Origin of the sequence: Rufibacter latericius (genome assembly GCF_003721515.1) — a bacterium.
GTDB lineage: Bacteria > Bacteroidota > Bacteroidia > Cytophagales > Hymenobacteraceae > Nibribacter > Nibribacter latericius.
The window spans coordinates 1-230,686 of the sequence record NZ_RJJD01000001.1; the positions used below are offsets into that span (position 1 = coordinate 1).

General features: G+C 50.9%; 174 protein-coding genes and 3 tRNA genes. 71 read left to right on the forward strand and 106 right to left on the reverse strand.

The window, feature by feature from the left end:
- Positions 1-249: 249 nt before the first annotated feature.
- From EFB08_RS00005 to EFB08_RS00015, 3 genes are read right to left on the reverse strand one after another with little or no spacing between them, the layout of a single operon-like run.
- Positions 250-1,518, reverse strand: coding sequence for an adenylosuccinate synthase (locus EFB08_RS00005; RefSeq protein ID WP_123124874.1), 1,269 nt, complete (start codon positions 1,516-1,518; stop codon positions 250-252).
- A complete protein-coding gene (locus EFB08_RS00010; RefSeq protein ID WP_123124875.1) occupies positions 1,518-1,865 on the reverse strand; it encodes an STAS domain-containing protein in 348 nt (115 codons plus the stop codon). Before EFB08_RS00010 ends, EFB08_RS00005 begins: the two co-directional genes overlap by 1 nt.
- Positions 1,855-2,331, reverse strand: a complete 477-nt coding sequence (locus EFB08_RS00015) for a Fur family transcriptional regulator (RefSeq protein WP_123124876.1) — start codon at positions 2,329-2,331, stop codon at positions 1,855-1,857. Before EFB08_RS00015 ends, EFB08_RS00010 begins: the two co-directional genes overlap by 11 nt.
- A gap of 464 nt (positions 2,332-2,795) precedes the next feature.
- Between EFB08_RS00015 and EFB08_RS00020 the strand changes: the two genes are divergently transcribed.
- A complete protein-coding gene (locus EFB08_RS00020; protein ID WP_123124877.1) occupies positions 2,796-3,656 on the forward strand; it encodes an outer membrane protein in 861 nt (286 codons plus the stop codon).
- A 172-nt stretch (positions 3,657-3,828) separates the two neighbouring features.
- Here the strand turns inward: EFB08_RS00020 and EFB08_RS00025 are convergent, their stop codons facing one another.
- The gene (locus EFB08_RS00025; RefSeq protein ID WP_123124878.1) at positions 3,829-6,033 is read right to left on the reverse strand and encodes a RelA/SpoT family protein; all 2,205 of its coding nucleotides are present in this window, start codon (positions 6,031-6,033) and stop codon (positions 3,829-3,831) included.
- A gap of 150 nt (positions 6,034-6,183) precedes the next feature.
- Between EFB08_RS00025 and EFB08_RS00030 the strand changes: the two genes are divergently transcribed.
- From EFB08_RS00030 to clpX, 4 genes are all read left to right on the forward strand, one after another.
- Positions 6,184-6,265 (forward strand) — tRNA-Leu (locus EFB08_RS00030).
- A gap of 76 nt (positions 6,266-6,341) precedes the next feature.
- Positions 6,342-7,670 carry a trigger factor gene (gene tig, locus EFB08_RS00035; protein ID WP_123124879.1) on the forward strand — a complete coding sequence of 443 codons (1,329 nt, stop codon included), beginning with the start codon at positions 6,342-6,344 and terminating at the stop codon, positions 7,668-7,670.
- Between the two features lie 417 nt (positions 7,671-8,087).
- Complete coding sequence (locus EFB08_RS00040; RefSeq protein WP_123124880.1) at positions 8,088-8,786, forward strand: ClpP family protease; 699 nt, start codon at positions 8,088-8,090, stop codon at positions 8,784-8,786.
- A 461-nt stretch (positions 8,787-9,247) separates the two neighbouring features.
- Positions 9,248-10,477, forward strand: a complete 1,230-nt coding sequence (gene clpX / locus EFB08_RS00045) for an ATP-dependent Clp protease ATP-binding subunit ClpX (protein ID WP_123124881.1) — start codon at positions 9,248-9,250, stop codon at positions 10,475-10,477.
- A 100-nt stretch (positions 10,478-10,577) separates the two neighbouring features.
- On the opposite strand, the gene lpxB is transcribed toward clpX, so the two are convergent.
- The 4 genes from lpxB to EFB08_RS00065 form a co-directional block, all read right to left on the reverse strand.
- Positions 10,578-11,732 carry a lipid-A-disaccharide synthase gene (gene lpxB / locus EFB08_RS00050; RefSeq protein WP_123124882.1) on the reverse strand — a complete coding sequence of 385 codons (1,155 nt, stop codon included), beginning with the start codon at positions 11,730-11,732 and terminating at the stop codon, positions 10,578-10,580.
- A 157-nt stretch (positions 11,733-11,889) separates the two neighbouring features.
- A complete protein-coding gene (locus EFB08_RS00055; RefSeq protein ID WP_062542252.1) occupies positions 11,890-12,306 on the reverse strand; it encodes a 6-pyruvoyl trahydropterin synthase family protein in 417 nt (138 codons plus the stop codon).
- Positions 12,306-13,241, reverse strand: coding sequence for a FecCD family ABC transporter permease (locus EFB08_RS00060; protein WP_449417059.1), 936 nt, complete (start codon positions 13,239-13,241; stop codon positions 12,306-12,308). The genes EFB08_RS00055 and EFB08_RS00060 overlap by 1 nt, the downstream gene beginning before the upstream one ends.
- Positions 13,242-13,309: 68 nt before the next feature.
- The gene (locus EFB08_RS00065; protein WP_227006147.1) at positions 13,310-14,233 is read right to left on the reverse strand and encodes a helical backbone metal receptor; all 924 of its coding nucleotides are present in this window, start codon (positions 14,231-14,233) and stop codon (positions 13,310-13,312) included.
- A 276-nt stretch (positions 14,234-14,509) separates the two neighbouring features.
- On the opposite strand from EFB08_RS00065, the gene rfaD reads away from it, so the two are divergent.
- The 3 genes from rfaD (at position 14,510) to EFB08_RS23295 (ending at position 16,936) form a co-directional block, all read left to right on the forward strand.
- Positions 14,510-15,475, forward strand: a complete 966-nt coding sequence (rfaD, locus tag EFB08_RS00070; protein ID WP_123124883.1) for an ADP-glyceromanno-heptose 6-epimerase — start codon at positions 14,510-14,512, stop codon at positions 15,473-15,475.
- Between the two features lie 184 nt (positions 15,476-15,659).
- Positions 15,660-16,505 carry an FRG domain-containing protein gene (locus EFB08_RS00075; RefSeq protein ID WP_227006148.1) on the forward strand — a complete coding sequence of 282 codons (846 nt, stop codon included), beginning with the start codon at positions 15,660-15,662 and terminating at the stop codon, positions 16,503-16,505.
- Between the two features lie 182 nt (positions 16,506-16,687).
- The gene (locus tag EFB08_RS23295; protein WP_125077609.1) at positions 16,688-16,936 is read left to right on the forward strand and encodes a putative signal transducing protein; all 249 of its coding nucleotides are present in this window, start codon (positions 16,688-16,690) and stop codon (positions 16,934-16,936) included.
- Between the two features lie 76 nt (positions 16,937-17,012).
- Here EFB08_RS23295 and EFB08_RS00085 read toward each other — a convergent pair whose 3' ends face one another.
- The 19 genes from EFB08_RS00085 to EFB08_RS00175 all read right to left on the reverse strand — a co-directional run bounded on the left by EFB08_RS00085 (position 17,013) and on the right by EFB08_RS00175 (position 41,231).
- Positions 17,013-20,567, reverse strand: a complete 3,555-nt coding sequence (locus tag EFB08_RS00085; RefSeq protein ID WP_123124885.1) for a hypothetical protein — start codon at positions 20,565-20,567, stop codon at positions 17,013-17,015.
- Positions 20,564-24,259: a sensor histidine kinase gene (locus EFB08_RS00090; protein ID WP_123124886.1), complete on the reverse strand. Its 3,696-nt coding sequence runs from the start codon at positions 24,257-24,259 to the stop codon at positions 20,564-20,566. Before EFB08_RS00090 ends, EFB08_RS00085 begins: the two co-directional genes overlap by 4 nt.
- Before the next feature lie 172 nt (positions 24,260-24,431).
- Complete coding sequence (locus EFB08_RS00095) at positions 24,432-24,761, reverse strand: DUF983 domain-containing protein (protein WP_227006149.1); 330 nt, start codon at positions 24,759-24,761, stop codon at positions 24,432-24,434.
- Positions 24,762-24,826: 65 nt separating this feature from the next.
- Positions 24,827-25,069, reverse strand: coding sequence for a hypothetical protein (locus EFB08_RS00100; RefSeq protein ID WP_123125572.1), 243 nt, complete (start codon positions 25,067-25,069; stop codon positions 24,827-24,829).
- 46 nt (positions 25,070-25,115) lie between these two features.
- Complete coding sequence (locus EFB08_RS00105; protein WP_123124887.1) at positions 25,116-25,664, reverse strand: DUF420 domain-containing protein; 549 nt, start codon at positions 25,662-25,664, stop codon at positions 25,116-25,118.
- Positions 25,642-26,262 carry an SCO family protein gene (locus EFB08_RS00110; RefSeq protein ID WP_449417332.1) on the reverse strand — a complete coding sequence of 207 codons (621 nt, stop codon included), beginning with the start codon at positions 26,260-26,262 and terminating at the stop codon, positions 25,642-25,644. Before EFB08_RS00110 ends, EFB08_RS00105 begins: the two co-directional genes overlap by 23 nt.
- 71 nt (positions 26,263-26,333) lie before the next feature.
- A complete protein-coding gene (locus tag EFB08_RS00115; RefSeq protein ID WP_123124889.1) occupies positions 26,334-26,681 on the reverse strand; it encodes a cytochrome C oxidase subunit IV family protein in 348 nt (115 codons plus the stop codon).
- 28 nt (positions 26,682-26,709) lie between these two features.
- Positions 26,710-27,456, reverse strand: a complete 747-nt coding sequence (locus tag EFB08_RS00120; RefSeq protein WP_123124890.1) for a cytochrome c oxidase subunit 3 — start codon at positions 27,454-27,456, stop codon at positions 26,710-26,712.
- A 16-nt stretch (positions 27,457-27,472) separates the two neighbouring features.
- A complete protein-coding gene (locus EFB08_RS00125) occupies positions 27,473-28,048 on the reverse strand; it encodes a cytochrome c oxidase subunit 3 (RefSeq protein WP_123124891.1) in 576 nt (191 codons plus the stop codon).
- A 16-nt stretch (positions 28,049-28,064) separates the two neighbouring features.
- On the reverse strand, positions 28,065-28,916 hold the full coding sequence (cyoE, locus tag EFB08_RS00130) for a heme o synthase (protein WP_123124892.1): 852 nt from the start codon (positions 28,914-28,916) through the stop codon (positions 28,065-28,067).
- Positions 28,917-28,969: 53 nt separating this feature from the next.
- Positions 28,970-30,049: a COX15/CtaA family protein gene (locus EFB08_RS00135; protein ID WP_123124893.1), complete on the reverse strand. Its 1,080-nt coding sequence runs from the start codon at positions 30,047-30,049 to the stop codon at positions 28,970-28,972.
- A 3-nt stretch (positions 30,050-30,052) separates the two neighbouring features.
- Positions 30,053-31,882: a cytochrome c oxidase subunit I gene (locus EFB08_RS00140; protein ID WP_123124894.1), complete on the reverse strand. Its 1,830-nt coding sequence runs from the start codon at positions 31,880-31,882 to the stop codon at positions 30,053-30,055.
- Positions 31,883-31,904: 22 nt separating this feature from the next.
- Positions 31,905-32,966 carry a cytochrome c oxidase subunit II gene (locus tag EFB08_RS00145; RefSeq protein ID WP_165864757.1) on the reverse strand — a complete coding sequence of 354 codons (1,062 nt, stop codon included), beginning with the start codon at positions 32,964-32,966 and terminating at the stop codon, positions 31,905-31,907.
- A 24-nt stretch (positions 32,967-32,990) separates the two neighbouring features.
- Positions 32,991-34,268, reverse strand: a complete 1,278-nt coding sequence (locus tag EFB08_RS00150) for a quinol:cytochrome C oxidoreductase (RefSeq protein ID WP_227006150.1) — start codon at positions 34,266-34,268, stop codon at positions 32,991-32,993.
- A gap of 21 nt (positions 34,269-34,289) precedes the next feature.
- Positions 34,290-34,886, reverse strand: a complete 597-nt coding sequence (locus EFB08_RS00155) for a c-type cytochrome (protein WP_227006151.1) — start codon at positions 34,884-34,886, stop codon at positions 34,290-34,292.
- Positions 34,887-35,002: 116 nt separating this feature from the next.
- Complete coding sequence (locus EFB08_RS00160) at positions 35,003-35,527, reverse strand: DUF3341 domain-containing protein (protein ID WP_123124897.1); 525 nt, start codon at positions 35,525-35,527, stop codon at positions 35,003-35,005.
- The gene (nrfD, locus tag EFB08_RS00165) at positions 35,520-36,941 is read right to left on the reverse strand and encodes an NrfD/PsrC family molybdoenzyme membrane anchor subunit (protein ID WP_123124898.1); all 1,422 of its coding nucleotides are present in this window, start codon (positions 36,939-36,941) and stop codon (positions 35,520-35,522) included. Before nrfD ends, EFB08_RS00160 begins: the two co-directional genes overlap by 8 nt.
- A gap of 18 nt (positions 36,942-36,959) precedes the next feature.
- The gene (locus tag EFB08_RS00170) at positions 36,960-39,971 is read right to left on the reverse strand and encodes a TAT-variant-translocated molybdopterin oxidoreductase (RefSeq protein ID WP_123124899.1); all 3,012 of its coding nucleotides are present in this window, start codon (positions 39,969-39,971) and stop codon (positions 36,960-36,962) included.
- 36 nt (positions 39,972-40,007) lie between these two features.
- Positions 40,008-41,231: a c-type cytochrome gene (locus EFB08_RS00175; RefSeq protein ID WP_123124900.1), complete on the reverse strand. Its 1,224-nt coding sequence runs from the start codon at positions 41,229-41,231 to the stop codon at positions 40,008-40,010.
- Positions 41,232-42,421: 1,190 nt separating this feature from the next.
- On the opposite strand from EFB08_RS00175, the gene rpsF reads away from it, so the two are divergent.
- The 9 genes from rpsF to EFB08_RS00220 all read left to right on the forward strand — a co-directional run bounded on the left by rpsF (position 42,422) and on the right by EFB08_RS00220 (position 51,706).
- Entirely contained in the window at positions 42,422-42,793 is a 372-nt protein-coding gene (gene rpsF, locus EFB08_RS00180; RefSeq protein WP_123124901.1) for a 30S ribosomal protein S6, read from the forward strand.
- Positions 42,790-43,041 (forward strand): 30S ribosomal protein S18, encoded by a 252-nt coding sequence (gene rpsR / locus EFB08_RS00185; protein WP_048921044.1) that lies wholly within the window; start codon positions 42,790-42,792, stop codon positions 43,039-43,041. Before rpsF ends, rpsR begins: the two co-directional genes overlap by 4 nt.
- 14 nt (positions 43,042-43,055) lie before the next feature.
- Entirely contained in the window at positions 43,056-43,499 is a 444-nt protein-coding gene (gene rplI, locus EFB08_RS00190; RefSeq protein WP_123124902.1) for a 50S ribosomal protein L9, read from the forward strand.
- A gap of 256 nt (positions 43,500-43,755) precedes the next feature.
- Positions 43,756-44,445, forward strand: a complete 690-nt coding sequence (locus tag EFB08_RS00195) for an HAD family hydrolase (RefSeq protein ID WP_123124903.1) — start codon at positions 43,756-43,758, stop codon at positions 44,443-44,445.
- Positions 44,446-44,487: 42 nt separating this feature from the next.
- Positions 44,488-45,471 (forward strand): GSCFA domain-containing protein, encoded by a 984-nt coding sequence (locus tag EFB08_RS00200; protein ID WP_123124904.1) that lies wholly within the window; start codon positions 44,488-44,490, stop codon positions 45,469-45,471.
- A gap of 64 nt (positions 45,472-45,535) precedes the next feature.
- On the forward strand, positions 45,536-47,569 hold the full coding sequence (locus EFB08_RS00205; RefSeq protein ID WP_123124905.1) for a thioredoxin domain-containing protein: 2,034 nt from the start codon (positions 45,536-45,538) through the stop codon (positions 47,567-47,569).
- Between the two features lie 189 nt (positions 47,570-47,758).
- Positions 47,759-48,229: a hypothetical protein gene (locus EFB08_RS00210; protein WP_123124906.1), complete on the forward strand. Its 471-nt coding sequence runs from the start codon at positions 47,759-47,761 to the stop codon at positions 48,227-48,229.
- Positions 48,230-48,284: 55 nt separating this feature from the next.
- On the forward strand, positions 48,285-50,819 hold the full coding sequence (gene priA / locus EFB08_RS00215) for a replication restart helicase PriA (protein ID WP_165864758.1): 2,535 nt from the start codon (positions 48,285-48,287) through the stop codon (positions 50,817-50,819).
- Between the two features lie 461 nt (positions 50,820-51,280).
- Positions 51,281-51,706, forward strand: a complete 426-nt coding sequence (locus EFB08_RS00220) for a hypothetical protein (protein WP_123124907.1) — start codon at positions 51,281-51,283, stop codon at positions 51,704-51,706.
- A gap of 563 nt (positions 51,707-52,269) precedes the next feature.
- On the opposite strand, the gene EFB08_RS00225 is transcribed toward EFB08_RS00220, so the two are convergent.
- Together EFB08_RS00225 and EFB08_RS00230 are read right to left on the reverse strand one after the other, a co-directional pair.
- Complete coding sequence (locus EFB08_RS00225) at positions 52,270-53,283, reverse strand: PorP/SprF family type IX secretion system membrane protein (protein WP_123124908.1); 1,014 nt, start codon at positions 53,281-53,283, stop codon at positions 52,270-52,272.
- Positions 53,280-55,331: a lectin-like domain-containing protein gene (locus tag EFB08_RS00230; protein ID WP_123124909.1), complete on the reverse strand. Its 2,052-nt coding sequence runs from the start codon at positions 55,329-55,331 to the stop codon at positions 53,280-53,282. The genes EFB08_RS00225 and EFB08_RS00230 overlap by 4 nt, the downstream gene beginning before the upstream one ends.
- 838 nt (positions 55,332-56,169) lie before the next feature.
- On the opposite strand from EFB08_RS00230, the gene EFB08_RS00235 reads away from it, so the two are divergent.
- Positions 56,170-56,508 carry a Rieske (2Fe-2S) protein gene (locus tag EFB08_RS00235; RefSeq protein ID WP_123124910.1) on the forward strand — a complete coding sequence of 113 codons (339 nt, stop codon included), beginning with the start codon at positions 56,170-56,172 and terminating at the stop codon, positions 56,506-56,508.
- Between the two features lie 100 nt (positions 56,509-56,608).
- On the opposite strand, the gene EFB08_RS00240 is transcribed toward EFB08_RS00235, so the two are convergent.
- Both EFB08_RS00240 and EFB08_RS00245 read right to left on the reverse strand, forming a co-directional pair.
- Positions 56,609-58,066 (reverse strand): PQQ-dependent sugar dehydrogenase, encoded by a 1,458-nt coding sequence (locus tag EFB08_RS00240; RefSeq protein ID WP_165864759.1) that lies wholly within the window; start codon positions 58,064-58,066, stop codon positions 56,609-56,611.
- Positions 58,067-58,226: 160 nt separating this feature from the next.
- Positions 58,227-60,767 (reverse strand): M14 family metallopeptidase, encoded by a 2,541-nt coding sequence (locus EFB08_RS00245; protein ID WP_123124911.1) that lies wholly within the window; start codon positions 60,765-60,767, stop codon positions 58,227-58,229.
- A 386-nt stretch (positions 60,768-61,153) separates the two neighbouring features.
- Here EFB08_RS00245 and EFB08_RS00250 point away from each other — a divergent pair, with 386 nt between their 5' ends.
- The 8 genes from EFB08_RS00250 to EFB08_RS00285 all read left to right on the forward strand — a co-directional run bounded on the left by EFB08_RS00250 (position 61,154) and on the right by EFB08_RS00285 (position 70,405).
- Complete coding sequence (locus EFB08_RS00250; RefSeq protein ID WP_123124912.1) at positions 61,154-61,960, forward strand: hypothetical protein; 807 nt, start codon at positions 61,154-61,156, stop codon at positions 61,958-61,960.
- A 272-nt stretch (positions 61,961-62,232) separates the two neighbouring features.
- Positions 62,233-64,107, forward strand: coding sequence for a CocE/NonD family hydrolase (locus EFB08_RS00255; RefSeq protein ID WP_123124913.1), 1,875 nt, complete (start codon positions 62,233-62,235; stop codon positions 64,105-64,107).
- Positions 64,108-64,528: 421 nt separating this feature from the next.
- Entirely contained in the window at positions 64,529-65,266 is a 738-nt protein-coding gene (locus tag EFB08_RS00260) for a hypothetical protein (protein WP_123124914.1), read from the forward strand.
- A 388-nt stretch (positions 65,267-65,654) separates the two neighbouring features.
- Positions 65,655-66,155 carry a hypothetical protein gene (locus EFB08_RS00265; RefSeq protein ID WP_125077610.1) on the forward strand — a complete coding sequence of 167 codons (501 nt, stop codon included), beginning with the start codon at positions 65,655-65,657 and terminating at the stop codon, positions 66,153-66,155.
- 95 nt (positions 66,156-66,250) lie between these two features.
- On the forward strand, positions 66,251-67,174 hold the full coding sequence (locus tag EFB08_RS00270) for a hypothetical protein (RefSeq protein WP_123124916.1): 924 nt from the start codon (positions 66,251-66,253) through the stop codon (positions 67,172-67,174).
- 17 nt (positions 67,175-67,191) lie between these two features.
- A complete protein-coding gene (locus EFB08_RS00275) occupies positions 67,192-67,866 on the forward strand; it encodes a response regulator transcription factor (protein WP_123124917.1) in 675 nt (224 codons plus the stop codon).
- A 244-nt stretch (positions 67,867-68,110) separates the two neighbouring features.
- A complete protein-coding gene (locus tag EFB08_RS00280; RefSeq protein ID WP_123124918.1) occupies positions 68,111-69,430 on the forward strand; it encodes a sensor histidine kinase in 1,320 nt (439 codons plus the stop codon).
- A gap of 111 nt (positions 69,431-69,541) precedes the next feature.
- Positions 69,542-70,405: an NAD(P)-dependent oxidoreductase gene (locus EFB08_RS00285; RefSeq protein WP_123124919.1), complete on the forward strand. Its 864-nt coding sequence runs from the start codon at positions 69,542-69,544 to the stop codon at positions 70,403-70,405.
- Between the two features lie 51 nt (positions 70,406-70,456).
- Here EFB08_RS00285 and EFB08_RS00290 read toward each other — a convergent pair whose 3' ends face one another.
- Positions 70,457-71,725, reverse strand: coding sequence for an aspartyl protease family protein (locus EFB08_RS00290; protein WP_165864760.1), 1,269 nt, complete (start codon positions 71,723-71,725; stop codon positions 70,457-70,459).
- A 395-nt stretch (positions 71,726-72,120) separates the two neighbouring features.
- Between EFB08_RS00290 and EFB08_RS00295 the strand changes: the two genes are divergently transcribed.
- The 3 genes from EFB08_RS00295 to EFB08_RS00305 all read left to right on the forward strand — a co-directional run bounded on the left by EFB08_RS00295 (position 72,121) and on the right by EFB08_RS00305 (position 74,673).
- A complete protein-coding gene (locus EFB08_RS00295; RefSeq protein WP_125077611.1) occupies positions 72,121-72,618 on the forward strand; it encodes a hypothetical protein in 498 nt (165 codons plus the stop codon).
- A 31-nt stretch (positions 72,619-72,649) separates the two neighbouring features.
- Positions 72,650-73,072 (forward strand): DUF2721 domain-containing protein, encoded by a 423-nt coding sequence (locus tag EFB08_RS00300; RefSeq protein WP_123124922.1) that lies wholly within the window; start codon positions 72,650-72,652, stop codon positions 73,070-73,072.
- Between the two features lie 368 nt (positions 73,073-73,440).
- Positions 73,441-74,673 (forward strand): S-adenosylmethionine:tRNA ribosyltransferase-isomerase, encoded by a 1,233-nt coding sequence (locus EFB08_RS00305; protein WP_123124923.1) that lies wholly within the window; start codon positions 73,441-73,443, stop codon positions 74,671-74,673.
- 120 nt (positions 74,674-74,793) lie between these two features.
- Here EFB08_RS00305 and EFB08_RS00310 read toward each other — a convergent pair whose 3' ends face one another.
- The 4 genes from EFB08_RS00310 to EFB08_RS00325 all read right to left on the reverse strand — a co-directional run bounded on the left by EFB08_RS00310 (position 74,794) and on the right by EFB08_RS00325 (position 84,193).
- The gene (locus EFB08_RS00310) at positions 74,794-76,317 is read right to left on the reverse strand and encodes a RagB/SusD family nutrient uptake outer membrane protein (protein ID WP_123124924.1); all 1,524 of its coding nucleotides are present in this window, start codon (positions 76,315-76,317) and stop codon (positions 74,794-74,796) included.
- A gap of 18 nt (positions 76,318-76,335) precedes the next feature.
- Positions 76,336-79,278 (reverse strand): SusC/RagA family TonB-linked outer membrane protein, encoded by a 2,943-nt coding sequence (locus tag EFB08_RS00315; RefSeq protein ID WP_123124925.1) that lies wholly within the window; start codon positions 79,276-79,278, stop codon positions 76,336-76,338.
- Between the two features lie 418 nt (positions 79,279-79,696).
- Entirely contained in the window at positions 79,697-81,142 is a 1,446-nt protein-coding gene (locus EFB08_RS00320; RefSeq protein WP_123124926.1) for a RagB/SusD family nutrient uptake outer membrane protein, read from the reverse strand.
- Positions 81,143-81,172: 30 nt separating this feature from the next.
- Positions 81,173-84,193 (reverse strand): SusC/RagA family TonB-linked outer membrane protein, encoded by a 3,021-nt coding sequence (locus tag EFB08_RS00325; RefSeq protein ID WP_123124927.1) that lies wholly within the window; start codon positions 84,191-84,193, stop codon positions 81,173-81,175.
- A 385-nt stretch (positions 84,194-84,578) separates the two neighbouring features.
- Here EFB08_RS00325 and EFB08_RS00330 point away from each other — a divergent pair, with 385 nt between their 5' ends.
- Positions 84,579-85,451, forward strand: coding sequence for a DUF2911 domain-containing protein (locus EFB08_RS00330; RefSeq protein ID WP_123124928.1), 873 nt, complete (start codon positions 84,579-84,581; stop codon positions 85,449-85,451).
- Between the two features lie 108 nt (positions 85,452-85,559).
- On the opposite strand, the gene EFB08_RS00335 is transcribed toward EFB08_RS00330, so the two are convergent.
- The 4 genes from EFB08_RS00335 to EFB08_RS00345 form a co-directional block, all read right to left on the reverse strand.
- On the reverse strand, positions 85,560-86,144 hold the full coding sequence (locus EFB08_RS00335; RefSeq protein WP_123125576.1) for a nitroreductase family protein: 585 nt from the start codon (positions 86,142-86,144) through the stop codon (positions 85,560-85,562).
- Between the two features lie 39 nt (positions 86,145-86,183).
- Complete coding sequence (locus EFB08_RS00340; RefSeq protein ID WP_123124929.1) at positions 86,184-87,875, reverse strand: sodium:solute symporter; 1,692 nt, start codon at positions 87,873-87,875, stop codon at positions 86,184-86,186.
- The gene (locus EFB08_RS23845) at positions 87,872-87,997 is read right to left on the reverse strand and encodes a hypothetical protein (RefSeq protein ID WP_262707458.1); all 126 of its coding nucleotides are present in this window, start codon (positions 87,995-87,997) and stop codon (positions 87,872-87,874) included. The genes EFB08_RS00340 and EFB08_RS23845 overlap by 4 nt, the downstream gene beginning before the upstream one ends.
- A 166-nt stretch (positions 87,998-88,163) precedes the next feature.
- Positions 88,164-90,656, reverse strand: coding sequence for a PIG-L family deacetylase (locus tag EFB08_RS00345; protein WP_123124930.1), 2,493 nt, complete (start codon positions 90,654-90,656; stop codon positions 88,164-88,166).
- A 376-nt stretch (positions 90,657-91,032) separates the two neighbouring features.
- Between EFB08_RS00345 and EFB08_RS00350 the strand changes: the two genes are divergently transcribed.
- The gene (locus tag EFB08_RS00350) at positions 91,033-91,323 is read left to right on the forward strand and encodes a hypothetical protein (protein ID WP_125077612.1); all 291 of its coding nucleotides are present in this window, start codon (positions 91,033-91,035) and stop codon (positions 91,321-91,323) included.
- A 92-nt stretch (positions 91,324-91,415) separates the two neighbouring features.
- Here EFB08_RS00350 and EFB08_RS00355 read toward each other — a convergent pair whose 3' ends face one another.
- Both EFB08_RS00355 and EFB08_RS00360 read right to left on the reverse strand, forming a co-directional pair.
- A complete protein-coding gene (locus EFB08_RS00355; RefSeq protein WP_123124932.1) occupies positions 91,416-92,072 on the reverse strand; it encodes a hypothetical protein in 657 nt (218 codons plus the stop codon).
- A gap of 257 nt (positions 92,073-92,329) precedes the next feature.
- On the reverse strand, positions 92,330-93,175 hold the full coding sequence (locus EFB08_RS00360) for an OmpA family protein (protein WP_123124933.1): 846 nt from the start codon (positions 93,173-93,175) through the stop codon (positions 92,330-92,332).
- A 350-nt stretch (positions 93,176-93,525) separates the two neighbouring features.
- Here EFB08_RS00360 and EFB08_RS00370 point away from each other — a divergent pair, with 350 nt between their 5' ends.
- From EFB08_RS00370 to EFB08_RS00400, 7 genes are all read left to right on the forward strand, one after another.
- Positions 93,526-93,747, forward strand: a complete 222-nt coding sequence (locus EFB08_RS00370; protein WP_123124935.1) for a CDGSH iron-sulfur domain-containing protein — start codon at positions 93,526-93,528, stop codon at positions 93,745-93,747.
- 119 nt (positions 93,748-93,866) lie between these two features.
- Positions 93,867-95,345, forward strand: a complete 1,479-nt coding sequence (locus EFB08_RS00375) for an APC family permease (protein WP_123124936.1) — start codon at positions 93,867-93,869, stop codon at positions 95,343-95,345.
- 658 nt (positions 95,346-96,003) lie between these two features.
- Positions 96,004-96,561: a porin family protein gene (locus EFB08_RS00380; RefSeq protein WP_123124937.1), complete on the forward strand. Its 558-nt coding sequence runs from the start codon at positions 96,004-96,006 to the stop codon at positions 96,559-96,561.
- A gap of 406 nt (positions 96,562-96,967) precedes the next feature.
- A complete protein-coding gene (locus EFB08_RS00385; RefSeq protein ID WP_123124938.1) occupies positions 96,968-97,492 on the forward strand; it encodes a GNAT family N-acetyltransferase in 525 nt (174 codons plus the stop codon).
- 72 nt (positions 97,493-97,564) lie between these two features.
- Positions 97,565-98,605, forward strand: a complete 1,041-nt coding sequence (locus EFB08_RS00390; protein ID WP_123124939.1) for a zinc dependent phospholipase C family protein — start codon at positions 97,565-97,567, stop codon at positions 98,603-98,605.
- Between the two features lie 109 nt (positions 98,606-98,714).
- On the forward strand, positions 98,715-99,329 hold the full coding sequence (locus EFB08_RS00395) for a deoxynucleoside kinase (protein ID WP_123124940.1): 615 nt from the start codon (positions 98,715-98,717) through the stop codon (positions 99,327-99,329).
- Positions 99,330-99,546: 217 nt separating this feature from the next.
- Positions 99,547-100,233: a hypothetical protein gene (locus tag EFB08_RS00400; RefSeq protein WP_123124941.1), complete on the forward strand. Its 687-nt coding sequence runs from the start codon at positions 99,547-99,549 to the stop codon at positions 100,231-100,233.
- Positions 100,234-100,266: 33 nt separating this feature from the next.
- On the opposite strand, the gene EFB08_RS00405 is transcribed toward EFB08_RS00400, so the two are convergent.
- The 4 genes from EFB08_RS00405 to EFB08_RS00420 form a co-directional block, all read right to left on the reverse strand.
- A complete protein-coding gene (locus tag EFB08_RS00405; protein WP_123124942.1) occupies positions 100,267-100,683 on the reverse strand; it encodes a hypothetical protein in 417 nt (138 codons plus the stop codon).
- Positions 100,684-100,802: 119 nt separating this feature from the next.
- Entirely contained in the window at positions 100,803-102,107 is a 1,305-nt protein-coding gene (locus tag EFB08_RS00410; protein ID WP_227006152.1) for a M23 family metallopeptidase, read from the reverse strand.
- A gap of 165 nt (positions 102,108-102,272) precedes the next feature.
- Positions 102,273-102,530: a hypothetical protein gene (locus tag EFB08_RS00415; protein WP_123124944.1), complete on the reverse strand. Its 258-nt coding sequence runs from the start codon at positions 102,528-102,530 to the stop codon at positions 102,273-102,275.
- Positions 102,531-102,661: 131 nt separating this feature from the next.
- The gene (locus EFB08_RS00420) at positions 102,662-103,492 is read right to left on the reverse strand and encodes an MOSC domain-containing protein (protein ID WP_123124945.1); all 831 of its coding nucleotides are present in this window, start codon (positions 103,490-103,492) and stop codon (positions 102,662-102,664) included.
- Positions 103,493-104,047: 555 nt separating this feature from the next.
- Here EFB08_RS00420 and xseA point away from each other — a divergent pair.
- The 4 genes from xseA to EFB08_RS00440 all read left to right on the forward strand — a co-directional run bounded on the left by xseA (position 104,048) and on the right by EFB08_RS00440 (position 107,804).
- Positions 104,048-105,628 carry an exodeoxyribonuclease VII large subunit gene (gene xseA / locus EFB08_RS00425; RefSeq protein ID WP_123124946.1) on the forward strand — a complete coding sequence of 527 codons (1,581 nt, stop codon included), beginning with the start codon at positions 104,048-104,050 and terminating at the stop codon, positions 105,626-105,628.
- Between the two features lie 97 nt (positions 105,629-105,725).
- Entirely contained in the window at positions 105,726-105,938 is a 213-nt protein-coding gene (gene xseB / locus EFB08_RS00430) for an exodeoxyribonuclease VII small subunit (RefSeq protein WP_123124947.1), read from the forward strand.
- A gap of 115 nt (positions 105,939-106,053) precedes the next feature.
- Positions 106,054-106,905 (forward strand): sulfurtransferase, encoded by an 852-nt coding sequence (locus EFB08_RS00435; protein ID WP_123124948.1) that lies wholly within the window; start codon positions 106,054-106,056, stop codon positions 106,903-106,905.
- A gap of 137 nt (positions 106,906-107,042) precedes the next feature.
- Positions 107,043-107,804 carry a peptidylprolyl isomerase gene (locus tag EFB08_RS00440; RefSeq protein ID WP_123124949.1) on the forward strand — a complete coding sequence of 254 codons (762 nt, stop codon included), beginning with the start codon at positions 107,043-107,045 and terminating at the stop codon, positions 107,802-107,804.
- A 709-nt stretch (positions 107,805-108,513) separates the two neighbouring features.
- Here the strand turns inward: EFB08_RS00440 and EFB08_RS00450 are convergent.
- The 4 genes from EFB08_RS00450 to EFB08_RS00465 all read right to left on the reverse strand — a co-directional run bounded on the left by EFB08_RS00450 (position 108,514) and on the right by EFB08_RS00465 (position 113,263).
- Entirely contained in the window at positions 108,514-110,604 is a 2,091-nt protein-coding gene (locus EFB08_RS00450; RefSeq protein WP_123124951.1) for a M13 family metallopeptidase, read from the reverse strand.
- A gap of 268 nt (positions 110,605-110,872) precedes the next feature.
- Positions 110,873-111,796: a YihY/virulence factor BrkB family protein gene (locus EFB08_RS00455; RefSeq protein WP_165864761.1), complete on the reverse strand. Its 924-nt coding sequence runs from the start codon at positions 111,794-111,796 to the stop codon at positions 110,873-110,875.
- Between the two features lie 71 nt (positions 111,797-111,867).
- On the reverse strand, positions 111,868-112,911 hold the full coding sequence (locus tag EFB08_RS00460) for a hypothetical protein (protein ID WP_123124953.1): 1,044 nt from the start codon (positions 112,909-112,911) through the stop codon (positions 111,868-111,870).
- 1 nt (position 112,912) lies between these two features.
- Positions 112,913-113,263, reverse strand: coding sequence for an MGMT family protein (locus EFB08_RS00465; RefSeq protein WP_123124954.1), 351 nt, complete (start codon positions 113,261-113,263; stop codon positions 112,913-112,915).
- Positions 113,264-113,774: 511 nt separating this feature from the next.
- Between EFB08_RS00465 and EFB08_RS00470 the strand changes: the two genes are divergently transcribed.
- The 3 genes from EFB08_RS00470 to EFB08_RS00480 are packed head-to-tail and all read left to right on the forward strand — an operon-like array spanning position 113,775 to position 119,338.
- A complete protein-coding gene (locus EFB08_RS00470) occupies positions 113,775-114,878 on the forward strand; it encodes an efflux RND transporter periplasmic adaptor subunit (protein ID WP_123124955.1) in 1,104 nt (367 codons plus the stop codon).
- A 13-nt stretch (positions 114,879-114,891) separates the two neighbouring features.
- Positions 114,892-117,993, forward strand: a complete 3,102-nt coding sequence (locus tag EFB08_RS00475) for an efflux RND transporter permease subunit (protein ID WP_123124956.1) — start codon at positions 114,892-114,894, stop codon at positions 117,991-117,993.
- Positions 117,994-118,018: 25 nt separating this feature from the next.
- Complete coding sequence (locus EFB08_RS00480) at positions 118,019-119,338, forward strand: TolC family protein (protein WP_123124957.1); 1,320 nt, start codon at positions 118,019-118,021, stop codon at positions 119,336-119,338.
- Positions 119,339-119,425: 87 nt separating this feature from the next.
- Here EFB08_RS00480 and EFB08_RS00485 read toward each other — a convergent pair whose 3' ends face one another.
- The 7 genes from EFB08_RS00485 to EFB08_RS00515 form a co-directional block, all read right to left on the reverse strand.
- Positions 119,426-119,944 (reverse strand): acyl-CoA thioesterase, encoded by a 519-nt coding sequence (locus tag EFB08_RS00485; protein ID WP_123124958.1) that lies wholly within the window; start codon positions 119,942-119,944, stop codon positions 119,426-119,428.
- Positions 119,945-119,977: 33 nt separating this feature from the next.
- Entirely contained in the window at positions 119,978-120,589 is a 612-nt protein-coding gene (locus EFB08_RS00490; RefSeq protein WP_123124959.1) for a TetR/AcrR family transcriptional regulator, read from the reverse strand.
- A gap of 334 nt (positions 120,590-120,923) precedes the next feature.
- Positions 120,924-121,700 carry a DUF2490 domain-containing protein gene (locus EFB08_RS00495; protein WP_227006153.1) on the reverse strand — a complete coding sequence of 259 codons (777 nt, stop codon included), beginning with the start codon at positions 121,698-121,700 and terminating at the stop codon, positions 120,924-120,926.
- Between the two features lie 224 nt (positions 121,701-121,924).
- Positions 121,925-124,801 (reverse strand): TonB-dependent receptor, encoded by a 2,877-nt coding sequence (locus EFB08_RS00500; protein ID WP_123125578.1) that lies wholly within the window; start codon positions 124,799-124,801, stop codon positions 121,925-121,927.
- Positions 124,802-125,229: 428 nt separating this feature from the next.
- Positions 125,230-125,300 (reverse strand) — tRNA-Cys (locus tag EFB08_RS00505).
- A gap of 245 nt (positions 125,301-125,545) precedes the next feature.
- Positions 125,546-126,913: a chromate efflux transporter gene (gene chrA, locus EFB08_RS00510; protein ID WP_123124960.1), complete on the reverse strand. Its 1,368-nt coding sequence runs from the start codon at positions 126,911-126,913 to the stop codon at positions 125,546-125,548.
- 58 nt (positions 126,914-126,971) lie between these two features.
- Complete coding sequence (locus EFB08_RS00515; RefSeq protein WP_123124961.1) at positions 126,972-127,835, reverse strand: chromate resistance protein ChrB domain-containing protein; 864 nt, start codon at positions 127,833-127,835, stop codon at positions 126,972-126,974.
- Between the two features lie 386 nt (positions 127,836-128,221).
- Here EFB08_RS00515 and EFB08_RS00525 point away from each other — a divergent pair, with 386 nt between their 5' ends.
- Positions 128,222-129,646 carry an FAD/NAD(P)-binding protein gene (locus EFB08_RS00525; protein ID WP_123124963.1) on the forward strand — a complete coding sequence of 475 codons (1,425 nt, stop codon included), beginning with the start codon at positions 128,222-128,224 and terminating at the stop codon, positions 129,644-129,646.
- Positions 129,647-129,928: 282 nt separating this feature from the next.
- Positions 129,929-131,743 carry a hypothetical protein gene (locus EFB08_RS00530; protein ID WP_123124964.1) on the forward strand — a complete coding sequence of 605 codons (1,815 nt, stop codon included), beginning with the start codon at positions 129,929-129,931 and terminating at the stop codon, positions 131,741-131,743.
- Between the two features lie 330 nt (positions 131,744-132,073).
- Here EFB08_RS00530 and EFB08_RS00535 read toward each other — a convergent pair whose 3' ends face one another.
- Together EFB08_RS00535 and EFB08_RS00540 are read right to left on the reverse strand one after the other, a co-directional pair.
- A complete protein-coding gene (locus tag EFB08_RS00535) occupies positions 132,074-135,040 on the reverse strand; it encodes an FAD-binding and (Fe-S)-binding domain-containing protein (protein ID WP_123125579.1) in 2,967 nt (988 codons plus the stop codon).
- Positions 135,041-135,251: 211 nt separating this feature from the next.
- On the reverse strand, positions 135,252-136,385 hold the full coding sequence (locus EFB08_RS00540; RefSeq protein WP_125077613.1) for a class I SAM-dependent methyltransferase: 1,134 nt from the start codon (positions 136,383-136,385) through the stop codon (positions 135,252-135,254).
- A gap of 324 nt (positions 136,386-136,709) precedes the next feature.
- Here EFB08_RS00540 and EFB08_RS00545 point away from each other — a divergent pair, with 324 nt between their 5' ends.
- From EFB08_RS00545 to EFB08_RS00555, 3 genes are all read left to right on the forward strand, one after another.
- On the forward strand, positions 136,710-137,108 hold the full coding sequence (locus tag EFB08_RS00545; protein WP_123125580.1) for a BlaI/MecI/CopY family transcriptional regulator: 399 nt from the start codon (positions 136,710-136,712) through the stop codon (positions 137,106-137,108).
- Positions 137,109-137,123: 15 nt separating this feature from the next.
- Positions 137,124-139,007: a M56 family metallopeptidase gene (locus EFB08_RS00550; RefSeq protein WP_123124966.1), complete on the forward strand. Its 1,884-nt coding sequence runs from the start codon at positions 137,124-137,126 to the stop codon at positions 139,005-139,007.
- A 141-nt stretch (positions 139,008-139,148) separates the two neighbouring features.
- A complete protein-coding gene (locus EFB08_RS00555; protein ID WP_123124967.1) occupies positions 139,149-141,620 on the forward strand; it encodes an outer membrane beta-barrel protein in 2,472 nt (823 codons plus the stop codon).
- Positions 141,621-141,727: 107 nt separating this feature from the next.
- Here the strand turns inward: EFB08_RS00555 and EFB08_RS00560 are convergent, their stop codons facing one another.
- The 16 genes from EFB08_RS00560 to EFB08_RS00635 form a co-directional block, all read right to left on the reverse strand.
- Positions 141,728-142,780 (reverse strand): Gfo/Idh/MocA family protein, encoded by a 1,053-nt coding sequence (locus tag EFB08_RS00560; protein WP_394342935.1) that lies wholly within the window; start codon positions 142,778-142,780, stop codon positions 141,728-141,730.
- A gap of 155 nt (positions 142,781-142,935) precedes the next feature.
- Positions 142,936-143,715, reverse strand: a complete 780-nt coding sequence (locus EFB08_RS00565) for an L-fucose dehydrogenase (RefSeq protein ID WP_123124969.1) — start codon at positions 143,713-143,715, stop codon at positions 142,936-142,938.
- Positions 143,716-143,757: 42 nt separating this feature from the next.
- Complete coding sequence (locus EFB08_RS00570) at positions 143,758-144,579, reverse strand: amidohydrolase family protein (protein WP_123124970.1); 822 nt, start codon at positions 144,577-144,579, stop codon at positions 143,758-143,760.
- The gene (locus tag EFB08_RS00575; protein ID WP_123124971.1) at positions 144,566-145,423 is read right to left on the reverse strand and encodes a fumarylacetoacetate hydrolase family protein; all 858 of its coding nucleotides are present in this window, start codon (positions 145,421-145,423) and stop codon (positions 144,566-144,568) included. The genes EFB08_RS00570 and EFB08_RS00575 overlap by 14 nt, the downstream gene beginning before the upstream one ends.
- Positions 145,424-145,506: 83 nt before the next feature.
- The gene (locus tag EFB08_RS00580) at positions 145,507-146,271 is read right to left on the reverse strand and encodes an SDR family NAD(P)-dependent oxidoreductase (protein ID WP_123124972.1); all 765 of its coding nucleotides are present in this window, start codon (positions 146,269-146,271) and stop codon (positions 145,507-145,509) included.
- Positions 146,272-146,396: 125 nt separating this feature from the next.
- On the reverse strand, positions 146,397-148,817 hold the full coding sequence (locus EFB08_RS00585) for a TonB-dependent receptor (RefSeq protein ID WP_123124973.1): 2,421 nt from the start codon (positions 148,815-148,817) through the stop codon (positions 146,397-146,399).
- Between the two features lie 223 nt (positions 148,818-149,040).
- Complete coding sequence (locus tag EFB08_RS00590; protein WP_123124974.1) at positions 149,041-150,327, reverse strand: MFS transporter; 1,287 nt, start codon at positions 150,325-150,327, stop codon at positions 149,041-149,043.
- 182 nt (positions 150,328-150,509) lie between these two features.
- Positions 150,510-151,565, reverse strand: coding sequence for a sugar phosphate isomerase/epimerase family protein (locus EFB08_RS00595; protein ID WP_123124975.1), 1,056 nt, complete (start codon positions 151,563-151,565; stop codon positions 150,510-150,512).
- A 7-nt stretch (positions 151,566-151,572) separates the two neighbouring features.
- The gene (locus EFB08_RS00600) at positions 151,573-152,733 is read right to left on the reverse strand and encodes a Gfo/Idh/MocA family protein (protein ID WP_123124976.1); all 1,161 of its coding nucleotides are present in this window, start codon (positions 152,731-152,733) and stop codon (positions 151,573-151,575) included.
- Between the two features lie 112 nt (positions 152,734-152,845).
- A complete protein-coding gene (locus EFB08_RS00605; protein ID WP_123124977.1) occupies positions 152,846-154,135 on the reverse strand; it encodes a sugar MFS transporter in 1,290 nt (429 codons plus the stop codon).
- 55 nt (positions 154,136-154,190) lie between these two features.
- Entirely contained in the window at positions 154,191-157,709 is a 3,519-nt protein-coding gene (locus tag EFB08_RS00610) for a ThuA domain-containing protein (RefSeq protein WP_123124978.1), read from the reverse strand.
- Positions 157,710-158,021: 312 nt separating this feature from the next.
- Positions 158,022-158,816 (reverse strand): 3-keto-disaccharide hydrolase, encoded by a 795-nt coding sequence (locus EFB08_RS00615; RefSeq protein WP_123124979.1) that lies wholly within the window; start codon positions 158,814-158,816, stop codon positions 158,022-158,024.
- Between the two features lie 70 nt (positions 158,817-158,886).
- A complete protein-coding gene (locus tag EFB08_RS00620; RefSeq protein WP_123124980.1) occupies positions 158,887-160,890 on the reverse strand; it encodes a c-type cytochrome in 2,004 nt (667 codons plus the stop codon).
- Between the two features lie 18 nt (positions 160,891-160,908).
- On the reverse strand, positions 160,909-162,714 hold the full coding sequence (locus EFB08_RS00625) for a 3-keto-disaccharide hydrolase (protein WP_165864762.1): 1,806 nt from the start codon (positions 162,712-162,714) through the stop codon (positions 160,909-160,911).
- 522 nt (positions 162,715-163,236) lie between these two features.
- The gene (locus EFB08_RS00630; protein WP_123124982.1) at positions 163,237-163,926 is read right to left on the reverse strand and encodes a LytR/AlgR family response regulator transcription factor; all 690 of its coding nucleotides are present in this window, start codon (positions 163,924-163,926) and stop codon (positions 163,237-163,239) included.
- Positions 163,919-164,956 carry a sensor histidine kinase gene (locus tag EFB08_RS00635; RefSeq protein ID WP_123124983.1) on the reverse strand — a complete coding sequence of 346 codons (1,038 nt, stop codon included), beginning with the start codon at positions 164,954-164,956 and terminating at the stop codon, positions 163,919-163,921. The genes EFB08_RS00630 and EFB08_RS00635 overlap by 8 nt, the downstream gene beginning before the upstream one ends.
- Positions 164,957-165,171: 215 nt before the next feature.
- Here EFB08_RS00635 and EFB08_RS00640 point away from each other — a divergent pair, with 215 nt between their 5' ends.
- The gene (locus EFB08_RS00640; protein ID WP_123124984.1) at positions 165,172-166,539 is read left to right on the forward strand and encodes a phosphatase PAP2 family protein; all 1,368 of its coding nucleotides are present in this window, start codon (positions 165,172-165,174) and stop codon (positions 166,537-166,539) included.
- Positions 166,540-166,687: 148 nt separating this feature from the next.
- Here the strand turns inward: EFB08_RS00640 and EFB08_RS00645 are convergent, their stop codons facing one another.
- The 6 genes from EFB08_RS00645 to mltG all read right to left on the reverse strand — a co-directional run bounded on the left by EFB08_RS00645 (position 166,688) and on the right by mltG (position 171,783).
- Complete coding sequence (locus tag EFB08_RS00645; protein ID WP_123124985.1) at positions 166,688-167,890, reverse strand: cation:proton antiporter; 1,203 nt, start codon at positions 167,888-167,890, stop codon at positions 166,688-166,690.
- A gap of 315 nt (positions 167,891-168,205) precedes the next feature.
- Positions 168,206-168,290 (reverse strand) — tRNA-Ser (locus EFB08_RS00650).
- 223 nt (positions 168,291-168,513) lie between these two features.
- Positions 168,514-169,443, reverse strand: coding sequence for a YihY/virulence factor BrkB family protein (locus EFB08_RS00655; RefSeq protein WP_123124986.1), 930 nt, complete (start codon positions 169,441-169,443; stop codon positions 168,514-168,516).
- Entirely contained in the window at positions 169,440-169,853 is a 414-nt protein-coding gene (locus EFB08_RS00660; RefSeq protein WP_123124987.1) for an acyl-CoA thioesterase, read from the reverse strand. The genes EFB08_RS00655 and EFB08_RS00660 overlap by 4 nt, the downstream gene beginning before the upstream one ends.
- A gap of 122 nt (positions 169,854-169,975) precedes the next feature.
- Positions 169,976-170,623: a DUF6624 domain-containing protein gene (locus EFB08_RS00665; RefSeq protein WP_123124988.1), complete on the reverse strand. Its 648-nt coding sequence runs from the start codon at positions 170,621-170,623 to the stop codon at positions 169,976-169,978.
- 71 nt (positions 170,624-170,694) lie between these two features.
- Positions 170,695-171,783: an endolytic transglycosylase MltG gene (mltG, locus tag EFB08_RS00670; RefSeq protein WP_123124989.1), complete on the reverse strand. Its 1,089-nt coding sequence runs from the start codon at positions 171,781-171,783 to the stop codon at positions 170,695-170,697.
- A 314-nt stretch (positions 171,784-172,097) separates the two neighbouring features.
- Here mltG and EFB08_RS00675 point away from each other — a divergent pair, with 314 nt between their 5' ends.
- Positions 172,098-172,727 carry an L-threonylcarbamoyladenylate synthase gene (locus EFB08_RS00675; RefSeq protein WP_123124990.1) on the forward strand — a complete coding sequence of 210 codons (630 nt, stop codon included), beginning with the start codon at positions 172,098-172,100 and terminating at the stop codon, positions 172,725-172,727.
- Between the two features lie 125 nt (positions 172,728-172,852).
- Here EFB08_RS00675 and EFB08_RS00680 read toward each other — a convergent pair whose 3' ends face one another.
- From EFB08_RS00680 to EFB08_RS00705, 5 genes are all read right to left on the reverse strand, one after another.
- On the reverse strand, positions 172,853-173,446 hold the full coding sequence (locus tag EFB08_RS00680) for a hypothetical protein (protein WP_123124991.1): 594 nt from the start codon (positions 173,444-173,446) through the stop codon (positions 172,853-172,855).
- Positions 173,447-173,471: 25 nt separating this feature from the next.
- Positions 173,472-174,998 carry a SusD/RagB family nutrient-binding outer membrane lipoprotein gene (locus EFB08_RS00685; RefSeq protein ID WP_123124992.1) on the reverse strand — a complete coding sequence of 509 codons (1,527 nt, stop codon included), beginning with the start codon at positions 174,996-174,998 and terminating at the stop codon, positions 173,472-173,474.
- Positions 174,999-175,016: 18 nt separating this feature from the next.
- Positions 175,017-178,193, reverse strand: a complete 3,177-nt coding sequence (locus EFB08_RS00690; protein ID WP_165864763.1) for a SusC/RagA family TonB-linked outer membrane protein — start codon at positions 178,191-178,193, stop codon at positions 175,017-175,019.
- A 1,080-nt stretch (positions 178,194-179,273) separates the two neighbouring features.
- Positions 179,274-180,209 (reverse strand): lysophospholipid acyltransferase family protein, encoded by a 936-nt coding sequence (locus EFB08_RS00700; protein ID WP_227006154.1) that lies wholly within the window; start codon positions 180,207-180,209, stop codon positions 179,274-179,276.
- Between the two features lie 203 nt (positions 180,210-180,412).
- Entirely contained in the window at positions 180,413-181,429 is a 1,017-nt protein-coding gene (locus EFB08_RS00705) for an LLM class flavin-dependent oxidoreductase (protein ID WP_123125582.1), read from the reverse strand.
- A gap of 514 nt (positions 181,430-181,943) precedes the next feature.
- Here EFB08_RS00705 and EFB08_RS00710 point away from each other — a divergent pair.
- The 6 genes from EFB08_RS00710 (at position 181,944) to EFB08_RS00735 (ending at position 190,272) form a co-directional block, all read left to right on the forward strand.
- Positions 181,944-182,561, forward strand: a complete 618-nt coding sequence (locus EFB08_RS00710) for a WbqC family protein (RefSeq protein ID WP_123124995.1) — start codon at positions 181,944-181,946, stop codon at positions 182,559-182,561.
- 96 nt (positions 182,562-182,657) lie between these two features.
- The gene (locus EFB08_RS00715) at positions 182,658-185,264 is read left to right on the forward strand and encodes an ATP-dependent Clp protease ATP-binding subunit (protein ID WP_123124996.1); all 2,607 of its coding nucleotides are present in this window, start codon (positions 182,658-182,660) and stop codon (positions 185,262-185,264) included.
- A gap of 482 nt (positions 185,265-185,746) precedes the next feature.
- Complete coding sequence (locus tag EFB08_RS00720) at positions 185,747-187,309, forward strand: acyl-CoA carboxylase subunit beta (protein WP_123124997.1); 1,563 nt, start codon at positions 185,747-185,749, stop codon at positions 187,307-187,309.
- A 192-nt stretch (positions 187,310-187,501) separates the two neighbouring features.
- A complete protein-coding gene (locus tag EFB08_RS00725) occupies positions 187,502-188,572 on the forward strand; it encodes a M42 family metallopeptidase (RefSeq protein ID WP_123124998.1) in 1,071 nt (356 codons plus the stop codon).
- A gap of 238 nt (positions 188,573-188,810) precedes the next feature.
- Positions 188,811-189,353 carry a GNAT family N-acetyltransferase gene (locus EFB08_RS00730; protein ID WP_123124999.1) on the forward strand — a complete coding sequence of 181 codons (543 nt, stop codon included), beginning with the start codon at positions 188,811-188,813 and terminating at the stop codon, positions 189,351-189,353.
- A 151-nt stretch (positions 189,354-189,504) separates the two neighbouring features.
- A complete protein-coding gene (locus EFB08_RS00735; RefSeq protein WP_123125000.1) occupies positions 189,505-190,272 on the forward strand; it encodes an ABC transporter substrate-binding protein in 768 nt (255 codons plus the stop codon).
- Positions 190,273-190,365: 93 nt separating this feature from the next.
- On the opposite strand, the gene EFB08_RS00740 is transcribed toward EFB08_RS00735, so the two are convergent.
- The 4 genes from EFB08_RS00740 to EFB08_RS00755 all read right to left on the reverse strand — a co-directional run bounded on the left by EFB08_RS00740 (position 190,366) and on the right by EFB08_RS00755 (position 194,887).
- Positions 190,366-190,923 (reverse strand): DUF4142 domain-containing protein, encoded by a 558-nt coding sequence (locus EFB08_RS00740; protein ID WP_123125001.1) that lies wholly within the window; start codon positions 190,921-190,923, stop codon positions 190,366-190,368.
- Between the two features lie 368 nt (positions 190,924-191,291).
- Positions 191,292-192,533 (reverse strand): 3-phosphoshikimate 1-carboxyvinyltransferase, encoded by a 1,242-nt coding sequence (locus EFB08_RS00745; protein WP_123125002.1) that lies wholly within the window; start codon positions 192,531-192,533, stop codon positions 191,292-191,294.
- Positions 192,530-193,570, reverse strand: coding sequence for a 3-dehydroquinate synthase (aroB, locus tag EFB08_RS00750; protein ID WP_123125003.1), 1,041 nt, complete (start codon positions 193,568-193,570; stop codon positions 192,530-192,532). The genes EFB08_RS00745 and aroB overlap by 4 nt, the downstream gene beginning before the upstream one ends.
- 213 nt (positions 193,571-193,783) lie before the next feature.
- Entirely contained in the window at positions 193,784-194,887 is a 1,104-nt protein-coding gene (locus tag EFB08_RS00755) for a bifunctional 3-deoxy-7-phosphoheptulonate synthase/chorismate mutase type II (RefSeq protein WP_123125004.1), read from the reverse strand.
- 117 nt (positions 194,888-195,004) lie between these two features.
- On the opposite strand from EFB08_RS00755, the gene EFB08_RS00760 reads away from it, so the two are divergent.
- Positions 195,005-196,186 (forward strand): proline dehydrogenase family protein, encoded by a 1,182-nt coding sequence (locus tag EFB08_RS00760; protein ID WP_123125005.1) that lies wholly within the window; start codon positions 195,005-195,007, stop codon positions 196,184-196,186.
- Between the two features lie 154 nt (positions 196,187-196,340).
- Here the strand turns inward: EFB08_RS00760 and EFB08_RS00765 are convergent, their stop codons facing one another.
- Positions 196,341-196,565, reverse strand: a complete 225-nt coding sequence (locus EFB08_RS00765; protein ID WP_123125006.1) for a hypothetical protein — start codon at positions 196,563-196,565, stop codon at positions 196,341-196,343.
- Positions 196,566-196,705: 140 nt separating this feature from the next.
- Here EFB08_RS00765 and EFB08_RS00770 point away from each other — a divergent pair, with 140 nt between their 5' ends.
- From EFB08_RS00770 to EFB08_RS00780, 3 genes are all read left to right on the forward strand, one after another.
- Positions 196,706-197,287, forward strand: a complete 582-nt coding sequence (locus EFB08_RS00770) for an RNA polymerase sigma factor (RefSeq protein WP_123125007.1) — start codon at positions 196,706-196,708, stop codon at positions 197,285-197,287.
- Between the two features lie 52 nt (positions 197,288-197,339).
- Positions 197,340-198,455 (forward strand): S1 family peptidase, encoded by a 1,116-nt coding sequence (locus tag EFB08_RS00775; protein WP_123125008.1) that lies wholly within the window; start codon positions 197,340-197,342, stop codon positions 198,453-198,455.
- A 211-nt stretch (positions 198,456-198,666) separates the two neighbouring features.
- The gene (locus EFB08_RS00780) at positions 198,667-199,209 is read left to right on the forward strand and encodes a hypothetical protein (protein ID WP_123125009.1); all 543 of its coding nucleotides are present in this window, start codon (positions 198,667-198,669) and stop codon (positions 199,207-199,209) included.
- 188 nt (positions 199,210-199,397) lie between these two features.
- Here the strand turns inward: EFB08_RS00780 and EFB08_RS00785 are convergent, their stop codons facing one another.
- The gene (locus EFB08_RS00785) at positions 199,398-200,237 is read right to left on the reverse strand and encodes an energy transducer TonB (protein ID WP_123125010.1); all 840 of its coding nucleotides are present in this window, start codon (positions 200,235-200,237) and stop codon (positions 199,398-199,400) included.
- Between the two features lie 341 nt (positions 200,238-200,578).
- Between EFB08_RS00785 and EFB08_RS00795 the strand changes: the two genes are divergently transcribed.
- Positions 200,579-202,687 carry a carboxy terminal-processing peptidase gene (locus EFB08_RS00795; protein ID WP_123125012.1) on the forward strand — a complete coding sequence of 703 codons (2,109 nt, stop codon included), beginning with the start codon at positions 200,579-200,581 and terminating at the stop codon, positions 202,685-202,687.
- Positions 202,688-202,924: 237 nt separating this feature from the next.
- Here the strand turns inward: EFB08_RS00795 and EFB08_RS00800 are convergent, their stop codons facing one another.
- The 4 genes from EFB08_RS00800 to EFB08_RS00815 all read right to left on the reverse strand — a co-directional run bounded on the left by EFB08_RS00800 (position 202,925) and on the right by EFB08_RS00815 (position 210,565).
- Entirely contained in the window at positions 202,925-204,088 is a 1,164-nt protein-coding gene (locus tag EFB08_RS00800; protein ID WP_123125013.1) for a trans-sulfuration enzyme family protein, read from the reverse strand.
- Between the two features lie 135 nt (positions 204,089-204,223).
- On the reverse strand, positions 204,224-205,129 hold the full coding sequence (locus EFB08_RS00805) for a PorP/SprF family type IX secretion system membrane protein (RefSeq protein WP_123125014.1): 906 nt from the start codon (positions 205,127-205,129) through the stop codon (positions 204,224-204,226).
- 476 nt (positions 205,130-205,605) lie between these two features.
- A complete protein-coding gene (gene ggt / locus EFB08_RS00810) occupies positions 205,606-207,321 on the reverse strand; it encodes a gamma-glutamyltransferase (protein ID WP_394342936.1) in 1,716 nt (571 codons plus the stop codon).
- Between the two features lie 130 nt (positions 207,322-207,451).
- Positions 207,452-210,565 carry an Ig-like domain-containing protein gene (locus EFB08_RS00815; protein WP_165864764.1) on the reverse strand — a complete coding sequence of 1,038 codons (3,114 nt, stop codon included), beginning with the start codon at positions 210,563-210,565 and terminating at the stop codon, positions 207,452-207,454.
- Between the two features lie 705 nt (positions 210,566-211,270).
- On the opposite strand from EFB08_RS00815, the gene EFB08_RS00820 reads away from it, so the two are divergent.
- On the forward strand, positions 211,271-212,305 hold the full coding sequence (locus tag EFB08_RS00820; RefSeq protein WP_123125016.1) for a hypothetical protein: 1,035 nt from the start codon (positions 211,271-211,273) through the stop codon (positions 212,303-212,305).
- Positions 212,306-212,449: 144 nt separating this feature from the next.
- Here the strand turns inward: EFB08_RS00820 and EFB08_RS00825 are convergent, their stop codons facing one another.
- Positions 212,450-212,917: a hypothetical protein gene (locus EFB08_RS00825; protein WP_125077615.1), complete on the reverse strand. Its 468-nt coding sequence runs from the start codon at positions 212,915-212,917 to the stop codon at positions 212,450-212,452.
- A 301-nt stretch (positions 212,918-213,218) separates the two neighbouring features.
- Between EFB08_RS00825 and EFB08_RS00830 the strand changes: the two genes are divergently transcribed.
- Both EFB08_RS00830 and lysS read left to right on the forward strand, forming a co-directional pair.
- Positions 213,219-214,214 (forward strand): aldo/keto reductase, encoded by a 996-nt coding sequence (locus tag EFB08_RS00830; RefSeq protein WP_123125018.1) that lies wholly within the window; start codon positions 213,219-213,221, stop codon positions 214,212-214,214.
- A 232-nt stretch (positions 214,215-214,446) separates the two neighbouring features.
- On the forward strand, positions 214,447-215,967 hold the full coding sequence (lysS, locus tag EFB08_RS00835) for a lysine--tRNA ligase (protein WP_123125019.1): 1,521 nt from the start codon (positions 214,447-214,449) through the stop codon (positions 215,965-215,967).
- Positions 215,968-216,688: 721 nt separating this feature from the next.
- On the opposite strand, the gene EFB08_RS00840 is transcribed toward lysS, so the two are convergent.
- Positions 216,689-217,228: a YtxH domain-containing protein gene (locus tag EFB08_RS00840; RefSeq protein ID WP_123125020.1), complete on the reverse strand. Its 540-nt coding sequence runs from the start codon at positions 217,226-217,228 to the stop codon at positions 216,689-216,691.
- A 120-nt stretch (positions 217,229-217,348) separates the two neighbouring features.
- Positions 217,349-217,636: a YtxH domain-containing protein gene (locus EFB08_RS00845; protein ID WP_165864765.1), complete on the reverse strand. Its 288-nt coding sequence runs from the start codon at positions 217,634-217,636 to the stop codon at positions 217,349-217,351.
- A gap of 258 nt (positions 217,637-217,894) precedes the next feature.
- Here EFB08_RS00845 and EFB08_RS00850 point away from each other — a divergent pair, with 258 nt between their 5' ends.
- From EFB08_RS00850 to EFB08_RS00860, 3 genes are all read left to right on the forward strand, one after another.
- Complete coding sequence (locus EFB08_RS00850) at positions 217,895-218,143, forward strand: Kazal-type serine protease inhibitor domain-containing protein (RefSeq protein WP_123125022.1); 249 nt, start codon at positions 217,895-217,897, stop codon at positions 218,141-218,143.
- A gap of 4 nt (positions 218,144-218,147) precedes the next feature.
- Entirely contained in the window at positions 218,148-218,516 is a 369-nt protein-coding gene (locus EFB08_RS00855; RefSeq protein ID WP_123125023.1) for a cupin domain-containing protein, read from the forward strand.
- Positions 218,517-218,679: 163 nt separating this feature from the next.
- A complete protein-coding gene (locus tag EFB08_RS00860; protein WP_227006155.1) occupies positions 218,680-220,230 on the forward strand; it encodes a M28 family metallopeptidase in 1,551 nt (516 codons plus the stop codon).
- Positions 220,231-220,611: 381 nt separating this feature from the next.
- On the opposite strand, the gene recN is transcribed toward EFB08_RS00860, so the two are convergent.
- From recN to EFB08_RS00895, 7 genes are all read right to left on the reverse strand, one after another.
- Complete coding sequence (recN, locus tag EFB08_RS00865) at positions 220,612-222,270, reverse strand: DNA repair protein RecN (protein WP_123125024.1); 1,659 nt, start codon at positions 222,268-222,270, stop codon at positions 220,612-220,614.
- Between the two features lie 634 nt (positions 222,271-222,904).
- A complete protein-coding gene (gene porD / locus EFB08_RS00870) occupies positions 222,905-223,813 on the reverse strand; it encodes a type IX secretion system protein PorD (protein ID WP_165864766.1) in 909 nt (302 codons plus the stop codon).
- Complete coding sequence (locus EFB08_RS23945; RefSeq protein WP_317125573.1) at positions 223,795-224,436, reverse strand: phosphopantothenoylcysteine decarboxylase; 642 nt, start codon at positions 224,434-224,436, stop codon at positions 223,795-223,797. The genes porD and EFB08_RS23945 overlap by 19 nt, the downstream gene beginning before the upstream one ends.
- A gap of 13 nt (positions 224,437-224,449) precedes the next feature.
- Entirely contained in the window at positions 224,450-225,010 is a 561-nt protein-coding gene (locus EFB08_RS23950; protein ID WP_123125027.1) for a flavoprotein, read from the reverse strand.
- Between the two features lie 14 nt (positions 225,011-225,024).
- Complete coding sequence (locus EFB08_RS00885) at positions 225,025-225,354, reverse strand: DNA-directed RNA polymerase subunit omega (protein WP_123125028.1); 330 nt, start codon at positions 225,352-225,354, stop codon at positions 225,025-225,027.
- A gap of 27 nt (positions 225,355-225,381) precedes the next feature.
- A complete protein-coding gene (locus tag EFB08_RS00890) occupies positions 225,382-226,239 on the reverse strand; it encodes an outer membrane protein assembly factor BamD (RefSeq protein WP_227006156.1) in 858 nt (285 codons plus the stop codon).
- A 78-nt stretch (positions 226,240-226,317) separates the two neighbouring features.
- Positions 226,318-228,081: an OstA-like protein gene (locus EFB08_RS00895; RefSeq protein WP_125077616.1), complete on the reverse strand. Its 1,764-nt coding sequence runs from the start codon at positions 228,079-228,081 to the stop codon at positions 226,318-226,320.
- Positions 228,082-228,130: 49 nt separating this feature from the next.
- Here EFB08_RS00895 and tilS point away from each other — a divergent pair, with 49 nt between their 5' ends.
- The gene (tilS, locus tag EFB08_RS00900) at positions 228,131-229,459 is read left to right on the forward strand and encodes a tRNA lysidine(34) synthetase TilS (protein WP_123125030.1); all 1,329 of its coding nucleotides are present in this window, start codon (positions 228,131-228,133) and stop codon (positions 229,457-229,459) included.
- 237 nt (positions 229,460-229,696) lie between these two features.
- Positions 229,697-230,635, forward strand: coding sequence for a malate dehydrogenase (gene mdh / locus EFB08_RS00905; protein WP_123125031.1), 939 nt, complete (start codon positions 229,697-229,699; stop codon positions 230,633-230,635).
- Positions 230,636-230,686: the final 51 nt, after the last annotated feature.

A 230,686-nucleotide genomic window follows, 5' to 3' on the forward strand; every position in this document is an offset into this window, starting at 1 on the left:
TATTTTCTTGAGGGCTCCACTTTCAGGGGCGTCCCTGCCGGACACTGAGCGGTAACCACGGGAAGGCAGTTGAAGTTCCGGCATGGGAAGATTTTCTCTTCTGTCCAGTCCTGCCCCCTTTTGGCGAAAACGGGCGCCAAACCCCGGATTACAGGAAAGCCGGTCCAAACGAAGGAACCATATAAGGAAAGAGGCAGGGGGATTCATCCCCCTGCCTCTTTCCTTATATGGTATGGTCAAAGCTTTTACTTACTTGACCAAAGTGCTTTTTCTATCTGGCCCTACGCTTATGATGTTCACGCTTACCTCTAACTGCTCCTCCAAATAAGCCACGTACTCCAGAACTGCTTTAGGCAGCGCATTGTAGGATTCATAATTACGAAGTTCCTCTCCCCAGCCTTTCATGGTGATGTACACCGGCGTGAGTTCGGTTTTGTCTAAGTCATGCGGTACCTGATCGGTGATGGTACCGTCGGGAAGTTTGTAATGGGTGCAGACACTGATTTCATCGAACTCATCCAGAACATCGGCCTTCATCATGTTCAGTTGGGTTACACCGTTGAGCATGATGGCATACTTCAGGGTAGGAAGATCGATCCAGCCGCAACGACGAGGACGGCCTGTAGTGGAACCAAACTCTCTTCCGGCCTGACGGATTCTCTCCCCTACTTCGTCATGAAGCTCGGTAGGGAAAGGTCCGCTTCCTACGCGGGTACAGTATGCTTTGAAAATCCCGTATACTTCCCCAATGTGGCGAGGGGCAATCCCCAGACCAGTGCAGGCACCAGCTACCAACGTATTAGAGGAAGTCACGAATGGGTAAGTCCCGAAGTCAATGTCCAGGAGTGATCCCTGGGCTCCCTCGGCCAGGATTTTTTTACCGTCTTTAAGCGCCTGGTTGATCATGTACTCAGAATCAACCAGCGTGAAGGTTCTCAGGAAGTCAATAGCACTGAAGAACTTCTGCTCCAGTTCTTCTATTTCAAGGCTCTTTTGGTAAAAAGAGGCTATTTTCTGGTGCTTGGCTACCGTAGCCTGATAACGCTCCTGGAAATCGGGCTGAAGGATGTCGCCTACGCGCAAACCACTGCGGCCGATTTTATCCTGGTAAGCAGGACCAATTCCTTTTTGAGTAGAACCAATCTTGGAGGTACCTAAAGCCTCTTCAGAGATTCTGTCTAAGCTTTTGTGCGAAGGCAAAATCAACTGGGCTTTTTTGGAGATGAAGAGGTTGCGGGAAGCATCAACGCCCCGGGCGGTCAATTTCTCTACCTCGGTGCGGAACACGATAGGGTCCAGCACTACGCCGTTCCCGATGATGTTGGTGATGTGCTCATGGAAAATCCCCGAAGGTATCTGATGCAGCACGTGTTTGGTGCCTTCAAACTCAAGCGTGTGACCGGCATTGGGGCCACCCTGGAAACGGGCTACCACATCATACTGCGGAGCAAGGACGTCTACGATCTTCCCTTTTCCTTCATCGCCCCATTGGAGGCCTACTAAAATGTCAACTGGCATTAAACTGATTCTTTAAGGAGCTGAACGGCACTGGAATCATCTTCGGCAATGGTGAAAATGGCGTTCAGTTTGGTGATGATTAATAACTTACGAATTTGTTCTGAGGGATTGATGAGGATAAGCTCGCCGCCTCTGTTTCTGAACTTGGTCAGGAGAGAAACCAACACGCCTATACCGGTGCTGTTGATAAACCGAACATTGGAGAGGTCTACCGCTGACAGCAGCATAGACTCATCTATGGTATTATTGGCCAGGTCCATGAGACGCTGCGTCTCGGGTCCTCCTATCATGTCGCCCTCTAACCTAATGATGAGAATGTTGTTCTCCAGGGTGTGGTCAATTTTCATGGAAAGGTGCGTTTAGTTTAGCCTGGCAGTCGCCACAGATGCCGTACAAGTTTAAGGAGTGGTGCAGAATATTGAAGTTCAGCAACTCTCCTACCATGGTCTGAATGTTATGCACCCGAGGGTCACAGAACTCCACCACCTTATGGCACTCGGTACAGATCACATGGTCATGCTGGCGGCGCCCGTACGATTTCTCATACTGGGCCAGGTTGCGCCCAAACTGGTGTTTACTCACCAGATCGTTTTCTACCAGTAGGTCCAGGGTATTGTATACGGTGGCCCTGCTCACCTGGTAGTTCTTGTTTTTCATGCTGATGTACAGCGACTCCACATCAAAATGACCAGAGCGGGAATATATTTCTTCTAAGATAGCATAACGCTCAGGAGTTTTCCGGAGCCTTTTGCTTTCTAAGTAGGCGGTGAAAATCTTCTTCACCTCCAGGAATTTCGCTTCATCTAGTGCCATACGCCTTCTTCTGCTACAAACTTAACAGGTTTTAGGTGGGAATGCTAAAAACAGCCCCAAAAAGGAAATCCAGAAAAACTAATGCCGGTAGCTTTTTCCTAAGGCCTGCCGGCCTTTCGCCTCCTCAACAAAGGAAAGGGCCTCCAACTTCTTTTATTGCCTTTTCCTTTAAGCCTAACTTTCCCTTTTCTGTTTACAGCCTTGTTTCAGGAAACCACCCGAAAAACGGGTAACCCGAATTCCGCTCTTTTTCCCTTTCCGTTTCGGGACCTGTTTAGCCCATTTCATCCCCTGAAATAACGGGTTCATCCAGAACAATCAAATTTTAAAACGCAAAGGTAGGGGTAACCTCTCTTCACCGTGTCTAAAGAAGCAGAACACCAAATAAGAATTGTGACGAAAGGCCTTTCAAACATTCTCATAACTAGTCAAGACATTTTTAACCCTTCAGAAAAATTATCATTATGAAAAAGTTAACCTTTTTGCATGGCATGCGCACGCTTACATTAACAGGCCTGGTATGTTTAGCTTCTTTAGCGGCTTCGGCGCAGACCAAAACAAAAACGTCTACTACCGCTTCCAGTGCGCAAACCAAAGCGAAAACGGCAACAGCCACTTCCCCTCAGGCGAAAGCCAAAACAACTACTACGGCTTCTGCTTCCTCTAAACCGAAAACGTATACTGCGGCCTCTACCCAGAGAAAACCCGCCACCACTGCTACTGCGGCTCCAAAGAAAGCCCCAGCCAAGACAATAGCCGCTGCTACCCCCGCCCAACCCGTTGAGACAGCCGTTGCCGAGCCGGTGGCCGCTCCTGAAGTAAGCACAGCCAAAGCTCAAAGAAGCGTTTCCGGCTTTACCGGCGGCAGCAACGTAATCAGTTTTGGGATAGGCTTAGTAAACAACCTGGATTACCCCAAGGGTGGCAGTACCCTCATGCCCTTAACGGTTTCTTATGAGAGAGGCTTGAATGTGGCCGCCGGACCGGGAACCATTGGCGTAGGGGGTGTTTTCTCTTACTCACACTATAAGTGGGGAGAAGGCGATTACAAATGGACCGTAATGTATTTCGCGGCTAAAGGAGCCTATCACATTGACTTGGCCAAAAACGAGAAACTGGACACGTACGCTGGCTTAACCCTAGGCTACGCCAGAACCAAAGTAAACTGGGATGATTATTACTACGGTGATGCCTCAGAAGGGGAAGTAAAAGTTGGAGTACTGGCTGGTGCCCGTTATTTCTTCACCGACAACGTAGGAGCTAACCTGGAACTGGAGACCGGCCCTATGTCTCATATCACCATCGGTTTAAGCTATAAATTCTAAAAACGGCCCAAAGCCTTTTCATCCTTCGGGATAAGTAGTTTAAGGACTGATTTTGTAAAAACAGGCCCAAAACAGAAAGCCTGACCTTGAATTCCTCCTCCTATTACACGTATATATAAACAGAGAAGCCCACCTGATGAGGTGGGCTTCTCTGTTTATATATAGAGCAGACTCACGAGTCGAAGCGGTCAACGCTTAAGACGCCGTTTACTTTCAGCAGCTTCTGGATGAGTTTCTCCAGTTGGGCAGTGTCGTTTACGAAAATCATCAGTCGGCCTTCAAACACGCCGTCGTGCGAGTCAATGGTGATGGAACGCATGTTCACCTTCAGGGAGTTGGAAATGACCTTGGTCACATCATTCACCAGACCTACCCTATCGGTTCCCTTAAGGGTGATCCCTGCCAGAAAGGAAAGCTCCTGCTGGCCGGTCCACTTGGCCTTCACAATGCGGTGCCCGTAGTTTGACATCAGCTCCACGGCTTTGGGGCAAGTAGTCCGGTGGATGGTAATGCCGTGGTCTACCGTCTGGAAACCGAACACATCATCACCCGGGATTGGGTTGCAACAGTTGGCCAGTTCGTAATCAATTTTATCAGTGCCACCGCCAATGACCAGCAACTGTGAGTTAATGCCCCTGATTTTCTCCACTTCTTTGTCAAAGGTTGAACCCATGAGCAAAGACGCGGGCTGATACTTCTCGCTCTGCGGATTGAAGATGTATTCCTTGATCTCCTTCAGATCGATCAGGTTCACGGCCACTCTATAATAGAAGTCCTGCAGCGAGGAAGCGTTGAAGTAAGCCGCCAGTCGGTTCAGGTTGCCAGCCGATGGTTCAATAGACAGTAATTCCAAACGGTCAATTACCTGCTCTTTTCCTTCTTCGGCTTTGCTTTTGCGTTCTTCGCGCAAAAACTCTTTTATCTTGGAACGGGCTTTGGAAGTGGTCACGAATTTAAGCCACTCGCCGGTAGGTTTCTGCTTCTGAGAGGTTAGAATCTCAACCTGGTCTCCGTTGTGCAATCTATAGCTGAGGGGCACCAGTTTCTGGTTTACCTTGGCGCCCAGGCTTTGATACCCGATGTGCGTGTGAATCTCGAAAGCGAAGTCCAGAGCGGTAGCACGGTCAGGCAAGATGATCAACTCGCCTTTTGGCGTAAAGACAAACACTTCTTCCACGAACAGGTTGGTTCGGAACTCGTCCAGGAACTCGATGGCATTGGTGTTGTTTACGTCCAGCATGTCGCGCACTTTGTTGATCCAATTGTCAAGGCCAGACTCTGCAGGTGCATTGCTTCCGGTTTTGTATTTCCAGTGGGCCGCGTACCCGCGCTCCGCGATGTCGTCCATGCGTTTGGTCCTGATCTGCACCTCTACCCATTGGCCGGTCTTGCTCATTACGGTGGTGTGCAGCGCCTCGTAGCCGTTGGCCTTAGGCGTACTGATCCAGTCGCGCAGGCGGTCTGGGTTGGGCTGATAGAAGTCGGTCACAATGGAATAAACCCGCCAGCAGACCGGCTTTTCCTGCTCATAGGGCACATCCAGAATGATCCGGATGGCGAACAGGTCATAGATTTCCTCGAAGGTAACGTTCTGCTTCTTCATCTTCTTGAGGATGGAGTAAATGGACTTGGGACGTCCCTTTACCTCAAAATTCGTGAAGCCCTGGCGTCGCAACTCTTCCTCCACGGGGCCAATGAAATCACCAATGAACTTGTTCCGGGCGGCTTTGGTCTGCCGGATCTTGTTCGAGATGAATTTGTAGGTCTCGGTATCTGTGTACTTCAGGTGCAGGTCTTCTAACTCAGACTTTATGGCATACAAACCCAGCCTATGCGCCAAGGGGGCATATAAGTACATGGTCTCAGAGGCAATCTTTAGCTGCTTGTCGCGGGCCATGCTGCCTAACGTGCGCATGTTGTGCAAACGGTCGGCCAGTTTTATCAGGATCACGCGAACATCGTCTGAGAGCGTGAGTAGCATTTTCCTAAAGTTCTCGGCCTGCTGAGAGGTGCCGTATTCAAATACCCCCGATATTTTGGTCAGGCCTTCGATGATCTTGGCCACACTGGGCCCAAAGTCCCGTTCAATGTCAGCGATCTCCAGGTCGGTGTCTTCCACTACGTCGTGGAGCAGGGCCGCCACAATGGAGGTTGTTCCCAGGCCAATCTCCTCTACCGCAATCTGGGCCACCGCTAAAGGGTGCAGAATATAAGGCTCGCCGGACTTGCGGCGCATATCTTTGTGGGCCTCCAACGAGGTGTTAAAGGCTTTCTTTATAATCTTGGCGTCGTTGTCTTTCAGGAAAGGCTTGGCATGGCGCAGCAACTTTCTGTAATGGCGCAGGATTTCTTTCCGTTCTGCTTCGTGATCAATCATCTGGGTAGGTACATCAAAATCCGTGGTCTGGCAAGCGCCTTTACGTTTTTGACCTGTTTTTATAAATTTCTACAAAAAAAACGAAAGAGAGTTGCATAAACAAAAAGAAGTTTGCTACATTTGCAGCACCAAATACAAAAACACATTGATGCGGATGTGGCGAAATTGGTAGACGCACTAGACTTAGGATCTAGCGCTGCGAGGCATGGGGGTTCGAGTCCCTCCATCCGCACAAAACAAACCCTCAATCCCAACCGGGGTTGGGGGTTTTTTCAATTTATCCGTAGCACAATTAAAATCTGATAGCTTTGAATATCACCCTCAATCAAACCGATGGCCAGAATGCCAGCCTAAAAGTTAGCCTGCAAGAGGCCGACTACGCCGCCCGTGTAGACGAGCAAATCAAAGAATACAGCAAGAAAGCCAACATCAAAGGCTTCCGTCCTGGTAAGGTTCCGGCTGGGTTGATCCGTAAGATGTACGGCAAAGGCATCCTGGTGGAGTCTATCAACCAGTTGCTGCACGAGTCGGTGAACAACTACATCAAAGAAAACAAACTGCGCATCTTGGGCGAACCGCTTCCAGAGCGTCAGGACGAGAACGCCATTGACTGGGATACCCAGAAAGAGTTTGAGTTCAGCTACGCCGTGGGTCTGTTGCCAGAGTTTGAACTGCCTTTGAACGAGATGTCTGTGCAGAAATATGACATCGAGGTGGACCAAACCACCGTTGACGAAGCCTACGAGCAGATGCAGCGCCAGTTCGGTCAAACCACTAACCCAGAGGTTTCTGAGGCCAACGATTACCTATACGGTGACCTGAAGCAAGTAGAAGGCGAGTTTGAAACCAAAACCCTGCTTCCTATCAACAAGGTTGTAGCTGGTATTGAAACGTTTGTTGGCGTGAAGCCAAGTGACACCATCACCTTTGACATCCGCGAAGCGTTTGGCGATGATGCCGCTTTGGCACACGTAACCGGCCTGAGCAAAGAAGTAACCAAAGACCTGAACGGCCAATTCACGTTCACGGTAGAAAAAATCAACCGCACCGAGCCAGCCGAGATGAACCAGGAGTTCTTCGATAAGATCTTCGGACAAGGCAACGTGACCACGCAGGAAGAATTTGACGCCAAAGTACGCGAGGTGATCAAAGAGAACTATGACCGTGAGGCCGTAAACGTGCTGGACCGCGATGTGATTGACCAACTGGTGGAGAAATCTTCCATTGAGATCCCGCAGGAGTTCTTCAAACGCTGGTTAGCCGTGACCAACGAAGGAAAAATCACTACTGAGCAGATTGATGAGTTCTACGATCAGTATGTGAAGGAGCTGAAATGGTCTATGATCCGCAACAAAGTGGTGGAAGAGAATGACATCAAAGTTGCCAACGAAGATGTGGTGAACAGTGCTCGTCAGAAAATGATGGCCCAGTTCAACATGCCAGAGGTGCCAGAAGAAATGGAAGACACGTTCAACAACTTCCTGGACAACCACCTGAAGCAAAACAACGGCCGTAACTTCGTGAATGAGTACGAGGCCCTGGTTGCTGAGAGAGTACTGGAGTTTGTGAAAGAGAAAATCACTATCACTGAAAACACCGTGACTGCTGAAGAATTCCGTAACAAAGTGGGTGCTTAAGCAGTATCATCCCATAGAAACAAAAAAGTCCTTACAACATTGTAAGGACTTTTTTGTTTCTATGGGTATCTGAAAAAGGATTTTAGTTAGCCTGATTTTCTGACAGGCGCTGAAAACTGGTTCAGAAACACAGATAAAGCGGTGATTAAAAGGAATACCTTTATCTTGACCCGTGATACGCATCACGTGCAACTTTAAAGACGGAACGCACTGGCCCTCCTGGGGCAAGAATTCTGAGAAGTAGAGAGAACGCCTCCTGCCCCGTCTCCGGCCATAATGGCAGTAAAACTCCATTATCCGTTTTTGGCCTGATTTTAGAAAAACAAACCCAGAAACCAGCAGACCTTCTCTGCCCTTCTGGTTATTCTTGTAACCAACGCGTTTCTTTTTAAGTTAAGGCATCTAAACAGAACCCTTATGTACACGAAAGACGAATTCAGAAAATTTGCCGTGCAAGGCCTAGGCATGAGTGGCCTTGGCGTTGACCAATACCTCACCCACATTGAAAGCAAAACGAACATGCACCCCACCAGCATGACGCGTTCTGTGATTGAGGAAAGACCTACCAACTTCCGGGAGATTGACGTATTCTCCCGCCTGATGGTAGACCGTATCATTTTCCTGGGCACCCAGGTAGATGATTATATCGCCAACATCATTACCGCCCAGTTGCTGTTCCTGGAAAGCGTGGACTCCAAAAAAGACATCTTGTTGTACATCAACAGCCCAGGCGGCTCAGTGTACGCGGGTCTTGGTATCTATGACACCATGCAGTACGTGCAGCCAGACGTGGCCACCATCTGTACCGGTTTGGCAGCCTCCATGGGGGCGGTGTTGCTTTGCGGCGGCGCCAAAGACAAGCGCTCTGCCCTGCCCCACGCCCGTGTCATGATTCACCAGCCAATGGGTGGTACCCAAGGCCAGGCCTCAGACATTGAGATTACTGCCCGTGAGATCCTGAAGCTGAAAAAAGAGCTTTACGAAATCATCTCCAGCCACAGCGGCAAGCCGATTGAAGAAGTAGACAAAGACAGCGACCGTGACTACTGGATGATTGCCCAGGAAGCCAAAGAATATGGCTTGATTGACGAGGTGTTAACCCGTCACAAAGCCTAAAAAAGACCTAGTTCTGCATAAAAAAGACCCGCTGTTTAGTGGGTCTTTTTTGTTTTATCGGTGTTTTTCTCCAACCAGTTTAGGTCTAATATGAAAGAAAAACACCCACTAGCAACTTGTTTTCCTTGAACAGACATTACTCAGAATTTCAGTTGGTTTTAGGTGTGATTTCCGGAAAACAAGAGTAAAACAGAATGCCTTCCTTGGGCTTCTGAAAATTTTTCAGGAAAGAATTTAAGGTGGATTGATGGGCTGCGTTCTTCCGTATACAATACAGTATGTTCTGCTTCAATCAGATACAAAATAGGCTATATTTTATAATTCCCTCGCTTCCAATCACTTCAGAGAGGGTGTTGGTAACCTTGTGTAAAAATATTTTGGCGTAGTGCCTAACCAATTTTGTAACTTTGTCGTACCCGGCCCACCTTAGGACCGGAAAAGTACACTCCACTCCCGGTTTTATGGCAGAAATAACGTGCTCCTTTTGCGGCAAGAATAAGAAAGAGGTGTCTGTAATGATCTCAGGCATCAACGCGCATATCTGTGAGCGTTGCATTGGTCAAGCCCAGCAGATTCTAAATGAGGAGAACCGGTTGCGTGCCACCAACCGTGCGCCTAAATTCAACCTGATCAAGCCAAGGGAAATGAAAACCTACCTTGACCAGTTTGTGGTAGGGCAGGACGAAGCCAAAAAAGTAATGTCTGTGGCGGTGTACAACCACTACAAGCGTTTGATGCAAAAGCCGAAGACCGATGACGTAGTGATTGAGAAATCCAACATCATCATGGTAGGCGAAACCGGTACCGGAAAAACGTTCCTGGCCCGCATGCTGGCCGGAGTGTTGCAAGTTCCGTTTTGTATCGCTGATGCCACCGTCCTCACTGAGGCCGGTTACGTGGGCGAAGACGTGGAAAGCATCTTGACCCGCCTCCTGCAAGCCGCCGACTACAACGTAGAGGCAGCCGAGCGCGGCATCGTGTATATTGACGAGATTGACAAAATTGCGCGCAAAAGCGACAACCCTTCCATCACCCGTGATGTAAGCGGTGAAGGTGTGCAGCAGGCATTATTGAAATTATTGGAAGGTACTTCTGTAAACGTGCCACCACAGGGAGGCCGTAAGCACCCAGAGCAGAAGATGATCTCCGTGAACACCGAGAACATTCTCTTCATCTGCGGAGGCGCGTTTGTAGGCATCGATCGCCTCATCAAGAGCCGCCTGAATACCAAACCCATCGGGTTCTCTTCTACCAATCTGGAGGAGAAAATGGACACTGAGAACTTCCTGCGCTACATCACCTCGCAAGACCTGAAATCCTTCGGCTTAATACCAGAGTTGATTGGTCGTCTGCCAGTAGTGACGCACCTGAACCCGCTGGACAAAGAAACCCTCCGCCTGATCCTGACTGAGCCGAAGAACTCCCTGGTGAAACAGTACAAGCGCCTGTTCGAGATGGAGAACATCAACCTGGAGTTTGCCGAGGACACTTTGGAGTACATCGTGGAGAAAGCTTCTGAGTATAAATTAGGCGCCCGCGGCTTGCGCTCCATCTGCGAAGGCATCATGACCGACGCTATGTTTGACCTGCCCTCAGAAGAGCAGGAAGGCAGCAGCGACCTGATCATCACGCTGGACTACGCCCGTGAGAAATTCGAGAAATCAGCGGTGAAGAAATTGAAAGTAGCGTAAAAGCTTTCTGGATTACTGCTTAAAGAGAAGGCCTCCCCTACAAAGTAAGGGAGGCCTTCTCTTTTTATTATGCTTTAAAGCTGTTTTCAAGAAAAGAGCCTTAAAGCACCGACTTTAATGTCTTGGTAGTATCTGGGGTGGTTTTCCCTTCTTTCAGGTACTGAACCATCAGTTTGGCAGCGGTCTGGGAGGTGTTGAAATCCCCAATCAGTTCCTGCACGCGCTTGTAGCCGTCCAACTGCGCCGCACGCCCTTTTGGGTTCTGCAGAATGTTCTTCAGTTCTTTCACTAGGTTCTGGGCGTTCATATCGCCTTGAATCAGTTCAGGTACTACTTTACGTCCGGCAATGAGATTTACCAGGGAAATATACGGCACTTTGATCACGGCGCGGCCAATCCAGTAAGAAACAGCGCTGGTACGGTAGCAAACCACCTGCGGTACGCTGAACATAGCGGTTTCCAAAGTGGCGGTGCCGGAAGTTACCAGAGCAGCCTCGGCATTGGCCAGGATGTCATAGGTCTGGTCGTAGACGATTTTGATGAAGGGCTCCCGGTTGAAGTGCTCGTAATATTCCCTATCAAAGTTGCTTACCGCGGCTACAACAAACTGGTAATCCTGAAAGGGGGGCAAAATGCTGAGCATGATATAGAGGATGTTCTCTATCTCTTGCTGGCGGCTGCCGGGCAAAACCGCAATGATGGGGCGGTCATCCAGGTTGTTGTCTTTCCGGAAGTTGGGGTTTATCTGGTGCGCAGCCACGGCATCAGACACCGGGTTACCCACATAATCGGTTTTGTAATCGAACTTCTGGTAGAAATCCTTCTCAAAGGGCATGATGACAAACATCTTGTCTACCAACTTTTTGATGGTGTGTACGCGCCCCTGGTTCCAAGCCCAGATCTTCGGGGAAATGTAGTAGAAGACTTTGAGGCCGTGTTCTTTCGCGAACTTAGCAATGCGCATGTTGAACCCAGCGTAATCTACCAGAATGACCACATCTGGCTGAAAAGCCAACAGATCGTCCTGGCACTCTTTGAGAAAACGCTTGATCTTGAAGAGGTTTTTGGCGGCTTCCAGAAAGCCCATAAAGGCCATTTCCTGGTAGTGCTTCACCAACTCGGCGCCGGCGGCTTCCATCATGTCCCCGCCCCAGCACCTGATGTGGGCCTGCGGATCTTGCTCATGCAGTTGCTTGATCAGGTTGGAGGCGTGCAAGTCTCCAGAGCGTTCTCCGGCGATTATGTAATACTTCATTGATTGGGTTCTGAACAGGAACAGGGCTTTGACAATGAAAAGCCGATACCAACACCTCACACAATGTTTGTGCCAGAACGTTTAGAATCAACTTATATTGCTTGTACAGATAAATTATCTCGCCTTGTCTTCTTCTTAAGTAGTTTGGAGGTACTCTCTATTCGCCAAAATATTCCACAAAGTTACGGGGAGTCTCATATAGCTTCAGGCTATGCAGTTGTGCACCAGATATACGAGGAATCAGGGGGTTTAGGATGTTCCAAAATTCCATCACCAGGTTCTCAGTGCTGGCCAGTTTGCCTTCCATGAACGCCACGTCCATGTTGAGGTTTTTGTGGTCTACCTTTTTGATGATGTGCTCCCTGATGAGAGTGCTCAGTTTCTTTAAATCGATCACGAACCCAGTGTCTGGGTCTGGTTTTCCCTTCACCGTCACGATCAGTTCATAGTTATGCCCATGCCAGTTGGTATTTGCGCAGGGCCCAAAAACTTCCTTATTCTTTGCCAGCGACCAATTGGGGTTATGCAGCTTGTGCGCCGCATTGAAATGCTCTAATCTGCTTACGTATACCATTAACTGAATCGGTAATTCTTTCTTCGCAGCAAATATACGAAGAAAGGCACACCAAAGAAGGAAGTTACGATCCCAACTGGCATACCGGCGGGCGGATAAATCCATCTGGAAATCAAATCACAGGCCACCAGAAACAACCCTCCGGCCAGAGCACAGGCAATCAAGTTGAATCGGTTGGTGGTTCCCAGCAAGGCGCGCGTGAGGTGCGGTACCATGAGGCCCACAAAGCCTACCGGCCCCGAGAACGCCACCGCAAAACCCGTCACCACTGAAACCGTCACCAGCATGATCCACCGGATCAACCGGACATCTACGCCCAGGGTCTCGGCGCGTTCTGCGCCTAGCAGCAATACGCTCAGGTGCCGTTGCAAAAAGAAAAACAGGACTAAACCACCAGCCAGCGCCACTGCGGGATAACCAAGGTTTGCCCAATCTGCCTTCTCAAACCCGCCCATGCTCCAGAACACCACCGACTTCAGCTGGCTTTCTGAATCTGAGAGGAACATAATCAAACTCACCAAGGCGGTAAGCAGAGAACTCAGGGCCACCCCTACCAGCAGCATCTGGCTTGGGATCAACTGCCCGCGGCGGGATCCTAGTAAAACGACCACGAGCGTTACGGCAAAAGAACCCACTAGTGCAAAGAACGGCGGCAGGTACAATCCCATTAAGCTCAGGTCGGTGAGCAGGAAAAAACTGAACGATGCTCCCAGCGAAGCCCCTGAGGCGGTACCTAGCAGATAAGGATCGGCGAGGGCGTTGTTTACCAGGGCTTGCATGAGATACCCTGAGAAAGCCAAGGAAGCGCCGGTGAGAAACGCTAGTAACAGGCGAGGAAGACGTAAGTGCACGATGCTGTAATGCGCAGCGTTTTGAGCATCATATTCAAAAAGGGCCTCCAAAACAGTGACGTAAGAAGTTGGCAGACTTCCCACCTTCAGGCCCAGAAAAAAACCGGCAACTAGTAGTACTAGCAGAAGAAACAGAACAAGAGCCGCTTTTCTCACCGTAGCACCGCTTTTAACTCTGCAATTCCTTCCACCACGCGCGGGCTGGGCCTGGACATGAGATCATCTGTAACCTCATAGATGCGCTTTGTCTGGTACGCCTTGATGCGACGCAGTTCAGGGTACAAGGAGAAAAAGGTCTTCTCCATCTTTTCGAAATCGCCGCCGATGATCACATCTGGGTTCAGTTGCAGGATGTATTCGCGGGTGAGGGCTGGATAAGGCTGAGCAAAAACTTCGGTGAGGGCGTTCTGACCGCCGGCGTACCGCAGTTTGTCGGTGAAGAGGGTGTTGCGGCCGAACACGTAGATGGGGTCTCGCCAGGTGATAGCCAGTACCCGGGGGCGGCTCTCGCGGGCAGTGTCAATGGCCAGTTGGTTAAGTCTAGCCTGTAAGGAATCTGCCACAGCGGTGGCTTTTGCTTCGCGCTTCAGCAGAAAACCCAAGGTTCTGATGCCCCGGAGAATATCAGCCACACTGTCATAGGCCTGGAAATACATCGGGATGCCCATTTTCTGCACCTGCGCGGCCACTTCCATGGAGATAATGCCTTCGGTGGCAAACACCACATCAGGTTTCAGGGAAAGCAGGCGCTCATAGTCCATGGGGTAATTGTTGACCACGGGTTTGGAAAGCGCAGCGGCGGGGAAATCACAGTTCTGGGTACGGCCAACGATAGCAGCGGTATCGGCGACGGCAAACAGCATTTCGGTCATTGACGGGGCCAGAGCCATGATCCGGCGCGGCTGAACGGGAAGTTTCACCTTGCGGCCAAGGTCATCGGTGACGGTATGGAAACTGGGGGTCACCGTGGTTGCCGGCTTTTTAGACTCACAGGCACTTAAAGCGAGCAGACACAAAAAGCCTAGCACCCATCCCCGAAGGGAAGAAACAGAACGAGAGAAACCTGTTAAAGCCACAGAAGGAAACTTTACCGTTGAAAAACGGCCAAAGATACAGCATTTGCCCGAACCCTCTCTGCCTCCCTCCTTCCAGCCGTTTTAAGCAGATTATTAAAAAATAAGAGTAAAACGGCTAAGGACATTCAAACGAAGGCTCTGTTTTAAGGCCGATTTAGGTAAACCAAGTCTAAAGCGGAATCACGGCTGCCTCCTCGGGCTGGGTCAGAGGGGAAATCGTTCGAGCAAAACTTTCGTACTTTTGGGTAGCTTTGCACTGAACCTAACTTTATTTCCATGATTGTAGTCACCGGAGCAGCCGGATTTATCGCCAGTTGCCTTGTTTCCCGTCTCAATGCTGCCAATTTCAATGACATAGTGGTAGTTGACAACTTTTCGGTGGCTAAAAAGCTGCCTAACGTTGAGGGGAAAAGAATAAAGGAGTTTGTAGACCGCCATGATTTCTTCACCTGGCTAGACAAGAATTACGAAGATGTGGAGTTCATTTTCCATTTGGGAGCCCGCACGGACACCACCGAGACCAACCTGGAGGTACTCAATCTTTTGAACCTGGACTACTCCAAAAAAATGTGGAACGCCTGCTGCGAGTACCAAATTCCATTGGTGTACGCTTCCTCGGCGGCCACGTACGGCTCCGGCACCCTAGGCTACGACGACGACGAGTCCATTCTCTCGTTGCTGCGTCCGCTGAATGCCTATGGTGAATCTAAAAACGATTTCGATATCTGGGCGCTGGAGCAAACCGCCAAACCTTTCTTCTGGGCGGGGCTCAAGTTCTTCAACGTGTACGGGCCTAATGAATACCACAAAGGCAGAATGGCCTCGGTGGTGATGCACGCCTTCAATTCCATCAAAGACACCGGCCGCCTGACTTTGTTCCGCTCGCACAACCCAGACTACGAAGACGGCAAGCAGATGCGTGATTTCGTGTATGTGAAAGACGTGGTGGACGTGATGTTCTGGCTTATGAACCACCGCAAGAACTCGGGTATCTACAACCTGGGTAGCGGCGAGGCCCGCACCTTCCTTGATCTGGCCTTCAACACCTTCACTGCCATGGGCGCAGACATCAACATTGATTTCAAAGACACTCCCGAGGACATCCGGGACAAATACCAGTACTACACCCAGGCCAACATGGCCAAACTCCGGGGCATAGGGTATTCCCAACCCTTCCATACCTTAGAAGCCGGCATACAGGATTACGTGCAGAACTATCTTATATCTGGTACTTATTATTAAGCAAAACAGAAGAGCAGGCCTAAAGCCTGCTCTTCTGTTTTAGGGTTGTTTTTGTGAAAAGGCCTTTAAAGCCCATGATGGCTTAGGTGAAATAAACCCTACCTGAACAACTTGCAGGCCCATTTTCGTATTAATACCAATACTTTTGAATTAACCCGTAATCTGTTTTAGCCCCAGAACTCCTATGGCCTACTCCATCGTAGAAAACGACATGAGTGAAGAAGCTCCATCTGATGCTTTGGCAATGCCAAATGACCTACGAATCCAGACCTGGGAAGAACTGCAGCGTGAACTTTTCCGGGATTCCTGGGATGATAAACTGAACCGGTACCGCTCGCCGTACGTGTTCAGGGGGTTATGGAACAAAAGCTACAACCTCAAGACCAGCCTCATGCGCATTGGCGGAGACTATCCTAAACTGGAGCCTCACCTGCTCCGGAACTTCCGGAAATACTCCCGAGGATCCATGGAGGTAGGCGAGTCTTTCTGGAACTGGCTGGCCGTGGCCCAGCACCACGGACTGCCCACCCGCCTCATGGACTGGACCTATTCTCCGTACGTAGCGCTGCATTTTGCCACCTCAGACCTCAATAACTTCCACGAAGACGGCGTGATCTGGTGTGTGAACTACGTCAAATCCACTGAGCATCTCCCTGAGAAACTGCAAAAGGTCATCCGGCAGGAAGGCTCCAACGTATTCACCCCCGAGGTCCTGGAACCCATCGCTACTTCCCTTAACAGCCTGGGCGAATTCCAGGAAAAACCGTTTGTGCTGTTCATGGAGCCCCCTTCCCTAGACGAACGCATTGTGCACCAGTACGCGCTTTTCTCCATGATGTCCACCCCAGATGCTCTCCTCTGCGATTGGCTCCTGGAACACCCTGATCTGTATTACCGCTTAATAATTCCAGCAAAACTGAAATGGGAGATCAGGGACAAGTTGGACCAGGCTAACATTACCGAACGGGTCCTTTTCCCAGGATTGAGCGGCATCAGCGCATGGCTCAGACGGCATTATACCACCACCTAATTCTGATGGATTAATGGAGAGAATGAGAGAATGAATGATTGAGTGAATTAGAGAATGAGGCTGGGTTATTCAGGGTGTTTTCTGGAAAACAGGCTGAAAACCAGATAACCGTAAAAAGTATAACATTCAGCGGAAAGGCTTATCTTCCATGCGGTCTTTCTCTCTCCTTTTTGTACCAAGCTATGCGTGACAACTTCAAACCAAAACCGGTCATTGTTTTTTCTGGAAGTGCCATGGAGGCAAACGTGGTGAAAAGCATGCTGGAGAACGCCGGTATCCAGGCCTTTCTGAAAGACCAGCATATAGGCTCTATTGCTCCCTGGCAAGTGTCTGCCGGTGGAGGCGGCGCCGTAAAGGTGATTGTCTCTTCTTTAGACCAGCCGGAAGCCGAGGAGATCATTTCCCGCTACGAAAGAAACGAAAATCAGTAGCCTTTGCAGATCAGCCCACTCCCCCTCTCCTTTTCAGCCTGTTTTCTAAAAAGAACGCCTAAACCGTTCCTAACTTTTAAAACAACACCGATACCTGCATGCGCCCCGTGTGAATGGTTCTGATGCCTTGTGGCTTTCGGCCATCGTAGTCAAAGGTGATGTTAAGGCCACTGCTGAGGCGCTGCTGCAAGGCCAGGTTCCAGGTGAGGTTGTTGCCAGCCCTGAAGCCGTTGAGCATTTCATAGGCCACCGGCGAGGTATCTAGCCCTGAGTAGTTGATTTTGATGTATTTCACAATCCCCGTGACCGTCCGTTTGCCTACTTGGCTCAAGCGCGTTTCGGTGCCCAATTCATGGAACTGCGCCTCTTCCTGAGCTCCTTGTTCATTCACCTTGTTCATCCACTGGTAGGTGCCGGTAAACCGGATTATTTGGTTGGGTTGGTACGAGAGTTCGGGCATGGCTTCCCAGGAACGGATCAGAAAATTCTTGGTGCTAAGGTAATTGGAGGCGCTTTCCCGTTTGGAGCGGGTTAGGTTTAACTGGCTCGAAAACACCTCCGTCAGGTTCACCCGCACCAACACCTGTTGGCTTGTATTGTTCCGGACATCGGTACCGTTGGTTAGGAGCGTTTTCTGCAGGCCCTGCTGGAAAGTCCATTCAACGCCGTATTTTGGGTTGCTCCGGTTGAAATACAGGGTATTCCGGTAAGACCGCGTGAGCGAAAGCAAACTGGAATCAGCGAAGTTTAGGCTGAAGGGGTTGAAGCGGCTGCGCAGGTTGTCATCGGTGGTGCGTTTGTCAATGGTCACGAAAGACAGCGCCGAGAACTTAGCGGCAATCCGCTTCAGGCGGGTTTCAGAATTCTGCCAGGCCCGGGGCAGGCTGCTGTTCAGCCGGTAGGTGAAATTATTGGTGTAGGCAATCACGTACTCATCCGTGGGGATGAACAGCTTAATGAAGTTGCGGCGGTACGGCGGGTCTGACGGCTGCGACTCAAAGAACTCGTTCAGATCCTGGCGTCCATCTCGGTTCAGGTCCTCAAAGAAGTGGGTGCCCTGCCCCGGAATGGTTTCCACAAACTGGTACTGCCGTTTCAACTCACGGCCAGTGCCAATAGCGTACGTCATCTCAGAGCGCAGGTGTCGGTCAAGGAAATCACCGGTCCAGTCAATTTTGGAAAGTACGGTGGTTTCCCGCAGACTATCCAGCGCCTGTAGGTTACGCAGCGTGATCAATGCGGTGATTTGATGGTTTTTCTTGATGACGGTGCTGGTGCTGAAGTTGAAAGTGTTGGCGATCTGTTTATTGCCCAATTCTCCGTTTTCGGGCCTGAAATCTACGCGGCGGCTGTACTCCACGCGGTACTTGAACGCAGCCGTATCGCGGCTTTCTACATAGAAGAGGTGGTCATCAAAGTAATTGGCGGAGCCCAGCAACGCTTCGTTGAGTTTGGAGATAATCCGGTTTTTATCGAAGCGGTACACGTAGCCCGGTGTGAAGAACTTGGTGGGGTACTGCACGCCAATCTCGCCACGCACCCAGTTAGAGGTACTTTCGGCCTGTTGGTTTTTAAGCATAAACAGATTCCCGCGCAGTTCCAGCCCTTTTACTTTCTGGGTCATCTCCAGGTAATGCTGCGTTCCGTCTACCTCTGTGGGCCGGAACCGCCGGCTGATGCGGTAATTGATGAAATGCAGCGCATCTTTCACCCCTCCTACCGAGAACGTGAAGATGTGGTCCTCAATGCGGGTTTGGCGGGCCAAGGTGGTATTGGTAGGGCTGCTCCAGTCACGGTCAAATTCCACGTCACGGTAGCGGTCAATGGGTGTGAAGTTGGGGTCGGTGTACTCGTAGGTCATGGCGCTCCGCAGTTTGTAGTCGCCCAGGAACTTCACGTTACGGTCATTCACCTGATATCCCACCCTGATTCCCTTTCCCTGGTCATCGCCGGAATCAAGGTTGGAGTAACGATTCAGGTCATTCTTGGAGCCCGCCACTTCCAGGAACACATTACTCTTTTCGTCCAGAGACCAGATGCCGCCCAAGGTCATCATTTGTTTCTGGATGGGCGTAGGCAAAATCCGGATGGCCTCGTAGCGGCCCTGCGGCACACCGTTCACCGGCTCCACCCACTGGAAGACACGCCCGTTCACGGTGGTGTTCTGCAGTATGTAGTTCCCGCCGGTAGCTACCTCGGTGAAACTTACCGCATAGAAAGCCCGGGTTGAATCAGTGGAGTACTCGAAAATATTGTAGGTGCCGGTAGCAGTGACAGTATCTTTCTTCAGGTAAAGCACCTGGTTACGGTCAAAGCGCACAGAATCTCCGCTGGGCGTAGCCGCCAGGTCCTGCCGGTCGCCAATCTGGGAGAGCAGGCGTTTTTCGTCGGTGCTCAGGTTCAGGGTAAGCGGGTTGTTGGGGTTATCGGCTTCGTTGTAGAAGTTGCCGTACACGTTGAACTTGCCCATTTTCTGGTAATGACTGGCATGCACCACGCTACGGGTGTAGTTCAGGTCTGAATATTCAAAATCGACGCGAATACGCGAATTCCGGGTGATGATCCATTTGGGCGTAAAGGTGACCTCGGCCTGGTTGTAGTCAATGACATAGTCGTAGTCAAAGCCCCGCTGCAACAGTTTACCGTCTAGGTATACCCGTTCTGAGTTGGCCAGCACAATGATAAAGCGCTCACCGTTGGGTCCCCGCAACCGGTAAGGCCCCTGCACACTCTCTATGGGCGTGATGTTCTCCGAGGCGAATTTTCCCTTGGCCACCGATGCTGCCACCGAGGTAGCACTCTCCCAGCCCGGTTTGCCCCGGTTGATTTCCAACGCGCCGCCCTGCACGTTTTTGTAGAACCGCAGAAAGTGCGACGTAGGCCGGTTCCGGAGCACCACATCTCCGCCGGTCAAAGTCCAAAGCCGATGCTGTAGGGTGATGAAGACGCGGTCGAACTCCTGTAGTTGCTGCGTGTTCCCCTCGGGTTGAAACGGGATGTTCTGGTCAGTGATGGAAGCGGTGATGTTGATCTCATCGGTCAGTTTTCCTTCCAACTGCAGGTTCAGGGCCGAGTTCACAAATACGTTTTGGGTGTTTCCTACCGAAACTCCCCTGGAAATGCTGCCCGTTTTGTTCAGGCCCGGGGTTTTGAATAGCTCCTCGCGGGGAGCAGGTTGGTTAATGACATAGGACCGTTCAAACGAAGTGGAATCCCATTTTCTAATATCGCGCTTGAAACTGGGCGAAGCCACGTTCAGGGGCAGCACGCGGTAACACACCAGCACCGAATCTGTTTTTGGGGCATTTTCAGGAAAACGGGCGAAAAACGCCCCGGAAGAATCACGCGCCAGACTGTCGGGCCGAACCGCTGGAGTTGGGGCTGCCTCCGTCTCCCCAATGAACAGGAACAAGTTGCTCACAGGGTCATAATGAAACCCCAGCGGGCTCCGGAGTTGCCGACGGTCCAGAATCTCGATGGTGTTTTCGGCAATAGTCAGGGAATCCAGCGTGAAAGCGCCCGGCCGCAGCTGTACCCATTTGCAACGGCGGTTAGACAGCTCCTGGGCTTGGGTTTGGCCTGCCCATAAAAAAGCCGAAACGAAAAGGAATATGACGCCCCAGCACCTCATGAGGGCACCACCGGCAGTTTCAGGAAGAAGGTGGTTCCTTCGTTCTCCATCGTCTCAAACCAAATAGAACCGCCAATGGCCTCTACGCCTTTCTTCACCACGGCCAAGCCAATGCCTGAGCCCGAGTATTTGGTACTAAAATTCGGGATGAAGATTTTGGGCTGCACTTCTTCGGGAATGCCTGAGCCATTGTCCTGTATCGCTACCAAAGCCCATTGCGCACTCACCAGTTCCAAGGTCACGTTGATCTCCGGAGTCTTAGACGCCGGAACGGCTTGCAAAGCATTCAACAACAGGTTATTGAAGATCCGGATGAGTTGGTTTTCATCGGCGCGCACTTGCACAGGTGCCTCGGGCAGGACTACCTCTATCCGATGCTGCTGGGGGTTCAGGTGTAAATCGGTGGCTCTCCGGATCAATCCGTTCAACTCCAGAATCTCTAATTTCAAATCAGGCATGGCCGTGAAATTGGAGAACGACGTGGCGATATCGCTTAGTACATCAATCTGGGTGATCATGGTGTTGGAGATCTTCTCGATGAGTTCGTCCAGGTTGCCGCGGCCGTCCTGCTTGGCTTTGCGCAGGTACTGCAGCGAAAGCTTCATGGGCGTAAGCGGATTCTTGATCTCGTGGGCTACCTGCCGGGCCATTTCTTTCCAGGCGGCTTCTTTCTCCCGTAAGGTCAGTTCTTGCTTGCTCTCCTCTAGCTTCTGCAGCATCTGGTTGTACTCATGCACCAGCAAGCCAATCTCATCGCGGGACTGATACACCAGTTTTTCGTTGTTTCCCGTGAGTGAGGTTCGTTTCAGGCGTTCGGTCAACAGTTGCAGAGGCACGGTCAAGGCGCGGGTAGCCATGTAACTCAGAAACACGAACAGCAGGAACAACACCGAGAAGATATTCAAGATGGTGGTGATCAGCTGAATCAATTTGGAGTTCAGTTCCTTTTCTGAATCGAAGAACGGAATGGCCAGGTACCCCTCAGGGCTGGCATTTGGGCTGTTGCGCAAAGGCACGTAAATGGAACTGTAAGGCAGCGAACCGGCTTTTTCCTCTAACAAAACCCGGTTCAGGCCTTGCTCCTTCAGCACCTCAAACGCCTGTGGGTTAAGCCGGGTAGAGAGAACGCCAGCCTCAAACAGGGCCGGCTGGCTGGACAAGCGCAACTCCCCTGCAGCATTGTAGATGTTAAGTTCGGCCTGGGCCACCATCGCCAACCGGTTGATGCGACGCTCCAGAGAATCTGCCCGGCCTTTGAACAGGTTATTTCCCCAGTTGCTGGTTAAGATGCTTTGCCGTACAAAATCGCCCTGATCGGTGTAGCCCCTGATGAGGTCCTGCCGGTACGAGTTGGTCACTAGGCTCCCGATGGTAATACTCACCAGCACCAAAGGCACCAGCACCCCCAAATTCAGGAAAAGCTGGATCTTGGTTCCGAAGGTAGACATGATGGCTTCCACCAATTGCCCCCGATACAACATCACCAGCAACAGCAAAGAAAACAGCGAGAAGGTATGCAGCAGAAACAGGAACGAGAAATTAGACAGCCACGAACGGGCACCATACGCGGGCGTACTCACCAAGGCCACCGTTCCATTATTAGCCCGGGCGCCTAAGTGGTGGTAATCGGCGATGGCCAGGCCCTGAGTATACAACTGCGGGATGTTAAAGAGATTGGGCGAGAAATTTTGGCTGTATTCAAAGTAGCCTTCGGTCTTGAGCCAGCGGTTTCTCTTCCAGAGCGCATAACTGCTGGAGGGCAAATTGCTTTCCTGCGAACTTTTGCGTTCAACGAGCAACTCGGGAAGCACACTGTTAGGCGCCGTGATCTTAGGACTTACCTCTAGCACCACCGTTGCCCATTGCTCAAACTCAACCGGCACTTTTATCTCCTGCAAATACGTAAACCTACCCGGATCTGCTTCAGAACCCACCAAAAGTTGTCCTTTCTGGTTCGTGCCTCGGGAGATAGGTGCCCATTTTTGGGCATAGGCTTCCAAGTTAGAGAGGCTATCCAGATCATTAAAACTCTCGCCGGTGAAGTCAAACATGCGCACCGTCACGGCGTAGTTTTCAGTGATGGCACGCAAATGATGCCGGCGGATTTTCTGCTCCACTATGGTCAGTTTTCCCCAGGGAGCATTGAACACGTGCTGGATCAAAGGATCTCGGCTGATGTCCTGGGCTGCTTGCGCCAACAAGTACTCGGTTAAATCATCACGGTCTTTGAGCAACTGCGAAGCCAGCCGTTGTTTGTCGGCCCGGAGTTGTACCGCGTAAAGGTCGTACAAGGCTGCCGCACCTAAGCTAGCGCTTAGGATATTCAGCATGAAAATACTGGAGTAGATACCGGCCCTCTGACCTAGTTTTCGGTGTAACTGCTCCCACCCTACCAGGGCCGCACCGGCGAATAGAACTACCCAATTGCCGCTAGGGGCATCGCGCCAAAACGCCCAGCCTAGAGCCAGTACCAGAACGGTCATCCAGGCGTAGGCAAAGGGCAAACTTCCGTGCGCAGTAAACGGAAAGGCACCCAGCAGAAGCCGCAGAATCCAGCTCAACGCCAGCGTATGCAGAATCATGACCAGGTACAAGAGCAGCTTCTCTACCCCTATCTGAATGTTCTGGGTGATGTCAAGGTTGGGTTGGGAGTTGACAAAAAGGCTTCGGTAGGTTTCGTACCAACTGATGATGAGGACCGTAATGATTACCCCAATGGCAATACAGCTCCATAGCTGTTTTTGGGTTGATTTATGGAAAACAGCCCTAAAAGAGAAATGCCTTGCGAAGCGATACACCAGCAACGTCATGATCAAAAAGCAAACCTCATTCAGGAGTAAATCACCTAGAGAGGGAGACCACCAGGAAGCGGCGTACACCCGCGGGCCAAATAGCTCCACCTCCTGCACATTGTTGGGGAACCGTGTCAGCAGCATGACTAACCGCAGCAGCAGCAAACCCAGAAGAATGGTCCACAAAGCTGTCGCTTCCCGTCCTTCGCTCCTTAATCTCTGATACAGGGAAATCAAGCCCAGAATGGCGGTAAATAAAGATAATAGGTAAAGGGCCAGCGTGAATGAACCGGCGTGCAGCCATTGTCCGGGTTCCAGTACCTGCAACGAGAAAAGATAATTGCCTTGCGCATCAGCGATGGGAATAGCCCGTCCTCCCCGCTCCAGTTGAAGAGTGGCTACATGGTCTTCGAAGATCTGGGGGTTTAAGCCGCTCCGCAGATAGGCATTATTGATTCCATACCTGACTTCCAGGGGAACCACCGCCAGTGCGGTGTACTCCCGGTGGAACTTCTGCCTTACCACGATAAACCGCCCGAACCGATTTTCCACTACCTGCTGGTTCTTGCTCAGGTTTCTGGGGTCTAACTCAGGCCGCAGCGAATGCTCAGACCAAAAAATCAGTTTGTCCTGTTTGTAGACGAAAAGGGGGATATTGGTTTTGGGCAGGTTTCTGGAAAAGACCGCTGAATCAGGGGGAATGGTTTGGGCAACTTCGGCTATTTCCTGACGGGCCTGCTGCAAGAGTCCATGGAGCCGAACCTGCACTTCTTCTACCATTTGCTTCTCGGGGGCTTCCAACAAATCGCGCTGCACACTCACCTGTAAAAAAGCCGCAACTCCCCCAAAGAAAAGGGATACTAAAAAGAAAAGTAACGGGAGGGTATACCTGAACTTCAACTCAGTTTTTTTACGAATTTAGCTTAATACGCGCAAAAATCCCGCCAGTAAGCCGAAAAGTAAAATGATTGCAAGAAACGGGAAGATTTAGTGCCGTTTTCCTGAAAACAGCCATAAAACAAAGACAGGAAAGTTCAGGGGAAGAATCCCTATGGAAGGAAAAGAAAATACATTAGGAGTTTTTTAGTTGCCCGTATTTTGGGTCATAGGAGACACTCCCGAAGAAATAGAGCATCATGACTCGGGCGTACCGGAAAAGAACCGGAGTAAACAGAATGATGGTAGAGGCTACCGTGGTTAAATACACCCAGGTGGGCGGATCATCGGCTAGAAAATAAAGGGAAACTCCTACTACCAGTACAATCAGCACCGAAAGGCCGTAGCTCATGTACATGGCGCCCCAATAAAACCCGAGTTCAACCTCGTACCGGAACCCGCACACGGGGCATTTCTCCGGCATTTGATCAAACTTGTTCAGGTGAAGGGCAGAATGGGAAAACATGGGGCCTTGGTGGCAGCGCGGACATTTCTTTTCAAGGCCGGCCTTGACATGCGCCCAGGTTCCCACTATTTTTTGCGGCTGTACTTATACCAGAAGAAGCCCACACAGCCCGCAATCACATACGGAATGGCCATCAGGTACAAAATGCCTTTGTTCAACCCGTTGGCAATGCTGTCACCAGACTCGTTGTTGGAAGATTCCACCGAGGCGGTACACATGGCACACTGTGCCTGCACGGGGGCTGTTTGAAAGGTAAGGAGCACCACCAGAAAAAGGGCGACCAGCCAAAAACGTATTTTATTCTTCATCTCCATTGTCTCTCTCTTCTATGAACACTATTGGGCCCGTAAAGTTTCAAGCATAGTATGGCGAAATCATCAGGTAAACCACGACTCCTGTGATAGCCACATAAAGCCAAAGCGGAAAAGTCCAGCGGGAGACTTTCCGGTGACGGGCGAACTGCTGTGAGACCGCGAAGTATACCGAAAGTAGTACCAAAGGCACAATCACCGCTGCCAGAATAATGTGGGTAATCAGGATGACGTAATAGATCAATTTAATGGTCCCTTCTCCCCCAAACGGAGTAGGTGCGGCTTGGTAATGGTACGTCACATAGGAGATCAGGAAAAAGGACGACAACACAAACGCGGTCACCATGGCAAATCGGTGTAACCTTCTGTTCTGCTTCTTGATTTGATAGTACCCAATCACCAGGGCAATGGCGGTTAGGGAATTAAGGACGGCATGAAGTTTAGGCAGAAAGGACACATCAAGGTCACCCAATTTCCCGGTTTGCGGCATAAACAAGAGTAATGCCACCACCAGTGGCACAATCACGGAAAGAAGGGCAATGATGATGAGGTAACGGGTATCGTTGGGGTTACCTAGGGCTTTGTTTTCCATTGTCTGTGTTGTCCTCAGAAAGGAGCACGTTAATCTCGGTAATCAATCGGTCTACATCGGCAGCGCTGGTCCCATCATAGATGCCCCGTACGTGTTTCTGCTGATCTACCAAATACAGGTTTTGTGGGGAGACCGGTTCTGCCTTCCCTGTGGAAACGGAGTCTGTGGTTTGAAGATTGTATCCCTGTTGCGCTAAACGCAGAATTTCTGCGGAGGAACCGGTCAGGAAAACCCATTTATAAGGATTGGCCCGGAAACTTTCGGCATATCGTTTCAGCACTTCGGGACTATCTTCTTCGGGGCGCAGGGAAAAGGAAAGGATTTTCACGTTTGGCTTAAGCCGGAAAGCATCCTGCACCCGGGAAAGTTGGGTGCTCATTTGTTTGCAGTTGGCCGCACAGGAAGTATAGAAGAAATTGGCTACGTAAATTTTGCCTTCCAACTCCTTGGCCGTGAAAGAAGCTCCGTTTTGGGAAACCAGCCGAAAATCTGGTACCTGCCGATAAGTGGTATCATACCGCCATTGGCCATCTACCAAGGTAGAATCTACTCTAACCGGAAAATGAGTTCGGAGTGAAAATCTATTCACTCCGAACATCTTCAAAAACAAAAACACTAGTACGGGTACCAACAGAAGGGTACCCAGCACTAGTGCCTTTTTTGGACTCATTAATTAAAGTAGTTGAAAACTGACTCTCCGTAGAAAGTACCTTCTACCAGTAAAGCGACCAGTAGCCAAACCAATAATACCGTTGGAACCAGAACAGCCCAGATCAGGCCTTTGGTCTCATGCTTTAAGTGCATGAATTCACCTACAATGTAAAACGCTTTGAAGAGGGTTAATCCGATGAAGATTGCGTTACGCAACGTACCTGGATCCATCATGAAAGCGAAGGCGAATTCAATTGCAGTTAAGGCGCAAAGAATAAAGAAGGTCTTCCAGATAACTTTTGTTTGTGCCTTAGGAATTTCTCCTGTGGTAGCAAACTCGTCAGTATGGTGTGAATGCGATGCCATGTCTATTCAGTTTAAATCAATTCAACAATTACACCAGGTAGAAGAAGGTGAACACGAATACCCACACTAAGTCTACAAAGTGCCAGTAAAGACCTACTTTCTCTACCATTTCATAGTGTCCTCTTCTGTGGTACACTCCGTTCACGGTATTGATGAAAATCATGATCAGTAACACCACCCCACTGAACACGTGCGTACCGTGGAAACCAGTGATGAAGAAGAACAGGTCAGCGAACAAGGGTGGCCCGTATTGGTTTACGATAAGGTTCGCTCCATGGATTACGCTTCCGTCGGCAAGCTTCATGCCCTCCTCTGTACCAGCGATAAAGTGAGACCACTCCCATGCCTGGCAGCCCAAGAACATAGATCCAAAAAGGATAGTCCACAACAACCATTTCTGCACATCGTTTTTATCCATTCTATGACCTGCTTCCACCGCCAAAACCATGGTTACAGAGGAAAGAATCAGGATCATGGTCATCAAGGCCACAAAAGCCAATGGCCAGTCTACGCCATGAAAACCAGGAAAAGCATTAAAAACTTTGTCAGGAATTGGCCACCACTCGGTTGAAAAAGTGAAGGCTTCGTGCGTTCCTTCATAAGCTTTATGCCGATGACGGGCCAATCCGTAGGTAGTTAAGAAAGCAGCAAAGGTGAAGGCATCTGATAAGAGGAAAAACCACATCATCAGTTTACCATAACTTACCTTGAAAGGCTCGTTCCCCCCATCCCAGGTGCCGGTATTAGGCTGCTCAAAGGTTGTTGTTTGCGACATATGTGTTACAGAATTATTAATGGTTCAAAACTAGGAATACGTATAAGTAAATCCAAAGGGCCCCTAAGAAGTGCCAATAAATAGTGCACAATTCTATTCGGGTCAGGTTTTTGGAATGTACTCGGTACTGGAGTGCCGAAATTACTACAATAATTAGAAAAATTAACCCCGTGATCAGGTGAAATGCGTGAACACCGGTTAATACATACAGAAAAGAACCTGATGGGTTGGCAGTACTGCCGCCGAAGAACACATTGTTCTGCACCAACTCTCCCCAACCTTGCCATTGGCCCACCAGGAAAGCAGTTCCTGCCACAATGGTGAGTATCAAGGCCAATTTGAGGTTCTTCATGTTATCACGCTTGGCAGACACATACGCCCACTGCATGAAAATACTACTCATAATCAGCACCACCGTGTTGATGAGCAAAACCGACGGAAGATCAAACTCCAGCCAGTTTCCTTCTTCGCGGCGCACAATATAGGCGCTGGTAAAAGCCGCAAACATCATCACAATGCTTACGATCAATAAAATAAGCATGAACTTCAAAGGATTTACCTTCCGTTGCTCTGCCTGTATTTCTGGATTCATTATCATCTTTACTCCTTTATAGGCTGTCTACCACAAACGCAATCTGCACAATAGGCAAATACAAAAACGAACCAAACATGATGTTCATGGCTGCCCTTTTAGAGCAGGTATGCATGAGATAGAAAGTCTGCATCAAAAATAAAACACCACAAACCACTGCAATAAAAGCAGAAGTTTTCCCTGCCATTCCAAACTGCAAAGGCAATAAGCCCAACGGAATCAGCAGTAACGTATAGATCATAATTTGGATAGCCGTTTTCAAGTTCTTCCCTCCGGCCATGGGCAACATTTTGAAGCCAGCTTTTTTGTAGTCGTCATCCAATACCCAGGCAATGGCCCAGAAATGGGGAAACTGCCAGATAAACTGGATTCCGAATAAAACCCAGGCTTCTACCCCAATGTACCCCGTACCCGCTACCCAACCAATCAAGGGAGGCAAAGCCCCTGGAATGGCTCCTACAAACACACAGATAGGAGAAAGCCTTTTGAGGGGGGTATAGAAAAAACCGTACAAAAGCAGCGACAAGAAAGACAAAGCCGCAGCCAACCAATTAAAATAAAGTCCTAAAAGCCCTACCCCGGCCAGGCAAAGCAGAATACAATAGATGATTGCTTCCTGCACCGATACTGCACCAGTAGGCAGCGGACGTTTGGCGGTTCTTTTCATCAACTTGTCCAAATCCTTTTCAAGAACCTGGTTGATGATGTTTGCAGAGCCTGTTACTAAAAGCCCACCCAACATCACTAAGGCGGTGTCTATCCAGGCAGCATTTGGTCTGCCAAGAAGAAAGCCAATAGCACTAGAAAAAGCAACCGTGGCGGAAAGCCTGAACTTCAGAAGTTGAAAATACGCGGATGCTTTACTCATAGCCGATGATGTCTGGGCACTGGATGTTACGTCTTGTACGTACATAAACGTGTTTATGCCACCAATTCGGGTGATGGATGATGTTGATGTTTCTGAGCGTAGTAATACATGATGAGCAACAGGAACTGAAGCCCAAACAAAAGGGTCCCAAATAATAAATGAAATGGCTGGGCGAAGGCTGGCAGTGCAAAATACGATAACACAATCCCCAGCACTATCTCTATCCCAATTACTCCCAAAGTCGCTTTAGCTAGATTGACAAGGTTGGCTTTCCCTACCTTCTTTATAAAGAAATACAACCCCACATTCATCAGAACCAAAAGGATGGAAAGGGACCGGTGAACATAAAAGGAAGCTCCTAATTGCTCTATCCAAGTTTCCCTACCTAAGTTGTTGGAATCAAAAGCCACCAGATCTACCTGTTCCCGAACTTGGGTCCCAAGAATTACCTGAAAGAAGGTTAGCAATAGAACGGCCACCAATAAGAACTTCAGCTTACCTGAGGCAAGCGCAAAGTTCTGGTACATTTTCTCCCGCTCAGCCCTTACTACAATGTAGATCAAGAACGCCAGCAGAACCAAGGCCAGTGCCATATGAAGGGTCACCATTTCGGGTAACAAATTGGTGGAAACCACCAAAGATCCTAGCCACCCTTGAAAAAGAACGAGCAAAAAAGAGGCAACCGCACCCCAGAAAATCTTGGGGTCTGATCTAAGAAAGAGAAAAGAGTAAAGAACCGTTAAGAAAATCAAAAGCCCTATTACCACTCCTACCAATCTATTCACATATTCAATCCACGTTTTGGTGGCGTTGAACTCCGTTTCAATGTATTGAGACGGATGTGCGAAAATCTCCTGGGCCACTTCTGTGAAACCAAACCCCTGAAGAACTCTGCCAATGCGTTCATTCTTCTGAATCCGTTTCTCTTTATACACCTCCAGGTAATCAGAAGGTAATTGCTCTAAACTAGTGGGGGGGACCCACGATCCGAAACACTTAGGCCAGTCTGGACAACCCATCCCGGAACCTGTGCTACGAACGATCCCCCCTACTAAGATTAGTATATAGACAGAAGCAATAGTAAGTACTGCTATTCTTTTAAACCTTTTAGTTATAAAAGATTTATCTCTCATTCTTTATTGAGTATCTCTCTCGTGTGGCAGGTTAGATGACTGCGTTTGAGAGAAAGGCACGTTCTGCGGGATGAAATCCTGAGGCGCACCTGGTTTGCTATAGTCGTATGGCCATCTGTACACCACTGGAAGCGGACCTGGCCAGTTACCGTGTCCTGGATTTACTGGAGTAGTCCATTCCAGAGTATTTGATTTCCAAGGGTTCTCGGTGGCTCTTCTTCCTCTGAAAATGCTGTAGAAGAAGTTGAACAAGAAGAAGAACTGGGCAGCAAAAGCTAAGATGGCAGCAACGGTAATGAAGGTGTTCATATCCATAAACTTGTTGAAGGTCTCAAAGCCTGTCCAAGTGTAATATCTTCTTGGGAAACCAGCGATACCAATGTAGTGCATAGGCATGAAGATCAGGTACACGCACGCAAAGGTGATCCAGAAGTGTACGTAACCCAATTTCTCTTCCATCATGCGACCAAACATCTTAGGGAACCAGTGGTACACCCCAGCGAACATTCCGAAGAAAGCAGCACTACCCATTACTAAGTGGAAGTGAGCCACTACGAAGTAGGTATCGTGTAATTGAATATCCAGAGCTGAGTTACCTAAGATGATACCGGTTACCCCACCAGAGATGAAGAGCGATACGAAGGCAACGGAGAACAGCATGGCAGTTGTGAAGTTGATGTTACCTCTCCACAACGTTGCAATCCAGTTAAATACTTTTACCGCAGAAGGTACCGCAATGATCAACGTCAGGAACATGAACACAGAACCAAGGAAAGGATTCATCCCTGACACGAACATGTGGTGCGCCCATACAATGAAGGAAAGTAAGGCGATACCTAACATTGAACCAATCATGGCTCGGTAACCGAAAATAGGCTTACGGGAGTTAGTAGCAATAATCTCTGAAACGATACCGAAGGTTGGCAGGATTACGATGTACACCTCTGGGTGACCTAAGAACCAGAATAAGTGCTGGAATAACACAGGGCTACCACCGGTATGGGTTAAGGCCTCTCCTGCTACATAGATATCAGAGAGGAAGAAGCTTGTTCCAAAAGAACGGTCAAAGATCAAAAGAAGGGCAGCTGAGAAAAGTACCGGGAAAGCTAATAAGCCTAATACCGCGGTCAAAAAGAACGCCCAGATGGTCAAAGGCAATTTGGTCATAGACAGACCACGGGTACGCATGTTAATCACAGTAGTGATATAGTTTACCCCACCCAACAACTGAGAAACAATAAACAAAGCCATACTCACCAACCACATGGTCATACCAGTACCTGAACCAGAGATAGCCTGTGGCAAAGCACTTAAAGGAGGATATACCGTCCATCCACCGGCGGCAGGACCTGTCTCTAGGAAGATAGAGTAAAACATGATGACACTGGCCAGGAAGAAGAACCAAAAAGACAACATGTTCATGAATCCTGAGGCCATGTCACGGGCACCTACCTGCAATGGAATAAGAAAGTTACTGAAGGTTCCAGAAAGGCCGGCAGTTAGTACAAAGAACACCATGATGGTTCCGTGCATGGTCACAAGGGCCAGATAGAACTCAGGGTTCAGTTTACCACCGTCTACCCATTTGCCTAACAAAGGCTCCATGAAGGTAAAGGTAGCCTCTGGAAAGCCAAGCTGCATCCGGAACAAGCTGGAGAGCATACCCCCAACAATGGCCCAGAAAATACCTGCAAACAAGAATTGCTTGGCAATTACTTTATGGTCCTGGCTAAAGATGTACTTCTCAAGGAAGTTCTGATCATGATGATCATCATGGTGATCATCGTGCTCTAAGTGCACATCTTTATGTAATGAAATATCCGTATTAGACATACAATACTTTTAAAAGATTAAACTATTGGTTTGATGCAGTAGCAACAGCTCCTGCGGCATCAGAAGTATTAGCAGCTACAGCGGCAGTGCTGTCAGCAGGGGCTGCTTGTAAAAGAGACGTGAAGGTTTTCTTCTGTTGGGTAGCTACCCATTTCTGATACTCTTCTGGCTCATCTACAATCATTGTCATCTTCATGGCAAAGTGGCCACGACCGCAAACTTCTGTACAGGCAAGTTCATACTGGAAATTAGCATTGCCAGTTTCTGATTGCATTTCAGAGGTGGTTTTGGTAGGGATAAACCAAAACGAGGTAGGCATACCCGGTACGGCATCCATCTTAACCCGGAAGTGAGGAAGGAATACGCTGTGGATTACATCTCTGGATCTTATTTTCAAAAGTACCGGAACACCCTTTGGTACGTGGAAGGCACTTGGCTCGCCTGCAAAGTCATCTTGGGCATTTTTGTCGTTCAGATCAATACCAATCTCATTGGTGGCATCGATCAACGTGTGCTTCACGTGCCCTAATTTGTTATCTGCACCTGGGTAGCGAACAAGCCAGTTAAACTGCTTACCCATTACCTCCACCACTACGGCGTTTTCTGGGGCCGGGCTTGTTATTTTGGCCCAGGTTTTCCAACCAGAGAATACCAGCAAAGCCATTACAACGGCCGGGATCACCGTCCAGATAATCTCAACCTTGTTGTTATGTGGGTAATAGAACGCGCGCTTGCCTTCCTGATGCTGGTATTTGTAAGAATAGAAGAACAACAGGATGTGGGTAAGAACAAATACAAACCCAATGATGGCCATGGTCAGCCAGAACATACTGTCAATGGCGATACCGTGCTCAGAAGCTAACGGTAAGGTCATCTCTTCCTTGGATTCAGTGAAAGACCAGATGAACAGGCCTCCCATCACAAAGAAGAAAACAAGCATTAGAGCGGCATTAATTTTATTGCTCTTCCCAATGTCACGTCTGTAGCTACCCTTGAAGATAGAAGCCAATACCTGGATTCTAAACAAAAGGTAAAGGACGACCAGTAAAAGGAGGATTGATAGTGCTACTGCAATTGTAATCATTATCCGTTTCTTTAAAATTTAGTCTTAAACGTGGTGGTGAATGCTTTCTTCCAGGAACGGGTGGTTCACCGGAACCAAAGATGCCTTGCTTAGTTCTTTGGTGAATCTTAGCAAAAAGATTCCCAGGAAAGTAAGTAGTGAACCAATTTCAATCAGCCCAAACCCACTCTCGCTACCCATAGTTCCAGGCATAATCATCATGTAGAAGTCAAACCAGTGACCGATAAGGATGGCGATACACACAATCTTCAACATGATCATTTGACGCTTCGCATCTCTTGTCATCAGAACAAGGAAAGGGAAAGCAAAGTTTATGAAAAGGTTAAAGAAGAAGATCCAAGTGAAATGGTTGTTATTGCCACCTAAACGCTCCTGGAAGTAAATTACCTCTTCAGGGATGTTTGCGTACCAGTACAGCATGAACTGAGAAAACCAGATGTAGGTCCAGAAGATACTGAAACCGAAGATGAATTTACCTAAGTCATGTAAGTGGTTAGAAGTAACCATTCTCATGTAACCCATCTGCTTCAGGAAGATGATGGTTAACGTTATGGCCGCTAAACCAGATACCCACCAGCTGGCGAATACGTACCAACCGAACATGGTGCTGAACCAGTGAGTGTCAATTGATAGAACCCAATCCCAGGCAGACATGGAGGAAGTAACCCCGAAGATCACCAGGAAGGTAGCACCTAAACGGATGCTCTTGTTATAATGAACCAGACCACCATTGATGTCTTCAGCCAGTGACTCGTTTCTTAGCCATTTAAAGAAAAGGAACCATAAAGTAAAGTATGCCACCATTCTGATGGTGTAGAACGTTACGTTCAGGTAACCACTTTTACCCACGATGATCGGGTCATAATTGGGGTTCCCTACTTCATGTACTGAATGATCCGTCCAGTGAAGCAAGGTGTTGTGGCCGGTAAAGATGATTGGCAGCAAGAATACCAATAACATAATTACCCCACCCACTAATAAATAGCTTCCTAATGCTTCAGGAACCCGTTTGATTAACACGGACCATCCGGCATAGGCTACATATTGAATTGCCACGAATAGAATTCCAACAACCGCAATACCAGTAAAGTACACGTTGTTCATCCAAAGGTTAGCCAGTAAACGCTGTCCCCAACCAGCTGCGTGATGCCCTGCCTCTGCCCCATGTGCTTCTCCATGCCCACCACTAAAATTAGCAGCGATGATAAGGCCAGCTACCAGGAGTACCAGGCCAATAGCTATCATGTAGAAGAACCGCTTGGTGGCGCTTGCAGGGATAGTTAGTCTTTCTTCAGTTATCATTTCTAAAATACCTTTTATAGGTTAGTTACGCGTGTCCTTGGTTGGATCTGCCGTAGTACCTGTTACTGGGTTTGTATTCTGGTCTTCACTTGCGCCTGCCGGAGCATCGGTAGATTGAGAGCCGGTGTCAGCCGCATCTGCACCGCTGGCATCGGTGATGCCTTTCTGCAGTTGCTGCACGTACATGGCAATTTTCCAGCGCTCTTGTGGGTTCACCTGGGTACCATGTGGCATCATCCGCCCGCGACCGTTTACAATCACGTGGTAGATATGGCCTACTGGTAAGGTTGCATAACGGCCTTGGGTATAGTTAGGAACCCCTTTGAATTTGGCAGCTACCAAACCATCGCCTTGTCCTGTCTCGCCATGGCAAGGAGAACAGAAACGCAGGTACAATACTTTCCCTTCTTCCAGGTTCTGGGTGCTTCTGGCAATTGGATTCACCAACTCACGACCCGCTACTTCTGCACTGTCTTTGGAAATATGGGTGTAAAACCCAAGTTTTCCTCTGGCAATGGTGTTGGAAGCAGGAACCCGCATGTTCAGCCCACCTGGGTTGATGGCGTTTTTATTATCTGCTAACTGCTTCAATGGCTCGTAAGCAACCGGATAATACATATCTGGCGCATACTCTAATGCTTGTTCCTGATCACTTCTACCACAAGAAGCAAGAAGTGCAGAAGAGAAAAGGATCAAGGAGGCAGCTTTTGCCCCTGTTCTAAAGAAATTGTTCATTATTTAACTACCTCCTTCTCGTTAACTTCGATAGCCCCGTGCGAACGGAGTAGATCATTCAGTTTTGAAATATCAGTGCCTTCTTTCAATTCAATGGCCATCACGTATTTGTCATCGGTTGAGCGAAGGTCCATCACTGGTACTTTCAGGGTTGGGCGTAAGCCGCTGATGATAAAGAACGTAATTACCATCCCGAAAGCCGCAAATAAAACCGTTAACTCAAAGGTCACCGGAATAAAGCTTGGCAATGCGATGTGTGGTTTACCACCAATGATCATTGGCCAGTCAAATCCTAACATGTAGATCTGCATCCAGAGCGCAAACGAAGTACCGCAAAGGCCACAGAAGAACGCTACAATTGGCAAGCGGGAGCGTTGGATTCCTAGCACATCATCAATTCCGTGAATTGGATAAGGAGAGAATACATCGTAGATCTTAGTGCCTGCCGCTCTGGTCTTTTCAATGGCGTTCAGCAGCACATCCTCGTCGTTGAATACCCCGAGTATATATTTCTTACTAGTCATGTTTGTGGGAGTTGTTAGGTGCTGTGCCATGCATTGATGCGCCTGGGTTCAGGGTATGGCTCACCCCAGAAGACGATTTCAGAATAGATTTTACCTCGGCCATGTTCACCACCGGGAAGAACTTGGCGAACAGCAGGAACAGGGTGAAGAATAACCCAATGGTTCCTACATAAACCCCAACGTCAATAGAGGTTGGCGAGAACATCACCCAGCTAGATGGAAGGAAGTCGCGGTGCAGGGAGGTCACGATGATCACGAAACGCTCAAACCACATCCCGATGTTTACGAAGATGGAGATGATAAACGTAGCTGTTAAGCTGCGGCGAATAGAACGGAACCAGAAAAGCTGCGGTGTGATTACGTTACAAGTCATCATAGACCAGTAAGCCCACCAGTAAGGACCAGTTGCCCGGTTGATGAAGGCGTACTGCTCATACTCTACTCCAGAATACCAGGCGATGAAGAACTCAGTGATATATGCCACCCCAACAATAGACCCCGTCAGGGTGATTACCTTGTTCATGGATTCTACGTGCTCCAGTGTGATATAATCTTCTAGTTTGAAGGTCTTGCGGGTAATGATCATCAGAGTCAATACCATCGCGAAACCAGAGAAGATCGCACCAGCCACGAAGTAGGGAGGGAAGATAGTCGTGTGCCATCCCGGGATCACGGAGGTTGCAAAGTCCATGGATACGATGGTGTGTACCGAAAGCACCAATGGGGTTGCTAAACCAGCTAGGATCAAAGATACGGTCTCATAACGTGACCAGTGTTTCGCAGAACCTGTCCAGTTCATACTTAACAAAGCATAGGCTCTGCGGGCGATTGGTCCAGTAGCTCTGTCACGGATGGTAGCAAAGTCAGGAATCAGACCAATGTACCAGAATACCAGGGATACGGAGAAGTATGTACTGATCGCGAACACGTCCCAGAGAAGCGGGGAGTTGAAGTTCACCCAAAGGGAACCAAACGTGTTAGGAAGAGGAAGTACCCAGTAAGCTAACCAAGGACGGCCCATGTGCAGAACCGGGAACATGGCCGCGCAGATTACCGCAAAGATGGTCATCGCCTCGGCGGCACGGTTAATAGAAGTTCTCCACTTCTGACGGAACAACAACAAAATGGCGGAAATCAGAGTACCGGCGTGACCGATACCAACCCACCACACGAAGTTGGTGATGTCCCATGCCCAACCCACTGTTTTATTAAGTCCCCACTCCCCTATACCAAACCACAGGGTACGGTATACAGAGTAAATAAAGATGCCTAGGAAAACCAGAGAAACCCCCAGGGCCATCATCCAACGCATGTTCGGCTTGGCTTCCACCTGCCGACATACGTCTTCCGTGATGTCTGCATAAGTTTTACCCCCAGTTACTAAGGGCTCTCTTATCGGAGATACGTGCTGCATATATCTTTTTGAGTTAAATTAAGCTTGGTTTCTGATTTTGGTTAAGTAAGTCACGTTTGGCTGAGTGTTCAACTCTTCCAGTACGTGGAAAGCACGCTCGCCTTGTTCCCGCTTCAGGATCTGAGACACCTGGCTGTTTGGATCAAGCATATCCCCAAAGACAATTGCGTTGGTAGGACAGGCCTGGGCGCAAGCAGTAACGATTTCTCCGTCTACCGGACGACGGCTTTCTTTCTTAGCTTCCAGTTTTCCGAATTGGATACGCTGTACGCAGAACGAACATTTCTCCATTACCCCGCGTGAACGAACGGTAACATCTGGGTTCAACACCATCTTACCAAGATCATTATTCATCTGGTAATCGAACTTTTCGTTGTTGGCATAGTTGAACCAGTTGAAACGACGCACTTTATACGGGCAGTTGTTTGCGCAGTAACGGGTTCCCACACAACGGTTGTACACCATTTGGTTGATACCCTCTGTGCTGTGCATGGTCGCTGCTACCGGACATACCGTTTCACATGGAGCGTGGTTACAGTGCTGGCAAAGCATTGGCTGGAAGATCACGGATGGATTCTCTGAAGGATTCTCCATTTTCTCGAAACCACCATCTTCGCGCGTTGCATCGCTGCTGTAGTAACGGTCTATACGCAACCAGTGCATTTCGCGACGGTTCAGTACTTCCTGTTTCCCAACAACTGGCACGTTATTCTCTACCTGGCAACTGATAGTACAAGTACCGCAACCAATACAAGAGTTCAGGTCAATGACCATTCCCCAATGGTGGTTCTTGTACTCATAATCCTGCCAGAGCGATATTTTCTGTGGAGCCTGAGGACCATCTGGCGTAGCGATTTTAATGTATTCCGTTACGCTTTTAGGATCTTTCTGGTACTTAGCCAATGTATTCTCCTGCACCACAATACGTCCCATTACGGTATGGTGCGTTTGGGTTTGGGCAATTGGCTTATCTGCTCCTACTTTTTCGAGGCTTACTGTGTTGGCAAACTGCAGGCCGTCTCCAGCAACAGTTACTAATGGATACACATTGGCACCTACGTTATTTGCTGCCTGACCTGCATGGGTGCGGCCATACCCAATGGCGATAGCGATGGTATCAATGGCCTGACCTGGTTGGATCAACGCCGGCAATTCAATGGATTTGCCTTTAACGGTTACCCGCACCACGTCATTCTGCTCAATCTCTAATCTTTTAGCAGTGGCAGGAGAAATAGCAACGTAGTTATCCCAGGTGGCTTTAGTGGTTGGGTCTGACATTTCCTGCAACCAAGGGTTGTTGGAGTGCTGTCCTGCACCAATGGCTACTTTTTCGTATATCTCAAGCTCTAAGTTATTACCTCCTGAAGCGCGTCCGCCTTTGTTGATGCTTACGGCAGCAGCGGCTAAGGTCATTGGAGCTGCAGGTGCAGTTGGCTCATTTGCGCCCGTGGTTCCGGTAGCAACGCCATCATGCGCCACTCTGTCCCAGGCCGCACCGCCACCTACGATCCCTGACCAGGTACGCTGGATCACGGTGTAGAAATCTGAAGTAGATCCCGTCCACTTCAAAAGAGAATCCTGCGCTTGTCTTGTGTTGAAGATAGTAGTGATGGTAGGCTGAGCCAAGCTCAGAAAGCCTCTTTTTGGCTCGTAGTCATTCCAGGACTCTAGGAAGTGGTTGTCTGGACAAACGTAGTCTACAAGGGCTGCCGTTTCATCTATTCTGTCTGCAAAAGAGATTTTTACACCTACTTTCTTAAGACCATTTACTACCTGCTGGCTTAATGGATGATCGTAAACCGGGTTAGCTCCGTAGAAAATCACGGCTCCAATGGCTCCGTTGTTCATGTCGTTGATGAGGCGCAACATGCGGGTATCATCTCCCTGACGAACATAAGAAGGAGCAGCGGTATTGATAGTGGTTCCGTTCGCACCTAAGGCACCGTTGATAGCAGTTACTAAAGTTTGTACTGCTGGGTCATTAGAGTCAGAAACTACCAATGCACCTCCACGATTGGCCAGCAATTCTTTTGCGGCCGCATCAACTTGCTTAGCTACCCGGCTGTTTGGAGCCTGAATGGCAGTACCACCGGTACCTCCGGCCACTCTGTTATACAAGGCTGCAACTACAGCCCCGTATTCAGATGGTTTTACCGGAACCCGTACGTCTGCGTTCGCACCCGTCATAGACAAGAATGTCTCAAACTGGTAGTGACGAGACATGGTGGGCTTGTCTGCCGTTACTTTACGGTTGACGATGTATTGTCTTGAATACTCTACCGGAGAAATCCAGGTACCTAAGAAGTCCGCTCCAATAGAAACGATTACTCTGGCCTTGCTGAAATCATACCCTGGTACAAGCCCGCCGTTGGCTCTCAGGAGCGCTGAAGCAGACTTTGCATCATATGTTACGTGCTCAAAAGCCGGGAACTGGGCACCGAACTCACGGATAACCGCTTTGGTGCTTGGGCTAATGATAGTATTAGATACCAAAACCACTCTTCCCTGAACCCCTGTTAAACGGGTCCGGATTTCCTGGTCAATGGCTTGCCAGGTAGTTGCTTTTCCTTTTGCAACGGGTGCTTTTAAGCGGTTGTTGTCATACAGGGTCAGCAAAGACGCCTGTGAACGGGCGTGGGTTCCTCCTCCGGTAATAGGGGAAAGCGTGTTTCCTTCTATTTTGATAGGACGACCTTCACGGGTTTTTACCAACACAGGGTTATAGATGTCCCCCATGAAATAGGTAGAAGCGTACCAGTTTGGAACACCTGGCTCTACCTCTTCTGGCTTATTCAGGTAAGGGATCGCTTTCCGTACCGGCGACTCGCAGGAGGCCAGTGTAGCTGCGGCAACACCAAAACCTAATAGCTTTAAGAAATCACGTCTTGGAGCCACTGGGGAAGAGGTATCCCCTTCATTGGCTTCACTTACTGGCAGGAACTCAGGAAACTCGTTATGAGCGTTCTTCTGGAATTCCGGAGTATTGTTTAACTCCTCTACCCCTCTCCAGTATTTAATTGTTTCTTGCATATATCTCAAAAACTCAAATTCAGGATATGGAATTGATTAGTAGTGGCACTTAGAACACTCAGTACCACCGTTTGACGCAACAATGAATGCGCCTTTTGATTGCTTCTCATGCAACTTCACCAATTTGTCATAGTAAGCATTGCCTTCGGTATTCAGAGGGGTATTTCTGTGGCAATCAATACACCAACCCATGGTTAGAGGAGAGTACTGTGCAACCACTTCCATGGTCTCAATAGGGCCGTGGCAGGTTTGGCACTCTACACCACCCACTTTCGTGTGCTGGGAGTGGTTGAAGTAAGCCAGGTCAGGCAGGTTGTGCACCCGAACCCACTCAATTGGCTTGTTGTTTTCAATAGCGCGGTAGATCTTCTGAATCTCAGGAGATTCTTTCTTGATCTGGCTATGGCAGTTCATACAGATGTTTGCCGAAGGAATGTTTGCGCTAGAGCTCTTATATACAGATGTGTGGCAATAGTTACAGTTGATCTGGTGATCACCGGCGTGTAGTTTGTGTGAGAAAGCGATAGGCTGTCTTGGCGCATAGCCCTGGTGAATACCAATCCCCATCACTTTATCAATAGACACATCTACCAGAACCACCAGAAGGATAAGCCCTGCGATAATCCGGACAGCTTTAGACTTATAGATATTAGCGAAGTTGGTTCTGCGCTCCAGCATTTCCTGCTCGGCACCAGTCAAATCACCTTTGCCTTTCAGGTAGTTTTTCAGAACCGAGGCAATAATCAACAACGTAATTACCAACACGATCAACACTACCACTAATACTACTAAGAGAAGGTCTACTGCGTTTCCTACCCCGCTTCCTACTGCATCGGTACCAACATTCTTACCAGCCTCGGTATCTGGGCCTCCGGTTGGAGCAGCCGCTACAGATGGGTTTTCGCTTTCGCTGGCTATGTAAGCAATGATAGAAGAAATCTCTTCATCAGAAAAAGCGAAAGATGGCATTTGCTGCTTGGAGTACTGGTTGAACACCGCAACGGCGTCTTTGTCTCCACTTTGAATCAGGGCGCTGGAGTTCTTGATCCATTTTAACAACCAAGCCTCTGACCTTCTTTTGTGGACGCCCTGCAGACCAGGCCCAACCACAACATCTGTCCCCACTGAGTGACACTGCACACAGTTGTTTTTGAAAAGAGTCATGCCGTTGTCAATAACGCCTGCGTCAGCACCGCCTCCTGCACCAGCAGCCGGCGCAGCTGGGGCCGGGGTCACGCCAGCTTTCCCTTCAACCCCCATTTCTTCCGGCGCCTGTGCAAAGGCGGACGAAACAACAAAGAAGATAAAGAGAAAAGGGAGTAGGAAAGTATATTTTGCTCTCTTTTTACAGCTAATCATAGCTTAATTGTAGTGTTAAGAATAGTGAAAGTACATTACGGGCACAAATCTACTACCCGAACACCATTAATCAAACACAATATTCCTTATTTTTAGGGGGTATAACTACTCTCAAAAAGGGGTAGTTTACCTACTTAAACCCTTTCTATTAGCCTGTTTAGGCACTATTTAGAAACTTTATAAATTGCAAACCCTTTTCCTGTCCACCCTCCTTTCCATCTTCTGCCATTACTCCACCTACCTTCAATTCTCCCCTATTCTTTTCAGAGATTTCTCATTTCTATCCTATTATAGTCTTTATTCTTTAAACAAAGTATTTATACAATTTTCCTATTTGTATATAAACTCTTCGCGAGAGTATATACCCATATGAAGATACCTTCTTCAACAAAATAGGCTCATTTTACTTTTCTTGTACTCTCCTTTCAGCTTAGCATCCTTTGAATTTTACAAACCATTCCACTCAGTTGAACCAATAATTATCCTAACCAGGGGGTTTTAAGGCTCTTCCTGAGCCTGCATCTGCGTTTTCTTCCATTTCAGGTTTTCTCTACCTATCACTGCCTTGTCCTTCTTCCTGCTTTAAACCCACTGTTTTGTTTAAGAGCCGTTTTTCTGAAAGATGCCCTAAAACAATTAAATAAACACTGTTTTTAACCCTGATATCCAGTTTCCCCCACACACTCTTCCCTTTAAGTTCTACTTCAGTAAATTCATTTCCGAATCACTCCTAATACATAGGTTTACCGGGGCTCTTAGCCCTTGAGAGCAAGCCTTGCGGGATTGAATTGAACATGAACCTTCGGGCTGTAAAAACAATAGAGAACTGCACACTATAATATATAGAGTAAAAACACTTGAAGTGGCTAGTTTGAGGGCATTGGCAGGGACCTTTGAACCTAAACTTGACTTTCCTTAGTTGCCCCTTGCCTTTGGCTACCTTCCTTTTTGTAGCCGTTTTCCCAAACACCTTATTAAAACAGCAGTTGAATAGACTCCAATCTTGAAGTTTGGCTTTATCTTTTTTGATTTTTGGTTTGCGATAGAATTTACCTTACCTTTGCCCCTTCGAACCAAAATCATTTTTTCAAATGACTTTAAAAAATTACGAAGTACTCTACATCATGACCCCGTTGTTGAACGAGGCTCAGATGACAGAGACGGTCGAGAAGTTCAGACAGGTGCTTAAGGAAAATGGCGCCGACATTATTCATGAGGAGAACTGGGGCCTAAAAAAACTGGCTTACCCAATCCAGAAGAAAAACACTGGTTTCTATCACCTCGTGGAATTCCAAGGTCCAGCAACAATTGTTGATCAATTAGAACTGGCTTTCCGTCGTGATGAGAAAATCATCCGCTTCTTAACCACAGCCCTGGATAAGCACGCAGTTGCTTACAACGAGCGCCGCAGAAACGGTGAATTCAAATCATCTAAAAAAGAGAAGGAGGCCCAAGCGTCATGAGTTTAGTTAACGAAAAAATCCACAAGCAAGACACGCGCAAGAAATACTGCCGTTTCAAGAAAAACGGGATCCAGTACATCGACTACAAAGATGGCAACTTCTTACTGAAGTTTGTAAACGAGCAAGGCAAACTGTTGCCTCGTCGTTTAACCGGAACCAGCTTAAAGTTCCAGCGTCGTGTATCTCAGGCTGTTGCCAGAGCACGCCACTTGGCTATTTTGCCTTACGTAACAGATTCTTTAAAATAAGGAGGTAGAAAAAGATGGAAGTTATTCTTAAAGATGACGTGAAAGGCGTTGGCTATAAAAACGATATCGTTACTGTAAAGGCAGGTTATGGCCGTAACTATTTGATCCCACAAGGCTTAGCTGAAATGGCTACTCCTTCTGCCCGTAAAGTAGTAGCTGAGAACACTCGCCAGGCTGCCCACAAAGCAGAGAAAATCCAGAAAGACGCGCAAGACCTAGCCAACCGTATTGGTGATACCTTGTTGGAGATCCCTGCCAAAGCAGGTGAGTCCGGCAAAATCTTTGGTGCTGTGACTACCTTGCAAGTTTCTGAAGCTCTGAAAGCCCTTGGTTACGATGTAGATCGTAAGCGTGTTGATTTCGACCAAGAGGTGAAATCATTAGGCGAGTACACTGCTACCCTGAACCTGCACAAAGAAGTGAAACACCAGATCCGTTTCAATGTAGTTGCCGCTTAATTTTAGCAGCTTCTTATACATAACAGACATCCTGCCGCACTCCGGCAGGATGTTTTGTTTTCAGGCTATTCCAAATATTTCACCTCCTACCCTTTTCACCTGAGTCGCTAAGGAGAAAGGTGCAAGTTGATTTAAGCCTGTTTCCAGGAAAACACCTATAAAACAGAGGTTTCCAGAAGAAGGTATAAGGTATTCTCTTAGATTTGTTTTCACGGGCTACGCCTGACATTAAGATCGGCCTTCCATTTCCAGTTCTATGGTTCCTTATTCAGTTGTCATTTTTGATTTTGACGGTACCCTCTGCGCCACAGAGGATGCCATTCTCTATACGTTCAAGGAGGCTTTTGAGCAGAAAGGCATTACCCCGCCTGCCCCTGAGCGCATCAAGCAAGCGATAGGAACAGGAGGCAACCTGTCCCAACTACTGCCTTTGCTGCACCCTTCGCTTGAGAGAACGCCTCAGAACGGAGAACTGGAGGAATGGGTCCACCACTACCGGCACATCTATGACACCGATGGCGGAAGACTCACCACCTTATTTCCCGGGGTGGAAGAACTGCTGCCTCACCTAAAAGATAAAGGAACTGCCTGTGTGGTCATCAGCAATAAAGGCCAGCGGGCCATAGAAGATGCCTTGAAGCGTTTTCACCTGGATCATTATTTCGATCTGGTCATCGGGGATAATCCACAGCTTCCCTTGAAAAAGAAACCAGACCCCATGGCCTACGAGCAGGTCATCAAACCGCATTACCCCGAAGTGACCAACGATCAGGTACTGATGGTAGGCGACACCGATGCCGACCTGGTATTCGCCAATAACGCGGGGATTTCTTCCTGCTGGGCGGCGTACGGATATGGAGCAGAGGCTGCCTGTCTGGCTGCGGTCCCTACCCACACCATCCAATCCTTTGAGCAGTTGCGCCCCATTGTGCTCCCAGAAGCGTAAATACAGTAAACACCACCTTTACGGCTTACCCCTTTTCTCGTCATGCAGTTCCGTACCGAGTTAACCCTGCCTCCCGCTCTTGTCCGTTTATCCCGCACCACCGGGATCTTCACCATTGGCTCTTGCTTCGCAGAGGTCATGGGACGCAGACTTCAGGAAGCCAAGGCAAGCGTGCTCGTTAATCCATTCGGCACCATCTTCAATCCCCTTTCCATCCATCAACACGTGCGGGCCCTTCTGGAGCGAGAGGATAAAATTTTAGAGGATGGTCTGGTTGAACAGAATGGGATGTGGTACCACTATGATTTCCATTCCTCCTTTTCCCATGCGCAACCCGAGGCTCTGCTGGAAAAACTGCAGGAGATTAGGCAAAAGGCCCGGGCATTTCTGCTCAAAGCCGAAACCCTGATGCTTACCTGGGGAACGGCGTACGTCTACGAACGTAAAGACGCCGAAGCTTTGGTGGCCAATTGCCATAAAGTGCCCCAAAAAGAGTTCACCAAAAGGCTGCTTTCCCTGGAGGAGATTGTGCAAGACACCCGGCAAACGCTGGAGCTACTCCAATCTCACTGCCCGAACCAACAAGTAATACTCACAGTGAGCCCCGTGCGCCACCTCAAAGACACGCTTCCCCTGAACAGCGTGAGCAAGAGCCTGCTGCGGGTGGCGGCGCATTTGGCCTTGGATCAACATCCCAGCCTCTCGTACTTCCCCGCCTATGAACTGCTGTTGGATGATCTGCGCGACTACCGGTTCTATGCCGAAGACCTGCTGCATCCTTCTCAAATGGCTGAGCAGTACATCTGGGAGAAGTTCATCCAAACCTACGCCGATCAGCCTTTTACAGACTTCATGGCAAAATGGGCCGAAATTCAACGCGACCTGGCCCACAAACCATTCCAGCCCCAGAGCCCCGGGCACCAGCAGTTCCTGCAAAAGCTCCTGCAGAAGTTGACTTCCCTGGCCCATGAGGTAGAAGTGCAGGCCGAAATTGAGACCGTACGGCGCCAAATGCGTATGCAGTAGTTCTGTTTCGGGGCTCTTTTCCGTAAAAGATGCTGGAAACACCTTTCTTTTCAAAATCAGAAACATGGAGAAAAAACCCAACCGCCTTGCCCAGGAATCAAGCCCTTATTTGTTGCAGCACGCCTACAACCCCGTAGATTGGTTTCCGTGGGGAGCCGAGGCGCTGCAGAAAGCCAAAGACGAGCAGAAACCTATTCTGGTGAGCATTGGGTACGCCGCCTGCCATTGGTGCCATGTCATGGAGCACCAGTCCTTTGAGGATGAGCAGATTGCCCAGATCATGAACCAGCATTTTGTATGCATCAAGGTAGACCGCGAAGAGCGGCCAGATGTGGACCAGGTGTACATGGATGCCCTGCACGCCATGGGCCTGCAAGGCGGTTGGCCCCTTAACGTGTTTCTGAACCCCGAGGCCAAACCTTTCTACGGAGGTACCTACTTTCCGCCCCAGAACTGGATACAGCTCCTCCAAAGTATCGCCGATGCTTACAAGAAAAGTCGTGCCGAGCTGGACAAATCCGCCGACCAGTTTGCCCAGCACCTGCAGCAAAGCGAACTCGCCAAATACGGCCTCCAGCAAAGCAACGCAGACATCAATCCGACAGACTTTGAGCAGATGTTCCGAAGCCTAAGGAGCCGTTTTGATATAAAGCGGGGGGGCACCGGCGAAGCACCTAAATTCCCTATGCCCAGCATCTGGCGCTTTCTGCTGCGCTATTACCACCATAGCCAAGACCCCGTAGCCCTGGAACAGGTGAATCTTACCTTAGAAGAAATGGCCTTCGGGGGAATCTATGACCAAATTGGAGGTGGTTTTGCCCGATACTCTACCGATGAAGCGTGGCTGGTGCCGCACTTTGAGAAGATGCTCTATGACAACGGCCAACTCCTCAGCTTATACGCCGAAGCGTACCAGGTCACCCGCAACGAGTTGTACCGCCAGGTAGCTATGGAAACCATCGCCTTCGTGGAACGGGAACTCACCAGTCCCGAAGGCGGCTTTTATTCATCGCTGGACGCGGACAGTGAGGGGGAGGAAGGCAAGTTCTACGTTTTCACCCAAGAGCAACTGAACAATCTTTTAGGCGACGCAGCCGAACTAGCCGGCAAGTACTACAACACCTCGGCAGAAGGAAATTGGGAGCACGGAGTCAACATCCTGCACCGCCGCCAGACCGATGAAGCCTTCGCCGCTGATCAAGGACTGACGCTGGATGAACTGCAGGAGCACGTGCAGCACTGGAAAGACACCCTGCTGCAAGCCAGAGCCCAACGCATCAGACCGGGACTGGACGACAAGATCCTAACCTCCTGGAATGCCCTGATGCTCACCGGCCTCACCGATGCCTACCGCGCCTTCGGGGAACCCAGCATCCTGGAGCTGGCCTGTTCTAACGCCCATTTCCTGATAACGAACCTAAAACAGGACGATCGCCTGTACCATAACTACAAAGAAGGCAAAGCTACCATTGACGGGTTCCTGGAAGATTACGCCCTGCTTATCCAGGCGCTGCTGGGCATGTACCAGATTACGTTTGAGGAGAATTGGCTGAAAGAAGCCCGAAAGCTCACTGAATACACCTTAGCTCATTTCTTTGACCCGGAGGAAGATCTCTTCTTTTTTACCAGCAACGCCGGAGAACAGCTCATCGCCCGTAAAAAAGAACTGTTCGACAACGTAGTTCCCGCCTCTAATTCGGTGATAGCCATGAACCTGCACCTTCTGGGCCTGTTTTTAGACAAAGAGCGATATTCCAACCTTTCAGACAGAATGCTCTCCAAGGTGCGGGATTTGGTGGTAAAAGAGCCTTCGCATCTGGCTAACTGGGCCTCACTGTATTACCTGAAACTGAAACCAACCGCCGAAATCGCCATCATTGGTCCGGAGGCGCATTCGTTCAGGAATCTGGTGCAGCAGCATTTCCTCCCAAATGCCTTACTGGCCGGTAGCAAAGAGGAAGGTTCCTCCACCCTGCCGTTGCTGGAGGACCGCACCACGCAGAACGGGCAAACCACCATTTACGTGTGCTACAACCGCGCCTGCCAATTGCCCGTGACTTCGGTAGCCGAAGCCTTGGAACAGGTGAGCCATATCTAAGGCGAGAACCGGCAAATCGCTCTAAGCATAAGGCGTTTTCAGGTGGAGGAGAAGATTCGTTTGGCAAAGGGTTGGCACTTTTACGGGCCGATTTTTCAATATGAAGCTAAATTCATCTTTTTCTTCTAACCATAGAACTGCCAACGCCTTGTCTCTGTTGGGGAGGCAGAACTAACCCCTATTACGTACGTGAAGAAGTTATTTATTCTGGGCGGCCTATGGCTTGCCTGTACGGCTTCTGCCTTTTCCCAGAACGGAGACGGTTACTGGAAGCGTTTGCAAAAGACCCACCCCGAAACTACCCTGGAAGCCCTGACCACCCCGGCCGTTTCTCAGGCACCTTCCGGCCAAACAGATCTTCCGGCCTGCCGTCTTTCCATGGTGTATGAGGGTAAAACCCGCAACATTACCATGGAGAACATCCAGCAGATGAAGGAAAGCGGCCTGAAACCAAGCGATATCCGTCAATACCGCAAGGAAATCCTCTTCACCTCCGCCGACAAAGAAATATGGCTGCCGGTTAAATCTGCTCTGGTAGAGCAACTGGCCATTGAGGTAGCGGAAAATGAGCCGGTGCTGCTGTACACCACCGTGTTACAAGACAAAGATCCGCAAGAGAATCAAGTGACCTTGCTGGTAGAAGAGTATCAGGTGAAATAAGGAAAGTTTCCGTTTCCGGGCTGTTTTTCCGAACTTTGGCCCAAACCGGACGCTTTTGACACCAGAATTAGAATTTCATATTCCTGCTGATGACGTCCCTGAACGAATTACTTTGTTCGCGGACGTCATTTTGCCTTTACCCCTTCCCAAGCTTTACACCTACCGGGTTCCTTATCAGATGAGCGATGAGGTGCTGGTGGGTGCCCGCGTTCTGGTGCAGTTTGGTTCAAAAAAGGTGCTCAGTTGCGTGGTGGCGCGTATCCATGAGCAACCGCCAAAAGAGTACCAGGCCAAATACCTGCTGGAAGTTATTGACGAAAAACCGGTGGTTACCGGGCCGCAGCTGCGCCTTTTCCTCTGGATGGCCGAATACTACCTCTGCACTCTTGGAGAGGTCATCAATGCAGCCCTCCCCTCGGCCCTGAAACTCAGCAGTGAGTCAAAAATCCAGCTGCATCCGCAGTTCAACATTGAAACTAACGAGTGGCCTTTGACCGGTCACGAAGAGAAAATCATCTTTGCGCTGCGCCAGAAGCCCCACCTCACCTTCACCGAGGTAGGCCAGCTTCTGCAATTGGCTGGTTTCCATAAGATCATCAAATCGCTGCTGCTCAAAGATATCATAATCATCTACGAGGAGATTGCCGAGAAATACGCTCCCAAGGTAGTCAAGAAAGTGCGCCTGCACTCGTCGTTCACCACCGATGAGGAAACCCTGGAGGAGCTTTTCAACCAATTGGCGGCCAAACCCAAGCAACTGGATGTACTGCTCAAGTATGTGCAACTTACGCCCATCCTGCAGAACCTGCGCATGAACGAGGAAGGCCTGGAGAAAAACATCCTGACTTCCAATCCGCACCTTTCCCTGTCCGCGATCAACACCTTGCTCAAACACGGGGTGCTGGAACAGTTTGACGTAGTGGTGAGCCGTTTCCCCATGGCCGAGGGACGGGGACCTTACCTTTCTTCTGAATTATCACCGGCCCAGGCTGCGGCTAGAGATCAGGTGCTGGAGGTGTTCAATGAGAAAAGCACAGTGCTGTTGCATGGCATCACGGGCAGCGGCAAAACCGAGATTTACATTGACCTTATCCAGAAAGCTGTGGAAGCGGGCGGACAGGTACTGTACTTATTACCCGAGATCGCGTTGACGGCCCAAATTGTGACCCGTTTGAAACGCGTGTTCGGCGACCGTTTGGGCGTGTACCACTCCAAGTTCTCAGATAATGAACGCGTGGAAGTCTGGAACGGCATCCTTTCGGGGCGGTTCCAGGTAGTGGTGGGCGTGCGGTCGTCGGTGTTTCTGCCGTTCCATTCGCTTTCGCTTATCATTGTGGACGAAGAGCACGAGCCTTCTTACAAACAGCATGAGCCTGCTCCGCGCTACAATGCCCGGGAAGTGGCCTTCATGATGGCGCAGTTCCAGGGAGCGAAGACTTTACTAGGATCGGCTACGCCGTCTATTGAATCTTATTACCACTGCCAGAGCGGCAAATGGGGATTGGTGAACCTGCACGAACGCTACGGAGAGGCCACCCTGCCCCAGGTAGAACTAGTAGACACGCGCCAGGAAAGCCTCCGCAAGAACATGATGAGCCATTTCTCTAATCGGTTGGTGCACGACATTGAAGATGCGCTTTTCCGGCACGAGCAGGTCATTTTATTCCAGAACCGCCGCGGGTACGCGCCTTTCATTGACTGCAACGACTGCGCCTGGATTCCAAAGTGCCGCAATTGCGCCGTGAGCCTTTCTTACCACAAGTTCTCCAACGAACTGCGGTGCCATTACTGCGGCTACACCGAACGTAAACCCAATGATTGTCCCGCCTGCGGCTCTACCATGTTGAAAACGGTGGGTTTTGGGACCGAAAAGATAGAAGACGAGCTGAAATTGATTTTGCCCGAGGCCCGCATCCAACGCATGGACCTGGACACCACCAAGCGAAAGAACAGCCATCAGCAGATCATTGAAGACTTTGAAGAGCAGCGCACCAACGTGTTAGTAGGTACCCAGATGGTGACCAAAGGCCTGGATTTTGAGCACGTAAGCTTGGTGGGCATCCTGAGCGCCGATAGCATCATCCACTTCCCCGACTTCAGGGCGCACGAGCGAGCGTACCAGTTGTTTGTGCAGGTAAGTGGCCGGGCCGGCCGGAAAGGCAATAAAGGGAAAGTGCTCATCCAGACGGCCAATCCAAACCAGCCCATTTTCCGGCGGGTCATCCAAAACGATTATCTGGGTTTGTATGAGCAAGAGATCGCGGAGCGCAGGAAGTTTCGGTACCCGCCGTTCGTACGCATGATCCGGTTGACGGTCAAACACCCCGAGGCTAAACCCTGCGAGGCCGCTGCTATCATGCTGGCCAAGGAATTGGTGGATCGTCTGGGCAGAACCGGCGTGCTGGGCCCCGAAGCACCCCATATCTTCAAGATCAGGAACCAGTTTCTGCAGGAAATTCACGTGAAACTAGACCGCGAAGGCGGAAATCTGCGCGAGTCCAAAGCCCAGGTGCTGGATGCCGTTCAGATATTACTGAAATACAAGGACTTCAAGCACCTGCGGGTGGTCATTGACGTAGATCCTTCCTAATCTCTTTTCTTCTTCAAAAATCTGATTTGCCTTTCGGGCCTGTTTTCCCTAAAACAGGCCCGAAACGTTTTTGCCTCTCTCAGGAGGGCAGACAGGAAAGGTTCAGCAAGTGAATATCCGGTTTCGGGTGGGTAAATTCTCCTCTTGTTCCAAAATGACCTACCCTCCCTTAGGGTAAGATGCCTTATCCCTGTCTTTAAATCAGTGGTTTGGAAGCGAAATCTGTTTTAAACCGGCGTTCAGGAAAAGAGTCAAAAATATCTTGTCTTCTTCATCCTCAAAAAAGTCAGTCTCAGTTTCGCTTTCTTCGGCTTCATCCTCATTTTAAGCCTTTTAACAAACCATTAACATACAAGTAAGCAACGTTTTACTCAAATTTGTATCTATATAATCAAAGGGACTACCCCAAAAGGGGTCAAAACTTTCTAAAAAAGTTTAAAAATTTTAACCATAAAAACATTATGAAAACTAAATTAACCTCCGCTTTCTTTTCAGTTTGTTTCCTGTTCGCCATGGTTCCTGCCTTCGCCGGTACCACTCCTGCCAACGGACCAACTACCCGCTCTACCAAGGTCTTCAAACACGTTTTGAAAACCGATCACATCCGGATCCTTTCCCTGGAACTGAAGCCCGGTGAGTACCTGGATTTCCATGCCTCGCCAGAGCAGGAAGCGTACGCCGCCACTGACGGAACCCTGCGCATGGTGACCTCAGGTTGTGAGGAGAAAATTGTAAATGTTAAAGCTGGCGACCGGTTATTTGTTGACCTTGCTCAATTCAAGAACTGGAACGTGGGTGATAAAACCTTTAAAATATTGCTCCTAGAGCAACCTAGAGAGGTTGTGGAAAAAAAATCAAACTTTTCTTTATACTCACTTAAACCTTAATGTATTAGGTCCGTTAAAACCTATACATTCACACTCTATTTCAGCTTAAAAGTAGTCTTGTTCTATCCGCATGCGCTCTGGTGATAGACTACTTTTAAGCACTTTTCTCAAAAACGCCTGCAAAGCCACCCTATCTGGAGTGGCTTTTTCTATTATACAGAAATGGGACTATCCCATTACTATCTACTAATCGGTTTCAGGCCAGCTTTATCCGGTTCACTCCTCCTTTTTCAGGTTTCAGATAGGAAAAAGCCTGCTTCCTCTACTTTCGATTGCCGCCGGGGCAAAGGCGTTGCATATTTGTATCACCAATCAGGACGAAAACCCCTGCAAAGCTTCAGGTTGAATAGTTTTCCTGGTTCTGGTTGGTCCGCTGGCTAAGGCTGGCTTTCAATTGAATTTAGGTTTTGTTTGTTAGTTTGGTGTAAGGGGCCCGGTTTTTCCGGGCTTTTTCATTTCTAGCTTATTCCAAACCACTCGAAATTGTTCCACTTCCCAATTTTTATCAAGGACCCTACCGGAAGTGCCTGTAAAGCTCCCCTGCTTTTAACCAATCAGAGAGTTTACCACAAATTACTCGGGCTAGTGGGTTGCCGATGGTTTAGTAACCGGATTCCCAGCAACAGTTCATGGCTTCCGGCACTGGCCCTGCTTACCGCCGCTGTCCCGAAATCATGCGAATAACTTACTTCGAACAAGGAGTTGAGCGTTAGACCGGCCATTCCGGAAAAACTCTCCCCTTGTCGGTAAGACCCTCCCAACCAGAATCGGTTATCATAGCTCGCTTTGACATTTAAGTCCAGTGACACGGGTAAAGGCTGTACCCATTTAATCAAAACGGAAGGTACCAAGGCTACCTCTGGCGTTAGGTTCAGTTTATAGGCTCCGGTTACAAAATAATGCGGCAGAGTTTTCGAATTTTCCTGGCTGTATAATTCTTTCCCCAGGAGTTGGTAAGCAGATGCCCCCACATAAAATTTTTGGGAATACAACCACAAGCCCACCGAGAAGTTGGGGGTAAAGGAAGAACGCCCCGTATTTACCAGATCTGCAGGATCAGCGAAGGTAACCTGATTTGACCTAAACGACTGCCGCAAGAACCCCACCGATGCCCCGCCAGAAAGCTTCAGCTCCTTTGTAAGCCACAAATGGTAGGCATACGTGGCGTTGACCTCCGTCTGGACAAAAGGCCCGATTCGGTCATAGAGCACACAGCCTCCAACTCCGTGGTGAGGCTTGTGTTTCCGGTAGTTTCCGTATTGTTCCGGTGATGGGGCAAAGTCACCTTGTTTTGCATCTGCGGTTTTGGAGATGGAGGAAGGATGGTTCAGGCCAAGCTTGGAATGACCAGACAGATAAAACGTAAGGGGCGCTCCTTCTATTCCTGCCCACTGGGTTCGGCTGCTGAGTTTAAGATCCAGGTAATCCTCAATGCCGGTGAGGGCGGGGTTCAGCAGGTAGTTGTTCAGCATGTACTGCGTATGCTGGGGGCGTTGCTGCGCTTTTGCCAGGAAAGGAAGCCAGAAAAAGAAACAGCAGAAAAGCACTTTTTGAAACAAGAGTCGGTTCCTTTTCATCTCACAATGCTAACGGCGCCGGTAAGGGTACGTCCCTTTTCCAGGTTGATGTGATAGAAATAAGTACCAACAGGAAGTGGCTTGCCTTTTTGGGTTCCGTTCCAGTTGTTGCCATAGCCCTTCGTTTCAAAAACGCTTCCTCCCCATCGGTCAAAAATCCGGAGGGTGGCGTCTGGGTAACTGGTGATGTTCGTGATTTCCCAAACTTCGTTGGTGCCATCGCCATTGGGTGAAAACGCCGTGGGAATAACCAGGTTCTTAGTGACGGTGATGGTGACCGAGGCCCGGTTTTCACATCCTTGATCATCTTTCGCGGTAACGGTGTAGGTGGTGGTTTCCCTGGGCTGCGCCTTTGGTGCGGGACTGGAGGCGTCACTCAACCCTAAAGCTGGCTCCCACCTAAACGAAACCCCTCCGGTGGCATGTAACTGGGTACTTTGCCCAAGGTTGATGGTGACATCTGCTCCGGCCTGGACCATAGGCAATGGCTTGATAATGACCTCGACTGGGACTCTAGGGCTTTCACAGCCGTTTTGGACAACCGAGGCATAAAACGTAGTAGAACCAGATACCTCTGGGGTATTGAAAGTGGAACTTGTTGCGCTGGCAATAGGAATGGTAGCAGAAGGTGAATCGTACCAGCGGTAAGCATCGGCGGTGGAACTGGAGGCTTGCAGGGTCACGCTGCCGGGCCCGCATCGGGTAGCACTGGTAACTGCTGGGGCAAGGGGTAATTCCCTGACGGAGACGGCTACCTGATTTGACGATAATTTGGTGCCACAGGCATTGAACACCTCAACGGAATACATCCCTTTTTCCTTTACCTCCAGAATATTGGTGGTGACCAAGCCTCCCGTTGGTTGGCCATCTTTCCGCCATTGGTACAGGTAATTCTCTCCCGAGGTCACCGTCAATTGAAGCTTGTCTCCGGCACAAATTTCCAACGCGGCATTGGCCTTCAGTTCAGGAGGAGGCATTACCGGGCAAGACACTTGCATGGTCACCGACGCCGTGGCGCATTTGGAATAACACTGCCCCGAGGCGTTCTCACAAACCTCATAGACAAACGTATCTGTCCCCGAAAAGCCACGGTTGGCGGTATAAACGATCTGGTTGTTTGACACGATAGCGGTTCCATTCTTGGGTGCCGTCATGACCTTGGTTAACCCAATGGGTTCCTGCTTGGTATGGGAGTCATTTTCTAAAACCGGCAAGGAAACAGGTTTCAGGGGTTCTGCCTTTCCCACATCATCCTGGGCTACCGGTTTGCTTTCGGGGTCAATGATGCAAATGGTCTGTTCGTTCTGCAGCCCTCCCGTGGAACCAGTAAAACCGTAATATACCTCCTTACTCCCGCTGAACACCGTCTGTATCAGGTCATCACGGTGGCTGAACCGCTGCTTGCCGTCAAAGAAAAGCTGTAGTTCCTTGGTGGCGGGGTTCCAGGTGATTTTATAGGTATGGCACTGGTTGTTCTCCACATCTACGTTATCGGGATCAAGCCGCACGGGCAGAACCTTTGGCCTGTCCATAATGCCATTATATATCACCGCCGTGTGGTCTTCCGGGATATCATGGTACAGGACTCCATTATCATAGGTGTCAAACTCTATGGCTACCGAGGGGCTGATGGATTGTCTATTGGCATTATCAAACTCATCAACCCCGAACCCCAAACCGGAACCGGAGTTACCTCGGGCCTCAAATCCTCTTGGATCATTATGGAAAAGGAACGCGATGCCGTCTGCCCCGCTTTGGTCTTTGGAACCCAGGAAGATGATAAAGGAAACCTCAAAGGGCTTGGTAAGGTCTATTTTGTCTTTCCACCAGATGGTCCCGAAACGGGCGGGCTGGTCGGGGGTGATGCGGTAACAAGTTGTAGAGGCAGGAGCGGAATCTCCCCTTGTGACGAATTGACTGTAGCCGGGCAAAGAAGAAAGCAGGGAAAACAAAAGCCACACAACCTGGCGAGGAATAAGCCATTGATTTTTAGCTGTTTTTAAGTTTCGGGCCCCAAAGAACTGCTTCGTGGAGTAGAGTACATTCATAGGCCTGAGGCGTGAGAATCTTGATTTAGGGAATTGATTCTAAAAAGGAAGGTACTCTGTAAAACAGGCCGAAGTAAGCTTAAGGAAAAACTTCCTTCATTCTGACCCGGATAAAGTAACAAAAAATTCCAGAACAATCCATCAACCAACCTCGGCGGAATTCTTGCTTCGGATGAATCCGAAAAAGGAGGTACAGGAAGCAAAAATCGGAAACTCGCCAAAGCTCTCCATGAAACTGAATTTGAATCTGATTTGCGGGCGATTTCAGGAGGTAGAAATCCGGTTTGGCTCCTTTCAGAAGGATTCAGTAAGGATGGCTTTTGCTTGGTTCAAAATCTAAGAACTGAAAAGAATTCTGAGCTTTTTGGAAGGTGAAAAGCCATTTTCTTCCTTTTGGCTCCTGAATAATGGAATTTTAAACCTGAAAGCAACTGAATTTTCTGCCTCTTCAAGCCAAAAAGGGAAATTCCGTCCTCCGGTTTCATGGCCTGTTTTACCCGGTTCACGCCTGGGTTTTCCAGTTCACTCCGGGTTTGTCGGGGTTCAGTCAGGAAAAAGGCCGGTTCCTCTCATTTCGGTTGGCTACGGGGGCAAAGCACTGCATATTTGTAACACTAAACGAGACCACAGCCCCTGATTCCCTCTCAGCCGGCTGCTTTCCCCGGACTCGGTTAGTCTTCAATAGGTTTAAAGTTTTGTTTGTTAGTTTGGTGTAAGGGGCCCGGTTTTTCCGGGCTTTTTCATTTCCGGCCCATTCCAAAACCTTCCACCCGATTTAAGGGCATTTTCCTAAAACCAGCCGCCAAACAGGTTCTCCTATTCCTCCGTACGCATTCGTATGCAATGGATCAAACTCTTTGAAAGCGAAGCCGAGGCTAAATCACAAGTCCCCGTTTCCAAGTCAAAAGCGGTAATGGCCGCCGGAAAGGAAATCTGCATCGCCCACACGGCTGCCGGGCTTTTCGCGGTTACTAACGAGTGCCCACACCTGGGCGATGCCCTTAGCCGCGGCACCGTCAACTACCTGAACGAGATTATCTGCCCCTGGCACAGCTACCGCTTCCACCTGATTTCGGGCGAGGAATGCAAAGGCCGCACCCGCCCGCTGGAACGTTACCCATTAGAAGTGCGGGAAGACGGGGTGTATGTGCAGATGCCTGAAAACCCTTCACAATAGCATTTGCTACCTAAGCTACCAATAGAGGTTGTTTTCCCTGCTTTTTCCCTAAACCAAGCATGAAACAGCTTCGCTCCTTTTTGAAGAAACTACCTTCAGCTTATTCACTGGTGGGCACCAGCCGGTAAATGACTCCCGGATTCTCCACCGCCAGGTACACATAGCCATCGGGGCTCAGCCGAACGTCGCGCACCCGCCCGATGTCCTGCAGCAGGCGTTCTTCTTTCACTACTTTATTACCGTCTAGCTCCAGACGGCTCAGGAACTTGTAACTCAGGGAACCCACCAGCAAATCACCCTGCCAGGCTTTGTAGCGATCTCCGGTCACGAAAGCCATACCCGATGGGGCGATGGAGGGCACCCAGATCTTGATGGGATCGGTGATGCCGGGTTTCTGCTTCAGATCCGAGATCTTAGAGCCGTTGTAGTCAATGCCATGAGTAACATCGGCCCAGCCGTAGTTGGCGCCCTTCTTCATGATGTTTACCTCGTCACCGCCTTTGGGCCCGTGTTCATGCGTCCACAACTCACCGGTGGTAGGATTCAACGCCATTCCCTGCGGATTTCGGTTCCCGTAGGTGAAGATAGATTTCATGGCTCCCGCCCGGTTCACAAAGGGATTATCGGCGGGGATGGTCCCGTCTTCTTTGATGCGGTGGATTTTACCGGCATGCACGTTCAGGTTCTGCGGATTTTCCCTGGTGCCGCCGCGGTCTCCCATGGAGAAGTACAGGTACCCGTCTCGGCCGAACTCCATCCGGCTACCGTAGTGGTGGCGGGTTCTGGCGTAAGGTTGGGCCTCAAAGATCTGCTTCTGGTTGGTAAGGGCATTTCCCTCCAGTTGAGCCCGCATGATGGCAGTGGTGGAAAGCGTTTGCCCTCCCTCCTTTTTGAAAGCGGAATAAGAAAGGAAAATAGTGTTGTTCTGGGCGAAATTGGGGTGCAATATCACATCTAACAGACCACCCTGGCCTTGGTCCAGGACCTCGGGGGAGCCAGTAATCTTCTGCAGTTCTTGTCCTTTGGTAAAGCGGTAGAGGGTTCCGCCCCGTTCGGTGATCAGCATGTCGCCGTTAGGTAAGAATGCCATGGCCCAGGGCACATCCAGGCCGGTGACCACTTTCTCCAGCTCAAAGTTGAGTTTCTCTGAGCGGTAAACCTGCGCGTTGCCCTTGCTCTCAGATTTCCCTTTCTGCGCCACAATTCCTTCGCGGATGAAGCTAGCCAATTGCGTGATTTCCTGGTCAGTGAAGGTGGTGGCATAGGCGGGCATTCCCTGGTCTGGGTACCCGTGCTTGATGCCTTTGAACAGCGCCTCCTGCGAATCGCCGTGCTGCCATTTTCGGTTGACAAATGTTTCCAGAGACCGCCCGTGGCAGCCCCCGCAATAGTTGGTGTAGTTGCTTCGGGCCTTGGAAAGGTCATCGCCCGAGAGGGCTTGTTCCCCAGAGGCAGCGAGGCCCATCTGGTTTGAATTAGACGAATTCTGTTTAGAGCAACCGGCCAGGCCAGCCAGGCTTACCAGCAAAACGAAAGCACGTAGAGAGGAAAGGCGCATAAGGTAAAGCTTTAGTAGAACTTCTATACGTAAAACGAGAACTACGAACGAAATATACATCCTTTTGCATTTAATGGCCACTTCCGGAAAAAAGGCCCCAAAACAGAAACACCCGCTTGCGGCGGGCGTTTCTGTTTCAACAAGCGGGTGTTCTAAAGGATTATTGTCCTACCAAAAAGACAGCGTTCCCAAACATCAGTTTCCCGCCTTGCCAGAAGGCTCTGAACAAAGGATTGTCAATCATGTACACTACCAGGCCGCGGCCCAGATCCTGCACGCCCAGCACCAGGCCGTTCTGCAGATTGGTTCCCGCTTTAGAGCCTACGAAACCGGTAGCCGGCGCTTCTTTCTTCACCACTCCCACGTTCCAGCCGTCTTTCAGGAACTGCGGAAGGGTATTGGTTCTGATAAGGGCCGGATATGTGGAACTGTAGCCAAACGCCAACGGATGGGTATTGTCCAGGTTGATCCGGAAGACGCTGCCCTGCACTTCCTCTGAGATGGATTCACGCTCGCGGTTGGCGTACTTTTTCAGATCATCGGTAGTAGCGGCTTTTTTGGCGTTGGTGGTATCTGCTACTTTTTTCTTCACCGCGAAGTCTGGTTTATCAGCTAAGAAAGTGACAGCGCTTTCCATGGCAATCAGTTTACCGCCCGCGCGTACCCAGTCTTTCACTTTGGCCAGGCTTTTCTCTTCCAGGATGCGGCCGTAAGAACCGGTGGGCAGAATAATCACGTCGAACTCATGCAGCGGAACGTTGGCGAAATAGTCGCCACCCAATACTGTCACCGGGTACCCGATTTGCTGCTCAAAGTAATGCCAGATCTCCCCGAAACCGTAGGGAGACACGCCTTCGCCGGTCAATAAAGCCACTTTAGGCGCTTTCACGTACCGGATACTGCGCGACCCGAAATCTGACCCCGAGGTCACGAAGCCGGTGGTAGTAGAAGCCAGTTTAATGCCCAACGAATCCGCTGCGCGAGTCACGATCTGGTCAAACTTAGCGCCCAGCCCTTCGTTGCCGGTGCGGGTGATGATGAGCGTACCGGGTGCGTATTTCTCGTTGTTCTGCTCAAAAGGAACCTCTGAATAGCGCACGCGCACCTTTGATTTCAGCAACGAAGCCAGGAATTTCAGGTCCTGAACTCCGTTCCAGCGAGCCAGGTAAGCGTAGGTAGCCGGGGCGGCGGTATTGGTCACGGCAGCGGCTGGTTTGGCCTCGTTCATGGCAATTCGGCCGGTAAACGCCGCACCTTTCAGGCCGTAGGCGTAGGGCAGAGACCAAGCAGTGATGTCATAAGTCACCGAGTCCTCCAATCGGGCCGATGGTTCCAGCAACACGTTCAGCAAGGTAGATTTGGGTTGGTAGGCACTGATCACCAGGTCGCCGCTTTCGTATTTCATGGATTCTGTTTTCCCGGTCTGGTAGTTGAAGCCTTTGCTGCTTCCCCCTGCCTTGGCGTAGCCGTAACGAATCTGCTGACGGTCAAGGTAATCGGTGAGTTCTTTGATGCGGCCTTCCTCGCCTTTCACCTTGAACACGTAGCTGCGGTACTGGCCAAACGGCTTTGACTGGGCATCAGAGTAGAACTTCCTGAATTCCTTGATCACCTGGTCTGATTTGTCTGAGATGGCTTCTACGGTGGCCAAACTAGCGGCATGGTGGTGCGCGATGCGCTGGCTCAAGGTAAGGCTGTCTCCGTCAGCTTTCTGGATGACCACCCCGGCCCGGCCCGATCCGCCCTGCTCATACGTCATGGCAATGGCTCCCTGGTAGGTAGGCCAGGTATCTCCGTAGCTGGGGTAAAACAGGTCAAAGCTTTCGCGGGTGAAGTACAACCAGTTGTTTTTGTCAAAGTACTTGCGGTTGTAGTCGCCAATGATTCCCTGGAACTCACGCTGCCACGGCGTGATGGCATCATGGTAGGGCTTCGCCGATGGTGCGAAATAATAGGGGTTGTCTACGGCCTGCTCGTGGAAATCGGCGTGCAGTTGGGGCATCCATTGGCTGTACACCACGGCACGCTGTTTGGATTCAATCTGCGTCTGCCAGGCCCAGTCGCGGTTCAGGTCAAAGTAGTAGTGGTTGGGACGTCCGCCCGGCCACGGCTCCTGGTGCTCCCAGGCCCACGGCGAAGCATTGGGCGTCTGGTTGCGGGCCCGGTTGTACCATTGGGTATAGCGCTCGCGGCCATCGGGGTTCACGCAGGGGTCAATCATCACCACGGTGTTCTCCAGCCATTTCTGCGTTTGGGCGTTTTTGGGGTCCAGAAGGTCATACAGCACCTGCAACACGGCCTCAGAAGAGACAGACTCATTGCCGTGGATGTTGTAACTGAGCCACACAATGGCCGGCTGCTTCCCGCCCGAAGGCTGACCGCTCACCAACCCGGTGTTTTTAAGGTTATTGGTTCTGATTTCCTCTAGGCGCTGCATGTTAGCCGGCGAAGAAATAGTGGCAAGCAACAAGGGTCGTTTCTCATAGGTGTGACCGTAGGTCTGCACCTGCATTTTGGTGGGATTCTGGGTAGCCAGGTAGCGCACATAATCTACCAGGCGGGCGTGATACGTGAATTGTTCTCCTAACCGATACCCTAAAAACTGCTCAGGGGTTTGCAGGGTGGTTTGGGCATGCCCTACTGACATCCCGTACAAAAGCATGGCCCAGACCAGGGCATACTTCAAGTAAATCTTCAACATAAAAGTTTGGCTTGAGTAGGCTTAACGCGGATGTTAAGCGATCTCCAAAGGTGAAAAAAAATGCCGAAACATTAAGGGTATTCCAGTGCGTTTCAGCAGCCTTTTTGCGAAAACAGCCTCAAATCTTCTTTCCGTCTACCCTAAAATCATTGAACCAATTTTCCCTGGGTTGAAGAAGGCAGACTCTCCCCTACAACCCATCACCCTCACAAGTACCCTTTCCTGACTTCCCCAGAAAAAATATCCCCAAAGAGAATAGAACCTAAAAAATATTTCCAGAGGATTAGGGGAAAACAGTACTGCCCCTGTCTATAGGTTTGAAAGGCAGAAAAGCGCTATGCCTTCCAACTAAACCTGTACTAATTCTAACCAAATTCCATCGCACAATGAAATTCTCAAAATTACCTGCCCTCTTCTTTCTGCTTTCCCTTTTTGTATTAGGCTCCTGCTCTGAGGATGATGATTCTGACCCTACTCCTACCCCTTCTGATTGCAGAGTCACTAAAATCACCGGCACTGACGGAACTTCTACCTTTACCTACGCCAACGGCCGTATTTCCTCCTTCACCGATGAAGATTTAGGCGAAATCACAGTTTCCTACGCCTCCAACGGAAGACCAACCGCGCTGCAATTCCCTGACGGTAACATTGAGTATGTGTACGAAGATGACAACACCGGCCAATTGCCAGATGGCATGATGTTGGTGTCTGATGAAATTAGTGAGGAAGCTGGGGTAGATGGCGCCGGCATGCTGATCACGTACGACTACAACTCGGCCAAAAAAGTGATTGCCGCCAATAGGTTTGTAGTTATCCCGGCAGAAGACGGGGGCGAACCTCAGGTGATTCCCTTGGGCACCGCTAAATTTGACTATGACAGCAAAGGCAACGTGATCGCCGAGAAAGAATACCTCCCCAACGCCATCGCGCCTTCCTCCACCATCACCTATACCTATGACGATAAGAAAAACATGGCGGCTTCTTTCCAGGCCCTGCTAACCGGAATGTTCATCGCTCCGCCAAGCACCAACAACATTCTCACCGCCGACGCTAAAACCGGAGACACCGTAGACCCCGAAGCTTCCTATACCAATACCTACGAGTATAACTCCAGCGGATATCCTACCAAGATCACCAATAAAACCAAAGAAGGCACTACCACTGTCTCCAATGTGGAGTACCAATGCGAATAGGGTTTCCATCACGATTTTCTAAAGCAAAAGGCCTGGAATACCAGGCCTTTTTTTATGCCCAATTTTCAGAAAACACGAAGAAACCTAAAGCACCTACTGTAAAGGTAAAAATGGAATATCAGCGCTTTTTCCTTTCATAAACCAACTACCTGCGTGCTTCTTGCTTTGACGCTCTTTTCTGGAAACAGGCCCCGAAACTAAGGTTGCCTGCTGCCGCTGAATTCTCTAATTTCCCGCTCCGTAATTCACCTAGCAAACAAACACCCTTCTTTATGAAACCAACCCTCTGGCAATGGCTTTTGCTGGTCCTGCTGTGGCCCTCGTTTGCCGCTTCTGCCCAAACGCTCTCAGATTCGGCCTACATTCGGGAAAACTACACCAAAACAGAACACCAGGTGGCCATGCGCGACGGTACCAAACTGTTCACCGTGGTGTATGCACCTAAAGACAAAAGCCAGAAGTACCCCATTATGCTCAACCGCACGCCGTATTCGGTAGCACCGTACGGAGCAGATAAGTATAAAACCAGCGTAGGGCCTTCTTCAGACATGCTGCGCGAAGGCTACATTTTCGCGTATCAGGATGTGCGCGGCAAGTACATGAGCGAAGGCGAATTCATCAACATGAAACCCATCCTTGCCAAGAAGGGGAAAAAGGAGGTAGACGAAAGCACTGATTCGTATGACGCCATTGCCTGGCTGGTGAAGAACGTGCCCAACAACAACGGCCGCGTGGGCCAGTGGGGCATCTCGTACCCCGGTTACTACACCACCGTGGGCTTGCTCAGCAACCACCCCGCCCTGAAAGCCGCCTCTCCGCAAGCCCCGGTCACCGATTGGTTCTGGGACGATTTCCACCACCACGGTGCGTTCTTCTTGCCGCACGCCTTCAACTTCCTGGCTAGTTTTGGGCAGCCGCGTCCGCAGCCCTCTCCTACCGGCGCCCCGCGTTTTGACCACGGTACTCCAGATGGCTATGACTTTTTTATGCGGATGGGTGCCTTACCGAACGCTAACAGTCAATACCTGAAAAACCAGGTCTCTTTCTGGAACGACATCATGCAGCACCCTAACTATGACGCATTCTGGCAAGCCATGAACATTAGGCCGCATTTGAAGAACATCAAACCCGCCGTGATGGTGGTAGGCGGTTGGTTCGATGCCGAAAACCTTTTCGGGGCACTGGAAACCTACAAGACCATTGAGAAGAACAACCCGGGCACGTACAACACTATTGTGATGGGACCTTGGTTTCATGGCGGCTGGGCCCGATCAACCGGGGAAAACCTGGGCAAAGTTTCTTTTAGACAAAACACCTCTGAGTTCTACCGGCCTAACATCGAAGCCAAGTTCTTCCGCCATTACCTGAAGGAGAATGGCAAAGGCAAGCCAGAACTGCCCGAGGCGTACATGTTCAACACGGGCGCCAACCAGTGGCGTGAGTTTGCGGCCTGGCCACCAAAAAACACGCAGGAACGGATGTTGTACTTCGGGCAGAACGGAAAACTCAGCTTTGAGAAACCCGCCGCCAGCGGCACCGGCTTTGACGAGTTCATCAGTGACCCAAGCAAACCGGTTCCTTTTTCTGAGGAAACCACCACCGGCATGACCCGCGAGTACATGACCGATGACCAGCGTTTCGCCAGCCGCCGCCCCGATGTGCTCACCTACCAAACCGATGTACTCACCGAAGACCTCACCCTGGCCGGAGAAATCCTCTCAGCGCTCAACATCTCCACCACCGGTACTGATGCCGATTGGGTGGTGAAACTCATTGACGTATACCCAGACACGGCCCGCCAGAATGCCCACAACCCGGCCTCGGTGAAGATGGGCGGGTACCAGCAGATGGTGCGAAGCGAGGTGCTTAGGGGCCGTTTTAGAAACAGCTACGAGAAACCAGAGCCGTTCACGCCCAACCAGGTGACAGCCGTGAACGTGCCCTTGCAAGACGTGCTGCACACCTTTAAGAAAGGGCATCGCATCATGGTGCAGGTGCAGAGCACATGGTTCCCGTTGGTAGACCGCAATCCGCAGAAGTTTGTGCCTAACATCTACGAAGCCAAAAATGAGGATTTCCAGAAAGCCACGCACCGCGTGTACCACAACCCGCAGCAACCCTCTTACTTAAAAGTGAAGGTGCTGTAGCAGTTTACTTCCTTATTTACTGAAGGCCGCCCTTGTAAAAGAGCGGCCTTTCTGTTTTAGGCCGGTTTTCTAGAAACTAGCCCCAAAAGGCTTTTTCCCTTAAATCATTTCCTTCTTCTCCTTTTTCCTTTGATTCCATTCCTTTTGAGAGCCTCGCACGAGAATGGAAAGGCACAGAAAGCAGAAGTGTTTCTTCATAAAGGGGCAGTTTTCTTCATGAAGCAGATAAAATCATCCTAAATCCTGAAAAATATCTGGAGTCTATTTAAAGGCCATTTATGCGAAACTAGGCTAAAAACAGGCTTTTCACAGATGCCCGGAAAAATTTCCAAAAAAATTTTAACATGAAGTTCTTTCTTCATCTTCTCTTCATCTTGACAGGATAGTTTTGACGCAGTAATCATTTAAAACGTCTACTGACATGAAAAAACTGACCTTTCTAGCTGCCGCATTTTTACTGGCAGGTACTTCTTTTGCCCAGACGACCTCCTCAACCGGCTCGCAGGACACCAACTCTAAAACTACCCATGGTACCACGGTAAGTACCACCGCCAAAACTACCCTCTCTGCCGATGTGAACGCCGATGTTTCTGGTAAAGGAGAAGCCGTACGTGAGGTAGCCAAAGCGAAAGCAGACAAAGCCAAAGAAAAGAAAGAGAAAACCGATAAAGCTTTACAGGAAGAAATAACCTCTCAGAAAGAGGCGGCCAAAGCCAGAAAAGAAGAACTCAGAGCCCAGAAAGAAGAAGCCAAAGCCCAAAAGGAAGCCACTCTTGATGCCGCTGCGCAAACCAAGGCAGACCTGAAAGCGAAAACCCAAACCGAAGAAACCTTAGACGCCGCTTCCCACACCGAAGTGAAAGTAAAAAGCAACGCTGAACTCAAGTCGGTCAGAAAAGACCAGGAAAACCACGGAGAAGCGGTTAGTACCCTGACCCGGGAGACCCTAGCTACCGGAAAAGAAAAAGGCGAACTGGTGAAAACTGCTGCCTCTGAGAAACGCCAACGGGCTGGCAGAGTGTCTGCTACCACCGGAACAGCCGCCAAAGTCAATGCCTCCACCAGCGCTCGCCGCACAAAAGTAACCACCGGCCTTTCTACCAAAGGAGTAAAACCGGTGAAAGTGAATGCCGCCGCCAATCTGAAAGTAGGCAAGTAATTACCCAATCCAATTCTACCTCCGGTGTCTCTGCTTAAGTGGAGGCACCGGAATTTTTCCTCCACCAACACACAAAACACTGTAACACTATGAAACTATTCATCAGCATTTGCTTTGTATTCAATTGGGTTCTGGCATCCTCGGCTCCGGCCTACGGCAGCGCTTCCCGTGGTTTTCAGTACCAACCTTTTGTCCGTTCTATTAAGTAACCCCAAAGAGACCTTAATAGCACGGCTGTTTCTGGTCTCTTTTTTGTAAAACACCCCTTAAACCACGGAACCACCAGAGAGCTACATGAAAAAATTGAACAGAAATTGAAATATTCACCTTCTCTTCATCTTTCCATATTAGCTTTGAAGTATCATTATCCGGAATGCGCTTTATCTATATGAAAATAAACTTCTTACTAGCCTTGGCTACCCTTTGCACCGCCTCGATATTTGCCCTGCCGGTTGTGGCCCAGGACTTAAATACTGGCGTAACAAGCGAATTCATCCAAAAAGAAGCGCCCGTTGCCGCGGCTACAGTAAAAACGGACTTAGCCGCTAACCTGGTTTCTGAGGAGGCTTTATCCCAACCAATGCCTTCCGAAACCGGAGACTTTCAGGGGCAGGACAAACCCCGCCAAACCAGAAAAGGTGACAAACAGGAAGTAAAAGAGGTAGCCACGGCCAAACGCCAGCAAAAACCCCGGAAAGTCTCTGAAGACGCTGGGCAAGTCACCAGGGGTGGTTTTGCGGGCCGTCCGCAGAGTGCTGCCCGTCCGGGACGAGGGGCAGCCGGTAGCGCCGCCAAAGTGACCGGAAAGGTTACCAAGACAGTAAAAGCTGCCAAACCCGTGAAAGTGGGTGGCGTGGGAGTTGGCCGCATCAAAGTAGGTAAAAACTAAGAACGCCTGCCTTTCCCTAAATTGTCCTTTTTACAGAAGCAGTAACCGCTGTTGTTTGCCCAGTTGCTTCTGCCACTACCAAACCATCCACTCAGATGAAAACTATCCTTGGATTCTGTTTCCTGCTTTGTTTCGCTTTAAACCCGTCGGTCTTTGCGGAGGCCAATACCACCATTATTCCTGAAATGAGCTCAAGTCCAGCCCAGGACACCGCCTCAAAGAAAGGCTGGTGGACGGTTGGGCTGGAAACGGCCAACAACGCCTCTTTTTTCGGGCGGAATACGGCCACGCAGTACCCTTATGTAGCGGCCTCGCTAACCTATACCCACACCTCGGGACTTTTTATTTCGGCGATGTCTTACCAATTGTTCAACACTGAGGACTTCATTGACGAGACCGATGTCTCGGCGGGGTTTAGTTTCCAGGTGGGGGAACGGTTCGATGGGCTGGTTAGTTACTCGCGGTTCTTTTTCGGCCCGAATACGCCTTTGGTGAAATCGGTGACGTCTAACGCTGTGACCGCCTCCGGTACTCTGGATTGGAAATACCTCCTGACGGGGCTTACCACCAGTTACATCTTTGGGGGCAGCAGCGACCTTTTTACCGTGCTGGACAACTCCCGCTACCTTCCGTTGCAGCAGTTTTGGAAAGGCAAGAACCTGGTGGGCATAGACCCTAAATTCAGCATCATAGCCGGTACCCAGGAATTCGCCCAGACCCATACCGTGGTAACCCAGAACAAGAAAAAAGGCTTGGGAACCGTTCTTGACCCCTTGAACCCCAACGGAAACGGAAAAGGGAACGGGAATGGCAAAGGGGGTACCACCACCACAACTACCACCAGTACCAGCAAGCGCTTCAGGGTACTCAATTACTCCCTTACCGTTCCGGTGGTGTTTAGCCTGATGAACGTGGACATTGAGCCCGCGTACCGGTTTGCCCTCCCGGTCAACCGCCTGGAGGGCGATGAATCCAAGGCGCAATCCTTCTTTTCCTTAAACCTGAGCTATACTTTTTAACCGCTACCAAACCACCTATGCACATCCTGATTGTAGAGGACGAAACCAGTCTGGCTACCGAGCTGATGCACTTCCTGGCCCAGGAACATTATATCTGTGATTGGGCTTCCAACGGGCGCGAGGCCTCTGAGAAGATAGCCGTGAACCGGTATGACTTCATTCTCCTGGACCTGGGCCTCCCCGACTATGACGGCCTGGACCTGCTCAAAGAAATAAAAGACATCGACCATGATCCGGCCATTATCATTTTAACCGCTCGCGGGGCCCTGGAAGACCGTATCAAGGGATTGGGCCTGGGGGCCGATGATTACCTGCCTAAACCCTTCTCTTTGCTGGAACTGCAGGCCCGCATGCAGGCGGTGCTGCGGCGCAAATTCAAGCTGAAATCCTCGTCGGTGACGTTCCATGGGTTTGAGATAGACAGCAGTTCGCGTCGGGTGACATTTGGCTCCCACGAGATTGTGCTCACCAAAAAGGAGTTCGATATTCTGCATTACCTCCTGCTGCACAAAAACCGCATCTTAACGCGGCTGCAACTCACCGAGCATATCTGGGGCAATATTCTGGAAGACGATTATGACTCCAACTACATAGATGTGCATATCAAGAACCTCCGCAAAAAGCTATCAGGGCATGCCACCACAGACTGGCTGGAAACCGTGCGCGGGGTAGGCTATCGGTTAACTGTTTAATGTGCTAATTAATATAATATGTGATGGGCAATTTTTTAATCTGGGAGTTTTTAGAGGAAAGGGTTCGGATATGGGTGGCCGGTCGTTTCTAGCTTTTTTAGCCAAAACGGCCTAGAAACAATTTTCGAAATTCTTCCTTCTGGCCAAAGGGTAAAAGAACTTACATCTGCCTATTGATTTCAAACTCTTCACCTTCCCAAATCCATTAACACTTAGCTCAACAAATAATCAGCACCTTACCTGAATGCGCCTTCAGTCAAAATTAGCCCTTTTCAGTGCAGCCTCTAAAGTCATTATCCTGCTTCTGCTGGTGGTGGGCCTTCCTATGCTCGTTAACAAGGTGGCTTTGCTCAACGCCGATCAGCGGCTCCTGCAGAAGGAGGAGAAAATGTACCAGATTATTGAGGAACAAGGCATAGAAACGTTTATCACCGGCGAAACCGGTGATGCTTACGGGAGCTACAACCTGTTTCGGGAGGAATTCATTTCGCTGGAGGAAATCTCGTCAGGGAAGGTGGTGAACAGCATTGAGAACAGCCTGCGCAAGGTGGATAACGAGATTGTGAACTACCGGGTGCTATCTTCCACCTTTGATCTGGGCGGTAAAAGGTACCTGCTGGAGATTGGGCGCTCCCTGGCTACCATCCATAACAACAGCAAAACCCTGCAAACTTACGCGCTCTATTTCCTGGCCGCCGTGGTGCTGCTCACCGTCTTCACCGACCTAGCTTTCAGCAAGGTTCTGCTGCGCCCGCTCACGCTCATCATCAAACGCCTACAGCGGGTAGAGCACCCCAGCGCCTTTACCCCTAAAACCCTGGCCACCTCCACCGATGACTTCCTGTACCTCAATAACACCATCAACGCCATGATGGGGCAGATTCAGGAGGCTTTCCAGAAAGAGAAAGAGTTTATAGGCAACGTGTCGCATGAGTTGCTCACGCCGGTTTCTATTCTGCAGACCCGCCTGGAGAACCTCCTCTCTGACCCGGAAACGCCCGAAAGCATGCTGGAGAAGCTGGTAGACAACCTCCGGACACTGCACCGGCTGAAGAACATTATCCAGGCACTGCTATTGATTTCCCGCATCGAGAACGAACAGTACTTGCGCAACGAAGCCGTAGACATTCCGCACCTGGCCCAGGAAGTAGCCCAGGAAATAGAAGAACGCGCCGAGGCCCGGGAAGTAACGTTGAACACAGATTTGGCAGGCGAATACACCTTATCCAAAGCGAACCAGTCGCTGCTGTTCACCATGCTGTTCAACGTAGTCAACAACGCCATCAAGTACAACAAACCCGAAGGAAGCATCTGCCTGAAAGGCCAACCGAAGAACAAGGGTTACGAGCTTTCTATCATAGACACCGGCGTGGGCATCAACGAGGAACAGTTACCGCACATCTTCAGCCGGTTCAAACGCCTGCATGCCCCTGACGGCGAAAGCCACGGCCTGGGCCTTACCATCGTGAAAACCATCGCTACCTTCCACGGAATAGAGTTATCGGTTTCGTCTGTTCCGGGCCAAGGCACCACGTTTACTTTCAATTTCCCCGAAGAAGCCTAAGGTCTGTTTTTAAGTCGTTTTCCAGAAAATAGCCCCGAAACCGAGATTCAGCTTACCCCTTGCGCGCGGGCTGCGTAAATCCTTACTTTCGTGCATTCCAAACAGAAAAACATGAACGTAGGATTTATAGGCTTAGGCATCATGGGCAGCCGCATGGCCGCCAACCTGCAGAAAGCAGGCCATACCCTGGTAGTATACAACCGCACCCCCGAGAAAGCAGCGGAGTTAGTCTCCAACGGTGCTATTCTGGCCCAATCTCCCGAGGAAGTGGGAAAACAATGCCGCGTGGTGTTTACCATGCTGGCCACCCCGGAATCGGTGGAAGAGGCGGCTTTGGGCCAACACGGATTCTTGAAAGAACTGCCCGGAAACTCTCTCTGGATTGATTCCAGCACGGTGAACCCTTCCTTTAGTCTCCGGATGGCGCAAACCGCGCTCAAGATGGGACATCGGTTCCTGGATGCCCCAGTCTCCGGCTCCCTGAAGCCCGCCGAAACGGGCCAACTGGTGTTTTTGATAGGCGGCGAAGCCAATGATGTGGAAGAAGTATGCCCCCTTCTGGACACCATGGGGAAAGCGGTGCTGCACATTGGCGCCCACGGACAAGGTTCCAGCATGAAAATGGTGAACAACATGCTTTTCGGGCAGATGATGGCGGCGTTTGCTGAGGCTTTGCGCCTGGGTACGTCACTGGGCATTACCGAGGAAGTCCTTTGCCAGACCTTGCTGAACGGCCCAGGCGGAGCGCCTTTTCTTAAACTGAAAGAAAACAAACTGCTTACCCGTGATTTCTCCGCCGAATTTCCTCTGGAGTGGATGCACAAAGACCTGCACCTGGCCGGGGTAACCGCTTATGAACAAGGTATAGCTTTGCCAACCCTCCACACCGTGAAAGAGCTCTTCGCGCAAGCCAAACAGGCCGGCCTTAGCCAGGAAGACTTCTCAGCGGTGTACCAGTTCGTAAACCCTAAGTAACCTTGTTTCGGTTTAGGGCCTGTTTTTCTGAAAGTAGGCCCTAAACCGAAATCAGATCAAATCCTGCAGGTGGAGGGTGGTGTTGAATGATTTGTACTGTCGGCTCACTTTCAGTTGCAGGCGACGTTTAGGATAGGTCTGGAACATCTCCAGGATCTCCCCCAGAGATTTATCTATGCAGTCAATACCGTTGATACTGAGAATGGCATCTCCGGCCTCCAGACCGGCGCGTTGGGCGGGCGAGTTAGGAATCACCTGGGCCACGGTGTAAAAATTGAAGCCCGGGATAGGACTCAGCAGTTCCAGGCCGCTCAGGTTGTAATAGAAAGGTGTCTTGAATTTCCGGTTGGGTTGCAGCAGCATGCGGGAGTTATTATAGTCAAAAACCACCTTGAAGCGCAGCAGCACATCGGCGCCCAGGTTGCCGTTGCGGTTGTTGAGCCCCAAAGCATGCCGGATAGACATGGAATCAGGGAAACAGGCCGGTGGGCGGTTCAAGGTAAATTCCCCCAATTGCAGGGCCTCCAGGCGGGCAATCTCGCCGTGGATGTCGCCGTTCAGCCCTCGACCCAGGTAAGCCTCAATCTTTTTATCCGGAACCTTAGCCTCCGGCAAGGTGGGCGGGTACAGAAGCATAGACGAACTCATACCACTGTCCACAATCAGCCGCAGCGGGTATTGCTTACCGTCTGGGAAATTGGCCATCACGTTCACGTAGGGCTTGGAGGCTTCAATCTCCAGCGGCACGATGGAGCTTTTATCTATTTTCTTCTGGGGGTAAGTGCCGGGCTTGTATAGGGTCATGACCTTGTTTTCATAGTCAATCTCCACCACAAAGTCTTTGAACAGCGGGTACCCGATGATGCCGTGCACTTCCATGCCCAACCGCGAGGAAAGGTTGAAGATGTTCTGCTCCAGCATGAGCACCTTTTGATTATTGGATTCAACCCCCGAGAAACTGATGCTGTTGCCCGATGACAACATGGCTTGGATTCCATCGCCGCTTCCCAAGCCCCGCAGGAAAAGCTTCTCCACGTTGTTCAGGGTGATGGTGTCAAACTGCCCAATCTCCATGAGCAGGGTTCGGTCTACCCCCGTGTCCACCACAAAATTCAGCGGATTGGAGTTGTTTATTCTAATGGGGATGATGATGAGGTTGTGTACCAACGTAAAGGGAATGCGGGCCCTTTTGCGGTTAAACTTAAACTTGAGTCCATCGTCCTCCAGGGACACAGTTTGCCCCCAGAGAAACAAAGGGGACATTACCATGGTGCATAAAAGCATCAGGATCATGAAACCCTGGGATAAAGTTTTCTGCAAAGGGATACCCATACGTGGTTTCTTCAGTCTGAGTAAGTTAAGCAAATTAATCAGGAAAGTAAACCCCCTAAAAGGCAACCGGTTTCTACAAATTATTATACTTGTGAAAGCCTTAAAAAGTGTTGCGCCCCAGCCTTTTTTTTCTTGGTTCAGGGCAGAAGAAGTGAATTTCCCGGCCTTGGGTTACCGGTGAGGAGCTTTCTTCCGTACTACCTTTATTCAATTTGAGGCTGGGCTTGGCTCCGGCGGATTAAAGAGCAGGATTGTTTACGGCCTGCTTTTCAGAAAATAGGCGGTAAACGCATTGGTTCTTTTCCTAACTTGCCATCGGGTTCTCAGGGGGTTTTCCCATGAAGAACCAGGCACCTTATTTTGATTTTCCTTTTTTACACCTCATGAGCGATTCTCTTTACCAACAATTATTGGAGCAGGTATTTGGCCCCGAACCCACTTCCCTGAAGACCGAAATCTCTCCTTTGTATACTGAACTGGAAAAAGCCCTGAAGGAGGCTCGCCCCGGCCGGAAAAGCCAGGAAGAAGTGAGTTTCCGGTTCGAGCGCCTGCGCCTGGGATTAGGTATTTCATTGCTCCAACTACTCACTGATCTGGGCGGCGACGAGGAAAGTGCCCAGGTACGCGATCTGCTGCAGGAGGCGCTGCAAGCTACCGGGGTGCAAGGCATTGACAAGGTGGTCCAGAACAAAAGCCACCTCTTTGAGGAACTGTACACAGACCTGTTCGTGAACGCCGACGCCGAGCACATTTTAGCTTTGTTTGAGGAAACCCTTAACGCTTCCTCCAAAGAGGAAACCGATGAGCTCATTGCCAGTGCCCTGGAGATCGCCGAAGACCTGGAGTTCCAGGACAATGACGACGACACTCCGGAAGAGTAGCCAGTCCAGTCCTTCCGCTTAGAACCCATCCATGGAAATCACGCTCACGACTCCTGCCCTGCTGTTCCCGGCGCTCTCGTTGCTGCTGCTGGCGTTCACCAACCGGTTTATGTCCTTAGCGAAACTCATCCGGGACCTGAAGCACGTCTACAAGGCAAACCACAGCCATTTGGTGTACGGCCAGATCCAGAACCTCAGAACCCGCCTCATCCTCATCCGGAACATGCAGGCCTTTGGCATCGCCAGCATGTTCTCCTGCGTGCTGTGCATGTTCATGATTTACGCCGGCTGGCAAACCGCCGGTAAAATCGTCTTTGGCATCAGTCTGGTTTTACTCATGCTTTCCATGGCCCTTTCCTTGTGGGAAATCCAGATCTCGGTAAAAGCCCTGGAACTGGAACTCAGCGACCTGGAACATGACGAGGAAATCGCCCCACTTGACACTCCCTCCTAACCCGTTCCCGCTTTCGGACTAAATTCTTGAAAACAGGCTCAAAATAGGTTTTTTATCTTTCCTACGGATTTTCTAAACCTGCTTTGTTGCCTCTCTCCTATTAGGCGATCATTCGCTTACCATCAAAGACAAAACATCCCGCAGTATCCTTCAGGCCTGAGGGTGTTCCAGTAAAGGGTTATCCTGGTTTCTGGCCCGTAGAAAAGAAGCAACCCGAGCTATGAGTAGCTGGAAAGGTGCCTGAAAATCCAGCACTTGGTTACTGCCATTAACTTCCGCAAAACCTTGCTGTACTGTATGAAATTGCATTTTAATTATTGATGCTGGGCTCTGCTTTATACCTTTGTTTTTTATTGTGATTGACTTACATGCCTACTAATCATCCGAGACAACTTTCCATTACGGACTTTACCTATACCTTACCCGAGGAAAGTATTGCTCAATACCCTCTGGAGAACCGGGACCAATCTAAGCTCCTGCTTTACAAGAAAGGCCGCATCTCAGATGGCCAGTTCAGGGACCTGCCTGCCGCCTTACCCGCCAATTCGCTTCTGGTTTTCAATGACACCAAAGTAGTGCAGGCTCGCTTGCGGTTCCAGAAATCTACAGGCGGCATGATTGAGTTGTTCTGCTTGGAGCCCCTGGAACCCGTGCGCGAAGTACAACAAGCCATGCAGCAGACCTACTCGGTGGTTTGGAAATGCCTGGTGGGAAACAACAAACGCTGGCGCGATGGCCGACTGGAGATGCCCTTAGGGCCTTACCCTTCTGATGGTTCGCTCTGGGCCGAGCGCCTGGCTCCTGCCGAGGAAGGATTTGCCATCCATTTCACCTGGTCGCCGGGCCACAGGACTTTTGCCGAAATCCTGGAGTTGGCCGGCCTGCTCCCGTTGCCTCCTTACATGAACCGCGAGGTTGCGGAAGAAGACCAGGACAGGTACCAGACCGTGTACGCCTCTGAGGCGGGTGCCGTAGCTGCTCCTACCGCCGGCTTGCACTTCACCCCCGAGGTCCTGACCCAGATAGAGGAGAGAGGCCATCAGCAGGGTTTCGTGACCCTGCACGTGGGGGCAGGCACTTTTAAGCCCGTGAAGGCGGAACTAATGGAATACCACTACATGCACGGCGAACAACTCTCCGTGAGTCGTCAGTTGATAGAACGGTTGCTGTACCATGGTCCCCATCCCGTGATAGCCGTTGGCACTACTTCCATGCGTACCCTGGAGAGCCTGTACTGGATTGGCACTGGTCTGTCTCTGGGAATTCTTCCGGGCGAAGGAGAAGAGATTCAGGTTCCCCAATGGTTTCCGTATGAGGTACGGTCCAATCTATCGGTACAAGAGGCCTTGGAAGCCCTGCTCTACCACTTGGACAGCCACAAGTTACCGCACCTGCACGCCACTACCCGAATCCTTATTGCCCCGGGTTACCAGTTCAAAATCTGCACCGGCTTGGTCACGAACTTCCACCAGCCCCAAAGCACCCTCCTGCTGTTGGTTTCTGCCTTGATTGGGCCTTCCTGGCAGAAGGTTTATAAACATGCCCTTGCCAACGGCTACCGCTTCCTTAGTTACGGAGACAGTTCTCTGCTGCTGCCGTAAAAAGCTTAAATTGATATGGCAGCAAAGCTGGTACTTGCACCAGAAGAAGCACCTGCAGACAAAAGAAAAAGCACCTGAGGATTCAGGTGCTTTTTCTTTTAGGCTAACCAAAGACTAATGTTAATACCCTTCGGTTTGTTGACCTCTAATATTTTCGTTGGCATCAATTTCAACCTGTGGTATTGGCCAAGTCCATTCACGGGCGTTAGGATCTAGCTGTTCTGCAGTAAAGTTCAACGTTACGTCTTCACGATCAATCACGCGGTTGGTTCTTTTTAAATCGAACCAACGGTGGCCTTCTCCTACTAACTCTCTTCTACGCTCGTCTTCAATGGCATCCAATAGGTTCTGGCCGGCCAAAACAACAGGAACATAATTATTGATGCGGGCCGCACGTAAGGTGTTCAGATCAGCTAAGCCCAAAACTGCTTTGGCTCCGCCCTGCATGGCTCTTGCCTCTGCCCTGATCAAGTACATTTCACCTGTTCTTAAGGCTTTCCAGTTAAGCTGGTTGTCATACCGGGTGCCATTCGTACGAACTATTTTGTACAGAATTCTTCTGGTAATCAAAACTGGAGGGTTCGCATTGGTATATACCAAAGGAGTACCCGGGTATATAGTCCTGGCAGGAGTTACATTTTGAGATTGTCTTGTAGCAAAATAGACCGGGAAACGAATGTCATTTTCGGCATCGTAGAGATCCAATAATTCCTGAGACGGCCTGAAACGGTTTCGGTTAGAAGATGCAGCATGAATGCCGCTTCCAAAATCACCCTGTCCTGCACTGAAGGTGACAGACCAGATAACCTCTGCTAAAGATGCATCTGACCAAACCCCTGGAAACTCAGTTTTTGAGGCTAAGGGTTTGGCATCAATCACCAACGTGGCATAATTCTCTGCGGCGGCATACTCTTTCGCATATAAATTCATGCGTGCCATAAGCGCTCTCACCACCAGTAAATCTATGTACCCCCGGTTAGTGGCTGCATTAATGCTTGGAACATCAATATCGCTTAGGGCAGCTTCAGCCGCGGTCATGTCCTGGAAAATCTTATCATAGGTTTCCTTTACAGATAAACGCGCAGGTAATTCTTCAGGGCTGAATTCAGTTTTGTAAGGAACGCCTTTTGCGGCCGAATTACGCTCATAGCTTTCTCCCCAATACCGTAATAAATCAAAATGGGCCATTGCTCTAATAGCAAGTGCTTGCCCTTTGATTCTGTTTACTCTTTTGGGTTCTGAAGCCCCAATCTGATCTATGTTAGTTAAGACCAGATTAGCCTGGTTGATTACACCATAGGCAGCAGTCCAGGCAATTTCAATATCACTGTCATCTGACGCATAGAAATAGTTTACCTGATTAGTCCAGTTCCCTAAGTCTTCTCCGGTTTGAACCAGGTTATCGGTCATCATGTCTGGCAAAACAGACCAGGAACCCGTGGTTTGGCCACCACTTCCAAAATATCCGGTTTGTCTGAAAAGAGAATAGGCACCGGTTAAGGCGTATTCATATTCCTCCAGGTTTTTGAAGATTTGGGAACGTTCTTTTTGAAATTCAGGGTCTACATCAATGATGTCTTCGCAAGCTGTAAACACCATGGCACAGCTTAAACTTAAGCCTATGAAGAATTTATTTATTTTCATTTTGATAGTTCTTACTTGTTAGAAACCTACACTTAAACCAAAAGTAACCGTGCGCAAAGCAGGATACTGAGCACCCACCAAAGAGGCTCCGGTGATTTCAGGATCCCATCCCATGAATTTAGTCCAGGTTTTAAGGTTTTGACCTTGGGCGTACACGCGTATGCTTTGCACCTTTACAGCCTGTGCCCAGATACTTGGCAGGTTATAAGAAACATTCAGGTTGCGTAACCGCAGGAAATCACCATTTTCAACCAATCTGGTCACCTCAGCCTGATATTCACTAGCGGAGTAAGGAACATCGGTGATATCACCCGGATTCTTCCACTCACGGGTTAATTCTGCACTTAGGTTATCCCATAAGTAGGTAGGATTGATGATGTTGCTTCTTTCGTTGTTGTAAATCTTATTCCCTTTCACAAAGCTAAAGAAGGCATTTACCTCAAATCCCTTGAAATTCACAGAGGTACCAAAGCCCCCGAAGAACGGAACCTGCGTAGTTCCGGCTAGCACTCGGTCAGCGGGGTCATATTGTTCTGTGATTTCACCGTCCTTGGTTAAATACTGGGCATTTCCATTTACAGGATTCACCCCGGCAAAACGAACCAAGTAAAGCGTGTTCAAAGGTTCACCTACCCGGTTGATGGTAATCCCATCAATTTGCTCGGTTTCACCTTCCCCAATCAGCTTGGTGATTTCATTTTGGTTGTAAGTCAGACTTACATTGGCAGACCAGGTAAGGCTTGGCGTTTTAATCAGGTCACCCTCTAATGAAAACTCAACCCCTCTGTTGCGCAATTCACCAATATTGGTAGTGATATCATTGTAACCAGAGGTTCTGGAAAGCTGACGGTTCAAGAACAGATCAGAGGTGACAGCATTGTAATACTCAATGGTAGATCTTACTCTGCCTTGTAACGTGGCCAGTTCTATACCGGTGTTGAAGGTGGTTTTTCTTTCCCATTGTAACTCAGGGTTCGCTAATTGAGTCTGGACTAAACCGCTTACCCCATTGTACACCGCACGGTTAAAAAGCTCTCTGGCTTCAAAGTTGCCAATCCCATTCTGGTTACCGGCCGAACCATAGCTAATCTTGTACTTCAGTTCATTGAAGATGTTAGTCAAACCTTCCATGAAGGGTTCTGCGGTCACAATCCAGCTTAAGCCTACTGATCCGAAATTGGCGTACTGTCTGTCTGCACCAAAACGGGAAGATCCGTCACGACGGGCACTCAGGTCCAGGAAATAGCGGTTCTTATAGCCGTAGTTGACAATGGTGAAATAAGAAAGCAGGGCATTTTCAAAGCCATTCCCATTTACTGTTGGAATGAATCCGTTATCGGAGGTACCCGGAGTGATTCCTGCTTCGTTTTGGAAAGCACCGCCTAAACCATAGCCCGTAAAGCCGAAGTTGCGGCCAGTATTGTTTACGATTTCATTGAACAAACCAATGCTGAAGGTATGGTCAACACCGATATCTCTTCTATAGGAAATAGAGGTTGTTCCGGTGTACCGGAAATTACTTCCATAACTACGACCAAAGCTACCTGACCCACCCGTAGCGGCAGCACCAGAAGAAGTAGAAGGATCAAAAAAGGTGGTATTTTCATTTGCGGTAAAATCTCCGCCCCAGTTTGTTCTAAGAGACAATCCTTGAACAAATGGTACTGTATAGCCTACAAACACATTCCCCACCCCTTTCAACTGTTTTCTGTTGTTGGTGTTTTCAAGGAGTTCCTGCAAGGCGTTAGGCTGACCTGAGTAAATCTCAGTGTAGTTACCCTCCTCATCATAGGGAGTTTCATAGGGGTTAGACCACCGAACGGCATTCAAAGGGGCAGATATGCCCGTGTTGGCCTCACTGGTACTGGAAAAATTAGAAACCCCGAAGGTAGAATTCAATCCAAATTGAAAGTTCCCGGCCTCACTGGTAACATTGGCCCGACCAGTGTAGCGCTCCAAACCGGTTGTTCTAACAGTACCGGTCTGGTCGAAAACAGAACCAGACAAGAAATAAGTGGTTTTACCTGCCCCGCCAGATGCACTTAACGTGTGGCTGGTAGTTTTACCTGTTTGAAAGAATACGTCTTCCCAGTTAGTGTTGATTTGTCTCAAACGTGCCAAGTCTGCATCTTCCCATTCATACGGATTTCCCTGGCTTAATTCATAGTCCAGTTTCTCCTGAGTATTCATTACTCTAAGCCTGTTTTCAGGGGCTTTTGACAAACCGTACTGTACATCATAGTTAATACGGGTTACGCCTACTTTTCCTTTTTTGGAGGTAATGACAATAACCCCGTTGGCTCCTCTTGACCCATAAGGTGCGGTAGAAGATGCATCCTTTAAAATGTTTAAGGATTCAAAGTCAGCGGGGTTCAACGTGGCGAAATCACTGGCTGAGATCTCTACCCCATCTAAAACATAGAGGGGTTGGTTAGACCCCAAAAGGGAGCCCGTACCTCTAATCAGCACGTTAGCTGCCGCGCCTGGTTGCCCTGAATTGGCTTGCACCAATATACCAGGGGCTTTCCCTTGCAACGCCTGGTCAAATGACCCCAACGGATAGGAGGCAATTTCATTTGCCTTCACGGTGGCGATTGAACCGGTTACTTCTCTTTTGTTTTGGGTTGTGTAACTGGTTACCACAACTTCCTGGAGGGTCTCCGCATCTGTTGCTAACCGTACATTTACAGTAGATTGAGTTCCAATGGCTACCTCTTTATTGGTATACCCAATAAAAGAGAAGATCAAGGTACCTCCAGCAGAAGGGATACTGATTGAATAACTGCCATTCACATCAGTTGGAGAGGCTGTGCTGGTTCCTTTGAGCTGGACTGTCACCCCAGGCATTCCTTCGCCTGAATTTGCATCAGTCACTCTCCCCGTCACAGTCCGACTCTGTGCCCACACTTGTGTAAAAAGTGTCAACACAAAAACGAAACACAATAGTAAAGATTTCTTCATGTTGGTTTGGTTTGTTTTAGTAGTTTGGGATATCCTCCTAAAGTAGGTCTTTGTCAACAATATTCAAACAAACCAAAATCTCAAGCTTCTCCCTAAAAATTCATAAAAACAGCCCTTTGATACTAGTTCAATAATAACTTAGTATATCTATTTACCCCATTTAACATTCTCTTAATAGTAGATTGGCTTTTACCAAAAAATCAGCAATTAAATTATTTTTCAGGTATCATAATAAACATTCAAAACAGATTGCCTGCTGAATATCTAAGGAAGTTTCTGAACTTCTTTCTCCATTCCCTTTTGGTTGTTTCAATTGTTTTCAGGGTTGAATTTGCCCAAAAACGTTTAGGGGCTGCTTTTGGGAAAGCAGCCCCTAAACGTTTTTGGGCAAATTCAATGAATGAGCAAATTCCAGACCTTAAATATAGGCATCGTTCTGCTGCAACCTAGGGTTAGCGTTCATTTCCCGTAGCGGGATAGGCAGCACCAATTCTCCTGCATTATAGGGTAGATCGCCTACATTTTGGCGCAACCGCTTAATGTCATGAATAAGCTGGCCTTCGAACGCCAATTCAAGGCTACGTTCACGGAGAACATCATCCAGAGAGATAGAAGTTAAAGGAGGTATGTCTGCTCTCTCACGAATGACATTGATATCCTCTAGAGGTGTAGCCCCAACGGAAGTACCCAGCCGCTGGTTAGCTTCGGCCCGAATCAGGTACATTTCTGCCAAGCGAATAAGAGGAACATTAGCTGAATAAATTTCATACTTACCGTTACGGTATAAATCATCCGGATCTAGGTATAGAACCTCTACTCGTTCATCGCCTTCCTCATACTGCTCCACAAACCCGGCAGCCACTTCAATTTCGGCGCGCTGGTTGTACGAGTAGAAAGTAGCCAAACCCGCATTAGATTGCCCGGCATTGCTCTGTACCGTCTGCTGAATAGCGAAGATATCTTCTGAGGTATTCTCGTTATTATTAAAGGCGTTTGTGAAATCTTCTACTAAATCATAACCACCACCTTGAATTACCCTGTTTGCTTCTTCAGCCGCCTTGGTCAGGTATTGTGCTTCGGCGGAGTTACCAGGTGCACCGGCTTGCTGCAGATAAACTCTGGCCAACAGAGCACTGGCGGCATACGTATTGGCTCTGGCTTCATCTCCTGACGACTCATTGAAACTAGCTCTGTCAGGTAAAAGGTCACGGGCCCGGGTAAGGTCATCAATCACTTGGGCGTACACCTCTTCTACGGTATTCCGGGGCACGTTATTGGCCTCTGAAATGAGGGAAGTGGGCTGCAAAACCAACGGCACGCCAAGTTGCGAATTCTGCTGCCCCGGTTCGTAGGGCAGACCAAACAACCGCACCAGGTCAAAATAAACCATGCCCCTGATGAAGTGGGCTTCTCCCAGCACCTGATCCCGCTGGTCCTCTTCTACCACGTTTACGGCATTGATCACATTGTTTACAATGTTGATAACCTCATAAGACCGGAGCCAAATACCTGCAATAAGTATATTATCAGGGGTAATATCCTTTTGGAACACTTGCCGGAAAGTAGAGAACGTGCCTCCCCAAATCAGGTTACCGGTGCTTCCTAAAAGCTCACTTGTCAGATTCAGGTCACCGGTATATAGAGGGGCATCCGGGTCGCCTACATAGAGGGTTCCGCTCATCAACCGTACATAGGCTCCAACCAAGGCGCTTTGCACCCCCTGGGAGGTAGTTAAGGCCTCACCCGCATTAATGGCGGTTTGCGGTTCAACATCCAGTTCATCGTCACAGCTGCTAGAGGTAAACAGCAAACAGAGTAACAGGGCTGGCAATACTTTTGTCAGGTAAAATATAGATCTTCTCATTGCTTTTTCACATTAAAGGCTATTAAAAGATTAAAAGCCGATGTTAACTCCAAACGTGATGGTCTTTGCCTGTGGGGTAGTGTAAAAATCAACACCAAGGCCTACGTTCTGTCTTTGAGAGGTCGTTTGTGTTCCTGGGGTATCTACTTCTGGGTCCCAGCCCGGATAATCTGTGATGGTAAAGAAGTTCTGGGCCGAGGCATAGATTCTAAACCGGGTTAGATGGAACCTGCTGCTCAATGTTGTTGGTACCGTATACCCCAAGGTCAGGGTCTTGCCCCGTAAGTAAGAGCCATCGTAGACCCAACGCGAGGAGGTATTACTTCCGTTGGCATCCCCAAATCGGGCCTGCGGCACCCTGGTGATGTCACCGGGTTGCCGCCAACGGTTCAACTGATCCCGGGTTTGGTTGTCCACATAATCCATGTTGGCAGATTGGAAACGACCGGCATTGTTATAAATGTCATTGCCATAGGAAAACTGGAGCAAAACGCCCAAATCAAACCCTTTAAATGCAAAGGTATTGTTCAAACCTCCTACAAATTCAGGGTTTGGATCACCCACCACCTGCTGCTCGGCGGCCCCATAATCATTGGTGGTCTCGTCACTGCCTGCCCGCAGGTAGTAGAGGGCATCACCATTGGCAGGATCTACTCCGGCATATTTGAAAGTATAGAATACGCCAATAGGCTGACCTTCTATGGCTCGGTTAACCACACCAGAGGTAATTACCTGTCCGTTCAGGTTAGTAATCTTGTTGCGGTTAAAGGAGATATTGAAGTTTGTGGTCCAGGAAAAAGCACCTACCAGGTTGTCGGTATTGAGGGTGACTTCCACCCCTTTATTTTCAAGCTCGCCTACGTTTCTGGTGATGGTGGCAAAGCCCGAGGTGGCAGGCACCTGCACATTTAACAGCAGATCTTCGGTTTTCTTCAAATAATACTCCACCCCGCCATTGATGCGGTTCTTGAAGAACCCAAAGTTGACGCCTACGTCAAACTGAGCGGTCGTTTCCCATTTAAGGTCAGGGTTCTCCACCGAAGCTGGAATAATTCCGGAGTTACCGGCGTAGGAGCCAGAAGTGAAGAGTCCTCTGGAGGCAAAGTCTCCAATGTTGTCATTCCCAGTGTACCCATAGCTGGCTTTCAGTTTCAGGAAACTCAGGAAGTCGGTGTCACTTAAGAAAGGCTCTTCGGTCAGAATCCAGCCAATTCCAATGGCAGGAAAGAACCCATACTGGTTGTTAGCCCCAAACCGTGATGATCCATCAACCCGGCCGCTGACACTCAACAGGTATTTATCGAGCAGTTTGTAGTTTACCCGCGCGAAGTAAGACAACAAGGAATATTCCGATCCTTCGGAAGAACCTAAATTGATTTCTGCGGCATTAGCAATTCGATTAAACGCGTCGCTAGGAAAACCAATTCCGGATACGTAATTCGCTTCATACTCGGTTTTCTGGAAACTCATCCCCCCGGTAGCATCCACACTATGTATTTCCCCAAATTGCTTACTGAAACTAAGGAAGTTATTGGTGGTGTAATTCAAAATAGTCACTGCCCGGCTCTCGGCTGCTCCTCCGGGAGAACCGTCCTGTGTTTCACGTCCCTGGAAAGTATTCTCGTTCTGGTTTAAGATGTCAATACCCAGTTCACTTCTGAAGCTTAGCCCAGGCAAAATGGTGTAGCTGGCAAAAATGGTACTCAGATTCCTGTATACAATCGTTTTCCGAAACGCATCCCGGATCTCAATCAAGCCATTGTAGTAAGTGGTATTGGTATTGTACTCCCCGGTTTCTGGGTCTATGATAGGCTGAACGGGAGGCAATGCCACTATCTGAAGCGGCGTAGAAAAGGCATTGTCATCGGCCACCCGGTCATTGACAGAACGAGCCAGGTTGAAATTGACTCCCAGTTGTAGTTTATCTGAAGCGGTATGGTCAATATTAATCCGGCCACTGGCTCGTTCAAAATTATTGCCTTTCAGAATACCTTCCTGGTCGGTAAAGGAACCACCCACATAGAAGCGGGTTTTCTCGTTTCCGCCGCTAGCAGTCAGGTCATATTGCTGGTAACCGGCGGTCCGGAAGACCTGGTCCTGCCAGTCAGAGTTGGCGGGATTACGCCACTCAGGTACAAAAAGATCTTTAAACTCATCCCTATCGGCTACAATTTCAAAGTTTATGTACAATTGGGCAAGAGCCGAATTCTCCACCGATTCATTGAAAAGCTCCAGGTACTCTGAGCTGTTCAGGAAGTCAACTTTGTTTGTAGGCTTGCTGAAGCCGGTGCTAACACCTAAATCGAACACAGTTTTGCCCGCCTTTCCTCTTTTGGTAGTGATAATTACCACCCCGTTGGAAGCCCTTGAGCCGTAGATGGCTGACGAGGCTGCATCTTTCAGGATCTCGATGGACTCAATATCGTTGGGGTTCAGGTCGGCCAAGGGGTTGGTGGGTTCGTTGTTGCTGATGCCCTGGCTTTCTGAGGTGATTGGGATTCCGTCCACTACATAAAGGGGCTGGTTACCGGCAGTTATGGAGGCAGAACCCCGCACCCGTACCTTGATGCCCTGGCCCACTTTACCGCTACCAGAAGTGATCTGCACCCCGGCCACGCGCCCCTGGATGGCCGATTCCACACTGGGCACCGGGATATCGGCGATCTCGTTACCCTTCACGCTGGCAATGGAGCCCACCACGTCGCGGGCTTCCTGGGTACCGTACCCCACCACCACTACCTCGTTGATGGTTTTGGTATCCTCCGCCAGAGCCACATCAATGGTAGAACTGGTCCCCACCGCCACCTCTCGGTTTAAGAACCCCACGAAGGAAAAGACAAGGGTGGGATTGCCAGTCACGTTCAATTCATACCGACCGTTTGCGTCAGTACTCGCCCCGATAGTGGTGCCTCTCACCACCACGCTCACCCCTGGTAAAGGGGTTCCATCTGCCGCGGAGGTAACCCTCCCCGAGATGGTCCTATTTTGCCCAACAGCACTAAACTGAAGTACGGTTAGCAAAATCATGCACAAGAGTAGATGTCTTTTCATGTGTTTTTTAATTTTGTTAACAAACCGACTACTTTATTAATGTAATCTAATTTATTATTGACATATTTCAAAACAATTCTGACACAAACCCTCTAGTAATCTCCTATGAATCTTTCAGTTGATAGCAAAAACCCTCATCAATTCCCTATTTAACTCTTTGTAAAATTTACATTCTATTAATAAACCCTCTTTTCTGTATTTCCAACCCATGGCTCGTTTTAGCACTGCTTTAATGAAATAGTGCCAAAATAAGCAACATTATAAAGTTCTATATGATAGGAAATTGAGAGATGCCGGCTTATTTGCTTTGGAGAAGAGGGTAGGTAGACTTCTTTCTTTTGAGTATTATTACTTCAAAATCAAACCAAGTAAATTGAGCTGTTCAATGAAAAAGATGTTATCCCTTAATTTAGCTTGGGCATTGGCCCTTGCCATGCTCCTGGTGGGCACAGAAGCTTCTGCCCAACTCCAAACGCCGGCCGCTAGCCCTAGCAGCACCGTGACCCAAGTTTTGGGCCTCACCAAAGTGACGGTTGATTACTCAAGACCCAGCACCAAAGGCCGGAAGATCTTCGGGGATCTGGCTCCTTATGGAAAAATCTGGCGTACCGGCGCGAATGCCTCTACCAAAATCACCTTCTCTGATGAGGTAATGCTGGAAGGCAACAAGGTTCCGGCTGGGGAGTATGCGCTTTACACCATTCCCACTGAAAAATATTGGACCATCATTATTCATAAAAACACCAAACACTGGGGTGATGGCGGAAAAGACTACAAGCAGGAAGACGACGTGGTACGTTTCAAAGTGACCCCGAAGAAATCTGCTGAGAAAGTGGAGACCTTCACCATTGGGTTCAACGACCTTACCAACAACGGCGGAACCATGCAGATCATGTGGGAGAACACCGTAGTGCCGGTTAAAATCACAACCGATGTAGACACGAAAGTAATGGCCCAGATCCAGGAGAAAGTTATCAACGGAACCAACGTGACTCCTGCTTTATATGCCGCTGCCGCTGCCTATTATGCAGACACCAATAAAGACATGAAGCAGGCCCTGACCTGGATGAAACAAGCCAATGAGAAGGACCCAAAATTCTGGACCCTGCACCAGCAAGCCAAAATTCAGGCGAAGTTGAAAGACTACAAAGGAGCCGCGGCTACTGCCCAGAAGTCTATTGAACTGGCCAAGAAAGAAAGCAACGCTGATTATGTGGCGTTGAACGAGAAACTGTTGGCGGAAATCAAAAACAAGTAATCGCTTTCCGGCCCTTTTCCGGAAAACACCCATAAATCAGTCGGCCGCGGAAGAAGCTTCTTCTGCGGCCGACTGATTTTATTTAAAGCCTTAACTTACCTGGATTCATTACATCCACCGGATTTTCTCTTCCAGCGGAATGGTTCTTTTGCCACTTGGGCCGGGGCTATCTGCATAGCCCAAATACAGAATCCCGAGCACCACATCTTCTTCCCGCAATTGCAGCATTTGTTTCATAGCCGGGTGGTACGCCATTCCCCCGGAGCCCCAGTAGGTGGCAATATCCAGGGCCGTAGCTCCCAATAACAGGTTCTGGATGGCACAGGAAGTAGCAGCAATCTCTTCCAAGGCCGGAATTTTGGGCAAATCACCCCGCTGCATGTACGCCACAATCACGTGCGAGGCCTGGTCACCCATGTGCAGCAGCTTCTCATATTTGACTTCCAGGGTCTTGTCCTCTGGAGTGTGCCTGCGGAAAAGATCAGCGTGCGATTGGCAGAAATCCTTCACTTTTTCAGGGCCATACACCACAAACCGCCAAGGCTCGGTATGCCCATGGGTTGGAGCCCAGTCAGCCAGAGCCAGTATCTCCTGAATCAGGTCATCTGGGATTGACTGGCCGTTCATTTTAGGCGGCTTAGTGGTTCTTCGGTTTTGAATGATGTGCTGTAAGGACAGAAAAGAAGGATTCATGGGATTAATGAAAATGGGAAACACCGCAGAAGAGAGGCCTCAGGCACGTCGGCGCAGCATGGGTTGTAACAAATACGCCAACCCCACCACCAGTACCACTCCTATTAGGTTGTACCAGAGATACGCAATATCGGTGTAGAAGTACAGTAAAAAGATGGTCATTTGGGTGAGCACAGCCGCCCAGAAAACCGGGTTCCCGGACAGACGCCGGAAGTAGAAGGCGGCGATGAAAACCCCTAGTATGGTCCCGTAAAAGAGAGAACCAAGGATGTTGACCGCCTGAATAAGGTTCTCCAACTGAGAGGCGAACAGAGCGAAGAAGATAGAAACCGCTCCCCACCCTATCGTAAACCACCGCGAAGCCCCCACATAATGCGCGTCAGAGGCATGAGGTTTCAAGGAGCGTTTGTATACATCCACCACGGTGGTTGAGGCAAGAGAATTGAACGCCGAAGCGGTACTACCCATGGCCGCGCACAGCACCACCGCCAGCAGCAGGCCTACCAGCCCTTTGGGGAACTGCTGGGTGACAAAGGTGAGAAACACGTAATCGGTATCCTTCAGGTCGGTGCCTTTGTTATAGTCCTTCACCATAGACTGCGCTTTCACCCGAAGGCTTTTCCTTTTTTCCTCTGCCCGCTGTATCCTTTGGGCAGCCTCCTTTTCTCCTGCTTCGTTATCAGTTTTGTAGGCTTCCACCAGAGCCAAGGTGGCGTCTTTCTTTTCCTGGAAAACCAATTGCCCCGTCGACTCTAGTTCCCGCCAAGCCGGACCTGCCACCTGGGAGGCCAGCACATTGGTAGTCTGCTGCTGATTGAAGTAAAGGGGTGGTTGGTAAAATTGGTAAAACACAAACACCAAGACCCCCACCATTAGAATCAGGAACTGCATAGGCACTTTCACCAAACCGTTCATGAGTAATCCCAACCGGCTCTGGGCAATGGTCTCCCCGCCCAGGTAACGCCCCACCTGAGACTGATCGGTCCCGAAATACGACAGTGACAGAAAGAACCCACCAATCAAACCCGACCACAGGTTATAGCGATCATTAGGATTAAAACTAAGGTCCACCAGGTTCAGCTTGCCCGAAGTACCGGCCACGGCCATGGCTTCAGAGAATCCCACTTCCTCCGGTAACAGTCGCACCACTACAATAGCTGCCATGAGCATACCGCCCAACATCACCGCCATTTGCAAGCGTTGCGTCTGGCTTACGGCCTTGGTGCCACCCACCACGGTGTAGAAAGTCACCACCACGCCAATAAATAAGATAGTTCCTGTGAGATTCCAGCCTAGAATAGCCGACAAAATAATCGCCGGAGCATAAATGGTAATACCCGTAGAAAGACCGCGCTGCAGCAAAAACAAAAGGGCAGCCAAAGACCGGGTTTTCAGATCGAAGCGGGTCTCCAGGTACTCGTAAGCGGTAAAGACTTTGAGGCGATAATAGATGGGAATAGCCGTAATAGACAACACCACCATGGCCAGCGGCAACCCGAAGTAGAACTGGATGAAGCGCATGCCGTCATCAAAGGCCTGCCCCGGGGTAGAAAGAAACGTAATGGCACTGGCCTGGGTAGCCATAATGGAAAGCCCCATCATCCACCACCGCTCAGTGTTATCAGCCCGTAGGTACCCGCTCATGTGCTGGGCTTTGCGGGTTTTCCATACGCCATACAGTACAATGAACGCAATAGTGCCTACCAGCACTCCCCAGTCCAGTCCGCTCATCTGTAGGCTTCGGTGATAAGATAAAACAACAGGATGAGCCCCGCCAATACGCCCACTACCAGCCAGTACATGGAGGTCCAGGTTTTAAAGAATGGGGGCGGGTCAATGTCTCCTTTGGTCATACACGGGGGAAAAGGACTGAGTGAGGTTTTCCTTACAACGCCACGAAGGCGGTTTTATATTGTTTAAAATCTATATTCCTGATCTTCTTTCCAGAGAAAGGCCGCTTTCCCCTTAAGAAGAAGGGAAGTGTTTCAGGGCCAATTTCCAGAAACCGGCCCTGAAACACTATTTTCCTAAAGAAAGCAGGTTCACGAACAGACGGTACGCTCCTGGCACACCAGCGGGCAATTCCCGGAAGAACGAGTACCCGGTGTACACGTAATAGCCTTTGCCGTACTTGGCCACCAACAAGCCGCTGTCCTTGGGACTTTCGCCAGGATCATTGGAAGAGATGATGGTCTCGTACTCCGGGGCCCATTGGTTAGGGAAATACAAGCCCCGCTCCTGTACCCAGCCTCTGAAATCTTGCTCGGTGATCTTGTTGGGCGTGTTGAGAACCGGATGACTTGGCTTCAGGAACCGAACATCAGAATCTTCAACGGTAACCCGGTCATTGGACAATTTCAGCGGGAAAGGGCCTACGTTAGAAGTTACCAGCCCATTGCTCACGTTATACTGCACCACCAGCGTACCGCCGTTCTGCACGTACTGCATCAGCTGCGGCTGCTGAAATTTCAGTCGCTCCATGGTATTGTAGGCGCGTACGCCCACCACCACGGCATCATATTTCTGCAAGGTTGTCGCTGACAGATCCTCCACCCGTAACTGATCCACGGCATAACCTATCTGCTGCAAACTGGCGGGCACCTCATCGCCAGCGCCCATCAAATAGCCAATGTACTGTCCTTTGCGTTTCAGGTCCAGTTTCACCGCTTTGGCCGAAGCTTCGGGGAACAGGGTTTGGGTAGGGATGTGCGGATAATGGATAATCCTGAAGCTCTGGGTATAAGCTTTGCCTTTGTGCGTCACAGCCGCACTGATGGCGCTTTCGGTTTGATTGGCACCGGGGAACACCTGGAACGTAAAGCTCTGCTCCTCGCCTTTCTGGGCCAGGTTGAAGGTTGCATTAGAGGGTTCAGAACGCCAGCCTTGGGGCAAACGCAGGGTCACCTGGCCGTCTACCTGATCTTTCCCGGCACGCACGCGAACGGTCACGGGTTTAGGTTGGGCATCTGGGAAGACGTACACTTTCTCCAGGATATTCACGAACACGGGCGGAGCTATCTCAAAAGGCCGGTACTGCTCCCCTTCCACCGGATCGGTGCGTTTGTAGATTACAGGTACGGTATAGGTTAACGGCTGTCCTTGCACGGTAAGGTGCAGTCTCAACTGGGCTGCGGCCGGGTTCTCGGGCAACCCGATCAAAGCTGGGTCATCTACCCTGAACATGCCCGTGGAGCCTGGTACCTGCAGCCAGTACGGCTGCGAAAAAGGAGTAGCCGCCGGCACAGTTTTGGAGGTTCTGATAAACAAAGGCTTGTTCATCTCCAGCTTCTGCTGCAGCGTGGAGTCCTGGCGGGCGAAAAGGTATTCCACTTTGGTGAGCGTGACAGGCACGGCTGATCGGTTTACCGCCTCCAACGACAAAGCCACCGACTCCCCCGGTGAAACCCAATACTCCCGCACCGCCGATGCCTCTAAATACAGGCCCAAACAAGCTTTGATGGCTTCCTGCAGATCCTGCTGTTTTACTTTCTTCCAGTAAGAATCAGGGAGTTGAGCCAAGGCTGAGTTGGCCTTCAGGAGAACCGGGACTGAGGCAGCGGGATTGGCAGGATTGTAGTTTTTCAGGGCTTCTTCCAGAAGTTTGGCTACTTCCTTGCTACCGGGAACACGGCTCCAGGAAGTGGTGACGCCTTCCAGTACATCGGTTTTGGCAGGGGCGCCTTTCAGGAACTCAAAATACTCTACGGCTTCGCCCCGGGTGCCGCTGCTGCCAAAACCCTGGCTTTTGTGCATGCTACGGCTCTGGGCGGCAATTTCGTTATACGATTTTCCCAACAGGGGATTGTAGACGCCGGCATCTATCATGAGTTTTCCGGCGGGATCAAACTTCTGGTTCTGGCTGTAGAAAAAGGAAGACGTGTTCCAGAGCAGACGCTTGGCTTGCCAAGGCTCCACGGTTTTCAGCTGCTCAGGGAAACGCTTGGGGTCTGCGGCGGCATCAAAGGCTTCCATGGCGATCATGGCCGAGGCCGTGTGGTGGCCGTGGGTTCCGCTGGGCTCGGGTGAAAAACGGGTGATGATGACATCAGGACGGAATTTGCGGATGGTCCAGACGGCATCGGCTAGCACCTGCTCTTTGTTCCAGATGGTGAAGGTCTCGGCGGGATTCTTGGAGAACCCGAAGTCGTTGGCCCGGCTGAAAAACTGCTCTCCGCCGTCTACCCGGCGGGCCTGCAACAGCTCCTGCGTCCGGATAATGCCTAGCTCCTCCCTGATCTCGGGCCCGATGAGGTTCTGGCCTCCGTCGCCGCGGGTGAGGGAAAGATAGCCGGTGCGCAGTTTGCGCTCGTTGGCCAGGTAAGCAATAAGGCGGGTATTCTCGTCATCGGGGTGGGCGGCAAAATACAGCACACTGCCCAGCACATTCAGTTTGTCCAGCGCCAGCCGAATATCAGCGGCATCTGGTTTTTTTGGGGCCTGCGCCCAAGAAGTAGAGACTCCGCCTCCCCAGACCAGGAGGAAAGCGACGACGAATACACGTACAGAGGTCATGTTGTTCAAAAGAAGTTCAAATTAACCGGCGTGGGCCCTCTCCCTTTCAAGCCGAGGGCATCGCACGGTAAAGCTATGGAATTTTACAGGAAGTGAAGAAAGCCAAACCCTTAAAAACAAGGCATCGGCGCGATTTCCTTTTCATGGGGAATAATCCATCGGCTTGCCGAGCCTTTTGTCGTTTTGAAGCTCTTTTCAGGAAAACAGACCAAAAGCAGAATCATGGGCTTTGCTCCTTTTAAAAAGCCAATTTGTACTTGGCATGGGCTGCGGCATTGGTTTTCAGGGGAGAACGGCTGGTACCAGGTTCTGGATAACTTTTTACCTCTTTTGCCAGTTTAGAGGGAATGATAACGTGCTTAAAACCAGATTGACTATGAAAAAGCTTCTCATGATAGTGGCAATGGCGGGTATGACCAGCCTAGTTGCCTGTGATTCACAGACCGGAAAAAACACCACCTCGGCGGGTACAGACGCTGAACAAAACTCCAGCAACCCCAATAACAACAGCAGTGTGGTAAACCCTAACCAAAACGACACCACTGGGGCAACCGCGACTGAGATAACCCAAAGCCGCGTAGGAAACTCGCAGACTCGGGGTGAAACCAACAACTCCAAATCCAATACCACCCAAAATCAGACTCTGCGCGACAGCATTGAGCAATAAAAAAGAGCGGATGTTTTGGGGGTAGTTTCTTAAAACTACCCCCAAAACATCCGCTCTTAACTTTTAAACAGCAGAGACTGTTCCCTTCCTGCTTATTGCTTTTTGGCTTTCTGCTGCTCTTTGAATTCCTGCCCAGACCGTAGGGTATAGAATTCCCCGATCAAGGTGCGGATTTTAATTTCATCCAGGGTGGATAGTTTTTCCTCTACGGCCGCTTTGCGTTTGCCCAGGTTCTGGAGAACGTAATCGGCGTAGTCCCAGTCACGGGAGGTCCAGTTCTGGCGTTTAGCGCGCACATTCTGCATGAACCGGATGTAAGCTTCCCGCATGTGGATGGAACTGATGTTCTGCACATTCCCGAAGGAACCTAGCAGTTCTTTTTCGCGCAGGCGCACTTCTTCGGCCTGCAAGGGCACCTCATCGGCCATAGGCCTGGATTCCAGTTCCTGGAAACGGGTTTTCAGTTCCAGGAAATCGCGCTTGGAAGTCTCGGAGAGGCCCTGGAAGCTGTTTTCTATTTTATTAGCCTGGCGGGCGAAGTCACTTTTGATGGTGGGCCACTCGGCCCGGGTAGTGGTGGCCACTTTGTCAGACTGTATCTTCATCCATTCCTTGAAAGCGCGCAGATCCTGCTCTACGCCAGATTCCTGGGTCTCCTTTTTCTCGGTTTCCTGCACCTGCGCCCATCCTGTGGTGGAGCACGCAGCAGAAAGGCCTAGTACCAGTCCCAAAATCTTTCCTTTTAGCATATCGTTTGTCTTGTAAAATTTATCTGTTGGTTGACCAAAGGTAGAAATTTTCCTCAATGGCTCTACCTTCTCTCTAGCAAGAACAACGCCAGAATAAACCCTGAATTATGTGTTTTAGCTTAGAATATCTTTTTTAGCCTATATTCCAGAAAACGTGCTTAAAACAAAGGCCCACCGAAACAAAATCGGTGGGCCTTTCCTCCATTCACACAAGGTCTTTCGTTCCGGCGACTTGCCGGAAAGCAGCGCAGAAGCGGTTAGTTTTTCTCCAGGATCTGGAAAAGCTCGTCCAGTTTGGGCGTGAGAATGATCTCGGTGCGGCGGTTTTTCTGGCGTGCATCTGCGGTGGTGGCGGGGTCTACCGGCACGTATTTAGAACGCCCCGAGGGAGTTACCCGCTGGGGGGCCACCCCAGCCTCGGTGAGGATACGGGTGATCTCGGTGGCGCGCAATACGCTCAGGTCCCAGTTGTCTTGCATGCCGGCAGTACCTTTGGCTACGGGCACGTCATCGGTGTGGCCTTCCACTACCACGTTCACATCCTGTTGGTTCTGCAGGGCACCGGCCAGTTTCTTTAGGGCTTCCTGCCCCTGGGCATCTACCTTGGTAGAACCCGACTTGAACAGCAACTGGTTTGAAAGCGACACATATACTTTTCCGTTGCGCACATCTACGGTCAAGTCTGAGGCTTTGAAACCCAGCAGCGCTTTGCTCACTACCTGCCGAAGGTTGTTCACGGCTTTGTCTTTCTCGTCCAGGATGCGCTGCATCTCGGCAAGGCGGGCTTCGCGGGCCTGCAAATCGGCGGAGAGTTTGTCTACCTGCTGGTTTTTGGTGTTCAGGTTGGTGCGCAGCGAGGCTTCTGTAGAGGCTTTTTCGGTGGCCAGATCGGCTTTCTCCTGGTTCAGGCGCTCTTTGTCTTGCTGCAGACGGGCGCGTTCGCTTTCCAGTTCGGCTTTCTGACGGGTCAGTTCATCCTGCAGCACCACCAGAGACCGGTTCTCGGCCAGTGCCGCTTCATATTTTTTGGAAGACACACATGATCCTAACAAACCCAAAGCCAGCACGGCGGGTAGCACAGGGTTCAAAAAGTTTTTTTTCATAGCATTCAAGGGTTTACGCAGTGATTGTTGACAAAAGCGATGGTATTAATACGTACGTCATGCCAACGGTTGGGGTTAAAACAGCGAAAAAAATGGGCAGCATGCAAATCAAGGGTTCTGCTCTGCTGTTCTTTCACGACCTAATTCTTAGCCTAAAACGGGCTTGGATGGAAACTGTGGAAGCCGAACCCGCCGCGATTTGTGCAGAAAAAAGGGCCGAGGTGCGATGCTTTGGGCAAAAATACTATCTTTGAATCGAGGCAAACTTGTTTTTCCATCCCTAGGGCTGAATCAAGCGCTTTTCTGTCTCAGATTCATTTACCTTTTTTACCCATTTTCTTAAGATCAGCATGAAAACCAAAGTTACCGTGAACAACAACGGCTCCCTTAAACTTGAAGGCGAGTTTATCATAGTAGATCCGCAGGGCAACGAGTACAACCTGCAAGGACGCGAAGTGGTGTCTATCTGCCGTTGCGGCATGTCCCAAAACAAACCCTTCTGTGATGGCTCGCACAAAGGCCATTTTGAGCACAACGCTGTGGCTTTTGACTTGCCACCACGCAAGGTTTAACTAAGGAGTTCTGAGTCTTTAGTTCTGAATTAAGGCTTTACCGGAAATGAGCGGAGACCTGGTCTTCGCCTTTTCTTCCCTTCCATTGCCTCTACTATCTTCTATTCTCACTAGGTTCTATGTCTGTCACCTCTACTACAACCCAAACGGGATTTAAGCGCGAAATCAAACTATTTGATGCCGTTATGTTGGTGGCCGGCTCCATGATTGGGTCCGGTATCTTTATTGTCAGTGCAGATATAGGACGCTCTGTGGGGAGCGCGGGTTATTTGCTTTTGGTATGGGCCCTTACCGGCCTTATGACCCTAGCCGGTGCCCTGAGTTACGGTGAACTGACCAGCCTGATGCCCCGCGCCGGTGGGCAATATGTGTACCTGCGGGAGTCTTACGGACCTCTGGTGGCTTTCCTTTACGGCTGGACCCTTTTCTTGGTGATTCAGAGCGGCACCATTGCCGCCGTGGCGGTGGCTTTTGCCAAGTTCACGGGGGTGTTAGTGCCGTGGTTCTCTGAAACCAATGTTCTGCTGGACTTGGGTCTTCTCAAGTTCACCTCGGTGCAGTTGCTGGCCATTGCCTCCATTGTGCTGCTTACTTTAATCAACCAGCAAGGGGTCAGGAACGGCAAAATGATTCAGAACATCTTCGGGAGCACGAAGCTAATTGCTTTGTTTGCGCTTCTGGGGTTTGGGTTGCTGCTTGGCACCAATGCCGAGGTGATGAACCTGAACTTCTCTAATCTCTGGGATGCGCAGTCGGTGGTGCTGGACAAGGAAACCGGGGCCATCACCCGTACTACTTTGTCGGGTTGGGCATTGTTGGTGGGCATCAGTACGGCCATGATCGGTTCGCTTTTCTCCTCTGATTCCTGGAACAACATTGGGTTTTCCGGCGATGAGATCGTGAACCCCAAACGCACCATCGTGCTGAGCATGGCCATCGGGACAGGATTGGTGACCATTCTGTACATCCTGATCAACGTAGTGTATCTGACCATTCTTCCCTTGCCGGGAGATCCGGGAGCAACCGATGCTCTGAGCCGGGGACTTCAGTTCGCCAGTAATGACCGGGTGGGTACGGCGGTGGCCGAGGTGATTGGCGGTGCTCCCGCTACCATTGCCATCGCCATCCTAATCATGATCTCAACCTTTGGCTGCAACAACGGCGTGATTCTCTCTGCTCCGCGCGTGTACTATGCCATGGCCAAAGACGGCCTGTTTTTCCCAAACATGGCCAAATTGAACAAGAACGGCGTACCGGGCGCTGCTTTGGCCATTCAGTGCGTGTGGGCTAGTGTTTTGTGTTTGTCGGGCCGCTACTCAGATCTGCTGGATTACGTGATCTTTGCGGTACTGCTTTTCTACATTCTTACCATTGCCGGAATTTTCATTCTGCGCAGCACCATGCCAGATGTGCCTCGGCCGTACAAAGCCATCGGGTACCCGGTTTTACCGGCGCTTTACATTCTCATGGCCTCCTTTATCTGCATCGTTTTGCTTATCTACAAGCCAAATTACTCCTGGCCTGGATTGATTCTGGTGGGCGTGGGCATACCGGTGTTTTACCTGTTTGGCAAGCGGTTCAAGCAGTTAGAGGAATAGAAGTTCTTAAAGAGAATTGGCCCCGCTATCTCGTGTTCTGTCCGAGGTAGCGGGGCTTTGTTTTGGGCCTATTTCCGTGAAAAGACCCGGAAAACGATATGGCCGGAAATGCGGAAAGCCTTCCTAATGGGAAGGCTTTCCTATATTGGCTAAATAAACTCCGTATCTACTCCTGATGTGGCTTTCGCCTTTGTGTTTCTAAACGTACTACTGTCGTATCCCTTAAAAAGCTACCCTTTCGGTGTATTTTATTTAAGTTTTAACGTCAGCGATTCGGTTCAGTTTTTACGACATCTGTTTCGCTACACTATTTAACCAATCATGTCTTTCTATTCTTTAACGGGAGGTAAAACGCAAGGTTTCAACTAGTGACAAATTTATATCAGTATTTCTCCCATAAATCCGCTTCCCTTTTCAAGCTCCAATAAGGTTCTTTTCACTGTCCAATTTTTTGGATGCACATTGGCTAAAGCCTACAAAATAGGATATCATTTTCCTCTCATTATTAATCCCTCGCAATAAATGCCACGGCCCGCACCGTTGTGCAGTCTGGTAAAGGCGCCGGAAGAAACCCTAGGTCATCCGGAGACTTCGGGCACATCCTTCGGGTTTGTTCAGCGTACTTTACTTACTTTTGTCTTTTACCTTTTTACGAATTATGAAGAAGATTTTATTCTTAGTGGCTTTTGTGTGGTGCGGTATTTTATCAGCGGAGGCGCAAACCAGCTTTGGAGTGAAAGGCGGCCTGAACGTGGCTACCATCCGGATTCCCAACACTGACATTGACCCACGGATTGGCGTACACGCAGGTGTCTTTGCCTCTACCCCTATCTCCAGCCGGTTCGCCCTGCAACCCGAAATTCTTTACTCCCAGCAAGGGGTCCAGATCCCCAAGTATATTTACACCTACCATTACTTAAACGTTCCCCTGATCTTCAAAGGCACCATTTCCGGCGGATTACATGCCCAGGTAGGTCCGCAGTTTGGCATTTTGTTATCGGCTAACCGCAAAGAGGGCCGCACGTCTTTAGACATCACCGACACCCGCAACCGTTACGATGGCGCCATTGCCTTAGGATTAGGGTATGACGTGTCGGCATGGCAGGTTTCGGCCCGCTATAACCTGGGCTTATCAGACATCCGGGACGATAGTGACAGCGGCCTGAGTTACACCAACAACGTGTTTCAATTATCTCTGGGTTACCGGTTCAGATAAGCAATTAAAACTCCAGTTTCTCTCGGCAGACCAGGTCTCCATCCTTCAAGTTTATATGGAAGGATGGAGACCTGGTTTTTTCATTAAAAAAACTGTACTCTTTATAATCCCCTTCAGGTTAAAACCGCCTGTGTTTTGCTTTTGACCCGTTTTCGAAAAAGAAGCCCTTAAACCCGAAATGGCTGATCCTTACCGATAACCTTTGGATTAGGCTTTCTAGTGTCACCTTCCGCCTAAACGTGGGGGCACAGATAGAAAGGTTTTTCATGCTTTTGGGGGTTGTGGCTCTTACCTTTGTCTCCAATTAAACTCACGCCAACCCCCAAGCTGCTGTCAATCAACCCACTTAGGTTTTACAGGCATTGTTTAGATCCTAAACCTTCCCTCGCCTACTTTCATTTCTTCTATGAATTCGCACCTTTCTTCCTCTGAACCCTGGACCATCCAACCTACTACAAACGCCACCATAATTCGGGAACTGGCCCATGCCACTTGGAATCCAACGTACGGTTCCATCCTCTCACAGGAGCAGATAGACTTTATGCTGACTGAAATCTACTCTCTGGAGTCATTACAGAAACAAATGGAAGACGGGCAGACCTTCCTGCTGTACACGCAGGCTGGTACGCCGGCAGCTTTTGCGGCCTACTCCCTCCTGGATTCAATTGAGCAGCGGTACAAATTGAACAAACTCTACATTCATCCATCCTTCCAGGGACAAGGAGCGGGCAAAAGGCTTCTGGAAGAAGTGATACAAAGAACCAAAGCTTTGGGTGGTCGCAAATTGGAATTAAACGTGCACCGGCAAAACCCCGCTCAGCACTTCTATCTTAAGAATGGGTTTAAAATTTCTAAAATTATAGACCTCCCTTTTGCCCAATTCATGCTGAATGACTACATTATGGAACTGAATCTATCTGAAACCAGTTGATTCAGCCAAGCATCCTCCCCCCAGCAACTGCTTGAATAATTTTACTAAGAAATATTGTAATATTTTATATACATGTTTTATAACCAAATTAGTAAAACTATACTAACACTTGCAATTATCCTGAGCACCTCTATTTCAGGATATAGCTGGGGTTTCTTTGGCCATAAAGTCATTCAGCAGCTGGCCATTTACGGTCTTCCCAAAGACATGCAGGCGTTCTACCATCGGAACATGGCCCACCTGGTAGAAACCTCGGTACGGCCCGATGAGCGTCGCAACTCTGATCCTAAGGAAGCCCCGCGCCACTTTATAGATCTGGAGGCTTTTGGTGACCATCCGCTGGACAACATGCCTAGGGGCTGGGAGGCAGCCGCCGCTAAATACAGCGCAGACACCCTGCAGAAATACGGTTTGGTGCCGTGGGAGGTGATCAAACTGAAGGAGCGTTTAACCCAGGCTTTTTACAAGAAAGACAAAGACAGCGTGCTGTACTACTCGGCAGATCTGGCCCACTACATTCAGGATGCCCACGTGCCCCTGCACACCAGCCTGAACCATGACGGGCAACTGACCGGCCAAACGGGTTTGCACAGCCTTTGGGAATCGAAATTGCCGGAGCAAAACCTCTCTACCTATAACTTACGGCACCACAAAGCCCGGTATTTCAAAAGCGCCGAACAGGAGATCTGGGAAGTAGTTCGGGCGTCCCACGCCCTGGTACCGCAATTACTGGCCGTTGAGAAGCAGGTAAGCCAAAACTTCACTGAAGCAGCCAAATACACCGTGAGTGAACGGAACGGCAAGACCCGCAAAAACTATTCAGACGCCTTTGCCACGGCCTACAACCAGGCTTTGGGCACCATGGTGCAAGACCGCATGCGGGCCGCCGCTGAGAAAACCGCTTCTTTCTGGTACACCTGCTGGGTAGATGGCGGTAAGCCAGACTTAAACCAGCTTTTAGCCACTCCGCGCACCAAAGAGGAGAAAAAACAACTGAAGCAGGAGCAGAAAGCCTGGAAGAAAGGCATCCTGCAGGAGAAGGACTTACTCCTTACCAAAATCAGGATTTCCCTAATGGACGTAGTTGATTGGGTGGGCGCCACCCTTTCCTAAATTCGGCGGCAGTTTTTTGGTTTTTTGCTTTCCTGCTGGGTAGTCTGCCAAAAGTCTGCGGGTAAACCCGTACTTTTGCGGTCCGCGTTTAACAACTGTACGAGAGCACATGCACATTGCAATAGTAGGCAACATTGGGGCCGGTAAAACAACGTTGGCCACCAAACTGGCCCAGCATTACAAGTGGGAAGTTTTTCTGGAAGCCGTAGAGAACAACCCGTACCTCAAAGACTTTTATGAAGATATGCCCCGGTGGGCGTTCCACCTGCAGGTCTTCTTCCTGAATAGCCGTTTCAACCAGGTTTTACAGATCAACGAACGCACCAACGGCGTCATCCAGGACCGCACCATCTACGAAGACGCCTTCATCTTCGCCAAGAACCTGCACCACTCCGGCATGATGAGCGACCGCGATTATCAGAACTACTTCAACCTGTTTGAGTCGATGACCAAAATGGTGAAGCCCCCTGATTTGCTCGTGTACCTGAAAGCCGATCTCCCGAAACTGATTGGCCAGATCCAGAAACGCGGCCGCGATTATGAAGACAACATTTCCCTGGCGTACCTCAAAAACCTGAACGAGCACTACGACCAATGGATCGCCGACTACAAGCACGGCAAACTGCTGGTCATCGATGTAAACCAAATGGATTTCGTGCAGAACCCCGAGGATCTTGGCACCATCGTTGACCGAATCAACATCGAGCTGTTTGGGTTGTTTTAAACACGACGAACCGCATATTTCATAGGAGTAGGAGAAGCGTTTCAGGGTTGTTTTGCAGAAAACAGGCCTGAAACGCTTCTCTGGTTTTGTAGCCCTGAGGCCTTCTTCACTCTTGCAGGTTTACAGCAGTTTCCCGCTTCCCTCTCCGCAAACCGGAACCAGCATTTAACCTACCATCCCTCTCGGGAAATCTCCGTATACATAGGAAAAAAGCGATATGAATCCTGTCTATACCAAATACCTGGCTACTGGAGCCCTCCTGATTTCCCTGTTGGTGGGAACTGCCTGTGAACGCACCTCCCCATCCAACACCGATCCCAACAACCAACCAAGGACCCGTGCCGAGGAAGACTTAGCCGAGCTGCGTGAATGGGTCAACGTCAAAACCGACAGTACCGGCCGAAAAGCCGATACCGCCGCATCCAGAAAATGGCCTCAGGCGAAGGAGGAATTCAAGGAGAAAACGGCCAAATTAGATTCTAAACTGGACAGCCTTTCAGAGAAATCAAAAGCCGAATACAAGGAACTGCGGCAGAAGTACCAGAACTGGGAGGCTCGTAACCAACAGCGCAGCCAAATGCCGTTGAAACAGGAAACCCTGGCGCGTTTTGAGCAAGAACTTTTCGGGACGCCCAATGCCCTTCAGGTGCACATGCCCGCCGAAGGAATGCGGGAAGTGTATGTGCAGTTTCTACAAAACGTACGCGCCAAGCGCAACACCTGGTCTGCCGCCGACTGGGACTATGTGGATGAGATTTACAGCCGCCTGAACCAGAAGAAAGACCAGGTAGAAGACCAAATCTCGGGGCAGGATAAACTCAAAATCAAAGCTCTTCAGGCAGAATACCTCACCCTGGAGACCGGGAAAGATGCCAAAGACTTATATAAAGAAATAAAGCAGTAAGGCTCCTGTGCCCTACTGCTTTTCTGAATCCTTTTATTTAGTGGATTCTGAGGCTGTCAACCAATGCATAGCCGAGGAAATGTCATTGAACAGGGCTACCTGGCAATTAGGAGAGATTCTGCGCTGTAGATCCTGCGCCGTGGTCAGATCATGCATGTCGCGGGAGAGCACCATGGCCAAAAATTGCAGCCCCATTTCTGTGGCCTGAGGCATCCACTCAAACTGCAGCCAGTCATTGGCATCTTCCCACTCGCCGGTTACGTCACTTTTGTCATTCAGGAGCTTGCTGCAGCGTTTCTGCTGTTGCAGGTCCAGGTACATTTTGGCGACCGCCACCACATCATCTGGGTGGATGTGCCCGCTCCATTTAATATAAAACCAATCATGATCTTCCTCATACTTCAGAGAGATGTAGGAATGCGCGCTTGTGACTGCCCAAAGTTCGGCCATAAAAGGTGACTTAAGTTGACATGGTGCCCATAGAAGTTTGCCGATTTTAGTTGTTGTTTGTCAGGTTGAAATACGCTGCTGACAATTGAATGTTCGGCCTGAGCTACTCACTTTGGAGTTTATCGGGCCACTTCGGCGGGAATCCACCCGGTGGTGCCTTGCGGATCCTTCACCAGCCAATAGCCCTCTTGCTTTGCCAGTACCCGAATGGTAGAGTCCGGGGAAAGACTCTTTTGGGCGGCCGATTGGGCCGAGGAAGCCTCTAGCAACGGAGCTTCGCGCTGCAGGCGAACCGCCTGAATGGGTTTATCCAGTGTTTCTACCATGGAAGCAGCCACGTACCCCTGCTGGCCATCTGGAAGCATCACCCGGTACCAGGACCCTGATCCGGCCAGCACCTGCAGAGGCGTGTGTTGGGAAAGCGTGGCCAATGAAGTGGCCTTCGCGGCAGGTGCCAGGCGCAAGGTTGCATTGGATTTTGCAGTGCGCACCCAGTTGCCTAATTTCTTTTCATCGGCTTGCAGCGAGGCGGGTTTGGTCCGGTCTTGATGCACGTACGGGAACGGATCTACCGCGCCCTCACCAAACCTATAAATGCCAAAGTGCAGATGCGGGGCGGTGCTGATGGCATTTCCCGTGTTCCCCAGCAAACCCAAGGTATCGCCAACAGAAACCTTTTGACCAGGCTGCACCAGTTGGCTGTCTAAGTGGGCGTAATAGAGGCTTTGCTGCCGCTTCAGGTCAGAGAGCCACACCACTTTACCGCCTATGGGCGTGATGTTCACCCGGGTCACCACTCCTTCCACAGATGCAACTACCGGGGTATTACGCGCCGCGAAGATGTCAATGCCTTCGTGTTTTCGGGCACCAGCATCGCGGTCCTGACCCCAGAAACTCTGCACCGCGCGGCTGTCTTTGCCCTGCACCGGAAACGCCAGCTGCGGCAAAGTCTCAATGGTTACAGTGTATTGCCCGCTTCTGAGTAACTCGGGTTGAACCCGAAGCAGGTGCGGCAGGTCTTCTTCAATTTCATACTCCAGGCTCTGGGCAGTAGTATCGGCGTAGGAAACCTGTTTGGGTTGGCCCGGATTATCAGGGCTGGCCTCAAAAAGGTCTATAAACACCTGGGGAACCTGCTGTCCTTGGGTCTGTACTTTCACGGCCACTTTCTGGCCTTGCTTTACCGTAAAGCGGTAACTAGCGGCCATAGGTTTATCGGCGGGGAAGTACCCGGTTTCCTTGAAGGGCAAGGTTACGGGCACCGGCTTCTGCAAGGCTTGTTCCCCGGCGGCCACCCATTGCTGTCCCAAACCAGTTTGGTCCAGATTAGCGACCTTCAATCCAGCCTGGTACTTCTCATACGGGGTCTGCTTTTTGAATACCCCCCGCAACGTATTCTGCGGACTACAGGAGGTAATCAACAAGAGGGCACTGGCTACTAGAAAAAAATAAACTCGTGGTTTTATGGAAAAAATAGCAAGCTGCATGGTTGTCAGGTCTTTAAAAAGATAACCCGGTCACGCCAGAGAAGGTTCTATCTGGAGCAACCGGGTTATCATACGCAGGAAATCCTGCCGGGTAAGACTTTTCTATTCTTCTTCTACGCGTTGGTGCGGATGAGAATACCCTCGGGCGGCATCTTCTTCAATAACCTCGTACTGATCTAACATGAGGTTCGGGTTTCCGGAGTTAGTGCCTTTCACAAAGAGCGCCTCAGAGGCTTGATAGATAGCGTAGTTGTGCAACCCGAAAGGAAACAGGTTATTACTGCGGAGTTCTTTGGCAAAGGTCAGGTCGATTTCCTCTCCTCCCAAAGCGGTGACCAGATAGCGGCTATGTTGCGTCATGGCGCGAGACAAGTTTTAAATAAATGCGAATGATATTGGTGTTTTAAGGGCTTTTCAGGAAAACAGCCCTAAAAGGACCGATGCCTGGGTTGGGCTCCGTCTTCACACCGTTGCAAAGTTACAGGAATTGTTTACTCCCCGCTGGAAGTACCACCGGTTTCCATGATGGTAATCCGGTCGCCCACTGAGACCGTACCCGTGGACAAGCCAATCAGGTTCATCCCGAAAATCACTTTGTTACCTTTTTTTTGATAGCCGGTTAGCGTTTTCAGGGGTTCTGCTCCTGCTTGGGCAGTGTCTTGGTTAATGGTGGTCACATTGCAGCGCCCGCAGGGTTTGGCACCGTAAAAGAGGACATCGCCCATTTTAAAGGTTTTCCATTTCTCCTCCACGTACGGCTGTCCGCCGGTGAAAACGAAAGTAGGTCTGAACCGGTTCATAGGCACTGGTTCCTCTAGCCGGCTATTCAGATCGTCCAGGGAGCCCTGCCCGATAATCAGGAACGGATAACCGTCAGCGAAACTTACTTTCTCGTTGTGCTTGGCGTAGTTGGGGTCAATGAGCCGGATGGAGTTCTCGGGCATGTACACCAGGCGGCAGCCAAAGCCAAGGGCCTCAGAAAACCAGGTATCGGCTTCCGGGCTCACAAGAAAGGCAAAACAGATATCGTCCCAGACAGTGACTAGGGTAGAGCGGGTACTCTTGGTTTCATAGGGCACCAGCAGAGGAGCTAAGTCCTTGGTTTTATGGCTCACCACCAAGCCATCAGGCGAGAGGGCCACCTGCAGCAAGGCCATATCGGCAATTTTGCGCTGGGTCAAGAAAATTCCGCTGTCATCAATGAGCATCCAGCGGCGGTCATACTGCAGTCCCCGTTCCTGCACCTGGGCAGAAGTAAGGGAAATGCCACCTAAAGATTTGATCGGGTAAATGTAAATTTCGCTGAGTACTAGTGTTGACATAGGGTTCTTCTGATGTGCGTGCTCTTCCCGCACCAATGGTGCTACCAAAGATAGGAATGATTCTTACAACGCGAAGAGCCCTCCCAAGGATTTGCACTTTTATAATAATCTCACCTGATCTCAGATTTATTTTCGCTTCCTGACGGCTGGCTCCTTTTCGCTCTTACTTTCTCCTTGCCGTATCCTCCCCTACTGGCTTTCCTTCCTCTCCCATTTTCTTCCCCAACTTCTTAAAGGAGACATTACCTTCTTTCTGCTCTGGGTTTTAGGGCTGTTTCTTGAAAACAGGGCTAAAACAAGGACCAATAAAAAGCGGCTTCTTTCGATAGGCGAACCTAACGTCTTCCAATTAAAAATCAAGGCTTTCCTCCTGAGGTAAGTTGACTAGAATCTAAGCAAATTTTCTTTACTTAGAGGAGTGGCAATTTCTTCTGAAAGGCAAAGCCCTGGCTTTCACTAAGAAAGGAAGTAAATTGCTTAAAATTTTAGCCAAAGAATTGGCAGCATTCATAAAAACCGTAATTTAGGAGACTGAAATCAAGAGGAGCGCACGGCATGGGGACATTTTTTCAGAGTAGTAGCGAAGAGATTTCGTTTACCATCAACACCAACAGGCCCTTCACGCTCTATGAGTTTAACCGCCGCCTGCGCGAGGAGATTGAGAACGCCCTCCCGCACCGGTACTGGATCATCGCCGAGATCTCCGAAGCACGGGTGCATCACCAAAGCGGCCATTGCTACCTCACCCTCACAGACAAAGAACCCGGCTCTAAAAGTACCCTCACGGCTCAGGCCCGAGGCACCATCTGGAAACGCCAGTACCAGGAAATCGCCCAGGCTTTTGAATCCCAAACCGGGCATCCGCTGAGGGCCGGGTTGAAAATCCTATTCAACGCCAGCCCGCGGTTCCATGAACTGTACGGGTTCAGCCTGGACATCCACGACATTGACCCTACGTATACGTTGGGCGATTTGGCCCGCCAACGCCAGGAAACCATCACCCGCCTGGAAAAGGAAGGTCTCTTGAAACTCAACCAAAAGCAGGCTTTGCCCGAGGTACCGCAACGGTTGGCCATTATCTCGTCTCCTACCGCCGCCGGTTACCAGGACTTTGTGGCTCAGTTAAGGAACAATCCGTTCGGTTATGATTTCCAGCTTACCTTGTTCGAGGCCAGTGTGCAGGGCATTGAAGCGGTTTCGTCTATCAAAGCGGCGCTCTCCAGGGTGACGCTGCAACGACAGGCCTTTGATGCGGTAGTCATCATCAGGGGCGGGGGTTCCCAAACCGATTTGATGTGCTTTGACCACTATGAATTAGCCTCGGCGGTAGCTCAAATGCCCCTGCCGGTGCTCACCGGTATTGGGCATGAACGCGATGAATCCATCACCGATCTGGTAGCCCATACGCCTTTGAAAACGCCCACGGCGGTTGCCGCCTTCCTTATAGATCGGCTGAACGAATTTGAGGCAGGTATGGAGGAAGTATTCCTGCAGATCAGGGATGCCGCCTCGGCCCTGGCTGTTGCCGCCGAGCGCCGGGTGGCTTTACTGGCCGCTCAAGTGCAGCAAGGCACTAACCAATACCTGCATCGGAGGCAATTCCAACTGGAATGCCAGACCCGCACCTTGTCTGACAAACCGCAGAAATTCCTGACCGAAGAACAGCGGCACGTCATGTGCGAGGAAATACGCCTCACCCACGCCGTGGAACAGCTGCTTCGGGTAAAGGAAACCAAACAACAGAACTACCTGCTACACCTGGAAACCAATACCCTCAAGAAACTGGAAACCGGCCAACGAAAGGTGACCCACGTAGAGCATTGCCTGCAACTATCAGCCAAGCAGCGCCTGCAGAATGCCCAGATGCATTTCCAGAAAAACCAGCAGCGGCTCTTGTATGGCGCCAAAGACCAACTGAAGATCAAAGGCCACCAGCTGCAACTCATGGAAATGGACTTCAAGTCCCATGACCCCGAGATCATGCTCATGCGCGGCTACACGCTTACGTATGTGAACGGCAAACTGCTTCGGTCCCTGGACCAGGTCACCTCCGGCGATCTCCTGCAGACCCGTTTACTAGCCGGTTCTGTCATCAGTAAAGTCACCAAAACCAAAGAACCAGACCTTTTCGATTAATTCAACCTACATAATAAAGGAGGAAATGGAAGACGTCGTTTGACAGCCAACTACCTTTTGGTCCTCTCTTCTCAACCCCCATTTTACTTAAATTGATATGAGCAACATTACCTATAAACAAGCCACACAGGAACTGGAAGCCATCCTGAAAGCCATTGAGAACGATGACGTGGATGTGGATGAACTCACCCAAAAGGTGCAGCGCTCCTCTGAACTCCTGAAACTTTGCAAACAGAAACTGCGGAATGCCGAGGATGCTATCAGCCAGGTTTTCAAGGATATCAACTGCGAAGATCCGAAAACCGAATAATCCCTTCCGCTGTTTCGTGCCTGTTTTTCTTAAAACGGGCCTAAAGTGGCACAGCCTTTAACAACCGCCTCAAGGTCAGAATCAACTTATTTTCTCCACGAAAGCATACCACCTTATGTTATCACCCATCCTGGAACCTGCTGAGTTCGTTTCTTTGCCGAAGGACAAAAACCTTGTTTTAGTGGATGCCCGCCAAGGGCCGGATGCGTTACAGGCCTATCAGAAGGAACACTTAGCCGGAGCCTTGTACGTAGACCTGGAGAAAGACCTCGCCGATGTGCCAGACAACGCTGCCAAAGGCGGCCGCCATCCCCTTCCAGCCATCCAAAAGTTTGCCTCCTTTTTGGGTCAGCTAGGTATTACCCCGGAAACCCAGGTAGTGATTTATGATGACAAAAGCGGAGCGAACGCCGCCGCCCGTTTCTGGTGGATGCTCAAAGCCGTAGGCCACGAGAAAGCCCAGGTTCTGAATGGCGGCTTAAAGGCAGCCTTGGAAGCCGGATTTCCCACCAGCGCTGATACACCTACACCACCTCCTGCTTCCCCTTACCCTGCTTCAGAATGGCAAAGACCCGTCGCCGACATGGAAGAAGTGGCTCATGTAGCTCAAGACAAGAACTATGTGGTCATTGACGTCCGGGACGCTTACCGATATGTGGGGGAAAGTGAACCCATTGATCCGGTGGCAGGGCATATTCCTGGGGCAGTCAATGTCCCTTTGACGGGCAACCTAAAACCAGACGGAAGTTTCCTCTCACCAGCGGAGTTACAGGAAAAATACAGCGCCATCCTTAAAGATGTACCGGCAGAAAATGTACTTGTGCATTGTGGTTCCGGGGTAACTGCCTGCCACACCTTGCTGGCGCTGGAGAGTGCCGGTATTCAGGGAGCCAAACTGTACGTGGGTTCCTGGAGTGAATGGTGCCGCAATAATCGTCCTATAGCGGTTGGCGAGAAAACAAAGTAAACCTGCTTTTAGGCTCTTATTCACAAACTATCCTTAAAACAAGAAGCCCGTTCGTTGTTCAGAGTCGGGCTTTTTTGTGATTCTGCCAAAGGACCTCTAGATTTACCCTCACCAGTACACCCGTAAATCCTGATAAAATGTCGCTGCTTCCTTGTATATCGCTGTCTTGCATAAAGATTTATCTGGTCTTAAGTCTGGGGTTGTTGGGGGCTTGCCAGCAGAAAAAAGAGCAACCAACGTCTACTCAGGCCACCGCCCCTGCCTTCACTCCTACCGTACTTACCCAGGAATTGGTCATAGACACGCTAACCGCCTATGGTCAGGCTCATCCCCACGACACCTTGGTGCTCATCAGCACACCCAAGGGCGACATCAAGATCAGGCTGTACAAAGATACGCCCCTGCACCGGGCCAACTTTGTGCGGTTGGCCAATTACGGCTTTTTTGACAAAACTGTGTTCTTCAGGGTGGAGAAGGATTTTATGATTCAGGGAGGAAGGTCAGATTTCCAGACCATGAAAATAGGTTCCTACAAGATTCCGCCGGAAATTAAGCCGCACTACTTCCACAAACGAGGCGCTGTAGGAATGGCCCGATACGGAGATGAAGAAAACCCTGAGCGGATGTCCTCCAATAAGGATTTTTACATTGTGCAGGGACACAAGCTTCCGGAGTATGAATTACAGGCCAATATCAAGGAATTCAAACTGAACCTTACCCCTGCCCAGAAACAGGCCTACCGTACCATAGGCGGCGCACCCAACCTGGATCAAACTTTTACGGTGATTGGAGAGGTAATTTCCGGCATGGAGGTGGTGGATAGTATTGCTTCGGTTCCGGTAGATCAGACCAAATGGCCGGTGAAGGATGTAGGGATGAAAGTCAGGGTGATAAGGTAAGGTTGGCTTCTCAATTTCCAGGTCTTAATCTTTGTCTATTTTCTGTTCCTGACAAAACCCCTTTTCGCCTGCTTTCTTAAAAATGCTTCTAAATGTTAATTTCCCTTTTGAAGGCACGAAGGGGATGTTTACACCAGCCAATCAGGCTTTTCTTTTCCATTTTAAGCATGTAGAGATCAGGCACCGCCTTGTCTCCAAGGAGTCATCCGCAAGGAACGGATTATATATGGAAGGGCAAGGTGCTGCTCCGCCCCGTTATTGGTGTTCTCACCAACGACCAGAATTGCCTTTCCAATTAGCTATAAGCCTTTACTTTCTAGTTCCTTCTTACCAAGCCTCAAGGCTGCAGCCGCGGACTGCCAGCGTTTGTCACTTTTCTCCCTGATGAGAAAAGTAACCAAAAGAATCAAGAAGAAAAAAACTCGCTGACGCTCAGACAGTCTTTTCTTCACCTCTTCGTACCACTTGGCTGAAGTCTTCTGTTTCATCGCCCACGTAGGCCGTTGCTGCTTAAACCGCTCTTGCGTGCGGCAAGGTGTGACTCGGCCTCACGTAGGCCTTCGTCCCGACCTGCCGCAGGTGATGTGTTTTTATTTTAAATCTGCGCTAATCCATTTTTTCTTTGTGCGGATGCTTTTAAAACAAAAACGCACCTCATGGCTGAGGTGCGTTTTTGAGTTAGTTTGGTGAAAAAGGCTTGGAAATACCATTACCAGATATGCACGCGTTCGGCGTCTGGGCGGTACATTTTGTTGCCTGGGCCACAGTTAAAGGCTTTGTAGAACTGAGGCATGTTAGAGAGCGGTCCGTTGATCCGGAACTGGGCCGGGGAGTGCGGATCAGTCAATACTTGCTGACGAAGAGCGGCTGGCGTGGAGTTGTTGCGCCAGATCTGAGCCCAGGCCAGGAAGAAACGCTGCTCCGGTGTGAAACCATCAATCTTACCCACGTTCTTGCCGGCAATGGCTTTCTGCAGGGCAGTGAAGGCAATGTTCAAGCCCCCAATATCGGCGATGTTCTCGCCCATGGTCAGTTTACCGTTCACAAACACGCTGTCCAAAGGTTGCATGGCGCTGTATTGGCGGTCCACTAGGTCGGTGCGCTCCTTGAACTTGGCTTTGTCTTCGGCGGTCCACCAGTCACGCAGGTTACCTTCCGGATCGTACTGGCTGCCCTGGTCATCGAACCCGTGGGTTAACTCATGCCCGATTACCGCGCCCATTCCGCCGTAGTTCACGGCATCATCAGCGTTAGGGTCAAAGAAAGGAGGCTGCAGGATTCCGGCCGGGAACACAATTTCATTCATGCTAGGGTTGTAGTAAGCGTTCACGGTAGGTGGCGTCATGCCCCACTCAGTGCGGTCTACGGGTTTGCCCAACTTGCTCACGTTATCCCGGAAGCCCCACTCAGAGGCTTGCAATACGTTTTGCAGGTAAGAGGAACGGCTCACGGTCAGTCCGGAATAGGTTTCCCATTTCTCGGGGTACCCGATCTTTACGGCGAAGGCCTTCAGTTTGCCCAAAGCCTGTTGCTTCGTGGCTTCGCTCATCCAATCCAGGTTTTTCACGTGTTCCACGAAAGCTGCCTGTAAATTGTTCACCATTTCCATTGCCTTAGCTTTGGCTTGTGGCGAGAAGGCTTTGTCTACGTACTCCTGGCCCAAGGCTTCGCCGATGGTGGCATCGGTCATGCGCAGGACGCGTTTCCAGCGGGGTTGCATTACTTTGGCGCCGCTCAGGAATTTGCTGTTGAAGTTGAAGCTTTCCTGCACGAAGGCCTGGGGCAGATAAGCCGCAGAGGTGCGGGTCAGGTGCCAACGCAGGTAGGTTTTCCAGTCAGACACGGGAACTGACCCGAGCATGGCATTGGCTTCTTTCAGGAAAGCGGGCTGGCCCACAATCACTTCCTTCACGCCGGTCACGTTCATGTTTTTCAGGAGCGTAGGCCAGTTGAAATTAGGTGTCAGTTTCTGAAGATCGGCCAGGCTCATTTTATTGTAGGTGGCGTGCGGATCGCGCTGCTGCACCCGGGTCATGGAGGCATTAGCCAGGCGGGTTTCCATCTCCACCACTTTGGCGGCGTTCTTCCGGGCAGTGGCCTCGTTGTCGCCTAAGAGTTGGAACATATTGCCCACGTGCTTCAGGTACTCCGCTTTTACGGCCTGCGAACGGGCGTCAGTTTTGGTGTAATAATCCCGATCCGGTAATCCCAGGCCGCTTTGCCCGATGTTCACGATGTACTGAGTGCTGATTTTATCGTCCTGGCCCACGTAGAAGCTGAACACACCGCCGCGGCCCAGCACCTTCAGACGCGCCATAGACTGCAACAGGCTGTTTTTGTCTTTGATGGCGTTGATTCTGTCCAGCTCGGGTTTCAGGGGAGTAAGGCCCGCCTTCTCAATGGAGGCCGAGTCCATGCCGGCGGCGAAGAAATCACCCACCAGTTGGGTAGAAGAACCTTTGGCCGCATTAGTTTCTTTGACTGCGGTTTCAACAACTGCGCGCAACGTGGCATTGTTGTAATCGGCGAGTTCGTTGAAGCTGCCCCAGCCGCTTTCCGAAGCCGGAATGGGGTTGTTTTTCATCCATCCGCCGTTGGCGAAACGGTTGAAATCCTCGCAGGGAGATACGCTGCGGTCCAGGTTAACCATGTTGAGCCCCACACCCTTTACCTCAGGCTCGGCTTGGGTGACGGCCGCCGTTTGGGTAGTGGCCGCCTGTTGCACGGCGGGCTTAGAACATCCGGCAGCTACCACCCCCGTAAAGGCAGAAGCCAGCCAAATTAAATTACTTTTTTTCATAAAGATGTTAATGATTGACAACCAGTTAGCACTTAAGTAGCTGTATTGATTAGCAATATAAACCTACGCCATCCGGAAAGCAAGAAAAAAACAAACGAACGCTTGTAAAATAAGCCCACCTGAACCTTCGATGCAGAAAAACTGAAAGAAAGCTCCCGGTATATGCCCACAAATAGGGAAAAGATCCCAGCCCAAGGAAAGGAATCTTCAGCAGTGGCTTTGAAGGCGTTTTAGTGAAAAGAAGCCGAAAACGGGTTTAGTCCAGACGTTATACAGGAGCCTGGTCGGTCTCGCGCCACTCATAGAAGGTAGCGAAGGATTTGGGGTGCAGTGGCAGTTGTTTGAAACGGGCGTACACCAACGTGAAACAGGCCCCGAAGAAAAAGATCATGGCCGAGTAGAAGATGAACAGCAGTAGCACCACAATGGAGCCAGAGGTAGCGTACAAGGAACCCAGATCGCTTTTGATCAGCACCCGGGCCAGCACCATCTTACCCAGCAGAAACAGAAGGGCCGTTACCGCGGCGCCCACCCAGACCGCACGAGGAGGCATGTGCGCAAACGGCAGAAACCTGAAAATAATGGCAAACCAGGAAGTTTCCACAAACAAGCCCAGAATCCGGTTGAGTACCTGCAGGAGTTGAAGCTGTAATTGCTCATCTACCAGCATATAATGATCGTTCACGAAGGCCAGGGAAGCATCAATGACCAGAAAGGCCAGAAACAGGATTCCGCTGGAAAGGATAATGAGTAACGCCCTGAACCGATTCTTCAGCGCCCCCTTCAGGTGCTGGTGCCCGCGCACTTTGATGTTCCAGAGCTGATTGATGGAGTTCTGCACCACGGTAAACAGGGTGGTGGAGACAAACGTCAGGAAAAGGAAACTCAGGGCGGCAGCCCAACCATTGCCCTGTAAATCCAGGAAATTGGTCAAAATCAATTCAATCTGACCAGCTATGTCCTCCCCTACCAGACTGGTCAAACGGTTAAACAACTCTCCCGTGATCAGGGCATCGTTGAAGAGCACCCCTAGTAAGGAGATAACCAGAATAAGGATGGGCGGCAGGGCGAACAAGGTAAAAAAAGCCACCGACGAGGCTAACCGTAAGGGGTCATTCTGCCGAAACAGTTCAAAGGCATCTATCAATAACCGCAGGGCGGGCTGCACTCTGGAGGTAAGTTGGGAAGGCATAAGAGCAATCATCTGGCCCCATTACGGAAAAAGCCGCTTTATGGCCGATTTTTGGAAAAGAAAGCGAAAACTTACAAATGGCGCACCATGAGTTTGAGCTGCAGCCGAACGATTTCGCCCATGGAAACACAATGCCTGAACTCCTCCACTTTGTGATGACGGGCCAGTTCCTCGCGCAGTTGCTCCACTTTCTCCTGTGACGAAATGGTGTCGCGGCGCATGCAGTCAATCAGGTCTTTCAGACGGTAGCGCGCCGCCCTGATGCGCCGGAAAAGCAGGGTGCGTTCCTCGTTCTGGTACTGCTTCATGGTCTCGGGGTGCAGCAACTGGGTACAGAGCGCCACAATGGGGTTGTTGTCTTTGAAGAACTGGGGCAGGTACATGGTCTTGCGCCCTTCGTAGCTCTGCTGGTCAAAATCGATGGGCCTAACGCGGTACTGCTCCTCCTCAAAATCGGGGGTCACTACCACCACATAATTATAAGAGCGCATATCGCCCAGGAGCAGGGCAAAGCAGCGCTCGTTGAACTTCACGAACTCCTTGGCCAGACGTACCCGGTTCAGGTTGGGCCTACTCAGGTAGTGCTTAATGAACTCATCGCCGGGGATGCCCGCAATGTGCTCTTCTATGAGGGAGGCCCCGGACACCAGGTAGTTGATGCGGTTAGGTGACAGCACGTGCTCCAACTCCAGCCCGTAAATACGCGAGGCATCGGCTTTCTTGAAGTAAAAGTAATCGTAGTTGTCATTGAGCAGGTTCACGATCCGGATGCGGAACGGATTGGAGTTCCCGAAGGTGCAGTAGTCTACCCGCTGCACCGAGAGCTGCTCTATGAGACTCTCGTTTCCGCCTGATTTCAGTTGCACGTAGATGCGGGTGAGTCCTTCGTAGATTTCGTGCATCTGGCTCTGGTCATAGACCACGGTTTGCCAAAGGGTGTCCTGGCCCCAGCGGTCATACAGCGGGTAGGCATCGGTGAAGTGCAGCAGATCCTGGTAAGTAATGGCCAACGGCGCGGCGCGGTCGTACTCGCGCAGGTACCGTGCCAGAGGCTCGGTGACCGGGTAATGCTGCTTTTTCTTGGAGATGTTGTTGAGGTCTACCGTGGGTATCATATTACAGCAGTTCTTTGGCGGGATCCCAGAAAAGTCTCTCAAAATCCTGCACCTGGTCGTCTTTGATCTTGATTCCCTCGCTTTCCAGGTGCGCCTGCATGGCGTCATACGACTCAAAGTGTTGTTTACCGGTGAGCATGCCGTTACGGTTCACCACCCGGTACGCCGGAATGCCGTGCTGGGAGTGAGAGGCGATAAGCGCCCACCCCACCATCCTGGCCGATCCTTTGGCTCCCAGGTAAGACGCAATGGCTCCGTAAGAAGTCACCCGCCCCGGCGGAATGAGTTTTACCACTTCATAGACATCCTGGAAAAAGTTCGTCCGTTTTTCGGAGGCATCGGTTTTAGGCATCGGTTCTATAGATTAGGGCATCCTCTTACGGAAAGCAACCCGCAAGGAATCCAGATTTTTTTCTGGCTGCGGTTAAACCTTCCGGGCGTTTTCAGGTCTAAATTCTAAAAATAGACAAAAAACACGATAAATTTACCTTCTGCCGTTGGTTGGAGCTTCTGCTTCCGGCCCGGGCAGCCTGTTCGCATTTATACTAGTGTCCGTTAAGACCAGAATGAAAAACATGCTTCTCACCCCCTTGAAAGCTCTGTCTCTGAGCGAATTCCGGTTACGTTTATCCAAGCCCATTAGGCGGCAGAGGTTCTTGCCGGGCTGCAGCTAACCGGGAGTTTTGCGGGGAGCAAGAGCCGTTTCCTTTCACTTCCATATTCTACTTCTTTTCCGCAGGAGGAAACTACCGGCAATAGGTTTAGGTTATATCACCTATACCAAGGCCCTCCTCGGAAACTTAAACCAACCAAAGTCACCACCTGTTTCACACAAACGAGAGAGTTTTAGTATTACCAATTCTATGAAAATAAAACACATTGTCTATGCGCTGCTTATCCTTGGTTTCGGGGCTTTAGTGTATTACCGCATTTCCAGCAACAAAGAAGCAAACGGAGGCGGACCAGGAGGGGCTGGCGGAGCCGGAAGAGGGCCAGGTGGCCCCGGCGGCGCAGGTGCTCCAACCATGCGGGTCAGCGGCATAGTAGCCACTCCAAAGGAATTCGCCAACTCGCTATCCGTGACGGGTTCCATTGAAGCCAACGAACAGATTGAGGTGAGAGGTCAGGTTTCCGGTCTGGTGCGCGGCATTTACTTCACTGAGGGTGGAAACGTACGCAAAGGACAGGTGCTGGTGAAGATCGATGACTCTGAGTTGCGCGCCCAACTGGCCCAGGCGCAGACGCGCCAAACGCTGGCCGCCGAGAACGAGCGCCGCGCCCGCTTGCTGCTGGAGAAAGAAGCCATCAGCCGCGAAGAATACGACGTAGCCCGGGCCGAACTTAAAACCGCCCAAGCGCAGATTCAGTTGGTTCGCGCCCAGTTGGCAAAAACCTCTATCACCGCTCCGTTTGCCGGGAAAGTAGGTTTGAGAGCCGTTTCTTCGGGTAGCTATCTTTCCCCAGAAACCGTGGTCACCAATTTGGTGAGCATCAACCCCATAAAAATCACCTTTGCCGTGCCGGAAAAATATGCCGGCCAGGTAAAATTGAATACGGAACTGACGTTTACGGTAGCAGGAACCAACGAAAAATACACCGCCAAGGTCTATGCCATTGAACCAAGCATTGCCGCCGCTACCCGCACCTTGCAGTTACGCGCCCGCGCAGATAACTCAAGCGGAAAGCTGATGCCAGGTTCCTTTGCAAACATTCAGTTGCCGCTTACGGTTATACCAGACGCGCTCCTGATCCCTACGCAGGCGGTGGTTCCGGTACAGAACGGTAAAAAAGTGTTCATCACCGAAAACGGCAAAGCCAAGGAGGTGATGATTGAGACCAGTACCCGTACCGAGAAAGACCTGCTAGTGACCTCCGGCCTGAGCGCCGGCGATACCGTGTTAACCACGGGTGTGATGTCTTTGAAAGCCGGCAGCCCGGTGAAAGTGGCCTTGGCGAAAGAATTATAATTTCTGTTTTAACATGAGTTTATCCACCACAAGCATAAAACGGCCCGTCTTCACGATCGTGCTCAACCTCCTGCTCATGCTGTTCGGGGTGATTGGGTACACGTTCCTGGGGATTCGGGAATACCCTTCCATTGACCCGGCTATCGTGTCAGTGAGCACCAGTTACTCCGGTGCCAACTCTGACATCATTGAGTCGCAGATCACTGAGCCACTGGAGAAGGCCATCAACTCCATTGACGGTATCCGGAACATTTCCTCGTCCAGTAACCAGGGAAGAAGCAACATCAACATTGAGTTCAACCTGGAGAAAAACCTGGAAGAGGCCGCCAATGACGTACGCGACAAAGTATCGCAGGCGGTAAGAAGCCTTCCAGAGGACATTGATGCGCCACCCGTTGTTTCCAAAGCCGATGCTGACTCTGAGCCGATCATCACCATGACCGTGCGCAGCGAAAAGCGGGATGCGCTTCAGCTTTCTGACTACGCCGAGAACGTGATTTCCCAGCGCCTGCAAACCATTCCGGGCGTGAGTAGCATCCAGATCTGGGGGCAGAAGCGCTACGCAATGCGTTTATGGCTCGATCCTATGAAACTGGCCTCCTACGGCTTAACCGTAGCCGATGTCCGCACGGCCCTGAACCGCCAGAACGTAGAACTACCTACCGGTAAAGTGAGCGGCCAGAACACCGAGCTAACGGTAAGAACCTTAGGAAACCTGTCTAACGAGCAGCAGTTTAATGACCTGATCATCTCTTCTGAAGGCGAGACCATTACCCGTTTCAGTGACATCGGGCGGGCCGAGCTTGGCCCTGAGAACCTGGAAACCAAGATGACGGAATCTGGCGTGCCCATGGTGGGGATGGCGATCATTCCGCAGCCGGGTACCAACTACCTGGAGATTGCCGGTAACTTCTATGAACAGTTCGATAAGCTCAAGAAAGAGCTGCCAAGTGACCTGGTGCTGAACATTGCCATGGACAACACCGTCTTCATCAAGAAATCGGTGACCGAAGTAGCCGAGACCATCCTCATTGCCTTGGTGCTGGTAATCCTGATCATCTACCTGTTCTTCCGTGACTGGGGCATTGCCTTCCGTCCTTTGATTGACATTCCGGTGTCTTTGATTGCCACTTTCTTCATTATGTACCTGGCCGGCTTCTCCATCAACGTTCTTACCTTGCTGGCCATCGTGCTGGCGACGGGTCTGGTGGTGGATGACGGAATTGTGGTCACCGAGAACATCTACAAAAAGGTAGAGGAAGGCATGTCGCCCATTGAGGCAGCCATCAAGGGTTCCAATGAGATTTTCATGGCCGTTATTTCTATCTCCATCACCTTGGCGGCGGTGTTCCTGCCGGTAATTTTCCTGGAAGGTTTCGTGGGCCGATTGTTCCGGGAGTTTGGGGTGGTGATCGGCGCAGCGGTGTTGATCTCGGCTTTCGTGTCCCTGACCTTAACGCCCATGCTGAATGCCTATCTGATGAAAGGTGGCGAGCAAAAGAAGTCTAAGTTCTACAACTGGACCGAGCCGATGTTCCAACGCATGAACAGCGGCTACGCCGAGGCCTTGGCCAAGTTCATGAAACGCAAGTGGCTCTCCTTCCCTATTATCTTCGCCTGTTTGGGATTGATCGTTCTATTCTACATGACGCTGCAGAAGGAGACGGCCCCTTATGATGACCGCAGCATGCTCCGCATCTCTGCTACCGCTCCTGAAGGTTCTTCTTATGAATACATGGAGCGTTTCATGGAGGAGCTGACCCGCGTGGTAGAGGATTCTGTACCTGAGAAACAAGTGAACCTGGTGATTACCTCGCCTGGGTTCGGGGGCTCTGGGTCGGTGAACAGCGGTATGATGCGTTTGGCCCTGAAACCGCAGGAAGAGCGCAACCGCTCCCAGAAAGAAATTGCTGATCAGCTTTCAAAGGTGGTTCGCCGGTTTCCTGAGGCCAGAACCAACGTGATTCAGCAGCCTACCATCTCGGTAAACCGCCGGGGCGGACAACCCATCCAGTACATCATTCAGGCGCCTAACTTCCAGAAACTACAGGAGAAAATCCCGCAATTCATGGAAGCCGTGAACAACGACCCTACGTTTGTGATGGCCGATGTGAACCTGAAATTCAACAAGCCCGAGATCAACATCTCTATTGACCGCGAGAAAGCCCAAAGCTTAGGCGTATCGGTGATTGACGTGGCGCAGACCTTGCAGTTGTCTTTGAGTGGCCAGCGTTTTGGGTACTTTTTGATGAACGGACGCCAATATCAGGTGATGGGTCAGTTTGATCGCCCAGACCGCAACGACCCCATGGACTTGACTTCGCTTTTCGTGCGGAGCTCTACCGGCCAATTGATTCAGTTGGATAACCTGGTGACCATGGAAGAGCGCAGCAGCCCGCCGCAGTTGTACCACAACAACCGGTATCTGTCGGCGACGGTATCCGCGGGTCTGTCCCCAGGTAAAAGTATTGGTGACGGAATCGAGGCCATGGACCGCATTAAAGCCCAGGTTCTGGACGATACCTTCTCTACTGACCTTGGTGGTGAGTCCCGTGACTTCGTGGAAAGTGGTTCTAACACCATGTTCGCCTTCGGGTTGGCTTTGCTGCTGATTTACCTCATCCTGGCCGCCCAGTTCGAGAGTTTCATCGATCCGTTCATCATCATTTTGACGGTTCCAATGGCGGTAGCCGGCGCGATGCTTTCTTTGTGGCTGTTCGGGCAGACCTGGAACATTTTCAGCCAGATAGGCACCATTATGTTGATTGGGTTGGTAACCAAGAACGGTATTCTGATTGTGGAATTTGCGAACCAGTTGCGCGAAGAAGGTAAGTCGAAGATGGACGCCATCCTGGAAGCCTCTGAAGCCCGTCTGCGCCCTATTTTGATGACCAGTTTGGCCATCGCCCTTGGCGCCTTACCCATTGCCATGGCCTTGGGAGCGGCCGCGCAGAGCCGGATAGGCATGGGGGTTGTGATTGTGGGCGGTACCATCTTCTCGCTGGTGCTTACCCTGTTCATCATTCCGGCCATTTATTCCATGTGGTCCAAAGAGCGCAAACACCATCCAGAGTTTGACCACATTGAAGAGTACGAGAAAGCAGTGGCCCACTAATTAATTGTTCGAAGAAAATCCTTTTATGCTACAATATAGATTTGGTCTCCTGAGTCTTTTCCTTTTCAGCTTGTTCTTTGGGGCAACGGAGGTAAAAGCTCAGGAGCTATTAACCCTGGAAGACGCTGTCAGAATTGCGTTGGAAAGAAATTACGACATTAAGCTGTCTGCCAACGACCGCCGGATTGCAGAGAATAACGTGACCCGCGGCAACGCTGGCATGTTGCCCAACGTGACCGGAAACTTAACCAATAACAGAACCATCCAGAATAGCAGCCAAACCCGCGCCGATGGCCAAGTAAATGAGGTTAGCTGGGGCCAAGGATCAAGCTTAAGTTACGGTGTGGGCCTGAACTGGACCGTTTTCAACGGCTTTGCCATGTTTGCCCGCTACGAGCAGTTACAGGAACTGCAGAAATTGGGGGAAACAAACTTACAAGGAACAGTGCTGGCCCGCGTGGGCGATGTCATGAGCACGTTCTACGAGTTGGTTCAACAGCAGCACCAATTACGGGCATACGATACGGCTATTTCGCTATCCCGCCTGCGGGTGACCACTGCCCAGAACCGGTTCGAGATCGGGAAAGCGGCCCGCCTGGAAGTACTTAACGCCCAGGTAGACTACAACACCGATACCACCAATTTCCTGCGTCAGCAGGAGTTGTACCGCAACACCCAGATCAGGATGAATGAGTTACTGGTGCGCGATGTGAGCATTCGGTTTACCGTTCCTGATGACATCCTGATCGATGACCAACTCACGCTGGAAGGTCTGTCAGCGCAGGCGGCTCAGATGAACCCGTCTTTGAAGGCCGCCGTTCTCAACCGCCGCATTGCCGAACTAGATGCCAAACAGGTACGCGCTAACCGTTTCCCGGTCGTTGGAGTGAACACGGGGTACAATTTCAACCGTAACCGTTCTGCCTTGGGTTTCTCCACCCTTTCCACCGGAAACGGTCTCACTTACGGAGTTTCTGCCTCGGTACCTATCTTCAGCGGGTTCAACCAGCGCCGGAACGAGCAGAATGCCAATATTCTCATCAACAGCGCCCAGCTGCAGTATGAGCAGATAAACCAAAACATCAACGCTCAGTTAGCCTCGGCTTACCAGACCTACCAGACCAATCTGAGCTTGGTTAGATTGGAGGAAAACAACCAGCGCATTGCCCGCCAGAACCTGGACATCACCATGGAAAAATTCAGGTTGGGCAGCATCACTACCGTAGAGGTACGCGATGCCCAGCTCAACTACGTGAACGCCACTGTTCGGTACAGCAATGCGCAGTACCTAGCTAAAATCGGGGAAGTGGCTTTACGTGAAATCGCGGGTACCTTAAACTTCTAGATCTTCCTTATTTCCTTTAAAGCGTTTGGGGGCTGTTTTCGTGATAACAGCCCCCAAACGCTTTTTTAGTTTCATTTTGCACAAAGCCTATTGGGCACTTACGGTCTTCATCTGCTCCCGAAGCTGCTTGACACGGTCTTCAAAAAGAGCCGGTGTTTCCTCCTTCACCACTACTTCTTCGAACAACTCCATCAATTCGGGTTCATGGGTGGCCCGGGTGGTTTTACGCACATCAATGTAAACGAACTTCGTCCAGAGCACGGCTTTTAGCTTCTCCTTTTTCTCGTCCAGCATCAGGTGCTCCACCAGCATGCTGCTATCGGTCACCTGCCGGATGCTGGTTTGGATGGTCACCAGTTCCCGCACCATGGCGGGTTGCAGGTACACAATCTGGTTCTGCCCCACGACCCAGGCTCTGCCCGTCTTCCGGAAGAAGGCGTGAATGTCTAAGCCGTAGGCGGCCTCCACCTGGTCTTCGCGCTCGTTCTGAAAGTAGTTGAGGAAGGCGCTGTTGTTCAGGTGCCCGAATGGATCGCAGTGATCGAAACGGATGCGGGTCTGGCTTTCCAGTACGGTTGGCTTGGGAGAAGAAGTTTTTGGAATCATAGTTTTAGAAGGTATCAAGGAAAAGAAGGAAAATCAGAAAGGGCCCAGTTCCATTTGCAGCCAGCGTTCCAGTTGGTCTAACACGGTTTGGAGAGGCTTTTCATCGCCGTAAGCTTTGGCCAGCAGAATGCCGCCCTCTACGGTGGAAATGAAAAATGTGGCAATGGCCTGGGTGTCGGTGGAAGGATGGAATTGGCCTTGCTCTTTGCCGAGCTCAATCAGGTTGCGCACGCCTTTGTGCAGGCGGTTCAAGACCCGAACCACCCGCTCGTGCAGGGCCGGTTGGTTGTCATCGGCTTCCACAGCGGTATTCAGCAGAGGACATCCCCCGGCAATAATGGGATTTGAAAGGTAAGTGCGGTAGAAATCCAGTAAAGCCCTCAACCGTTCGCCCGCTTTCTCATACGGAGCCATAGCGTTGCCCACCCGATCAATCAAGGTCTGCGCCGCAAACTCAAAAGCCGCCACGGCCAGTTCTTCCTTGCTGGAGAAATGCCCGTAAAGGCAGCCTTTAGTGACACCTGTCGCCTCTATCAGGTCCTGATAAGAGGTTCCTGCGAACCCTTTCTGGTTGAACAGCACCGCAGACCGTTCAATGATGTGTTGGCGCGTCCGCTCTGATTTGGTGATCTGGGCCTGTTTCATGGAGCTAAATAAACCAATTGGTATATTATCTCCAAGATAAATCGGAAAAGATTCTGAAAAGGCATTTCCCGGATGCTCCGGAATATTCAGCCACTGTCGCTTGCTTTTTAATGGAATAAAGCCGTTTAGGTAAAAGGAGCCTTAAAACTGAACTAAACAAACGGCACCGAACGAATAAAAAAGTGGCGGACATGTAGGATGCCGCCACAGTAAGGAACTCTCATTTAAACCTTCTGGCGGCCTTCCCCGATCTTTGGGGTACTGAAATCGGCTCACCTTTTATCAGATTGCAGCTTCTTAAGCCTTCAGGAAAGGAAACAAAAACTGCCCCTTTTTAACTTGCCGGAGGCACCACTTTCGGTTTTCTGAAATCCAGGTTCTGGAAGAAGAAGAGCCGAAGGGCGTGGGTTTTGAAGTAGCGGTTGCCAGCTGCCTGTTGCTGAAAAACCTGCATGTAGCCTAATTGAGCATTCAACCCTTTGGTGAACTGATACCCCACACCCCCGAAAAGGCGGTTCTGGTCCAAATAGTTGTAGACGATCTCCTTCCCGAAATTCAGGTGTACCTCATCGTTCACCACCAGGAACGGAACGCCGGGGGCAATGGCATCGGAGGTGAGGGGCACCATCAGGGCAATCATGTACCGTACGCGGTAGTTGAAATGGTAGCCTTTCTGTAAGGCATCATTGGCGATGTTGCGGTTGAAGCGCTCTTCCAGCCGCACCCATTGGTTTGTCTGCAGCCGCTTGCTTTTCCCTGACCAGTTAATCTGTTGCCAAAACCGGTGCTCGGGCCGAATCGTTTCCTCTTCGGCCGAGGCAGGCCAATGGGCGGCATACGCGTACCCTACCGTGAACCGGGTATGATCTGAAATATGGTAGGTAATACCGGGCCGCACAATGGCGGTGGCCCAGCGGTCCATGAAATCGTTACGGCGGGCGTGTAGATCCAACCAAAGGGAAAATTTATCCGAGATCCGGGTTTGGTTGAAATAGCCCAACCACACCTGGTCACGATCTGTTATCTGTTTCTCGGGGGTTTGCGCCCACCCTTTCAGAGGCAAGCAAAAACAAGCCAACAGCAAAAGAAGGGGCGTAAATTTCTTCATCATAGGGTAGGTTTAAGGCGAAATTGAAGAAAGTGCCGATCACTTGGGAAACCAATAGCTATGTGTCCTCGCGAAAGCACGGCCGTAGGGAGGCCGAGTCCTCCCGCGTTGTTTTATGCTTGTTTTGAGAAAATCAGCTTAAGAACAACTCGAAACAAATGTCAGCCAAATAGATTCAGAGGAAAGAAAAAGGGGAACTGGAAAAATGCTCCCCTTTTCACTTGATATTATTTGGCTAGCAACCCATCAACCGTTAGGGCCACGTAGTAGAGTCCGCCAATGGTTGGCCCTGCGGCATACTGGATGAAGCGCTGGTTGAAGATGTTGGTACCGCCGGTTTTGATGGTGATTTTGCTCTCGGGTACCCGGTAGGTAACCTGGGCATCTACGGTGCTATAAGCTGGTACTTTCCCGTTGGCCAGCGGACTCTCCCACAGGAATGATTCCTGCCAGCGAAACACCACATTAAAGCCAAGGTTCTTCAAAATCTCCCGGTTCCCGATGGATACGTTAGTAATCCAGTTAGGCGTGTTGAAGGCCGTCACGAAGATGTCTTTTTCTTCGTTGGTTTTAATGGCGTTGTAGTTCACGTTCCCGGACAAGGTGAATTTCTGGTAAAAGTTGTAGGTAAGACCCAGCGAGGAGCCGTAGTTGTTGTACTTGTTTTTAGCGTTGGTGTACACGCGGTAGCGGGTCTGCTGCCCATTGCGGTTCGCCGCGAGCATGGCAACCACAGCTTCGTCTGTGCCTACCTGCACTGTATTGCTCTTAGGAACCGCTACTTCCACCTGACCCAGGAACCCGTCATACACGTTGGTATACGCATCAATGTCCAGCACCAGTTTATTGTCAAACAACACGCTCTTGTAGCCTACCTCAAACGAGTTGATCTGCTCTGGCCTGGTAGCGGATAGGCTGGTAATCTGCAGCACCTGCCGGTTCTTCAAAGCGGCTTCGTTGGCGGTGAGGCCGGCGGTCACGTCTTTGTTCACAGCCGCATTGAATTCATTCACCGAGGCCAGCGTGTAGGAATTGTCCAGGTAACCCAGGCCCTCGTTGATGTAGGGCAAGCCCCCTACGCGGCGCACATTCCCGTTGTTCACGTAAGACACAGCCTCAAAAAGAGCCGGGAACCGGAACCCGTTCTGGTAAGACACCCGGAAGTTGTGCGACTCCGACAAGGTATATACCGCCGCCACCCGGGGGTTCAACTTAGGATCGAACTCAGGGTTATAGTCTACCCGTAGCGACCCGAACAATTTTAATCTATCTGCCAGGAATGTCTTGGTCAACTGCGCAAACGCCCCAAATTTCTTGTAGTACACATTATTGCCGCCGGGCTGGGTACGCTGCTCAATAGGACGTGAGAAATCCACGAAGTTGTTGCCGTCTGGGATGACTTCGTACACGCGGGCATCGGCACCTACTAGTAGGTTGGCGAACTTGATCTGGTCAGCAAAATCCCACTGGGCATCTGTGTGGTACAGGCGGCTTTTCTGGGTGAGCAAGGCACCACCGGTGGCCGGGGCTCCCGCAATCACTTTGCCGTGATCCCAATTGTTGATGCCTCTGATGGTGTTCTTGAGCGCGTTGAACTCAGGAGTGCCGGGCTGTACCCGACCAGCATCGGCGGCCTGACGGGCCAGGAGCATGGCCGCGGCCAGATCGGTGCCGGCATCCAGTTGGGTTTGCAGGGCAGTTTTGTACTTAGCGCCCCACTCGCTGTTAGAGCCTCCGCTAGTAATGTCCAGGTTGTCTACCATAGGTTTCACGTTATACGAATCGCCGGTATTCTCCAGTGAAACATAAGACCGCAGGAAGTAATTGGCGCCTTTCAGCTCCAGCCGATGGTTCTGAACCACCACGTTATCCAGCTGAATCTTGTTTCCACGCTGGAAAACCCCGTCCATTTTCCCGATTCGGTAGCCGTAGGAAAGCTCGGCGTTGTCGCTGAGGCGGTAGTGGAGAGACGCGTCGAATTTAAGGTTGTCTACCCGCGGGCTCACCACGTCTTTTTCCCAGTACCCGGTCCGGCGCACCAGAAAGGTCTGGTTCTTGCCGCCATACTGCACCCCACTGATGGTCACGGCATTGTTGTTTTCGTCACCATACTTGTTCCAGGCATCATACGCCGGGTTGTTGGCCCCGCTTAGTTCAGGGAATAAGGGGTTGGCGGTGTTCAGGTTGTTGGGGTTCTGGTCGGTGGCAGTATTAGAGCGCCAGTCGGTGCCGTTCATGTAGCTGGCGTTGACTTTGAAGGCGAAGTTGTCGTTCAAAGCTTTGGCATAACGCACCGCCACCTCAGAAAGGATGCTAGGCTCAGCGTCAATGCCGTCTACGTGGTTCACGCCGGTTTTCTGGTACACGCTCAAACCTTGGTACAGGAAAGGACTTTTGGTGATGAGGTTGGCCATGCCGTTGATGGCGTTCATGCCGTACAGCGCAGAGGCCGCACCCGGGGTAATTTCCACGCTTTCAATGTCCAGCTCGGTTGGCCCGATGGCATTTCCCAGCGGCACACCAAGGGTAGCGGCCTGCATGTCTACACCATCCACCAACTGCATGAACCGGAAGTTGTTAGGGATGTTGAAACCCCGCGTATTAGGCACCTTGAAGGTAAGGCTGCTGGTGGTCATCTGTACACCTTTCACGTTCTCCAAGGCGTCATAGAAACTGGGAGCAGGCGTTTCCTTGATGGCCCGAATGTCTAGTTTCTCGATAGCCACCGGCGATTTCAGGATGCTTTCCTCTACCCTGGATGCCGTCACCACTACTTCTTTCCCCAGAAGGGTTTGGGTTACCAAGGCAATATCCAGACGGGAACCGGGTTCGGTGATGGCAAACTCCTGGGGTTGGAACCCTACCAAAGACACGACCAGCGTGAAAGGAAACTTCAGGCGGGTTTTAAGACTGAAACTCCCGTCCAGGTTGGTAGCGGTTCCGGTCACGGTGCCCCGCACGTACACGCTCACCCCGGGCAGCGGTTCTTTACTCGCCTGGTCGGTTACTCGGCCGCTGATCTCCACCAGGTTCGTTTCCTGGGCTTTCAGGGCAAAAACCGGAAAAGTGAATATAAGGTATATAAGTAGAATTCTGATTTTCATATAGTTGTAAGTAAAAGAAATAAACAAGATAGGCGAAGTGGTGGGTTAGCGACAACAACAGCAGGGTTGCGTGAGGGAGCCGCACATTCGTGTTCTTTGGTTAGCTTTTACTACAGCTGATTTCATCTTCTTGTACTTTGTTTTTGTCTTGTCTGAGATTCAAGGGGCGGAACTCCCGCCAACCGGCCTTCACGTCATCTTCAAGAGTTGTAAAAACTCTGCTACTTAGCGTCCGATGAAAAGGAAGGCTTCTGAAAGAACCGGCAGAAAGAGCAGATACAAGCCCTTACCCTTTTTCTGCCTTCCGCCGGTTCAAGCCCAGGTCACCGTAGTTTATGGGGTACTTTCAAAAACTAGCCTTAAAACAACCCTCCCCTACTCTTGGCCCTACTCCTTGCCGGAGGATCATCATTTTCCTTTTCATCTTGCGGTCACGGGCGGATTCGAACCGCCGTAAAAGACTTTGCTGGTCTTTGCTTTGCCTCTCAGCCACACGACCTAATTCTTCTATTCCTGCTTCCTTCAGCATGCCCTGGAAGAAGCACTGCCTTTCTTTTTAGCAAACCTTTCCGGGAACAGAAGCTACATAGATACTCTTAATCCCTATAGAACTAGTAGACAAATAGAAGATTTTAGATCGAGACAGCCAAATATTTACCTCTAAATTTTGATTATTTTTTTACTAATCCCTGATTTCCAGGCATTTTCACATCCACAAAGGCTTCCTGTTTTCAATTCCTTATCCTAAAAGGTGGCTGAAAACAGGAGATAATGCGCTAATCCAGCCATGGCACTGATGCCAATCCAGAGCATCATGCCCACTTTGAATCGGTACATGGCCAGAAAGGAAATCACCATCCACACCAAGGCAAAGTAATCTAAACGGCTAAGGGAAAGCCCCTCGGGGAAGAGTACCGCAACTCCAAAGTAGACGGTCAGATTCAGCACCACCCCTACTACGGCGGCGGTCACTACGCCCAGAATGGATTTGACGGCCGCATTGCCACGGGTGCGTTCAATAAGGGGCGCTCCGGCCAGAATAAAGAAAAAGCAGGGCAAAAAAGTGTAGAAGGTGGTGGTAAACAGACCCAGCGCCCCCATGGCCAGCGACCCGCCGTAATGGTTGAACCCCGCCATAAATCCTACAAACGTCAGTACCATGATGAGCGGACCAGGCGTGGTCTCGCCCAAGGCCAGTCCGTCTATCATCTGATAGCGTGAAAGCCACTCGAATTTCTCCACCGCCACCTGGGCTACGTATGGCAGCACCGCGTAGGCTCCGCCAAACGTCACCAGGGCGGCTTTGGTGAAAAAGGCCACCAGATGGCTCCAGAAGGGAAACTCGCGGGTGAATAGGTAGAACAGCCCAAGCGGCACCACCCATAGCAATAAGGTTACACCCAACCGGAGCAGGCTTTTCCCCCAGGTGACCCCAGCGCCCACTACTTCACTGCCCGCATGCAGGTAATAGCTTTCTTCGTCTTCGGCCTGTTTTTGGGTGGCTTCTTTTTCCTGGAACAGGTTTGGGGTTAGTTTTCGCAAAACGATCGCTAAAACGATGGTGGCCAGAATAATCAGCGGAAAAGGTATCTTCAGAAAGAAAATGGCCACGAAACTGAGCACCGCCAGCAGGTAATGGAACCAAGTTTTCAGCGATTTGCCCGCAATCTTCAGAAGGGCCAGAGCCACAATGGCTACCACCGCCGGTTTAAGGCCGTAAAACAGCGCTGCTACCCACGGAATGGTTCCGTAGCTCACGTACACAGAGCTCAAGCCCAGCAAAATGAACACAGAGGGCAGCACGAAGAAAATACCCGCCACTAAGCCGCCACGCACCCCGTGCATAAGCCAACCCAGGTACGTGGCCAATTGCTGGGCCTCGGGACCGGGCAACAGCATGCAGTAGTTAAGCGCGTGCAGAAACCGGGAATCTGAGACCCAGCGTTTCTGCTCCACAATAAAGGTATGCATGATCCCGATTTGGCCCGCGGGCCCGCCGAAACTGATGAAACCCAGCTTCAGCCAGAATAGAAACGCTTCCCGGAAGGAAGGTTTCTCTGGCGCGGTTAGTCTTGTTTTCTGCGGAGGTGTGGCTAGCATCTTTGTTTCCATAGTAATCCAGGTTTCAGCACAAGGATAAGGAACCTTGTATACGCAGGCTAGAACAGAGTTAACCTTTGGAACCTGGTTTACCTTTCCGTAAATTTTTCTGGTATTCCGAAGGGCTCTGGCCCATGTGCTGCCGGAAAATGCGGGTAAAATGGCTTTGGTCCGAGAAACCCGTGAGGTAAGCGACCTCGGCCAGGGTGTAGCCCGAGGTATGCAGCAGATTCAGGGCTTTCTCAATGCGCAGTTTCCGGATGTACTCCCCAAACGACAGATTATCGAAGTATTTGGAAAACGCCCGCGAAACGTAGGTGGGGTGCACATCCAGCGCCTCAGAGATTTCCTTCAGGTTCAAACTGAGGTTGGTGTCTATCTGGTCCTGGATGATCTCCTTCAGGTGCTGTGCCCAGGTGGGTACCTTCTGCGCCGATTCCTTTTTCTCTTGGAGGTAATTGGTATAGATCTCCAGGAAAAGCTGCTCGGTAGGGTGCGTGGTGTGTTTTTGCTTCTGCAGGTGCTTGGCCCAACTGTACAACCCGTCATACAGCACCATGGCCTTGTCCAGCAATTCGTGGTCATCGGTGATGTTGAAGGCCATGCCGTGCGAAATGGCCCACAGCCCCGCCGACTGGGCCGCCAGGGAATGGTCATCGGTATCTGCGCCGCGCACAATCATTGCCATGGTCTGCAGCGCCGGGTCCTGTAGATCGAATTTCTTCAGGAAGTAGTCAAAGGTGCAATGGTCCTGGTAATGCGAGTATTCTACCCCCGGAATATCGAACGGAACGGCATCCAGTTCCTTGGCTTTGTCCAGCACCTGGCGCTCGGGCACGTAGATGATTTCCGCAGTAGCGTCAATGAACCGACGAATAAGCCAGGGACAGGCCAGTCGGTCAATCTTTGGGCGCTCACGGGTAATCCATCTCATGGAACTCTGGTTTTAAAAAAGTGACCTTCCACAAAGGAACGATCTTTTCATAAAGGTAAGGGTTCCCGCCTTCGTTTAGGAGCTTGTTTTCTGAAAAGGGGCTTAAAAGGGGTTTTCAGGATGATCTGTAAAAAACGGCCCTAAAACAGGACGCGGGAAAGGAAAAGCCAGTTTACCCGATGCCATGTGGTGGATTTTCACTTGGGGACCCTTTTTATTGCCAGACCCGATCTGAAAAAGTTGAAGGGGAAGCGCAAAATTACTAACCGCCCGAACAAGCGTCCGTATAGGTACAAATTCGTTGCCTACCTGCACTTTACCGCAGTTTTCCGGGGTGGAGTCTTCCTTGAACCGTTCTTTTTCTACGATACTCGAAACAAGTGACCATGGAGCATACACGCATTGCCATTATTGGGGGCGGTCTAAGCGGAACCCTGACGGCTATCAATTTACTGAAGGTGGCCCGGAAGAAAACCACGATCTACCTCCTGGAGAAAGAGGCCGGTAAAATGCACCGCGGGGTGGCCTATAGCAGCAGACTGCCTTTTCAGCCCCTGAACGTGCCCGCCTACCGCATGAGCCTTTTCCCAGATCAGCCCCATGATTTCGTAGATTGGCTCAGTGAGAACCAGCACCTTTATCCTACCGCCCTGCCCCAGCCCGTCTCACCAGATGACTTTATCCCCCGGCACATCTTCGGGGATTACGTTACTTCCTGGCTTTTTCGGGCGGAGGCTGGTGCCTCCCAGAACGTGCGGTTGGTGCGGTTTCAAAAAGAGGTGGTGGCCCTAAACCAAAGATCCGGCACTAACGACTTTCTGCTGGAACTGGAAGACGGATCACAACTGGAAGCGCAGAGGGTGGTCTTGGCCTTGGGGAACCTTGCCCCCACCAATGTGCCCATCTCAAACAAAGCCTTTTACCAAAGCAAGCACTATCAGACTACCCCGTGGTCTGCCGAGGTGCTGGAGAAATTACCGCAGGAAGCCTCCCTTCTCCTCATCGGATCCAGCCTCACCATGGTTGACTTGGTAGGCAGCCTGATCGCCAAAGGCCATAAAGGATGCATTTACGTGGTCTCCCGCCATGGAATGGTCCCGAGGGCGTACCAACTGGGAGCCAAACCTTACCCGGTGCAATTGGCCCAGTTCCAGAACGATCTTAGCCCGCTGGAAGTGTTGCGTGCTGTGAGAAAGGAAATTAAAAAAGCAACTGCTGAAGGCTATACCTGGCACAGTGTGTTGGATGCTCTGCGCGATTCGGTTCCCGTCCTGTGGGGGAATTTCTCCCTCAAAGAGAAAAAGCAGTTTTTACGGCATGTTCGCCCGTACTGGGAAGTGCACCGCCACCGCATGCCCCAGACATCGGCGGAATTACTTGAAAAATTAGAGCAAAAAGGTCAGTTGAAAATTATAGCCGCCTCCTTGCTGGACATTCACCTGGAAAACAACCGGGCCCAAGTCCAGCTCAAAGAAAGAAGGAGCCACACAAGGCATCATCTGGAGGTTGACCTGGTGATTAACTGTACCGGTCCCTTGTGCGATTACGCTAAAAGCCAGGAGCCGCTGGTGAAAAATCTGCTGGCCCAAAGCCTTATCTGCCCTGACGAACTTCGGTTAGGCCTTTCCGCTGCCCCAGACGGCAACCTCCTTACCCCTGATGGTGTACCCGTCGAAAATCTGTACACCCTGGGCCCTCCGCTTAAGAGCGAATTCTATGAATCTACTGCCCTGCGGGAAATCAGGCAACAGGCTGCGGCTCTGGCCGGTCTGCTCCTTTTTGGCGAAACCATGCTGGCTGCCGCTTTGTAAACGGCGAGTTCCTTTTTAGAAAACAGCCTGTTTTCTTCTTTTGAAAGGGAAACACAGGCCGTTTCGTTTTAAGCTTTTGAGGTGTTGGCAACGTTTCTTGAAAATCAGCTCTAAAACGCCTGCTTGCCCCTCCTTCTGAATTGCCGCTTATATACAATTTCGGCTATATAACAATGACCAGCATCATCCCCAGAAGTGGCGCTGCTCATCCAAACGAAGTCGGCCGCCCCGCTACCTTGTGCCAGCTTCCATTCGGGAGAGATTCACCTTTTTTCGAATACCATGTCTTTCACCTCTCTGCACACCTTCCACATCCCGGTCATGGGATTGGCCTTTTCCATTGATTCACCGCTGAAAGTTGCCCGTTACGGGATTTCCTCCGTCCTGTCGCTCGCCGATGACAAACTTCTGGAGGAGATGCGGCTGTATTATGCCTCGTTGTACCAGAAACCTTACACCCCAATTTCGGAAAAGCAGGAAGATTACCGGGCCCGGCGCGTGACGGCGTACCTGAACCTGGTGGACGAGCTGGTGAAAGAACAACTGGAAAAAGTCCGTGGGGAAGAGTTTCAGCCCGGCACTCAACTGACTAAATACTTCGAGCTGCTGCCCGATGCCTCTCCCCTGCGGATGTTGTACCACCAGATGCTGCAAACGCAGGATGCGTTGTACCGCCGGTTTTTGCAGGGTCAGTTGCGCGAAGCAGTGGTGCCCGGCAGCATTGACGTGAACATCATGACCAAGCTGGATAAAACCAATTATGCCGAAGACGGGTCCCCGCTTCCTGCTGAGTTCTCTGATGCGCTGGCGGCCCTGCGCGGCTTTGCCAGAAGCTCGGTAAGGTCTTCCATGGTGTTCTCGGCGGGCATGAACCCAAGGCTGTTCAGTTACCTGGAGCAGTTCCCTTGTTTTCTGCCCAATACCCAAGGCGAATTTGAAAAGCAGATCATCATCAAGGTAAGCGATTATCGGTCGGCGGCGGTGCAGGGGAAGATTCTGGCTAAGAAAGGAATCTGGGTCTCGGAGTTCAGGGTTGAATCTGGGCTGAACTGCGGCGGACACGCCTTCGCCACCGATGGGCTATTGCTGGGTCCTATTCTGGAGGAGTTCAAAACCAACCGCCAGGCGCTGAAAGCCGAGCTCTGGGCCATGTGCCAACAAGCCTTAACGGCGAAAGGCCTAAAGTTACCAACCTCGGTTCCCGCGCAGCGCTTCACGGTACAGGGCGGCATTGGCACTGCCGAAGAACATAACTTCCTGCTGGAATACTACGGCTGCGACGCCACCGGATGGGGCACGCCGTTCCTGCTGGTTCCCGAAGCTACCTCCGTAGATGCCGATACCTTGACCAAACTATCAAAAGCCACAGCCGAGGATCTGTACCTAAGCCCCATCTCCCCGCTGGGCGTCCCGTTTAATGCCCTGCGCGGCACCACGAGCGAACAACTCACCCACATGCGCATTGAGAAAGGCAAAACCGGAAGCCCTTGCGTGAAAAAGCACCTGGTCTCCAGCACCGAGTTCACCGAGGAACCACTTTGCACCGCCTCCCGCAAATTCCAGCGCCGCAAACTGGAACAACTGCTCCAACAAGGCCTCAGTCCAGAAGCGTTGAAAGCCGAGAAAAACAAGATCCTGTCCAAAGAATGCCTCTGCGAAGGTCTGGCCAATACGGCCTCGCTGCTGTACAACCTCGGGAAGAAAACGGTGAGCAAACCGGTTGCCATCTGCCCCGGACCTAACCTGGCGTTCTTCTCGGGTATCTTCAAGCTGCAGGAAATGGTGGACCACATTTACGGCCGTTTTAACGCCCTGAACCAAACCTACCGGCCACACCTATTCATCAACGAACTCAACCTGTACATCGATTACTGGAAAAACAAGAAAGCCGAGCAACTTAACACCCTCACCGATAAACAGGCCAAGTACCTGCAGACCTTCTGGCAAAACCTGCAATCAGGAATTACTTATTACAAGCAGTTGCTTCCTACCCTGTTTACCCAAGAGGAACTGGAGAGAAAAGTGATCATGCTGGAAGAACTGTTGGAAGCTGAGGATCAGTTGTGGGAAGCCGCATTGGTACGGGCTAAAGCCTAATTTTCCTGATTTTTACTGATCGTTTCTTAGCTGTTTTCCGGAAAGCAGGCTTAAATCAAAAGGCTTTTTACCCCACCAAAAACATGGTTCACGTTTGCAAATTGGACCTACTATACCTGTAGTTTGCGATTACAAACCCTGATAGCCCCAGGATTTGCAATGATAAGTTTCGGTTACAAACTGAAGTCATAATGGGTCCAAGTTGCAAACTTGAATCTTGGGATAACAAAGAACCTGGAGCTGCTTTTTACCTATTTCCCTGAAAACAACCTAGAAACAGAAAAGCCTCTCCTACGGGAAAGGCTTTTCTGTTTCTATTTACTACAGTCACTACTTCTTCAACGCCTGCCACAGAATCTCAGCAGGATGCAGGGCTTTACGGGCAGTGCCGTCTTTGATCTGGTGGCGGCAACTGGTACCGGCTGCCGCAATGATTACCTCCGGGGCAGCGTTTCTAACGGCTGGGAACAGCACTAATTCGCCAATCTGCATGGAGACCCCATAATGCTCTTCCTCATATCCGAAGGAACCCGCCATGCCGCAGCAACCCGATGGAATCATCTCCACCTCGTAATGCTGGGGCAGGGACAGGATTTTCTGCGTAGGCGTAAGCACTTGCAGCGCTTTCTGGTAGCAGTGTCCGTGCAGTTTGATTTGTTTTTTCTCCTGGGTAAAAGCCGCCGGGGTAATGTTTCCGTTTTCCACCTCTTTTAGTAAAAACTCCTCTAAAAGGAATGAGTTGTCGGCGACTTGCCGGGCGGCAGGCACTAAGTCAGTAAGAACCAGATCTAGGTACTCATCGCGCAAAGTCAGGATGGCCGAGGGCTCAATGCCGATGATGGGCGTCCCGTTGGCCATGGCTTGGCTCAGCAGTTGCACATTTTTGATGGCGATCTCTTTAGCCTCGCGCACCAAGCCTTTAGACAAATAGGTACGGCCGCTTTCCAGGTGCTCTGGGATCTGCACGGAATAGCCCAACGCCGTCAATAACTTCACTGTGGTTTGCCCGATCTCAACGTCATTGTAGTTGGTGAATTCGTCGCAGAACAGGTAAACCGGTCTTCCGTTCTGGGTGCTTCCGGCATTCTCCTTCTGCCACTTCTTGAACCAGCTTCTCAGGGTGGTTTTACCCACTTCAGGCAACGAACGTTCCGGTGCGAAGCCCACGGTTTTCTTGATCAGCTTACTGGTCACGGGGTTGCTGATCATGAAGTTGTACACGCCCGGCACCACTGAGGCCAACTGCTGCATCTTGGTGAAGTTCCCGATCATGCGGGTGCGCAGCGGCACGCCGTTGGCATCATGGTAATGCTGCAGAAACTCGGCCTTCATCTTGGCTACGTCTACACTGGAGGGGCATTCGCTCTTACAGGCCTTACAGCTCAAACACAGGTCCATCACTTCCTTGATTTCCTTGTGGTCAAACTTGTTAAGCTTGTCTGAATTAGTAAGGAACTGGCGCAGGATGTTGGCCCGGGCACGGGTGGTATCTTTTTCCTGGCGGGTGGCCATGTAACTGGGACACATGGTACCGCCGCTCACGTGGGTTTTGCGGCAGTCGCCGGAGCCGGAGCATTTTTCGGCCATCCGGAGGATTCCTTCCTGCTGGGAGAAATCGAAGAGCGTTTCCACGGGGATCACCTGCTGGGCGGGTTTCTCTTCGTAGCGCAGGAACTCGTTCATGGGCGGAGTGTCCACAATCTTGCCTGCGTTAAAAATATGCTTCGGATCGAAGATGCTTTTCACTTCCTTCAGCAACTGGTACACCTCCTGGCCCAGGGCCTGCGGGATGAACTCGCCGCGCAGACGGCCGTCACCGTGCTCGCCGCTGAGGGAGCCATTGTATTTCTTGACCAGTTCAGTGGTTTCTGCTAAAACCTGCCGGAAGACCTGTTTTCCTTCGTTCGTTTTGAGGTTGATCATGGGCTCCACGTGCAACTCCCCGGCGCCGGCATGGGCGTAATACGAAGCCTGCAGATTATGTTTCTCCAGCACTTTCTGCAAATCAGTGATGTAAGCAGGCAAATCCTCCGGCGACACAGCGCAGTCTTCAATGAGGTTCACGGGTTGGGTGTCGCCGGGCAGGTTCCGGATCAATCCCAGGCCCGCCTTGCGCACGTCCCACACGGGTTTGGTGAGCGCGCCCCGTACTACGGGGTAGGCATAGCCCAGCCCGGCAGCTTTCAGGTCAGCGATAAGCGCCTCGGCTTTGTCAGTGATGATGTCTTGGGAATCGGCCATGAATTCCACCATCAGCAGCGCCGCGGGGTCGCCTTCAATGAAGAACCGGTTGGCGTCATAGGTGCGGTGTCCCTTGGTGAAATCCATGATGTACTTGTCCACCAGCTCAGAGGACATGGGTTGGTGCTTCAGGATGATGATGTTCGCCTCCAGGGCTTCCATCAGAGAGTTGAAATGCACGCACACCAAGCCCTCCTCCTTGGGAGGTAGCGGAATCAAGTTCAGCTTGGCTTCGGTGACAAAGGCCAGCGTGCCTTCAGAGCCCGCCAGCAGTTTGCAGAGGTCCAGCGTAGTTTGGCCTTCGGCTCCGGCGCCTTCGTCTACCAGGAAATCCAGCGCGTAACCGGTGTTGCGGCGGGTGAGGGTTTTCTTGGGATAATTCTGCTGGATAAGCGCGCGGTTTTCAGGGGCACTGATGAGCCCGTACATCTTCCGGTAGATCTCCCCTTCCAGGTTCTGCAGCGTGAGTTTCTGTTGCAGTTCCTGATGGGTGAGCGGCTTGAACTCGGCCTCTGAACCATCGCTCAGCAGCACTTTGGCCGAGAGCAAATGCGTACGGGTGTCGCCCCAAACAATGGAGTGCAGGCCGCAGGAGTTGTTCCCGATCATGCCACCCACCATAGCCCGACTGGCCGTGGATGTCTCAGGACCGAACAGCAGCCCGTGCGGACGCAGGGTGGCGTTTAAATCGTCACGGATGACGCCGGGCTGTACCCGCACCCACTGCTCGGCATCGTTTATTTCCAGAATCTGGGTGAAATATTTAGAGATGTCTACCACCAGCCCGTTTCCTACTACCTGACCCGCCAACGAGGTACCGGCCGCCCGCGGAATGAGCGTGATCTGGTGCTGGTTCGCGAAACGGATGAGGGCTTTCAGGTCTTCCTTCGTCTTGGGAATGGCCACCGCCACGGGTTTCTCCTGGTACACCGAGGCATCGGTGGCGTAGACCCGTCGCTGGGCTTCGTGCAGAGAGGAGCCTGCGTCGTAAAACAATTCACCGGTAAACGAAGCTTCCAGTTCAGCGAAGGCAGAGAATGAGGGGGCAGCGGTCATAAGCATGTAATTGGGGAACAAAGATAGGGCGGCGGAAAACGGATGTCCAGCAAATCTTGCTCGGCTTTAAATGGCTGGCTCCGGAAATTAAACTATTCAGAAATGAACGGGCCTATTTTATTTAAAACGGGGAACGTTTGAAGCATATTTTCCGGAAAACAGCTTAAAAACAGCCGCACATGAGCGGCAAAAAAACAACCGGTTTGCTATCTCAGGCCTTGAATTTGATGAGGCAACTATAGGAAAGCTTGTGCACCTGCTGGGCGGTTTTGGGGTTAAGCAGCAGAATCTTGCCTTGTTCCTTCAACTTTTCCATCACCGTCAGGTAGTTGGCCCGCGAATAGGGCGTTTCCACGTTGTGCTTCTCGTAGATTTTCTCCAGGCTCAGGCGGTTGTACGCAGACGCGTTCTGCAGCAGATCTTCCTGGAGTTTGTAGAGCGAGAACGGCAGGTACTGCGCGTACTCCGGTATCAGCAGCCGTAGGGGCTTCAGGTTGGCGGCCAGCAGAGGCACCCCGTCTTCCTGGTAATCACTGTAGTCCAGCAGGATTTCCTTCAGTTTGGTGCAGGTGGTTTCTGACCGGGAGGCAAAAACCAGGTACTGCTGCGGTTGCTCTTTGCCCGTGCCAAATTTGAAGGTCACGGTGCGAAATCCTTTTCCCCGGAGGACGTTTTCCAGCGTTTTCAAGGCAAACTCTTCCCGCTTCTGTGCCTGAGCTGTGCGCTCATAGAACTGCTGGAGCGCCGCCAGGTGGGTGCCGTACAGATGCTGCAGGGCCCCGGGGGCCGATGCGCTTTTCACCGAGGCTTTCAGTTTACTCCCTTCGAACAGCAGAAACACATCCGTTGCGTTGTTTTCCAAAGCTTGCCCCAGCATCTCCTGCGAGAATTTGTAGCCGAACGGATCAGTCACCAGCAAGGCCGGCAAGTTGGTTTGCAGTTTCTCCCGGATCTCTTTTTGGCTTTCCTGATCTTTTACCCAAACCGGGGGCGTTTCCAGCTCGGGGAAGAAAGGAAGCGCTTCGGTGGCCTGCAGGTGTGCAGCCAACGCGTTTTTGTTTGATTCTCCGAAAAACGACCGAAAAACAGCTTTCTGGTGAGGCCTGCTTCCTACGCCCGCGAAAATCTGCTTCAAAACTCTGTGCGAAGCATCGGGCAGTCCGCCTTCCAAGGACCCGGTGCCAACATTCAGGTCCAGGTAAAGGCACGCAGCCTCCGCAGCCTCCTTCTGACCTGCCACCGCTAACTCGCTCCAAACCGGAAAAAACCGGGAGAGTATCTCCGCTTTGATCTCTGACGCTTTTCTGGGCTGCTTGAAGAAATCCTTGGGTTCAGTTCCGGTCACCACTGCTGTTTGCTCAATTTATTTTCTACCTGAATAAGGGTCGGCCGTAAGATTCAGGTCACCTAAGAGGTTACAAATTTACCGTTGTTTTTGGTCTGATTTCAGGAAAACATGCTAAAAATATTCGCAATGACAAAAGCTTTGTCTTTCCGTAAGAAATCCGCTTTTAGGCTAATAGAGCTTCCATTGATTTAATACCTTAAAAGTCAATACATCATGAACTTTGAAGCGGATCATGAAAATACGGTTTCAGCCCCCGAAAAGATTTTTGCACAAAATCATGGTAAATATTTGTTCGTACGAAATTTTTCCTACCTTTATCGTATGAACGCGAAAGATCTATCTAAAAACAAGTTACCGGAACCCACCAAGTCCGAGCTGGAGATTCTGCAGGTGCTGTGGCAGCACGGCCCCTCCACGGTGCGTTTCGTGAATGATGAACTAAATCTGCAGCGGCCGGTGAACTACACCTCCACCCTCAAGCTCATGCAGATTATGGTAGACAAAGGCCTGCTGAACCGCGATGAGAGCAGCATGAAGCATATTTACCGGGTGGCCGAGGCGGAGGAAAAAACCAAAGATCACCTCCTGGACAAATTCATTGACACCATGTACAACGGTTCGGCGGGTAAGCTGGTCATGCAACTGCTGGGTAACCAAAAGACTTCCAGAGAAGAGTTGGAAGCCATTAAGGAGATGATCAAAAACATGCCGAAAGACTAATTCACCCATACGGATATGCCATTTCTGCTCGCTCAGCTTCTTTCCTCTGACTTCATACAGGCCCTCTGCTGGACCTTGGTGCACTCCTTATGGCAGGGCCTGGTGCTAGCCATTGCGGCGGGTCTGGTGGTGCAGTTGACGCGCAGATCGGCCCCGGCGCTACGGTACAATTTACTGGCGGGCTTGTTTGTGCTGTTTCTGGGGGCCAGCGGAGGCACGTTCTGGTATGAATGGGGACTGATTTCGCCCGCGGGCAATGGGTTTTCAGGGTCGCTGGAGGTATCGGTGTTGCCGGAGATTGGCGTTAATTCTTCCGGATTTCTGCGTTCGGGAAGCACGTCACTTTCCTTGACGCAGGCTTTCGCGGAGTTCTGCACGGCCCATGCCTCCACCATTGTGCTGGTCTGGTTTCTGGTGTTTGCGCTGAAAAGCCTGCAGATCCTGAGCGGAATGCATTACGTGGTTCGGCTGAGGAAAGAGCAAACCAGCCCCGTTTCTGCTTTCTGGCTCGCCCGCATCACGGAACTGAGCCGGAGGTTGCAGATTGGTTTGCCGGTATCATTGCTGGAGTCTGGCCTGGTGAAAGTGCCGGCGGTCATTGGGTTTCTAAAGCCCTTGGTGCTGGTGCCCACGGGCATGCTGGCGCAGTTGCCGCCCGAGCAGGTGGAGGCCATTCTGCTGCACGAACTGGCCCACATCCGCCGCCGCGATTACCTGGTGAACTTGCTGCAAACAATGGCTGAGGTGCTGTTCTTCTTCAATCCGGGATTGCTGTGGCTCTCTGCCCGACTGCGGCAGGAACGTGAGAATTGCTGCGATGACCTGGCCATTCAGGCGCTGCAAAGCAAAACGAATTTCCTGCAGGCGCTGGTCACGTTCCAGGAATACAACCTCTCGCAATTTGGCTTGGCCCCGGGCTTCGCCGATAAACGCACCTCCCTCACTGACCGCGTGAAACGGATCATCTACCAGGACAACGTGCCGCTGCAACGCTCCGAGAAAGTGTTTGTAGGCTTTTGCCTGGTGCTCGTTTCGGGGCTGCTTTTGGGATTTGCGCGCCAAAACACTTCGGTTCTTTCAGAGCAACTGCCCCAGCAGGCCTTGGAGATTCTGCTTCCCAGAAAAACATCAGGAAACAGCCCGATAGTACATGTCCCCCAGAAATCCCCCGTTTTGGTAAAACCACGCCAAAAACTGGCAGGCAAACCCGTCGCGCAGAAAACCCAACCAGTCCAGACTACACCCAAAGAACTGAATGTATCCGGGGCGGCCCATAAGTCCTCCGATGGGGTGATCCAGAGATACGACTTCGAGCGGAACGGCGTGGTGTATGAAATTGAGAGAGACAGCGTGGATATTCTTGCTTTGAAGATCAACGGTGAAAAGGTTAGTGCGCAGGAAGTGCAACGCTACAAAAACCTGATGCAGAACCTTCTACAGCAGTATGAGCAGGGCGCACTCAAGATTGTGGTGAACGGGATTGTGCCGGAGGTGGAAACGGAACCTACATACCTGATTCCGGTGGGTTTTATCAAAAACGGCACCATCACCACTACCCAAAACGGCACCGAGTATGTGGTGAAAGTGAAAAACCACAAAACGGTACAGTTCCTGATCAACGAAGAAATTGTAGCCGATCACCAGCTTCCCTCCCACACTTCTCTGATCCAGGCCTTGGTGAAGGAAGCCGAAGCCGACCGGGTATACGCGGAATTATCAGCCAAAGCCGCCGAGCAGTTGCGCTATCCCTCGGTCAGCCCAGACGCCGAGATGCTGCCCGGCTCTAAGTTTGAACCCCAGGAATACCATTACACCTACTTGCCCAAATCCAGAGCAAACCAATACCAGGCCCGCACCCAAACCTACCAGGAAAGAACCCAGCAACCACCTACCATCTAGTCGCCTCTTCCCTTCATTTTAGTTTTTGCAAGTCCCTTTCGCCCCCTGGATCAGGAGTGCAAGCCCTCGCTGTGCCTTAAAATTCCAGCCGATGGTGCAGGTTCCGCCCAAATCGCCAATCTTTTCTACCTGATAAAACCCATGAAAAAACTCTTTCTCCCCTTTCTTCTCCTGTTACTTTCTCCGTTGGCCTGGGCGCAGCAAACCGGAAAGATCACCGGGGCTGTCCAAGACCAAAGCAACAAACCTCTGGAGGCTGCCACCGTTTCTCTCCTGAAAGCGCAGGACAGCTCGCTGGTGAAAATCAGCATTACAGATGCCACGGGCAAGTTTGAGCTGGAGAACCTTACATTCAACAACTACCTGGTGGTGGTGAATGCCATGGGCTACAAACTTTACCAGAGCGCCCCCCTTACCCTGGATGCTGCTAATCAACAGCTCAGTTTGCCCACCATTACACTGGAGCAGAACGGTGGGCAGGTGCTGCAGGAAGTGACCGTGGCTAGCCAGAAGCTGTTTGTGGAACAGAAAATTGACCGCACCGTGGTGAACGTGGATGCGCTCCTTTCCAACGCCGGTACCAGCGCGCTGGAAGTGCTGGAGAAATCGCCGGGCGTGCTGGTGGGCGAAAACGGATCCATCAGTCTGAAAGGAAAAGCGGGCGTGGTGGTGTTCATTGATGACCGCCCCACGTATTTGGCCGGAACAGATCTGGAAAACTACCTCCGCTCCCTTCCCTCCGAAACGCTTGACAAGATTGAGATCATGACCAACCCACCGGCTAAGTACGAGTCGGCCGGCAATGCCGGGGTCATCAACATCAGAACGAAGAAATTGGCGGTGGAGGCGTTCAACGGCAACCTGAACCTGAGTTACGGCCGGGGCAAGATGGGCAAGACCAGCAACAGCCTCAACCTGAACTACCGCAAAAACAAACTGAATGTATTCGCTACTTTGTCGCAAACGGCCCAAAACAACTTCACTGACCTGAACATTGAGCGCCGGTACAAAACCGAGGGAAACCAACTGGAATCCATGTTCAGCCAGTACTCTTACCTGCTGCGCGGGTTTGAATCGTATTCTGCCAAAATAGGCCTTGATTTCTACGCCACTCCGTCCACCACGCTGGGGTTTGTGGTGAACGGCCTCACCCGTCCCTCCGACAACGACACAGACAATACCAGCCGCCTGCGGGATGCCAACGGACAGCTCACCTCCACTATCGTAGCCGACAACGTGAGCCAAAACGAATTCCAGAACGGAAGCGTGAACCTGAACCTTCGGCACGAGTTCGGGAAGACCGGCCGCTCACTGGCCGCCGACGTGGACTACTTGGTGTATAAAACCGATGCCGACCAACTCTACAAAAACTTCCTTTACGGGTCGGGCGGCGAGCTCACCGGGCAAGACCAATTAGACGGTTCTCTGCCTGCGCGCATTGACATCTACACCGCCAAATCTGATTACCGCCATCCATTGAAAAACGGGGTGAACGTAGAAATGGGCGCTAAGGCCAGCTACATCAAAACAGACAACAAAGCCGACTATCTCGCCACCGTGGGTGGTACCACCTCCCCTGATTTCAATTTGAGCAACCATTTCAAGTACCGCGAGAACATCAACGCCGGGTACCTAAACTTGAACAAAGACTTCAAACAGTGGGCGCTGCAGGCCGGGCTACGGCTGGAGAACACTGTTTCTAAGGGACACCAACTGGGCAACGCCGAGAAGAAAGACTCGTCCTTTTCTAGAAATTACACGCACCTGTTTCCCACGCTGTACCTGCAGTACAAATTGGATACTGCCGGGGCCAAGAGCGTCACTTTCTCGTACGGCAAACGCATTGACCGTCCGGTTTTCCAGGACCTGAACCCCTTCCTGTCGCCGCTGGACAAGCTCACTTACTACTCGGGGAATCCGTTCCTGCAGCCTACCATTTCTCATAACCTAGAGGTATCGTACACGCACAACCTGGTGACAGCCTCGGCGCGCTACAGCCGCTCCACCGATCTTATCAACGAGACAATTGAGATTGTAAAAGAGCGTGAAGACGATGGCCAGTTGGTGAACCGCTACTACAGCCGTCCTGGTAACCTCAGGTTGGGCGAATCCTTCGTGGTTTCCCTTAATGCCACGCACAATCCGGTGAAGTGGCTCCGGGCCAACCTATACGTCGAACTCAGTCACAATCGCTTCGACAGCAAATTGTATGACACCTATCTGAAAACCAGCGGCAATTTCTTCTATGCGTCGCTCAACAACCAGATCACCTTGAAGAAAGGCTGGAGCGCGGAGGTGAGCGGCCAGTACCGCACCGACCTCATCTACACTCAGTTCAAAGTAGGAGGCTATTGGCAGGCGAATGCTGGCGTACAGAAACGCTTCATGCAGGAAAAAGCCACCCTGCGCCTGAACGTCGCCGATATTTTCTACACCAGAATCACCAACGGAGTCATCAACAACCTCGTCAACACCGAGGCCTGGTGGCGTAACGCCGGCGATTCACGGGTGGTCACCCTCTCGTTTTCGTACCGTTTCGGGAAAACGGCCCAGAATCAGCGTCAACGCGAAACCGGCGGTTCTGAAAGCGAACAGAACCGGGTGAGGAATTAACCCGGTTTCCAGGTGATTGAAAATGCCCAAGATCCGGAAGTGGTCTTGGGCATTTTACTTTGGATTTAGGTCCCACAGGAAAACGGAGGCAGATAACGTTTTAGGCCTTATTTGAGGAAAACGGTCTTATTTGACTTCGCCGATTCTTTGGCGGCCTCCAGAATTTCCACCACCTTCACGTTGAGGGGCAGACCGTACAGATCATTTTGGTCCAAGGTCAGTTTACCGGTTACCACCGAGGCCAGCACCGAGAAAGGATCCAGAAAGGGCTCCGGCCGAGGGTCCAATTTCAAAGATTCTTCGGGTGAACTATCATTTAGCCGCTGCCGCACGGTAGTGGCATCTACCGCGACGGCGTACCCTTTGGTACCGAACACCTCCATGTCTTTGCGCGGGAAGGTCCAGTTCCAGGAACCCTGGATGATGCACTGGGCTTTGGGGTACTGCAGAATGATAGAGGCTTCGTCGTCTACGTTTTTGTAGATTTCGGGCTTGTTCTGCCGGGTGACCGCCGTTACCGAGAGCGGCCGTTCGCCCTTCATGAGCCAGCTCATCAGGTTAGCGCCGTAGCAGCCGAAATCGGTCAGGGCTCCCGCCCCGTTCTTCACCGGATCCGTCAGGATTTCCAGGAATTCCGGGCTTACCCCTATTTCCTTGGGTCCCTGGTGCCCATCGTTTACCATCACTTTCCGGATTTCGCCCAGTTTTCCTTCGTTATACAGACCAGCTACGTGCTGGTTGCTGGCGTACCAGGAGGTTTCGAAGTTGGTGAGCACGTGAATGGCGTGCTTTTGGGCCAAGGCCTGGATTTCCTTTGCATCTGCCAGCGTGGTGGCGAGCGGTTTCTCTACCATCACGTGGATTTTCCGGGGGGCACACGCCCGCACCACGGATATGTGCTCGTTCGTGGCCCCAAACGCCGACACCGCCTGTGGTTTTACCTTGTCCAGCATTTTGGCAAGGTCATTATAAAAAAGTTTCGGGCTCAGCTTGTAGCGTTTGGTGTACCGCTCCACCAAAACCGGGTTCGGTTCGTAAATGCCCACCACCAGGATGTCCTGCTTGCCCGGCCGGTTAAAAACCCAGTCTACGTGCCCGTGGCTCAAACCCGCTATCGCCAACCGAATCGGTGACTGGGCAGAGGCTTGGGTTAAAGACATCAGACTTAAAAGAAAAAGGAGTAAAAACGTTTTCATAGCTTGAGAATTAGGAAAACCACCTAAGGGATGATTTAGCGTCAATTTCAGGAAAAAGGGGCCAAAACAGCACAGGTACTTTTCAGCTAAGACCCACTATTTTGCCTGCGAGTTCTTGTTTAAAGGGCCCGATCCAGGTGCACATAGCCGCCGTCTACGTGGATGATTTGTCCAGTGGTGTGGCTCGATTTCTCAGAGAGCAGAAAGGCCGCTGTTTGGGCGATTTCCTCCGGCGTGGTCATGCGTTGGCCGAGGGGAATTCTGGAAGTGATTTCCCTGAGCTTTTCCTCAGGATCAGGCAGGGTCTGAATCCAGCTTTCGTATTGCGGGGTCCAGCTCTCGGCCACGGCAATGGCGTTCACCCTGATGCCGTACTTAAGCAGTTCCACGGCCCACTCACGGGTAAGGGCATTGCGCCCGCCGTTAGCCGCCGCGTACGCCGATGTGTTGCCCTGCCCGGTCTCGGCCACTTTGGAGGTGATGTTCAGGATAGCGCCTTTTGATTCCTTCAGCGCTGGCAGGGCATGATGAGCGAGCAAATAGTAATGAACCAGATTCTTGTGGAGCGAAGCCACAAACGATTCATAGTCACCTTTCTCCAAGCCAACCCCATCGTTCACCCCGGCATTGTTTACCAAGCCATCTATTTTACCAAACTGACGAAGCACAGCGCTGATGGCTTGCTGGCATTCCTCGGGGTTGCTCAGTTCGGCTACCACCTGATACGCTTGTCCGCCCTGCTGCTCTATTTCCTGGAGGGCCCCCAGGTTATCGGACTCACTTCTTCCCAGAATCACCGGAATGGCTTTTTCCTGGGCGAGTACCGTAACAATTCCTTTGCCGATGCCCTTGGCTCCGCCTGAAACGATGAAGACTTTGCCTGCTAAAAGTAAATCCATAGGAGATGTTGAAATGGGCCAGCGCTTTCGTGGCGTTTAGGGTTAGAGTTGATAAAACCGCGTGGCGTTCCCTCCGAAGAATAGCGCCTGCTCGTCTGGACTGAATCCTGAGAAATAGTCTTCCACAATGCCCAGCACTTCCTCATAAGCACCTGCCACCAGGCACACCGGCCAATCAGAACCGAACATGATCCTTTTCGGGCCGAAGGTCTCCACCACGGCATCCAGGTAGGGCCTGAAATCAGCCTTTTTCCAGTTCCGCCAATCGGCTTCGGTGACCATCCCGGAGATTTTGCAGGATACGTTTTCGTGCCCGGCGAAGGCTTTGATCTGCTTTGCCCATTCTTCCCATTTACCGTCTTTGATAGTGGGCTTGGCCAGGTGATCGATCACAAAAGGCTGATCCGGGAAAGCGCTCACAAACTCCTTGGTGTACCCTAATTGATCAGGAAAAATTAAGATATCAAAGGTATAGCTGTAATCCCGCAATTGGGCAATGCCTCGCTTGAAAGCAGGTTGCAGCATCAAGGCCCGGTCTTGGGCACTCTGTAGAATATACCGGAAACCTTTAAGTTTCTTGTATTGCTTCAAGTACGCCAATTGCTCTCCTACCTGCTCGTCCTGGAACTCCACCCAGCCCACCACACCTTTCACGAAGTCATGCGCCGCGGCGATCTCCAGCAGGAAATCATTATCTTCCTTGGCCTGCACCAGCACGCACCCGGTAAATCCGTTCTTCTCTAGAATGGGCTGCAGATCCGGAGGCAGGAAATCACGCCTGATGGCTGCCATGTCCTCGGTGATCCAGGTGTCCCGCGCGGGATCGTACTGCCAGATATGCTGGTGGGCGTCAATCCTGGGCATAGGCTCTGACGGTCTGCCGCGAGGTGCCTAATCCCTCAATACCCAGTTCCACCACATCGCCGGGCTTCAGGTACACCTGCGGGTTCATGCCTAAGCCAACCCCAGCCGGAGTACCGGTGGAGATGAGATCACCAGGCAGAAGGGTCATGAACTGGCTGAGGTAAGAAACCAACACCGGAATGTTGAAGATCAGGTTAGAAGTGGAGCCGTCCTGCATGGTTTCGCCGTTCACGGTGAGCCACAGACGCAGGTTGTCTATATCGCCTAACTCATCTGGCGTAGCCAGGAAGGGACCTACCGGGGCGAAGGTATCGTTGCTTTTGCCTTTCACCCATTGGCCGCCGCGCTCCAACTGGAAGGCGCGCTCACTGTAGTCGTTGTGCAGCACGTAACCCGCCACGTAATCCAAGGCATCGGCCTCAAAGACATAGCTAGCTTTCTTGCCGATGACCACCCCCAGTTCCACCTCCCAGTCCAGCTTTTCGGCATTTTTAGGGATGACCACATCGTCGTTGGGGCCGCAGAGGGCCGTGGTGGCCTTGAAGAAAACGATGGGTTCTTTGGGAATGGCGGCGTTGGTTTCGCGGGCGTGGTCGGCGTAGTTCAACCCAATGCAGACAATCTTGGACGGACGCGCAATGGCCGATCCAAGGCGAACTCCTTCAGTTACCTGCGGCAGTTTTCCTTCGTTCTCCCGCACAAAGGCCTGTAATCGGGACAGGCCATCGTTCTGGAAGAAACCCTCGTTGTAATCTTCACCAAAGGCAGAAACGTCATAAGAGACATCGTTCAGGATAACTCCTGGTTTTTCCTGTCCGGGTTCTCCAAATCTGAATAACTTCATAAACTATGATCAAGTTAAGATGGGAAAGGGGTAAGTTCTATTTCGTTTAGGACCTGTTTTCCTGAAAACGGCTCTAAAACAGGTTAACTGTTCAGCCTGATGAAGCCGCCATCAATGGGATAGTCGCAGCCGGTAATGAACCCAGCTTCGTCTGAGCACAGGAACAGCGCCAATGCGGCTACTTCCTCAGGTTTGGCCATCCGGCCGATGGGCTGGGTTTTAGACAGCTTCTCGAACATCTCTGTTTCCTGGCCCGGGTAATTCTTGGAGATAAACCCATCTACGAAGGGCGTATGCACCCGCGCCGGCGATACGCTGTTACACCTGATGTTGTAAGGCAGATAATCCTTGGCCACCGATAAGGTCATGGCGTACATGGCTCCTTTGCTCATGGAGTAGGCAAACCGATCTGACAAACCTACGTGCGAAGCAATGGAGGCCATGTTCAGGATAACCCCGCCGCCCTGCTCCTTCATTTGGGCCACAGCGGCTTGAAGGCAATTGTAAGCACCTTTCACGTTTACCTGGTAGATTTTGTCCAAGTCTTCCTCAGTGGTGTTCTCCACGTTCCCGATGTGGGCGATGCCGGCGTTGTTCACCAGAATGTCTACCCGGGGAATGGCCTTGAAAACCGCTTTTACCTGCTCCTGGTCTCTTACATCACAGGCGTGGCTTTGGGCTGAACCTCCGGCGGCCTCAATCTCCGAGATGGTTTCCTGGGCATTTTCCGTCGATAGTTCCAGCACCTGCACCTGGGCTCCTTGTCGCGCGAAGACCAGAGAAATGGCTTTCCCAATGCCGCTTCCGCCACCGGTGACTACTACTGTTTTGCCCGTTAAATCAAACATAAGGTGTCTTTGTTATGAGAAGCATTCGTTTGTTTCGGGGCTGTTTTGCTTAAAACAGCCCCGAAACTGTGGAATCAGAAATTAGCGCATCCGCAGGTGCCTTTATTAATAATCTGCAGACTTGCTTAGAAGTTTGCCCGCAGAGAAACGCCGTACGTGGCAGGATTTCCTAAGCGAGTTGCCCCGAAGTTGTAAGCATAGTCAATGTAGGTTTCATCGGTGAGGTTTCTGCCCCACAGGAAAGCCTCGAACCGTTTGGTCTGTACGCCGGCCCGCGCGTTGAACACGCTGAATCCGTCTTGTGAAAGTTGGTTGGCCAGGTCAAAGTACTGCTTGCCCAGGTAGCGCCACTCGCCTCGCAGCACCAGCCTCAGGTTCTGAGAATTGCCCAGACTATGGCCATATTGCAAGGCCAGCATGGAGGTGATATTTGGGGTAAAAATCTGCTTGTTTCCGTTCAGGTTCACTTCCTCGCCGTCATTGGTGCCCGTTAAGCGGGTGTACTTGGCATCTGTGTAACCGAAGCTATAGCTGGTCTCCAGACCTTTCAACGGGGTGGCGTTCAGTTCCAATTCAACTCCTTTGCTCTCCAATTCGCCCACGTTGCGGGTGATGATGAGCGCCTCGGGCAAAACCAGGGTGGGCACCTGGGCATCGGTTACCTGGGTGTAGAACGCTGACACATTAGCCGTTACTCGGTTTTGCAGAAAAGCCGTTTTCAGCCCGATTTCATAATTGTTGCTGTATTCCGGGTCATAGGCGAATAAAGGCGGCTGCGACGGATCTGAGGAAAGCTGCGTGATGCCGCCCGTCCGGAAACCGCGGCTGTAGGATCCGTACAGATGCACGTCATCGGTGAGGTGGTATGCCAAACTGGCCTTGGGCGAGAAAGCCTTGAAACTAGCTTTTGAGGAGGTATCGGAACGCACGACCATGAGCTCATCGCCGTCAGGCTGAAACTCACCGCGGATGGTTTGTTTCCGGTGTTCGTAGTCATAGCGCAGACCGGCGGTAAATTCCAGGTTAGGAAGCACCCGGTACGTTCCCTGCCCAAAGAAAGCGGTTCCGTAATTCTGTCCTTCGTTGATGTTGATGCTGGTGAAAAAAGGAAAAGGAGCGCCCATCATTTCCGCGTCTTTCCCGAAGTGCGTACCCTGTTTCACCGGATTATCATGGAAGAACCCGTACGCGCCCGCAACCCATTGCAGTTTAGAAATGGAGGAAGCCGGTGAGGAGAACCTGATTTCCTGAGTCAACACCTTCACTTTGTTCCATTCTCCGCCCAAAAATTTTATCTCTTGGTTGAAGAACTTTAAATTCTTCCTTTCATTCCCATAGTCATTCACAATGGAAACCCCGTCAATTGGGGAAAAATCACCGTCCAAGGGTTGGTCATAAACGCGGTAATTTGATTGATAAGCCGTCTGGGAAGTGAAGTTGAAACCGCTTCCGGTATGGTTCACAATGAAGGAGCCATTGAAGGTGTTGTCAATCATTTTGCCCACGGCATTCTGGTTTACCTCAAACGGATGCGCCAAGGCTTCTTCCAGGCTGGAGGCCAGCGGGAAAGCGCCATGGTTTCGGTTCTGGCTGTGCTTGGCATTGAGCGTAAGGCTCCAGGAGGGGTTTACCAGGTATTTGAGGTAGTAATTACCCGCGAATACGCGCTGACGGTCAAAATCTGAGTTGTCATAGGTGTTGGTATAGAACCCGTCTTGTTTCCGAAACATACCAGATACTCCCAGAAACAGCTTGTCCTGCACCAAAGGAGCCCTGAATCCCAGGCTGTAGCGTTGCTGCCCGTAGTTTCCGAAGTCAAGGGAGGCAAAACCGCCCGGGGTGTTGCTTGGCTGTCTGGTAATGATGTTGATGACTCCGCCCATGGCGTTGCGGCCGTACAAAGTGCCCTGCGGGCCGCGCAGCACTTCAATGCGTTCTACATCCAGCAGTTCAGGCAGATAGGTGTCCAGGGTGAATTGGTTTACCCCGTCAATGTAAGTAGCCACCGCCGGGTCATACGACGTGGTGGCAATGCCCCTGATGGAGGTCAGGTTTCGGTTGTCGCCGGGATCAGAGGAATAAAGGTTGGGGATAATGGTGGAGATGTCGCGGGTGTTCCAGAGGCGGTACTCCTGCACCTGTTTGCTGGTGAGGGCGGTAATGCTGGCGGGCACCCGTTGCAGGTCTTCCTCTACTTTCTGGGAACTTACCACCACTTCGTCCAGGCGAGCCGCCGATTCAGTTAGTTGGAAGATTATATCGGTTTCATTCTGGGGTAGGCGCACGGTTTGGGTTGAGGTGGCGAACCCCACGGCGCTCACCTGCATTCTGTAATTCCCCGAGGGAACATTGTTGAAAAGGAACTGTCCCTGGGCATCGGTGACGGCGCTTTGGTTTGTATTCAATAACCTGACGTTAGCCCCGGGGATTCCTGCTGCATTTCGGTCCTGAACTTTCCCCCGCAGGGAACTCACCTGTTGGCTGTGCCCTAAGGAGATGGTGAAAACAAATAAAAGGATAAGGGAAAAAAGTACTTTACTTCTCATAAGCTATTTCTGAAAAAACTAAAAGGGTAGGTAAGTAAACGGAGAAGCAGCGCACGCCGGAATACCCTGCGTACGCTGCTATTTCTTAGGGAACCTACCGTCTGTTTCAGGCCCGATTTAAAGAAAACAGGCCCGAAATACATTCTGGATTTTAACACCTCTCCTGCCGTTTGGCCTTAAGAGGATTTGGAAGGTTGATACAAAATTGTTTAGACAGAGGGTACTACACCGCTGCATACCTGGAGTCTTGTACGTTTTTGTTTTTCCGGGAACGCATGTACAGGAACAATGCCCCGAAAGCGAAAGCCAGAATGATAGGAATAATCAAGGTGGCTTGCAGTACCTCTGGACCCGCCAGGTTTTTGGCGTTGTTCAGGGCATTGGCCATATCGGTACCCGGGGCGGCCTTGCCATATTCCTCCAGGTTTGCCCCGGCCGGTAAGCGCTCGGTCAAAATATTGTCGTAGAAACTTCCCATGAAAATGGTATAGATGGAAACCGCGAACATCCCGGCTCCGCCCATCAGGTTTAGACCTAAAGCACCAGACCTAGGGATATTTTCGGCCACAAATCCAATCATGGTTGGCCAGAAATAGGTTACCCCTAAACCAAAAATAATGGCGGCAAAAAAGATGGAGTTGCCAGTTAACGTACTTAACAGATAAAGGCCCAGCGCTGCTAATATAGCCGAGATGCACAACACCCCGGATGGACTCAACTTGTGCACCACTGGTTCGGCAAAGGCTCTACCCAAAACCTGTACACCTGCCGTAAGGGTAAGAATCAGCAGTGCGTTGTCGGTTACGTTTTTCAGGAGTAGGTCAATCCATTGGCCGGTGAAAAGCTCTGTGATGGCGGTCCCGAACATACAGATGAACATGAACAGAAACAGCGGCGACAATACGGCTTTGTACATGTCTGCAGTGGTGTAACCAGAAGCCACACGCTCGGTCACCGGGAAATCAAGTTTGGAGAATAGGAACCCATAAATCACCGTTGGGATCAGCATTACAGCCACCTGAATTTGCCAGCCAATACCCAAGTTGGTAAATAAGAATACAAGCAAGGTACCAATCACCGCCCCACCGGGGAACCACAAGTGGAAGTAGTTCAGACGAGTCGTTTTATTCTCGGGATATAGTGTAGCTACCAATGGGTTACAAGCCGCTTCTACCGTTCCGTTCGCTAAGCCAACGCACAAGGTGGAAATGAACAAGGTCCAGTAACCCTGCGCGAAAATGGTGAGCAGAATTCCAGTCAAGTGCAGGATAAAAGCCGCCACCAACAAACGTTTCATACCGATGGCATCCACCACAAACCCTCCTACCACAATGGCCAAAGGAAAACCCCAGAACGCCGTTGCGGTGATGGTACTCAACTCAGAGGCACTTAATTGAAACTCTACGCCAAGTCGGCTCAGAATCCCGGCCCTAATCCCGAAGGACAGGGACGTCACCAATAGGGCCAAACAGCTTGCCCAAAAGAGCTTTGAACGTTGGATATTTTGCATAAAACAGATTTTGTTAGAAGGTTTGCTTGTTTGTAAAAGGGTGCAATGAAGTAGGTTGATCTTTCCCGATGCCTCGGTAAGCAGCGTCTCCTAGAAAGCAGTATTCCCCGAAAGTAGCCTCTTTTCTATAAAAGAGCGGAAAACCACCAGAGGAAAACTGCTTTTTGGAAGACGACTGCTATCTAGGACAAGCCCAGAATCTGCTTGTTCAAGGCTTCGTTCACACCGGTAGCTGCGAAATCATCAAAGGCTTTTTCGGTTACTCTAATGATGTGGTCCTTGATGAAAATGGCCCCCTCGCGGGCACCGTCTTCGGGGTGCTTGATGGCACATTCCCATTCCATTACCGCCCAACCTTTGAAGTCGTACGCGGCTAGTTTGCTAAAAATGCCCTTAAAATCTACCTGACCGTCACCCAAAGAGCGGAAGCGTCCGGCGCGGTCAATCCAGCTCTGGTAACCGCCGTATACGCCCTGCTTTCCGGTTGGGTTGAACTCAGCGTCCTTCACATGGAACATCTTGATACGCTCATGGTAGTGGTCAATGTAGGCCAGGTAATCCAGGCACTGCAGCACGAAGTGCGAGGGGTCATACAGCAAGCAAGCCCGTGGGTGGTTGTTCACCTTTTCCAGGAACATCTCATAGGAAATGCCGTCGTGCAGGTCCTCGCCCGGATGGATCTCATAGCAAAGGTCTACGCCATTCTCGTCGTAGATATCCAGGATGGGTGTCCAACGCTTGGCAAGCTCGGTGAAACCAGCTTCTACCAAACCAGCGGGGCGTTGTGGCCACGGATAAACAGTATGCCATAGCAAAGCACCACTGAACGAGGCGCTCGCGTTGAGACCCAGGTTACGGGAGGCTTGCGCGGCGTAGGTTAGCTGCTGCACTGCCCACTCGGTGCGGGCTTTGGGGTTGTTGCGGTACGCTTCAGGCGCGAACCCGTCAAACAACTGGTCATAGGCCGGGTTTACGGCTACCAATTGCCCCTGTAAGTGTGTGGAAAGTTCGGTGATTTTCAGGCCGTGGCTTTCTACCATGCCTTTGATTTCTTCGGCGTAGGTTTTGCTTTCGGCGGCTTTCTGCAAATCAAAGTAGCTGGTGGCCCAGGTTGGAATCTGAACGCCTTCAAAGCCCAGGCTTTTGGCCCATTTACAGATGGATTCTAAATCGTTGAACGGGGGATTATCTCCTAGAAACTGCGCCAGGAAAATAGCGGGTCCTTGTATAGTAGTCATCGTCTAGTTAGATGGTGAATTCAATCCATTTATTTTCTGATTGGCCCGAGGCAATCACCTGCTCAATAAAGGCCATGCCGCGCACGCCTTCCTCAATGCCCGGGAAATCCAGTGCCTCGGCTGGCGCTTCTTCGCCGTTCAGGCGGGCTTTCACGCACAGCGCGAAGTTGCGGTACAGGTTAGCAAATGCCTCCAGGTAACCTTCTGGGTGACCGCCCGGAGTACGGGTGTTGTGCTGGGCGTAAGAACCTACGTGCCCACCACCGGTGCGGTAAATCTCGGCAGGGCGGTCCAGCCATTTCACCAGCAGGGTGTTGGCAATGTCCTGCTGCCAGTCAAGGCCGCCTTTCTCGCCGTACACGCGTATTCTGACATTGTTTTCCTCACCGGCCGCAATCTGCGTGGCAAACAGCACGCCGCTGGCGCCGTTGTTGAATTTCAGGAGCGCCGCACCGTCATCATCTAGTTGGCGGCCTTCCACCACCACGTTGATATCGGCACAGAGCTGGGTTACTTCCAGGCCAGACACGTACTCGGCCAAGTTGAAGGCGTGCGTACCGATGTCACCCATGGCGCCGGCGATGCCGCTCTGTTTGGGATCTGTGCGCCAGGAAGCCTGCTTGTTGTCGCCTCCTTCCTCAAAGGTGCTCAGCCAGCCCTGCGGATACTCCACGTACACTTTCCGAATCTTGCCCAGTTTACCCGAGGCCACCAGTTGCCGGGCTTCTTTCACCATCGGGTAACCGGTGTAGGTGTGCGTGAGGCAGAAGAGGTTGCCGGTTCTTTCAACTACTTCCCGTAGTTGCAGCGCCTCCTCTAGTGAGAACGTCATGGGCTTGTCCAGAATCACATGGAAACCGCTTTCCAGTGCCAGTTTGGTGGGCTCAAAGTGCACGTGGTTGGGGGTCACAATGCTGATGACCTGCACGCGCTGGTCTTCGGGGAGCTGTTGCTCTTTTTCGTAAAGCTCCTGATATGATCCATATACTCTCTCTGGGGAGATGCCCAGCAGTTCGCCGCTGGCTTTTGACTTTTCCGGGTTGCTGCTGAAAGCACCGCACACAAGTTCATATTCCCCGTCCAAGCGGGCCGCGATGCGGTGAACGGCGCCAATAAACGCTCCCTGTCCCCCGCCAATCATGCCCAGTCTGAGTCTCTGGTTGTTCATTCGTTTTATTTGTTAGGTTATGGATTGATCGCTTCTAATATATACTTCCTTCTTGTTTCAGACCTACTTTCTGCAAAACAGGCGTAAAATACTTCTCTTTCTCTGCCTTTGGTTACCCACGGGAAGGCACTGCCGGTTTATAGAACTTATACCCGAAAAGGAAAATCACCGCATAGCAGATTATGGGCAGGTAGTACGAGGCCGCCACGTCATGGTCGGCCACCATGCCCATCAAAGGTGGAAAGACGGCACCACCCACCACGCCCATGATGATGAAGGAAGAAGCCTGTTGGGTTTTTGACCCCATTTCTTTCAGACCCAAGCTGAAGATGGTAGGGAACATGATACTGAAGAAGAAATTGATCAGCAGCAAAGCCACAAACGAGGCGGTTCCCCAACTCTGCGCCACAATGACGCACATGACAATGGAAGCCAAGGCGTACCCCGCCAATAGTTTATGCGGCGCGATGTAGCGCATCAGGAAAGCCCCGGAGAAACGGCCTACCATCATCATGACCATACTCAGGGAGAAATAATAAGAAGCCATTTCGGCCGGAAGCTCCATCTTTTCTTTCCCGTAGGTGATGAAGAAGGCCCACGTACCGCCTTGGGCTGCCACGTTGAAGAACTGCGCAATACAGGCCCACACAAAATGCCGGTTCTGGAACAGGCTTTTGGGCTTATTTTCTGAAATCAGGCCATTTTCTTGATGTACTGAATCAGCAGGGCTTTCATGCGGGTCTACCAGGGCTGGTACTTTCACAAAGGCAAAAGCGGTAGCCAACAACAAAATGACAGAGCCGATAATGGTGTACAGTAACTCCACTGAATCCAGCTCACCCGGGGTACCGGTGCGCAACAGGAAGTAGCCGCCAATCACCGGTCCAATCACTGCACCCAACCCATTGAAGGCCTGCGCGAAGTTCAGGCGTTGGTCACTGGTGCGTTGGTCGCCTAAAGCCGCGATGAATGGGTGGGCAACTGCCTCTAAAGTGGCTAGTCCGCAACCCAAGATGAAAAGCGCCAACCTGAAAAAGTTAAAAGACTCGGCCGCCGCGGCCGGAACAAACAGGAACGCGCCCATGGAATACAGGCACAAGCCCAGCAACACGCCCATCTTATATCCGAACCGCTTCATGAACAACCCCGCCGGGATGCCCATTAGGAAATACGCCCCAAAAATGGAGAACTGCACCAAACCAGATTGCGCCTTTGACACCCTGAGTACCTCCTGGAAATGCTGGTTCAAAACATCGCCCATAGTAATGGCGATGCCCCAGAGCATGAACAGAGACGTGACAAACACAAACGTGACCAAGTACTTCTTCTCCGTGAAAGCAGGTTTGCCATCTACCAAGTGATCTGCATTGGTCACACTTTTAGCTGCGGTTACTTGTGTCATGGGCAGTACCTTTGGTTAGACGTTGTTTCAATATAAGGCTTATTCTGAAGGGTTTCTATTTCACTTTGACAGTGGCTAAAGAAGACCCTGTACTTCTACCCTGCGGAGTAAAGGTGACCGTTTTTAGAAGTGGCCTGTTATTGCCGCCTGCAGTTACTTCTTTACAGATGAGGTACACTTCCGTAGTTCTTAGATTGAGAGGAGCCTGAATTGGAATGCGGGTGCTTACGATCTGCCCTTGCGGGCCAAAAGCCATCCGTCCGCTTCCTATTTTCTGCCCGTTTACCGTCCCAATTCTTACTTCCACGGCATAGGTACCCAAGTACCCGCTGTTTACCGCGGATAGCTCAATGGAGCCGATGTCTGTTAAATCCAGGGTCTCTTTGATCCAGCCCTCACTTGCAGGAAACACCAGATATTTGCTTCCAGAAGAGTCTCTACTGGTAAAACCTTTCACCTGCTTGAATTCAGACACATCCACCCTGTTACTTCTTAGTTGAACGGCGTTAGAACCCACCAACGGTTTCAAGCCGGTGCCGCCCTCGTGGGTATAAGTGGCTGTGAGTTTCAGGACGGTGTTCTCTTTCTTCTGCTCGGCTACCCTTGGAACAATCTCTCCCTTGGCCGGAAGCGAAGGCTTAGTGCTGGTTGGGCTGGCCAGAGAAAGAATCCAGGAGACGATCTGCCGGGCATCTGCCTCTGACATGTCTGGGTGGGCCGGCATGGCATTTTCGCCCCACACGCCACCGCCGCCTTTGATGATCTTGTTCGTAAGGTGCGACGTGGCCTTGCCATCTTTAAGGTACCGTTTAGAGACGTCTACGTAAGACGGCCCTATCGATTTCTCATCTATTTTATGGCAGCCTTTGCAGTCTGAGTTTTCCATCAGGGTTCTGCCCACCAAAGTGGCGGAGGCCACCTGGTGCCCCATGGAGGCTCCGGCTAGGTCTTTTCCTTCTATGTATTCCGCAGACACGAAAAGGTTTTCTGGCTTCACCTGACCGCCCGGAGTAGCTACGTGCACCTGGTATTTGATAGGGGTTCCCTCGAAATAGAAGCTTCGGTTGCCCGGCAAAGCCACCACCACATCGGGCTGCTCATTACCGGCGTACACAGTTACGGCCTTGCTGCCGGAGGTGGCCTTTTCGGTATCGGTGACTTCTACCCGTATGTCGTAATCTCCCGCCTTGGTGAAGGTATGTTCCAGTTGCGGGGTATCTGTCAGCTTCTTCAGGCCGTTAACGGTCCAGAGGTATCTTAGATTATCTTTCTCCGGATCTGCTACTTCTACGGTAGCGGTCACGGTGAAAGGAAGCAGCCCGCTTTGCCGGTCTACCGTTAGGTTCGTGATTTTAGGAGGCCGGTTCCCGGAAAGATAATCCACCCTGGAGAGCGCAGCATCCGGGTTTCCGGTGAACCATCCTTTTCCATATTCCAGAATGTAAATCTTCCCGTCAGGACCTACCTCCATGTCCATGATGGCCGCGAATTTTTCATTTTCCATGAAGGGCTCCATTTTATCAAAGTCACCATTTTTCTTCATGGTCACCACTTTGATCCAGTCCCTGATCCAGTCATAGATAAAGAGCTTGCCATGGTAGTATTGGGCATACCGGGTGTTTTCCGGGAACATGTCTGTGTAATAGACAGGACCCGCCATGGCGTTACGTCCGCCCGTTCCAACCTGCGGAAAGTCTGGGGAAGCGTCATACGGGTACCAGATAAAAGCGGGCTGGGCTGCTGGCAAATTCACCAGACCAGTGTTATTGCGAGAATCGTTGACAGGCTTGGCAGGATTAAAAGCCTCCCCGGAAGTACCCGTGCCATAGTTATATCTGAGATAGGGATAGTTGTTCGCCACGAAAAGCGGCCAGCCGTAGTTACCAGCCTTACGGGCTTGGTTTACTTCATCATACCCTTTAGGGCCTCTGGTGGCTAAGCTATCGGTTTTGGCGTCTGGCCCTACCTCGCCCCAATACAGGAACCCTGTTTTTTGATCCACAGAGATGCGGTACGGGTTACGGTGTCCCATGGTGTAGATCTCAGGTCTGGTTTTCGCCTGATTTTTAGGAAACAAATTCCCGGCGGGTATTTCGTAGGATCCATCGGCCTTTACCTTGATCCTGATCACCTTTCCGCGCAGATCATTGGTATTACCGGATGTTCTTCTGGCATCATACTGCAAATGTCCCTCCCGGTCATCTAAAGGCGCGTACCCCTGATTGGTGTAGGTTTGGCCTTTTTCGTCAAAAGGCGTGCTGTTGTCTCCGGTAGAAAGATACAGCAGGTTGTCTGGCCCAAAGGCAATAGAGCCGCCCGTGTGGCAGCAGATCTGACGCTGGGAATACAGTTCAAGCACGATCTTCTCGGAGGCCATGTCTAATTTCCCGTTCCTGAAGACAAAGCGGGAAAGCCGGTTCACAGACGTATCTGCCGGGCTGTAGTACAGGAATATGAAGTTGTTCTTGGCAAAATCTGGGTCTTTGGCCAATCCCATTAAGCCTTCCTCGGCATTGGCGTCTGAGCTGGAAGTATGGTACACATCCAGAAAACCTGCCTGTGTTAAGGAGCCATTGCCCTGGTTGTAGTACATCAGTTCGCCGCGGCGCTGGGCTACCAGGATATCCAGGTTAGGTAAGATGGTCATCTCGGTAGGCTCCGTAAACTTGCCTTGGGTCAGCACCGTTTTCACAAACCGGTCTTCTTCTGGTACGCGCAGGGCGGTTGCTTTTTCGTAATCCAGTTCTTTGTTGTCGCCGATGGCATATTCCAGCCCTGCCAGCAGGTGCTGCAGGAACAGATTGTCTTGGTAAGATTCTTCGGTGTGGCCTAGCGCGGTGTAGAAAGCGCGTCCGCCATCAAAATCATGGTACCAGGCTACCGGGTGATTGGCGCCGTTGGTGCCGCCTTTGTAGCTTTTCTCGTCCAGCGTGAGCAGAACCTTCACGTCTTTGCTCAGGTTTTTGAAGTTGTACCACTCGTCTTTTCGTTTCCACTCCTTGGGCAAGTGTTCAGTGGCTTCGTTTTGTTCATCAGTTACCCGCACCACGGCTTCCTGCTGATCTGGGTGACCGTTGAAATAAGCGCCCACTAACCGGCCGTACCAACCCCAGTCATACTCGGTGTCCGTAGCCGAGTGAACCCCCACGAACCCGCCACCTGCCTGGATGTACCGCTCAAAATCAGCTTCCTGGTAGTGGTTCAATACATCGCCCGTAGTATTCAGAAACACTACGGCGGCATATTTCTTCAAAGAGTCTTCCTGGATGTAACCGCTATTGGTAGTGGTGTCTACTGCAAAACCGTTCTTATTTCCCAGTTCCACAATGGCTTTGTTACCCTCATCTATGGCCGAATGGTGGTAGCCGCTGGTTTTGCTGAACACCAGAATCCTTGGGTCTCCGTCCCGCTTGCCGCAGGAAGCCAGCAGAGTCAACAGGAGAAAACAGAAAGCCAGCGAGGAGAACCTAGACCCGAGTTTCGGGGAAATACGTTCCGATGGCAAGCCAAACTGGTTTGCTGCGGGAGAAGAAAGGTGGCCTAAAGTCAACGAGGACTTACGGTGTAATCTCATGGTGGTACGCTTGAAGGGTGTTTGGGGAAAAAGTACTCTCAATATATCAAACAGAAAACCTGTCGTTTCCAACTCCGGGCTTTAAAGGTATTTTCAGGAAAAGGAGCTTAAAACGGGGAGCATGTTTTCACTAGATTTAAGCAAGGGCTAATCATTTGAACCTCGTTTGGCTCACCTCCTGACGTTCATTTGCGCCTCCCCGCGCTGGAAGAGGATTTCTGATTTAAGGCTGGTTTTCAGAAAACTGCCTTAAATCAGAAAGTAGCCGGCAAACTTGCAAAATAGGAAAGCCGGGTGGCTGCTCTTAGGTCTTTACAATTCCCTGATCCAGACATTGCGGTAGGCCACGGGGTTGCCGTGGTCTTGCAGGCTGATGGGGGCTTTGCCGTGGGCCTTGTACTCGGGCAAGCCGATGTACTCCGTAGGGCCTTTCAGTTCCACGTTGTTCTGCACCAGCACGCCGTTGTGGAGCACCGTCACACGGGCGGGCGTAAACAAAGAACCGTCTTCCTTGAAGCGAGGAGCGGTGTAGATGATGTCGTACACGTTCCACTCAGTGGGCTTATTCATGGCGTTCACCAAGGGGCGGTGCTGTTTGTAAATGCTGCCAGCCTGTCCGTTGGAATACGTGCGGTTATTGTAAGAATCAAGGACCTGCACCTCGTAGCGGTCTTGCAGGAAGATGCCGCTGTTGCCTCGGCCCTGGCTCGTGCCTTTCACTTCGTCGGGCGCGCTCCACTCAATATGTAACTGAAAATCCCCAAACTCCTTTTTGGTGGAGATATCGCCTTTGCCTACGGTAAACGCGCCGTTCTTCACTTCCCATTTGGCGTCTCCGCTGCCTCCTTTGGCTTTCCACTGAGACAGGTCTTTCCCGTTGAACAGGACAAGGGCGTCTGAAGGGGCAGCATTGTTGGTGCCGGGCGTTACCTTGCGCGGCTCGGGTTCCCAGAACTCGGTCATTTCAGGGACCATTTTGGGAGGTTTGGGCGTATCTGTCTTTACAGACTGAGAGGCATCTACGGCCTGAGCCTGGGTTTCTGAAAAGGAAAGTAAGCCAAGGGCCAACGCGGCGAAAGAAAGCTTATGCGTAATCGAAAGCGACATAGGGGTATATATTTTCTGTTTTAGGGTCAGTTCTAGAAATCCGGGCGAAAAGCGCCTTTCCTAAATTTAGTTACTTCAAGGAATTAATCCAGGCCGCGATTTTGAGGGCTTCTCCCTTGGGCACCTGCGGCATTGGCGGCATTGGGGTAGCATAAGTTGGCCAGTTCTCCGGTTTAGGGTTATGGATCAAGTCCACGATCTTCTGGTTAGAGTATTTCCGCTTCGCGATTTCCCGGAACCCCGGGCCTACCTGCTTCTTATCGGTGGTATGGCAGGCGAGGCAGGTATTCTTGGCCAGCAATGGTTTCACGTCATTAAAGGTCAGGACAACGTTGGCATTTTTAGGGGCAGCCGTGGTTTTACCCGGAGTAGCTGGCGCCTTTGAAACGGTGTTTTTTGCCGCAGAACCACCTTTGGCTTTCCCGGTAGTAAGGTTGGCTTTTGATGCCTTGGAAGTAGCGGAAGCGGCGGCAGAGTTACGAGTGCTCACCTCGCTTAACGCTAACTTCTGCCCTTCGGGGATGCTGTTCAAAGTATAATACGCCACCGGATGCACCAGCGTGTAGTAGTTTTCCTTGGCCCGTACACCGTCCAGCTTTAACACGTGAATGTATCCTTCGCGCAAGTTATCCACGAGCACGCGCGCCTTCGTTCCGTCTGCAGAGAGTTTCACGCCTTTCACAGCCAGCTTTTTGGCATTCACGGGAGGGCTGCCGTACACGGCATGGTATTTATAGATGTAACTGTCCACGGCGTAAGAAGCGATGTCTTCGGCAGATTTCCGGTCTACAGGTGAGGTAAACTCTACTTCAAACCCATCGGGCATGGCTTTCACGGTCTTCATCTCGAAGGGGATGCGGGTGTTCCAGATCAGGCGTTGAAGACCTTCGTTAGCTTCTCCGGCGGCCCCCCATCCGCGGGCGGTCTCGCCCACGAACAGCGACTTGTCTTTGGCCCAGGCCATGCGCAGCACGCCAGACTGGAAACCACTCCGGAAATCAAAGGCCACGCCTTGGTACTCACCCTTTACTTTTTCCAATGCTACCCGCATGATCTTGCTTTGGCCCTGGTCACCCACCAGCAACTGCCCTTCAAACGGCCCGAAGTGCCCTTCCGGTATTTTCAGGACCTCAGAATTGGAAATTCCCAGAATTCCGTGCGGAAGCCACACCGCCGGCAGTTGTAGATCTGGGAATTGCTTTTTCATGTCGAACATGGTCACGTTGGGCTCCTTTACCCGGTTCTCGGGCTTCACGTGTCCGCCTTTGGCGTCTTTCTCAAAACGGGGATCAAGCTTGGCGTAGACCTGCTGCTGGGTCATCTTCAGCGGGGAGTTGGGCTGGTTTGTCCAGCGCAGACCACCGGGATGCACGGTAAAGGCACCTTTTTTCACGTGCCACAGACCGCCGGAGCCAACCCAGTCGCCTTGGTTTTCGGTGTAGAACATTTCCCCGTCAATCATCCCGATGCCCGCTGGAGAGCGCAGTCCAGTAGCCCAGGGCTCCATTTTCCCTTCCGGGCTGATTTTAAGCATCCAGCCGCGCCACGGCACCAGGCTAGTCGCATGCCACCAAGGATCTGGAAAGCCCAGGTTGGTGGTCACGAAGAAAGAACCATCCGGCGCAATTTTCGGCCCAAAACTGTATTCATGGTAATTCCCCGACAAGGGCCAAGCGTACACGGTCTCAAACAGATCGGCTTTGCCGTCATTGTTCGTATCGGTGAGTTTGGTGAGTTCGCCTCGCTGTGCGCAGTACAGGGAACCGTCTTTGTAGGCCAGGCCCAGTACCTCGTGTAACCCGGAGGCAAATTTTCGGAAATGTGGTTTGGGACTGGTGGGGTTCTCCAGAATAAAGATATCGCCCCGGCGGGTAGAGATTCCCAGGTCTCCGTTGGGGAGGATCACCAGGCCGCCTACCTCCAGCAACGTACCCTCGGGCGAAGGCACCCGCATGATCTTAAAGAAATCCTCTTCCATAGGTGACTCCTGCGCTTGCACTTTCTGAGGCAAACCAGCGAACAAGGCACCCGCCATTAGCACCGGAAGGAAAAGCTTTTTAGCTACTTTTATCATTGATATTGCGCTTATAAATCAAAAAAGGATAGAATACGCCAGCTTGCCCTGTACCGGCACCAGCAGTTCCTGGCGACCGCCCACATTCCGCACCAAGGGCTTTGCCCCGGCAGTATCATCTAGGCGCACATAGTAGGCTTTGTCATCTACCATGTACATTCCTTTGGCGGTCTCCTCTATTTTTTCGGCTTCCACCACGCGGGCGTACATCACTCCTGACGGATTCTGAATGCTGAGTTCTCGCCGAAGCCCTTTCCCGTTCTCAATGATCCGGATGGCGTCCTGCACCGTGGCGCCGTGCATCTGGTACATAAAAGTAGGCTCTGAATTCTGGTCTAACTGGTAGCCCTTCGGGCGGAAAGAAGTGCCGGTGGTGTCAGAAGCCCAAGGAGCTTGGTCTGAGGCCAGTTTCGCCAGGGTAATGGTTGGTTTCCCGAATCGCTGCACGGAGCCGATGGCCTGCGAAGAACCGTCGCCGCGTTCATGCCACATGGGGGTAGCATCCAGGAAGCCGCCGCGCCACAACTGCACGATGGTGCCGTTGTCCAGGTCATAGGTGTAGTGTAACTGCGTAGGACTTCCTACCGATACCGCATGGGTCACCCGGTGATTGCCGGGCAGGTCTATGAAGCTGCGAAGTACCGGTCTCTCCTTCACATCCACCAAAATAGGATCGATTTCCTCGTTCATGATTACCTCACTCAGCAGGAATTCCCGCACGCCGGGCCCGGCCACTTGCAGGCTCAAAGCGGGTTGGCCCCAATCATTGTATTTGGAGTAGATCAACTCAAAAGGTACTTCTCCGGCGGGTAAGGTGACCTTTCCTGCATTGTTCCAGTACTTCATGGGCACTACTTCCTTTTTGTTTAACCGGATAAGCCCTGCCCCGGCGGGGGTGCTCAGATTAAACACATATTCTCCGGCTTCCTTGGCCACAAAGGTTCCGGTGTACTGCACCAGAAATTGGTTTGATTTGATATCCAGGTTAGAGGTCAGGAGCTTGGTTGTCCCCTGCGGACCGGCGGCTTCGGGTGGGAGGCTGCCATACGCTGGTTCCTGCTCGTATTTGCCTTTATAGATCTTATAGGAAAGGTTTTTCAGCTCCGGACGGGGCTTGCTGTAGTGATTCACCTTGATATTGCGGAAAGCAACGGCGCCATGGTCTCCCTGCAGCCGCAGCGGACCAGTAGCTTTCTCGTCGTTGCTCATGGCACCCCGGGTGGGCCCGAACAGCTCTAAGTCTTCATGGATGGTGACGCCATTCAACTGTACCAGCAACAGCCGAGCGTTTTCAATTTTCTTACCGTTGGCATCGAACCGCGGAGCCTGAAACGAGATCTTGAGGTGCTGCCATAAACCCGGGGCACGGCCAGCGTTTTGGCGAGGCGCATACCCCTGGTAGCCTTTCTGACCATCGGGACGGCTTTCATCCCAGCGCTCGTAAATGCCTCCGTTGCTGCCGGCGGTACGGTCGGTGGTGCCCCAGTTATCGGCGAGTTGCAGTTCGTAGCGCCCCTGTAGGTAGATACCTGAATTAGAGCCTTTGGCCATCATGTAGTCCAGTTCCAGGTCCATGTCGCCGTGCTCGAAATTAGAGTACAAGTCTTCGCCTTTGACTTTTTTCCCGGGTAGGTTCACCAGTATTCCGCCGCCTTTGGCAGGCACGAGCAGATTGTCTTCAGAGAGGCTGGCCACTACATTTCCGGCTACCTGCCAGCTTTTGCCCGGGTTCTTGAAGCCAGACAGGTCTTGCAGCGGTACAGCGTTATTTTGGCTGTGAACATGACCGCAGAAAGCGAGCGAAGCGAAGAGGGTGCACGCCATCGCCCCCCAGGTAAGTGGTGGTTTTGGTAGTTTTAGCATTGATTTATGCTGTGGTGGCACAAAAGGGAGTTTGAACTTGGAAGTAAACCGCAGAGAACGTTTAAGGCTCACGTAGACCTCCTTCTCTGGCATTTTACAATTTTAAAATTAAACCTTAATTATAGAGCTAAGTCTTGAATAATAAAAGGTTTTAGCTATACTTTCTTTTATTATCGTCAAAATGAAGGCTTTGCCTAAACCTGAACAAACCTCTGAAAGCAACGCTGAAACAAGAGCACTAAGGCTATTTGCCATACTCTTTGATGGGCTGTTTGAAGATAGAAGCAGGTTTGTTAGAAAGGTTTAGTAACAGGGTATTTATGAATTGAATCATCGCTCCGAATTCAGAAACGAACTCTGTTTTGGGGCTCCTTTCCTGATTCTGGCCTTAAAACGGATTACCTGGCTAGCCAGGCACCAGGTGAATTGAAGTCCTCAGGATGGTAAAATCATCTTACTTGACAATAGAATGGAAGTAAATGGCTACAGGTTCTCCACCACATCGCGGTAGCCGCGCCCGATGGGAATGGCTACCCCGTTCACCTCTACCGTATCTGAGGTGTAGGACTCAATCCGGTTGATAGAAATGATAAAAGAGCGGTGAATCCGTTTGAAAAGGGCGGCGGGCAACAGGGCTTCTATCTCATGGGTGCTCATTTTGGGGTGGTATTCCCGGCTGGTGGTCACGATCCGGATGTATTCCCGCTGACTCTCTATGTAGACTATCTCCGAGAACAGGATCTTGACTTTCTTTTTCTGGACGGTCACAAAGAGGTGGTCTTTTGCCGGGCTTTCGTTTTGAGGCTGTTTTTCCTTTTTCGTGCCCTTTACCTTGGTGACGGCTACCAGAAAACGTTCAAATTCAAAAGGCTTCAGAAGGTAATCGGTGACGTTCAGGTTGAACCCTTCCACGGCGTACTGGTGGTAAGCGGTAGTGATAATGACGGCGGGCGGATCTACGAGGGTCTTCAGGAAAGCCATCCCCTTGAGTTTGGGCAAGTGGATATCCAAAAAGATTACATCCACGGCATGGTCCCGGAGGTAGTCTGAGGCCAGGAGGGCGTCTTTGAAGGTAGCCTGCAGGTTCAGGAACGGCACCTGCGAGATATAGTCTGACAGGACTTTCACGGCCAAGGGTTCGTCTTCGATGATGATACAGGAAAGGTTAGACATGGCTGGAGAGGTTGATGTTCAAAGTAGCCGTAAACGCATCGTCACTTTGCTTCAGGGAGAGGTCGTATTCCTGGTACAGCAATTCCAATTGCCGCCGCAGGTTAGAGAGCCCTATGTGTTCCTTCACGCCTCCCTCCTGAGCAACGGTTTCAGAGGAGTTTTTCACGATGAAGGCCAACTGCCGCTGCTTCACCGAAAGATGAATGTCTACGAACGGATGGTGCCGAGTTTCGGAAACCCCGTGTTTAAAGGCGTTCTCCACCAACGGAATCAGCAAAAGGGGTGGCAAGGCCTGCCTCAGGTCTTCAATGTCATGGTTGAAATTAACATGCAGGGAATCATCGTACCGAAGCTGCTCCAGGGCAATATAATCGCTTATTATTTTTAGTTCCTGCTCTATGGCTATATACGCTCCGCCGGCCTCGTACAGCATAAAACGCAGGATTTTGGACAATCGCAAAATGGATTCAGGCGCCAGATCAGACTTGTCACGGGCCAGCACATAGATGTTGTTCAGGGTGTTGAACAGGAAGTGCGGGTTGGTCTGCGATTTCAGGTAGTTCAGTTCGGCCTCCTGCTTCTCAATGCGCAGCAGTTGCGCCGCCTCCCTCAATTTCCGGTATTCATAGATGTGCCGGATGATCCCGAAAAACACAATGGAGAAAATACCAGCCCCAAACTGCTCACCCAGTCCGTGCCCAAAGGATGTATAGGTAGCAAAAGACGTATGGATACCTACCTGAATACCCAACTCCCGCCAGGCGTACAATCCGAATGAATAAAAGAAAAACTGCCCCAGTAAAAGGAGAATGGACCTGAAAATCCGTTTTCGGCTTAGTTTGGGCAAAGTGTACTCAAAGAACAGGAAGTTGACAAAAACGATATACACGGCCCGCCAGATTTCATTTAAGGCCCAGCCGCCAAAGGCGTCAGGGTGTTGGGCCAAATCCACCAACAGCCATAAAGCCAGATAGGCCGCTCCTATCCAAAGGAATAGCTTCAACCTCTTGGGATCTAGTTTTAACTTCATTAGGCGGCTATTCTTTATGATTTTTAAGGCGATACTCTAGAAGAAATCAGGGGGTGAAAGCGCTTAGACTAAAATACGTCCTTTTTCTCACCCTACCTATTCCTTAAATCTTCCAACTTCTGCCGTTGGTAGACCATAAGCTGCTGTCTGTTGACACCTGCTTTTTCTAATGTTCCAAGTGAAGTATCTTTTACTAAACCTTACGATAAGAGCGCATGAAAAAGAGCTTACTCCTTCTGGTTGCCGTACTTCTGATGGCCACCCACCTGCAGGCCCAGGTGGAACCCGCCGCCGGCAATTGGAAAACCTGGTTTATTTCATCAGGCAAGGCCTATCGGTTACCTTCTCCCCCCTCCAACAAAGAGGAAATAGCCCAGGTGCTTTCGCGGCAGCAGGAACTGGACTCAGCCGGGCTGCAACAGATCCTTTTCTGGAATGCCGGCTCCCCCGGTTACCGCTGGCACCAGATGATCTCCAAGCTTTGGGTTGTGGATACAGCCTACACCGGGGTTTTGGCGAACATGCTGTTGAATGCGGGAATCTATGATGCCACCGTTGCTGCCTGGGACACCAAATACGCCTTCAACCGGGAACGTCCCTTCGCGGCCAGCAGCAAAATCAAAGCCTATGCCCCTAAACCCGAAAGTCCCTCCTATCCCTGCGAACACTCGGTGGCGGCCGGGGTAGCTTCTACTGTCATTGCCCATTTCTATCCCGCTTTGGCAGATTCTGTCAACCGGATGGCCCAGCGGGTGATGGAATCCCGGGTGGCAGCGGGCGTAGCGTTCCCCAGTGATACTAAAGCAGGCTTTGAATTAGGCAGAAGAATTGCCCTAAAAGAGATTGAACACACCAAAGGCTACTCGCCAAAAGGCCCTTGGGACGGCAAAATGCCTCAGAAAGCCGGGCTCTGGAACGGCAAAAAACCAATGTTCCCCATGGCAGGCAAAGGCAAGACCGTGGTACTGGACAGCAGCAGCCAGTTCCGCCCAGGTCCGCCCCCCGATTTTGCCAAGGATATGGCGGAGATGAAGGCCTTTAAACCCACGTTCCGGTCTCAGGCCAATGCCTTTTATTATGCCAGCCAAACTGGAGAAGACGTGTTGCACAAAAAGATATTTGAGTACAACCTTCACCAGAACCCACCGCAGGCAGCCCGGGTGTATGCCCTTACCGCCGTTGCCTCCTATGATGCATTTATCGCCTGCTGGGACGCCAAGTACGCCTATTGGGGAATCCGTCCCAATCAATATGACACCACCTACCACCCCTTGATTCCTACACCGCCTTTCCCCGGGTATCCTTCCGGCCATGCGGTCATCAGTGGTGTGACGGGTGAACTGTACTCCTACTTTTTCCCGGCAGATAGGACGTATTTCCAGAAGAGAGCCAAAGACGGCGCAGAATCACGCTTCCAGGCAGGCATCCACTTCCGGACTGATAATGAGGTTGGTTTAGAGATGGGCCGGAAAATAGCAAATGCCGTCATCCAGAAAGCACGCGCAGATGGTGCCGAAAACCAGTTAAGCTTGGTAAAACGGAAACCAAGCAGTCTTAAGCCCATTTCTAGAAAAACGCCTTAGAAACGCTGGATTTCCCCTTTGCGGCATGGTAAAATCCGCTCCATTTAAAAACAGAGAGGGCCTGTAAGACTAAACTTGCAGGCCTTCTCTGTTTTTAAATGGAGACGAGACAATGCTGAAAGTAAAGCCGCACCTGAGGGGCTCTGGATTAACTCAGGCCCTCCATGGAGGATTTGGCTTCTTCGTTGTGGTCCTGTTTGAAGAAAACCGACCCCACCATCATGACCAAAACCGTCAATATGATAACCTGAATGATAAGGGAGTTGTCCACCAAGGGAATCCTGTTCCCCAGGGGTATGCTGAAGAACAGCAGAATCGTGATCAGGCCGCGGGGGGCAACGAACAGCAGGGGTTTCATGGGCAACTTGGCCACCCATAACTGAAGGCCCCGCAAGCCGAAGATGGCCGCCACGATCCCCACGGCCCAGGCAAAGGTGCTGATGTTCAGCAAATCTGAGGTCTCAATCAGGAAACCGAACAGCAGGAAAAACAACGCTCTTATCAGGAAAGTGGCCTCTACCGTGATCTCCTTGAACCGATGCACCTCCCGGTTCAGTTCGGTGGGCCTCAATTTCTGCACCCATTTAAGGTGTTTAAGTTCATCCAGGTTCCCCAGGAACAACCCAAAAAGCAGGATAAAGATCAGCGCCGGTAGATGATACACCTTGGAGACGGCATAGATAAGGATAACCAGCAGGATAATCGGCCCGAATTTTACGTGGTGGTCTATCCTCCCAATCAGGAAAGACAACCCGAGGGTGGCGATAAAAGAGACGGCGACGATGACAAGTAACTCTAACCCGAAATGGGCGAACGACTGGGTGTTGATGGTTTCGTTCAGCGCCACGAAGTTAAAAAGCAGCACCCCGAAGATATCTGACAGGCTGCTCTCATAGATCACGAACTCCTTGTTGAACCCACTGAAGTTCTTGACACTGGGAATGGCGATCGCGCTGCTGATGACGCAAAGCGGAAGGGCATTGAGGAGGTTGTCCTTGAACGATGGCTGGCCAGAATACTGAAAAAGGAATGCCAGCAGAAAGGCCAGCGCCAACATGGGGAAAAGGGCAACGATGAAGGTCTTTTTGACGAGGGGGAATTTGGTTCGGTCTATCTCCAGTTCCAGGGAACCTTCCAGCACGATCAGAATCAACCCGACAGTTCCCAGGATGGGCAGAAGAGGAGACAGGTTGGGAACCTGCACCTCAAAGAAACCGGACCCCTGCCGTACCACCCACCCCATGGCTAGCAGCAGGATAACGGAGGGCACCTTGGTTTTAGCAGACGTAAGATCGAAAAGATAGGCTACCAGCAACAGGGTGCAGAGCGTGATAATGATTCCACTCGTCATAGGTCAGTCGTTTACATAATCGATAGGCAGGTACAAGTTAAGTTATCAGCCACTTAATTCCTGTTTTAAACACTTCAGTACGCCCAAAGCGTTAAGAAGTCCAACAAGCCTTTGGAAGAGACGCCGCCAAAATACTGAATCGGACGCGCCATGAAAACCGGGCTCCCAAGAGAAGAGCCAGGCAAGGAAGATAGACCTGGAAAAACCAATTCAAGCCAGGAGCCCAACCCTAGAAGCATCTTCCAGGGCATGCCCTGGGGCAGAAAACGAAAAAGCCCTGTATGATTTCTCCTACAGGGCTTTCATCTTTTCAAGCAGAGAGAGAGGGATTCGAACCCCCGGACCCGCAAAGGTCAACGGTTTTCAAGACCGCCGCAATCGACCACTCTGCCATCTCTCTAAATGTGACACAAAAGTAAGAGCTGGAAGTGTACCTGTCAAGTCCCAAGCCCTCCTTTTTTCTTATTTTTTACGCAAAAGCTTTGTCAACATCGGCTTACTTCCTGAATGTCACGCTCCTACCCTCCTGAATTTTTTTTTCTGATTTTCAGATCAACTCGTTCTTCAGACGCAACAGGTACTCCTGCTTTAGGGCCATTTTCAGGAAAACAGGCCTCAAACGGCTAAACTTTCCCCCGCACCAGGCGCTTGGTGAGGGCATCTATGCTGATATTGACCTCAAACCCTACAATCAAGCTCATGCATACGAAGTCCAGCCACACCATCAGACCAATGAGGGCGCCAATGGAGCCGTAGAACTTGTTGTAAGAATCGAACTTGCCAATGTAGAGCGAGAATAGCCAGGAGACCAGGAATATCAGGATGGTGGCTACCACTGATCCTGCGCTCACAAACGGCCACTTGTCATGCACCGCCGGCACGTAATAATAGATCATGGAAGTAGCCAGGAAAAACAGCAAGGCCACCGCCACATACTTCACTGACACAATCAGGCCGTAGGTAAAAGCCTCGGTCACTATTTCATAAAAAACCAGCGCATCCAGGATATACGTCCCGAAGAAGATGGCCCCAATGGCCAAAAACAAAATCAAGGCCAGGGCGATGGTGAGCAGCGTGGCTATCATCCGCTTGCGCAGGTAGGTTCTGCGGCGAAAGGTTTTGTACTTCTTGTCAAAGGCATCCATCAGGCTCATGATGCCGTTGGTAGACAGCACCAGCGCAAAAAGGAAACCGAAAGACAGCAAGCCCCCGCGTGGTTTGTTCACGATGTCCTCGATGGTATCGGCGGCGACCACGTAGATCTCTGAAGGCATGATATCGCCGAGCAGAGTGAGAATATCGCGGTCCAGGTGGCCTACGGGAATGTAGGGGATGAGCGTGAACAGGAAGATAATGGTGGGGAAAATAGCCAGCGTGAAGTTGAAGGCCATGTACGACGAGCGCTTGGTGAGCGAGTCCATCTTCAGTTCGTCCATCATGACCTTGAGCACATGGTACACCGACACCTGCTCGTCCCCGAAACGCAGCCGTTTCAGGAAAACGATGAAGATTCGGTACCACCGGTATTGGGCCAGGCGCTCGTAGAGGTTCATGCCGTAAAGTGCGGGTCTATTTTGGCATGAATATAAGCAGGAATAGCCGTGGGTCGGTTGGTTTTCATGTCTACAAACACCATGGTGGTCTCCCCGATGTTGAGGAGTTCCTGGGCCTCGTTGTACACCTCGTATTCAAACTTGATGCGGGCGCCTTGGGGTTTGGTCTTGAGCATAAGCCGCACGGTAAGCAGATCGTCGTAGCGGGCCGGCCTGATGTACTTGCACCGCAACTCCAGCACCGGCATCATCACGCCTTCGGCTTCCATCTCTTTGTAATTGATGCCCAACTGCCGGAACGTCTCGGTACGGGCTACCTCATAGTAGGCGCCGTAGTTTCCGTAGTAAACGTAGCCCATTTGGTCAGTCTCGGCGTAGCGCACGCGTATCTGTACTTCTGATGTAAACAAAGTCTTTCTTCTCTATAAAATGATGGTGGAACCTGCTTTAGGGCCATTTTGATAAAATGGATGCCAAAACATACCTACCTTTCGTCAGGAAATCACTCCTTTTTAAGGCTTGTCAGGAAATGTTATTGCACCCTACGGCCTTCATGCAGAAGTTCTTCTGAAGGATTATAAGTAGCGTTCAAAAGGCCGGCATACTCCTCAACAGTTTCCCGAAACCCGATTGCCTTTCTACGGGCATTCACATTTTTGCTGTCAGCGATGGGCCAGATGCCCATGGAACCATCTTTCCGGTTCATAGACGAAGCCTGGGTACCGTAAACCTGCTTCTTGCCCTGGTACATGAGCAAACGGTCTTCCATCATCGCTGCCGAAATAATGCTTGCTTCTCCTTTCTGGGCCATTTTCTTGAGTTCTGGCAAGTACTTCTCTATCACGGGAGATGGTGCGTGCTGAACCACTAAAAACAATCCATCGGCTGCTTTATCCCCAATCTTGCTTTTGGGCAGCCAGCCGTACTGCTGCAAAATCTTCTGCACCTGAACCTGATTCACGGAGTCTACCTGCCTCATTTTAAGCATAAAGGCATTCCTGTCCTCTTCCTTCACGTCATTGAATCCCTGCCGGGTAGCCTGGTCAACATCGTGGATTTTCTCCAGCTCCGTTGTTAAAGCTTCATACGGAACAGGTATAGGGGCATTCGGCTCGGTTTGCCTGCACGCACCCATGATAAAACACCAGGAAAGCAGAAGTAAGGAGACAGCTTTTCTCATAGAAGGTTGATATCCGTGAAACACATCCAATTTAGACCTATTTATGGGAAAAAAGCCCTAAAGCTTCTTTTTTACCGCATGATGTTGCGTTGGTTCATGGCCGCGTGGAAGCGCTGGGCGTTCCGCCGATGCTCCGCCTCGGTCACGGCAAACGCGTGGTAACCAGAGAAATCTTCCTTCGCGCAGAAATACAGGTATTCGTGCTGCTCAGGGTTCAGGACCGCGTTGATGGAAGAGATAGCGGGCAAATTGATGGGCCCCGGCGGCAGGCCTTTGTTCAGGTACGTGTTGTAGGGTGAGTTGACTCTCAGGTGTTGGTTCAAAACCCTCCGGATGGTAAAGTCGCCGGTTGCGTACACTACCGTTGGGTCAGCCTGCAGGGCCATGTTGCGTTTGAGGCGGTTGAGGTACACGCCCGCAATGCGCGGCCGCTCATCGGCGTGCACAGACTGCTCGGCCTGCACGATGGACGCCAGAATGGAAACCTCTTTTGGCGACAACCCCACATCCTCGGCTTTGGCTTTGCGTTCCTCTGTCCAGAAGTTATCGTACTCTTTTTTCATGCGCTTCATCATGTCAGGCGCCGAGGTGGTCCAGTACATCTCGTAGGTATTCGGGATGAACATGGTGAGGATGGTAGTGGTGTCAAAGCCAAGTTGCCTGGTGTACGACGGACTGTTGAGCAAAGAGTCAATCTCGGCGGGCGAGGAGTTGATGAACGTGCTCAGCTTCTGGGCCAGGTCCTTTTTGAGGCGCACGTTGGTGTACGTCAGCTTCACCGGGTCTTGGTCACCGGAGCGCAGTTTGGCGATGAGTTTGTAGTTGGTCAGGCCATCTTTCAGCTCGTAACGGCCGGGTTTCACCAGTTCTGGGTAGTCCATCAGTTTGGCCATGAACCGAAGCGAAAGCCGGTCAATCACTACTTTTTTGGCGTCAATGGAATCCATGGCCTGCTCGTAGGTGGCTCCGTTCGGGATCAACACATATACCGGCTCGCCTTTGTTTTCTACGTTGGGAGTATAGACAATCTGGTAGGCATAGTAAGAGAAGCAGACGAAAAGGAACATCAGGACCACCAGCACATAGGTCCACTTGCTTGTCTTGCGGGGCTTACGCGGCCCTCTTGGACCACGCGTGACAGGAATGTTTTGTTCTGACATAGACGACAAAGGTACAAATTTAATGTGCTAATGGGGAAATGTGCTGATGTGCTAATTGGTTCTTTAAAACCCCTCCTCCTGCTCCAGGTTTTAATCCCTGATGTATAGCCATTCTGTTTTGAGGCTGTTTTCTGATAATCGACTTAAAAACGGAAATTTGGGTTTAAGCGTATGCACTGAAACATTAGTAGGAAATACTTCTTGAAGCTGGTTTTTTACTTACGGAACAATTGGTTTACCAACTCCAAAAGCGGTTTGAAAGCCATTTCCCCAAGTAGCACATCAGCACATTGACTCATTAGCCCCTTAAACTCATGGCACAGGCAACTTTCCTCCGGATTCACCCCGACAACCCTCAAGCGAAAAGCATTGCCCAGGCAGTGGAAATTCTACGAAAAGGCGGACTGGTCATCTACCCCACCGATACCATTTACGGCTTGGGCTGCGACCTGCACAACGCCCGGGCCGTGGAGCGGCTATGTCAGTTGCGCGGCATAAATCCGGCCAAGGCTCACCTGTCGTTTATCTGCCATGACCTGACCCATATCTCAGACTACGCCAGGATCTCCACCCAAACCTACAAAGTCATGAAGAAAGCCTTGCCAGGCCCCTTCACGTTTGTGCTGGAGGCCAGCAGCAAAGTACCCAAATTAGGCGGCAAGCGAAAAGACACCGTGGGCATCCGGATTCCCGACAACGGCATAGCCTTAACGCTGGTGCAGGAACTGGGCAACCCCATTGTGTCCACCTCCATCCATGACGAGGACGAGGTAGTGGAGTACACCACCGATCCCGAGCTGATCTATGAGAAATACCGCAACCTGGTAGACCTGGTCATTGACGGCGGGTTCGGGAACAACATAGCCTCTACGGTGGTCAACTGCGAGAACGATGAATTTGACGTACTGCGCCAGGGTGCCGGCGACATTGAAGAGTTTCTGTAAAAGAGAGTTCTGAGACTTGAGTCAAAAAAAGCCAAAGCGGCTTTGCGGCCGATTTCAAGGAAACACCCTAAATACAGAAAGGCTTGCAATCACTTGCAAGCCTTTCTGTTTTTCTAACAACGCCTTTATCCCGTGATGTACACCCTCACTTCAATGGCGCGCTGTTCCTGTTCGGTATTATCTACCTTAACCCTGAAAAACAACCGGATCACATCTCCCACGGCCATCGTAGGCATTTCGGCATCAGCGAGCACCGCCGGAACATCAGTGGTGGAGATGTTGTAGGTTACCATGTTGCCGGGGGCACCGGTGATGGTGGTTGGCAGATTCCCGGCTGTGTTGCGTGATATGGGCGAGTTAGGCGCCAGGTTGGCCGCAGCCGTGGCTCCCGAAGGGAGAGTAGGGCTGTAATTGGGCGCCACGGGCGCTGGGCTCCTGAAACGCTGCCCCGTCACCCTGGTCAGTTCCTGGATTGTTCGGCCCTCGGGCACCTTTATCTGCACCGATATCTGACCCTGCGCAATGGAGTTCTGCTTAATGATATAGGCATTGTCTTCCAGCCGGGCTACTCCGTTAGACTCCACGGACTGTGGGAAAGTAATGGCAGCAGAAGGAATTGGGTCAGGGTTCACCAAACCATCATATTCGTCGTTCTCACACGCGCTGAAAGCCAAAAGCATAATGCTTAAAAGGCTTAGGAATAACTTTTTGATTTTCATATCTCAAATGAGTTAAGTCTTTTAATTACTGCATCCACCAAATGGGAATCAGGAAAGCGGCCGGGTATGCGTTTTCATCGGGAATGGGAACATTGTCCTTGTTAGACTGGATTTCCCCCTGCACATATGGCCATCTTGTGGGGATGCGATTTACACCTGCCAAGGCATTCTGCGGCAATTCTAACCGTGGGTAGCCAGTCCGCCTATAATCATTGTAGGCCTCATAGGCATTACCAGCAGAAGACACCCATTTGTCCCGGATGAGCACATTCAGTTTTCCCTCAGCCGAGGAACTTGCGTTGAAAGCAGCCTCCCGGGCAGCAATGTAGGTTTGGGCATCGGCAGTGAAATTGGCCGGAGTATATGCCGCTCCTAAGAAACTGGAGATGTCATCAAAATTTGCCTGCAAAGCCTGCCGGTACAGGGTGGCTGGATCACCGGAAGTGCCCAAAGTAAGTGCCGCCTCCGCAAGCCAGTAATACACCATGTAAGATGTTATAAGCCGGAAGGGGGCCTGATCACCGGCCACGGATACGTTAATGGTTCCGTTGGCCGCCGTCTGTCCTTTGCCTACAATGTACAAGCCCCAACGGGAGCGATTGGCTGAGGTAAAGTTCAGGACGGTGTGTGCCCCGTTATCATACCCAATGTAGGCTCCTCCGCTTTGGGTAAGGATGGCAGGCAACCGTGGGTCATTTAAAACCTGCATAGAATCAATAAACCGCGAACTCGCGATCATGTCATTGGGGCGGGTAAGGTGATTGTACATGTACAGCGGGTTCTGCGCCCCAGACGAAGCAAAGAACGGCACGTTGAGGTTGTCAGCGTTGGAGGTGATCAATTGCCCCTGGGCAATCAGGTCATTGATGCCCGCTGTGGCCTCGGCGGCGTTTTTCTTCCGGCTCTGGATGTACAGTTTCAGCTTGATGGAATTAGCGGCCTTTGTCCATTTGGCCACGTCACCGGAGTAAATCAGGTCTCCCTCTGAGGAGGCAATTGCGTTGGTCTTACCCAGATCGGCAATGGCTTCGTTCAGGATGGTCAAGATTCCGGCGTAGATGTTTTGCTGCGGATCATACACCGGGGTAGCCGATTGGTCAAAGCTAAGCGCCTGCGAGAAAGGTACGTCTCCCCAGATGTCGGTGGTTACGGCCCAGGTGTACGCCTGCAGCACGCCCGCCATACCGGCATGTATGAAGTTGCCCTCTTCCCGGCCTTGCACCTTCACCTGCTGTAAATCATCCAGCAAAGAGGCATACATGAGATCCCACTCATTGTCCAGATCGTTGGGGCCGATGTTGTACCGGTCATAGGGGTCTGACTGGGTACCGGTGCCGGCCATGTGCTGCACCCACAAAGAGTTTACGAGCTGGATGGTGTTCCCCATTGCAAACCCGATCCCCAGTTCTGCCCCGGGCAGTATGTACTGCACCTCTGAAGACGGCAGGTTGTTAGGGCTGGTGTTCACATCCAGGAAATCATCGCAGGAACTAGCCATAACCAGCGCCACGGCCAGCAAGATGGTCTTACATGATTTTATATATCGTTTCATAGAGAAGTCCTCCCGAGGTTAGAAAGTGAAGCGAAGGTTAACGCCGAAATTGCGCACCGATGGCGGAGAGTTAAACTCGAACCCCCGGGTGTTGGCCCCCAACTGGTTAGACTCTGGGTCGGCGTGCGGCAGGTTAGGCGCATAGTACAGCAGGTTTCGGCCAGTAAGGGTAACACTTGCCGCTTTAAACGGGGTCTTGGCAAGCAGCGCGGCGGGCAAGGTATACCCCAGGCTTACTTCGCGCAACCGTAGAACCGAGGCATCAAAGACGGCAAACTCAGAGGCATTGTTGAACGTGGTCCAATACTGCTGCGCCGTAATCTGAATGTTGTTAGGCGTAGTAGTAGGTTCCCCTGCCTCATTGGCCAACACACCCTCAAACATGTAAGGCTGCTCCCGGTTTTCGGCTGTTTCCTCTAAAACACCCCGGAAACGCGCAATCTGGGTTTGTCTTGAATAGAAGTCACCGCCGTGTACGTACTGCACCATGGCACTTAAACTAAACCCTTTGAAGGAGATTGTATTAGACAGACTACCCCACCAGTCGGCGTTGGGGTCGCCTATGATCTCCGAGTTGGTGTTTACCACAGGCAAGCCGTTCGTAGGGTCAATGATCAGTTGACCAGCCTCGTTTCTTCTGAACCTGGTGCCCTGTAGAACCCCAAATGGCTGGCCTGGCTGTAGCAGCGGGCTCAAACCCGAGAACCCAGACCCGCTACTTCCGGTAAGCGGATCAATATACCCGGTGGTAAGATTGAACTGATCCAACCCGGGGGCAAGTTCTACTACCTCGGTTTCCAGCGCCGTGAAATTTGCCCCAATGTCCCACCGGAACCCGGTTTCAAACTCCAACGGCGTAGCATTGGCCGATATCTCCCAACCTTTGTTGTCAATCCTACCGGCATTGGTGGTAAAATCGGTGAACCCGGTAGAGCTAGGCACCGTCAAACTCAGGATCTGATCAGTGGTGCTGTTATTAAAGTAATTGACGTCCAGGGTACCCCTACCATTGAAGAAAGTAAACTCAGCCCCTATCTCGTAGGATTTCTTAGACTCAGGCTTCAGGTCCAGGTTTCCGCGACGGTCATTGCGGGTGAAGGCTACCGTATTTCCATTGAAAGGGAATGTAAGCCCCGCTACGTTGTTCCCGAAGGCCTGGGTAACAAAAAAAGTGTTGGTCAGGTAAGGATCGGTGTCATTCCCCACCTGGGCGTAACTGGCCCGAATTTTTCCATAGCTAAAGATGTCATTGCTGATACCTAAAGCATCTGTGAAGACGAATCCAAGGCTGACCGATGGATAGAAATAGCTGTTGTTAGCAGTTGGCAAGGTAGATGACCAGTCGTTCCGGGCCGTGAACTCGGCAAACAACAGGTTTTTGTAGTTTAGGCCTACTTGCCCGTAAACACCCACTAAACGCCTTTCGGTTTGGTAGTTGGTGGCAAACGTGGTAGAAGGCAAGTGGTTGGCCAGGTTATAAAAGTCCGGCACCAGCAGATCCTCGGCCTGAATGGAGTTGCGCCTGGTTTCAATCATGTTGATTTGGGTTCCCACCAGGGCCCTGAAATTGAAATCAGGGGTAAGGTCTTTTTGGTAGACCCCAAACAAATCATGGTTCACTGACAGAAACCGGTTGTCTTCATAAAGCTGAGACCCGCGCTGGTTGGTGGCGGTGTTCCCGTTTGAGTTGAAGGAACCATACCCATAGGCCTGCAAGCGGTCATCAGAGTACTGGTCCATGCCTATCCGGTAGGTGGCCGTGAAGTCTTTGAAGAAGGTTGGGGTATAGTTGAGCGTGGCGCTTACAATGGACCGGTTCACCTCACTGTCATAGAAAGACTCGTTGACACTCCACATAGGGTTATCGCGGTTGAGTTGGGTAAACAGTGTAGGGGCCTGCACCCCTGGCCGCAATTTGTAAGGCACATTTACTATGTCAAAGCTTCTGGGGATGAAGGGCAGCGTGAACCAAGGGCTGGATCCGGAGTTTCCCTGCAGGGATCCTTCCTGGTTGGTCTTGGCGTACAGCACAGAAGCATCTACAGAGAAGCCGTGCCCCAGGGTTGCATTGCCCGCCGCCCGAAGGGTGTACCGGTCCAGTCCGCTTTCAGGGATAATTCCGTCCTGATTGGTGGTATTGACGCTGAAGATATAGCGCATTTTCTCACTCCCGCTGGAAAGCGTAATTCCGTTGTCCCAGATTTTACCTGTCTGGAAGAAGTCTTTCACGTTGTCTGGATAAGCCCGATAAGCGAGCCTGGTCATGGGGTTCCCGCTCACGTTGTTTACAGAGTCAAGCCCAGGAGTCCCGAAACGAGGTCCCCAACTGTCAGTGGAAGCCAGATTGTACCGCCCGTTAGTTCCTTGCCCGTAGTCGTTCTGGTAATTTGGCAAACCATAAACTCTCTGCATGTTGAAGGAAGAGGTCAAGGTTATTTCCACATCGCCAGACCGGCCCCGTTTAGTGGTAATGATCACGGCCCCGTTCCCTGCCCTGGCCCCATATAAGGCGGCGGCGGCAGGCCCTTTGAGCACGGTCATAGATTCAATGTCATTGGGGTGAATATCCAGGGCCCGGTTTGAATAAGAGGCCCCTCCCGTGGTTGGGTTAGAGGAGTAAGAGGTATTGTTGCTGATGGGCACCCCGTCTACCACGAAAAGCGGTTGGTTATTACCAGTAGCGGAAGAAAGCCCCCGAATGAACACTTGGGCCCCTGCTCCAGGCATCCCGCTGGAGGAAATAATCTCTACCCCAGCCACTTTTCCCTGGAGGGCATTCACTACGTTTGGTTCAGACTTCTGGGCAACCTGGTCACCCTTTAAATCCTGCACCGCGTAGTTCACTTCTCTTTTCTGGCGCTCAATACCCACCGCCGTTACCACCACCTCACTCAGTTGCTCTGAGTCTTCGACCAAAGTCACGTTGATGGTGGTCTGGTCGCCAATGGGAACTTCGCGGTTCAGGTAACCAATGTAAGTAAACACCAACGTTCCGCCGGCCGCCGGTACCTGAAGGGAGTAATTGCCGCTGGCATCAGTTGGGGCGGCATTGGAGGTTCCTTTTACTTGCACCGTAACCCCTGGCATTGCCTCACCAGCGGAAGACGTAACCCTCCCGGTTACAGTTCGTGTCTGGGCCCACACCTGGCTGAGCAGGCAGAACATCAGCACAAATTGAATTAGTAAAGTTTTCATCATAACGAGAATTGATTTTGAATGTGTTTGGTGAACAGGTGCCTTCCTGCTGGAATAAGCCAAAGGCATTTTCATCGTTAAGAGCTGATTTTCATCTTACCGAGGGTGTGATAAACGTCCCTAACCGGAGATGATGCTTATGGCTTAGAGAGACAAAGCCAGGGGGAAGGTGATAATTTCTGCTTGGGTGTAAAACCGTTTCGGGGCTTTTTCCCAGAACAGATTTCTACCACAAGAGACTGAAGGAAGAGTGGATTGAGCATGCCTTACCATGCCCTTCGTTGATTTTTGGTGCGGGAAAGCCGTCTTTTCTGAAAACAGGAGTTGACCAAGACCCAAGGTATAAGATCTGTGGCTTCAACTGCCTTTCTGCAACGTTGCGGCTTGTTGTTCTTTGTAGTTTAGAAGAATGTTTTTCTATTCCGTTTCAAGAACCACCATTTTTTGGTTGTTTCTACACAAGGGAAGAGATCAGCCTATCGCCTCTACTTCTAGCCTTGCGTCTATCTCGGTCCAAAGCGTTGCCTTTCTCAATAGGCAACCTAAGCAGAGTAGCAATCAGTAATTTAGCAAAATTTTATCCTTAATTAACATATCTACCTTTTATATATTTTCTGAATAAAATATGCTAAAAAAATACCTCAGGCACTCGCTTCCATTTAAAGACAATACCAAAAGTGAAAAGCTGCATGCTTTTTAAAAATTTTCTACTAAAAGCAGATTCCTCATTTCAGGGCGCGAAATGGAACCATAGGAAAGGCCTCTTTTGGGTTGGAATGCATCTGAAAACTTGTTTTCTGGAGAAGGGAACCTTCCCCAAGGGTTTAAATGAATTGAAAGGGATGGGATTGGTAAAACGGCAGAAATTAACCTAAGATACCGGTCATTCTACCCGGTCCGCACGGGTGACTTTAGAGGGAAATCTAGTTCCTCTTGCTTCAAATAAAATCTAATCTTCTAACTCTGCCTTACTGGCTGTTTCCTGCTTTCTTTTTCAAAACTGCTCCTAAAGCCCTCCTCAGAAAAGAATAACTGCAACAGGAAAGCCCAACTCTTGACTTAGGACTCAGGACTTAAGACCTAAGACTCTGGATTGGCCGAAGGTCTTTTATGTTTCCAGCGTTTATGGGACCATAGGTAGCTCTCAGGGTATTGGTTTACCCAGGCTTCCAGTTTGCGGGCAAAAGCGTCTGTGAGGGGGTATCCTTCTTCCGGAGTTCCAACCGCTGGGGCGGGAAGTAATTCCTGGAATTCAATTTCATAATAGCCGCGCTTCAGGTGGCGCATGCCCACAAAATAGGCGGGAAACTTGAAGGAAGAACGCAGCTTCTCGGCGCCAACGTAGAAGGGAGTATCCTGGTGCAGGAAAGTGGTCCAATACTGGATTTCGCCGTAAGGCGGCACCTGGTCAGAGAGCAAAGTGAAAATGCGGGCATCGGCTTTGTGCCTGATCAGGTGGCGAAGGGTGTCTTTCATCCGCACCAGGTTAATCCCGAAGCGGCCGCGCATGAACTTCATGAACTCATCAAAGAAAGAACTGGCCAACGGTTTGTACACCCCGTCCACAGGCGCAGCGTAAATGATCTGGCTGGCGGCCGACATATACTCCCAGTTTCCCAGGTGGGCGCCCAACATCAACACGGTGGTTCCGCTGGCTACGTGCGCCTCCACCCTTTCATGGCCCCGGTACACCAGCCGTTCCTTCAGGTTGGCCGGAGAAAGCGAAATCAGCTTCAGTGACTCCACAATCAAATCGGTGAGGTTCAGGAAAAAACGCTTTTCAATCGCAAGCCGCTCCTCAGGACTTTTATGGGGGAAAGATCGTTCCAGGTTCTGGCGCACTACTTTTTTCCGGTAGCCTATCACATGGTACAACACGCCATACAGAAACGTGGAGAGGGCGTACAGCACCGGGAAAGGCAGGAGAGAGATTCCTTTCAACAGCCACCAGAGCGGAAGCTGACTTGGTTTAAGATCAGGGCGGCGGAAAGAAGCGGTAGAGGGTTTAGGATGCATTTCTTGGAAAACAGGCCCAAAACAGGAAAAGACCGGCTCGGCAAAGGCAAAGATAACAGGGAGTCAGGGATTTCCTTTGCTTGCCCTTCTTCCTTCCGCTTCCTGGCAGAGCTTTAAGCAAAAAAGAGCGCCGTTTCATGGGCGAAGCAGAACTATAGGCTTCTGCTTTGCCCACGAAACGGCGCAAAAATCAAGTTAGGAATTTATGAGGCCACTGGCTTAAAGAACCCGGCCAACAACTCGTAGGAATGCACCCGGGCACTGTGGTCGTAAAGGTTGCACCCTACCATGATCTCGTCAACCCCGGTTTCGTCCAGGAAGGTTTGAAGTTCTTCCTGCACCGTCTTTGGCCCACCAATAAACGAATACCGCAACATCTGCTGTACTGCGTACCGTTCTGAGGCATCCCAAAGGCCGTCCATGCTTTTCACGGGTGGTTGCATGGGTTTGGCGGTGCCGCGCACCACGTTCAGGAAAGATTGGTACAGCGAGGTAGACTGGTAAATGGCTGCCTCGTCGGTGTCGGCGGCAATCACGTTCACGCAGGCCATGGCGTAGGGTTCTTTCAGGTCCCCGATGGGTTGGAAACTGTCGCGGTACACTTTCAAGGCGGCGTGCAACTGAGACGGCGCGAAATGGCTGGCAAAAGCATAGGGCATTCCCAAAATACCGGCCAGCTGCGCCCCGAACGTACTAGAGCCTAAAATCCAGATGGGCACGTCAGAGCCCTCGCCGGGTACTGCCCGTACCCGGGCAGTGGGGTCTACGGGGCCAAGGTAGTTTTTCAACTCCACCACGTTTTGCGGGAATTCATCCACTGATCCGCGTAGATCCCGGCGCAGGGCATGAGCCGTCATCTGATCGGTACCTGGGGCACGGCCTAAGCCCAAGTCAATGCGACCGGGATACAAGGTGGCCAGAGTGCCAAACTGCTCAGCTACTACCAGCGGGGCATGGTTGGGCAACATGATTCCGCCCGAGCCCACCCGCAGGCGGGAAGTGGCACCGGCCACGTGGCCAATCAGTACGACGGTGGCAGAACTGGCAATACCGGCCATGTTGTGGTGCTCGGCCATCCAGTACCGCTGGAACCCAAGCTGCTCTACGCGCTGGGCTAAGTCTACGGTGTTCTTAAAGGAATCGGCGGCGGTCTTCTCACTTAGGATGGGCACCAGATCCAGAACGGAAACGGGTATATCAGAAAGTTTTTTAGCAGGCATGGGCAACATCATTAATCATCAACCCCTTTGTACGGTTGATTTACTGAAAGGCAAAAGTACAGGCAGAAAGTTCTGGTTTCGCGCCGCTTGCCCGTTACCTCCATGATACCACCCCCTGCGTTTTACCCCCGTTTTCTTGAAAGCAGCCGCAAAGCGCCTTGCGTTCCCTGCACCTGATTCAGAACAAAATTCCCGGAACTTCCTGCCACCGGCGTCTTGTTTCTTACAGGCTGGTAAACAAGGAAAAACTAAGAAGGTAAATATTTGGCGCTTAACCCTTAACAGAGATACTACATTTATCCTTTAGCCGTTCTTCCCTTATCTGCATCAGGAGAAATAAGTACGCAAAAGTCCAATTTATAATAAGTGAAAGAATTTGGGCTAAGGCGGTTTTTGAAGAGTCTGTTTAGGTTTAATGCCTTTTGCATAGACCAGGTTTCCTCAAGGTCACGAATGGTTTCCGTGCAAGTCTCCGAAATTTCCCTTACTTGCACTTATTCAACTTTCTTCTTGCATGCAGTTATTAACCGAGCTCCACTACAACCCTTGCATTCTTTATTTTCAGAAAGCTTTTGAAGCTGATGAATTACTCTTTGAGGCCCATGAACATTACCACAAGCAGAGCTACCGTAACCGCTGCCATATTCTCACGGCGCAGGGCGTGGTTCCTCTGAGTGTGCCGGTAGTGAAAGGCAACAGTAAAACCATCATCACCGAACTAGAGATTGACTACGGCCAGCGTTGGTTAGACATCCACTGGCGCACGATCAGGAGCGCCTACGGAAACGCGCCTTTTTTTGAGTTTTACGCCGATTATGTCAAGGACATCTATGACCGGAAACCGGCCCTGCTTTTCCAGTTGAACATGGATCTGATGAAACTTTTCGCTAAATTCCTAAAGCTAAAGCAACCAATACGCCTTACTCAAACGTATGGGAATACATATGAGGCACCGGTGTTGGATTGGCGCGGGGAACTTCATCCCAAGAAGGAGCCTGACATTTTGCGCTTAACGCCCTACCGGCAGGTGTTTGGCAAACAATTTGCAATAAACCTGAGTATACTGGATCTGTTGTTTAACCTTGGCCCAGAGGCATCTACTTATTTGCAGAATCCTGCGGCTTTCTGTTGAACATTTGCCCCAAGCATTTTGTTAATTTTACAAGTGTCGCCTTGGCAGCACAGTTGCAGTACACGCACAACAACAATTTACTAGACAAGAACTTACATGGAAGCCAAATTCTCAAATAGAGTGAAAGAGGTGATCTCTCTCAGTCGCGAGGAAGCCATCCGTTTGGGGCATGATTACATCGGCACCGAGCACCTGCTTCTGGGTATGATCCGCGAAGGAGAAGGCACCGCAATCGCTTTGCTTAAAAAGCTGGGAGTACCTATGGAGGAGCTCAAGTACGCGCTTGAGCAGGCCACCAAAAATACCGCCAGCCCTAATACCAATATTACCGGAAGTATCCCGCTTACCAAACAGACGGAGAAGGTCCTGAAAATAACGTATTTGGAGGCTAAAATCTTCAAGTCTGACATCATAGGTACAGAACACCTACTGTTGTCCATTTTGCGGGATGAGGATAATATTTCATCGCAAACCTTAGCCAAATTCAACGTGAACTACGAAGCTATTCGGGATTCGTTAGACTATCATGCTAACAACCCTCTTGCCTCTTCAGATACCGATGACAACGACGATAACGACAAACTCTTTGGCTCTTCCTCTAAAGGAGGCGCTGGCTCAGCCGCCAAGAAGGGTGCCGAGAAATCCCGCACTCCGGTGTTGGACAACTTCGGTCGTGATCTGACTAAATTGGCCGAAGAAGGCAAACTTGACCCTATTGTGGGTCGTGAAAAAGAAATCGAGCGGGTGGCCCAGGTACTGAGCCGCCGTAAGAAAAATAACCCGATCTTGATTGGGGAGCCAGGTGTGGGTAAAACGGCGATTGCCGAAGGCCTTGCCCTGCGCATCATCCAGAAGAAGGTTTCCCGGGTGCTTTTCGGAAAACGGGTGGTAACCTTAGATCTGGCCTCTTTGGTGGCCGGTACTAAATACCGCGGTCAGTTTGAAGAGCGCATGAAAGCCGTGATGAACGAGCTGGAGAAATCTCCGGACGTGATCCTTTTCATTGATGAGTTGCACACCATTGTAGGTGCTGGTGGAGCCTCCGGATCTCTGGATGCCTCCAACATGTTCAAACCTGCGCTGGCCCGCGGCGAAATCCAATGCATCGGCGCTACTACGCTAGACGAATACCGTCAGTATATTGAGAAAGATGGTGCCTTGGCTCGTCGTTTCCAGATTGTGATGGTAGATCCTACCACGCCAGAGGAAACCATTGAGATCCTGCACAACATCAAAGACAAATACCAGGATCACCACCACGTGACTTATTCAGACAAAGCCATTGAGGCCTGTGTGAAGTTGAGCGACCGCTACATGAGCGACCGTTTCTTACCAGACAAAGCCATTGACATTCTGGATGAAGCTGGTGCCCGCGTGCACATCAACAACATTGTGGTGCCAGAGGATATTCTTAACCTAGAGCAACAGATTGAGAACATCAAGGACGAGAAAAACCGCGTGGTGAAAAGCCAGAAATACGAAGAGGCTGCTCAACTGCGTGACAAAGAGAAGAAACTTTTAGATCAACTTGACGCCGCTAAGAAAAGCTGGGAAGAGGAGACGAGAAAGAAACGTTACGCCGTGAAAGAAGAAAACGTGGCCGAGGTAATCGCCATGATGACAGGTATTCCGGTTAAACGTATCGCCCAGAAAGAGAGCTTGAAGCTGCTCAACATGGGCGAAGAGCTGAAAGGCAAAGTAATCGGTCAGGAAAAAGCGATCACGCAGTTGGTGAAAGCCATCCAGCGGACCCGCGTTGGCCTGAAAGATCCTAAGCGCCCAATCGGTTCATTCGTATTCCTTGGCCCGACAGGGGTTGGTAAAACCGAGCTGGCCAAAGTTCTGGCTACCTACCTATTTGACAAAGAAGACGCTCTGGTACGTATTGACATGAGTGAGTACATGGAGAAATTCAGCGTATCTCGCTTGGTGGGAGCGCCTCCAGGCTACGTGGGTTACGAAGAAGGTGGTCAGCTAACGGAGAAAATCCGCCGCAAGCCATATTCAGTGGTATTGCTGGATGAGATTGAGAAAGCGCACCCAGACGTGTACAACCTGTTGCTGCAAGTTTTGGATGACGGTGTGTTGACCGATGGTTTAGGCCGTAAAGTTGACTTCAGAAACACCATCATCATCATGACCTCCAACATCGGGGCGCGTGACTTGCAGGACTTCGGGGCTGGGGTTGGTTTCGCGACCAAAACCCGTCAGGAGAACATGGACGACATCATGAAAGGCACCATTGCTTCTGCCTTGAAGAAAACGTTCTCTCCCGAGTTCCTGAACCGTCTGGATGATGTGATTGTGTTCAACTCGCTGGTGAAAGAAGATATTCATAAAATCATTGATATCTCGCTTGCTAAGCTGTTGAACCGCGTGAAAACGCTGGGCTACACCATTGAGATCACTGACAAGGCCAAAGACTTTGTGGCCGAGAAAGGATACGACTCTAAGTATGGTGCCCGTCCGTTGAACCGTGCCATCACCAAGTACATGGAAGACCCGATTGCGGAGGAGATCCTGAAAGCCGAGTTGGCCCAAGGAGACACCATCGTGATTGACTACGAAGAAGGCAAAGAGGAATTGACGTTCTCTAACCGCAAGAACGAGGATGCCATTCCAGACACTTCTGACGATCTTCCAGAGGCTTCGTCTTCAGAAGAAGAGGAGACTACGCCAACTGATGGTAAGAAGAAAGACTAATTGAATTCATTCCATTTGAAAAGGCTGACAGACAAACTGTCAGCCTTTTTTTTGTTTTAGGGCTCATTCCCAAAAACGCACTTAAAAACGCAGATCAGAAACTGTAGCGTCATGTCCCTGTCATGACGTGTCTTAATGAAACGGGAAAATCTCATCTAAGAACAAACTAAAAATCCTGGAAAAAAAAGAAGGTACCAGTTGCAATGCCAGATTCTTTCTGAATTGTAACGGGATTGTTGCATAGAACCACCTCTTGCCAAGGTCACGACGCTACAGTTTCGTTTTCGGCTTTCTTTTCAGAATTGAGGCCGAAATCGGAAAGGCGCCTTCAACTTCAGTATTTATTTTTATCTAGAAGTACACCAATGATTCAGTCTTTCTAAAGTACCAAGTCAGTTGCCATAAGAAAAACATCACAAAAATTTCACACTGCCCTATTCTTTCCTAAATTTGATTTCTTGTACCAACATCAAAGTGCTTCAATGGCAGACCAGAACAACCTGAATAGCAAATTTGAAATATTAGATCGCAAAAATGCTGAGGCGCTCTTAGGAGGCGGGCAGGCGCGTATTGATGCACAGCACAAAAAAGGCAAACTGACCGCCCGTGAACGCATTGATTTACTCCTGGACGAAGGTTCTTTTGAAGAGATAGGCAAGTTTGTGATGCACCGGTCCAAAGACTTCGGGCTGGACAAAGAATACTATTTAGGCGATGGCGTAGTCACCGGCTACGGTACCGTAAATGGTCGCCTGGTGTACGTTTTCTCCCAGGATTTCACCGTTTTCGGCGGTTCCCTTTCTGAGACGCACGCCGAGAAGATTGTCAAGATCATGGATCTGGCCATGAAAAACGGTGCTCCCGTAATTGGCTTAAATGACTCCGGCGGGGCCCGTATCCAGGAAGGCGTGGTTTCCCTGGGCGGTTACGCCGATATTTTCTACAAAAATACCTTGGCTTCTGGCGTAGTCCCGCAACTCTCTGGTATTATGGGACCATGTGCTGGAGGAGCGGTTTATTCGCCGGCAATTACCGACTTCATCCTGATGGTGGAGGACACGTCTTACATGTTTGTGACCGGCCCTAACGTGGTGAAAACGGTAACGCATGAGACCGTGACCTCAGAGGAACTAGGCGGCGCCAGCACCCACAGCACCAAAAGCGGCGTGACCCATTTTTCCTGCGCCAATGAGGTGGTGTGCATCCAAAACATAAAGCAACTGCTCAGCTACATGCCGCAGAACTGCGAGGAACTTCCTCCTGCCCTGCCGTATGAAGCCAAAGCCGATGAATCCCGTGAGGTTCTGAACAACATCGTTCCGGAAAACCCTAATCAGCCTTACGATATCCGTGAGGTGATTGAAGGCATCATCGATTCAGATACGTTCCTGGAGGTGCATAAGAACTTCGGGGAGAACATTGTGGTAGGGTTTGCCAGATTGGCAGGTCGTAGCATAGGTATTGTGGGTAACCAACCTGCAGTTTTAGCCGGGGTTCTGGACATCAACGCCAGCACCAAAGCCGCCCGTTTTGTACGCTTCTGCGATTCCTTTAACATTCCGTTGCTGGTTCTGGAAGACGTGCCCGGTTTCCTTCCCGGCACTGACCAGGAGTGGCGCGGCATCATCACCAACGGAGCCAAATTGCTGTACGCCTTCTGCGAGGCCACCGTGCCCCGCGTAACCGTGATCACCCGTAAAGCGTATGGCGGGGCCTATGACGTGATGAACTCCAAGCACATTGGGGCTGACCTGAACTACGCCTGGCCTACCGCCGAGATTGCCGTAATGGGAGCCAAAGGAGCCGCGGAGATCATCTTCAAACGCGAGATTGCCGCCGCCGAGGACCCTGAAGCGAAACTCGCCGAGAAAGTGGCCGAGTACCAGGCGAAATTCGCGACGCCGTACCGCGCCGCCCACCGTGGCTTCGTGGATGAAGTGATTTATCCATCTGAGACCCGGGCCAAGTTGATTAAAGCCTTTAAGATGCTGGAAAATAAAGTAGATCAGTTGCCTAAGAAAAAGCACGGCAACATTCCGTTATAAGAGTTGAGACTTTAGAAGTAAGACAAGGTTTTGTAGGGCATATTACCGCTCACCAGAACCGCTTCTCACCTCCCAGAAAAGACATTCAATATTCTATGCGCCTTGGCTGGCGATGACAAAGCACCCAGCCAAAACTATTTCAACTGACAAACAACTACCGGAGAGTGCTTTGCTCCACCTAAATGGAAAGCTATGAGAGAAGAAAGCTTTGAATTCCTGCAAACCTACCTCAACAACGCCGCGCCAACCGGCTTTGAGTCATCGGGACAAAAACTGTGGTTAGACTACATCAAACCGTATGTAGACGAGTACTTCGTGGACACCTACGGCTCCGTGGTGGGCGTCATCAACCCAGAGGCTGAGTACAAGGTGGTTATTGAGGCGCACGCCGATGAGATTGCCTGGTTTGTAAACTACATCACCCCAGAAGGGTTCATCTACGTGCGCCGCAACGGCGGATCTGACGCTGTGATTGCCCCTTCCAAGCGGGTAAACATCCATACCAAAAAGGGAATGGTAAAAGCGGTGTTCGGGTACCCGGCCATTCATGTACGCAAACCAGATCAGGACAAAGCCCCTACCGTAGAAACCATTTTCCTGGACTGTGGTGCCGCTAACAAGCAGGAGGTAGAAGACATGGGCATTCACGTAGGTTGTGTGATTACCTTTGACGATGAGTTCTGGGTGATGAACGACAAGTTCTACGTAGGCCGCGCCCTGGACAACAGAATTGGGGGATTCATGATTGCCGAGGTGGCCCGCATGCTCAAGGAAAACGGAAATACACTTCCTTTCGGATTATACATTGTAAACGCAGTACAGGAGGAGATTGGCCTGCGCGGGGCCGAGATGATTGCCCACCGCATCAAACCGGATCTGGCCATCATCACCGATGTGACGCATGACACGCAGTCGCCTATGTACGAAAAGAAAACCAACGGAGACCTGCACTGCGGCAAAGGCCCGGTATTGACCTACGGTCCGGCGGTACAGAACAACGTCCTGAACATGCTTATTGAGGTAGCCCAGAAAAACGAGATTCCGTTCCAGCGCGCCGCAGCAACCCGCGCCACCGGCACTGATACCGATGCCTTTGCATATTCTTCTGAAGGCGTAGCCTCGGCACTTATCTCCCTACCGTTGAAATACATGCACACCACCGTGGAAACCGTGCACAAAGACGACGTAGACAGCATCATCAACCTGTATTACCAGTTCCTGATCCAATTGGAAAGCGGTCATGATTTCCGCTATCTGAAATAGGCGTTTCTCTCCCGTTTCTCAGAAACCAGGGGTAAAACAACAATACATAGAAAACCTGCCGGGCGACAGAAGCCCGGCAGGTTTTCCTGTTTTAAAGCCGTGTCTGGGAAAACAGGCCTAAAGAAAACCTCTGACAAGTAGCTGACCCATCATTCCGCATCCGTATTCTACGCAAGATGATAGATTAAGGAATCTCAATTTTGCCTATCTTCACCTTCAGCACAGATGAACCATCTCCATGGAATTACACACCTCCCGTTTGCACCTGCGGGAATTCAAAGAAGACGACTGGCATTTCACCAACCTGTATGAATCCAATGAGGAGGTAATGCGGTACCAGACCAGCGCAGTGCGCACCGGAAAAGAAAGTCGGGAGTACATTCTGCACTGTCTGGAGGAAGCCAAAGAAGAACCGCGCACCTTGTTTGACCTTGCCATCGTGCTGAAGACGACGAACATGCTGATTGGCCGCGTGGGCATGAAAGTGGACTACGATGCCGAGGAAGCCGTGCTGTGGTATATCCTCAACCAGACCTACTGGAACAAAGGCTATACCACCGAAGCCGCTGCCGCCCTCCTACGGTTCGGATTTGAAGACCTGCACCTCCACCGCATCTGGGCCGACTGCGACCCGCGCAACAACGGCTCTTTCCGCATCATGGAAAAGCTGGGCATGCGCCGCGAAGCCCATTTCAGGGAGAACATTTTCATCAAAGGCCACTGGTGCGATTCATACGTCTACGCGCTCCTTGATCATGAATGGAAAATAATTAAGAATTAGGAATTAAAAACGAGCACCCTCTTCTTTTAAGCCTGTTTTCTGAAAACAAGCTTAAAAGACTCCTTTCCCAAAACAATCCCTTAAACTATAATCTATTACTTTTAAGGCCAACCTAATTCCTAATTCTAGAAAAGTGCACTTCCTGGATCAGATGAACCGCCGTTTATATTTGCCCCAACTGCCTCAGCGGATTGTGTCACTGGTGCCCTCTCAAACGGAGTTGCTGTTTCATCTGGGTTTGGGAGATAGGATTGTGGGCATCACTAAATTCTGTATTCACCCGAAGGAAGCGGTAAAAAGGATACCTAAGATTGGCGGCACCAAGAACTTCCATTTTGAGGCCATTGACGCGCTGCAACCCGATCTGATTATTGGAAACAAAGAGGAGAACTACCAGGAGGGCATTGAGCGGCTGCAGCAGAAATACCCCGTTTGGATGAGCGACATCTACACTTTGGAAGATGTATTTCAGATGATGCAATCCATTAGTCAATTAACCGGCACAGAGGAAAAGGCGCGGGCTTTAGTGAGCACGTTGGAACAGCAGTTCCTAGAGCTTCGGCCCGCAGAACCGCCCGTTCCTACTGCTTATTTTATCTGGCGGAACCCGTACATGGCTGTTGGCAACGACAACTTTATTGACCACATGCTAACCCGTTGCGGGTTTAAGAACGTTCTGGGGCACTTGGCCAGGTACCCTCAGGTTACAGCTGCACAGCTGCAGGAAGCCAGCCCTGAGCTTATTCTGCTTTCTTCTGAGCCCTACCCTTTCAAGGAAAAACACATTGCCGAGTTCCAGGAAATTTGCCCAAATGCCCGCATCAAGGTGGTGGACGGGGAACTGTTCAGTTGGTACGGAAGTAGGCTGCTGCACTCTGTTACTTACCTGACCCAATTGATTCGGGAAGTTACCTCTTGAGCTATCTCAGGAAAAGACTCCAAAGGAGTTTGCTTTTGCATAAAAAAAGCCCTTCGCAGTTGATGCAAAGGGCTTTTCATTCTTTATTCCAAATTAAGGTTTAGCGTTTTTATCTACTTGCGCAACCGCATCTTTCAGTTCTTGCGCGGCGGCTAAGTGCTCCTTCAGAACCGGTAAAATCTGGTCAATGAATTGCTGCACATCTGGGTCGGCTACTTCTTTATCGGCTTGCTCGTAAAAAGCAATCGCCTCTTGGTGGGCAGTTACTTCCAAATCTGCGAAAGTTTGGTCAAACTCCTCTCCTTTTTTATTTTCAAGGCTATCTACCAAAGCTTTTTTCTCGCTTCCCATCTGGGCAGGCAGTTCAATGGCTTTCTTCTTGGCTATTTCTGCCAGAACCGGAGTTGTTCTGGAGTGCACGTGGTATATTTTCTGTCCTAAAGCGCTTACTTCCCCTTTCTTACTTTGGTCTTCGGCCATCATCCCAGCCATTAACTGAAAGTTATCGTTGGTGGCGGCTTGCTTCAGGAACTTCTCTACTTTGACATGGTCTGCGGCAGTAGCTTCCTTATCCACTTTATTGCAAGAAACCAATGTCATACCGCTCATCAGCATAGATGAAGTCAGCATCAAAACATTGAATTTTTTCATAGTCGTATTCTTTAGTGTTTCCTAAGGTTCTGAGTTTATTAAACGAACCGCACAAGCACCATGTTGTAAATGTTCACAATAATATTTCACCATTATCTCATATTACAATCATTTACTTAGAAATACAATATCTTATATTCCCAAACAACCTTTAATAATCGTTGTTAATTTCTATGCTTTCTTCTGACTCAGAAATATAAAATACAATTCACAAACTCCTTTTAGCCGAATCTTGAAGTATAAACAAACACATATCAAGGAGTTAATTCTTAACAAGTGCCGCTTTAAGGATGATTTGGAAAAAACCACCTTTAAACAAAAAGCCCTTTGCCAAGGCAAAGGGCTTTTTGTTTAATAGAAATCATCGCCTAAGAAGGTTCTTCCACGATAAAACCTGCTTTCTGAAGCTCCTCCCAGTACCGAGGATACGATTTTCGGACAACGCGAGGTTCCTCAATAGCTATAGGATAAGTTAAAGCCAAAGGCGCAAACGCCATGGCCATGCGGTGGTCTTCATAGGTATGGATGCTGGCTTCGCTTTGGGGCTGGTTTCCTAAAAACACCTTGAAAACATCGGGTTCTGTTTCGCGCAGTTCTGCGCCTAGTTTAACCAATTCAGCTTGCAGTGCGGCAATTCGGTCGGTTTCCTTTATCCGGAGACTTTCCAGGCCGGTCATTTCCACCTCTACCTTCAGCCCGGCGGCCAAGGCTGCTACGGTTTGAGCCAGATCTGGACAGGCGAAGAAATCAATTCGTTTAAAGGGCTCTTGCAGGGGCTGCTTGGTCAATTGGACGCCTTCTGGAGTAAACGTGGTGTGTACGCCAAACGGGGCCATCAAGGAGGGCAGCACGCTATCGCCCTGAAGAGAATCTTCGCGGAGTGCAGGCAAGAACAAATCGGCCTCTTTGGACAGCGCCGCGATGCTGTACCAGTAACTGGCCGCGCTCCAGTCAGACTCCACCGTGTATTCTTTGGCTTGGTATTTTTGCTTGGCTACGGAGATTTTCTGGCCTTCAAAGGTGGCCTGCACGCCGAAGTGGGCCATCTGTGCCAAGGTCATCCTGATGTAAGGCTCTGAACTGATTTTCCCTTCTAGGGTAAGTTCCAACCCTTCCGGCAAAAGCGGTGCGATCATGAGCAGCGCCGAAATATATTGGCTGCTGATATCAGACCGAATGGATAACCGATTAGTGCCGGAAAACTCAAACCCGTTCATCTGCAGCGGCGGGTAGCCTTCCTCGCCCAGGTACTTAATCTGCGCTCCCAGTTGCCGAAGCGCGTCAACCAACACCCCAATAGGTCGCTGGCACATGCGCGGTGTTCCGGTCAACGTTAGTTTCTGGCCGGTGGCCGCGTAATAGGCGGTTAAAAAACGCATCACGGTTCCGGCATCCTCGGCGCTAACCTCTGCACCCGCAGGCGTGGACAGCAGGCGGTTCAGGAGTTGGGTATCGTTGGCATCTGACAAGTTATGGATAGGAAAGTCTTTCCCCGACAAGGCCCGGATGATGAGGGCACGGTTGGCCTCGCTTTTGGAGGCCGGCAAGGTCACGCGTCCGCGCAACACGCCCGTGGGGTGCGATACGCGCACGGCAGCAGCTGAAATCATAGTAATTGGTAGTAGCGCAAGGCACTCTGTACCTCTTGCAGGGTGATAGGTTTATCATAAACAGCCTCGCCGATCTTCTGCAAAAGGGTGCAGTTGATGGTGGCGCCGTCATTCTTTTTATCGTGCAGGCACAGTTCGCTAATGGCAGACACATCTGACTGGGGCAGGTTCACCTTCTCGTAAATGGAGAGCAGAAACGTCTCTATCTGCTCCAGTTCCTCCTGCGCCAAAAGCCCTTTCTGTACCGAGAGCCAGGCCTCGCACAACATGCCCACGACAATAGCTTCGCCGTGCAACAGGGTCTGGCCTGGTTTCTCCAGGTAAAAACTCTCCACGGCGTGGCCGATGGTATGCCCGAAGTTGAGAATCTTGCGTAGGCCGTTCTCCAGCGGATCAGCGGTGACTACCCGTGATTTGATATCGATGGAATGCTGGATGAGATCGTTCCAGTCTTCGGTAAACATACCGATGTAGCGCTGCTCAAAGAACTTATCGGCATCCATGATGAGCCAGTGCTTGATGATCTCGGCGTAACCCGATTTCATTTGCCGTACGTCCAGGGTTTGCAGAAACTCAGGGTTTACTAAAACCGCCAACGGCTCCTGAAAAACGCCTATGTGGTTCTTGAAACCCATAAAATCAATGCCGGTTTTGCCACCCACGCTGGCGTCTACCTGAGCCAGGAGCGTAGTAGGCACGTTCACGAACCGGATGCCTCGTTTGTAGAGGCTCGCGCAGAAGCCGCCCAGGTCGGTGAGCACGCCCCCGCCCAGATTCACGAGCAGGCTCCAGCGGTCCAGGTTCTGCTCGGTGAGTTCGCGCCACACGTGCTCGCAGGTGGCCAGGTTCTTATTTTCCTCGCCGCTTTTAATCTGCACCACATGGTGGCCATCAGGTAAAGAAGGCTTTAGAAGCGGATAGCAGTGCCGGTGCGTGTTCTCGTCTACCAGTACCACCGTCTTTTTGAAGGCCCGGTTCTGCAACAGTTCCTGGAGCTGGCTAACCGCTTCCTTGCCTATGAAAATCTCTTCGGTCACTGTGTTTCTGTTTTAAGCGTTTAGCGGCTGTCTTCCTCAAAAGAGCCGCTAAACGGGATAATCCCCTAAAAAAGGGAATGTCTGCGGAGGATCAAAATAAAACTCCCGGAAAATGCCCTTGGTCTGCAAGGTACTGCCATTGAATTCATATTGGACTTTAGGGCCGGGAGAATTGTCTGGAAGTTTCTGCTAGCATTCCATTGGGAAAACCGATTACCAATTCTCTTTTTTCTCTTCGGCTTTCTCTACGATCTCGGTCTGCACTCTAATGGATTCCAGATGAATCAGCTCATAAAGCTCAGCTGCAAATTCTGGGTTGACCTGCATCTGCCGGGCCCACTCCTTGCGGCTCTCAAAGATGCTTTTCCAACGCTCGGGCTGCAGCACGGCAATGTTGTTCTGCTTTTTGTCTTCCCCAATCTGCTCTACCAGGCGCATGCGGCGGGCCAAAGACTCAATGATCTCGCGGTCGGCGCGGTCTATCTTCTGGCGGAGTTCCTCGGTTCGGCTGATGAAAGCGGCATCGGGGAGGCTGCGCACCTGCAGTTTGGCCAGCACCTCGGCCAGAGCCGAGGGCGTGATCTGCTGATCGGCATCGGAAAGGGCCTGGGCCGGGTCAAGATGCGTCTCTATCATCACCCCATCGAAGTTCAGATCCAGGCCAGTCTGGGAAATGGGTAGAACCAACTCCTGCTTGCCGCCGATGTGGCTGGGATCCACCACCACAGGCAGCCAAGGGTACATTCCCTTCAGCTGGATGGGGATTTGCCAGAGCGGCACGTTGCGGTATTTGCTGACTTCATAAGACGAGAATCCCCGGTGAATGGCCGCCACATCCTGCACGCCTACCGCCCATAGCCGCTCAATGGCTCCGGCCCAAAGGGAAAGATCTGGGTTCACGGGGTTTTTGACCATAATGGGCACATGGGTTCCGCGGAGGGCCTCGGCCAGTTCCTGCACGTCAAAGGGGTTGACAGTGGTGCGGGCGCCAATCCAAAGCACGTCAATGTTGTGCTTGAGGGCGATTTCAATGTGGTGTGGTCGGGCCACCTCGGTAGCCACCGGCATCCCGAATTCCTGCCGCACCTCGTGCAGCCATTTCATGCCCTCGGTGCCCACTCCTTCAAAGGTGCCGGGCTTGGAACGGGGCTTCCAGACGCCCGCCCTGAAAATATCCACGTGTTGTGCGCGAAGTTGACGGGCCGTATCCACGACCTGTTCCCGGGTTTCGGCGCTGCAGGGTCCGGCAATTACCAAAGGCCGGCGGTGCAGCTTACTCAGCTGGTGAAAATAATTCCTTTCTTTTTTCCGTTCCATGGCCAATTGATCTCGTAGCAGGTAGCGTTTTGGGGGTGGTTTTCGCAAATCACCCAAAAAACAACTAACAACCGTTTTTACGTTATCTTTGTACAGCTTAAATGTAGCACTTAATCTATGACTCCTGCACTAAAAGTTTCTTTTGAAGATACCGCCATTGCGTTCGCTGATAAATCTGACGCTGAGCTCTACAAAACCTACCTCCTGTTTGCGGCCATGAACAACAACTCCATGGTGAAGATGGGCGGCGGGCTTATGAAAAAGGCACTTAGCTGGAACCTGCCGGTGAAGTTCCTCATCAAGAAAAGCATTTTTGAGCAGTTCTGCGGCGGCGAGACCATCCAGGAATGCAAACCCACCATTGAGAAACTGGGCAGATCGGACATCGGTACAATTTTGGATTACTCGGTGGAAGGCGAAAGCAACGAGGCCAGCTTTGACCACACGGTGCAGGAAATTATTGCAACCATTGAAATGGCGGCCACCTCCAACCACATTCCGTTCAGCGTGTTCAAGGTCACCGGCCTCGCCGATTCTGCCCTACTCACCAAAGCTCAGTCTACCCAGGAATTAACTCAGCACGAGAAAGCAGCCTTCGGGCGGGTACGGGCCCGGGTGAAAGCCATCTGCCAGCGGGCGTTTGAGCGCGGCGTGCGCGTCTTCATTGATGCCGAGGAAAGCTGGATGCAGGAAACCATTGACAATCTGTGCCTGGAGATGATGGAACTCTATAACCAGGAGCGCCCCATCGTCTACAACACCTATCAGTTATATCGCCATGACCGGCTGGATGTGATCAAGCGTGATTTTGAGCGGGCGCGGAAACTGGGCTTTTACCTGGGCGGCAAGCTGGTGCGCGGTGCTTACATGGAGAAAGAAGGCCGCATTGCCCAGCAACGGGGCATCAACAACCCTATCAACCCTACCAAAGAAGCCACGGATGCCCTATATGACGAGTCATTGCGGTACTGCCTGGAGCACGTAGACCGCATTGCTATCTGTGCGGGCACGCACAACGAGCAAAGCTGCTATTTCCTAATGGAACTCATGGACGAGTTCAACATCCAGCCTTCTGATGAGCGCATCTACTTCGCGCAATTACTGGGTATGAGCGATAACCTTTCCTACAACCTGGCCCATGCCGGGTACAACGTGGCCAAATACGTGCCTTACGGTCCGGTAGAAGCCGTAATGCCCTACCTGCTGCGCCGCGCCGACGAGAACACCGCCATTGCCGGCCAAAGCAGCCGCGAGTTCTCCCTGGTGAAGAAAGAACTGGAGCGCCGCAAACGCAGCTAAAAATCTAAAAAGGCGTTTTGGAGCTGTTTCAGAAGAAACAAGCCCAAAACGCCTTTTCCAATTCGTTCTAAAAAGAAAGAGCGTCTCTCACGCAAACCGTAAGAGACGCTCTTATCTTGTCCTAATCAGGAGGTGTGCTTACGCACACCACTAATTACTGAGCTGTAGTTGTACCAGTAGTGGTAGTAGTGTCAGCACCAGTAGTGGTGGTAGTAGTGTCAGTGGTAGCTGTAGTAGCAGTGTCACCTTCAGTAGCAGTAGCATCAGTAGAAGTTGCTTCAGTGCCAGCAGCACCTTCAGTTCCTTCAGCAGACTTAGACTCGCAAGAAGCGAAAACGAACATACCAGCAACTAGGGCAAGAGAAAATACCTTTTTCATGGTGATTTTTTTTAAAGGGTTTTAGCGTTAAATTCAACCTTTATACCACTACCCCCCCGGAGGTAACCCACCTTTTTCAAAAAAATTTTATTTTTTTTCTGTGGGTTACTAAATGACTGAAACTGTATTAATTGACAAGCATGATTCAAAAGGCGCTAGTGACCGATGCGGCCATAATAGAAGGGATTCTTCAAGACGATGATACGGCACTGGGTAGGTTATACAAACTCCACTTTCCTATGGTGTTGTTCTTTGTACAGAGCAACAACGGGACCGAGGATGATGCCAAGGACATTTTTCAGGAAGCGGTGATTGTCTTCTACGAGAAGATAAAAGCAAGCCAACTGGAACTAAATTGCCAGATCAAAACCTACCTGTACTCCATCTGCCGTCGGTTGTGGCTTAAAAGGCTGTCCAGAAGCAGCCGGTTCAGCCATGGCATGATTGAAGACACCGAGGCTGAGTTGGCGCCCCAGGCTGACGGCGATGCCGAACAAGCCGAGCAGAACGAACTCAAGTTCGAAGCCATGGGTAACGCCCTGGCCCAACTGGGCGAGCCCTGCAAAACCCTGCTGGAGGATTTTTACCTCAGAAGCATGGGCATGCCCGAGATCACCGAGAAGTTTGGCTACACCAACGTAGACTCGGCCAAGAACCAGAAGTACAAGTGCCTGATGCGCCTCAAGAAGCTGTTCTTCTTAGACTATCAGGTTCCTTTGTAGAAGAGGGGAATTCGCAAAAACAGACATCCGCCAAAAGGATGCGCAGCTATATATGAGTGAAAGGGAATTATTAGAATTAATTGAACGCTACCACCAGCACCAGGTGACTTCTACTGAGCGGCGCGCGCTGCAGGAGCGCATGGCGTCTGACCCGGTGTTTGCCCAGCGGGTGCAGGAGGTGAAAGTGTTCATAGGCGCCTTACAGAACCATGGCCGTCAACAGGCCCTCCGCGACCGCCTGAACCAGCACCACCAGGCTTGGCAACAGGAAACCGAAAAGGCTGCTCCGGCAGCGGTACCGGTACTGCGTCGGCGTACCCCCATGCAGATTTTTATGCGCCGCTATGCCGCTACCATGGGTGTGGCCGCAACGGTGGCCATTGTCACGGTATTCAGCAGTCTATTGGGCATGGAGATGTGGCGTTCGGCTACCAAGCAGCAGACCGCCCGTTACGTAGAGCTTCGCCGCGAGGTAGATGCCCTTAAACGCAAGCAAAACGCCCTCCTGAACACGAATCCAGTAACTCCTAAAACTACCCCTTTGAACCCAGGGCAGTTCTCAGGCACTGGTTTCGTACTTACCTCAGACGGATATTTCGTTACCAGCTACCACGTGATTGAGGGCGCCGATTCGCTCATGATCGAGAACAAAAAAGGCACCAAGTACAAGGTGGAGGAAATCTACTCAGACCAGGTACGTGACCTGGCTTTGTTAAGGGTAACCGATACGGCCTTCACTGGCTTCGGGAAACTGCCTTACTCCTTCAAACAGAAAGAAAGCGAACTAGGCGAGCGCGTGTTCACCCTGGGTTTCCCGAGAGAAGACGTGGTATTCGGGGAAGGTACCCTGAGTTCCCGCTCCGGCGTGTACGGCGATACCGCCTCTTACCAGATCTCCATCCCGTTGAACCCGGGCAACAGTGGCGGCCCTCTCCTTGATGACCGCGGAAACATGATTGGCGTGATCAGCGGCAAGATGCTGGGAGTGGATGGAGCAGCCTTCGCGGTGAAATCTGCCTACCTGTTAACCCTGCTGGACCAACTACCCGAACACCGGCTACCCAAGCCTATTTCTTTGCCTAAAGTAAACAACCTGGCCGGCAACCCACGTCCGCAGCAGCTTAAGAAACTGCAGGATTTTGTGTACATGGTAAAGGTGTATAACTAACCTAATAAAGCCTCTATTTAAAGGCTCATTTTCCTAAATAATGCCTAAAACGCCCGTGCTCCGTACGGGCGTTTCTGTTTCCAGGGAGCCCGGCAGATGTAACTTATACGTAGGGTTTGCGTTAAGCATAATCTAATTGCCAGTTGCCAGTTTTGCGACTGGCCTAGTAATTACCACTATGTTACATCTACTAAATATTAAGCAAAAGACTATGGAAAATCGCACTGGTAACACTCACAATTCTGGTATGTTGACGGGTATGTTCAGAGACAGAGATAGCGCTGAACGTGCCTATAATTCTTTACATAGCCGCGGCTACAGCAGAGACGATATTAACGTGATCATGAGCGATGATGCCCGCAAGCGTCACTTCTCAGACAGCGATAACAATAATACTGAATTAGGAAGCAAAGCCCTTGAAGGAGCCGGAGCTGGTTCTGCCATTGGCGGTACTTTGGGTGCTATTGTAGGCGCAATTGCTGCTATTGGTACTTCTATTGCGTTGCCAGGTTTGGGCTTGGTAATTGCTGGTCCGTTGGCAGCTGGTCTGGCCGGTGCAGGTGCCGGTGGTCTGACAGGTGGTTTGCTGGGTGCACTGGTAGGTTCCGGTATTCCTGAGGAACGCGCCAAGGTGTATGAGTCTGGTATCAAAGAAGGTAACATTGTGATGGGCGTAACGCCAAGAAACGCTGAAGATGCCGCTTATTTTGAAAATGACTGGCGGACTAACCGCGGTGAGCATATTTACCGTTAATCAGTAGAAATACTTTTATATAGAAACGCCTCGGTTCTTTGTGAACCGAGGCGTTTTTTATTGTTCCTTATTTCGCCGTTCTTAATTCTATTTGTCGTTCTATTTAAGGGTTATTTTAAGGAAATAACTCCAAAAACAGCACTACCTTTTCTCGCAAAGCAAGGGGCAATTTACTTGTAATTCTAAAGCTATTTCAATTCTAGCCGGATGGGCAAGGTCATACGTACAGGAACGTTTCGGCCGTTTTGGCTGCCGGGTTTCCAGCGCGGCACTTTCTTCAAGACCCTCATCGCCTCTTCCTCTGTGCCATAGCCCAGGCCTTTCAGCACCTGGATTTCGGTGAGGTCACCCGTGGCGGCTACCACAAAACTCACTATCACGGTACCTTCAATGCCATTGGCCTGAGCCGCCCTCGGGTATTTGATATTCTTGCCTACAAACTCCATCAGTTTAGAAAGGCCACCCTCAAATTGGGGCATGTTTTCCACGCTCAGGAAAGGCTCTGTTGTAGCAGAAACCGGCGCTTCTCCGGTTCCGGCACCTGAACCTGTACCAGATCCTCCGCCAGGTTCAGGATTGTTCAGGTTTTCTTCCCCGTTTCCTTCAGAAGCCACCAGCCCCGAATTGGCTGTTTTCAGTTGCTCTTGCGTGGGAATTTCGTCGGTTACCGGTTTGGTTTCCTCTACTACTTTAGGAGTCACGTTTTTCACAGTTGGGCCCGAGGCTTTCGGGGCAGCGGGCTCCACACCTTTTTCCGCCTTGATTTCATCAACTTTCGGAAAATCGATGTTTACCCACCTTCCCTCCTCTTTCTTCGGTTTTATGGCAGGGATTCCGGTTTCCTCCAAAAACCTGTTTGCTAGCGTAGGCAGCGAGAACCCGATTATAAACAAGGCAATAGCATAAAGGGCAGCCTGATTTAAGTGGTGGTGGTACAGTTTGCGTAAGACATAGGCGCCATAGGCTTTGTTGCGGCCTTCAAAGATCATGTCATCAAGGGTGGCGGCGTAGGTGGTGTTTGGTTCCATGGGATTGTTTGTTTGGTGGAAGGAAGGGTGTCATTTCCCCCATGATGCACTCCCCTTCCAGATTCCACATACACACCAGTCTAAATCTCGTATATAGAAAACTGGCTATTCTTTTTTCTTTTGAGTATCAGGAAGAAACAAAACCCAGAACAGGATTGTTAAAAAAAAGAGGATCAAAAAGAACAAGTACTGCCCTGTTCTGCTTACTTGCATTTCTTTAGCAAATAATCTTTTCAGGTGCACACCTTTCTGGTGCTTGACTACGTTTAACGTAGGGTAATGCACCGCAAAACAGGCACTACTTTTGTATATACATTAACAGACATTTCTAGGGAATCTATATGTTTTCATTAAAAACCAAGCTGGTTGCGTACGGGACTGCCGCCTCTGTGGTGTTTGGCATTGCCTCCTATAGACTTCTGGAGCCAGATGGCGCAGCACGTGACCAGAAAAACGAAGTATTGACCAAGGTGCTCATGCAGGGTTTGAGTTCGGCCCACTACAAACCTGAGCGCTTAGATGATAATTTTTCTAAAAAGGCCTTTAACCTGTATCTGGAGCGCCTTGACTACAACAAGAAGTTCTTGCTGCAGTCAGACGTAGACCAACTGGCTACCTACCAGACCCAACTTGACGACGAGTTCAAGAACGGCTCCTTTAAGTTCTTTGACCTTTCCATGGGCATTTTCCAGAAAAGGTTGAAAGAGGCTGAATCCTATTACAAAGAGATTCTGGACAAGCCGTTCACCTTTGACAAAGAGGAAACCATTGAGGTAAAACCAGAGAAACTGAAGTTCGCTACCTCGCCGGCCGCTTTGAAAGAAGAATGGCGCAAGTACCTCAAGTACCAGGCCCTGATCAGGGTGGCCGATGCCCTGGACAGCCAGCAGAAAGCCGACTCAGCGGGTTCCAAGGAGCCCAAGAAAACCATGCCTGAAATTGAGGCCGATGCCCGTAAAAAACTGAAGGACAACTATGATGACCTGTTCAAACGGATGGAGCAGTTGGAGAACGAGGATTACCGTTCTTCTTACCTGAACTCGTTTGCCAACATCTACGACCCGCACACCGAGTACTATGCACCCAAAGAGAAAGAGGACTTTGACTATGAGTTCTCCGGCCGCTTGGAAGGAATTGGTGCCCTGCTGCAGGAAAAAGACGGTTTGATCAAAGTTTCGGAAATTACCCCCGGAAGCCCTTCTTACCTGCAAGGTGAGTTGAAACCCGGTGACGTGATCCTGAAAGTTGCCCAAGGCGACCAGCAACCTGTTGACATCCAGGGCATGCGCATAGACAAGGCCGTTACCCTCATTAGAGGTAAAAAAGGTACTGAGGTTCGCTTGACGGTGAAAAAGGTAGACGGAACCATGAAAGTGGTTTCCATCATCCGTGACGTGGTGGTGCGGGAAGAAGGCTACGCCAAATCTCTGCTTATCAAAGGGCAGAAACCAATTGGGTACATCCACTTACCTGCCTTCTACGCTGACTTCAAAAACGCCGGTGGCCGTAACAGCGGCAAAGACGTGGCAGCCGAGATCCAGAAACTGAAGCAGGAAAACGCCCAAGGCATCATCCTTGACCTTAGAAACAACGGCGGTGGCTCTTTGCAGGACGTGGTAGACATGGTGGGCTTGTTCATCAAGTCTGGTCCGGTGGTACAGGTGAAATCAGCGAACGGCCCGGCGGCTGTACTGGAAGACAGAGACCCGCAGATTCAGTTTGGCGGTCCGTTGGTGGTGCTGGTAAATGAGAACAGCGCCTCGGCATCTGAGATCATGGCGGCGGCCATCCAGGACTACAAGCGCGGCGTGATCGTGGGTAGCTCTACCTACGGCAAAGGCACCGTACAGCAGTTTTTCGATCTGGACCAAGTTTTACCAGCTTCCTTCGATGCCGTGAAACCTCTTGGTCACCTGAAACTGACTACCCAGAAGTACTATCGTATCAGCGGTAAAACCGTGCAGTTGCGCGGCGTAACGCCAGACATTGTGCTACCCGATACCTATACTTACCTGAAATACGGGGAAAAAGAGCAGGAATACGCCCTGCCGTTCGATGAGATCCAGTCAGCGAAATTCAACACCTGGAGCAGCCCTAACTTCTCAATTGACAAGCTGAAGGCTTCTGCAAAAACCAGAATTGCTGCCAGCCCAACGTTCTCCTTGATCAACCAGAGCGCCATGCGCCTGAAAGACAGAACCGAGTTGTCTACCCGTTCGCTGAAGCTGAGCACCTACTTAGCCGAAGAACGCCGGACTCAGGAAGAATCTAAAAAACTGGATAGCCTGCGCAAGAACATACCGCAACTTGACGTGGCCGGCCTGAAAGCCGACCTAAGCAAACTGAACGGTGACACCGCCGCCTCGGCACGGTTCCAGGCATTCACCAGAAATGCCAAGAAAGACCTCTACATTCAGGAAGCCGTTTCTATCCTGAAAGATGGATTATAATATTTCTTAACCTTCTAAAAAAGGCCGTTGCTCAAGTGACGGCCTTTTTTATTGCCTTTTCCTGAAAAACAGCCCTGAAACGAATAAACCCTTTCCTCTCCCAGAGCTAGTCCAAACCCTAGAAGAAACCTCTTCAGCGATACAGATCCCTCAGTTCGAGACAAGCTATTTCCCGCTTGGTTTTCTGAAACCGGGCCTAAAACAGGAAGCCATTACTGGCTTGAAAACAATTGCCGCTTAACCCTTCATTTTACCGAAGGCCTGCTCCAGGTCTTTGATCAGGTACTCTGGGTCTTCCAGCCCGATGTAAAACCTGATGAGGGTAAAAGGCAGCGAAGATCGGTAATTCCCTTCCTTGTAAGTGGCTGCCGCAGGAAAAATCAGCGACTCATGCCCGCCCCAGGAAGCAGCCATCAGGAAGTGCTGCAGGCTGTCACAGAACCGGTCAACCTCTCTAATATGCTCCGTGTTCAACCGGATGGTGAATTGCCCGGTATTGTTGCGCATCTGCTTTTTGGCCAGGTAATATTGCGGATGTTCGGGCAGGAAAGGCCAGAGGATTTCCGCCACTTCATCTCTTTGCTGCAGGTACGCCACCACCTGCCGCGTGGTCTTCGCAATGCGTTCCATGCGCACGGGCAACGTGCGGAGGCCTCTTAGCAGCAGCCAGGCATCGTGCGGCGACAACACCGCGCCCAAAGTCATAAACTCCGTCTCGAAGATTTGGTTGATGCGCTCCCTTGATCCGCAGACTACCCCACCCATCACATCGCTATGGCCACCTATGTATTTGGTAGCCGAATGCACCACCAGATCAACGCCCATAGCCGCCGGGTTCTGGAACAAGGGTGAAGCAAAGCTGTTGTCAATCACGGTACAGATGTTTCTTTCCTTGGCAAGGGCCGCAATCTGGCCGATGTCCTGCAATTCAAATGTAAAGGAGTTGGGACTTTCCAGGTAATATAAAACTGTGTTCTCTTTGGTGGCTTGGGCGAAGTTTCGGACATCTGAACCGTCTACCATGGTCACCTCCACCCCAAACCGGGGCAGGAAATGGCGCATGAGTTTATTGGTCCAGGTATAGGGTTTCCTGATGCAGACCACATGATCACCCGCCTTCACCTGTGACAGCACCGCCGCCGAAACCGCTGCAATGCCGCTCCCAAAAGCTATGGCGTGCTCGGTCCCTTCCAGGGCGGCAATCTTCTTTTCCAGGATGTCTACCGTAGGGTTGTTGCCGCGGGTATAAAAGTCAACCTCAAACTCATGCTGCAGCATGTACCGCATCTCGTCAATGGTTCTGCACGCGAAGTTGCTGGTCTGGATAATGGGAGGCGCTACGGCATTGAAATACGCCGCCCGGTCTTCGCCAAGTTCGTTCAGGATATAGGAAAGGTCCATACAGATGAAACAGTTTTCCTCCTTCTACTCCCAGTATTCTAAAAGAGTTGTAGGGTGAAAACCCTCCTCAAAGTAAGAGCAAAAAGAAAGGGCTTACCATGCGGCAAGCCCTTTCTTTTTGCTCTTTAAAGTATCTTAGAACCTGATTCTAAGGTTAGCTTCCACCTGTGGATCTGGCTTGGCTACGTCTTTGGTTTCTTTGGTGAGGTCAAAGGAAGTGATAAGTTGCACGTTGTCTTTAATGTTCACGCCGGCACTCACGTTCCAGGGAGCGGTTTTGTCAAACTGCCCACGGTAGTTTACTCCGGCCGTCACAAATTTGATATTGGCCATCGTCCCGAACTGGTATTCTTGTTTTCCGTCTTTCAGGGGTTGGCTCATCAGGAACGAAGGAGTTAAACTGAACTCGGGTGCGAAAGCCACTTTATAACCAGCGGTCACCAGCAGTTCCTGAATGCCTTCGTGCTCAGCATCACCTACCAGGTTATAGGTTGGTTTCAGCAGGCTGGCGAAGATACCACCGGCATAGAAGTTCCGTATCTTCAACCAAACACCCGCATCTACATCCGGGCGGAGGTCGTTGTCATGGCCCACCATTTTCTTTTCCTCGGTACGGGTTTTCTCCGCTAGGTCTACGTTAAGGTATTCTGCGGCTAGCTGCGCCCCAAAAGAGAGGCTGCTTTGCTCACCCAACCGGAAGCGCTTAGCATAGGAGAAGCCAATTTTGCCTAACCAATACGGGCCGAACTGATCATAAGAACCCACCACCCCGATTCCGTTAGGGTTTTCCGCACTAATGTACCCTTGGTAATGGGCAATCACCGACAAAGGAGCCGAAGACGCTTTGCTGTTGAAGGAATTCAGGTGTCCGTTTACGCCAAACTCTCTTCTTCCCTCAGCGCCTGCAAAGGCCGGGTTCAGGTAAAAATAATTCTGTTGGTAAAGCCGCGGGATCACCATCCGTTGCGGAGTAACCTGGGCCTGAGTAACACTTGCAGCCAGCAGTAGCAAGCTGAAAGCAATGATTTGCTTCAGATTCATTAACAAAGGGAAAATTTAATTTAATTGTATTAAAAGTAGCAGTAGGCAATAAAATTTCAGATGGATGTATTTGCAATAGATGCTGAAACAACTTTTTGTCTCAAATTAAAGTTCATAAAATTGTAACCCTCTATATTCATTTTTACAAATATAAAGCTAAAAAGTGCACCTAATCAGCCCTTTACCTATTTTCTAAGCAAATTTTTTTCAGAAAATTTTTAATAATTCCTACTCCTTTCCAGAATACAGATCGTTCTAAGTAGACAACAACAAAGCCACTCTCCCCTAAGCTAACTAACCTGAAATAGGATTATTTTACATAAAACGGCCTTAAAACGAAAACCCCTCTTTTGCTAGACAGAAGAGGGGTTTTCGTTTTAAGGCCAATTCAGAGAAATGAGGCAAAAAGCAGTTAGCGGCCTTCCAAAACAACAGATTAAAGGCTCAGGAATATATCCTTTGAGTATGATTAAGGTTTAGTATCCAAGGGCAGTATCATCTCCGCGAGGATCGGCTCCACCTTCCCATTTCCCGTCTTTGCCTTTCAGGATGCCGTCTACCGCACCATAGTTGGATCGGTTCTGCAGGGTATGGCCTTTCTTTTGCAGGCTTTCCCTTACTTGAGATGAAATTGCCGCTGGTTCAGGCTCAATTCTGTCGGGGAGCCATTGGTGGTGGAAGCGTGGCGCCGCTACTGCCTGTTGCATGCTCATCCCGTGATCTACCACATTCAAAATAGCTTGAAATACCGAAGTGATAATAGTAGATCCGCCGGGAGTGCCCACCACCATGAACAGTTTTCCGTCTTTCTCCAGGATGGTAGGCGTCATAGAGCTCAGCATGCGTTTACCAGGAGCAATGGCATTGGCTTCTCCCCCAATCAACCCGAACATATTGGGCACGCCGGGCTTGGCGCTGAAATCATCCATCTCGTTGTTGAGGATGAATCCCGCTCCTTCTACCACTACTTTAGAGCCGTACCCTCCGTTAAGGGTGGTAGTAATAGAGGCTGCGTTCCCCCATTGGTCAACAATGGAATAATGGGTAGTCTGGTCACTTTCTTTGGCTACCAACTGGCCCGCCCCTACCTGCGTTGACGGTGTTGCCTTTCCCATGTCAAAGGTAACCATGCGGTTCTTCAGGTAGGCCGGGTTCAGCAGGGAGGCCATAGGCACCTGAACGAAATCGGGGTCTCCAAGATAGGTGGCTCGGTCGGCGTAGACGCGGCGCTGGGCCTCAGTCATCACATGCACGGTATTCGCCTGTTGCCACCCCCATTTGCCTAAATCAAATGGTTCCACCATCTGCAGTAACTGCAGCAGCGCGATTCCCCCGCTGGAGGGCGGAGGCATGGAAATGACTTTGTAGCCGCGGTACGTCCCGGTCACCACAGGGCGCCACACTGACTGGTACTCTTTCAGGTCTTGGTGCGAGATAATGCCGCCTCCCCGTTTCATTTCCTTTACCAGCAGGTCGGCGGTTTCGCCTTCGTAGAAGCCTACCCGTCCTTTGTCCCGAATACGCTCCAGGGTTCGGGCTAATTCAGGCATGGGCAACACGTCTCCCTTCTGCCAGGGTGTGTCTCTTACCACATTCGGGATAAACTTATTTGCTTTGAGGAAACTCTCTTTCGCGCCGTTCAGCATGCTGGCTTCGCGCTCAGTCAGCACCACGCCTTTGCGAGCCAGATCAATGGCGGGTTGTATGACCTGCGCCCACCGAAGACTGCCCAGCTTTTGATGAATGGCTACCATTCCGTCTACCGCGCCGGGTACCCCTACGGCCAAATGCCCCAGCGTACTGGCATCGGCTATCACGTTGCCTTGAGCGTCTAAGTACATGTCACGGGAAGCAGCTTTAGGAGCTTTTTCGCGATAATCGAGGGCTCCTACTTCGCCATCTTGCTTGCGGTAGACCAGGAAACCGCCGCCGCCAATGTTTCCGGCTACCGGAAAGGCTACGGCCAAAGCAAATCCGGTGGCCACGGCTGCGTCATAAGCATTTCCGCCCTTACGCAGAATCTCCAATCCAATCCGGGAGGCCTCTGGGTGAGCACTGACCACCATGCCCTTTTCGCCGGTGGCTCCTTTTTCTTGGGGAACCGAGGAAACGGGTGTACCAGAGGGTTTGCAACCGGTGAACTGCCAGAGCAGCAAGAGCAACAACAGAGGGAAAGGGAGGCGAGTAGTCATTTGTTTTGAGGGTGATTTTACCAAAAGGGCCTTGAAACGAAAGTTTACTAAGGAGTAAGTAAGGAAATATATCGGCATAAAAAAAGCCTGGCGGAAGTTCTCCGGCAGGCTTTTGGGGAAGCAGGTTAGCTTATTTCTTGATGATTCTGGTTTGGTAGACTTGGGTGCCCGCCTGAACTTTCACCAGGTACATGCCCGATGGCGCCTTGCTCAAAGCCTGAGAAAGCTGCTGGTTCAGGGTTTGCTCTAAGCCTGCGGTTTGCAGGACAACTTCTCCGCGCAAGTTGTACAGGGTCAGAGAAAGGTTGTTTTTAGGCGCCAACACCGGCAGTTGCAAAGTCACCGCTCCGGTGGTTGGGTTTGGCGAGATTCTGAACTTGCTCTTCAGATCTTCTTTGGTGCCCAACGGATCATTGGCCGTGAAGGCAAAACGCGCATACACCGGCAAGTGGTCTGAGGTGGTGTTAGAATAGTTGGTTACGTAGCTTCTTGGGTCTTCCACGGTGGTGGAGTTCTCCAGGTAATCATCGGTTAACTCATTGGAGATGATGATGTGGTCCAGGAAGCTGTTGGAGCTTGGGAAAGAGAAGCCCCCGTTTTCGGCCAGGGTTTTGGTAAGGGCCATGTAATCGTCTACATCGGTCACGAAGGAGTTGTAGGAAGAAACCCCACCGGCGTTGATGGAACCTACCACATTGTCATTGTAATCGCCCAGCAAGATCACGTTATGGTTTGCGTAGTACATGTCTAAGGTATCTTTCAAAACCTTCAGGTCATTCACCCGGCGGTTGAAATCGGCATTGGCACCACCTGATTTGGCGTGGATGTCAATTACCCTGATGCGCTTGGTGATGCCGCCTACGGTCACATCAAAAGTACCCATGTACGGCAGACGGCCTGAAGACCAGAAATCATCATCAATCTGGGTGGTGGTACCGGCAACGGCTTTTCTGTACATATCCTCAAACATCACTCTGAACCCAACCGGAGTCACCGTTGCGGTGTTGTAGATGAAGCCGATCTTCTGGGCCGGGAAAGGAGTAGTGGAGGAATTCGGTTTGATGGAGTACGAATACACCGGGGAAATCTGCTTGGCATAACTTCCTGGCAGGTCAGCAATCACTTTTGCCAAGGCCGTTTCATCGCTGATTTCCTCAATCCCGACGATATCCATGTTCAACCGGTTCAACACGGTGGTGGCGTTCTCAATCTGCAGGTGGGCGTTGGCCGGACCGTACCCTTCGATCTGCGTTCCGTTCCCGAAGAACTCCATGTTGTAAGTGGCTACGTCAAAGGTCTCCGATTTCAGGTAAGAAGAACCTACTAGGCTGATGTTTCTGGCTTCCAAACCAGTACCGGTAAAGGAAAGCGTTCCCTCAACCTTGAGTTGCTTGGCCGAAGGCGCAAAACGCACTTGCACGGTTTTGCCAGCAGCTACTGCTGCCTCGGTTTCAGGGATTACAACGGAAGAAGCAAAGGTGGTTCCGTTATCTGCAGACACTTCAAAACCAGCAGGGGCAGTCACAGTGATGGCTCCATACCCTACGGCTCTGAAGGAAAGCGACTGCGCGGCAGACTTAGTACCCATGGCTGCTTCGCCGAAGCTGAAGGTTGCAGTTGGGATGGTGTTGAAGCTGCTCAGGTCCTGAATTTTGACATCATCCACGGTCCAGCGGGAAGCCCCTTGGGTGGTAGAGGTATAGACAAAGGCCACGTATTTTGCGGTTTTTGGCAGTTCAATTCCCTGCGTCAAAGTCCAGAGGTTGCTGTTAGAGGCTGGGAAGGCATTCTGTACCTCGGTCCAAGTGGCATCTGATGGGTTGCCAGTTCCAGAATAATCTGCCGAGTACATCAACTTCAACTGGTTCCCGGCAAAAGCCGAGATGGTCCAGAATTGCAATACCGGCATGTTGGTGAAAGTAGTCAGATCCAGTTGCGGAGAAATCAACCAGTCTTCGTTTGGAACGCCCGCCCCGCTCACGAACCCATTGATCTGAGCTGCTTTGTTTGGGGTAGGAGCATTACAACCGGTAAGGCAATCACGTCCGAAGTTGGTGCTTGCCCATACCTGGGCGCCTGTTACGCTAATCTGCATCCAGCCGCTGTTGGTGAGAAAATTAGGGTCGTTGAAGTTCTGGTTATAAGGGTCTATTCCCAAACCTGATAAGTTCACGGTCACCGCCTCGGCTCCGGTTGAGGTGTGGCTGATGGAACCCGTCACGCTGCCTACGTTTGTAGCCGTAAACCGCACGTACACTTTTTGGGCTACAGCCAGCTCGGCTCGGGTAAACACCAATGGCGTAGTGGCATAGGAACCATCGGTTTTGGAGATCTCAAAAGGTCCGGTTACAGAAACCGTCACATCGCCGGTCACATTTGCAGCGGATAAGTCATACGATTTTACCACACTCTTGGTAAGCGCCAAGGCCGGAAAGGCCAGGGAAGCGACCGAAGGCGTTAAAACAGGAGTTGGTGCCGCGGCGGTGGTAAAGGACCAGGAAGTACCGGACAAACCTGCATAAAAATTACCTGCTGCGTCTTTAAAGGCTGTATTCTCAATGAAAGCCGTATAGGTTGTATTTGGCTGCAGGCTGGTGTTTTTGATGGTCACGGTAGAACCCGAGTACACTACATCTGCCTCATTGGCCACTTTTGAAATAGGATCTCCGCTCCAGGTAAGACCTACTTTACCGGTTCCAGCTACAACAGGCTCACTGAACGTAAGGACGAAGTCTGTATTAGTAGGTACGTTGGTAGCTGCGTTTGCGGGAGTAAAGGAAACCAGGGTTGGAGGTGTGTTATCTGCAATAGCCACAGGGGTTACATCTGCCCAAGAAGTACCAACTCTTATTTCATCAACTTCTGCGTTGGGGGTATTTGATCCATTCCGAAGGGCAATAGAACCAAAGGCGGTAGAAGTAGTAGCTGTGCCACTATTGTTAGAAACACTACCTGTAGAGGGTTCTGCTCCTCCAAATTCTGAGGGATTCACCCAAAGAGTTGCTATATCCGGATTGCTCCCATTTAGATCATACTTTACAACTATCAGGTACGTTTCACCAAAATTCAAGTCAGTTACATACTCGGTTTGAGTAGGAGCACCACCAGTAGTATTTTGAATCCCAAATCGGAAATTATTCCCACCGTTTACGCTCTTAATTTGTAAGCGGCCGAAAAAGGCACCTGTTGAAGTACCAGCAGATACACCAAAGTGCATGAAATAATCAAAGGCTGTAGATGACAACTGGGTTTTATCAACTACTTTAATTAAAGCAGAATAATAACCCACTTGGGCTTCAGCCGCAATACCTGTAGGAGCGTTTACATCCTTGCTGACCCCAGATAACATCACTTTATTTCCAACCGGCCCTCTTAAACCAGGGTAAGAAAGGCTGCCTTCCACAATAGGAAAGACTCCTGTACCACTATGTGCTGTCCAACCATTGCTAATCGAAGTTCCAGTAGCCTCAGTTTTACCAATTTCCCCAATTCCTAAAAAAGGATCATAGAAGGTTTGCCCTAAAACTTTCCCGCTACTTCCTAGCCCAAGAAGTGCAATTAGCAGAAAAGTTATTTTCTGTAAAGGTTTGATCATAAAAATTGAATTATTTGAAAAGTGGAGGAAGAAAAGATATTACTTAATGCCTTAGAAAACAGCCTCAAGTGACTCGAGGATCGGAAAACAAATGTAACTAATAGCTTTCTATAGAATGTAACGATTAGGTTAATTTTTACCCTCAAGCTAAACTCCCGCTTCTCTTCCTTCCACAAACTTTTCTACAATTTTCTGCCGTGCTTCACCTTGATAAAACTCACTTCTGAAGGAGCGTTTCAGAGCCTCTGGAAGCGCCCGTAAACCAATAGTCAAATTGCTAAAAATCAATTAGTTAAATACCTAAAATTATTAGCAAAAATGCAACTCAACCTGCTTCTAATGTGTTTAAAACATATGAAGAAGGTACTAGATGAAAATGTGATTCCGCTCTTTCAGGAAGAGCAAAAACCACAGGATTCAGCCTGGCGGAAATCTATTCCGGCTCAGGTTTTCCTGAACTACTTTTTTGCGATCAACTACCATATCAACCACAGTGCAGAAGAAGCCGGCCTGCGGAATAACGCCTTTTTCAGACAGCATTCCGCTGACCTTTCTGAGCAGGATCTGCAGGCTATTGCCCGAACGTTGCATAATAGTTGGAGCACAGAGTATGCCCTCCGCGCTACCGCTGAGTTAGGAGATGAAACGTATTTGCGCAACGCCCTGCACTGGACGTTTCCGCAGGCGTATTACTCCATCTTCGCGGGGTTGCAGGCTTTCCTGTACACACTGGGTACTAAAACCAACAATGAGGCGGCTATCAGAAGAGAGTCTGGAAGATTGGTGGTGAAGAATGCGTACCCGCGGGCAATTGGCTTCTATGCAGCTGGGGCGTACAATGACTTCAGCATCCACCGCTTGCCGCTGGCGGGCTACAAACCTGGGCTACAGATTGCGGGCAAGGAGATTGAAGCACAGGCTCAGATTGGACAGTTTTTGCGCACTACCAGAAAGCTCACAGCCAACGCAATTCGGCAGCAGGTGCAGAAGAACCCGGCTACGGCCATCAGAAGCAGCAAGACGGGGAAAGTATTGGACAAGTGGGCAGCGCAGCACTGGCAACAGATTACCTGGCGCATGGGGTACACCACCCTGTTCGATTTACTGAGCCGTTTGCGCATCTCTTCCACGCAGAAGGAAATTGACCGTTTCGTAGAAGCCGAGATTGATTTCAAGCTCTTTCACGAGTGCTTGTTGTCTATTGTAAGCTACATGAACGGCTTGCACGAGAGTTACGTCGCTCAGGCCATGGGACTGGAGAAATACCGCAAGGTAGTAGCCGAGTTGCCCGAGCACTTGCGCACTGGCTTCGTGATGAACCGCTTAAACCAACAGGTGGAACCTCTTTTCAACGAAGGAACCGCCATGCAACTTTCTGCCGCAGCTTAATCAAAGAAGTGACTGTAGGAGGAAGTGAATGAGTGAATAATTTACACCAGCTTTTTCGGCCTGTTTTCTCTAAAACAGGCCGAAATCATTTTAGGGCAGGTTTGGTTCTTTCTCTTCTAAACCTCACATCCACAAAGGAGAGACTTACTCGTGGCTGAATTTCTCTATTTGCACGCCTTTCGCCCCAGCCGTTTTCAGGGCTTCAATGGCGCAGAGATTGATTTGCTTCAGCTTCAGTTCATGTCCCTCAAACAAAGCCAACACCTCGGGGTCTACAGATTCCGGGTCGGCGGCAGCCTGCATGTGGCCCGCCTGCTCAATGGTGAAACAGATAGACTTTATCTTCTCTCCTTTTACCCGCACCTGCTCTGCATTGAACTTAAGCAGGTTCTGCTTCAGGTAATCGCGCACGAAATCACCTTCCTCAATATCAGTTTCGGCCAGGCGGATGACCTCCTGGTAGCTGCGTTTGTGCAGGAACTCCTTCAGGGTTGGTTGCAGCATTTTACGCACTTGCGGCTCGCTGATTTGGTGGGCATAGATCAGGATGTTGAAAATCCAGCGGAGGGTTCCGTCGGTCTCCTCGAAGATCAGACTAAGTTCACACTTCATAACTTGGGGGATGGTTTCTGACTTTAACGGCGAAAGCGCCTGAAGGATTACAAACACCGTTCAGTTTACCTGTCCCCTCCTGCTTCTCGTTTTCCTTTTTCCCCGCTTTTAGGCCATTTTCTAAAAACCACCTGAAAAACACTGATTCTGCAAGTGGTGCCTCCTCAGGTTAGTATCCTTTAAACCACCAAGGCAATAATCGAAAAACTAAACGCAGTCATTTTCTTTGGGTCTCGTACAAACAGGTTAGGCCGCTTTCAAAGGCGGCCAGAACCGAATTTAGATCTTAACCGAAGCAAGAATGGAATACAGAAGAGTAGGAACCACAGACCTGGAAGTATCAGTGTTGACCTTTGGCGCCTGGGCAGCCGGCGGCTGGATGTGGGGCGGAACCGAGCGACAGGAAGCCGTGGACGCCATCAAAGCCGCCTATGACCACGGAATGACCTCCATTGACACAGCGCCCATCTACGGACAAGGCCTGAGCGAAGAGATTGTGGGCGAAGCCATCAAAGGCATTCCGCGCGACAAAGTGCAGATCCTCACCAAATACGGCATGCGCTGGGACCTGGCCAAAGGCGATTTCGGGTTTAAAAGCCAGGACAACAACGGCAAGGACATTGATGTCTACAAATACGCCGGCCGCGAGAGCATCATCAAGGAATGCGAAGACAGCCTCCGCCGCCTGGGGACTGACTATATTGACCTCTACCAAATCCATTGGCCCGATGTGACCACGCCCATCCAGGAAACCATGGAAACGGTGGCGCAACTGATTAAGGAAGGTAAAGTGCGTCAGGCCGGAGTGAGCAACTACAACGTGGCCCAGATGCAGGAAGCCGAAAAGTACATTACGTTGGCTTCTAACCAGGTTCCCTACAGCATGGTGCACCGCAACATTGAGGCCGATGTGGTGCCGCACAGCTTGGAGCAGCAGATCGGGATCCTGGCCTACAGTCCGCTGGAGCGCGGTTTACTCACCGGCAAAATCAAACCCGGCCATCCCTTCAACGAAGGCGACCATCGCGCGAGCCTGCCCATCTACCAACCCGAGAACCTGGTGAAAGTGAATGCCTTCCTGGACAAAATCAAGCCTCTGGCCGATGACAAAAACGCCACGCTAGGTCAGTTGGTGCTTCGCTGGACCATCGCGCAGCCCGGCATCACTATTGCCCTGGTAGGCGCCCGCAACGCCGAGCAAACCATCCAGAACGCCAAAGCCATGGACGTGCAACTCAGCCAAGATGAGATTACTTTCATCACCGATGAACTGAACAGACTGCAGTTGCCGGGCTAATTCACTTTGGTAAACCCTGTTTCCTTTACAGAAGCGTTTAGGGGCTACTTTTCAGAAAGTGGCTCCTAAACGCTTTTTTACGTCTTTTCGCCCATTTTCCGCAAGCAGGCTGGCTTTGTGAAGCAGCAATCTGGTCCAAACGTTTCTATTTCAGGCGGTATCTTCTCTATGTATGGGAATAATTTCCGAAATTCGCGCTCTGATTTTAAGCATACACTGAAAGACCGTTTCCATGCATTTAAGCGAACAGGAACTACGCCGGCGCCATGAGCGCGAAGAGCTCCAGAAGATGGGCATCAACCCCTACCCTTCCGAACTTTTTGACGTGAACGCCACGGCCAAGGATATAAAGCAAAACTTCGATCCGGAGCAGAACAATTACCAGGAAGTGAGCCTGGCGGGTCGCCTCATGAGCCGCCGCGTGATGGGCAAGGCCTCGTTTGCCGAACTCATGGACAGCTCAGGCCGCATCCAGATCTACGTGTCGCGGGATGACATCGCCCCGGGCGAGAACAAGGACCTGTACAACACCGTGTTCAAGAAGATGCTGGACATCGGGGACTTCATCGGAGTAAAAGGCTACGTATTCAAAACCCAGGTGGGTGAGACATCGGTTCACGTAACCGAGCTGACCTTGCTGGCTAAGTCTCTAAAACCGCTGCCCATCGTGAAGCGCGAGGTGGACGAGAACGGCGTAGAGCACGTGTACGATGCCTTCACCGACCCGGAACTGCGGTACCGTCAGCGGTACGTGGACATGGTGGTGAACCCCGAGGTGCGCGATACTTTCATCAAGCGCACCAAGCTGGTGAACACCATGCGCGAGTACCTCAACGAGCGCGGTTACCTGGAAGTGGAAACCCCCATCCTGCAGCCCTTGTATGGTGGCGCCGCCGCCCGTCCGTTTAAGACGCACCACAACACCCTGGACATGACCTTGTACCTGCGGATCGCCAATGAGCTGTACCTGAAACGTCTGATCGTGGGTGGTTTCGATGGCGTGTACGAGTTCTCCAAGGACTTTAGAAACGAAGGCATGTCGCGTTTCCACAACCCGGAGTTCACCCAGGTGGAGTTGTATGTGGCCTATAAAGACTACTACTGGATGATGGACCTAGTGGAAGAAATGGTAGAGAAAGTGGCTTTGGCGCTGCACGGCACCACGCAAGTACAGGTAGGCGAAAACGTGATCAACTTCGCGCGTCCCTGGAAGCGTTTCACCATGTTTGAAGCTATCCAGCACTTCACTGGCATCGACATCTCGGAGATGGACGAGGCCCAACTGCGCGAAACCGCCACTGGCTTGGGCATTAAACTGGACCCAACCATCGGGAAAGGAAAGATCATTGACGAGATCTTCGGGGAAAAATGCGAAGGTCAATTGATCCAGCCAACCTTCATCACCGATTATCCGGTGGAGATGAGCCCGCTGGCCAAAAAGCACCGCAGCAAAGAAGGTTTGGTAGAGCGTTTTGAGGCGATCTGCAACGGAAAAGAGATCTGTAACTCCTTCTCTGAGCTGAACGACCCCATTGACCAACGCGCCCGCTTTGAAGAGCAGTTAGAGCTTGGCAAACGCGGCGACACCGAAGCCATGGTATTGGACGAGGACTTCCTGAGAGCCTTGGAATATGGCATGCCGCCAACCGCTGGTTTGGGCATCGGGATTGACCGCTTGAGCATGATCATGACTAACTCCCAGTCTATTCAGGACGTGCTGTTCTTCCCGCAGATGAAACCTGAGAACAATTAATTAATGTGCTAATTAGGTATTGTGCTGATGTGCTAATGGTTTCATCAGCTTTATTAAGCAGAAAGGCCGCTCTTTTACAAGAGCGGCCTTTCTGCTTTGGGGCTATTTTCCTTAAAACGGGCCAAAAACTCAAATTCTGTAAAATGAAATTCTGAACGCTGGCGCAAGCTTGCAGCACGTGTCTGCACGAATTGCTGATAAAAGCCCTACTCTCTTTTGTCATCCTGAAAGGATCTTGTGAGCAAACGGTAGAGTCGTTTCTCTATTGCTTGTCTAGTTCGCCCACAAGATCTTTCCAAGAGGACAAGTTAGGAGGAGAATTTCCTTTAAGATTCAGGCAGGTACCTGAACCCTGACTGGCTAAGATCCTTAAACAGCACTAACATAGCCAGCTGTTTTAGAGCTTCTCTTTAAGAAAACGGCCTAGAAACGGAATGGCTGTAAATGCAGAAAGCCTTCCCCGTCTGGGAAGGCTTTCTTATATTGGTTAAATAACTTCTACTCGCTACTTCTGATGTGACTTTCGTCTGTGTGCTAAGCTATTTACGTATCCCTCAAAAACTAAATCTAAATCGATCTCTATTATCAAGTTTCAACGCTAATAATCTGCTTCGCTTTACTTCATCTGTTTCGCAATTTCTTATTTAACCAATCATACTTTCTATCTTTAACGGCCTGAAAACCCAAAGGTTACGGAAGCCATCAAAATTATAGAAAAAATTTAAACTGAGGCATCTGCGCCAGTGCCAGTGCTGCCGCCTTTTGCGGCACCTTTGGCTCTGCTGGCTCTCTTCGGCTTGGTGGTAGCTCCCGAGGTGATACCGGCACTGGTGCCAGTAGCGTTCGCGTCAGTGTCAGAGCCCAGGGTGCCGGCATCGGCTCCATAGGCGCCGCCGCCAACTCCTGCGCCCATGTCTGATGGAGCGGTTCCGGTAGCGTTATCACGAGGATTGTCCCCAGCCATCAAATCTACATTTCCGCCGGTTGGGTTGTTGTCCAGGTGCGAAGTTGGAGTGCTGTTAGAACCAGTATTCACCACATCGGGGTCACCGCTGCCTGACTTTCTGCCAAGCAACGACCCGGCGCTGGAACCCAGGCCCTTCACGGTAGATCCAATACCAGAACCTAGTTTGGAAGCAGATTTTTTCAGGTTGCCGCGGGTGGTTTCGCCCGCTTCAGGAGCCATTAAGATACCGGCCACTAAACCAGCGCTGGCGCCGGCAAGCATGGCCAGGATGATTTTTCCATTATCGTCTTTCATGAGCTTTATTTTTAAAGGAACAATTGTTTGGGTTTCAAAACGTTCGTTCCTACTTAACGATAGTCAAAAACATTTAGTTATCTCCTCCGCTTCCCAGACCTAAGGCCCTGATGCTCAGATTTAGGACTGTGAACCGGCGTCTGTGTTGCCGGTACCGTTATCGGCTCCGCCAGACTTCGCGCCAGCGTTCCCGCCTTTCACACTGTCCAACAGGCTTGTAAGGCCGCTCAGTTTTTCAAGGTAAGGAGCAATCTGTCCGTTTACGCTTTCAGCCAATTGTCCGGCGGCTTTCACCAAGCCTTCACGAGAATCTTTGCCGTTGCTTGGGGCCATCAGGATACCTGCAACTACACCAGCGGCGGCACCTGCGGCAGCAGCGATCAAAATTTTTGAATTGTCATTTTTCATAGTGGTAATAAATAAGGGTTGATATTTCATTTCCGGTCCGGTTCAGACACATCATTAGAACGACAGACTACGCACCGGCAATATGCTAAACAATAAATATATATTGTAACATATATTCAAGCGGTTTACGGATTTATACGGATACAGGTTAACCGTTTTTATCTGATTTAGAAAAAAACAGGCGAAAAACGTCTGCTTAGCGCCTCAAAGAAAGGCCAATTGGCTTATTTCCGTATATTTCCCCATAGAATGACTCCTATGAAAAAACACCTTCTTTTTTTTGCATTGGTGCTGGGGAGCGTGGCACTAGGCTGCAAGAGCAACCAACAGACGGCCACCGCCTGCATTGACCCTTCTAAAATTGACAAGGAACGCGCCTGCACCATGCAGTATGACCCGGTGTGCGGCTGCGATGGAAAAACCTACGGCAATGCTTGTATGGCCTTAAGCGCTGGGCTTACTTCCTATAAACCGGGAGAATGCCCCGACAAAGGCACGAACAACTAAGACTATGAGCGAGAAAAAATACTTTCTTCAAACAGCTCCCTACCGGGTACCCACCACCGACGGTAAACTAATTGAGGAGCATTTTGGCCTGGCCAGCACCCGTACCGAAGCCTTTAGCGTGGCGCACATGGTGGCTCCGCCCCACTGGGGAGAGCCGCACCAGACCCCGGAATTCGACGAGGTGACCATTGTACTCCGCGGCCGAAAACAGATTGAGATTGACGGGGAAAACGTGGTCCTTTCGGCGGGGCAGACGCTGCACATCAAAGCGGGCGTCCGCATCCAGTATTCCAACCCCTTCGATGAGGAATGTGAGTACTGGTCTATCTGTGTGCCCGCCTTCGACATCAACACCGTTAACCGCGAAGACTAGGCTTTGGCCTGTTTTCCTCTGAAACCATAAAGCCGCCGCAACCCTGTAGCGGCTTTATGGTTTCAGCCACATTTTGCCAAATCAAGCCGAAAACCAGACTTGACTATTTCTGGTTGTGCCACCTTTTTGGTTTCTTGACCAGACCAGACCAAACCACCAACTCATGAAACAAGCCTACCCTACTTTCAGACAATTCAAAAGCGTTGCTCCAGTTTGCATGGCCGCACTGCTTTCTTTGGCGGGCTGCACACGTCCTGCCTCCACGGCCAGCGCACCGGCTTCCGCTACCAATCCGCCCGCTTTCTCAGCCATTACTGAAGAAGACCTTCGCCACGACCTGTTCGCCATGGCCAGTGATAGCCTTCGGGGCCGCCGGGCAGGGGAAACCGAGGAACTCCGGGCCGCCACCTGGACCGCCGAACGCGCCCGCCTAGCCGGCTTGGAGCCAGCCGGGGACGACGGCACCTATTTCCAGTTCTTTCCGCTTCGCCGGACCCAGGTTTCGCCCCAAAGCCAAATTACCTTAGCCGGAAGAAAGCTGACCCTGAACAAAGACGTTTGGGTAACCTCGCCCATAGAAGGTCAGATATATGGGGCACCTGTCTGGCTGAACGCCCTATCTGATACCACCCGGCTGCAGGTGCGCGGAAAGATTGTGGTCATGAGAATGCTGCCGCCCACCACTTTACCCGCTCCGGGCATGAGTTTGTGGGGCTATCGGTACATCTTGTCAGCGGTGAGGCAGCAGGGAACCCTTTTGACCAGGGCCGGCGCATCTGCTATCGTTCTCCTCGCGGACTCTACTACCCAAGCCAACCTGGCTTTCGCCGGCCACGGGTTTGAGGAAGGAACCTATCAGTTAGAAGGAGCTACCCCAACCCAAACCAGCAGCCGGGCCGTTCCTATTTTGATTGCCTTACCCACCCTCAGCGGTCAGTCTTTGGAAGACCAATTACGCAAGGCCAACGGAACAGCCAGCCTCCACATCAAGGTAGACAGCTACCTTTATCCCTCGGCAAACGTGGTGGCCCGCGCTCCCGGATCAGACCCTACCCTGAAGAATGAATATGTACTTTTCAGCGGGCACCATGACCATGACGGAGTTGGAACCCCTATCAACGGAGATTCCATCTGGAACGGAGCCGATGACAACGGAACTGTCAACGTGGCCATGCTGGCCATTGCCCGCGCCTGGAAACAAACCCCGGGGCAACGCTCGGCTTTGTTTGTATGGCACGGCGCCGAGGAACGTGGCCTGCTGGGCTCCCGCTGGTACGCCGAGAACCCTACGGTCAAGAAAGAGTCTATTGTAGCAGTGCTGAACGGAGACATGATAGGAAGAAACGCACCCGACTCGGCGGCTTTGCTAGGCTCCACCCTGCCCCACCGCAACTCACAGGCCTTGGTGGACATGGCCCTTCAGGCGAATCAGAACTTTACCAAATTCAAGCTGGATACTTCCTGGGATGATCAAAAGCACCCCGAGGGCTGGTATTTCCGGAGCGATCACCTCCCTTATGCCCGCGTAGGTATCCCTGCTATCTTCTTCACCACCCTCCTGCACCCCGACTACCACACCCCAAAGGATGAAGCCGATAAAATCGACTACAAAAAATTGGCTAGGATGACTCGTTGGATGTACGCCACCGGTTGGGCCATTTCCAACACCCCGCAGCGCCCTACGGTAGATCCCGGTTTTAAATTGGAACGGTAAAAAGGTTTGTTAATTGATGATTCAGGTTTGCTTTGAGGCTGATTACACCAAAACAGGCATAAAACAGAAACCCCTCTGCAGTTCTGCAGAGGGGTTTCTGTTTTATGCAAGTGTAAGAACTATATAATCCTTTTAGCCCTAGTGCATCCATCTTCTATAATTCGTCTTGAATTATTAGCGTGCCGTGGTTGATGTTATTACCAACAACCTGTATTACAGTAGCTGGCGCAAGGGCAACCACAAGGGATTGCCCCTCCAGAGGAACGCCATGATCAGCAGATGTAAACACCCCCTTTTTAACTTACCTGAGGGGAGACTCCACTTTGGCAAGCGCTTATGGCTTCATTTCAGCAAAACAGGCTCTAAACGGATATGGCTTTTCTAAGCACTCAATGCCAGCAACTCTTTCGCGCTTTGGAAGGCGTTCTCTGAAGGGTTCGCCCCGGCAATCATCTGCGCGATTTCCACCACCCGTTCTTCGTGGCTCAACTGACGGATGCGGCTCACGGTGCGCTCTGCCCTATCCTCTTTGTAAACGAAGTAATGGGTTTCACCCTGGGCAGCCATCTGCGGCAAATGCGAGATGCAGATCAACTGGTGCTTCTGCGACATCTGTTGCATCATTTTACCCACTTTTACGGCAATCTCCCCGGAGATACCGGTGTCAATCTCATCGAAGATAATGGTTGGCAGGGCGGTTTTATCGGCGAGAAGGTACTTCACGCAGAGCATCAGACGGGAGAACTCTCCGCCCGAGGCGGCTTTGCTCAAGGTCTGCGGGGCAGCACCCTTGTTCGCGCTGAACAGGATGTTGACAATATCAATACCGGTTGGCGCGGGGACTGATGTTTTATGTTCCATGACTACCCGGGCGTTTGGCATACCCAACTCGGAGAGCAGGCTATGCAATTCATCCTGGAAAATGGTGAAAACACGCGTGCGGCTATCTGATAATTCCTGGGCACGGGTTTCCACTTCCTCCAAGGCGGCAGCCAGCGCTTTCCGGGTTTTCTCAATGGCGGCATCCAGGTTGTGGACGCTGCTCACCTTTACCTCCAACTCGGCCTGAAGGGTTAGCAGTTCCTCAACGGTACGCACCTGGTGCTTGCGCTGTTGGGTATAAATCAGGTCCAGGCGCTCCTGCAGTTGCTCGGCGCGCTGTGGATCTGCCTCGGTTTTACGTTCGGCATCTTCGAGCTCCCCTGCAATGTCGTTGAGCTCGATGAGACAACTGTCCAGGCGCTCTTTCAGGGTCTGAAAACTTTCGCCGAACTCCGTCACTTGTCCTACCAGGTGACTGGCGTCTTTAAGCGCCCCAGCGGCGTTGTACTCGCTTTCCGAGATATACTGCAAGGCCTGGCTCAGCTTCAGCTTTATTTCCTCGGCATGCTCCAGTTGCTTCAGCTCTATCTCGTGGCTTTCCTGTTCCTCAGGCTGAAAGTTGGCTTCGGAGAGTTCGTTCAGGAGGTACGTATTGTAGTCCAGTTCCTTTTCAGATTGGGCCAGTTGTTTCTCCAGGTCTTTGTACTCCCGCTCCAGCTTCTTATAGGTGCGGTAAGCCATGCCGTATTGGTTCCGCAGTTCCTCGTTCTGGGCGTACAAATCCACGATGTTCAGCTGGTATGCCTGGTCGCCCAATAGCAGCGTGTCGTGCTGAGAGTGGATGTCCATGAGCTGCTCCCCGATGCGGCGCAACTGATCCAGGGTCACGGGCGTGTCATTCACGAACGCGCGTGATTTCCCCGAGGGGCTGATTTCGCGGCGCAGCAAGCTCACGGGTTCAAAGTCAAGGTCCTCTTCCTCAAAAAAGGGCCGCAGGTTGTATTCCGCAATATCAAAGGAGCCTTCAATCACGCACTTCTCGTTCTGGTTGAACAGCAGTTTAGAATCGGCGCGGTTTCCCAGCAAAAGGCCAATGGCACCCAGCATGATGGACTTTCCGGCGCCGGTTTCCCCGGTGATAATGTTCAGCAGCGGCGAGGGTTGCAGCTCCAGCTGCTCAATAAGGGCGTAATTTTTTATCTTAAGATCTACGAGCATAAGGTAGGAATGCCTGTTTCTGTTTTGCGTGTATGGTGTACTCCAATAGACAAAGATGCTAATTTATTTAGTCTCGAAACTAATAAATATAGCCTAATATTTATTTAACGAAAACCGCTGCCGCGATTGGAAAATCCTATCAAAGCCAGGTTCCTCTTGCAGTACGTGCGAAGAGGGTAAACGGTACAACTTCTCTACGTACTGGTCCTTGGTCCGGAATCATCAACAACCTTCACCTCCTCTCTGTTCCAGTCATCGGCATAAAACCCGCCCTTTTACTTAATCGAAAACCAATGGATTTTTGCCGAACAACGGCTTCTAAAGAAACGTGATTTTTCTCTCATTGTAAAGTCCTGCCCACTTGGAAGATGAAGTACTCCGGAATGATGCATCGGGTCAACCCATACCTTTGCCCTTTAGGCCTGGTTTTGAAAAACTGGCCTGAAAACGGAAGCTAAAAACATTCCTCAAGAAGAACCTTCACAAGCTGATCATTTGAGTTGTTTATGCTGTTTGTCAAGGCTTTCGAATGCCCCAAAGCTAAAACGAGTGCTCCTACTTCTGCTTTGAACTGGCAGAAGAGGGAGCACTCGTTTTACAGGTATTTTCCTGAAAATAGGCCTTAAACAGAGACTTAGCGCCTAGTCAGTGGCTCATATTTGGCACGGTTGGTTGGGTCTACCTGGGTAAGGAGATCGTAGGCTTGCTGTTTTTGGGCCGGGGTGGCAGAGGCGAAGGCGTTGCTCAACTCGGTGGCTTTGGCCTCAAAGAAAGACCGGAGGGCAGCGGCTCCTGGCCTGATACGAGCCACCTGCTGAATGTTACGCAGGGCTTCCAGGATATTCTGGCGGGCTTTCTCAGGGTCTTGGGTCATCAGATCTAACCCTTGGCGGTGATACAGGTAAAGGGCCGAACGCAAAGGTTCAAACTGGGGGTCTTGCAGGTTATTGATGAGCCAATAACGGTTACGGGTATCGGCGGTGGCGCTCCATCCGCCCCCGGCCGCGCCGGCAGACGTCACCAGGTTCACAATGTTATTGGCCTCTGCCAAGGCATTGGCTCCACCTAGCCGTGAGAAGCTGTCATTGTCCATTCCGATGATGGTGTAAGCATAGAAAGACAGGATGGCCGTTAAGTTGGAGGTATAGGTATTAGGCGCGTACTGCAAAGGTTGCGCCGGGTTGTACTCAAACTCAAACTTGGTGTCTACAAAAGAAAGCACCGTGGTCTCATAACCGGTACCGTAAGTTGGCCTACTGGAGATGATCTGGGTATTGGCCTCGTACACGCCAATCTGGGGCATGGCCCGAAGCGTGATGAACATTTTGCACCGGATGCGCTCCTCGTTCTGGTAGACATCGCTGGTCCAGCGGGTGTTGTTCATGATCTCGGAGATGGCGTTCTGCATCTGCTGAAACACCTGCCGGTCGGTGGCCTGTACCTGCTCGCTGTTCACGGTCACCTCGCAACGCAGTTCCTGCGCCTGTACCCAGAACGGAAACAGAAGTGTCAGCAACACCCCTCCTATTTTTTTTGCAAACATGCCCATTCAGCTTTAATGGATTCCAGAATATCTTGTGCTACCTCGTCCTTGGTTTTGAGTTCGTATTCCTCTACGGTTTCCGCCTTTACGATGGTGATTTTATTGGTATCATGCTTGAACCCGGCACCAGGATCACGGAGGGAGTTGAGCACCACCATATCCAGGTTCTTTTTCAAGAGCTTGCCGCGGGCATTCTCCAGTTCCTGATCGGTTTCCAGGGCGAAGCCTACGGCAAACTGATCAATGCGCTTCTGCTGGCCCAGGGTAGCTGCTATATCAACGTTCTTTACCAGCTCAATGGTAAAAGTTGCGTCGCTTTTTTTTATTTTGGAAGCAGCGGTATCCTTCGGTTTGTAATCAGCCACAGCCGCCGCGAAAATCCAGAGATCGGCTTCAGGTGCGATCTGGGCGCAGGCGGCAAACATTTCATCGGCGGTCATGACATTCGTGAGGTGTACCTGCGAATGCTTTAACGTAAGTGCTGTGGGACCGGAAACCAGGAAAATCTCGGCTCCTTCATCAGCCAGGCTTTTTGCCAAAGCGTAGCCCATTTTGCCGGTGGAATGATTCCCGATGAAGCGTACCGGGTCCAGGGGCTCATAGGTAGGCCCGGCAGTGATCAAGACTTTCTTGCCGCTAAACAATGTTCTGTGAGATAAAATGCTGTTGTAAAACCTGAACAATCTCCTCGGGCTCGGCCAGCCGTCCCTGCCCTATCAATCCGCTGGCGAGTTCCCCGTGCCCCGCTTCAATCACGTGGTTCCCGTAAGAGCGCAACAACCGGAAATTTTCCTGCACGGCCGGGTGCTGGTACATGTCCAGGTCCATGGCCGGGGCCACAAACACGGGGCAGCGCGCCGAGAGGTACGTAGCTGACAAAAGGTTATCGCACAGGCCGTGGGCGAACTTGCCTACCGTATTGGCACTGGCAGGCGCTATGACCATGGCATCGGCCCAGAGGCCCAGTTCCACGTGATTGTGCCAGAGCCCGGAGTTGTCATCGCGCACGAACTCGGTTAAGACCGGCCGTTTGGAGAGGGTAGCTAAAGTGACAGGGGTTATAAAAGCAGAAGCAGAAGTGGTCAGGATCACCTGCACTTCTGCTTCTGCTTTGATGAGGAGCCGCACCAGCAACGCCGCTTTGTACGCCGCTATGCTACCGCAAACCCCCAGGAGTATTTTCTTATGCCGAAGCATTCAGAAACGGGTAATTAAAACGCGGAAGAGGTTTGCTCTTCGTCATCGGCGTTCCGGAAGTATACTTTTCCTTCTACAAACTCTTCGATGGCCATGTTGGTAGGCTTAGGAAGGCGCTCATAGTATTTAGATATCTCAATCTGCTCGCGGTTCTCAAACACCTCTTCCAGGTTATCCACGGTGGTGGCAAACTCGGCCAGTTTGGAGTTCAATTCCTCTTTCACCTTCACGGCAATCTGGTTGGCACGCTTAGAGATAATGGAAATAGACTCATATACGTTACCGGTCTCAACCGCCAGGTCAGAAATGTTACGCGTTACGATAGATGCTGGTACTTGGGCCATATGTCTAGTGAATTGGGGTTTACAAAATTATTTAGTGGTTGCCGTTGCAGCGGCGGGAGCAGGCGTCTTGCTCAGTTTCTCCAAAGCCTCGCGACTAGCGTCGTACAGGTTCTCAGCGTTACGCAGGTACTTGCTTTTAGGATAGGCATCCACAAAGGTTTGGTACATGGTCACCACCTCGGCATAACGATCGCGCTGCTTTGACTCAATACTTTCCTTGGCGTAGTTGTACTGGGCATCTATGCGCAGGAAGGCCGCCTCCTCGTTGTACACTGAGGACGGATAGCTCTTCCGGAAGTTCTCCAGGGTCACTACCGCCGCTTTGTAGTACTGCGGATCGTAGTTGGTGAGTTTGTAGTACTGTTTGGCGTTCTCAAAGGCTTTTACCTCAATCTTACGGGAAAGCTCATCATAGATGGTGTTGGCTTCCTGCATGTATTTGCTTTGCGGGTACCGGCGCATGAATTCCTGCAGGGCAGACATCGCCTGAACGGTGTTCTGTTGGTCCAGGTTCTCAGACGGAGATTCGTTGGTCAACGAGCGGGCGTTCATGAAAGCGGCCTCTTCGGCGTACTGGCTGCGTGGAAACGTTTGCCCGAACGAGGTGAAATGGAAAGAGCTCTCCAGGTACAGTTGCTGGTGGTATTTGGTATACGCGTACAGGAAATTGGCCTTCTCGTACTCGCTGCGGCCTTTTAACAGGGGCATGAGGTCTTCCAGCAACGCTCCGGCTTTTTCATACTCTTCTTTTTCATAGTAAGAGAGAGCCGCGGCGTACTTCTTGTCTACGTCGTCGCTTTTCAGGATCTTATTGTATTGCCCACAAGCGCCTAAAAGAAAGACGATGAGCACCAGGGGCAAATAGGAAAGAATGCGTTTGGTCATAAGCGCGCAAAAATAACGAAAAATTTTTGAATATACATATAACGAAGAACCAAGGCCCTAGAGTATACCCTCATCAGATCAGGAACCCATCCGTTTGAAACCCGGCCCACTTCTTACAGGCCTTTTTGGAACAGCTTGCTTTTGCACGGGCGCCGGCAAGACAGGTTTCGCGGTACTGGTGGTAGGCGCCTTCGATTTGTCCCCGGTTACTCCCGATGCTTTGCTTTTGTTGGTTTGACCAGCCTTGGCAGAAACCGGGGGAACAGCGGTGCGTCCTTTTGGTTTGGGAGCGGTTTTCTTACCACCCCTTTTCTGAAGCACAAACGCGCGGGTGGGTTTTTCATCGCTGCGCCACTCAAAGCCCTTCAGACGTTTGTCGGGGTCTTTAAGTTCATGGGGCGGAATAAGTTTGGCATCTGGCTGTTCCAGGAACGTGATGTACTGCACCTTTCCTTCGTCGAACATCATGCGCATGTCACTGCTCACGGCCCGGTTCATGCCCATGGTGGTGGTATCGCCCTGCAGGGCGAAGTAAAGGCTTTCAGCGTTCCCGTTCACGTCTATTCGCCGAATCTTGCCTTTGGCGAACCGGGCTACCATGTTGCGCCCTTTCACCTGGTTATAATTTTCCAGCGTGTCAATAGATATGGCGAAGGAGTTCCCGAACATCCGCATCTGGTCCACGGTATTGCCGCGCAGTTGCATGACCACGCTGTCAGCGGTCATCTGGTTTTTATTGGCCCACAAACGCGGGTTGCGGTCCATGAAGATGATGGAGTCTTGCTGGTCATAGGTCAGCGAGTCGCACAGGCCCTGCAGGTCAGACTTGAAGATGCGCACATCGTGGTACGCGAACAGTTTGCCCTTTTTGGTTTTGTCTTTCACGTTCTCCACCGAGACCAGCGTATCAGCGGAAAGGTACATGGTATCGCGTTTGGAAATGGTACGCAACACCGGCGACCCGTAGACTTTGGCCCTCCCCTTTGCCCGCCAGTACAGCGCCGTCTGCCCGGTAATGATGGTAGTGTCTTTGATGGACGTCATGGACACGTTCTTGGAGGCGGTATAGTACTCCTTGAATTTGTCATAAGTCAACACTTCGCCTTTGATAAGGTAATCGGGGGTTTTGATGCTGGCGTTGCCCCGGAAGTTAGACTCGCGGGTGACGGTGTTGTAGGTGCCGCGGTTAGCGTACAGCGTGCCGTCCGGAGATTTAATAGTAGTCGGCCCGAAAAACTCCACCACTTTGGTCACCGTGTTATAGGACATGGTATCGCTCAGCACCTCGGCATTCTGGCCTATGTATTTGATGTTTTTCTTGAAGGTAAGAACTTTGTCTTCAGAGGTGTAGGTACCCAACTGGCTGTTGATGGTGTAATCAGGACCCACAATGTTCCCGGCCTGGGTATAGTAGGCGCGTTTGGCATTCAAATCATAATCCAGCGAAGGGGTGGTGAGGGTCATCTGCTCGTCGCGCAGGGTTACGCCGCCGCGCATGTTGGCGATGCGGCGGGTACCGTCATAGCTGGCGGTGGCGCTGGTGGCATCCATACCGGGCTGAGTGATGTGCACGTTCCCAAAAACCTCCAGCTTGTTGCGGTCGCTGGCGTACTGATAGGCCGAGTCTGAAGTCAACGTAGTCTGGCCCTGGCGCATGACCACGTTGCCCAGTAACCGCCGCACCTCCTCGCCGTTGTACCTACCAGACTGCAACGTACTCGCCGATACCTCCACCGGTTGCCCGTTCCCTTGTGGCGCGGAAGCGGGTGTGCCCTGCCCAAAAGCCAAAACAACCGAGAACAGGGAGAAAAGAGATACTAAACCTATCTTTGTGAACTTCATCAATTCGTGTAATAGAAACAAAATTACTAAAAATACCCTTCCTTCACCGATGCTCGAGAAAGTTTTACACTATATAACCACCCACCAACTGGCATCTGCCGAGACTCGCATTCTGGCCGCCGTCAGCGGAGGCCTTGATTCAGTGGTCTTAGCCGATGTCCTGCACCGCCTCAAATTCCCGTTTGCGGTGCTGCACTGCAATTTCGGGCTACGCGGCGAGGAATCTGAGGCCGATGAGTTGTTTGTGCGCAAGCTGGCCAAACAGTACGACGCGCCTTTTTACAGCGAGCAGTTCCAGACCCAAGCCTTTGCCGAGCAGGAAGGCATCTCCACCCAAATGGCGGCCCGCACCCTGCGCTACCAATGGTTTGAGCAGATGCGCCAGCAATTGGGCTATGACCTTATCGCCACGGCGCACCACCAGTCCGATGCCCTGGAAACTGTGCTATTGAATCTGGTGCGCGGCACCGGTTTGGCCGGACTTCACGGAATTCTGCCCAAAAACGGGAACCTCATCCGTCCGCTGCTGGGCCTCACCAAAGACGATCTGTATGACTGGTTGGTAGCCAAACGCCTAGCCTGGCGGGAAGATTCCAGCAACGAGAGCCGAAAGTACAACCGCAACCTGGTGCGCCATGAGGTCATCCCGGTGCTCAAGAAACTAAACCCCAACCTGGAAGAGACTTTCACCTCCACGCTGGAAAGGCTGCAAGGTGCCGAGGCCGTTTTTCAGGCCTCTTTTCTGGAAATGAAGGCTAAAACGCAACGCGTGGAGAACGGAGCTACCTATCTTTCTATTGCCCCGCTGCAAGCCAGCCCCGCGCCCGTGGTTCTGCTGCACGAGCTGCTAAAACCGTTCCACTTCTCCTACAGCCAAGCCCAGGAAATCGCGGCTGCCTGGGAAGCCCAGTCTGGCAAAACGTTCTCCTCTCCTACCCACGTGCTGGTAAAAGACCGCGAGGACCTGGTCATCACCGCCAAGCCGCTGGAGAAATTCGGGAGCGTGACTGTGCCGGAGGAGACCACTGAACTGCGTTTCGGCCCTTATTTGGCCAAATTCAACCGAAAACCCGCTGAGGGCTACAAGGTGCCGCGCTCCAAAGACGTGGCCGCCTTAGACGCTGATCTGGTGAAGTTCCCGCTTAAGCTGCGCCCTTGGAAAGAAGGTGACTGGTTTATCCCACTAGGCATGAACGGCAAGAAAAAAGTAAGCGACCTGCTCATCGACCGTAAAATCCCGGCCAACCTTAAACCCGATGTCTGGGTATTAGTCTCGGACGCGTCGCTGACGTGGGTCTTGGGCCAGCAACTGGACAACCGGTTCAAAGTCACGGAGAACACCCAGCAAGTTCTGGAAATCACCGTCACCCGGGCTTAATTATTCATTGTTGATTGCTGATTGTTGATTGTTCTTGAATGGTCATCACTTCAGCCAGATTATTGGCAAATAGAAAAAGAGACTAATTTGCGTTTAGGGGCTGTTTTTAGAAAAACAGCCCCTAAACAACAATCAACAATTAACAATCAGCAATTAATAATTTTCAGGTGGCGGGGTTTTTCCTAAATTCACCGCGTAGTCTAGATAAGTACATTAACCTAACCAAAATAAAACAGAATGAAAGTAACCGTAGTTGGAGCTGGTAACGTTGGGGCCACCTGTGCCGACGTTTTAGCGTACCGCGAAATCGCCAATGAAGTAGTGTTAGTGGATATCAAAGAAGGCTTCGCCGAAGGCAAGGCATTGGATATCTGGCAGAAATCGCCGATTAACCTGTATGACACCCGCACCGTGGGTGTTACCAATGATTATACCCGCACTGCCAACTCTGACGTGGTGGTGATTACTTCCGGTTTGCCCCGCAAGCCCGGCATGACCCGCGACGACCTGATCAGCACCAACGCCGGCATCGTTCGTTCCGTGACCGAGAACGTGATCAAGCACTCGCCTGAGGCCATCATTATTGTGGTGTCTAACCCGCTGGATGTGATGACTTACGCGGCTCATATCACCTCTAAACTGCCCCGCACCAAAGTAATGGGAATGGCCGGTATCCTGGATACCGCCCGCTACCGCGCGTTCCTGGCCGAGGAACTGAATGTGTCTCCCAAAGACATCCAGGCGGTTCTGATGGGTGGCCACGGCGATACCATGGTTCCGCTTCCGCGCTATACTACGGTTGGTGGTATCCCGGTAACCGAACTGATTGACTCTGCCAAACTGGACGCCATTGTAGACCGCACCAAAAACGGTGGTGGCGAACTGGTGAAACTGATGGGTACCTCCGCCTGGTATGCTCCGGGTTCAGCAGCTGCCCAAATGGTAGAAGCCATCGTGCGCGACCAGAAACGCGTATTCCCGGTTTGTATCAAACTAGAAGGCGAATACGGCATCAACGGCACTTACCTGGGTGTACCGGTGGTGCTAGGTAAAAACGGTATTGAGAAAGTAATTGAGCTGCAACTGAACGAAGACGAAATGGCCTTGTTGAGAGCCTCTGAGAAAGCCGTGCGCGAAGTAATGGACGTGTTGGATAACATGCCCGCCAACGCCTAAGCACTAGCTATAAACAGCCTTAAAACAGGAGAGCCCGGCCAATTAGCCGGG

Excerpts from the sequence above, each read along its gene's own strand:
- EFB08_RS00005 (WP_123124874.1), bottom strand. The coding sequence starts at position 1,518 with ATGCCAGTTGACATTTTAGTAGGCCTCCAATGGGGCGATGAAGGAAAA.
- EFB08_RS00010 (WP_123124875.1), bottom strand. The coding sequence starts at position 1,865 with ATGAAAATTGACCACACCCTGGAGAACAACATTCTCATCATTAGGTTA.
- EFB08_RS00015 (WP_123124876.1), bottom strand. The coding sequence starts at position 2,331 with ATGGCACTAGATGAAGCGAAATTCCTGGAGGTGAAGAAGATTTTCACC.
- EFB08_RS00020 (WP_123124877.1), top strand. The coding sequence starts at position 2,796 with ATGAAAAAGTTAACCTTTTTGCATGGCATGCGCACGCTTACATTAACA.
- EFB08_RS00025 (WP_123124878.1), bottom strand. The coding sequence starts at position 6,033 with ATGATTGATCACGAAGCAGAACGGAAAGAAATCCTGCGCCATTACAGA.
- EFB08_RS00040 (WP_123124880.1), top strand. The coding sequence starts at position 8,088 with ATGTACACGAAAGACGAATTCAGAAAATTTGCCGTGCAAGGCCTAGGC.
- clpX (WP_123124881.1), top strand. The coding sequence starts at position 9,248 with ATGGCAGAAATAACGTGCTCCTTTTGCGGCAAGAATAAGAAAGAGGTG.
- lpxB (WP_123124882.1), bottom strand. The coding sequence starts at position 11,732 with ATGAAGTATTACATAATCGCCGGAGAACGCTCTGGAGACTTGCACGCC.
- EFB08_RS00055 (WP_062542252.1), bottom strand. The coding sequence starts at position 12,306 with ATGGTATACGTAAGCAGATTAGAGCATTTCAATGCGGCGCACAAGCTG.
- rfaD (WP_123124883.1), top strand. The coding sequence starts at position 14,510 with ATGATTGTAGTCACCGGAGCAGCCGGATTTATCGCCAGTTGCCTTGTT.
- EFB08_RS00075 (WP_227006148.1), top strand. The coding sequence starts at position 15,660 with ATGGCCTACTCCATCGTAGAAAACGACATGAGTGAAGAAGCTCCATCT.
- EFB08_RS23295 (WP_125077609.1), top strand. The coding sequence starts at position 16,688 with ATGCGTGACAACTTCAAACCAAAACCGGTCATTGTTTTTTCTGGAAGT.
- EFB08_RS00085 (WP_123124885.1), bottom strand. The coding sequence starts at position 20,567 with ATGAGGTGCTGGGGCGTCATATTCCTTTTCGTTTCGGCTTTTTTATGG.
- EFB08_RS00095 (WP_227006149.1), bottom strand. The coding sequence starts at position 24,761 with ATGTTTTCCCATTCTGCCCTTCACCTGAACAAGTTTGATCAAATGCCG.
- EFB08_RS00100 (WP_123125572.1), bottom strand. The coding sequence starts at position 25,069 with ATGAAGAATAAAATACGTTTTTGGCTGGTCGCCCTTTTTCTGGTGGTG.
- EFB08_RS00105 (WP_123124887.1), bottom strand. The coding sequence starts at position 25,664 with ATGGAAAACAAAGCCCTAGGTAACCCCAACGATACCCGTTACCTCATC.
- EFB08_RS00110 (WP_449417332.1), bottom strand. The coding sequence starts at position 26,262 with ATGTTCGGAGTGAATAGATTTTCACTCCGAACTCATTTTCCGGTTAGA.
- EFB08_RS00115 (WP_123124889.1), bottom strand. The coding sequence starts at position 26,681 with ATGGCATCGCATTCACACCATACTGACGAGTTTGCTACCACAGGAGAA.
- EFB08_RS00120 (WP_123124890.1), bottom strand. The coding sequence starts at position 27,456 with ATGTCGCAAACAACAACCTTTGAGCAGCCTAATACCGGCACCTGGGAT.
- EFB08_RS00125 (WP_123124891.1), bottom strand. The coding sequence starts at position 28,048 with ATGAATCCAGAAATACAGGCAGAGCAACGGAAGGTAAATCCTTTGAAG.
- cyoE (WP_123124892.1), bottom strand. The coding sequence starts at position 28,916 with ATGAGTAAAGCATCCGCGTATTTTCAACTTCTGAAGTTCAGGCTTTCC.
- EFB08_RS00135 (WP_123124893.1), bottom strand. The coding sequence starts at position 30,049 with ATGAGAGATAAATCTTTTATAACTAAAAGGTTTAAAAGAATAGCAGTA.
- EFB08_RS00140 (WP_123124894.1), bottom strand. The coding sequence starts at position 31,882 with ATGTCTAATACGGATATTTCATTACATAAAGATGTGCACTTAGAGCAC.
- EFB08_RS00145 (WP_165864757.1), bottom strand. The coding sequence starts at position 32,966 with ATGATTACAATTGCAGTAGCACTATCAATCCTCCTTTTACTGGTCGTC.
- EFB08_RS00150 (WP_227006150.1), bottom strand. The coding sequence starts at position 34,268 with ATGATAACTGAAGAAAGACTAACTATCCCTGCAAGCGCCACCAAGCGG.
- EFB08_RS00155 (WP_227006151.1), bottom strand. The coding sequence starts at position 34,886 with ATGTATTATCCGGTTGCTTACGAGCCATTGAAGCAGTTAGCAGATAAT.
- EFB08_RS00160 (WP_123124897.1), bottom strand. The coding sequence starts at position 35,527 with ATGACTAGTAAGAAATATATACTCGGGGTATTCAACGACGAGGATGTG.
- nrfD (WP_123124898.1), bottom strand. The coding sequence starts at position 36,941 with ATGCAGCACGTATCTCCGATAAGAGAGCCCTTAGTAACTGGGGGTAAA.
- EFB08_RS00170 (WP_123124899.1), bottom strand. The coding sequence starts at position 39,971 with ATGCAAGAAACAATTAAATACTGGAGAGGGGTAGAGGAGTTAAACAAT.
- EFB08_RS00175 (WP_123124900.1), bottom strand. The coding sequence starts at position 41,231 with ATGGGGGTTGAAGGGAAAGCTGGCGTGACCCCGGCCCCAGCTGCGCCG.
- rpsF (WP_123124901.1), top strand. The coding sequence starts at position 42,422 with ATGACTTTAAAAAATTACGAAGTACTCTACATCATGACCCCGTTGTTG.
- rpsR (WP_048921044.1), top strand. The coding sequence starts at position 42,790 with ATGAGTTTAGTTAACGAAAAAATCCACAAGCAAGACACGCGCAAGAAA.
- rplI (WP_123124902.1), top strand. The coding sequence starts at position 43,056 with ATGGAAGTTATTCTTAAAGATGACGTGAAAGGCGTTGGCTATAAAAAC.
- EFB08_RS00195 (WP_123124903.1), top strand. The coding sequence starts at position 43,756 with ATGGTTCCTTATTCAGTTGTCATTTTTGATTTTGACGGTACCCTCTGC.
- EFB08_RS00200 (WP_123124904.1), top strand. The coding sequence starts at position 44,488 with ATGCAGTTCCGTACCGAGTTAACCCTGCCTCCCGCTCTTGTCCGTTTA.
- EFB08_RS00205 (WP_123124905.1), top strand. The coding sequence starts at position 45,536 with ATGGAGAAAAAACCCAACCGCCTTGCCCAGGAATCAAGCCCTTATTTG.
- EFB08_RS00220 (WP_123124907.1), top strand. The coding sequence starts at position 51,281 with ATGAAAACTAAATTAACCTCCGCTTTCTTTTCAGTTTGTTTCCTGTTC.
- EFB08_RS00225 (WP_123124908.1), bottom strand. The coding sequence starts at position 53,283 with ATGAAAAGGAACCGACTCTTGTTTCAAAAAGTGCTTTTCTGCTGTTTC.
- EFB08_RS00230 (WP_123124909.1), bottom strand. The coding sequence starts at position 55,331 with ATGAATGTACTCTACTCCACGAAGCAGTTCTTTGGGGCCCGAAACTTA.
- EFB08_RS00235 (WP_123124910.1), top strand. The coding sequence starts at position 56,170 with ATGCAATGGATCAAACTCTTTGAAAGCGAAGCCGAGGCTAAATCACAA.
- EFB08_RS00240 (WP_165864759.1), bottom strand. The coding sequence starts at position 58,066 with ATGCGCCTTTCCTCTCTACGTGCTTTCGTTTTGCTGGTAAGCCTGGCT.
- EFB08_RS00245 (WP_123124911.1), bottom strand. The coding sequence starts at position 60,767 with ATGTTGAAGATTTACTTGAAGTATGCCCTGGTCTGGGCCATGCTTTTG.
- EFB08_RS00250 (WP_123124912.1), top strand. The coding sequence starts at position 61,154 with ATGAAATTCTCAAAATTACCTGCCCTCTTCTTTCTGCTTTCCCTTTTT.
- EFB08_RS00255 (WP_123124913.1), top strand. The coding sequence starts at position 62,233 with ATGAAACCAACCCTCTGGCAATGGCTTTTGCTGGTCCTGCTGTGGCCC.
- EFB08_RS00260 (WP_123124914.1), top strand. The coding sequence starts at position 64,529 with ATGAAAAAACTGACCTTTCTAGCTGCCGCATTTTTACTGGCAGGTACT.
- EFB08_RS00265 (WP_125077610.1), top strand. The coding sequence starts at position 65,655 with ATGAAAATAAACTTCTTACTAGCCTTGGCTACCCTTTGCACCGCCTCG.
- EFB08_RS00270 (WP_123124916.1), top strand. The coding sequence starts at position 66,251 with ATGAAAACTATCCTTGGATTCTGTTTCCTGCTTTGTTTCGCTTTAAAC.
- EFB08_RS00275 (WP_123124917.1), top strand. The coding sequence starts at position 67,192 with ATGCACATCCTGATTGTAGAGGACGAAACCAGTCTGGCTACCGAGCTG.
- EFB08_RS00280 (WP_123124918.1), top strand. The coding sequence starts at position 68,111 with ATGCGCCTTCAGTCAAAATTAGCCCTTTTCAGTGCAGCCTCTAAAGTC.
- EFB08_RS00285 (WP_123124919.1), top strand. The coding sequence starts at position 69,542 with ATGAACGTAGGATTTATAGGCTTAGGCATCATGGGCAGCCGCATGGCC.
- EFB08_RS00295 (WP_125077611.1), top strand. The coding sequence starts at position 72,121 with ATGAGCGATTCTCTTTACCAACAATTATTGGAGCAGGTATTTGGCCCC.
- EFB08_RS00300 (WP_123124922.1), top strand. The coding sequence starts at position 72,650 with ATGGAAATCACGCTCACGACTCCTGCCCTGCTGTTCCCGGCGCTCTCG.
- EFB08_RS00305 (WP_123124923.1), top strand. The coding sequence starts at position 73,441 with ATGCCTACTAATCATCCGAGACAACTTTCCATTACGGACTTTACCTAT.
- EFB08_RS00310 (WP_123124924.1), bottom strand. The coding sequence starts at position 76,317 with ATGAAAATAAATAAATTCTTCATAGGCTTAAGTTTAAGCTGTGCCATG.
- EFB08_RS00315 (WP_123124925.1), bottom strand. The coding sequence starts at position 79,278 with ATGAAGAAATCTTTACTATTGTGTTTCGTTTTTGTGTTGACACTTTTT.
- EFB08_RS00320 (WP_123124926.1), bottom strand. The coding sequence starts at position 81,142 with ATGAGAAGATCTATATTTTACCTGACAAAAGTATTGCCAGCCCTGTTA.
- EFB08_RS00325 (WP_123124927.1), bottom strand. The coding sequence starts at position 84,193 with ATGAAAAGACATCTACTCTTGTGCATGATTTTGCTAACCGTACTTCAG.
- EFB08_RS00330 (WP_123124928.1), top strand. The coding sequence starts at position 84,579 with ATGAAAAAGATGTTATCCCTTAATTTAGCTTGGGCATTGGCCCTTGCC.
- EFB08_RS00335 (WP_123125576.1), bottom strand. The coding sequence starts at position 86,144 with ATGAATCCTTCTTTTCTGTCCTTACAGCACATCATTCAAAACCGAAGA.
- EFB08_RS00340 (WP_123124929.1), bottom strand. The coding sequence starts at position 87,875 with ATGAGCGGACTGGACTGGGGAGTGCTGGTAGGCACTATTGCGTTCATT.
- EFB08_RS23845 (WP_262707458.1), bottom strand. The coding sequence starts at position 87,997 with ATGACCAAAGGAGACATTGACCCGCCCCCATTCTTTAAAACCTGGACC.
- EFB08_RS00345 (WP_123124930.1), bottom strand. The coding sequence starts at position 90,656 with ATGACCTCTGTACGTGTATTCGTCGTCGCTTTCCTCCTGGTCTGGGGA.
- EFB08_RS00350 (WP_125077612.1), top strand. The coding sequence starts at position 91,033 with ATGAAAAAGCTTCTCATGATAGTGGCAATGGCGGGTATGACCAGCCTA.
- EFB08_RS00355 (WP_123124932.1), bottom strand. The coding sequence starts at position 92,072 with ATGCTAAAAGGAAAGATTTTGGGACTGGTACTAGGCCTTTCTGCTGCG.
- EFB08_RS00360 (WP_123124933.1), bottom strand. The coding sequence starts at position 93,175 with ATGAAAAAAAACTTTTTGAACCCTGTGCTACCCGCCGTGCTGGCTTTG.
- EFB08_RS00370 (WP_123124935.1), top strand. The coding sequence starts at position 93,526 with ATGAAAACCAAAGTTACCGTGAACAACAACGGCTCCCTTAAACTTGAA.
- EFB08_RS00375 (WP_123124936.1), top strand. The coding sequence starts at position 93,867 with ATGTCTGTCACCTCTACTACAACCCAAACGGGATTTAAGCGCGAAATC.
- EFB08_RS00380 (WP_123124937.1), top strand. The coding sequence starts at position 96,004 with ATGAAGAAGATTTTATTCTTAGTGGCTTTTGTGTGGTGCGGTATTTTA.
- EFB08_RS00385 (WP_123124938.1), top strand. The coding sequence starts at position 96,968 with ATGAATTCGCACCTTTCTTCCTCTGAACCCTGGACCATCCAACCTACT.
- EFB08_RS00390 (WP_123124939.1), top strand. The coding sequence starts at position 97,565 with ATGTTTTATAACCAAATTAGTAAAACTATACTAACACTTGCAATTATC.
- EFB08_RS00395 (WP_123124940.1), top strand. The coding sequence starts at position 98,715 with ATGCACATTGCAATAGTAGGCAACATTGGGGCCGGTAAAACAACGTTG.
- EFB08_RS00400 (WP_123124941.1), top strand. The coding sequence starts at position 99,547 with ATGAATCCTGTCTATACCAAATACCTGGCTACTGGAGCCCTCCTGATT.
- EFB08_RS00405 (WP_123124942.1), bottom strand. The coding sequence starts at position 100,683 with ATGGCCGAACTTTGGGCAGTCACAAGCGCGCATTCCTACATCTCTCTG.
- EFB08_RS00415 (WP_123124944.1), bottom strand. The coding sequence starts at position 102,530 with ATGACGCAACATAGCCGCTATCTGGTCACCGCTTTGGGAGGAGAGGAA.
- EFB08_RS00420 (WP_123124945.1), bottom strand. The coding sequence starts at position 103,492 with ATGTCAACACTAGTACTCAGCGAAATTTACATTTACCCGATCAAATCT.
- xseA (WP_123124946.1), top strand. The coding sequence starts at position 104,048 with ATGGGGACATTTTTTCAGAGTAGTAGCGAAGAGATTTCGTTTACCATC.
- xseB (WP_123124947.1), top strand. The coding sequence starts at position 105,726 with ATGAGCAACATTACCTATAAACAAGCCACACAGGAACTGGAAGCCATC.
- EFB08_RS00435 (WP_123124948.1), top strand. The coding sequence starts at position 106,054 with ATGTTATCACCCATCCTGGAACCTGCTGAGTTCGTTTCTTTGCCGAAG.
- EFB08_RS00440 (WP_123124949.1), top strand. The coding sequence starts at position 107,043 with ATGTCGCTGCTTCCTTGTATATCGCTGTCTTGCATAAAGATTTATCTG.
- EFB08_RS00450 (WP_123124951.1), bottom strand. The coding sequence starts at position 110,604 with ATGAAAAAAAGTAATTTAATTTGGCTGGCTTCTGCCTTTACGGGGGTG.
- EFB08_RS00455 (WP_165864761.1), bottom strand. The coding sequence starts at position 111,796 with ATGCCTTCCCAACTTACCTCCAGAGTGCAGCCCGCCCTGCGGTTATTG.
- EFB08_RS00460 (WP_123124953.1), bottom strand. The coding sequence starts at position 112,911 with ATGATACCCACGGTAGACCTCAACAACATCTCCAAGAAAAAGCAGCAT.
- EFB08_RS00465 (WP_123124954.1), bottom strand. The coding sequence starts at position 113,263 with ATGCCTAAAACCGATGCCTCCGAAAAACGGACGAACTTTTTCCAGGAT.
- EFB08_RS00470 (WP_123124955.1), top strand. The coding sequence starts at position 113,775 with ATGAAAATAAAACACATTGTCTATGCGCTGCTTATCCTTGGTTTCGGG.
- EFB08_RS00475 (WP_123124956.1), top strand. The coding sequence starts at position 114,892 with ATGAGTTTATCCACCACAAGCATAAAACGGCCCGTCTTCACGATCGTG.
- EFB08_RS00480 (WP_123124957.1), top strand. The coding sequence starts at position 118,019 with ATGCTACAATATAGATTTGGTCTCCTGAGTCTTTTCCTTTTCAGCTTG.
- EFB08_RS00485 (WP_123124958.1), bottom strand. The coding sequence starts at position 119,944 with ATGATTCCAAAAACTTCTTCTCCCAAGCCAACCGTACTGGAAAGCCAG.
- EFB08_RS00490 (WP_123124959.1), bottom strand. The coding sequence starts at position 120,589 with ATGAAACAGGCCCAGATCACCAAATCAGAGCGGACGCGCCAACACATC.
- EFB08_RS00495 (WP_227006153.1), bottom strand. The coding sequence starts at position 121,700 with ATGATGAAGAAATTTACGCCCCTTCTTTTGCTGTTGGCTTGTTTTTGC.
- EFB08_RS00500 (WP_123125578.1), bottom strand. The coding sequence starts at position 124,801 with ATGAAAATCAGAATTCTACTTATATACCTTATATTCACTTTTCCGGTT.
- chrA (WP_123124960.1), bottom strand. The coding sequence starts at position 126,913 with ATGGAAACAAAGATGCTAGCCACACCTCCGCAGAAAACAAGACTAACC.
- EFB08_RS00515 (WP_123124961.1), bottom strand. The coding sequence starts at position 127,835 with ATGAGATGGATTACCCGTGAGCGCCCAAAGATTGACCGACTGGCCTGT.
- EFB08_RS00525 (WP_123124963.1), top strand. The coding sequence starts at position 128,222 with ATGGAGCATACACGCATTGCCATTATTGGGGGCGGTCTAAGCGGAACC.
- EFB08_RS00530 (WP_123124964.1), top strand. The coding sequence starts at position 129,929 with ATGTCTTTCACCTCTCTGCACACCTTCCACATCCCGGTCATGGGATTG.
- EFB08_RS00535 (WP_123125579.1), bottom strand. The coding sequence starts at position 135,040 with ATGACCGCTGCCCCCTCATTCTCTGCCTTCGCTGAACTGGAAGCTTCG.
- EFB08_RS00545 (WP_123125580.1), top strand. The coding sequence starts at position 136,710 with ATGAACGCGAAAGATCTATCTAAAAACAAGTTACCGGAACCCACCAAG.
- EFB08_RS00550 (WP_123124966.1), top strand. The coding sequence starts at position 137,124 with ATGCCATTTCTGCTCGCTCAGCTTCTTTCCTCTGACTTCATACAGGCC.
- EFB08_RS00555 (WP_123124967.1), top strand. The coding sequence starts at position 139,149 with ATGAAAAAACTCTTTCTCCCCTTTCTTCTCCTGTTACTTTCTCCGTTG.
- EFB08_RS00560 (WP_394342935.1), bottom strand. The coding sequence starts at position 142,780 with ATGTCTTTAACCCAAGCCTCTGCCCAGTCACCGATTCGGTTGGCGATA.
- EFB08_RS00565 (WP_123124969.1), bottom strand. The coding sequence starts at position 143,715 with ATGGATTTACTTTTAGCAGGCAAAGTCTTCATCGTTTCAGGCGGAGCC.
- EFB08_RS00570 (WP_123124970.1), bottom strand. The coding sequence starts at position 144,579 with ATGCCCAGGATTGACGCCCACCAGCATATCTGGCAGTACGATCCCGCG.
- EFB08_RS00575 (WP_123124971.1), bottom strand. The coding sequence starts at position 145,423 with ATGAAGTTATTCAGATTTGGAGAACCCGGACAGGAAAAACCAGGAGTT.
- EFB08_RS00580 (WP_123124972.1), bottom strand. The coding sequence starts at position 146,271 with ATGTTTGATTTAACGGGCAAAACAGTAGTAGTCACCGGTGGCGGAAGC.
- EFB08_RS00585 (WP_123124973.1), bottom strand. The coding sequence starts at position 148,817 with ATGAGAAGTAAAGTACTTTTTTCCCTTATCCTTTTATTTGTTTTCACC.
- EFB08_RS00590 (WP_123124974.1), bottom strand. The coding sequence starts at position 150,327 with ATGCAAAATATCCAACGTTCAAAGCTCTTTTGGGCAAGCTGTTTGGCC.
- EFB08_RS00595 (WP_123124975.1), bottom strand. The coding sequence starts at position 151,565 with ATGACTACTATACAAGGACCCGCTATTTTCCTGGCGCAGTTTCTAGGA.
- EFB08_RS00600 (WP_123124976.1), bottom strand. The coding sequence starts at position 152,733 with ATGAACAACCAGAGACTCAGACTGGGCATGATTGGCGGGGGACAGGGA.
- EFB08_RS00605 (WP_123124977.1), bottom strand. The coding sequence starts at position 154,135 with ATGACACAAGTAACCGCAGCTAAAAGTGTGACCAATGCAGATCACTTG.
- EFB08_RS00610 (WP_123124978.1), bottom strand. The coding sequence starts at position 157,709 with ATGAGATTACACCGTAAGTCCTCGTTGACTTTAGGCCACCTTTCTTCT.
- EFB08_RS00615 (WP_123124979.1), bottom strand. The coding sequence starts at position 158,816 with ATGTCGCTTTCGATTACGCATAAGCTTTCTTTCGCCGCGTTGGCCCTT.
- EFB08_RS00620 (WP_123124980.1), bottom strand. The coding sequence starts at position 160,890 with ATGATAAAAGTAGCTAAAAAGCTTTTCCTTCCGGTGCTAATGGCGGGT.
- EFB08_RS00625 (WP_165864762.1), bottom strand. The coding sequence starts at position 162,714 with ATGGCGTGCACCCTCTTCGCTTCGCTCGCTTTCTGCGGTCATGTTCAC.
- EFB08_RS00630 (WP_123124982.1), bottom strand. The coding sequence starts at position 163,926 with ATGTCTAACCTTTCCTGTATCATCATCGAAGACGAACCCTTGGCCGTG.
- EFB08_RS00635 (WP_123124983.1), bottom strand. The coding sequence starts at position 164,956 with ATGAAGTTAAAACTAGATCCCAAGAGGTTGAAGCTATTCCTTTGGATA.
- EFB08_RS00640 (WP_123124984.1), top strand. The coding sequence starts at position 165,172 with ATGAAAAAGAGCTTACTCCTTCTGGTTGCCGTACTTCTGATGGCCACC.
- EFB08_RS00645 (WP_123124985.1), bottom strand. The coding sequence starts at position 167,890 with ATGACGAGTGGAATCATTATCACGCTCTGCACCCTGTTGCTGGTAGCC.
- EFB08_RS00655 (WP_123124986.1), bottom strand. The coding sequence starts at position 169,443 with ATGAACCTCTACGAGCGCCTGGCCCAATACCGGTGGTACCGAATCTTC.
- EFB08_RS00665 (WP_123124988.1), bottom strand. The coding sequence starts at position 170,623 with ATGAGAAAAGCTGTCTCCTTACTTCTGCTTTCCTGGTGTTTTATCATG.
- mltG (WP_123124989.1), bottom strand. The coding sequence starts at position 171,783 with ATGTCAGAACAAAACATTCCTGTCACGCGTGGTCCAAGAGGGCCGCGT.
- EFB08_RS00675 (WP_123124990.1), top strand. The coding sequence starts at position 172,098 with ATGGCACAGGCAACTTTCCTCCGGATTCACCCCGACAACCCTCAAGCG.
- EFB08_RS00680 (WP_123124991.1), bottom strand. The coding sequence starts at position 173,446 with ATGAAAATCAAAAAGTTATTCCTAAGCCTTTTAAGCATTATGCTTTTG.
- EFB08_RS00685 (WP_123124992.1), bottom strand. The coding sequence starts at position 174,998 with ATGAAACGATATATAAAATCATGTAAGACCATCTTGCTGGCCGTGGCG.
- EFB08_RS00690 (WP_165864763.1), bottom strand. The coding sequence starts at position 178,193 with ATGAAAACTTTACTAATTCAATTTGTGCTGATGTTCTGCCTGCTCAGC.
- EFB08_RS00700 (WP_227006154.1), bottom strand. The coding sequence starts at position 180,209 with ATGCATCCTAAACCCTCTACCGCTTCTTTCCGCCGCCCTGATCTTAAA.
- EFB08_RS00705 (WP_123125582.1), bottom strand. The coding sequence starts at position 181,429 with ATGCCTGCTAAAAAACTTTCTGATATACCCGTTTCCGTTCTGGATCTG.
- EFB08_RS00710 (WP_123124995.1), top strand. The coding sequence starts at position 181,944 with ATGCAGTTATTAACCGAGCTCCACTACAACCCTTGCATTCTTTATTTT.
- EFB08_RS00715 (WP_123124996.1), top strand. The coding sequence starts at position 182,658 with ATGGAAGCCAAATTCTCAAATAGAGTGAAAGAGGTGATCTCTCTCAGT.
- EFB08_RS00720 (WP_123124997.1), top strand. The coding sequence starts at position 185,747 with ATGGCAGACCAGAACAACCTGAATAGCAAATTTGAAATATTAGATCGC.
- EFB08_RS00725 (WP_123124998.1), top strand. The coding sequence starts at position 187,502 with ATGAGAGAAGAAAGCTTTGAATTCCTGCAAACCTACCTCAACAACGCC.
- EFB08_RS00730 (WP_123124999.1), top strand. The coding sequence starts at position 188,811 with ATGGAATTACACACCTCCCGTTTGCACCTGCGGGAATTCAAAGAAGAC.
- EFB08_RS00735 (WP_123125000.1), top strand. The coding sequence starts at position 189,505 with ATGAACCGCCGTTTATATTTGCCCCAACTGCCTCAGCGGATTGTGTCA.
- EFB08_RS00740 (WP_123125001.1), bottom strand. The coding sequence starts at position 190,923 with ATGAAAAAATTCAATGTTTTGATGCTGACTTCATCTATGCTGATGAGC.
- EFB08_RS00745 (WP_123125002.1), bottom strand. The coding sequence starts at position 192,533 with ATGATTTCAGCTGCTGCCGTGCGCGTATCGCACCCCACGGGCGTGTTG.
- EFB08_RS00755 (WP_123125004.1), bottom strand. The coding sequence starts at position 194,887 with ATGGAACGGAAAAAAGAAAGGAATTATTTTCACCAGCTGAGTAAGCTG.
- EFB08_RS00760 (WP_123125005.1), top strand. The coding sequence starts at position 195,005 with ATGACTCCTGCACTAAAAGTTTCTTTTGAAGATACCGCCATTGCGTTC.
- EFB08_RS00765 (WP_123125006.1), bottom strand. The coding sequence starts at position 196,565 with ATGAAAAAGGTATTTTCTCTTGCCCTAGTTGCTGGTATGTTCGTTTTC.
- EFB08_RS00770 (WP_123125007.1), top strand. The coding sequence starts at position 196,706 with ATGATTCAAAAGGCGCTAGTGACCGATGCGGCCATAATAGAAGGGATT.
- EFB08_RS00775 (WP_123125008.1), top strand. The coding sequence starts at position 197,340 with ATGAGTGAAAGGGAATTATTAGAATTAATTGAACGCTACCACCAGCAC.
- EFB08_RS00780 (WP_123125009.1), top strand. The coding sequence starts at position 198,667 with ATGGAAAATCGCACTGGTAACACTCACAATTCTGGTATGTTGACGGGT.
- EFB08_RS00785 (WP_123125010.1), bottom strand. The coding sequence starts at position 200,237 with ATGGAACCAAACACCACCTACGCCGCCACCCTTGATGACATGATCTTT.
- EFB08_RS00795 (WP_123125012.1), top strand. The coding sequence starts at position 200,579 with ATGTTTTCATTAAAAACCAAGCTGGTTGCGTACGGGACTGCCGCCTCT.
- EFB08_RS00800 (WP_123125013.1), bottom strand. The coding sequence starts at position 204,088 with ATGGACCTTTCCTATATCCTGAACGAACTTGGCGAAGACCGGGCGGCG.
- EFB08_RS00805 (WP_123125014.1), bottom strand. The coding sequence starts at position 205,129 with ATGAATCTGAAGCAAATCATTGCTTTCAGCTTGCTACTGCTGGCTGCA.
- ggt (WP_394342936.1), bottom strand. The coding sequence starts at position 207,321 with ATGACTACTCGCCTCCCTTTCCCTCTGTTGTTGCTCTTGCTGCTCTGG.
- EFB08_RS00820 (WP_123125016.1), top strand. The coding sequence starts at position 211,271 with ATGAAGAAGGTACTAGATGAAAATGTGATTCCGCTCTTTCAGGAAGAG.
- EFB08_RS00825 (WP_125077615.1), bottom strand. The coding sequence starts at position 212,917 with ATGAAGTGTGAACTTAGTCTGATCTTCGAGGAGACCGACGGAACCCTC.
- EFB08_RS00830 (WP_123125018.1), top strand. The coding sequence starts at position 213,219 with ATGGAATACAGAAGAGTAGGAACCACAGACCTGGAAGTATCAGTGTTG.
- lysS (WP_123125019.1), top strand. The coding sequence starts at position 214,447 with ATGCATTTAAGCGAACAGGAACTACGCCGGCGCCATGAGCGCGAAGAG.
- EFB08_RS00840 (WP_123125020.1), bottom strand. The coding sequence starts at position 217,228 with ATGAAAGACGATAATGGAAAAATCATCCTGGCCATGCTTGCCGGCGCC.
- EFB08_RS00845 (WP_165864765.1), bottom strand. The coding sequence starts at position 217,636 with ATGAAAAATGACAATTCAAAAATTTTGATCGCTGCTGCCGCAGGTGCC.
- EFB08_RS00850 (WP_123125022.1), top strand. The coding sequence starts at position 217,895 with ATGAAAAAACACCTTCTTTTTTTTGCATTGGTGCTGGGGAGCGTGGCA.
- EFB08_RS00855 (WP_123125023.1), top strand. The coding sequence starts at position 218,148 with ATGAGCGAGAAAAAATACTTTCTTCAAACAGCTCCCTACCGGGTACCC.
- EFB08_RS00860 (WP_227006155.1), top strand. The coding sequence starts at position 218,680 with ATGAAACAAGCCTACCCTACTTTCAGACAATTCAAAAGCGTTGCTCCA.
- recN (WP_123125024.1), bottom strand. The coding sequence starts at position 222,270 with ATGCTCGTAGATCTTAAGATAAAAAATTACGCCCTTATTGAGCAGCTG.
- porD (WP_165864766.1), bottom strand. The coding sequence starts at position 223,813 with ATGTTTGCAAAAAAAATAGGAGGGGTGTTGCTGACACTTCTGTTTCCG.
- EFB08_RS23950 (WP_123125027.1), bottom strand. The coding sequence starts at position 225,010 with ATGCTTCGGCATAAGAAAATACTCCTGGGGGTTTGCGGTAGCATAGCG.
- EFB08_RS00885 (WP_123125028.1), bottom strand. The coding sequence starts at position 225,354 with ATGGCCCAAGTACCAGCATCTATCGTAACGCGTAACATTTCTGACCTG.
- EFB08_RS00890 (WP_227006156.1), bottom strand. The coding sequence starts at position 226,239 with ATGACCAAACGCATTCTTTCCTATTTGCCCCTGGTGCTCATCGTCTTT.
- EFB08_RS00895 (WP_125077616.1), bottom strand. The coding sequence starts at position 228,081 with ATGAAGTTCACAAAGATAGGTTTAGTATCTCTTTTCTCCCTGTTCTCG.
- tilS (WP_123125030.1), top strand. The coding sequence starts at position 228,131 with ATGCTCGAGAAAGTTTTACACTATATAACCACCCACCAACTGGCATCT.
- mdh (WP_123125031.1), top strand. The coding sequence starts at position 229,697 with ATGAAAGTAACCGTAGTTGGAGCTGGTAACGTTGGGGCCACCTGTGCC.